Here is a 228740-nt window from a genome sequence, read left to right on the forward strand (position 1 = left end):
CGGACTTTGCCACGGGCACCAAGCCCGTCGCGCCGCCGTCGTCCGCCGACTCCCCCGGCGGCGTGGTGGCCCAGACGGGCAGCGACAAGACCTGCCAGTCCGCCAACCCGCTGGGGTAGTTGGTCAACCGGGTGGGGCATGCAGGAACCGTGCAAGGCCCTCTTCTGCGGGTGAATTCAGTACGTGGATAAAATCCGGACAGCCCGCTATTGATCCAGGCAGCGGTTTGAGCCGCGGCCGCATGTGTTGTGGCCAGTGTGGTGGTTCCCAGTCCTGGTGTTCGCTTTTGTAGTGCCGGCCCGTGGGTGAGGTCCAGCCGGGTGGTTCGTTCTTGCCCGCCGGGGTGGGTTTCCAGCCGGTGGTGTGCCGGAGCCTGTGGTGCTTTGGGCAGGGCTGTCCCAAATTGCTGATCCCCGTTGTGCCGCCGTTGGCCCACGCGAGGATGTGGTCGGCGTCGTTGTCCAGGGAGTTGTTGCTGCAACCGGGGAACGGACACTTGCCGTCCCGCATCCTCAGCCAGGCCCGCATCGCTTTCGTGATTCGGTAGCTGGTCCTGCCGATCTCCAGCGGCGCCCCGTCCCGCGGATCCACCAACACGCGGTGAAACGAATCTGCCCCGTCCGCGACAAGCCGCTGTGCCATCGACGGCGGGATCGGCCCGTACCCGTCCAGCACCGCCGGCTCATCAGTCACCCCCATCAGCGCGAACACCGGGACCGTCACCAGAACCTGGGCCCTGATCGGCGACGGGACCCCCGCGGGGCCGGTACCACTGCCGGTGCTGTTGCTGCTGCCAAGAACCGAATCGGCGAAATTGTCAGCTCGCAGCTGGGGCATGGTGCGGGACTCGTGCGGGCCCTGCATCCCACGGGCAACAGCGGTGAGCCGGTTCCAGCCAGCCACAGCCTGGTCCGCCGGGAGGCACGCCGAGAGCCAGGCCATCCCGTCCTGGTCCGGCCGAAACTCCACCCGCCGGTCCAGTACCGATCTGGCGTGCCGCTTCTCGATCGACTCCGCGTGGTGGCGTTCCCGCCAGAGCCGGGCCTTGGCCTTGAACCGATGCGCCGGCATCTGCCCCACCGGGCACCCCCGCACGGCGTCAGGTGCGTCGGGGTTCAGGAAATGGGCTTCCATCGCCGCGGCGCCCGCAGGATCAAGGGCAGCGGTTTCGTCGGCCATGGCCACGGCGTGCTGCCATGAGAGCACGCCGGCCTGCAAAGCCTCCAGGGTCCGCGGCAAACCGACGGTCAGGGCATGGGACGTGGCAAGGAACGACGCCGCAGCCCGCGGACCCAACGCCAACACGCACCCTATCTCCGCAGCCACCGCCATCTCCAGCGCCACCACCGGGGTATCCGGCGGCGCCATCGCCTGGGCAGTCTCCGCATACCGCACCGCAGCCTTCGCCTTCAGGCCCGCGATCCCGGACTCCACCTCACGGGCTCCGGCCAGAACGTCCAAGCACCCATCAGCCAACCCCGCCAACGGATCAGCCTCGGAAAACGGCAACGACCCCGCCCCATCCACCTCAGCATTGAGCACACCAACAGCGGCACGGATGTCCTCCAACGCCTTCGCCACCGCCGCTTTCCCCATAAACCCATCATGACAAGGGGGTGCGACATTCGCTCAAGGTAGGTATTCAAGGACGACATTCCCGAGGTGGCGCTTCTGATCCGCGTCGAGCTTGTTGTGTCGTTCCGTGCAGCTGGCCATGGGTGCAGAAAGCAGCCGGTCCGCCGACAAGCTTTGTTTGTCAGACGTTCCATTTCAGTCGCTGGCCTTGACTCCCCAGCTGCTGAACGAGGCGGGTGGCCCCTTCCGCGGCCACCCGCTTCACCGTTCCAGGAAGCTTCATGGACGCCCCCCGTCGGGATAAGTGGAAGCATGAGCCCAACGTCATCTGCCACCCACGAGCGTCGGGCATCGGCACAACAGTTCAGCTTTGCCTGAATACATCAGACGCTGTACTTTAAACCCATGCAGACCCTCACCCACGCTCCGGTGCTGGCCCGCTTCGGCTACGCCGTGTCGGACCCCACCCGCGCCCGCGTGCTGCTGGCACTCGCGGAAGCCCCGTCCTATCCCTCGGATCTCGCGGACAGCCTGGGGGTGTCCCGGCAGAGCATGTCCAACCACCTGACGTGCCTGCGTGGCTGCGGACTGGTGGTGGCGGTTCCGGACGGGCGCCGGAGCCGCTATGAGCTGGCGGACGGCCGGATCGGCCACGCCATCAAGGACCTGATCAACGTTGTCCTCGCGGTGGACCCTGCCTGCTGCGCCCCGGACGGGGAGTGCTTCGCATGACCGGCACACTCCAATCCCCCACCTCCGAACGCCGGCAGGTGCTGAGCCGCCGGATCAGGCTTTTCGCGGCAGCCACCATCACCTACAACGTCATCGAGGCCATCGTGGCGCTGTGGGCGGGCGGCGTAGCCGATTCCTCCGCCCTGATCGGTTTCGGCCTGGATTCGGTGATCGAGGTAGCCTCCGCCCTGGCGCTGTCCTGGCAGTTCTCCGCCAAGGACCCGGAGCGGCGCGAACACCTGACCCTGCGGATCATTGCCCTCTCGTTCTTTGCCCTGGCCGCCTTCGTGGCCATCGATTCCATTCGTTCCCTCGCGGGCGGCGGGGAAGCACAGCACTCCCTGCCCGGCATCGTCATTGCGGCGCTGAGCCTGGCCGTCATGCCGGTGCTGTCCTGGGCGCAGCGGCGGGCCGGCCGGGAACTTGGATCGCGGACGGCGGTGGCCGATTCCAAGCAGACGCTGCTGTGCACCTACCTCTCCGCCGTGCTCCTGGTGGGGCTCGTCCTGAACAGCACCTTGGGCTGGTGGTGGGCCGATGCAGGCGCGGCGCTGGTGATCGCCGGCATTGCGGTGCGCGAAGGCATCAACGCCTGGCGCGGGGACGCCTGCTGCGCTGTTCCGCATGCGCCGGAAGAGGAGGCCGAAAACGGCGCCTGCTGCTCCGGCTGCTCCAGCGACATCCAGCCGCAGGCCCTGGGAATGCCCGGCCTCCGGAAGGACTAACGCCGCAGCTGTGACTGGGTCAGTTGATCAGCTGGCCCGCAGGCTGGGGTTCCGCTGCCCGCTGCCTGGCAGCAGCACCTGCCGGGGCGGCAGGACCGGGCGTTGAAGTCCCGGCAGCGGAGGGCCCGGCAGCGGAAGGCCCGGCAGCGGAAGGCACGGAAGGTGAAGGTCCAGCAGTTGAACGCACGACGGCGGGCTCCAGCCTTTCGTTCGCCCAGCGCCTGAGGGGCCGCTCAACAAGGCGGAACGACGCGTAAGCCAGCAGCACGGTGAGGACTGCGGTCAAGGCGATGCGGAGCGGCAGCGCCGGGATCAGGGGCATCAGCAGCAGGTAGACCGGCAGGTGCCAGAGGTACAGGCCGTAGGACAGGTCGCGGCCTGGGCGGGCAAGCCAGGGATGGCTGAGGATGCGCGAGAGGAAGCCGGCCGGCTGGAGTACCAGGGAGCCGATCAGTACCGCGGACAATAAGGCGAGCGTCGCGGGCCCGAATGTCCAGAACATGTTGAACCAGTCGCCGGGGGTGTCCGGTTCCTTGAGCAGGAACAGTGCGGCCACCAGGGTGATGCCGGCCAGCGGGGCGCCCCAGCGGGCGGCGGATGCCAGGGCCGAGTGCAGCCGCGAACCGTGCCGCACGGCGGTGAACAGAAGGGCAAGCGCGCAGCCGATCAGCAGTTCGTCCGCCCGGGTGTCCGGCCCGTTGTAGATGCGGTCCAGCGGCTCCCCAGCGTTGACCAGCAGGAACCGGTTCAGTACGAAGACGGCGGCCAGGGCCACGGTGGCCAGGGCTGCGGTGCGGACCTTCCAGAACCGGAGCATGGCCAGCAGGAGCAGCGGCCACGCCAGGTAGAACTGCTCTTCGACGGCGAGGGTCCAGGTGGGGCCCAGGGTTTCACCGGCAATGGAGTCGCCGAACATGCCAAAGTGCGCCAGGTTCATCACGTAGGCGGCGGCCGGGAGGACGAAGCCCGCCTGGCCGCCCCAACCGGAGGCCGGGAACACGAATCCGACGGCGAGAATCACCGCGCAGAGCGCCAGCAGCGCCGGCCAGAGCCGGGCAAGGCGCTTGGCGTAGAAGATGCCCAGGTGCAGCCGGCCGGTGGCGATCCGCTCCTTCATGATCAGCAGCGTGATCACAAAGCCGCTCAGCGTGAAGAACACGTCCACGCCGATGGATCCGCCCGGCATTGAGTCGGTGGCCGTATGGAAGAAGAACACACCCGCCACGGCGATGGTCCGGAGCCCGTCCAGGGCATGCTTGCGTCCGCCGATGAGCCCTGCTCCGGGCCCTGCCGGGCGTTCCTGTGCTGGCAAAATTCCACTGCTTGACCTCAAAACCACTAAGCCATCATATATAACGTTTCCATAACTGCACTGGACGCGAACTGGGTGAACGCTGGCAGGAGGACCAACAATTCGTGCCTTGTGGCCGGTCCCTGCTGCTTCTAGATTGAGCAGATGGCGGATCAGGACATGGCAGACGACCTCGAGCAGCTTGTGGATCTGGTGGCCGGCATGGAGGACATCAAATCGGTGCTCGATGGCCTGACGGAGGTTGCGGCGGCCACCATGACCGGCACCACGGGAGTCCCCATCGAATGCGCTGTCACGCTGCACCGGCGCAAGCGTACTGCCACCATTGGCGGCAGCAGCGGCACGGCCATGGTCCTGGACCGGATTGAGCAAACCCTGGGAGACGGTCCGTGCGTGGACGCTTTGCAAAGCGGCGTTCCCGTCCTCCTGGGGGATGTTTCGTCCGACCGGCGCTGGCCGGAGTACCGCAGCGCCCTGTCCGCGGCGGGGATCGCCAGTGCCCTGGGCATCCCCATGAAACTGGATGACGACGCCGGGGCGGTCCTGGATTTTTTCGCTCCGGTCAGCGGTCGCTTCAGTGAGCAGGCAGTGGCTGATGGGGTCAGGTTCGCCGGGATGGCGGGAAAAGCGCTGCGGCTCGCCGTCCGGATCGTGTCAGCGGACCAGCGTGCCGAGCACCTGAAAGCGGCGATGGACACCAGGACCGTCATTGACCTCGCCTGCGGCATCATCATGGCCCAGAGCAAGTGCAACAAGGAGGCCGCCTTCCAGCTTCTCCGCAACGCTTCCAACACCAGGAACCAGAAGCTCAACGATCTCGCGCAATCGCTGGTGGACCGGTTTGCAGGCCAAGGAGCGGCGGCAGCCTACTTCGACGACTGAGGTTCCCGCCGCTGTGCCGCGGAACCCCTTCCCGCCCGCGAAGGGCCCTGTTAGCATGACGCGTGCCGACAATGGTGTCCGCCTTCTAAGGAGTTTCCCGCATGCCCACGCAACTCAATCCCTACCTGAGCTTTCGAAACAATGCCCGTGAAGCCATGGAGTTCTACAAGGACGTCTTTGGCGGCGAACTGAACATTGGCACGTTCGCAGAATTCCAGGCCAGCCAGGATCCTTCCGAAGAACAACTGGTCATGCACGCCCAGCTGGACACCCCGACCGGGCTCACGCTAATGGCCTCGGACACCCCGCAGCGCATGGACTACACGCCCGGCAACACGTTCAGCGTCTCCCTCAGCGGCGACGACGATGCAGAACTGAGGGGCTACTGGGAGAAGCTGTCCGACGGCGGCACCGTCACCATGCCGCTGCAAAAAGCCATCTGGGGCGACACCTTTGGCATGTGCACTGACAAATTCGGCGTCCAGTGGCTGGTCAACATCGCCGGCCCCAAGCAGTAACGGCATGGCCCGCGCCGAAAACGAGACCACCATCAACCGGTCACCGGAAGACGTCTACGCGTTCCTGGCCGACGGACTCAACAACCCCAGGTGGCGCAAAGGCGTACAGAAAATTGCCCTGAAAAGCGGGACGTCCGGCTCAGTTGGTGCGGTCTACAGCCAAACCCTGGCTGGGCCTGGTGGTCGGCCAATCGCCGGGGACTACGAAATCACCAAGGCAGAGCCACCGACCAGGTTGGGCTTCCAGGTGGTGGCAGGTCCTGCCCGTCCGACAGGCGAGTATCAGCTGACGCCTGCTCCCAACGGGACAACTGTCCGCTTCGTCCTGGACCTGCAGCCCCGCGGCCTGATGCGGATCGTGGCGCCCCTGGTCACGCGGACCATGCGCTCCGAGGTCAGCCAACTGGCCAGGCTCAAGGCCGTTCTTGAGGCTGGCTAGCCTTTCCGCACCACGTGTCCAGCGCCTCGGCAAGACCGTCCACTGGGCCCTCCCCCACCCAGGCCGCGTACCCGTCGGGCCGGACCAGGACTGCCGTGGGCGCCGGCACGGTGCCCAGCACGGGAAGCTGCCACGCGCCGTCGTACGTTGCCCGGACGTGCCTGACCCTCGCGGTGGAAATGCCCGCACCCAATTCCTGCCCGCCGAAGTCCAACAGCACCGGCTCGGCCTGGTGCAGCAACTCGAACACCCGGGCCGGCCCGGCAGCGGTGGTGATGTCCAGGTCCGGCATCCGGCGCCCCAGGAGCGGATGGCCGGGTCCCAGGTCATAGGCGACGTCGAGACCGGTCACCAGCGCGGCAATGGGCTCGCCCGCTCCCTCCACGCGGAGCACCTCACCGAGCAGGTCGCGCAGGGCCTCCTGCCGGGGATCGGCCTTCTGGAAGAGGGACTGCGCCATGGTGTACTTCAGCGCCCGTTCCCCCGCCGGGTGGCGTTCCGCGTGGTAAGTGTCCAGCAGTTCCCCGCCGGAGCTGCCCCGCACCACCTGCCCCAGCTTCCAGCCGAGGTTGACGGCGTCTTGCACGCCCAGGCCGATGCCCAGCCCGCCCGTGGGTGAGTGGACATGCGCCGCGTCGCCGGCCAGCAGCACCCGGCCCTTCCGGTAGGACTCCGCCTGGCGCGTCGCGTCGGTAAAGCGCGAGAGCCAGGTGGGGCTGTGCACGCCGAAGTCGGTGCCGAACACATCAGTCAGCGCCTGCCGCAGGTCCGGGAGCGTGGGCTCGGTGGCCGGACCCAGGACGGCCTCGGTCACTACCACGCGGACGGTGCCGTCCCCCATCGGGTACAGACCGTGGATGCCGCGGGCGTCCACCTTTCCCTGCTGTTTGGGCTCGCCGGCCACTTTCACCTCGGCAATCAGGCTGCTCCGGGTGGCGTCCGGGCCCACCATCGCGATGCCGGCCGAACGCCGCACTGTGCTGCGCCCGCCGTCGGTGCCCACGACGTACCGGGACCGCACCGATCCGCCGGCGGCAAGCTGGACGTCCACGCCGCCGTCGTCCTCCTGTACGCCGGTGACCTCCACGCCGCGCCGGACCTGGACGCGCAGCTCTTCCGCCCACTGGAGCAGCAGCCGCTCGATGTGGTTCTGGAACAGCGCCAGCGTGTACGGATGGCGCGTGGGCAGCGCGCTGAGGTCCAGCGGGGTGTTGCCGAACGTGGCGGTGTTCATCGTTTTGCCCTCGGCCAGGAACCTGTCCACGATGCCGCGCTGGTCCAGCAGTTCAAGGGTCCGCGCATGGATGCCGCCGCCGCGCGAGCCCGCCAGCTCCTGCGACTCCCGCCGCTCCAGGACAACCGCGTCCACCCCCGCCAGCCGCAGCTCGCCCGCCAGCATCAACCCCGTGGGCCCGCTCCCCACAATCACCACGTCATGCATGCCGTCCCCCTCCATAGCCCATTAGCCGACCGCCAGTATGCGCCACCCCCGGGCCCTTGCGGCAAGGCCCCCACGGCGGGGTACTTTGGAAATGGAAGGGGATCTCCCGCGCTGGCTGTCGATCTTCACTTCCGGTGCGCGTCGTATGGGTAGGGGCCGCACCGAAGAGCCCTTGACCGACAGTAAAGGGAGTACGAGATGTCCAAGTATCTGATCCTGATCTTCCAGGACGAGGCAGTGGCCCGGCAGGCCGAAGGCGAATCCATCAGCGCCAACTACCAGGAGTTCATGCAGCGCCGCAGTTCCAACCTGATCAACGGGGCCGCCCTGTAGCCATCCTCGACGGCGACATCCATCCGGCGTGATGGTTCCGGCGGTTTCCTGGTCTCGGACGGTCCGTTCGCGGAGTCGAAGGAGACCCTGGGCGGCTACTACCTGGTGGAGGCGGCCGACCTGGATGAGGCACTTGAGATCGCCAAGGAGGTTCCCGCCGGGGTTGGAGTAGAGGTCTGGCCTGTACGAGTGATCAGCTGATGCCCCGGGCCGCCAGTTCGGAGGTTGCGGCGGCGGTTGCCGACGCGTACCGCCGCGAGTGGGGTTTCGTGCTGGCGGCCACGGTGCGTGTTGCCGGCGACATCGACGCGGCGGAAGAGGCGGTCCAGGACGCCTATGCCAGCGCCTTGTCCACGTGGTGCGTGAACGGGATCCCCAGGAATCCGGGGGCCTGGCTTACGGTGACGGCGCGACGGCGGGCGCTGGACATGCGCCGCCGCGCCACCACCGCACAGCGGGCCCTGCCCAAGCTGCTGGAGCCGGAAGAATACCGCGACGGCTCCCAGGACGCCGGGGACATCCCGGACGAGCGGCTCCGGCTCATTTTCACCTGCTGCCATCCGGCCCTGGCGCTTGAAGCCCAGGTTGCCCTGACGCTGCGGCTACTGTGCGGGTTGTCCACCGCCGACGTGGCGCGCGCGTTCCTGGTTCCGGAGGCCACCATGGCGGCCCGCATCACCCGGGCGAAAAAGAAGATTGCCGCCGCCGGCATCCCCTATCGGGTGCCGCCGGCGTCTGAGCTCCACGAACGCGTGGACGGCGTGTTGTCGGTGGTGTACCTGCTGTACACCACCGGGCACACCGCGCCGTCGGGAGCCGACCTGATGCGGCGCGACCTTGCCGAACGCGGCCTGGAACTGGCCAGGACGCTGCGGGCCCTGCTCCCCGCCGACCCCGATGTTGCAGGGCTGCTGGCCCTGATCCTGCTCACGGAGGCCCGGAGGGATGCCCGGCTGGATGAGCATCAAGAGCAGGTCCTGCTGGCCCACCAGGACCGGTCGAAATGGGACCGGCATGCGATCGAGGAAGGGGTGGCACTGCTGCGGGAGGCCCTGGTTTCGCGGCCGCCGGGCCGGTTCGCCCTGATGGCCGCAATTGCCGCAGTTCACGATGAAAGCGGAACCTGGTCCGACACTGACTGGCAGGAGATCCTGGTCCTGTACGACCTGCTGCTGGAAAGGTGGCCGTCCCCGGTGGTCCGGCTGAACAGGGCCATCGCGCTCGGCTTCGCCGTGGGATATGCAGAAGGCCTGGCAGAGTTGGATGCGCTCGGCGCCGAACCCCAACTGGCCCGTTACCCGTACCTTGCTGCTGCCCGGGCCGATTTCCTGTCCCGGCTTGGCCAGCTGGAGGAGGCCCGGGTGGCGTTCCAAGAAGCGCTGATCCTCACCGACAACGATGCTGAACGGCGATCCCTCCGGGCCCGCATGGGCGAGCTGGCCAACTGAACCCCTGCCCAAACTAAGGGGCCGGGCAAAGGGCCGGGGCAAAGGGAAGGCCCCTCCTAAGAGGGGCCTTCAACGTAGTGGTCATTTGTCTGTAGGTAACGGTCAGCGGTGATGCACTCCCCCTTCCCGGACGCCCCTAGCGCCCATCCGGACTATGACCCAACCCACTTTAATGACGTCCGGCCAGTGCGTAAAGACCCTCGGGCCAAAAAACTTAAGAGGCACGACGGCGGCGCGCGGCCGCCGTCGTGCCATCGTGAAGTGGGCTTGTCCCCAGGCCCGTCGTGGCTAGGACTTTGCCCAGATGGCCACCCAGTCAACCAGGACGTGCCCGCTGGTTTCCGGCGATGGGCACACTGGCCCGCAGGACTCGGTCTGCAGGATGTAATGCATGTTTTTGGTCGGGGTGAACCTCCTGGAAACACCCAACGACTTTCCATCAAGGAAGAACTCGATGCCGTCCGCACGCCACTCGGTGGTGGCTATGTGCCAGTCCCCGTACGGCACCTCGGGGCGAAGGACCTCATTGTCGTGGATGCCGTTTTCGAGGCCGTGCACGGCGGCGTACATGACCTTTGACAGGTCACCCTCGGGAAAGTCGATCTCCCCATCCGCGGGCCAATTCTTGCTGTCCGGCCACAGCAGCCATGCGAGCTTGAAGCCCGGCAGGACGTCCGCCTTGAAGCGAACCGAGTAGCGCCCATACACCAGGCTGTTGTACGGCCGCTGGTTTGCTCCAAAAAGTTTGGGCGATGGAGCCGCACCCATGGCCACGCCGTTTTCCGAGTGCAGGAACATGTCCATGAAGCCGTCATGGACACTCAGGACCTTCGACGGGTAATACCCGGAGGTCCGCTGGCCCTTGGGTTGCTGCTGGGCAGCCGTATCCGGCGTGCCGTCAAAGTAGTTCTCGCTCCACCGGGCACCGTAGGCGGGGCCGGGGAATCCGCCAAGGCCCACGTCTCCCTCAGTGAAGTCCTCCGCAAAGACCTGCGTCCAGCCCGGCAGGTCCCCCACCGGCATCGCGTTGGAGGCGGCGGCAGGGTCTGCGGCCGCGAAAGGCTCGGGGGTCAATCCGGGCTTGTCAGTCGAGGGCTGAACGGGTTCGGAGGCTGGGGAAGGCTGGTCTGTTGCCGGCTGTGTAGGACTGGGGGTGGTGCTCTCCGGGTCCGTAGCCTGGGGCGGTGATGCGCCTGGAGCTCCCCTGAGGTCCCCGCATGCCACGGCCGCTAAAAGCGTCATCATCATGACGAGGACGGCGCAGGTCAATGCGCGACGCTGATTCCTCTTCAAGAGTTCCGCTCCTTCCCCAAGGCATTGCACGGGAGCCTTGTCCCCCTATTCGACTCAGCCTACGAAGAAGCCGTTAGGGGGTCACGAGTAGTGGGTACTCATATTTCCGTCCGGGACCTATAGGGGACTACGCGTTAGGTAGGTGCGGGGGTAGGGGGCTGTCAGCCCGGGGTGGATACTTCGCGCCAGTAGGAGGTTGCGGGCTTTACATTTGCTGATCGGTGGCCCCGCGAAAAGGGCCCGGATTCGACGGCGGGCGGCGGAATGCGCACAATGTCGAGTTCGAAGATGTCGATCCGGCACCTGCTTCCCGTCAAAGTATCCAGGATCCAGAACAGCCCGTAATCAGGGGCGGTCTCCGTCACCGGGCCACGATGCATCAAAGTGTCCCCGCAAAAGGCCTCGATTCCATCACCCGAGGCGAGTTCCCGGCAGGATCCGACGATGCGGCGGTCATAACGAGTCACGACTGGTCCTTTCCTAATGGCTTAAGGATCCCCCTGACTCATATGTTTCCTGCGCAAGCTGACGCCCGGGTGTCTGCAGGATGATCTTTTCCTGACATTTGGGCCTGGGTTCCGGACCAAGCGCGCACCGGGGCGGTCCCACCAGGGCGGACCCTGCCACCCCGAAGGCCAGCGGGAGCAGTAACGGCGCAGTAACGCGCGTCTGATCGACTCTATATGTGGTTCCCCCGCGTGTGAGGCCGGTGTGATGAGTCAGCCCTGGAGTTCGGTCCGGGTAGCGGGCCTGGCCCTGGACGTCCCGGCCCAGCTCGTCCCCTCGGACGAGGCCGGATTCGAAGGCAGCGCTGCCGTCCTCGAAGGTGCCGACATGCGCCTCACCGTGGATGCCAGCCCCTTCGCCGACCCCCTCACACGCTATGAAGCCAAGCCCGGGTTCGAATACTGGCAGGAAGCGGTGGGCAGCATCACCGCGGACTTCGTCCTGTTCGAAGAGGAGGGCACCCGCACCGTCGCCGTCACCATCCCCGGCCGCGCCACCGCCGTGGTCCATCAACCCGCCGACGCCGACAAGGACGTCGCCCTGCAGATCCTGCGAAGCATCCGAACAGATCAAGGAGAGTCCAATGACTGAAGAGCCCTACCCCGCGGCCCCGTTCCTGGCCGCCATTCAAAACACCGGCCCGGGCGAGAGCAATCCGGGCTTCAGCAAGGTGCAAAACTACCTCGAGCGCTTCGGATACCTGGGGGCCTCCACCGCCAGGGACATCGGCGTCCTGGACGATTCCACCGCCGGTGCCCTGAGAAGCTTCCAGGAGTTCTTCAACCTCCCGGTCACCGGCGTGTTCGACGACGCCACCCGGGAAGCGATGATGCGGCCGCGCTGCGGGCTCCCGGACAAGCGCGGCGGTGACCTTGACTTCGCCACGGCGTGCGCGTGGGTGGACCGGACTTTGACGTTTGCGTTCGATACAGGGACGGATGACGTTGCCGGTACTGCCGAGTTCGACGCGATCAGGCGTGCCATCGATACCTGGCGGGGGCTGGGCGGACTGTCCTTCACCGAGGTCGCCGTCGGCTCCAGCCCGGACATCCGCATCGGCTGGCGGCCCGCGGCTGACCCGGACCACTCGATGGTGGGCGGCATCCTGGCCCACGCGGATTTCCCGCCCGGCTGCAGCGTCATCACCAACACCCTCCCCAAGCCGGTCCACTTCGATGACAGCGAACACGTCTGGAGCGTCGGCGCCGTGGCGAACGCCTTCGACATCGAGACCGTCGCCCTGCACGAACTCGGGCACATTGTGGGGCTGGCGCACTCCAGCGTTGCCGGCTCGGTGATGGCGCCCACGGTGTCCTCCAACTTCACCAAACGCGTCCTCACCCAGGACGACCTTGACGGGTTCCGGGCCCTGTACCCTGCCGCGCCCCAGGCTTGGGCGGGGTGGAACTCCCTGGGCGGCGTGATCACCTCGGACGTGGCCGTGGGCAACAACAAGGACGGCCGGCTGGAAGCGTTTGCCCGGGGCACCGATGGTGCGGTGTGGCACCGGTGGCAGACCACGCCCAACGGCAACTGGTCCGGCTGGAACTCCCTGGGCGGGGTCATCACCACCGAGATCGCGGTGGCGAACAACCAGGACGGCCGGCTGGAAATCTTCGCCCGGGGCACGGACAACGCGCTGTGGCACCGGTGGCAGACCACGCCCAACGGCAACTGGGCCGGCTGGAACTCCCTCGGCGGCGGAATCACCGGACCCGCCGCCGTGGGGCGCAACGCTGACGGCCGGCTCGAAGTCTTCGCCCGGGGCAACGACGGTGCCGTATGGCACAGGTGGCAGACGGCGCCCAACGGCAACTGGTCCGGCTGGGCCTCCCTGGGCGGCGTGATCACCTCCGAAATTGCGGTGGGCAGGAACGCGGACGGCCGCCTTGAGATCTTCGCCCGGGGCACCGACAACGCCCTCTGGCACAAGTGGCAGACAGCACCAAACGGCAACTGGTCCGGCTGGGCCTCCCTGGGCGGCATCCTCACCTCCAACATCACCACCGGGACCAACGCCGACGGCCGCCTCGAAGTCTTCGTCCGGGGCACGGACAACGCCCTCTGGCACAAGTGGCAGACGGCACCCAACGGCAACTGGTCCGGCTGGGCCTCCCTGGGCGGCATCCTCACCTCGGATATCGCCGAGGGCAGGAACTCGAGCGGCCGGATGGAGGTCTTTGTCCGGGGCACGGACAACGCCCTCTGGCATCTGTGGCAGACTGCGCCCAACAGCGGCTGGTCCGGCTGGGCCTCCCTGGGCGGCATCCTCACCTCCAACATCACCGTGGGAAGCAACGCCGACGGCCGGCTCGAGGTCTTTGTCCGGGGCACGGACAACGCCCTCTGGCACAGGTGGCAAAACAGCCCGTTCCTGAGCGAAGAGTCCACCGGAGCTGCCGCCACCATGGCCGAAGAGGAGGGCGGGGACGGGGCCGCCGCAGCCGTGGTCCCGCAGACAGTGGAGATGCCCACCGGCACCATGGCCGAGAGCCTGACAACAAACGGCCACAAGCGGCCGGCAGCAGCGGAAATGCCTGCCGGGTCAATGGAGGAACCTCCGGCCAGGGAGTCAGCGGGAGATTCCGGCGCGCCTGGCAAGGAACGCGCATCGGACGCGATGCCGGACGGGAGCATGCCTGCCAGCGCCTGATGCGCGTGGCAGGAACTGCAACGTACGACGGCGGGGCTGGGCCGCCGTCGTACGTCACCCCGGACACACCCGAGGCCGCCCGCAGCGGCCGGGCAGTAAAAGCACCACACCCAGGAAATGGACTTGGTATGAACACCACCGACCGCCCCGTCCCGGAGGCAACGTCCGACAACGAACAGATGCTGGCCTCGCTGCGGCAGTTCATCAGGACCAAGGGCGCCGCCTACCTCGAGGACCCGAACATCACCTCGATCGGTGTGGGCCACAAAGTGGTGGACGGGAAGGCGACCGGCGAGATCTCGCTCCAGTTCACCGTGGGCGAGAAAGCGTCCCCGGAAGCCCTGGAGTCCCTCAACACCAAACCCATACCGGACACCATCATGGTGGACGGGGTTCCGGTTCCCACCGATGTTATCGAGCGGGATTACCGCCCTTCGTTCCGGGCAGTGGCGGAGGTGGAGCCCCCACCCACCAAGGTCCGGCTCGACCCCATCAGGCCGGGTGTCAGTGTGGGCAACATCCACTCCAGCGCCGGCACCATCGCCTGCATCGTGTACGACCGCCACGACGGAACGCCGCTGGTCCTCAGCAACTGGCACGTGCTGCACGGTGATACCGGCGCCCTTGGCGACTTGGTGGTCCAGCCGGGCCCGCATGACGACAACCGGGTCAACGCCAACGGGCTGGGCCGCCTGGTCCGCTCGCACCTGGGCGTCGCGGGTGACTGCGCCGTGGCAACCATCGCGGACCGCGGCTTCACCACGGCCATCCAGTCCCTGGACGTCACGCCGGACCAGCTCGGGGAACCTGAGATCGGCGACAAAGTGGTCAAGAGCGGCCGCACCACAGGCGTCACCCACGGGGTGGTGCGCCGCGTGGACGTGATCGCCAAACTTTCTTACGGCTCCGCGGGTATGCATACCATCGGCGGCTTCGAAATCGGCCCCGACCCTGCCAACCCCTCGGTGGACGGGGAAATCAGCCGTGGCGGGGACTCGGGGTCGGCATGGATTTTCAAGACCCCCTCCGGTGAGCTCACCACCGTCCTGGCGGGGCTGCACTTCGGCGGGGAGTCAGGAGACAGCCCTGACGAGCACGCCCTGGCCTGCCTGCCCCAGTCCGTATTCGAAAAGCTGGAAATCACCCTGCGCCCGCCGGCGGCTCCCGAGGCGGACGAGGTTGTTCCCGAAGGGTTCCTGAATGACTTCCTCGGCCAGCCCGTCGGCCTGCCCACCCTTGCTGCGGCCATCAACTCCGACGCGGTGCGCTTCGCCGGCTCGGACATCATCCTGTACACCCACTTCTCGCTCTGCCTCAGCACGTCACGGCGGTTTGCCCGCTGGGTGGCATGGAATATCGACGGCGGCAGCCTGCAAAAACTCAGCCGGACGGGCATCAGCTTCATCAAGGACCCCCGGCTCCCCGCCGGTATCCAGGTCGGGGACGAGCTATACCGGGGCAACCGGGTGGACCGCGGCCATCTGGCACGCAGGGCCGACCTGGTGTGGGGAGCGGCGGACGAGGCCGGCCGGGCGAACAAGGACTCGTTCTACTTCACCAACATCACCCCACAGTTGGAGGACTTCAACCAGAGCAGCAAGAACGGGGTCTGGGGGCGGCTTGAGGATGCGGTGTTCGAGGACGTGGAGGTTGACGACCTGAAGGTCAGCGTGTTCGGCGGGCCGGTGCTGCAGGACGATGACCGCGTCTACCGGGGGACTCCCCTGCCGCGCGAGTACTGGAAGATCGTCGCGTTCGTGGAGCACGGGCAGCTCAAGAGCAGGGCCTTCCTGCTGACCCAGAACCTGGACCAGCCCGAAGCGCTCGAGCTCGACGAATTCCGCGTGTTCCAGGTTGCCGTCAGCGAAATCGAGGAGCGGACAAGCCTGCAGTTCCCGGACGCGCTGCGGCAGGCTGACACCTTCGCCGTCCCCGAGGCGGTTGGCGACAGGCGGCCGCTGGACGATACGTCGGACATCCAGTGGTAGGTGCCTACTGGATGTCTTCGTCCGGGGGCGGCAGCCGGTAGCCCAGTTCCTCGTCCACGGACTGCACGCCGCTCACGGACTTAAGGGCCGGCAGGCTGTCATTCGGGGCGGAGCCGGTGATGAAGCCCATCTCCAGGACCTGTTCCACCTGCATGCCGCGGGCGCGCAGGGCGTCCGCGACATCGGCGATGGCGGACAGGTACTCCTGGTCCACCGTGACATTGATGTTGACCATTCCTCAGGTTATCCCTCATCGCGTAGCAGGCGGTTCCTAAGTAGCAGGCGGTCCTACACCGGGGCGATGACCAGGCCGGAGCCAACGTCCAGGGAGGGTGCAATGAGCCGGTCGCATTCCTGGACCAGCGAGGACCAGAGTTCCCGTCCGCGGAAGCCGGTGGCCTGGGCCCAGAGGGCGGCAACGCCGGCGGCGTGCGGGGTGGCCATGCTGGTGCCGCTGATGCTCCGGTACCGGGTGGGCATGGGCCAGGACGAGTAGACCTGCCAGCCGGGGCCGGCCACGTCCACCTGTCCGCCCCGGACCGGCAGGCTGCGCGCGGAGAAGAAGGCAACGTCCAGCTGATGGTCCAGGGCGCCCACCGCCATGATGAACGGGCTGTTGGCCGGGGTACCCACGAATCCGAAGTTGCCCTGGAGGCGGCGCGCGTTGTTTCCGGCGGCGGCGATGATCAGCGTGCCGGCGTCCAGCGCACGCTTGCCGGCTGCCACGTACGGCGGGTGGATCTGCGGCACGTCGGCTCCGAGGGACATGGAGATGATGTGGCAGCCGCTGGACAACGCCCAGTCAATGCCGGCCAGGATGCCGGCGTCGCTGCCGGAACCTGAGTTGCCCAGCACCTTGCCCGCGAAGATGTCGGCCTCGTAGGCCACGCCGTAGCGCGGCCCGGTGGACGGGGACTTGGAGCCGCAGGAGGTGCCGATGCAGTGTGTGCCGTGCCCGTGTCCGTCCTCGGGGGTCTCGCCCTGAATGAAGGACCGGGTGATGATGTTGCGTCCGGCGAAGTCAGGGTGGGTTGAGTCGAAACCCGTGTCCAGGACTGCCACCTTGACCCCGCGCCCCGAGTATTGGGACGACTGTGCCTGGACGGCCTGCAGCCCCCACGTGAACTGGGCGGTGTCCTGGAAGATCGGCACGGTTGGTGGTGCCGCTACTCCCGTGCCCTGGCCGTTGCCGTTCAGGCGCGTGTCCAGGTCCAGGACAGCATCGCGGTAACCCCTGACGTACTCAGTGGGTCCCGCCGGGAGGACATGGTGGATCAGTTCCGGCGATACGGACAGTACCGCACCCGCCACCGCTTCGGTGGTCTGCAGCGCGCCGATCTGCTCCGGCGCCGCCGAAACCACGGCGATGCCCAGGGAGCTGAAGTACGTGGCGTCCGCACCGCTGCTTTCCGAGACATCCACTTCACGGTCCCGGAAGTCCCGCGAGTCCGCCACGTTGGACAGGCCTGCCGATTCCAGCACCGAGGACGGGCTGTCCGCGTCACGGGCAAAGACCACGATGAACCGGCCGGTGGTCTCGGCCCCAGAGTAGTCCGCCTCCGGGACGGACCCGGACGAGTTCTCGGACGTGGGGAAGGAATTCGGGTCGATCATTTCGGATCTCCTTTGCAGTGGGTTGAAGGGTGGTGCGTGGTCTCAGAGGGCCAGCGTCCTGGGGGTAACGGTCAGGCGCAGGCCCGCGTTGTGTCCGAGTAGATGCCTGGACACCTCGGGAACAGGGATGAATCCCTGCCAGCGGTTCGGCGTCGGGTCGGTGTCCTTCAGCAGGTCTTCATCCCCCGCTTCCCAGTTGCGCAGGGCGCTGGGGATCGTGCTGTTCCACGCTGCCCAGGCTTTGGGCAGGGGCCGCTCCGCGGAGGGCGGTTCAATTTCCACCAGCAGCGTGTCCTGCCAGTCCTCGGTCTGTTCCAAGTGGTCGGCGAAAAAGAAGTGCCCGTCCTTTTCCAGGATCGACATCAGCGTCAGCTTGAGGGCCTGGCGCAGCCGGGGCACTACCTTCCCATCAACGCGCGGCCGTGGAGCCCTGGAGGAGAGGAACGTGGTCAGCAGCGGAACCGGCGAGTCGATGGGATCTCCTTCCTTCCAGTGCTCGATCTGCACTGGGCAGAAGTGGGCCGCGCTTTGTTCATGCACTAGAACCGGCAGCCCCCGGATGGCCAGGCCCACGTCCAGCTGGAACTCCACCTCCGGCGGATCGGACTTGCCCACTGTGAAGCCCACGAGTTCCACCTCGACTTTGAGGTCCCCGAACAGGAAGCGCTGCAGGTTCTGGTAGCCCTCTTCGGAATTGACGATGCCGTAGCGTCCGCTGTGGCTGCGGTGCACCACTGCCACCACCGCGCCTTTGACCGCAGCGTTGTCGATCTGGACCAGCCCGTCGCTCCGGGCGCCCACCGCTTTTGAGGACAGGCCCAGGGCGACGTCGTAGTCCTCGGGGTTGGAGCCCACCAGGCAGAACAGTTCGTTCAAGGGAAACCCGTCATCTGGCATCTCGGTGGCCCGGAAGTTTTCGCGCGTCCGGATCGCCCTGAGGGCCGGTGGCGTGAGGTATTCGTACATCCGGTCGGGCCCGAAGATATCCGCCCCCTGGAACCGGGTGGCGTCCCGGAGCCTCTCGAACAGGCCGTACCCGACAGCGAATTTGATGCCGCCGTGCGGAGTGGCATACGTGAAGAGGCGGGCAACATATTTGGCCCCCGCGGCAGGGTCGATCACGCCGCCGTCGCCAGCCAGGCTTTCCGGGATGACCCGCTGCAGCAGTGAGCGGCAGATGAGCCCGCCCATGGAGTGCGCCACCAGGAAGACCTTCGGCGCTCCGGTCTTCTCGAGCACAAGGTTGATCAGGCTGAACAGGTCCCGTGCTGCTTCCTCGAACGAGAAGCTCTCAGGGTCCGCATCGAAGGTATCCGCCGCGTCGTCGTAGAAGCGGTGGATCCAGATCGATGCCGGGTTCACGGAGTTGGCGTCAACGCTGTTGAGGAATGACCACTGGTCCCCGTGGACCGGCACCTCGTACTGGTGGTCTGCCACCAGGCGCAGCATCGGGGACTCGAACTGGTGGAATTTCGCCCGTCCGCTGCCGTCAGCACGGACATGGACAGAACCCTGGCTGAAGCCATAGAAGGGATCGTCAACAGCGCTGTTGACGGCGGCGCCGGTGCCAGCGAAACCGCGGACGTAGATCACCGGGAGCCGGCCGTCGTGAAGGGCAATTCCCATAGGGAGAGTGCACCACGGGTGCCGTTACGGCCGCGTTACTGCCTACAGGGGACCGAACGCTACAGGGGGCCGAACGCCGGCCGGGCGCCCAGCAGGGAACCGGCGGCTGTGACAATGCGGTCGGCGACCGGATGATCTGCCGCCGTCTGCCGGTCAATCAATTCGGCCACGAGGCCCGTGAGGGAGGCGGAAGGCTGCAGGCCCATGTCCGTCCGCAACTGCTCCCGGTACCGCTCGTAGGCGCGAAGCGCTGCCCCCGGATTTCCACGCTGGAGTTCGCCTTCGATGAGGAACGAAACGGCGCCTTCGAACAGCGGCTCGATTTCCAGGGTGGCGCGTGCAGCCTCCGTCGCTGTTTCGGGGTCTCCGGCGGCAAGGGACTTCCGTGCGACCAGGGCGAGGGCCTGGAGGCGGTCTTCCGTCAGACGGTTCTGGGCGAAAACCACCCAGTCCTCGTACCAGCCGGGGAGGAGTTCCGCGTCGCGCAGTTCATGCAGCAAAGAGGCGGCGCTTCCGGTATGCCGGTCACCCCGCAAAGCCTGGATCTGGGACCGGATCCGCTGCACATCGACGTCAACCCGCTCGTCAAGCGACAACGTTGGTCCCCCATTGACGATCAGCCCGGGCACCTCGCGGGAAATCAGGTGGACGCTGACGCGCAGGCTTTCCAGTGCCCTGGCGTCCGGGTACTCCGGCCACAACAGGCCGCTGAGATGGGCCCGCAGGCTCGGTCCACGGATGGCCAGGGATGCAATGAGCCGCTGCTGTCGTGTCGCAACGTGGATAGCCACATCGTCCCGGCGGAGCCGCCAGGACCGAAGTAAGTCCAGTTTTAGTTCCCCATTATCGACCGTGCCCATCGAAACCTGATTTCCGATTTGTCAAAAAGATGGAGGAGGTATGAATGAGCATCCACAGTACGAACGATGCTGTCAATAAGGTATTTCCACTTTTCCAAAGGAGAGAGCACGCTCTCCTATAGCGGTATAAAAAGTGTCATAGGGGGACGGGGATTACTTCAATGTTGGTAGCAGGTGCTTGAGGGGGTCGCCAACAGCAGGTCCGGTAGGGGGTTTGAGGGTTGACGACGTCGGAGGTGGCGGCGTCTCCGTCCCCGAACTTCCCGACGGGGAGGGCGAGGGTGACGTCGTCGATGTCGACGTCGACGGCGGGGGCTCCGGCGTCGAACTTGTGGTCGGTGCCAGGGTTTTGTCGGGGGCGACGCCGGCAGCCATCCCCAGCGGGACTGAAATGCCCTTTTTGGGGGATGCCTTTTCGGCGTTTGGCGCGGCGACGGACACTTCCAGGTTTGCCTGCCGCACTTTGGTGGTGGTCCATTCCCCGCGGACAAGGCAGGTTTCGCCAGGCTTCAGGATGCCGGTGCAGCCGTTGAAGATGACGAGGAATGCGGTGTTGTTGATGCCGGCGTCGGGCACGGTCACATCGGAATCAGTGCCGTTGGTGATTTCAATCGACTCGACCGTGCCGGCTTCCGCGAGCGGGCCTGTCTGTCCAGGCTGGACGATCCAGTTCTCCTCGCCGATCCGCACCCGGTTCTCAACCACCGGTTGGGAGTCTTTGGTCCTGGCACTCTCAGTGCCTCCCGGGGTCCCTGTGCAGGATGACAGGACGCCCAGTCCAAGAAGGCAGGCAATGCATTTTCCTGCTGCTGGATATCCCATTTTCAGCCCCCCGGAAGAAATTCCACCCGGTATTCCGGATTGTCGTCAAGAATGATCGCCACCCCGGTTTCGCGCCGCCAGCCTTCGGGAAGGAGAAAGAACTTGTCGGCGCTTCTGGTGACGAATTTCAGCCCTGTGTATTTGAAGTGGTATTTCGCGTCCGGATCGGGAATCCTGTCCTCGCGGACCGGGCCGGCGAGAGCCAGCGACTGGACGCTGTAGACCACCACGGAGGGGCGTTTGGCCAGTTCACGGGCATATTCCCGGGACCTGCCGGTGCCCAAAGCCCCCGCGTACAGGGAGCAGGCCCAGAACAGTGCCAGGACCACCAGCAGCACAGCGCACACGTAGCCGAGCTTTTCCCACATGGGCAGGCGCCTGAGCACGTCGCCGTCGGACGTGGCCAGCCTGCGGAGCACCCAGAAAGCGTAGGCACCGACGGCGACGCCGCTGCCCAGGGCCGCCGGTTCGAAGAGGAACGGGGTGGCGAAAGGCGGTTCCTCGAACAGGACCCACACGCCGAGCGCGGTGATGAGGACCCCGGCGCAGAGGATGGTCCACGCGCCGAAAAGAATGTAGCTGTATAGGCCGGGCCGGCTGATGATGGCGGCCGTAAATGCGTGGACGCCGATGCACACAAGGCTGATGAGAAGGATGGATATCGCGGGCACGATGATCGCGTCGGCGCTGCGCAGCAGATAGTCCACTGTGGAGTATTCGAGAATACTTTGGTCTATCCCGAAATAGGCGGTGCGGGTGGCCGTCATGGTCCAGCCGAACCAGAACGCCAGCGCCGTGGCCACGGTGGTCAGGGGCGCAATGATCGCGAACCACTGAACTATCGAGTGGCTGAGGTCCGTCCCCGTGGCGGCTGCCGCAGGCCCCTTCCGACGGGCAGCGCCGGACCGGGCGGCCCGCGGCGCTTTCCATGCGCGGCTGCCCTGGGCGTCCGGCGCCCGTGCCGGAAGCCTGCCCGGGTTCACTGCTGCTCCTCGTGCCTGGTGGGCATTTCATATTTGCCCACATCGGCCGTTACTGCGGCGTTACTGCCCAGGAAGGAGGCGTACGACGGCGGCACGCGGCCGCCGTCGTACGCCTCTTCCGGGGTGGGAAGGGCTAGATATCCGCCAGCAGTGACGTCGGGTTTTCGATGGCGTCCGCCACGAAACGGAGGAAGCCGGCTGCTGTGCCGCCGTCGCAGACCCGGTGGTCGAAGGTAAGGGTCAGCTCCGTGACCTTGCGGACCGCCAGCTCGCCGTTGACCACCCACGGCTTGTCGATGATCCGGCCGATGCCCAGGATGGCCACCTCCGGGTGGTTGATGATCGCCGCGGACCCGTCCACGCCGAACACGCCGTAGTTGTTCAGTGTGAAGGTGCCGCTGCCCAGTTCCGTGGGGGTCGCCTTGCCCTGGCGTGCGACGTCGGTGAGGCGCCGGATCTCCGCGTCCAGTTCCCGGGCGGTCAGCTTCTCCGCGGCCCGGACCGAGGGCACCACCAGGCCGCGGTCAGTCTGCGCGGCGATGCCGAGGTTGACGCCGTCGAACGCGACGATCTCCTGGGAGCCGTCCTCCGCGGTTTCGATCCGAGTGTTCAGTTCCGGGTACTTCTTGAGCCCCGCGGTGACGAACCGGGCGACGAACGCCAGCAGCCCGGGAACCTCGGCACCGTTGGCTTTGAGTTCCCCGCGAAGCTCCATCAGGGCGGTGGCGTCCACGTCCACCCACACGGTTGCTTCCGGGATTTCGGAGCGGCTGCGGACCATGTTGGCGGCCACGGCCTTGCGGACTCCACGGACAGGGGTGCGGGCAGCAATGGGGAGCCCGGTGCGGGCATCGGTTGCGCCCTGGGTTTCGGTGCTTTCGGCAGGCTGGGTTTCTGCAGGCTTGGCCTGGGCAGGCTCAACCACCGGAGCGTGGATGGCCTTCTCCACGTCGCGGCGCATGATCAGCCCGCCCTCGCCGGAGCCGGGGAGTTCGCCGAGGTCCACGCCATGCTCCCGGGCCATGCGCCGGACCAGCGGGGAGATCACGGCGCCGAGTTTGCCGGGCACGCGGGTGCGCAAAAGGGTGAGGTCGTCCTCGGTGGGGGTCTTGGCAGGTTCAGCAACGGCGACCGAAGACTTCGGGGCACGGGTCCGCCGTGCAACGCCATGCCCGCCAGGGGTCCCGTACCCGATCAAGACATTCCCGGACCCGGCTTTCTCCTCTTCCCGATAGGTCTCGGCTGCAGCTTCAGACGCACTCGACGCGGATGATGCCGCCCCGGGAGTGGCATCGGGCCTGTCGGAGCCGGACGGCATGCTGCTTGCAGCATGGCCGTCCGGCGAAGGGGCGGGGGCGGCATCATCAGCGGCGGCCACAGGGGAGCCAAGGGGCGTCACCGAGATCAGCGGCTTCCCCACGTCCAGGGTCTCGCCCGGCTTCCCGTGGAGTTCGGCGACGATCCCGGCGTACGGCGACGGCACCTCCACGGCGGACTTGGCGGTTTCCACCTCGGCGATGGGCTGGTCAACCGCAATCTCGTCGCCAACGGAAACATGCCAGGCCACCAGTTCGGCTTCGGTGAGGCCTTCGCCCAGGTCAGGCAGCAAAAACACGCGTGGTTCGCTCATGGTCAGTTCTCCCACTGAAGGTCGTCAACGGCGTCGAGGATGCGGTCCACGCCGGGCAGGTAGTACTTCTCGAGTTTGGGCGCCGGGTACGGGACATCGAATCCGGTGACGCGGCGGATGGGGGCGGCCAGGTAGTGGAAGCAGCGCTCCTGGACCCGGGCCACGATCTCGGAGGACACGGACGCGAAGCCGTGCGCCTCGGCGATCACCACGGCCCGGCCGGTCTTGCGGACGGACGCGCACACGGTGTCGTCGTCGAATGGGACGATGGTGCGCACGTCGATGACTTCCAGCGAGCGCCCTTCCAGAGCAGCGGCCTCCGCAGCAGCCAAAGCGGTGGGGACGGACGGGCCGTAGGCAATCAAGGTTGCGTCCGTGCCGGGACGCGCGACGGCGGCACGCCCCTCAGAGCCAAGTCCCGCCGTCGTACCTTCCGTGTGCAGGCGGCGCAGCTCGCCCAGGTCCACCGAGTCCTTGGTCCAGTACATCTTCTTGGGTTCCATGAACACCACGGGGTCGTCGGAGTCGATGGCCTCGCGGAGCATCCGGTAGCCGTCCGCCACGGTGGCCGGGGTGTAGACCTTCAGGCCGGCGGTGTGGGCGTAGTAGGACTCGGAGGAGTCGCAGTGGTGCTCCACTCCCCCGATGCCGCCGCCGTAGGGGATGCGGATGACCATGGGGAGCTTGACCGCCCCGCGTGTGCGGTTGTGCATCTTGGCCACGTGGCTGACGATCTGCTCGAACGCCGGGTAGGCGAACGCGTCGAACTGCATCTCGATCACCGGGCGCATCCCATTGATGGCCATGCCCACGGCCATGCCCACTATGCCGGATTCGGCCAGGGGGGTATCGAAGCAGCGCTGCTCGCCGAACGTGGCGGTCAGGCCGTCGGTGATGCGGAAGACGCCGCCCAGCATGCCCACGTCCTCGCCGAAGACCAGGACGGAGGAGTCGGCGTGCATGGCGTCGGCCAGGGCGGTGTTCAGGGCCTTGGCCATGGTGACGGGCTGGGGGCCGGCTGCCTCGGCGGACGCGGCGGCGGAGGCTGCGGCGCGGGCGGTAGCGGCAGAAACGTTGCCGTTGGCCTCGGAGGAGGTGGTGATGGTGGGGCTCACTTGCCGGCCTCCTTCGAGTCGGTAGATGCTGCGTCGCGGGCGAGCTCGTCGGCGAGCATGGCGGACTGTTCCTTCAACTGCGGGGTGGGCGTGGCGAAGACGTGGCGGAAGAGTTCCTGCGGGTCCACGGGCACGTCCTCGCTGAGGCCTTCGCGCAGCTGGGCAGCCACGGCCTCGGCGTGGGAAGCGATCCGCTCCTCCGCGGAGTCGTCCAGGAGCCCCCGCTCCGTCAGGTACGTGCGCATCCGGTTGATCGGGTCCTTGGCCCGCCACTCCGCAACTTCAGCGCTTTCCCGGTAGCGCGTGTCGTCGTCGGCATTGGTATGGGCCTGCATGCGGTAGGTGTTGGCTTCCACCAGCAGGGGGCCCGAGCCTTCTCTGGCCAGCTTCACGGCGCGGTCCAGGACGGCGAGGAGCGCCACCACGTCGTTGCCGTCCACGCGTTCGCCGGCCATGCCGTAGCCCACGGCCTTGTGCGCGAGCGACGGCGCCACGGACTGGTGTGCCAGTGGCACCGAGATGGCGTACTTGTTGTTCTGGACGAAGAAGATCACGGGCAGGTGGAAGACGGCGGCGAAGTTCAGGGCTTCGTGGAAGTCGCCTTCACTGGTGGCGCCATCGCCGCACATGGCCAGCACCACGGTGTCCTCGCCGCGGAGCTTGGCGGCGTGGGCCACGCCCACGCCGTGCAGCAGCTGGGTGGTCAGCGGGGTGCACTGGATGCCCACCTTGTATTTGAGGGGGTCGTAGCCGCCGTGCCAGTCGCCGCGGAAGATGGTCATCACCTGCACGGGGTCTACGCCGCGGGTCATCACGGCCACGGCGTCACGGTAGGTGGGGAACATCCAGTCGGCGTCGGAGAGGCACAGGGCGGCGGCCACCTGGCATGCTTCCTGGCCGTGGCTGGACGGGTAGACGGCCATGCGGCCCTGCCGCACCAGGGCTGAGTTCTGGTCGTTGACGCGGCGGCCGACGACGAGGCGTTCGTACGCTGCCAACAGTTCGTCATCGCCGGGCACAGGGTATTCGTGGCCGGGCTGGGTGCCCTGCTCACTTTCCGGGATGAGCCGGCCGTCCGGGTCCACCATCTGGATCTGGTGCCGGGCGGGGAGCATGTAATCCTCCACCGTGATGCCGAACTTCTTCACAGCTTCCGTCAGCGCATTGTCTGCGGCTTCCGTGCTGGTGCTGTGCGGCGCGGTGTGGTCTGCGGAGATCGTCATTGGTCCGTCCTTCGGTAGCCACTATTCGTTCCCAGTATTGTCCTGAAGCCGGTTTCGTATCCAGCACCTGCGGAAATAGTGGAGAAGCTGCGCGCAAAGGGGTCTGCCGGAAGACGATTTGTAAGTGTGACGTGGGTTACCGGCAGGGGTTGTGGACGAATCGGCGGGCAGGACAGCCGGACCACATTTCCATCGTGGTATTTTTCTGTGCCGGGAGAGTGTCAGCAGTCCCGGGGCGTCGGATAATGGGATGCGTAGCCGAAGGGAGCGCAGGGCATGAACAGCTACGACGTTGATATTGAGAGCCGCCAGATTCGGGGGCATGAGGCCGCTGACCGTGGATCGGCCGGAGCGTCAATGTACGCGGCCGCGGAAGTGTTCAAGGCTGTGGCCCATCCGGTCCGGGCCACCATCCTGGAACTGCTTTCCCACGGCGAATTGTCCATCCCTGAGGTCTGCGAGCGTACCGGCGTGAAACCCTCGCACCTGTCCCGGCACCTGGCCCAGATGCGCGCGCAGCAACTAATTGACTGCGCCCGCTCCGGCGGCCGCCTGGTCTACCGGCTGGCCTACCCGGAGGCTGCCGAACTCCTCGCCGCCGCCCGGTCCGTCCTGCACGCCCGGACAACGGCCGCCCTCCACTCCCTTGGTCCGCTGCCGGAGGAGGAGCCATTCACGGCGGCATGGGGTGAGCGGATCTCGGCGCCGGAAACAGCACTGGTGTCGCGTTCGGTGATCGCGGACGCGTGCAGGGCCATAGCGGACCGCACCGGCTGCAGCTCAGAAGCAGCAGCCGGACGGCTCATCATGACGGCGCGGACCTGCCACATGACCCTGCTGGAGGCCGCCCTGGACGAGCTCCGCAGCGAAGAGGACAGCAGTAACGATTGATGCCGGGGCTGCGCGGCCCCCTTCCTGCCCCTCATAGCAGTTTCTTCACGGTCGGGACTTTAGTCCCTACTTATCCGTCATTTTGAAGAATCCGTTGACCTCTCCGTGTCCGAAGGGGCAAACTCGGATGTCAGGGAATTGACAAAAATGTCTTTGTGTCAAACCCTGCTTATCCGCCCGCTATAGGGGGAAAGGCTCCGCAACAGGTGCCGGGTATCAGCCCGTTGGGGGTTGCTGCTGCGGGGATGGTTGCGGAGGGGACAGCGTGGTCCCCTCCGCCTCTCATTAGCGGCCAGCGGTTCAGCCCGACGTTCAATACGCACCGTCCCGGGACACCCTGGCGGGGCTGCATTTCCTCAACAACAGTGACAGGTGGGGCATCCGTTATGGAAATACAGAAGTTGTGGGACCAACTCGACGCCGAAACACGGCAGTGGCTCGTGGAGAATCCCGGGTGCACCATCCTTCCGCGCACGGTCGCGGCAGGCATCATGAAGAGCACCGGCGCCCAGCTGGACCAGGACCGGCACGGCGAGACACTTCTCTCCCCCAGCGACTGCGACTTTATCCGGGACGCAGCTGAACAGTTCGAGTCCCATCCCGGAGCGTCCCCTTCCACACGCTCCTGAGAGGCGCAGGGACTGCCGTCCTTCAGCAGGCATTATTCGTCCTAATGTCCTGCCGTGCGCCCGCTTAGTATCCGCTGCCTGCCCTGAAGCAGGAACAGTGCTCAAATCTGCCTAGTATGGGAGACGATTTGTAGCGGCGCAGGTTACGGCGGGAGTGGGCACAATGGCGGGCAAGGATGCCGGCAGCGATCAGGTGGCGCTGGACGAGATAGACCGGCGGATCATCAGTGAACTCACCCGCGACGGCCGGATGTCCGTGACGCAGGTGGCGGAAAACGTACACATCTCCCGCGCGCATGCCTACAGCCGGATCGCCCGGCTGACCGGCGACGGCGTCCTGACCCGGTTCACGGCACTGGTGGATCCCATCAAGGCGGGGTTGAAGTCCTCTGCGTACGTGACCCTGAAGCTCAAGCAGGACTCCTGGCGCGAACTGCGGGACCAGCTCGGCGCCATCCCTGAGGTGCACCACATTGCCCTGGTGGGCGGCGACTTCGACGTGATCCTGCTGGTCCGCGCCGTGGACAACATCGATCTCCGCCGGGTCATTTTCGACCAGCTGCAAACCATGCCGGGCGTGCTGGACACCCAGACGTTCCTGGTTTTCGAAGACGTAGACACCCGGTAATCCCCCAAATGTGAACGCTCGCGAACGAGGTCAGCGGCGTTATTGGGCCCATCTCCGGGCACTACTCGTTATGGCGTCCCCTGCCCTGATTTCCCGGGCTGCACCGCAATCCCTGCAGGTCAGCACCGTTGCATACGTGTGAGTAACGGCGGGCGCATCCAAGTAGCGAAAATGGCGGGTGCCTGGAAAGACGGGTACCGGTACGTGTTGTTGCGCCTGTTTCGGGCCCGCGAATATTGGGTCATCGATCCACCGAAAGGCACCTGGATGGGGCCGCTCATGGGGGAACGGGTTCTCAATCACACTTACAAGGAGTCTTTCCATGCGCCCAATGACCAAGAAGAACAAGATCGCCGCTGTTGCCGCTTCCGCTGCTCTGGTGGCCGTCGGGGGCGGCACCGCTTACGCCTACTGGAGCACCACAGGTTCGGGTAACGGCGGAGCGGCGGCAGCGTCCGGGACCCAGCCGGTCTCAATCAGCGTGACGGTGGCCCCGGGCGTTGCACCTGGTACGCCCAAGAACATCAACTACACCGCCACCAACCCGAACACCAGCAGCACTTCGGTGACGCTGGTGAACCCGCAGGTCTCGACGAGCGACGCAAAGTGCCTGCCCGGTTGGTTCTCGGCCACGGTCCCGGCCGGCCCCACCACAGTCCTGGCAGGCGCAACCACGGATCTGGGGAACGGAACACTGACACTCAACGACGACCCGGCCACCAACCAGGACGCCTGCAAGGGCGCCTTGATCACGGTGACCGTCGGTAGCAACTAACAAACGAGCAAGCCGGGGACGGGTGCAAAGCCCGTCCCCGGCTTGCCGTCAATCGCACCAAAGTGGAAGGGGCACGGGGTGCACAAACAGGACGGACATCCGCGGCGCGGCACGCGGACCGGTATCAAGGCTGCGGTGGTGGCGCTGCTGCTTGTACTGGCCAGCGCGGGGGCGTTGATCGCGGCGGCAAACAATCCCAAGCCGGGCATCACGGTGCAGGTCGCCCCTGCCAGCCAGTCCGTCCAGCAGGGCCAGGCAGCCACCTACTCGGTGACGCTGACGTCCACTGGAGGTTTCACCGGCGCGGTCAACCTGGCCACCGCGGGACTGCCGGCCGGAGCGGCAGGTGCCTTCACGCCGTCGTCCGTCACCCTTAACTCCGGAAGCACCGCAACCTCAACCCTGAACGTCACCACTGCCACAGCCACGCCGGCGGGCACCAGCTCCCTGACCATCACCGGCACCAGCGGCAAGGTCTCCGGCAGTGTCACCGCCGGCCTCACCGTCAATTACAGAATCTCCTCCACCATTTCCGTCGCCGCTGCCCCGGATTCGCTGTCGGTCCCGCCGGGCGCCACCGCGGTGTACACGCTTCAGCTCACCCGGAACAACCTCTCCGGGCCGGTGACGTTCAGCGTCCTGGGCGGACTCCCCTCCGGCGCCACGGCGTCGTTCTCGCCCAATCCGGTGACCGGCACCTCCACCACGTTGCAGGTGGCCACAACCGCCACGCCCCCCACCGGAAGCTACAACCTGTACCTGGTGGGCACGGGCAAGGATTCCAGCGGGAAGTCGCAGTATGCCTACTCGAACGTGCAGCTGGTGCTGGACTCCACCATCAAGCAGTTCGTCCTCTCCGGCAACGTCCCCGGAACGCTGTCCCCCGGCACGTCGGCCGGCCTGGACCTGCAGATCAACAACCCCAACAACAAGGCGTTGGCACTGACCAACATGTCAGTGGCGGTGGCTGGGGTCACCCGCAGCGCGGACGCCGCGGCCAGGAACCTCCCCTGCACCACGGCGGACTTCACCGTCATCCAGTACAGCGGCCCCTACCCACTGACGGTACCGGCCGGCAGCAGTTCCCTTTCCGGCCTCCGCGTCACACAGACTGCATGGCCCAAGGTGGGAATGCTGGACACGTCCGCCAACCAGGACGGCTGCAAGGGTGCCACCCTCCAGCTGGCGTACTCGGGATCAGGACAGGGGAACTGAGATGACCACCAGCACCAGGACTGCCAGGGCCGGAAGGGCCCTCAAGGCAGCGGCCCTCGCGGGAACACTGATCGCCGCAGGTGCCGGCAGCGCTTACGCCTTCTGGACGGCGGGCGGAACGGGCACGGGAACCGCAGCCGCGGGCACCATGCAGGCCGTCACCGTGGACGCGCTCGTGGCCGGGGACGGCCCCACGGCGACGCTGGTTCCCGGCGGCACTGCCGACGTCGTGCTCCGCTTCTCCAACCCCAATCCCTACTCGGTGCAGGTCTACAGCGTCACCGCCAACGGGCCGGCAACGGCGGACACCGCGCATTCGGGCTGCACCACCACCGGGGTCAGCTTCACCGGAACCGCCGCGCCATTGTCACCGGCAACGTTCATTCCGGCAAACTCGTCCACCCTGCTCACCCTTCCAGGATTGGCCGCCATGGATACCACCTCACTCGCACCCTGCCAGGGCGCCACCTTCCACCTTCCCGTCACGGCGGAGGTGCGCAAATGAGCGTCGCCCTGCGGAAGGTGCCGTTCGGCTTCCGCCTCCACTCAGGACGGCTGGCGTGGATTGTCACAGCGGTCCTGCTCCTGCTCGGGACGGCCACTGCCGCCTACGGCTTCTGGGCCTCCACCACCAGCAGCAACAATGCCGCGGCCACGGCGGACGCCCTGTCCCCAGGATCCAGGCCTGCCGTCACGGCCAGCGGTGCCACACTCAGCGTCAGCTGGGCAGCCGGCACCACGGTCAACGGCCGTGCGGCGACCGGCTACACGGTCACCAGGTACGCGGCTGCCACGGGTGGCACCGGAACGCCGGCCACCGGCGGGTGCACAGGGACGGTCACCACCCTGACGTGCACCGAACAGAACGTCCCCGGCGGCATCTGGTACTACAGCGTCACCCCTACCATCGCGCTGTGGACCGGCGCCGAGAGCCCGCGCAGCACCGGCGTCAGCAGTGACTCCACCGCCCCGGTGGCCTCGGTCTCCAGCCTGTCGCCCACCCCGAACGCTGCCGGCTGGAACAACACCAGCCCGGTCACGGTGACCATCACCGCCGACGACGGGGCGGCCGGTTCGGGCGTCGCCTCCATCACCTACGCGGTCGACGGCGGCGCGAAGCAGACCGTGAATGGCGCCGTTGCGACCATTCCCGTCACGGGCGACTGGACGCACACCATCTCCTACTTCGCCACCGACAACGCCGGCAACGCCAGCGCGGCACAGACGCAGGCGGTGTGGATCGACAGCCAGGCCCCGGACGTGCCCTCGCTCACCGTTCCGGCCTACGTGAACTCCGCCAATGTCGCCGCAGTTCCGGTCACGGGAACGGCGGAAGCCGGTGCCAAAATCACCCTTGTTACCAGTGACGCGGGCGCCGCACACTCCGTCACAACCACAGCCACCGTCTCCGACACGGGAGCCTGGTCCGCCAGCCCCGACGTGAACAGCCTGGACCAGGGCACGGTTACATACACGGCCACCGCCACTGACCAGGCCGGCAACACGGGCGGGGCCAGGAATGCAACAAGCATCAAAGACACTGTTCCTCCTGCAGCATCCCAGTCCCTGAGCTTGCCGGCGTACGTGAACATCGCCAACGCCTCCGATGTACCGGTCTCCGGCACCGCGGAAGCCGGCGGAACCGTCACCGTTACCACCACGGACGCCGGCGCCGCCCACACAGTGACGGGCACCGCGACGACATCCGGCACGGGCAGCTGGTCCTTGAACCTCAAGCTGTCCGCACTCAGTGACGGGCCTGTCACTTACTCGGTGACGGTCAAGGACGCGGCGGGGAACACTGGCACGGCTTACACCACCTCACGAACAAAGGACACAGCGGCACCAGCCCCGACCATCACTGCGCCGACGTACGTCAACAGCAGCAGCAACATCAATGCCGTCCCTGTCAGCGGAACCACTGAGGCAGGAGCCACCGTCAACGTCACAGTCAGAATTGGTCTCTCGTCAATCGTTACCAAGACGGTCACGCCCACCGGCACTTCATGGAACACGACAATGGACCTTTCCTCCTTTCCCGATGGCACGCTGATCTACACCGCGGACTCGACCGACGCGGCAGGCAACAGCGGCACGGCCACCGCAGCAGGCATCACCAACAAGGACACGGCACTGCCAAGCATTAGCGCCGTGACCCTCCTTGGAGGAGGCACAACGGCAGGCACAGCCGATGCCGGCGACACACTGACAATCCGGTACTCCGAAGCCCTCGACGCCAGCAAGATTTGTTCCCTCTGGAACAACACGGGCGCCCAGACCCTCAAAGCGAATAACGATGTCACGGTCACTTTCAATCACAGCACCAGTGGCAGCAATACGAGCAACACCATGGCCGTAACAAGCAAGACCTGCACGCTGAACATCGGAACCATCTCATTGGGCTCCAATGCCAACTACGCGTCCACTGCCTCACCAGTGGTCTTCGTGGGTACCAATACCGGCGTGAGCACAGTGAGCTGGAATCCGGATACGTTTTCCCTGACTATCCAACTGGGGACCACCAAGAACAACACCGGTGCCCAGGGGACCAATGTTGGAGCAGACTTCCCCGCCTATGCGCCGTCGTCCGGGCTGACGGATGTGGCAGGAAACCCGCTCGCTACAACGCCCGCCTTTACATCCACCGCCTCGTCACGCTTCTGAGTCGATACCCCAAGGAAGGCATACATTCTGTGAACATGAAATTCACCACCACCATCCAGGGCAGCGGGAACAAGACAGGCATCGAGGTCCCGGAGGAGATCGTTACTGCACTCGATGCCGGACGGCGGCCGCCGGTGGTGGTTACCGTCAACGGCGAAAGCTACCGCAGCAGCATCGCGGTGATGGGCGGCAAGAACATGGTCAGCGTGAGCGCGGCGAACCGTGAACTGACGCGAGTATCTGCCGGGGACACCGTCGAGGTGGGGCTGGAAGTGGATACCGAGCCGCGGGTCATTGAGGTTCCGGATGACCTGGCCAGTGCCATGGAAGCCGAACCGGAAGCGAAGGCCTTCTACGGCACGTTGAACTACAGCAGCCAACGCCGCTACGTGGAGCCGATTATTGAGGCGAAGACATCGGAAACACGTGTGCGCCGGGTGGCCAAGGCGGTAGAAGACCTGAAGGCAGGCAAGAAGTAGGAAGCCCCATCTTGGTCTTGCCCGGGCAGGGCGAAGCGGGGGCTTTGGAGACCGGCCCGGGCCGGGAACGCAGCGCCACACTGCTGGACACTACGTCCACTGGTAAGTGTACTTACTATTGGCCTGAATGTACCGGTGCAGGCGCGACAAAACTGCGTTTCGGTCAATTACCCGGCGCCCGCGGACGGCTCCAGGGCGGACCCGGTGGAAGTTTTCGCAGGTCAGACGCACCTTGGCCCCATCACGGCATACGCCGAAGAGACCGCGGTGCAGCTGGCAGGCGCGGTTGGGCAGGCCCCGCCCAACAGCCCAGCGGCTCTGAGCACTAAGGCGGAGACCTCTGCGGCTGGTGTTACTTCTGTTCGGGAATCCAGTAGGGCGCATCAACCCCGGTGCCGGTGAGGTTGTCGCAGCGGACCAACTGGGTGCCGATGCGCTCTAGCGGGCAGTCGACGTAGGTGTTGAGGACTTCGCCGTCAGTGTAAGTTGCGGCAGGGGCTGGCCCTGCGGAGAGGAACAGAGCTTGAAAAACGGCAGCAATGACCGGGACAGTTCGTGTGTACACCGCTGGCCTCCTTGGATGCGGCAAGGGAGATGGGAAGGCGGCCCGGCCCAAAGACGAGGGGCGGGCGCAACTGGGTCCCCAGCCGATTACCCAAAAATGGGAATCCCGCCAGCCCAGGGGTTCTCCGGCAGGAGCTACGGTACTCCCGCCGCCGAAGGCGCCATAAGGGTAGCTTGCACCCCAGTTGACGCCTGCCCTACCCAATCAGATCCCCCGGGTCCGCGCGGCAACCAGGGTGTTCGCCTCAGCCCCCGCCGCAACTGTGATCCGGCACCAGCGGCCTTGGTTCGGCAGCTGTAGGGCCCGTTGATCACGTGCTGCACCACGCGTACCGTGAAACAATAATCCGTGGTGGAGGCGGCAATGGGCGGCAATTCCAAAGGCAGAAACGGCTATGAATTCCGGACCGTCTGGCGGGTGGCGGGGACTCCCCACGAGGTGATGGACGTTTTGGGCGATGCGGGTTCCCTGGCGCGCTGGTGGCCTTCCGTGTATCTGTCAGTCTTGCCCTTGGAGTCCGGTGGCCCTGACGGCGTTGGAAAGGCATTCTTCCTGCACACCAAGGGCTGGCTGCCATACACGCTCAAGTGGAAGCTCACCGTCACCGAGCCCATCACCGAGCAAGGACTTGCCCTCTCCGCCCAGGGCGACCTCAACGGCACCGGACGCTGGACCTTCAAGCAGGACGGACCGGAAACGGTTGTCACCTATGACTGGCGGGTCAGCCCGTCAAAACCGCTCCTGCGGCGGCTGGGCTGGTTGCTTAAGCCCGCCTTTTCAGCGAACCATCGTTGGGCGATGGCCCGCGGGCAGGAAGGCCTGGCGCTGGAACTACGACGACGGCGGCCGGGCGCCGATCTCTCCGACATCCCGCAGCCGGCGGGCCCCACCTTTGTCAGCCGGCGCCGGCGGCGTAAAACCGCGCATTTGCCCCTTTAACCTGGCACCAGGAATGCACCGGCACCTCGGTGGCCACGCCAGCAACGTTCGTCAGGTGCCCTTCACCCCATGAACACGACACATGTACATGGCGGCGGGATGCGATCTGCCGGCACTGCTATTCATCGAAGTGGGTTTGAAGTGCAGCGGCCTGAGGGAAGATGGCTCCGATGACTCCTGCCGCTACCTCATGGAGCTTGATGTTCCGGGAACCGGAAGCTCTCCGCAGGATGGTGAATGCCGCGTCCTGGCTGCAGCGGTTCTGCGCCATGATCACACCGACGGCAATATCGATAACCGTCCGGCTTTTCATCGCCGCTTCCAGATTGTCTTTTGCCTCCTGCAGCCGGGTCAGGCGCAGCTCCAACCGGAGAGTCTTGGCCGATTGTTCACCGAACAGTTCAGCACGGGCGATGTCTTCACCGGAAATGCCATGCGGCCGCGAGGAGTAAATATTCAGGGCCGCCGTGGATTCGCCCTCCAACCGCAGGGGAACAGCCAGGATTGACTGGATTCCCTCTTCCGCGACGGCTTGGATGTATCCGGGCCAGCGGTGTTCCCGTGACACGTCAGGGACGTAGATCGTGGTACCGGTCCGCATGGCCATCAGGCAAGGGCCGTCGCCGAACGCGTACTGGAGTTCATCCATCACCCGGGCCCTGGCGTCGCTGCAGGCTACCGTGACCGGTTTCTTCCTGCGTGCCACGGTGACATTGCAGTGCACCTTTGATTCAGGTGGGGAAAGGAGGGACGAGGAAAAGCTTGCCAGTTCCTGGAAGAACTCCTCGGCGTCCGAGGTTTCCAGAACCATGTCCTGGAGTAGGGAGTAGATCCCGTCCTGCAGTTCTGCAGTTCTGAAGGGCTGAGCGTCCACGGCGGCATCCTCACGAAGTATCCTCAACCGCTGAGAACCGAGTGCGGCATGAAGACGCCCACTGCAAAACGCTTCCTTCCCAGCTTATGACATCAATCCCTGCCGGGCAGAAGAAGACCCTACCCTTTATTGACGAGCTGCCGGGTCCGCCCGCGCCTCCCGCCTGCCCGGGCTGGACAGGAGGCCCCGGACTGGTGCATCCTAAGTGGCAAGCGTCACACTTTGCTGGGGCGTTCCCTCTTTGGTCAGTGCAGGGCCTTTGAGGAGTACCGCTAGAGCCTGCTGGCGGCCAGATGCACATCGGGGAAAGAGAGCCAACATGGCCACCTCGCATTTTTCAACGTTCCTTGCAGAAGCCACCGTCCCTGATTTCGATACGGACTGCCCCTTGACCGCCGACTGCCTTTACGGGCTGTACGTCAGTTGGTGCCTCCTGCATGGGATAGACCCAAAACCCGACATCACTTTCCGGGCAGCGATGCACTGCCGGGACGTGGACGTTCATGACAGCCGGCTGCGAATGGTAGGCCCGGCAGCCGCCGATTATATCCTCGCCAGCTACCCGACGGCTGCCTGATCATGTCCATCCGTGTGACGGGCCTCGATTGCCGGCAGGACAAGGTACAGCTATGAACTATTCCCTTCCCCAAGCCTATGAACTCCCCGGAATAACCGGGAGGATGATTAGCGGCCTCCTCAGCGAGGAGGATGCTTCCAAAGCGGTACAGGCCCTGGCGTACGTGTTGAAGGACTCGATCCCGAACTCCGCAGGAGCCGGGGCGTCGATCATCAATTCCCGCGGCCCCAGCGAGAGCACCGGCGCCACGGATAAGGTCGTGCTCACAGCGGACAAACTGCAGTACGAGCTCGGCCAGGGACCGTGCCTCAGCGCTTGGGCAGAACAGCGCCCCATCATCATCCAGGACACCCAGGAAGAGACGCGGTGGCCTGCATGGGCGGCAGCGGTGGCGGATCTTCCCATCCGTTCCGTTCTCAGCGCACCGCTGACCACTAAGGGAAGACAAATCGGTGCCCTGAAGGTCTACTCCCCCCGCCCACTGGCATTTGATGACAACTCGGTCTTCCTGATCGAGCGGCTCACCGTCCCAGCCGCGGTCTTGCTCGGCCGCATTCGGGACCGGGAAGCTGCACAACGGATGAGTGCGGAACTGGCGGAGGCCCTCTCCAGCAGAGACATGATTTCAAAAGCGCAAGGGATCCTGATTGAGCGCATGAATTTGAACTCAGAAGAGGCTTTAGAGGTACTGTTGGCCCGCTCGCGTGGAGAGAGTACACCACTCCATGATGTAGCACGGGAGATTCTCCAACAGGCTGCCTTCGAGTGAGGAGTCGCTGCCACCATCGGAGCGCTTCCCGTCGCGATCGGCAACGGCTCCGGACGGCAGCCTTAATTAGGAACCTGCCTCTCGGCGCTGCGCTGGATTGCCTCGGCAATTCCCTTGATCCGCTGCAGCCTGGCGTCCCATGCGGCGCCGACCGACGACAACTGTTCAACGGCGCGTGAGAGCTGGGCCTCGCTCACCTCGTAGATGCGTTCCCGGCCCGCGGGCCTGACGTTGACCATCCCTACCCGGTGGAGAACCTCGAGGTGTTTGGCCACCGCCTGCCGGGTCACGGGCAGCCGGCTGCTCAGGCCGGTCGCGGTGCCGCCACCCTCGGCCAAAAGCAGGTCGAGCATCCTCCGGCGGGTGGGATCCCCCACCGCCTGCCAGAGGTCGTCGTCGACGGTCAGGCTCATCGCGCCGCCACCAGGCGCGTGACGTACGTGACCAGCCGGGGCAGGAAGTAGTCCCAGCCGTGGACGTGTTCGCTGTAGTTCTGCTCGAGTTCAGCCAGCGCCCAGCCCTTGTCCCGGAATCCCGTCTCGGTAAAGCGCAGCAGCGTGCCGGAGCCCGACGGAACCAGGTCAAACGTCACCAGGAGCGAGTTTTCCGGCGTGGCCTCGGCGTCGTCGTATACCCATCGGAAGGCGAAGCGTCGCGAGGGCTCGGCCTCCACCACCGTGAGGGCCACCACCTTCGCATCCGCCGCGGAGCGGTCGCCGAAGACGATGTCCCCGCTCGAGCCCGGCGTCGGTTCATAGGCCGCCTCATCGGGCCACCATTGACGCACGTGCTGGGGCGCGCTGATCACTTCGAAGACCACGTCCGGCGAGGCTTCGATGTGGATTTCCCGCTCAATGCTGTTGAGTTCCATGATGCTTCCTTTTCTATTCGCAACCGTTGGTTGCTGATAGCGTAAGCCCGCTCCGCGCCAAGCGCAACCATTAGTTGCGCATTCTCCCCACCTGCTCCATAAAGTGCTTGGAGCAGGCAGGAAGGCACGACGGCGGCGGCAGGCTCAGGCGGCAAAGGCGGGCCGCAATCAGCCGGCGCCGGAAGTCGGCACCGGCACCAGAGTCTCCCCTCCCCCGGAATCCACGGTGGGCTCGGGCGTGGGGTACACAACGGACGACGTCGGCTGCCCGCCTTCCACATACTGTCCGGCAGGGGCGGTTGCCTCCTGGGCCGGGGCCGGATTGGACACACCGGCGGGGGCCGTCTCCTGGGCCGGGGGGGTGGGCTCGGCCTGGGCGCCGGACGGGGTGGAGCTGGGGGCGGGGTCAGCTGATGCCGGGGATGTCGCCCCGGAGGATGTTGTCCCGGAGCTGCCCTTGATGATGGCAGTAATCTGTTCCTTGTACCCGTTCAGCGCGGCCTGGATGTCGGAGAGCGGAACGTCCTGGATGTTCCTGCCGTACTCGGCGATCTGTGCCCACAGCGCTTCCAGCTGCTGTTTGCTGTCCCCGTCCAGGGGCCCGTCGACGGTGAGCACCAGCTGGCTGGCCAGGGCGTAGGCCAGGCAGTCCAGGCAGTTGTAGTTGGCGGCCGCGGAGAGGTTTTGCGGAACAATGACGTCGGCCTGGCCCACCACCAGGACCACCTGGAACCCGATTGCCACCGCCGCGCAGCCGGTGCAGTTGGCAAAGGCGTAGGCCTCGTTGGTGGTGGTGACTGCGTCTCCATCCTCGGCCCACACCAGCGCGAATGCCACGCTGTATTTAACCGACCCGTCGGTGGTGTTGACGGCGAGCGCCTGGTTCCCGTCGCCCTCCGGAGCAGCCGGCCGGTCGAACGGGAACACCCAGGACGGTCCCGCAGTACCGGAACCAACAGTGCCGGAAGAAGCAGCGCCACCCTTTGATGAGGCACCGGACTCAACCGGCACCAGCACCATGCTCAACTGCGGATTGTCCCGCGTCGGTTTGCTGGAGCCTGCGGGCCACAACGCAACCGTACGCCCGGCACTCCCCTGCCGCAACGCACCGCCGTCGCGCTTGGGCAAAATAGCCCGGGTGGCGTCACCCAGGGTCCCGCGTTCGTACGCCTGCACCGGACGGTACGTCCCGCCGTCGGGCCACCATGCCCAGGCCAGCCCCGCGAGCAGGGCCGCCACGGCACCCATCGCGACAATCCTCTGGCCAAGCTTGCCGCGGGTTTTCTGCCACAGGCCCGTGACCAGTTGGCGCAGGAGCCGCACCACGATGTAGAGCAGGCCCAGGACCGGGACGGCCACCACCACGATGGCCAGTGCCCGCACGGCCACGCCCACGAAGTCCCCGGCGGTCAGGCTTGCGGCCAGCAGTTCCTGCTGCTTGCCCAGGCTGGCCCAGCCGGTGGCCAGGAGCCGCGGCAGGGAGAGCACCATCATCACCATGCTGAACAGCAGTAGCGGCACGGTGACCATGACCCAGAGGGTCACCACCGCGCGCGCCCAGGGCTTCAGCACCTTGCTCTCCGGGTTTCCCCAGCGCCAGGGCAGGATCCCCAGGAGGGTGGGCTTGATCCGCTGGAACAGGTCCGGCACGCCGGTGGCGTCGGCCAGGATGTGGTAGCCGTCGTACTTCACCAGCGGGATCAGCTGGCGGACCATCTGCAGGATCTGCGTGACCACCACCAGCAGCAGCGCGTCAAAGCCGGTGGCCCACCACAGTCCCATGATGGCCACCGCCACGATGGCGTTGAAGTACAGCCCGCCCAGGTCGGTGCGGATCCTGCCGCCGCGGCCCAGCCGGTAGGAGTCGGTGACGTCCGTGAAGAACGCGGGCCAGAGCAGGTAGAGTCCGGCGCCCATGGCCCCTGGGGTTGCCCCGCCCTTGCGGGTGGCGGCCGCGTGGCCGAACTCATGGAAACCGGCGGAGAGGATGGTGACGGCGAGGATCAGCAGCAGCAGGGCGGGCTGTTCGAAGGCCTCGTGCGTGGCGGAGCCGAGGCCCTTGACCATGAGCAGCCACCAGCACGCCGCCAGGAACGCGGCCGTCACGGCCACCACGATCAGCGGGTTGAACAGCACGGCGAAGGGTGTGGTGATCCGGCGGGTGCGGTCGGGATCGGACACGATGTAGCGGAACCGCAGGCCCAGCAGCGGGTTGGCCTTCTTCACCTCCGGTTGGGTGCCGTCGGCGAGCCGGAGCAGGCCCATGGGCAGCAGCTGCGAGTCGATCAGCGTACGGACGTTCTCCGCGCTGACCAGCCGCCCAAACCCCTCGCTGGCATGGCGGGCCATGTCCTCCAGGTCCCGCGTCCCGTCGGCGGCCTCCAGCACCAGGTACAGCAGCGGGGTCAGCTGGAGGGTCTGGCCGTCGGCGCGGCGCACCAGGGCGGGCGGTGTCCGGTAGCCGGACCCCTCGGCCGGGCCGAGCAGCTGCACACCGTCGGCCCGGGCGGGAAGGTGGGCTCCCGCCGTCGTAATAGTGCTGCGGTCCGGCGGATCCTGGGCAAGGGTGGCGCGTGACGACGGCGGGCCCGCCTCGGGAGGCGGCCCGCCGTGGGCGTGGGTCATCGTTGTTACTGCTGCAGGTCGGACTGCTGGTCAGCGGTGGCGTTGGCTTCGCCGTCGATGTGCTGGTTGATGGTGGCGCTCTGGTCCGAGATGGCGTACGCCTGGCTGTCGATGGAGCCGATGTTCGCGGCCACGGCAGCATCGATGGGGGCAGCCACGTTGGCGTTGGCGGCCACGGCACCGTTGATGGGGGCGGCGATGGCGGCGTCGGCGTCCAGGTTGACGTCGACGTTGAGCAGGTTGCCGTTCAGCACGCCGGCCGCGTCCGTGAGCCCGCCGGTGCTGGTGGGATCGGTGACCGCGCCGGCCGTTCCGTCCGTGGTTCCGGCATCGGTGCCGGCGTCGGCGGTGTCGCCGGCCTGGCCGATCACGCTGTCCTGGGTGGAGTCGGCGTTGGCGTCGGCCGTGATGCCCTGGTCGATCACGGCGTCCTGGCTGGAGAGTGCCTGCGCGTCGGAGCCGAAGGAGAGAATGTTGGCCGAGGCGGCTGCATCGATGGGTGCGGCCACGTTGGCGTTGGCGGCGACGGCGAGGTCGATGGGTGCTGCGGCGTTGATGCCCAGGTCCAGGTCCGCGTTCAGGTCCAGGACGGATGCCACTTCCTTGTCCGGCAGTGCGGTGGCCTGCTCCGACATCAGTTCTTCATCAGTGAGGGGACGCATTTCGTTGTCCATGGTTGAGACCTCCGGTGCGGCGCGGGTGCTCTGCCCCCAGCGGGCAGCCCGCGCCACATAATACTAAGCATGATTAGTAGTTTTGCGAAGTACGCGTCCGGGCATTACGCATTTCGCTCGAAGCCGTGCTGACGGCGCCCGTTGATTACGTGCCGTCCCACACGTACCGTGAACTAATAATCCGTGCGTGGAGGCGGCAATGGACGGGAAATCCGAAGGCAGAAACGGCTATGAATTCCGGACCGTCTGGCGGGTGGCCGGGACCCCGCACGAGGTGATGGACGTTTTGGGTGATGCGGGTTCACTGGACCGCTGGTGGCCTTCGGTGTATTTGTCGGTTTTGCCTTTGGAGTCCGGTGGCCCTGGCGGCGTTGGAAAGGCATTCTTCCTTCACACCAAGGGCTGGCTGCCATACACGCTCAAGTGGAAGCTCACCGTCACCGAGCCCATCACCGAACAAGGACTTGCCCTCTCCGCCCAGGGCGACCTCAACGGCACCGGACGCTGGACCTTCAAGCAGGACGGGCCGGAAACGGTCGTCATCTATGACTGGCGGGTCAGCCCGTCAAAACCGCTCCTGCGGCGGCTGGGCTGGCTGCTTAAGCCCGCCTTCGCCGCGAACCATCGCTGGGCGATGGCGCGCGGGCAGGAAGGCCTCGCGCTGGAATTACGACGACGGCGTCCCGGCGCCGATCTCTCCGGCATCCCGCAGCCGGCGGGCCCTACCTTTGTCAGCCGGCGCCGGCGTCGTAAAACCGCGCACCTGCCCCTGTGAATCGGCACCTTTCGCTAGCGGGAAGGCGGCTCGGGGGCGATCCCCAGGATCCGTGTTTGACCAGCGGCAAAAGGATCACTGCCTGCGCCCGACTGAGGCGTTGCCTCCGCACTCAGTTCACTGAGCGCCACGTGGAGTATTTGCTGCTGGATGCCAGGCAAGGCCGACTCTCCAGCCAAGTGGGCTGCGACGGCAGGTTCGCTGGCATCGCCGCCCAGGCTGTAGTAACGCAGCCACAGTTCCCAAAGGGTGACGCCGGCGTGGTTGAAGCCGATGTTCAGATATTGGGCTTCTTGTTGTTGGACACTTCTCAAGTCCATCGGTTACCGGCCTCCCATCCGGTGCAGTGAAGATTCACGGGCCCCGCCCCTGATCCTGAAATGGCCGGCGAACGGTGAGCATATGCATCAGCAGTGCCTTCTCGGGCTGGCCCGGGTGCATGGCCACATGGCGGTTGAGCGATTCACGGACGCCCGCTTCACCTGGATCTGCGCCGCTGAGAATGTCGTCGATAATCTCCAGTGCCTGCAGTTGTATCGGCAAGGAGGCGAGTTCACCTGAGCCCATGGAGGGCAATTCTTGATTTCCATTCACGGGTCCCACCTTCGCCTTTCACAGCGTCTGCCGATCCCCCAAGAACTGCGGATATGGGCTCCTGCCCTACCGCCGGACAATAAGATAAGCGTACTTAGCATCACGGGAAGATAACAAGCGAAAAGTTGATGGATTTATGCGGGAGAACGCATCCGGCGAGGCCGACAATTGGGGAAACGGAGCGTCCGGTGCGGGCTACTGTGCCGGGGTGACGGTGGCCCGGTAGGTGAGGATTTCGGTTCCGTTGCCTTCGTCGCCGTTGTCGGGGGCCACCGTCATGGTGAGGTGGTTGCCGTCGGCAGTCATTTTGAAGGGGTTGCGGGTGGCCACGTGGCCGGCGGTGGACCACCGCTGGAACGGCACGTCGCGGATCACGTTGTGGGATTTCAGGTCGATCATCGCCATGCCGCCGAGCTCGTAGGTGGCACCGGTGCCGCCCGCGGCGGGGGTCTGCGGGAGGTTGGTGATGCCGCTGCAGAGCATCCTGGAGTTGGGCACGTACTGGCAGTCCTGGTAGTCGATGAAGTAGTTCGGGTTCTCCCACGTGGAGAGCTGCTTGCCCTGGAGGTCCCATTCGGCGAAGCGGCGTGAACCCCAGGTGTTGCCCACCAGGTGGCCGGTCTTCTTGTCCATCACGATGCCGCCGAAGTGGTCCGCCACCTCGAACTGCTTGTGCACGTCCAGGGTGTCCGCGTCCATGCGGTAGATGATGGCACTGCTGTTGGGCCGGTATTGGGCCACGGGCACCCAGAGGTTGGTGCCGTCGAAGTCGATGCCGCCCGGATGGTACATGTCACCCTCGCCCAGGATGATGTCCTTCTGGAGGTTGCCGGCCTTGTCCATGACGAACAGGTGGCCGATGCCCTTGCCGGGGGTCCGGTCGAAGCCGTCCTGCGGGGTGGGGAACTTCTTGGTCGGCTCAAGAATCTGGACGGCCGACAGGAAGATGTGGTCCTGGCTGTAGGCGATGCCCTCGGTGTGGTAAGTGGGGAAGTTCAGCTTCAGCTTGGACGTCTGCTGCCAGTTCGTGTTCCGGTCGACGCCGTTGAAAGCGTCCGCCAGGGCCGTGTCCAACTCCTGGTGGTTGCCGGAGCCGGGGTTGGCTTGGTGGTCATTGTTGCCTGCGGCCTGGGCGACGGCGGTGCCGCCGAGTGCCGACGCCGCCAGGATGATGGCTGCGGCGGCCGTGAAAAAGCCGGGGGTACGGGACGTGCTCATTGGGGGGGAGCCTCTCAAGGATGGGTCATAGCAAGACGCCCCGAAGTTACTTGGCGGTAATTAACCGTTACTGGCAGGCGGGTGAACGGCAGGTGGCGACAAGGAACACCTTCCCCCGGAACGTGTTTGTGCCGGTCACCCGGATGTGGGGACCGGATACCGCCGTTCGCTTTCCGGCCATGGGCAGTTGGCCTCAGCGTCGCCCGGCATTTCCCGTGGGTGTGAACAGTGGCCAAAGCCCCGCCAATGGGGCTTCCCCTCTCCCCCAATTTGGAGACTTGTCTGATGAAGAATGCAAAGCTGCTGACCGCGGCCGCCCTGTGCACCGGCCTGGCCCTGGGAACATCCCTCCCGGCCCAGGCGGCGGACACCAACCCCAACGGCAGCGAAAACCACTTTGACCTCCAGGCCCACCGCGGCGGCATCGGCCTGACGGTGGAGTCCACCCTGGCGTCCTTCGCCAAGGGGATCGAGACCGGTGTCTCCACCCTTGAACTGGACCTGCAGATCACCAAGGACGGCCGCGAAGTCATCACCCATGACCGCAAGATCAGCGGCCAGAAGTGCCAGGACACGGCCCCCGTCACCCCTGGGGATCCGCAGTTCCCGTACGTGGGCAAGTACGTCAAGGACCTTACGTTCGACCAGGTCCGCAGCCTTGACTGCGGCTCAAAGACCCTGCCGCAGTTCCCGGGCCAGCAGGCTTCGCCCGGCGCCAAGATGCCCACCCTTGCTGAAGTCTTCGACCTGGCCAGGCAGTACCGGGCCAGCCAGGTGAAGTTCAACATCGAGACCAAGGTGGAGGCCGGGGCACCGGAGCAGACGGCTCCCCGCGAGCAGTTCGTGGACGTGGCCCTGCGCGAGATCAACGCCGCGCACATGGCCGAGCGGGTCGCCATCGAGAGTTTCGACTGGGGTGCACTGCGCCTGGTGAAGGAACGGCAGCCCGGCATCCGCACCGTTGCCCTGACCAACAAGGACTTCCTGCAGGCCGGCCTGCCCGGCGCCTCGCCCTGGCTGGGCGGCATCGATTCGGATGACTTCGGCGGCGACCTGGTGGACTCAGCCGCTTCCCTGGGCTTCGACGCCGTCTCCCCCGTCCATGGCACCCCGCAGAACGGCACCGTCACGGACCCCGGCTACGTCCCCTACGTCACCGCGGATATGGTGGGGAGGGCCCACGCCAAGGGCATGCAGGTCATCCCGTGGACTGTGGACGACAAGCCCACCATGCGGGCCCTGATGGACATGGGTGTCGACGGGCTCATCACTGATTACCCCAACATGCTGCGGGATGTGATGGCAGAGCGGTCGGTGAAGCTTCCCAAGCGGTACACACTGGCACCCGGCGCATTAGCGACGGCAGCCGGCTGACCATCCCGTTCAGCTGCTGAAGGCCTCTGTTCCGGACCACCGGGACAGGGGCCTTTAGGGTCTACCCGGAGTACATTGTGGGCATGGGACAGACTTCCTCGCCTCGCCGCGATCTGCTTACCGATCGGTTCCTTGACGTGGCGGAGTTCAGCCACGCCCACTGGTTCTTTGGAAACCTGTATGAGCTGCTGGTCAAAGTGCCGCACCGCGTCGCGGCCTCCGAGGCAAGCAAAGAGCTCCCCCGGTCCCCCTTTGGGGCGGGCAGCCCGGGGCGCTATTACGCACCCCTTGCTCCGATCAATGCCCCGGCCGCCGTCGGTGCCCTCGCGGCGGGATGGCATGATCCGGGCACCAGGACCTGGCTGATGGTAGCCGCAGCCAGTTCCGTCACGGGCGCTGCCGCTACCGTTTACGTTCTTCGCTCCCTCAACCCCAAGCTGTTCTTCAGCCCGGAACCGCTGAGCCAGAACCAACGGGAACCTTTATTGAGGCGGTGGTATCAGGTCCACACCGTACGGCTGGCGGCCAGCGCCGTTGCGCTGACCGCCATCCACCGGGCCCGGACCATCCGGCTCAGAAGCCAGTGACAACCGCAACCCCGGCATAGCATTGGCGGGGTAAGGTCTGATCATGATCCAGGCTGCGGCCGTGTCCGCACTGACGTCCTACCACTGGCTGGGGATTCCGATCGCCGCCGTCGGCGCGGTCCTGCTCGCCCTGGGAACGCTATTCCAGCACCGGGCCGTGGGAGACCAGCCGGCAGCAGCCGGGCGTGCGGCGGGCAGCATGGGCGGCGGACGCCTTCACGCCCTGATGCGGAAACCGGTGTGGCTGGCCGGGACGGCGATGCTGGGCGCTGCGATCCTCCTCCAGCTCACCAGCCTCCGGTTCTCACCCCTGATCGTGGTGCAGCCCATTGGGGCGATCGCCCTGGTGGTCACCACACTGGCCACCGCGCGGATGACCCGCCGGTCCCCGGGGCGCCGGGCCCTCACCGCCGTCGCCTTATGCGTTGGCGGGGTTGGCGTGTTCGTTGCTGTGGCGGCGCTGTCCGCGGAGGACGTGGAGATCAGCGACCGGCACCTGGTCACCATCCTGATCGTGCTCGCCGTGGTCCTGGCCTGCGTGGCCGCGGCTTATCTCTTGTGGCGCCACCGCTCGCACGCGGTGGTCTTCACGGCCGGGGCCGGGATCCTGTTCGGCTTCGTCGCGGCCCTGGCCAAAACCGTCATCGCCCGGCTGTTCCAGGGCGACTTCGAGTGGCTGTCCCTGACATGCCTGGCGGGGCTGCTCATTGCCGCCCTGGGCGGCAGCTTCCTGGTCCAGAACGCCCACACCCGGGGCTCCCCCGAACTCGTGGTCGCCGGCCTGACCGTCATCGACCCGCTGGTGGCCGTGGCGATCGGCATCACCATCCTGGGCGAAGCCGATGCAGCTCCCCCGCTGGCTATCGTCCTGTTCCTGCTGTCAGGTGCCACCGCCGTGGCCGGCGTCATCCTGCTCGCCACGGTCAAGAAACCCGTTATAACGGGGTAGCGCTACCGCGCCTGTCCGGCCTTCTCGGAACTGGAGGAGCCGCCGAAAAGCCGGATCCGGACTATGCGGACCACCACTCCCGTCAGGACCAGGCCGACTCCCACGGCCATGAGGATCCAGACAGGCACGGAATCGGCCTCGATGGTCCGGTAGCACGTGGCCGCCGCCCCAATACCGCCTTGCGCAAAGTCGAGCTGTTCGGCAGCGCGGCTGTTGGGGAACAACGGGCTGCCGCACAGAGGACCGGATGGCTGCAACCCGATGACGAAACCAAGGATGTACACGTCCAGTCCCGCGGCAACAACCCACAGCCACACCCGCTGCTGCCAAAACCCTAGTTTGCCGGCAGAAACAGGCTTCGCCGGAGCATCATGCATCTCCATGGTTCGAGCATAATCGGCTCTCCACGCTCCGGTATGACCTGTCGCCGCACTTCCGCCGTTCCCAGCACTCCGCGCTAGTCTCATGACCAGGGAGCAAGAGGCACCAGATACGGCGGTTGGGCGGTGAGAAGTACGACGGCGGCACCTGGGTTGCAACCGCTGGGCACCGCGGGTGCCGCCCGCCAACCGGCACGACGCAAGCCGGAACCGCTGAATACTTCCCTCAATGGTGGAGTAGGCCCTCAAAAGGAACTCGTTGTCCGTGGCCTCCACGATCCGCCGGTGAAAGTTCTCGTCCGCCTTCCAGTAGGCGCGGTAGCCGGCAAACGTGTCACCGCCCCGGCGGGACGCCTCACGGTCGCGGTGGAACCCTTCCAGGTCCGCCACCAACTCATCCGTTGAATTGCCGGCGGCAATGTTGGTGCAGGCGGGTTCAAGAATCTGCCGGGAGGTCAGCAGCGCGGTGCTCCGGGGCCGCCAACCTCCAGGCCCTTCGGGAGAGTTACGGTAAAGGTGCTGCCCAGATTCAGCCTGCTGCTCGCTGTGATGGAACCTCCATGGTTTTCGACGATCCGTTTTACGATACCCAGGCCCAGGCCTACGCCGGGTATTGCTGACTCACGGACAGCATCGGACCGGAAGTACCGTGTGAAAATCTTTGGAAGGTCCTCATCGCTGATTCCAATTCCGGTGTCGGTGACCGATAACGAGATGGCCCCACCCGTGTCCCACGCCCGTATAGTCACCGTCCCTCCGCGCGGGGAGTACTTGATCGCGTTGGAGAGCAGGTTGTCCAAAACCTGGCCGACGCGGCCCGGATCTGCGGTGAGCCAGAGGCGCCCTGCAGCTTCGTTTACGATCTCCACACCACGGCTTTCAGCCCTGGTCGCCGCGGAGGCAACGGAAACCCGGATCAGGTCCAGGAGGTCCATTTTTTGGGGATGGACTCCCATGGAATCGGACGAGACCGAGAGAAGATCCGAGACCAGGTTGAGGAGCTTCTCCGCGTTGCTTTGGGCGATTCCCAGGAACGCTTCATGCTGGCCCGGCCGGTCTTCGGGAGTCTCCAGAACGAGATCCAGGTATCCGAGGATTGACATCAGCGGACTCCTGAATTCATGGGAGATGTTGGCGACAAAGTCGTCCTTTATGGCTAGTGCATTCACCAGTTCAGTGACGTCGCTGAAAGCAAGGACGGAACCGGCAAAATTTCCATCCTTATCCGTCATTGCACGCGCTGTGGACGAAAGCACCCGGTTGTCCGCGGCGCTGCCCAGCCGGACGATGTAGTCGGAAAACGACTGGCCCTGGGCTGCACGGGCAACGGGGCTGTGTTCGGAGGGAAGCGGGGTAGTGCCGTCGCTCGCCAGAAGATTCAGGTCCTGTTCCTTCCCTGACGGCCGGGACAATGTGCGGTTGCGCCGGTGTTGCTGGTTGACCAGGATGTCGTTCCCGGCAGCGTCCACGGCGTGGACTCCCACGCCCACGACGTCCAGCATGGTGTCCAGCAGGCGTTGTCGCTCAAGGCTTTCCCCATAGGCCTTCCGAAGTTCCTCGTCCTGGCTTTTGAGCCTGGCATCCTGGCTGGCCAGGCTGCTCACCAGGACGTGGACCGCCAGGGCGATCACAGTCATGATCAGTGGAAGCAGGAAGGGGCGGGCTATATCGGACGGAGTTGCTGATGCGCCGACTAGGAGCGGCACCCCAACGGTCAAGAGAGTTGCCGCAAAGGACAGGGCCACGCCCGTCTTGCCTTCCCGGGCCGCCAACCAGATAACGGGGAAGACCAGCAGCAGGCCAAGACTGCTGAAGGAGGAGGCCGTGGCCTCACGGGCCAGCCCGACAACCGCGAAGTCCAGCAGCGGAACCAGGAGGAAGGTCTTGGCGGGCAGAAGGTTCCAGGGAAGCAGCACACACAGGACAGTGAGGCTGAAGACTAAGATGAGCGACAGCTGAAGGCCGGTGTCCTGCAGCTTTGCGGGCCGGACAAAAGCCAGCATGACAGCGACTGTCAGCAAGGAACCGGTCAGCGGAAGTTGGCTGATCAGCATGCTCCGCCGCTGGTTTGCATCGCCGAAGAATCTGTCTCTGACCTGATGTGCCAGGTCTTCCCCAATGCCTCGCTCTAAGGCCCGGTGAAATTCAGTGGTCATTGTCTGCATTATTCCCCCCGCTTCGAATAATAGACGGGCTTTGAAGGCGTACCCAGAGAATCGCATCTCAATCCTGGTTTATTGCCCGTTAGGATGGGGAACGGTTCTTGCACTGGGGAAAAGAACGGGGGAAATACGTGGAGCGGTCTCGCGTTGCGGTGATTATTGAAGACGAGGAAGACGTCCGGGAGCTCATCGCGGTGGTATTTCGGCAAGCCGGGTTCGTGACCCACGGTGCGCCAAGCGGCGAAGATGGTGTTGACCTGGTCCGCCAGCACGATCCAATGGTGGTAACGCTCGACATCGAGATGGCGGACATGGACGGGTTCGAAGCTGCCAGGCGCATCCGCTTGTTCAGTGACAGTTACGTCATCATGCTGACCGGGCGGGACGATGAGGCCGACGCGATGATGGGGCTGGACAACGGGGCCGACGATTACATTGTCAAGCCCTTCCGCCCCCGGGAATTGCGGTCCCGGATCAACGCACTGCTACGGCGTCCGCGCTGGCAGGAGGGGCCGACTCCAACCACCAGCCATCACGCGGGAGGCAGCGGCCGGCGGTCGGCCGAGCGGCTGGAACATAACGGCCTGGTGCTGAATGTCCGGACCCGGAAGGTCGAGGCGGACGGAATCGAACTTGACCTCAGCGGACGTGAATTCGATCTCCTGCACACGCTCATGGAAAGCACGTGGGTCCACCGCAGCAAGGCGGACCTGGCGCAGAAACTGCGGGCGGCGCATTACGAGACCGGTGAGCCCGTGACGCGCAGGGAAGAATCAGCCGTCGATTCCCTGATGTCCAGCCTGCGCGTAAAGCTCGGTGACACCGAGCGCCCGTATCGCTGGCTCCGGTCGGAGCCCGGAGGTTACTCACTGGGGGTCTAGTTGTACCCGAGTGCAGACCTCGGACCTGACCGGCATGAACTTGCTGGACTCATACCAACTCGTCAGCCAGATGGGCCTGGCACCGGCTGCCAACGTCTGCGTTCCCAACCACACCGGGGTGGCCAAGCGGCCCGAGTGGACGCTGCGGGCGCCCAGCGTACGGCGGCGCTCACAGCCGGCTGCGCAAGGCTGCCGAGGACTATACCTCGCGGTAGCCGGTATTGGGAGGGGCGCTGCGGACCTAACCCAGGTACGCAGCGCTCCTTTTACGTCCGGCGGCAACACATACAAGCGCGGCCTGCGAAATCTGCGCCGACCTTGACGCATTCTTGACCGAATCCGGGCACATCCTTGAGGTATTCCCGCCAAAGTGATGCGTGAAGGACGGGAGCGCATCCTTGATGCACCTGGGTACTGGGTCCCAGTCGACCGCGCCTGCGTCGGATCAAACCGATGGTCTCAGACGCCTGGCGGCGCTAAGCAATGGCGCCGCCAGGCAACCAATCCACATTCCTCAGCAGACCAGGGGCCTGCGGCGGAGGCAGGGATCAGCGTCGATCCGAAAAAGCCGCCGGCCCCTCCAACTGTCGAGTAAGGCAGCGTTGCCGTGCGGCGGCACCACCAGGTGCATCGCGTTGCGGCCGATGGTGAAGTCACCTTGCCCACCATCACCTCCGGCCGGACGCCTGCGCTTCAAGCGCGCCTTTCACATACTGGCAGTGCATTGCGCGCCGGCTACGAGCTGAACAGGTCCGGGTAGAGCAGCGGCAGCTGAAGGGTCAGCCATGGGCTGAAGGCCCATGGCGTAGCGGCCACGGCGGCGGTGATCAACGCCGGATCGGTCCACTGCCACTCCACCACCTCGTCGGCACGGGGAGCCAGTGGGGACGCGGCACGGGCGGTGTAGACCGGACAGATCTCGTTCTCCACCACGCCGGAGGCATCCACTGCCCGGTACCGGAAGTCCGGCACCGTCAGCTCAACGTGGTCCAGGCGGAGACCCAGCTCGTACTCGCCGCGGCGCCGAACGGCGTCCTCAAGGTCCTCCCCAAGGCCGGGATGGCCGCAGAAGGAATTGGTCCAGACCGACGGCCGCATGGTTGATGGTGTCACGGCTTCCCTTCTTCACCCGGGCCAAGACGCGCGCTGGCATCCTGCACTCCGAATACCCCACCCCGTGGCAGCATCGTGAGGCTCACCAGCCGCGGGGTTCCCAATATCGCCGGCACCTACCGCAACCTCGCCGAGGCCAAGGCCGGAAGCCGCGACAGGGAGGTAGGTCGAAAGCGGGGCGGGCGCGGCAGGAAACAGAAGGCACGACGGCGGCGCGCACCGAACCGGGAGAGCGCTAGTTAATCAGGTAAGAGCCCTCGGGCTCCGGCTGGTGCACGCGGTTCTTGGCCAACGGCAGGGCCGCGGCCAGGGCCTTGAGCCCTACGGCAGGAAGCAACACCGCAGCCGCCGTGACCGACAATGCAGTCACGCCCATCAGCGCCAGGGTTTCTCGCTTCGGCAGGCGGCGGCGACGGCGTCCACCGTCCATGAGTTCCATCATGCTGAAAGGCTAGGAGGCCCCGGCCGGAACACCCCCGTAGCGGCTACCTGTCTTTCCGGCGAGCACTACTGGGAGCGGATGGCGCCGGCAGGGCGCGGACCGAGGCCCCGGCACGCACCAAAGCAGAGGGGCAAGGAGACGCTACCGGTACCCGTCCACGATCGCGGCAGCAATCTCCTTGTACGCCCGCCGCGTCTCCGGCTTGAGCACGTCCAGGGTCACCAGGTCGCCGTCGGCCACGCCGCGGTCGTGGGGCACGGCGATCAGTTCGCGGCAGATCCCGGAAAGGTGCTCCTCGATGGCGTCCTTGTCCACGCGGGAGGACACCTCGTCCTTGTCCGTGATCACCACGATCGCGTTGCGGGCCAGGTCCTCGTACCCGTGGCTGGCCAGCCAGTGCAGCGTGCTGCGGGCCCGCTTGGCGCCGGACACGGCATAGCCGGCGGCGATCACCAGGTTGTCCGCCGACTGCAGGATCCCGCTCATGGCGTTGTGCGTCACGCCGGTGCCGCAGTCAGTCAAAGCCACGGAGTAGTAGCTGGAGATGAGCTTGCGGATCCGCAGGTATTCCTCGGCCGTCAGGGAGTCCGAGACCTCCGGGTCCTGCTCCCCCGCGATCAGGTGCAGCCGGCCGGCGTGGTGCATATACCGGGCCAGCGCAGTGAGCGAGTTGATGGACTCGATGTTCTCCAGCAGGTCCGTGATGGTCCGCGGGCTGGCCTGCTGGTAGATGCCCTCGCCCAGTGCACGTTCCACCAGGTCCCCGGAGTCGGGGTTGGCGTCGATGGCGCAGGGCGCGTCGCCACGGTATTCGGCAAGCGTCAGGCCCACACCGACCGTGGTGGACGTCTTGCCGATCCCGCCCTTGAGGCTCAGGACGGCGGTGTTGTAGCTGCCCTGGAGCTGGCGCGAGATCCGGCGCGCCAGTTCGTCCTCCTGGCGCTGCTTGGGCCCGGGACCCAGGTTCCAGGCGCCGCCGGTCAGGTTGTACAGGGCGCCGCGGAAGCCGCCCACGGGCCGCGGTTTCTGTTCCTTGACGAACAGGCCGGGCGAGCTGATGAAGTCCGGCATGGGGCTTTCGGCGATCGAGTCGGCCACGGTGGGCCGGCTCCGGCGGAGCGCGGGAGCGTCGACGGGAGCGTCGGACGGCGGCACGGCAGCCTGAGGAGCCACCCCACCCTTCGCGGAATGCCTTGTGGCGGCGGGCACTGAGGCGTTGGGTTCCGGCGCAGAATCGGCGGCTGGCGGGCGGGCGGGCTGCGCCGGGGCGGACTGTGCGGGTGCGGACGGCGAGGGAGCCGCTGGGGCAGGGGAAGGTGCGCGGGACGGCTTGGTTGCATCGGCGGCAGCGGCCGCCTCCGCCCAGGAGGAGCGGCGCGTCACCGGCTTACCGGCTTCGTTTGAACTGGAAGGGGAAGGGGTTACTGCTGGCATGGTTCCTGTCCAGGCATCGTCCACTGAGCCGTCGGCACGACGAAGGTCGCGGCGTCGGCGCAGCCGCGGCTGCCCTGCATCCTCTGCTTGGGCGCCTGCATTCTGATCTGCCGGATCTGGCATGTCTGTCCCCCCCCCGGACCTTTCGGCAAACGGTTCTGCGGCACTGGTTCAATCAGTAAGTCTAGGGGGTCCGGCAGGAGCTCCTGCCCAGTATCCTGCGATCATCGGCGCAGCTCAGCGGTGGATGAGCGCAACCGAAACGACCGCAGCCGTAAGTACCAGGAGAACGGCAAGAATGATATAGCCCACCCACTTGGGACGGCCTTTGTGGGGGTTGATGTCGACATACGGCATGGTCAGCGCTGGTTACCTCGGGGTGCGGGCTGGACGGGGATCCGGAGTGCGCGGCGCTTGAGCCGCAGCATCTGGTACAGGACAACAAAAGGCACCATAAGTGTCCCCAATAGAGCGCATAGCGCCAGGGCGTAGTCAGAGAAAGCCACAATAATCTCCATCGGTCATAAGCTCGCTTACTACTCACGACCTAAACACGTGACATCTCGGTTGACAAGTCACAACAAAAGAGGGGACCTAAGCCTCTACCAGTAGCTCCAGCGCGCCGGATGCGCGACCAATACGGCTGCAACCGCGGGGACAGCTAGCAAAACACAGGGAAATAGGCATGTTTTTTGCCAGGTGACATACCTGCGCGAGCAACGACCAGCTTAGGTTCCTTCATTCGAGAGATGTCGGAGTGCTGGAAAGCCAACCTCAAGATTTCCTCAAGGAAGGCCAAATGTTACGAAGCTTCGTGGCTGTTGCGCCAGTTCTCCTGGAGCCGCTTGATGAACCACCGGGATTGTTCAGGCCCGTAAGGCAGGACGGGAATGGCCTTGGTAGCGTCGTTGGGAGTGTCGCGGATGGACTGGCGGGCCTGGCGGACGGCAGTGCCCATGGTGTTGGCCATGGTTTTGACGAACTGGTCGCTGCACGGCTTTCCGTGGCCGGGGATCAGGAATTCGTAGCGGTGGCGCAGAGCGGAGATGTGCCGGAGTGCATCGGCCCACTCCTCCGGGTAGGAGTTCTCGAAGGAAGGGTGCGCGCCCTGCTCCACAAGATCCCCTACGTAGAGGGTGGTTGAGGTTCCGACCAGGAGGTCACCGTCGGTGTGGCCGCGGCCCAGATAGAACAAGGTGGCCGTCAGACCGCCGAGGTCCACCAGAACGGGCTGGTCTTTGACGATGGCGTTGGGAACCACAAGCTCGACGTTCTTACCCTCGCCGCTCGACATTTCTGGTTCCAGCGTTGCAACCAACCGGCGCTGCAGGTCGCCGCGCTGGTCGATCTCGGTGGCGCAGTTCTTGTGCGCCCAGAATTCGGTGACACCGGATTCGGCGAACGCAGCGTTGCCGAAAAAGTGGTCGTAGTGGGCGTGGGTGTTGACGACGACGAGGGGCAGCTTCGTCTTCTCCCTAACCGCGTCAAAGATCTTGCGTCCTTGTCGGGGACCGCAACCCGTGTCGATGACCATGGCGCGCTCGGAGCCAACGATCAGGCCCGTGTTCAGCTGGAATCCTTCAGTCACTAGTACATAGTTGTCCGTGCCGACTTCGAGCCATTCCGACATTATTTCTCCGTACCTCCCGCAAAGCAGCGTGCGTTCGTCTAGGGAACTGATTGTACCCAGCAGGGATTGTGCCCGCAGTGGCAGCGCCGATTCCGTCTGCAGTATTGGTCCCTTGGAGCTGAGATAGACTCCCGGGACTGTGGCAACTCATGCATTCCGAAGAGGTTAACGTCTTCCTAACTCCCACCCCGGAGGCCGGAATCTTTCTTGCTGCTTAGATGTACTAATCGGGGCGGTGCCAGGGATAGTGGGGCTGACCGACCCTGGATGAGCTGTTCTAAGGCTCCAAATTTATTCACCGTTTGCTACTCGACGGGTTGATGCTGTGCGACTTTGGCTGCGCCGATTTCTGGAGACCGCACGCCAGATAGTTTGGGAAGCTGGGCAGGCGTCCCCATCTATGAACAACGACAGCTAAGGAGTTGAAATTGCTGAATCAAGCGTGAGGCCATGTCCTCGTGTGTAGGCACCTGCCGCTGTCAGTTCGCGGCAACGATTGAGTCGCCACTCTCGTATATGAGATTCCCTCAATTTCTTTTCATCGATCGAAAAATGTCCTAGTCAAAGGTCCCGAGGCGAGGAGCGAATCGGATTTATTCCAGCTCAGTGCTGCAGGAACTGCACAGGTCTCGACTATGAAGCGCTCGTCGACCAATTGCCAGTCCATACATGACGCAGAATCTTGTTGTCACCTACGTTCTGAGGGAAGTGGATACGACCAACAAGCTTCATGATCGCTGTGAGTGGGCGTACTTCCAGGGCAAACATGTAGGTGATGTAGGTCAAATGATAGGTACTCGGTGACAGTAGCGAACACCTACTTTCGATTTTCCTCACTCCCTGTCATTGCATAGATTTAATCGTGCGCTTCGCGGTCAGGTGCACAACGTTACTGACTCGCTGTCTATCTCCGCTGCTAGGGCCCCAGGTATTAGATCCGCCCGACACCCCTAACCCCAGACGTCGGCGGCGGCAGACGCGGGGGCCCCTTAAAGGAGCGGTCCGCTACTGGTGCACAATGACAGATATCAACCAGTTCGATCCACCGACATTGGAACCGGGCAGAGGACAGACACTCTCACAGAAGCACGCCGAGATTTGAGGCCCTACTGCCCGGGTATGATGGATTGGAGCGCACGTCAGTGCCGTCCTGGAAGCAGTCAACCAGCTTCCAGCATCCGCCACAGGGGGTTTCCGGCTTGGATTTGAGTGAGTACCTACGCGTCCTGCGGCGCAGTTGGATGTTGATTTTAGCTTTGGCTTTGGTTGGATTGCTTAGCGGTGGCGTGCTCGCAGTGCTCACTAAGCCTACTTACACAGCCGATACCCAACTTTTCGTGGCAATCCAAAACTCAGGATCCGTTCAAGAACTGCAGCAGGGCAACACTTTCAGTCAGGCGCGAGTACAGTCCTACGTCAAAATTGTTGATTCTCCAGCGGTGCTGCAACCAGTCATAGAAACTTTAGGGCTGCCTACAACTGCCAACGACCTCGCAAAGCGCGTCACGGCGTCGACAGAACTCAACACCGTGCTCATCGGTATTTCGGTCACGGACTCCTCGGCAGTGCAGGCATCTGCGATTGCTGAGGAAACCGCCAGAAGTCTTATCAAGACTGTTGAGAATTTAGAAGAGCCAAAGACCGGGGGCCCCTCGCCCATCAGTCTCTCCGTCATAAAACCCGCGGTGGCTCCCTCGACACCGTCCGCCCCAAACACCCGACAAAGTCTTATTGTTGGGCTGATTCTGGGCCTCGCCTTGGGCGTTGCCGGGGCTGTCGGACGCTCCATCTTGGATAATCGGATACGCAGTGAGGCTGAACTTAGACTCGTAACTGACGCACCACTCCTCGGGGCAATACACTTCGACCAAGGAACAACCAAAAAGCCACTTCTTACTCAGACAAGCTTCCAGAACCCTCGCGCTGAATCGTTCCGCCAGCTCCGGACGAACCTGCAGTTCGCCAACGTATCAAGCCATGGCAAAACTGTGCTGATTACATCGTCACTTCCGGGTGAGGGAAAGAGCACTACCGCAACAAACCTGGCCATTGCCATGGCTCAAGCTGGTCAAACAGTTTGCCTGGTAGACGCTGATCTTCGACGGCCCATGGTGGGGGAATACCTCGGTTTGGACATGTCTGCGGGCCTAACAACCGCACTCGTGGGTACTGCTGACGTCAACGACGTTCTTCAGCCTTGGGGCGAAGATCAACTTTACGTCTTGACCTCTGGACAGATTCCTCCGAACCCAAGCGAACTCCTCGGTTCCGATGAGATGAAGCTCTTAGTGTCGCGGTTGGAAGAAGTGTTTGATGCAATAGTCATAGACGCCCCACCGTTACTCCCGGTGACAGACGCCGCTGTGCTTTCGCAACACGTGGGTGGCGTCGTAGTCGTTGTAGATGCCCAGAGGAGCCGGAACCATGACTTGGAGAAGGCACTAAACGCTCTCACCCTGGTCAGCTCTAACATTCTTGGCATCGTCATGAATCGTGTGCCTCAGAAGGGCCCCGATGCATACTCGTATGGCTCATATGCTTCCTACATGTCTGACAATGTGGAAAGTAGTAGTCCTCATCGCCCTCATCGAGCGGGCCGAAAATTGGGCCGTAAGGCCGAGTCTAGAGAGTTTGGGCAATTCACTGAGCACGATATAGAACCAGTCTCGGAACGCTCACCCCAAAGGTTCCCGACTGAACGCTTTGAAGCCGAAAGGTGACCTGGACGTCCCGACATTAGTACGCGTTACAGGAGCTTCTTCAAAGGCTGGCCTCCAACAGATAGGGACTGTACCTAGTCGCTTGTTGACTCTTTGAACTAGCGAGCTTGTGCTGGTGTGCGCACCATGTCCACTACCGTTACTGCCGGCCGCCAGTCTTTCATCATCGAAACCTAGCATCCGCCGAGCTGCCGGGTCGGCTCGTCCCGACGGAAGGAACACCGCGTGCAGCGGCTGAGCGATATTCCTGTTGCCTTGCCGGTGGAAGGTCCATGGTCCAAGTACTGAGCCGTCCCGGGAATCATGCCGCCTGTTTGTTGGCGGCGTCGTCGGGTAACGGGCCGGTTTGTAGATCATAATATGTTTGCTCATATTCCTCTGGCGTCTGGTGGTCCAGGGCGGAATGGAGGCGTTCGTTGTTGTACCAGTGGACCCACTCGAAGACGATCTCCATCACGTCGGTTTCGGTCTTCAGCGCTCCGCTGCGGAACGGTGAATCCTTCGCGACGGCCTCGTTCTTGAACAGCCCCATCACGGTCTCAGCGGCTGCATTGTCATAGGCGTCGCCCACGCTGCCGATGGAGGGTTGCAGGCCCTCCAGGGCCAGGGTGTCGGTGTAACGGATGGAGGTGTACTGGCTTCCCGCATCTGAGTGGTGGATCAGTCCCGCCGGCGCCGGGCGCCCGGTGTGCTGGCGCCGCCACAAGGCCATCCGCAGGCAGTGTTCGACGAACGCGGTGTCCTTGATGGTTGAGGTTTCCCAGCCCACGATCGCCCGGGAATACAGGTCGATGACCAGGGCGACGTAGACGAATCCGGAGTAGACCGGAACGTAGGTGAAATCAGTGACCCAGATCCGGTTCGGAGCCGGGGCGGTGAAGTCCCGATTCAGCAAGTCGCCGGCGCGCCGGCCGTCCTTGCCAGGGATGGTGGTGCGGGTTTTGCGGCCTCTGATCAGGCCGTTCATGCCCTATTCGCGCATGAGCCGGTCCACGGTGTGTTTGGAGGCTTCCGGGAATCCGTTTCGGCGCAGCCACTGCGTCATTTTCCGCCGCCCGTAGATGATCTCGGGCCGGGGACGTCCCTTCGCGTCGGGGACCTTCAAACTGCGGAGCGCATCGGTGATGTGCGCGTCTTCGATGGTGCGCAGAGCCGGCAGGCGTTTCTTCCACGCCCGGTAGGTTCGTGCGGCGACCTGCACGCCCTGCTCCCGCAGGACGGCACAGATCGACTCGACCGCATAACCTCCAGCCCGCATTTCGTCGATGAATCGACAGATCAGCGGCGGCGAGGGTCGAGCTCCCTCGCGAAGAAAATCGAGGCCTGTTTGAGGATCTCGTTGGACTCTTTCAAGTCCCGCACCTCAGCCCGTAGCCGCTTGATTTCCTCCAGCTCATCACTGCTCGGCCCGGTCTTCTCACCGGCATTGACCTGGGCCTGGACAACCCAGCGGCGCAGCGATTCAGGACCCACCCCGAGCTTCGGCGCCAGTGCCTTGCAGGCAGCATAAACAGACGGGTATTCAGACAACCGATCCAAGGTCATGCGCACGGCACGGTCACGGACTTCGGGCGGGAACTGCTTGGGCATAATCACTATCTTTCTCACAGAAGATAGCGGCATCAAACCCGGGACGGTTCACATAGCCCAGAACACCTCACCAGGGTCGCCGATGAACTCAATCGCAGACCACGTGAAATCCTGGGTTGGCAGAGTCCCATGGAGCACCTGACTAGACTGACTTCACCGGCGATAGACCCATAAATCGTTGCAACGACTGCTGAACTCCGCCGCCCGCAAGATGGCTCACTTTTCGACTATCGCTAACTGTAGATGCTGCCATCCATTGGGGAAGGCTGCGTGGGAGACCGCGACGGGTTTCGGGACGTCCAGGTGGACGGTCCGGGGCGTGGTGAGTGAAGCGTGTCGGTTGCGGCTGCCGGGCGTGGATGCGCTCATCCCGCGGAGGTTGGGGATTGATGAGCACTGGTTCCGATCGGTGCGGTACTTCCAGAACCCGGGAACGAATGCACGGATGCGATTCGAAGCCTTGGATGATGACCATCGTGGATCTGGACACCGGCCAGATCCTCGGCGTGGTTGACGGCAGGGACCACAAGGGCGTCGGGGACTCGCCCTCCGCCCGCCCCTTGAGTGGTGGCTGGCCTTGCAGGTCGTTGCGAACGACCCTCCGCGGCATTCCGTAAAGCGTTGCGGATGTGGCTTCCCCGGACCGTTATCGCTGTCGATCACTTCCACGTGATCTCGCTGGCCACCAAGCCATGACCGAAACCCGGCAGAACCTCTCCCAGTAGGTCAAGGGTCACGCGGCAGGGCCATCGACAAGGCCTGGGCGCATCGCGTGCTCCTGCTACTTGGTGGCGACGAGCCTCAGCTTCAGGCCGGCCCTCAGATTGGAAGAAGTGTTTGTCGCTGATCCGACCGGGGCTCTCCACGCGGTTTGGAAGGTCAAGGAACAACTCCGGGCCCTGCTGAGCACTGGCTCTCCTTAGAATACGGCGCGACAGCGAAAAACGAACTCGTAGAACTGGTCAAAAAGGCAGCACAGCCCGAAACAGACAGGCTCTACCGCACCGTCTGCGAGTGGGTGGAAAAAGATCGAGGCGTTCATCAACACCGGCGCCACGACCGGCAACGTCGAGGCCAACACAACGGCAATTAAGAACATCAAACGCGCTACCTGCGGGTACGGATCCGGCCACTACAAATCAGTTATTCTCTTGAGAAGTGCCGTCAGGATGGCAGCATGAACCTCATCCCAGAGATCCAATTCCCCACGAACCGCGAAGAGCCGCATTACCTTCACGCCCAGTCCCCCATTTGAATGGAGGGTCGAACAAGGGCAGTCCACGACGGTTCGCAGCGTTTAGGCCAGGGTGGCCGGATCAAGGACGAACTGCAAGGACCGGTAGCGGCTTTGATCAATGCAGAGCACTCGCGGTGTCAGGCGGCGTCATCGCCGCGGAAATCCAGTGACCGCAGCACAAGCCACCACTAGAAAACCGCACGGACAGACGGTACCGGGGGCAGTCCTGCCGATACTGAGTCCGGCGCCCACGAGGGCGCCACAGAGCCGGGCGTGGACCCTGCCCGGAACGGGATCTTGCTATTTCCTCCATGAAACTCTGGGGGCGCACAGCTACTCACGCGCAGAAGAATCGCCATTTGGCCCAGACCACCTCAACCGGATCGGCGCAATGCGCGTCCCGCAGGCGCTGTGGCCGGCGTGGTCGCACCCGACCGATGATCACACCGCACGATGGACAGTCAGCCTCGGCGGTGGCGTTGACACTGGCCCGTACGACCATAGGCGAAGACTTGGTCGACAATTAGGGCGCTTGAAATCTGCACTCCTAGGCAAAAGGACCAGACAGGACCGTGTCTTGTATCAAACCTCTCCAGACGTCGGCAGTGCTTTGCCCTGCATCAATACTTCCGAGCCTCCTCCCGCCAGAAGATACCAATTTTGATCCCGGACCGGGTCCACCAGACTCTTCCGTCATAATCTTCTTAGGTCCCTATGTCGCCACCGCGATGGAGCGGGTGGACTGGGAACTTACTAGACGCCGGAAACTTCGACAGTATGAATACAACGGCAGAGACGTAACAGACAAAGAACATATAGGTCCAGAAGTCACTACGTCCGAATACGATGAGGAGACCGAATGCGACAACGGAGTAAACTGGCGCCCACCTAGCAAGGAAAATCATCATAGTTACAGCGATAAGAAAGACGAAAGCAAAAGACAGCTCCGTGCTATGAAAGAAACTGTTTAGCTGGGCCTCGCCGAAAGGACTCGCGCCAAGACCGACGCCTGTAATGCCAAGACGATAGAAAGCACGGCCGAAGTCGACGATTTGAGTGAGGCGCAGTATATCCGGAACCAAGAACTGTGACCGCTCTAGGAAAGTCCCCCCAAGGTCAGGCGGAACGAGTCCCATCGCCATAGAGAAATGCATGTACTGCGGAAGTATAAACTCGTGCAGCGAATCGTAAATATTACCTGACTTAAGTGAGGGAGAAAGGAAAACGACCGCAGAGAAACCACCAAAGACCAACAAAGCGCGTTTTGATAGCAACCCACCTAACATAACGATGCAGATTGCGCCGGTCGTTATAGCTTCTTTCCTGCTACCGACCAGCAAGAAAGGAAGCCACAAAACTGCGAGCGATAGAATGGGCAAGGGGCCGATCGACCGAGTGACAATTCGGCAAACCAGAAAAACCGTTGCTGCCATGACCATTACCTGCACATTATGGTTCCCGCCGAGAAGCAACTGAGTTGCGTATTGCCTCCTCTCGCCGCCAAGAACATTTCCTAGTCCTATCGACGCTATTTTAAGCCAGTCGAAGATTCCTATGGTTAAAAAGAGAATTGAAACTGCGAAGTCAGGCAGACTTGAACGCACAGCCCCTATGCTGTTTCTACAAGTTACAGACGCCCGAGATACAACTGCTCCAAGACGTTCGAACCCGAATACGGCTTCAACCAGAATGACCGCCAAGAACACACAGCGGAGGTCCAAAGCAGTAACTGACTGAACCACCTGTAGTGACGGCCAAGGCTCGAAGTTCTGGCGTGCATACTTGAGCGCCAGGTAGGCGGTCGAAGCGTACAGAGTTAAGGAAAGGAAGAGAACTCCCGCCAACCGACGTGACGGCACGAAAAATACTTGAGTCAGAAGGACGAGTAGCCAAACCAACAAGACGGGCTCGATATTGTCGGGGCGCAGGACAGAGATTGAAGCTAACCCGACGGCAAGACTCACAAGACGGCGGACTGATGGCTTCAGCAACTGACGGTCGCCCATCTCGCGAGAATTCATATTGGCGACAACTGCCTCCACAGGATTTGACGGCCTAATCATCTCCCGACCGTACGCCCTATTAGCCCTTCAAAACGCCCCAGGGAGACAGCAGCAGCTTCGGCAACGCCAATCGAGGAATTTCTCATCAAACACCTAATCCAGGGAGCCACGCAGATTCTCACCCTTCTGAGCAGTGAATATGACCACTTTGAGTGGATGCGACCATAGCCCCTTCCATATCCCCGTAGCTTGACTAAGTACTTCTTTCTATCGAGCCCATAACTCTCAGAGACACCGACCACTTTCAGCTCATTATCCCAGTGCACCGACAGTTCTTTATCAACTAACTTCAGGAGTAGATCCGTGCCCTCGCCAGACTGCCAGGGACTTGGGCATCCCGTGCCCAACAACTCGTCAAAGCCACCGGCTACTTCAACCGCATTCCGCGAAAGCACCATCGCAGGCTCGATCACTCGCCAGACATTTTTCACATCCAGATTGTAGATTCCATCATTGAAGCGATAACGTGGTGCGTCGTTATCCAAATAAGAAAGAACGACCACGTCAGCGTCGAAATGCTTTCGGCGCAACCCTGCAATTAGGGTAGTTGGAAAAGCACTCGTATCATTCGGAAAAATGAAATGGCTAGCCTCAGAAGGTGCGGCCCGAATGACGGAATTGCGCCCAGCAGAGAGCCCCCGGGCCGAGGTTGTAGTGAATATCTTGAGTCTCTGCTGATACTCTTTGGCTAGAACACGCACCGAAGCATTATTACTTTGGTCGCATATCCCCACAGTAAAGTCTCTGTCAGTCTGGTACAGAAGTGAATCGAGAAGATTCACCAGACGCTCGGTTTTGCCAATGCTAGAAACAACAACGCACAAGTGCATTCGTATGCCCGCCAAATTCCCTCGAAACACTGTCCCAGCTAGTCCGCAAGAGAACGGAGCAGCCAGCTCTTAGCTCTGAAACTTCCCACGACACGGCCAGCTTGGTTTCCGGCACGTGTGACAAACTTGCGTACAAGCCACGGACGGATAACCATGGCCATGCCAGCCCACGGCGTTGAAAGGGCCTCCGATACAGAATCAGACCAAGGGCGACTTGCACCGAAGTGTTTGTGGCGCGCCAGCAAGGCTGCATCGCTGGCACCGTACCTAAATGATTGGCTCCAAAGGTCACGAACTTCAGTCCGCAACCGATACTCGACCACGGCGTCTGGAGCGAAGTGAAGTTCGAACCCGGCGTACTGAGCACGCCAGCAAAAGTCGATGTCTTCGCCAAATTCGATGTCTTCGCTAAACCCCTCCAGCTTCTCCAGAACAGCTCGACTCGCGCCTAGGTTACAGCTTGGAGCAAAACTCAGGTGCCTGAACTTTCGTGGAAGGTTCGTGGTCGTCTGATGATGCCAGGCTGCATCATGTTCATTGTTTAGGCGGTCGTAACTCAGCCTGCCGCCTACGACATCCGCCTCGGAGAGCGCATCGGACATCGCGGATAGCCAATGAGTATCTACCTCGTCGTCCGCATCACAAAACACAACCTTTGGCGCCGACGTCGCCTTCCAGCCCATATTGCGCGCGAAGCTTGGGCCCTGAACGGCAGTAGCATCAATAGACCTTAAGTTAAGGTTGTTCTTCAATACAGCCGTATCTAGCATGTCGGCCGTGGACGTCAGTTCCTTGTTGCAAGCGACAACTATCTCGACGCGACCGGAAAAGTCTTGGTTAGCCAACCGACTTATCTGTGCACGCAGCAACCCGATTCCGGATCCGTAAGGTAAGACCACCGCAATGTCCGGAGCCGTTCCTTTTGACTGATGATCGTCAATGGCGGAAGAACTCTTGATATGGCCTGGACCTCCGTCAGTACCGTCGATATGGCGCAAAATAAAGGCCTGCTTCGCCATGTCAGATACGGAATCAGAGCCGCTCTTCCATCCTCTGACGGTAGACGCAACATTGAGAAGACGTTTGACTAGCTTCTCCCGGTTCCTGGCAATTCGGACAATATGCTGGGGCGTCTGACAGGCGAGGACTTCGTCGGCCAACTCGTCTGCAGTATGGTTCACCTGAATCTTGGGCTGCGATTCAGCCACACTCATCCAAAAGTCATCACACTTTGAGGCATAGGACAATGGCACGGTTGGAACCCCAACGGAAACAGCTGCCACAGCCCCGTGCAGCCTCTCCGAAACGAAGACAGAACACTCCGCGATGCTAAGCAGCATTTTCTCTACGTCACCGTCGTATGCAACAACCTTGACACCCCCCAGTTCCTGACTGAGACGCTCCGCAACCGATGCATCGCTGTCCGCAAGCTGAAAGACCTGAACTTCCGACAAATTGGGTGACCTGGAAATCGCAGCCGTGATGCCCTCTGCCACCTTGGCTATATTAAAACGAGTAGCGGTTTGTGAGCCCAAGCAAACTCCAATCACTCCGCCATCAGATCTGCCGAAAGTGTCCAATCCCGCGACAGTGGGATACATAAGGGCAGGATCACCGATCACTGGACAGGGTTTTTGCCAGTTCGACTTACACTCCGTCGCAGTCAAAGGACCTCGAACGCCAAACAAAATTGCTCCAGGAACCTCGCGCCAGCGCTTCCAGCTTGCCTCCTGCAGCCCAAGCGCATACGAGTCACTCCCCGCTGCCGCTCCTGCGCCAGCAAGGATGATTCCAGCCGCACCGAAAAGATTGATGGCGTTATGTGCGTGTCCCGCCCAGTTTTTGAACCCTATCGTGGTCCCACCGCCCAAGAGAACCAGTGTCTCAGAACCAATTAGGCGGCGTCGATCCCTCGCAAAACTAAAACTCCGCTTGATGTAATTCTTTATAAAAAGGGGTGCTTCTATATCAAGGCTATCACCGAGCGCATGCTTCCAAGTCTCATGTAATAAATCATCGCCGAAGTTGTTGAAACCTTGCCAGCCTAGATAGACAAGGCTTCTTTCAGAAAATCTCATAGTTTCTCCATTCACCGATTTCGTACTTTCGGCATTTACGCCCCCCGTATCTGAGCGACAACAGCAAACAGCTGATCACGAATTGGACGTATACAAAAAGCACCTGCAAATACTATTACGCACACAGATAAGAGATTTAAGCCGAGGAAAAGAAGATTGCCACTCGGTGGCATGACCTGCCTTAGCCCTACGCCGGCAACAACAGTGAGTGTCGTCAGAACCGCAGGCCATACAATCGGTCGGAACAAGTCTGAAAGGCTCAAATGCGCACGACGTCTAACGACCAAGAAACCTGGAACAACTACCAGACACGAGGCACAGGCGTAGGATACGGCCATACCGTAGGGCCCCCAGGGTATACCGACGAAGAAGGACCCGATGATCAGCACTCGTGTAATGAGCACCCAAGTCATTTGACGCTGTACCTGACCCGAAGATACAAAGATCCACGAATTAACGTACCCTAAAGCTTGCGCGACGCCGGCAAAAACTAGGGCTCTGAAGATTGCGGACGACTCGCGCCAAGCCTCACCGAATATCGTAACGACGAGAACATCAGAATAAATGAACAAGAACGCGAAGCCGGGCCACAAAATAGAACTTACGGTCAATACAATGGTTCTAACAAACCTTCGGTACCGTAAAGGATCAGAAAATATCCTACTAAGGACAGGAATAAAAACACGTTGAAGGGGCCCGTTGACCTGTTGAAGAGGAATAATCATCAGCTGGTAAGCTTGGTTATAAAGCCCCGCGGCGCGGGGACCAAAAAATGCGCCCACCAAGACGTTGTCGACATTCCTCGAAACATAATTGAGCAGTTGCACAAATGAAACGCTCCACAAAAATGGTATAGAGGCCTTAAGAATTCGAATATTCCCGGACATCCGAGGACGCCAGGGGCATGCGATGACCGTCAGCACAGCCTGCAAAACCATAAATGTCACAGACTGAACAACTAAAGCCAGCGCACCCGCCTCAAGGGCGGCGGCTATGAGGCCAGCGGCAGAGCTTGCCAAAACTGAAAGGAGCTCTATCGAGGCCATTTTTTTAAACTCAAAATTACGTGCCAATAACGCATTGGGAATTGATCCCAAGCTTGCGAAAAGGAAAACCGGGGACAACAACAATGCAAAGAGTTTATATCTATCATTATCAAAGGCTTGGGCAAGCCCAGGACCAGCCATTGCAAGAGCAGCTCCCAGAACCAACCCGATGAGCACACTGGAGTAGTGAAGAGCGTTGATCAGTTCCCTGCGAATGTTCCTTCTTTGCAGAACGAGCGTTGAGAATCCAGACTCTCTCAACAGCTCAGCTGCAGCACCGAAGATGACAATTACGGCAGCTGCGCCATACTCGGTCGGGCCGAGGATTCGCGCAAGCGCGATTGTTGTCCCGAATTGAATTGCGAAGCGGACCCAGGAGCCTAGAGCAGTTATGAGTCCCCCCCGAACGGACGCACGGCCTAGGTTTTCTTCCGATCCCCAGGAAATCCTTCGAGAATTTCTGCTGTATGTTTTCACGCTAATCGCGGCCAATTTGACGTGTAGGCCATGACATCGCGGACACCCATAGGCTGGATACGATAAGGATCAAGTTGCCTCTAGGCATAATCGCTTGATGGGGTCGATGCATCCTGCAGATCAAGGTCGTAAATGTCGTCAAGGCGAGAAGCGATGGCGGCCGCGCTACCATGCCAAGTAAAGCGAGAGCGCGCATATTCCCGTCGGGCATCGCGAGAAGAGGAGCTATCTTTACTTTCTAATAGTGATCGCAGGCCGCCGGTGACACTCTGCTCGTTCCGTGGATCGACATATTCTGCGAATTCTTCGCACACCCATCGCATCACCTCCACGTCACTGACGAGAAGCCTTGCTCCGGCGCTGAGAGCCTCAACCGCGGGTAGGCCAAATCCTTCATCCAGCGAGGGGAAAGCGACAAAATTGGCAGCGCTGTAAAGGGCCGCCAGGTCTTCGTCAGAGACGTAACCGAGATGCCTGACTGACGGATCTGAGGGGATGTCCACACTTGCAAAAACTGAGCTAGAGCCTCCCACTAAGACTAGCGGATATTGCTCACGGAGTTCGACCGGAAGCCTCAGATAGGACCTAACCAAGGTTCTAAGATTTTTCCTTGGGTCTTTACTTGCGACAGAAAGTATATATTTCCCCGGTTCCAACAACAGTCTTCCCAAAACGCTGCTCAAAGTCATTGGACTGACTGACTTACTAAACACGCTCGCCGGTGCATTAGGCGCAACTATCACAGGCTTTTTGTTCTTTGTGAGTTCCCGGACTTGCAGGGAAACAGGCTCACTCACGGCAATTAGAATCGAAGCCGTGCGCATTTGGAGCCGTAGTATCGGTGCATGCGTCAGGACGTATTTGGTGGAGTACCACTCGGGATGAGTCAAGACGAAGATGTCATGCACCACTAGAATGTGCCGAAAGGCAAGTAGGGGGCTCCGGCTCGTGAGGGACAGCAGAAGTTCGCCGCGAGAACGGAGAGCAAGTGCCTGAGACCATATCCATGCTCGCCCAGACTTTTCTTGCCACCATGCCGAGGGCGTAAGTTCCCGAACTCGATCCGGGAGTTGACGTAGAAGCTCTCTTGAGATTTCCTCAGCATAGCGCTGTTGTCCCGTAATTACTTGGCCGCGAAAAGCGCCACTAATCAAGATGGTACTCATCGAACGCCCATCCACGTCTTTAAGCTGGTACCAAAATTGTCCCGTGAGAAATTTCTCGAGCGTCGCCGACAGTCGGTACGTTTGATGGATTGGATCATTGACAATGCATTCTTCGCACTGTCCATATCTTTGAAATCAAAATGCACTCCTGTAACCGCATCGACAACGGTCTCCGATGCGCCGCCGATTTTATTTACGATTACAGGGGCGCCCGCAGCCATGGCTTCTACCGGCATGATGCCAAAATCTTCGATGCCCGGGAAGATATATGCCAGTGCTCTTTCATATAGGCAGAACAGGAGTGCATCAGACGGCGAATCGATGAAGGAAACCGGAACATCAGTCGTCTCGGCTAGGCCAGTGAGCCGCCCTTTCTCAGGGCCGCTACCAGCAATGACAACCGGAACCCTAGCCTTATCACCGAAGTTTATAACTTGATCTAACCGCTTATAGGAAACAAAGCGGGAGGCTCCGAGAATGAATTCAGACGGTAGCGCCTGAAGAATTTCTTCCTCTATGGGCGTAAGGCGTTCCATCCAAGACGATACAGATTGTATTCTCACGACATCGACCGGGGGATATATCACAGTGGATTCCACCTGCCAGGTGTCCTCAATTCTCTTCTGCACAAAACGGCTGTTCGCAGCGATGTTCGTGTTCTCTGAGGCTCGGTGGCGGTCTAACGCGCGGAGAGCGGGAGCACTTAGTCTCGGGAGAAACCCTTGACCCCGCTGATCCAGTTCCGGCTCCCAGATATAACGCGCGGGTGTGTGAGTGTAAATATATTTCGGTGTATCCTTTGCCGCTCCGCGGAGCTGCGCATGGTGGGCAAACAAATGGGAGCTAACTAACATCCAGTCGGGAGGCTCAGATGCCCGCATATTTCGCCATACGGCCGGCATGAGTCCGACGGCCAGCGCTTTACGCCTTCTGAGTGGAGTTCGAGCTAGCCATGACTCTCGGGGCGGATTGTGCTTATACCGATCCGGAGCGTCGTTCCAAAGGCAACGGATTCCCGCGTCAGGGAACGTGCCGACCATTGCGTCTAGCACTTTTTCCGCGCCGCCGGCGCGTTCGATCCACTCATGTACGATGAGTCCCGTCATTGAGACGTCCCCTCCCCCAAACTTGCTTCGGCGATCGCCCAGATTGACCGGCAGAAGCCTAACAGCAAAGTGGATTAGACCCAATTTTAGTTCCGCAACCAGAGGTCGCAACTATGGCGGGTTGGGAGAGACCGTCATGGGGTCCATAATTAGGCGCGGAAGGACAGCCAGCACCCTGTGCGTGGTTGTTGGGCACGGAAGTTGCCAGCGGTGCCTTCGTTATTCTGTCGGCTGACGCCTGATCAGTAACAGAGAACCGCCTTCTGAGCGGAAGTTGCCAGCCCCTGCTGGCAGTCGTGTAAATGGGGGAGGGTGCAATTTGGGGAGCACGGACGATTGGCGACGACGAACATCCCGGCTCTTGCGGCTAGTTGATGCATTTGTTATCAGCTGGGGGGTTGCCGGAGCCTACGTGATTCGGTTTGGAATCGAACCGGAATTGAACATTTCCGGGCGTGAACTCAACTACGCAGGCCTCTCTTTTGGTCTGGCACTTGCCTGGTGGGTGATGCTCGGGGCTTGGAATAGCAGGCAAAGTCGGGTACTTGGTGCTGGTCCAGATGAATACAAGCGCGTCATAGCGGCTTCCCTTTGGTTGTTCGGCTTGCTAGCCATTTTTTCGTATGCGCTGAGAATAGATACGGCACGCGGCTACGTTGGTATAGCTCTCCCTGTCGGCCTCTGCGGGCTACTTCTCGGGCGTTGGCTCCTCCGACAGCACCTCAACGTCCATCGCGAAGGTGGGTCGAGCATGTCGCGCTTGATGCTGCTTGGCGGTCCAAGCGCCGTCACGCACTTGGCTGAATCGTTAAGAGGTGCAAAATTCTCCGGATATCTTCCCGTTGCAGCTTACGTGCCCAGTGCAACTGATGACGCAGCCGAGATCATTTCTGACCTGCCTGTTCTGGGAAGAAAGCCAAGTGCGGACGACATCCTTAGGGCAATTTCGTTGTGCCAAGCAGACGCCGTTGCGATTTCCGCCGGTGTGCAACTACACCCCCAAACTCTGCGACACCTGGGTTGGGAGTTAGCTTCCAGGAACGTGGGGCTTATCATGGCGCCCGCCCTTACGGATATCGCCGGGCCCCGGATACACACTCAACAAGTGGCTGGTCTGCCGCTTATTCACGTTACTACGCCCACACTTGAGGGCGGACAACGGGTGGCTAAGCGCCTTTTTGATCTCCTAGCTTCCTCACTACTCGTGATCGCAGCGGCACCCCTGATGATCATCGTCGCCGTACTGATAAAGCTAGGGAGCAGAGGGCCGATTCTCTTCAAGCAGGAACGAGTAGGGATCAATGGGCAGTCCTTCAAGATGCTTAAGTTTCGTTCCATGGTCGTCGACGCAGAACGCCAGCTCGAAAAGCTAAAGGGCCATGACGAAGGTAACGGCGTACTCTTCAAGATGAAGAACGACCCTAGGGTCACTAGAGTTGGCCGGTCAATCCGCAAATATAGCCTCGACGAGCTTCCGCAGCTCTTCAATGTCTTCCATGGCAGCATGAGCTTGGTTGGCCCTCGACCGCCGCTTCCTCACGAAGTGGCTGCATACGAGCGAGACGTTCGCAGGCGCCTGCTTGTCAAACCAGGCTTGACAGGACTTTGGCAAGTAAGCGGGCGATCGAACTTGTCCTGGCAGGATTCAGTTCGTCTGGACCTTTATTACGTGGAGAACTGGTCGTTAGCGGGTGATTTGATGATCATCCTTCGAACTGCACAGGCCGTATTCCGAAGCACAGGGGCGTACTGAGTCTCCTAAGAGCTGCAAATACCGGCCAGAGGTGAGCGGCGAGCGGCACGCCTAGGAGCAGCCGTACTGGGAAGATCATCAAAGTGAGGAAGTTAGGCCATGACGAGGGCTTCGAGTCGAATTAGTCGACGGCAGAACAGCAGTGACGAGAATAGCGTCAAAACACGACGACGTCGGCGCATAATTCTTAGTTCTTGCGTTCTAGCAATCGCTTTACCTGCGGCGGTCGGGACGTGGCTGAGCCTTAAGGCCTTCGCTCTTAGGGAGGACCTTGCGGCGTTCTCAACTTTGATGCCGCAATTGCAGGAACGCCTGATCGCAAGAGACTCGCTTGGTGCCGAGGAGGCTTACGAGTCTCTCCGGGAACATACCTCGTCAGCTACAGCAACGGTTAACGACCCAATGTGGGGTCTTGCATCTGCCCTTCCCTGGATTGGTCCGAATTTCGGAGCAACTTCGGAAATAGCCCGTTCTGCCAATGATGTCGTCGAATTAGGGGTGGGCCCCTTGGTTAACGTGTTCACATCGCTAGATTGGGAATCAGTTCTGCCCACTCGACTGGGCGCAGATTTGGCGCCCATACAGGGTGCCTCGCAAAAAGTAGCGGCTGCTTCCCATGCTGTGAAAGCTTCCTCGGATCGTCTGAACAATATCGAGGCGACTCACCTTCTGCCCGAGATTGCGCAGCCCCTGGTCATGGCGCAAAAGAAGCTCACTGCAGCGGCGGAAACACTTGAAGTGGCCTCCGATGCAGCGCAGCTCCTCCCCCAAATGATGGGAAGTGACAGTTCGCGGCATTACTTGCTGATGATTCAAAACATCGCTGAAACCCGCGCTTCAGGTGGAATCCCTGGTGCCCTGGCAGTTCTAACTTTCGAAAACGGCCACATGTCTTTCGACCAGCAGAGCAGTGCTGCTGCCTTGGGAATCATGGCACCCGTCGTTCCGGTTGATCGGCAACAGCAGCAGATTTATTCGTCGCGCCTCGGCAAGTACATGCAGGATGTGAATCTAACGCCTGACTTTCCAACTGCTGCCGCAACTGCCCAAGCCATGTGGGAGAGGAAGACCGGGCAACGGGTAGATGGAGTGATCTCCATCGATCCTGCCGTCCTTAGTTATATCCTGCAGTCGACAGGACCTGTGGCACTTAACGGCCCGGAACTTGCAGAGATCAAGGCTTCAGGTCTACCGACGGAACTAACAGGCGAAAACGTCGTACCGACGTTGCTGTCAGATGTCTACGCGAGAATCCAACAGCCAGAACTACAGGACTCATACTTCGCAGGAGTGGCTAAGGAAGTCTTTACTGCCCTCTCCAGCGGTAAAGGGGAACCCAAAGACCTTATTGCCGGCATTACTCGTGGAACGGAAGAACGCCGCGTCTTGGTTTGGTCTTCAGACTCTTCTGAGCAGTCCGTGCTAGCCAAGTACCCCGTGAGCGGATCTATCTCGGGCGCCAGTGTTTCACCTGCACAGTTTGGCTTGTACTTCAATGACGGAACCGGCGCCAAAATGGATTACTACGTCAAGCGCACTGTTCAGCTCATCAAAGAATGTCCGGCAGACGGATACGAGCAAACCACGGTTCGCGTCACCAGTACCAACACAGCGCCCGCTGACGCCGCCACTTCCCTGCCGGCGTATGTGACCGGTGCAGGAATTTACGGCGTTGCGGCGGGTTCGGTTCAAACAAATATCGTTGCCTACGGCCCGGTCCAGGCCAACGTGGAATCAGCGACTATCGACGGCGTGAAGGCACCGTTTGCCCCCTACCTGCACGCCGACAGGCCAGTAGGGGTGGTCGCTCAGCAACTCGCACCAGGCGAAAGTAAAACCGTCGAGTTCACGTTCGGGAAGATCGTCCAGCACACGGAACCTAACTTGGTTGTCACACCATCGGTGCAGGCTGTAAAGGATGTTATCCGTCCGACTGCAAATGCGTCCTGTGATCCGGGACAGTCACAGTCGCGTTAACACTATGTAAACCGACTGGATTGAGGTTGGTGACATGCCACGTCGGATGGTACCTTTTTCTTGGGATATTCATCCGTAGATCTGCACACGGTCTCGTGCAGAGGGGACATTTCCCCGAATCGGGTACCACACTTAAACGTCTCCGGGGGGACAAATATGAAGAAGACTTTCGCTGCACTCGCGCTTGCAGGCGCCATCGCACTTATTGGCTCGGCACCCGCCATGGCCGCAACCTACCCGGCGCTTCCGCCGCAGGCAGCCGTTTCAGACGGCACCGTTGGCCCGGGTGAAACCTTCATCTTCCGGGGCCAGGGCTTCCGACCCTTCGAATCAGTTACGATTTTCGTCACGCCAGGCCAGGCTCCGGCCTCCAACGGTGCAACCTTTACCGGGGGTACAGCCGTTGCCGGGGTCATCCCCGTCTTCCTGGCACCGCAGGCGCTCAGCGCAACCGCAGACGCTCAGGGCGTTGTTTCGCTCCCGATCTCGATCAGTGAAGCGGGAACCTACTCCATCACTGCGAAGGGCAACGAATCCGGGATTACTGTTGGTCCCGTCACGGTCACCGTTGCAGCTTCGCTCGCCAACACCGGTGGCAACGCTGCCGGTGGCGCCCCCCTGGCTAACACGGGTGGCCTGGCCAACACCGGCGCCGACTCCGGCTTGGTCCTGTGGACCCTGGTTGGCGCCGGCGCACTGGCTGCCGGCGCAACCTCGGTCGTGGTGGTTCGCCGCCGCGCCAAGACTGAGGCTGCTGCCTAACAGCAACGCTTCCTAGCACCAACGAAGGTGGGTGCATCTCCGGAAACGGAGATGCACCCACCTTTTGCTTTCTATGGTAACTATTAGGGCTATGGGGAGACACTGGCGCAGAGCACCACGCGGGTACGACTTTTCCGTACCCCTCCCCCGGGCGCAGGCACTCCGCTACGCCCTTCTGGTGCTCCTCGCTGTATGTTCCCTCGGGACGGCCGCGTTCGCCCTCCTACAGACCTCCTGAGGCGTCTTTGATAATCCTCCAGAACCATCGGCTCTGGCGCACGGTACTCGTAGCCATGCTCATTCCCCTGGCACTCATCGCCTTTTGGCCCTCGCCGGTGGACCAGCCTGTTTCAGGACAACTGTCCGCGGTTCTGCAGTTTCTGCACCGCAATGGCATGCCCCGGTGGTTCAACTACCAATTCGTCGAAGCCGCCGCAAACGTCGTCCTTTTCGTGCCGGTCGGTTTTGTGGGCGCACTCGCATTCACTGAAAAGCGCTGGTGGCAAATCTGGGCCTTTGGGCTCCTGATTTCCGGCTGCATCGAACTGGGCCAGCTCTTGTTTCTTCACAACCGCTTTGCAAGCCCGTCAGACATCATGACAAACACTGCAGGGGCTGTCATAGGTTCCCTCCTGGCGGCTTTGGCGGTCCAAACACAGCAGAGGCCCGCTGCCTTCCGGCAACGGGCCTCCAAGAAGCAGTAGGGCGTAACGACTAGCCCACGAAGCTCTTCATCCAGGTCTTCAGGTCCTCGCCGAACTCCACGCGCTCGGACGCGAGCGTAATGACGGCCTTCAGGTAGCTTAGCTTGTCGCCGGTGTCGTAACGGCGGCCCTTGAAGACAACGCCATACACGCCGGAGCCTTCGCCCTCGCCCGCGGCGAGGGTCTGTAGGGCGTCGGTCAGCTGGATCTCGCCGCCGCGGCCGGGCTCGGTGTTCTCCAGGACGCCAAACACATTGTGGTGCAGCACGTAACGGCCAATAACGGCTAGGTTGGACGGCGCCTCGCCGACGGCCGGCTTCTCCACCAGGCTGTTGACGCGGACGTAGTCCTCGCCGTCCACGGCACTGACGTCCGCGCAGCCGTAGGCGCTGATCTGCGACGGATCAACCTCGATCAGCGCGATCACCGAACCGCCCGTCTTCTGCTGCACCTCCATCATGGTGCCCAGCAGGTCCTCGGCCTCGTCGATGAGGTCGTCACCCAGGAGCACGGCAAACGGCTCGTCGCCTACGTGCTGCTGGGCGCAGAGCACTGCGTGGCCCAGGCCCTTGGCCTCGCCCTGACGGACGTAGTGGATGGGTCCCAGGTTGGAGGCGTACTCCACCAGGCCCAGCTTGTCCTTATCGCCCTTGGCCTCCAGCGCAGCTTCCAGGCCGGGTTCGCGGTCGAAGTGGTCTTCAAGGGCGCGCTTGTTGCGGCCCGTGATCATCAGCAGGTCGGTGAGCCCTGCGTCAATCGCTTCCTCCACCACATACTGGATGGCCGGGCGGTCTACCACCGGCAACATTTCCTTCGGCATTGCCTTTGTGGCGGGCAGGAAGCGTGTCCCCAATCCGGCAGCAGGAATGACGGCTTTGGTAATAGCTTTCCCCTTAGTCATAGCTGAACCTTACAAATCAGCGGCAGACAAAGGCAATTTGCCGCCGGTAAACTTCGGCTCACGCTTCTCCTGGAAAGCCCGGAAACCCTCCGCGTAGTCCTCGGTCTTGCAGAGCCGCGCCTGCTCCTCGTTTTCCTCCTGCATGGCCTCCCACAGGCCCAGGCGCTGGTCACGGATGTGCGCCACCAGCTCCTTCGAGGCAACGAAAGCCCCCGTCGCGCCGGCAGCAACGCGCTCAACAATCGCCCGCGTCGAATCCAACAGTTCGGCGGCCGGCATGGCACGGCTGAACATGCCCTGAGCCACCGCCTCCGCGCCCGAAATCAGGTCCGCGGTGTAGATCAGGTCCAGCGTCCGGTGCATGCCCAGCCGCTCCGTGAAGTACCAGTGCCCGCCCGAATCCAGCGTGGCGCCCAGTTTGGCGAACGGCGAGCCGAACTTCGCGTTCTCCGCCACGTACACCACGTCCGTGGCCAGCAGCAGCCCCAGCCCCACACCCAGGCACGCGCCCTGCGCGGCAGCAAAAGTCGGGGCCGGAAAAGAAGCCATCTTCTTCAGCAGCGGCTCCACCAGCCCGCCCAGATACGCGGCGGCGTCGTCACTCTCCGGTGTGACCCCCGCAAGTCCCGGCCCGCGCAGAAGGCCCGGCCCTCTCCCCTCAGCAGCAGCGCCCGCACCTCACCACGTGAGGCGGCGGCAGCAGCGTCGTCGTACGCCTGGGTTAAATCCCGCAGCGCCTGCTCATCCAGCGAGTTCAGCTTGTGCGGCGCGTCCAGCACTACCTCGGCGATGCCGTTGCTGATGGAAAGGGAAATCATGGAACTCCTTGGGTTGAAACGGAGAAAGACCTAGACGTCGAAGTCGACCGTGACTTCCTTGCTGGTGGGGTGGCTCTGGCAGGTCAGGACGTAGCCCTTGTCCAGCTCATCCTGCTCCAGCGCGTAGTTCTCGTCCATGGTCACGCTGCCGGTGACCACCTTGGCCCGGCAGGTGCCGCACACTCCCCCGGCGCACGCGAACGGCTGCAGCTTCTCGGCGTCGATCCGGCCACTGAGCAGCGGCGCGATCCGCTGCTCCCGGGAACGTGGCGGGGAGGTTCCGGTCCCCTACCGCGTGACCTCTTCCAGCAGTTCCAGGACGTGCTTGTAGTCCTGGCCCGTTGCGCGGGTCATGCCCAGCTCGCAGGTGCGGTTGCACGAGGCGTGCGCCGACGCGCCCAGTTGCCCCACTTCCAAAGCCTGCTCCCGGGTGGCGGAGGCGGTGAGCTCGGGGTGGAGCATTCCACGGTCCCCCGCGAAGGCGCAGCAGCCCCAGTTCACCGGCACATCCACCTTCTCCGCCACGGCCTGGGCCACCGATTCCAGGGCACCGTTGATCCCCATCCGTGTAGAGGAGCAGGTGGGGTGCAAAGCCAGCGACTCGAGCTTTGCGTGCTCCGGCAGCCCGGGCAGGATGTGCTCGGCGACGAAGTCCACGGCATCAACGATCCGCAGCGGCCGCTGGCCCACCAGCGGGTCGTCGGCTTCCACCACCTGCCGGAGGCCCTCGGTGCAGGACGACGCATCACAGATGATGGCCAGCTCGCCGTCCCGGGTTGCCTCCCGCAGCGCTGCCAGGGTCTTCTCCTTCATGGTCGCCTGGCCGGCCCCCATTCCCTTCGACGACCACGGGGTCCCGCAGCAGAGTGAATCGATGCCCTCCGGGACCAGCAGCGTGATCCCGGCCCGTTCACACAGCTGCTCCAGGCTGTACTGGACTCCCCGTCCGCCAGCGGGACCACTTGGTTCGGAACCCGTATCGGCCGGCCCGAACATCGTCCCCACGCAGGCGGGGAAGTAGACGGCGTCCGGTGCCCGGTCCGGCGTCGGGCGCTTCCGTGCGGAACCGCCGCCGGGCAGCTCGGGCGAGTACAGCGGCACCGTGTCCGTGCCCAGCACCGCACGCGCCGCCTTGTTGGGGCCCACTACTGCCGGGGCCGGCAGCCTGTCCACCACGGTCAGGGCCAGCGAGGCCCCGCGTGTGACCCCGCTCCAGTGCTTGGCCGCAGCGTTCCAGGCCCCGTTGGCCACCGGACCGCCGTCCTCGCGGCGCAACCGCTTGACCAGCAGCCCGGTGTTGATGTCCACGGGGCAGGCCGTCTGGCACATGCCGTCCACGGCGCAGGTCTGCACGGACTCGTAGTCATAGTCCCGCTCCAGCTGTTTCACCAACGCCGTGTCGCCGGCAAGCCGTGCAGCCTCGATGGCCCGCAGGGTGACGATGCGCTGGCGCGGCGTCAGGGTCAGGTCCTTGCTGGGGCACACCGGTTCGCAGTACCCGCAGGAGACGCAGCGGTCCACTTCCTCCGCCACCGGCGGCGCCGTCTTGATGTGCCGCAGGTGCGCCTGGGGATCATCGTCCATGAGCACGCCGGGATTGAGCATGCCGGCGGGATCGAACAGCTCCTTGATCCGGCGCATTACGGCGTACAGCTCGTTCCCGTACTGCCGCCGCACATACGGTGCCATCACCCGGCCGGTGCCGTGCTCCGCCTTGAGAGAGCCGTCCTCCCCCAGGACCAGGTCCACCATGTCCTCGGTGAACGCGCTGTACCTGTCCAGCTCCTCCGCCGTGGCGAAGCCGTCCGTGAGCATGAAGTGGACGTTGCCGTCCTTCGCGTGCCCAAAGATCACGCTGTTTTCGTACCGGTACTTGTCGAACAGCCTTATCAATTCACGGCACGTGCGGCCCAGGACCGGGACCGGCACCACGATGTCCTCCAGCAGCGCGGTGGTCCCCTGCGGCCGGGCACCCGCCACCGAGGCGTACAGACCCTTGCGCAGGTGCCACAGCTGGGCGCGTGCGGACGCATCAGCAGTGAACTGCGCCGGAGCGGCCAGCTTCAGGCCGGCGAGGGCGCGTTCGCCCACCTCGCGCAGTGCCGCAACCTGGTCCGGCTGCCCGGCGGAGTATTCCACCAGCAGCGCCGCGTGTTCGCGCACCGCAAGGTCGCGTACGACGGCGGGAGTTCCCTTCAGCGTCTGGCCCACCTTGAGCGAGAGCGCGTCCAGGAGTTCCACCGTGGCGGCGCGGGTGTCCACCAGCGCCGGCAAAGCGGCGTTGGCGGCCTGCAGGTCCGGGAAGACAAGCAGGCCGGTGGCGGAGTGCGAAAGCCGCGGGATGGTCCGGAACACCGCCTCTGCCACGAAGCCCAGGGTGCCTTCGCTGCCGACGATCAGGTGCGCCAGCATTTCCACCGGACGCTTGTAGTCCAACAGGGAGTTCAGGCCGTAGCCCATGGTGTTCTTCATGCTGAACTGCTGCCTGATGCGGTTCACGGAATCGCTGTTCCCCCGCACCCTTGCCGCGAGCTGCACCAAGCCGTCATACAGTTCCGGTTCCAGCGTCCGCAGCCGGGTGTCCGCGTCCGTTGCCCCGGTGTCAATTACCGTCCCGGACGGCAGCACCACGGTGAGCGACTCGAGCGTGCGGTACGCATTGTCCACCGTTCCGCAGTTCATGCCCGAGGAGTTGTTCGCCACCACGCCGCCGATGGTGCACGCGGCCTCGCTGGCCGGGTCCGGCCCGAACTTGCGCCCGTAGGGCGCCAGCCGCGCATTCAGGGCACGCACCGTGACCCCCGGCTGCACGCGGACTCGCGCGCCGCCGTCGAGCACTTCAACATCCCGGAAGTTGCGGCGCACGTCCACCAGCACGCCGTCCGTGACGGCCTGTCCGCTGAGGCTGGTGCCGCCGGAGCGAAGGGTGAGCGGAACGCCCTGCGCCGCGCTGGCCCGGAGCAGGGCGCCCACCTCCGCGGCGTCCTTGGCCACGGCCACCGCCTGGGGGATGAGCAGGAAGTGCGAGGCGTCATGGGCGTTGGCGTGCAGGTCGATGGCACGGGTCTTCACCTGCGCGGGATCGGCCACTGCCTGCCGGAAGAATTCGAGTTTCTGCATCAGGGCACCATCCAGTCCAGCAGCGGGGTGGATTGCAGGAAGATCAGTACCGTGATGAGGGCCAGCAGGCCAAGGCTCCAGCCGATCAGCTTGCGGAACAGGGTGCCCTCTGAGCCTTCCAGTCCCACCGCGGCGGCGGCGACGGCCAGGTTCTGCAGGGAGAGCATCTTGCCCATGACGCCGGCCGAGGAGTTGGCGGCGGCCATCAGCACCGGGGAGAGTCCGGTCTGCCCGGCGGCGGTGGCCTGCATCTGGCCGAAGAGCGAGTTGGATGATGTGTCCGAGCCGGTGAGGGCCACGCCGATCCAGCCGATCAGCGGCGAAAGGAGGGCGAAGAATCCGCCGGCCGAGGCAAGCGCAAATCCCAGCGTGGTGGTCTGCCCGGATAGGTTCATGACGAAGGACAGGGCCAGGACGGTGGTGACCGTGACGATGGTCCAGCGCAGCTGCTTCAGGGTTTCCCCATAGACGCGCAGGCTTTTGCCGACCGGGATTCTGTACAGCGCCATGGTGAGCAGGCCGGAGAGCAGCAGCAGCGTCCCGGTGGATTTGAGGTGGTCCAGCTTGAACTTGGTGGCCGCTACCGCTTTGCCCTCCGAGTCCTCGATGTGCAGGCCGGGCCAGGCGAACGTCACAGTGCCCACCTGCCCCAGCCAGGTTTTGATGAACGGGATCTGGGCGATGGAAAACACGGCGATGATGATCAGGTAGGGCGCGACGGCGAGCCACACCTCACGGGGCGCCGGGCGGGTAGTGTCCGTGGGGACTCCGGAACGGCCCGGAACGCTCTCCTGCCGGGCACCCGCCGTCGTGCTTACCTGCGTGCCGTTGCTGACCGCACTCTTTCCGCCGGCCATGGCTGGAATTGACACATCCTGTACCGATCCTTCCACGCGCACCGACTCTTTCGGCTGCCAGGCCTTCAGCATCAGCAGCACCGCCGCCACCGTGACCACCGCGGCCACCACGTCGGTCAGTTCCACGGCGAGGAAGTTGGAGGTGATGAACTGCGCGACGGCGAACGCGGCGCCGGCCACCAGCGCAACGGGCCAGGTCTGCTTGAGGCCGCGCCTGCCGTCCACGATGAAGACCAGGAGCAGCGGCACGATGAGGGCGATGAAGGGGGTCTGGCGCCCGGCCATCGAAGAGAGGTCGTGCAGCGACAGGCCAGTGACGCCGTTCAGGGCGATGATGGGCGCGGCCATGGCACCAAAGGCCACCGGGGCGGTGTTGGCCAGCAGCGAGACGACGGCGGACTTGAGCGGTTTCATGCCGGCGGCCATCAGCATGGCTGCGGAGATCGCGACGGGAGCGCCGAAGCCTGCGAGCGATTCGAGGAGCGCGCCGAAGCAGAACGCAATCAGGATCGAGAGGATCCGCAGGTCGTTGGAGATGGAGCGGATGGTCCGGCCCAGGGCATCGAACCAGGGCGTGGCCACGGTGAGCTTGTAGATCCAGAGCGCATTGACGAGGATCCACAGGATGGGAAACAGCCCGTAAAAGATGCCCGCAGCGGTGGCGCTGAGGGCCTGGTCCAGAGGCATCCGCCAGCCTGCGACGGCCAGGACGAAGGACAGGACCAAGCTGGCGATGGCCGCTTTGGCGGCTTTGACCCGGAAGACGCCCAGCAGGACGAACAGCAGGACCAGGGGAAGGGCCGCACATAAGGCGGAAAGAAGGAGGGACCCGGCGATGGGCTCGAGGATCTGCTGAAACATATGACTCCAGATGGTGAGCAGCGCCACACCGGCGTGACGGCCCCTCGATTGTCTAACAAGTACACATGTCCGTCAAGAGCGATGAATACTTGTCTGGCAAAATGGAACGGACACACCCCTTGTTTGCTGGAAACCTGTTTGTTGGAACGGAGATCTGTGGCCGGCCGTATTGCAGCTGTCTCGATAGTGGAAGCGGTGGCCTCGGATCTCCGGCTCCGCATTTTCTCCGGTGAGTTACCCTCCGCCCATGCGCTGACGGAGACCGACGTGGCCACGTCCTACGACGTGGCACGCCCCACCGCCAAGGCAGCCATCGAGAAGCTGGTGGCCGAGGGCCTGCTGGTTCGCGGCACGCACAAGACCGCCCGGGTGGCGGACCTGGGACCGGAATCGGTGCGCGATATCTACCTGGCCCGGGCGTACCTGGAGAGCGAAGTGCTTCGTCGGCTCGCCGCCGCACGCACGGTGCCCGCCGGGGCGGTACAGGCCAACCGCGATATCGCGGCGCTGGCCACCGGAGCGCCGCTGGACGTGGTGGAACCGGACATGCGGTTCCACACCAGCCTGATCGACGCCGTGGGGAATGAGCGGATCAGCAGGATGTACTCGTCCCTGGTGGCAGAAGTGCGCCTGTGCATGTCCCGGGTACAGTCGCTGCACCTCCTGGACACCACTTTGATCCAGGCCGAACACGAAAAGCTCCTGAAGCTGATCGAGGCCGGACAAGGCGAAGAGGCCGCCCAGCTCCTCGACCAGCACCTGGGACGCGCGCGCGAGCGCCTGGTGGCCGCGATGGGCGGCGAGGCGGGCCCGGAGGCGGACCTGCCGTCAGGGCTGGCGCGGCAATAACTCAGCGCGCCCCGTCAGCTGTCTGTTCGTACAGCCAGGCGATATGGCCCCGGAGCAGCTCCGCGGCGCGCTCAGGGTCCTTCGCTTCCACAGCATCGAAGATCCCGTGGTGGTGGGCCCTCAGCTGTTCGAGCACCATGGGCCACTGCCCAAGGGCATCAAGGGCGTCCTTGATGTAGCCCCGGATGGAGCCGCTCAGCGACTCCATGATCGTTTCGATAACCGTGTTACCGGCCATGGCACTGAGGGCCAGGTGGAACTCTGCGTCGAGGGCGTGGAAGGCATCGGGGTCTATGTCCGGAGCATCCATGGCCTCGAGCAGTTCCCTGGCGCGTTGGATCCCGGCCGGGTCGTCATGCAGGGCCGCCGTCCGGGCTGCCCAGGTTTCCAAGAGAATCCGGGCTTCGACGATCTCCTCAACCGGAAGACGGCTGCTGGCAATGTGCAGGCGAAGGGTGGCGGACAAGCCGGCTGACGGCTCGGAAACGATGACCGAGCCAGACTTGGGGCCGGACCTGTTGGAACTTCGAAGGACCCCCATGGCGTCCAGCAGGCGCATGGCTTCGCGCACTGAAGCGCGCGAAATGCCGTAGGTTTCCGCCAGTATCCGTTCACCAGGCAGTTGATCCCCGATTTTGAACCGGCCTGAGCGGAGCCCCGCCTCAATATCCTCTACCAGGACGTCGTACGTCCGCTTGGATCCCGGCGCCACCGAAGGTTTGGTCATGGATCCATCCTGCCCTAACAACCAGCACCTGCGTCCTGTCCTGCGGCGCCGCGGAAAACCGGCGCAGCAGGACAGAAGCGGGTGAAGGAACCGTGGGACGGGTTTTCCGGCTTAGATTGCTTTGCCGGGATTGAGGATTCCCTGCGGGTCGAAGACGCTGCGGATGGAGCGTTGGAGTTCGAGCGAGGTGCTGCCGAGCTCGTCCTCGAGCCAATCGCGCTTGAGCAGGCCGACGCCGTGTTCCCCGGTCAGGGTGCCACCCAGTCGCTGCGCCAGGTAAAACATGTCGCCTAGGGCCTTTTTGGCCGGTCCTTCCGTGATGGATTCATCGGGTTCGACGACGATCATCGGGTGCAGGTTGCCGTCCGCTGCGTGTGCCACATTGAAGATCCGGACCCCCGTCTTCCGGGAGATGTCCTCCAGCCCCGCAAAGACATCTGCCAGCCGGTTCCGCGGCACGCCGATGTCGCAGATGGACACGCGGCCCATTTTCTCAAGGGACGGAATCGCTTCCCGCCGCGTGGCCACTAGCGCATCCGCTGCCGCCAGGTCCACGGCTTTCTCGACGTGGCTGGCAAAGGGTTCGATGGCCTTGAGCAGGACGTCCTGCTCAAGGAACGCGCCGTACCCGTCAGTCTGCGCCAGCAGGAAGGCGCCGCCCTTGGACCGGTGGTTGGTGCCGTGCACGGTATCGACGGCTTCCAGCGTGGGGCCGTCCATGAGTTCCAGCACCGAGGGCTGCAGCCGGGCGGCGATGATGGCGGATGCTGCCAGCGCGGCGGCGTCCACATCCGGGAAATAGGCGGCGACGGTGGCGGTCTGGATGGGCTTGGGCCGCAAACGAAGGGTTGCTTCCACCACCACGCCCAGCGTTCCTTCCGACCCGATCATCAGAGCGTTCAGGTCATACCCCGTGACGCCCTTGATGGTGTTCCGCCCGGTCCGCAGCTCCCGGCCGTCGGGCAGGACCACGCGGAGCGCGAGCACGGATTCGCGTGTCACGCCATATTTTGCGCACCACATTCCGCCGGCATTGGTGGCAATATTGCCGCCGATGGAGCAGATTGCCGTGCTGGCCGGGTCCGGCGCATAGAAGAGTCCATGCTCCCCCGCGGCCGCATTCACCTCCGCGTTGAGGACGCCGGGTTCAACCACCGCCAGCTGCTCCACAGGATCGATGTGCAGGATCCGGTTCATCCGGGCCAGGTCAAGGACCACTTCCCCGGCCTGCGCGGAAGCTCCGGCGGCAAGGCCCGTTCCGGCTCCCCGGGGAACCACCGGGACATTGTGGGCCGCGGCAAGGTTCATGGTTGCCACAACCTCTTCGGCACTGGTGGCATAAACGACGCCGTCGGGCAGGCTCGGCGGAACGTAACCGGAACGGTCCGTGCTTACCCTGACCCGCTCGTCGAGGTCCGTGGAGGCGTGCGCGCTTGCAGCCAAGAGCGCTGCTGATGCTGTGACAGCTGTAGTTGTACTCATGGGAAGGAAACCTCTTTGTTTTCTAGGGTGGGTTCTTTGGGCACTCGGCCGGGCGGAACCGCTCCGCCCGGCCGTATTCCCGGTGTGCAAGGGTGGCGCCGGCTAGGGGACCATCCAGCCGAGTACCGGGGTGGACTGCAGGACGATCAGCACCGTGATCAGGGCCAGCAGGCCCAGGCTCCAGCCGATCAACTTGCGGAACAGCGTGCCCTCGGCGCCTTCCAGGCCCACCGCCGCTGAGGCGACGGCCAGGTTTTGCAGCGAAAGCATCTTGCCCATCACGCCGGCCGAGGAGTTGGAGGCGGCCATCAGCACCGGCGAGAGGCCGGTCTGTGCGGCGGCGGTGGCCTGCATCTGCCCGAAGAGTGAGTTGGATGATGTGTCCGAGCCGGTGAGGGCCACGCCGATCCAGCCGATCAGCGGCGAGAGGAAGGCGAAGAAGCCGCCGGCGGACGCGAGGGCGAGGCCCAGGGAGGTGGTCTGTCCGGACAGGTTCATGACGAAGGACAGGGCCAGGACGGTGGTGACCGTGAGGATGGTCCAGCGCAGCTGCTTCAAAGTTTCCCAGTAGATGCGCAGGCCCTGGGCTGCCGACAGGCGGTACAGGACCATGGTGATGAGGCCGGAGACCAGAAGCAGGGTTCCGGTGGCTTTGAGATGGTCGAACTTGAACTTCTGCGCAGCAACGTGCTTCCCGCCGGCGTCCACGACGTCCAGGCCCGGCCATGCGAAGCTGACGCTTCCGTTGGCGCTCAGCCAGTCCTTGACTGCCGGGATCTGGGCGATGGAGAAGACGGCCATGATGATCAGGTAGGGCGCCACAGCCATCCAGATTTCCCGGCGGACGGGCCGCTCCGTGGCGCTGGGCCGCACCGCGACCCGGGTGGTCGCAGCCGCGGAGACAGCCTCCGTAACCGATGCGGATGCCGGTATCCTTGCCGAACCGCGGCTGGAGGATGACGGGCCGGAGGGACGTTCTTCCTCAAGATCGCCTGACCCGCCGGACTGCCCGGACATATCAATGATCTCCCGCGGCTGCCAGACACGGAGCATCAGCAGCACGGCGGCCACGGTAGCCACAGCAGCCACGACGTCGGTCAGTTCCACAGCGATGAAGTTGGACGTGATGAACTGGAAGATGCCAAAGACTGCGCCGGCCACCAGTGCAACGGGCCAGGTCTGCTTGAGGCCGCGCCTGCCGTCCACGATGAAGACCAGGAGCAGCGGCACGATGAGGGCGATGAAGGGGGTCTGGCGGCCGGCCATCGAGGACAGGTCGTGCAGCGACAGGCCGGTCACGCCGTTCAGGGCGATGATGGGCGCGGCCATGGCACCAAAGGCCACCGGGGCGGTGTTGGCCAAAAGCGAGACGATGGCGGATTTCAGCGGCTTCATGCCGGCGGCCATCAGCATCGCCGACGTGATGGCAACGGGGGCGCCGAAACCGGCGAGTGATTCGAGGAGCGCGCCGAAGCAGAACGCAATCAGGATCGAGAGGATCCGCAGGTCGTTGGAGATGGAGCGGATGGTCCGGCCCAGGGCATCAAACCAAGGCGTGGCCACCGTGAGTTTGTAGAGCCAGAGCGCGTTGATGAGGATCCACAGGATGGGGAACAGGCCGTAGAAGGCTCCTTCGGCCGTGGCGCTGAAGACCTGGTCCACAGGCATACGCCAGATCATCAGGGCCAGGATGATGGACAGCGCCAGGCTGGCGATGGCGGCTTTGGCCGCTTTCACCCGGAAGACGCCCAGCAGGACAAACAGGAGAATCAACGGCAATGCCGCGCAGAGCGCGGACAGGCCGAGTGAACCCCAGAGAGGGTCCACGACTTGCTGGTAAGTGCTCACAAAAAACTCCTTTGTATTTGGAGCGGGGAGGGTGGGGCGCATGAATGGGATAAGAGACGCCGAGCAGAAATTCCACAAAGTGAGATTGAGATATTGCCTCGTGGACAAACTGTATGTATTGGTCTGACCGATCGTCAATGGTCTGACCGATTTTTCTGAGGCCCTTGTTTTTTCATCTGGCAGAACATAATGTCCGTATCGTGAAAATCGCAGAAAGGACAATCCAATGCCCCTGACCCGAACCGCTGACCTGCCCTTTGACCGCGCCGCCGAAATCCTGACACCGGAAGCCCTGGAGTTCCTCGCCGCGCTCCATGCACGCTTCGCCGCCGAGCGCGATGCCCGCCTTGCTGCACGGCAGGAGCGCCGTTCAGAAGCCGCAAAGACCGGAACCCTGGACTTCCTGCCCGAGACAGCAGCCGTCCGCGACGGCGACTGGACCGTTGCCTCGGCGCCACCCGCCCTGCAGGACCGCCGGGTAGAAATCACCGGCCCCTGCTCCCCCGCCAAGATGGCGATCAACGCCCTGAATTCGGGGGCAAAAGTTTGGCTGGCAGACCTGGAGGACGCCAGCTGCCCCACCTGGTTCAACGTCATCGACGGCCAACTCTCGCTGTACGACGCCGCACGCGGAACCTTGGCCTACACGTCCCCCGAGGGCAAGACATACGCCCTTCGCACCGACGCGCCCACCGCCGTCGTCATAATGCGCCCCCGCGGCTGGCACATGGAGGAGCGGAACCTGGAATTCGACGGCAAGCCCGCCATCGGCGCCCTGGTGGACTTTGGACTGCACTTCTTCCACAACGCCAAGCAGCTCCTCGAGAACGGCCACGGCCCCTACTACTACCTGCCGAAGATGGAAAGCCACCTCGAAGCCCGGCTGTGGAACGACATCTTCGTTTTCGCACAGGACGCCCTCGGCATCCCCCAGGGAACCATCCGGGCCACCGTCCTGGTGGAAACCATTCCCGCGGCCTTCGAGATGGACGAGATCCTGTATGAGCTGCGGGACCATGCCTCCGGCCTCAACGCGGGGCGCTGGGATTACCTGTTCAGCATCATCAAGTATTTCCGCGATTCCGGTACGAAATTCACCCTGCCCGACCGTGCAGCGGTATCGATGACCGTTCCCTTTATGCGGGCCTACACCGAACTTCTGGTCAAGACCTGCCACCAGCGCGGGGCGTTTGCCATGGGTGGCATGGCAGCAGTCATTCCGAACCGCCGCCAGCCGGAAGTCACCGAAGAGGCATTCGCAAAAGTACGGGCAGACAAGACCCGCGAGGCCAACGACGGATTCGACGGCTCCTGGGTTGCGCACCCGGACCTCGTTCCCATCTGCATGGAGGTATTCGACCGGGTCCTGGGAGACGCCCCCAACCAGGTGCAGCGGACCCGCCCAGAGGTCCATGTCACCGCCGAACAACTGCTCGACATCGAGTCAGCACCCGGCGAGGCCACCGAAGCCGGTCTCCGCGGGAACCTGTACGTTTCCGTCGCCTACACCGCAGTGTGGCTGTCCGGGAACGGGGCTGTTGCCATCCACAACCTGATGGAAGATGCCGCGACGGCGGAAATCTCGCGTTCGCAGGTCTGGCAGCAGATCCGTAACGGGGTAGTCTTCGCAGACACCGGGAACACGTCAACCCGCGAACTGGTCGAGGGCCTGCTGGCCGAGGAAACGGACAAGCTCCGTAACGAGGTGGGCGACGAACTGTTCAACCGGTACTACAAGCCGGCGTCCCGCATCATTTCTGAGATCTGCCTTTCCGAGGACTACACCGACTTCCTCACCACACCGGCCTACGAGGTACTGGAATCGGAAGTGGCAGTCCGGTAGGGGCAGCCTTCCCACCGCTTGACAGGTTGGAGGGCCGCGGCCGTGCGGCAGCAGCCCTCCAATTCCATCGATTGCTCCGTAACTGCCGTTTTCGGCCCAGAAAAGGACAGTTACGGAGCAATCGATGAGGTTTAATCAGTGGCTGCCGGTGAACTTCGGCTCACGCTTCTCCTGGAAAGCCCGGAAACCCTCCGCGTAGTCGTCCGTCTTGCAGAGCCGCGCCTGCTCCTGGTTCTCCTCCTGCATGGCCTCCCACAGGCCCAAACGCTGGTCGCGGATGTGCGCCACCAGCTCCTTCGAGGCAACGAACGCCCCCGTCGCGCCCGAAGCCACCCGCTCGACAATCGCCCGCGTGGACTCCAACAACGAATCAGCCGGCATCGCACGGCTGAACATCCCCTGCGCCACCGCCTCGGCACCCGAGATCAGGTCCGCCGTGTAGATCAGGTCCAGCGTCCGGTGCATGCCCAGCCGCTCCGTGAAGTACCAGTGCCCGCCCGAGTCCAGCGTCGCGCCCAGCTTGGCGAACGGCGAGCCGAACTTGGCGTTCTCCGCCACGTACACCACGTCCGTGGCCAGCAGCAGCCCCAGCCCCACGCCCAGGCAGGCGCCCTGGGCGGCGGCAAAGGTGGGGGCGGGAAAAGAAGCCATCTTCTTCAGCAAAGGCTCCACCAGCCCGCCCAGGTACGCGGCGGCGTCGTCGCTCTCCGGGGTGACGCCCGCGATGTCCCGGCCCGCGCAGAAGGCCCGGCCCTCTCCCCTCAGCAGCAGCGCCCGCACCTCACCGCGTGAGGCGGCGGCAGCAGCGTCGTCGTACGCCTGGGTTAAATCCCGCAGCGCCTGCTCATCCAGCGAGTTCAGCTTCTGCGGTGCGTCCAGCACTACCTCGGCGATGCCGTTGCTGATGGAAAGGGAAATCATGGAACTCCTCTGTTGAAACCGGGAAAGACTTAGACGTCGAAGTCGACCGTGACTTCCTTGCTGGTGGGGTGGCTCTGGCAGGTCAGAACGTAGCCCCTGTCCAGCTCGTCCTGCTCCAGCGCGTAGTTCTCGTCCATGGTCACGCTGCCGGTGACCACCTTGGCGCGGCAGGTGCCGCACACTCCCCCGGCGCACGCGAACGGCACGTCCGGGCGCACCCGCAGCGCGGCGTTGAGGATGGACTCGCGGGCGTGCGTGGGGCTGGCCACCTCGCCCTGCAGGCCGTCCAGCTTGAACGTGATCTTGTACGTCTCCTTGGACTCGTCCACCACCACGGGACGGCCGGCCTGCCCCTCCGGGCGGTCCGGCTTGCCGGAGGTGAACAGCTCGAACCGGACGTTCTCCGGTTTCACCCCGCGCTCGGCCAGGGTGTCCCGGCACAGCTGCACCAGCTCGAACGGCCCGCACAGGAACCATTCGTCCACATCGTCCGCGTGCAGGGCGGTGCCCAGCAGCTGCTGCAGCTTCTCGGCGTCGATCCGGCCGGAGAGCAGCGGCGCGATCCGCTGCTCGCGGGAGAGTACGTGGTGGATGGCGAGCCGCTGGGGGTACTTGTCCTTCAGGTCCGCCAGCTCCTCCAGGAACATCACGTCCATGGCGGCCTTGTTGGCGTAGATCAGGTCGAACCGGGTGTCCGGGTTGGCGGCCAGCAGCGTCCGGGCGATGGCGATCACCGGGGTGATGCCGGACCCCGCCGCGATGGCCACGAAGTTCCCCGCCTCCCCCGCGAGCTCCTCCGGGTGGTTCATGGAATTCATGACGTTCTGCTCCACGGCCTGCCCGTCCCGGCCGTGCTTGGACACGAACGCGCCCATGGGGCTCATCACGTCCAGAGTGTCCCCCGCCTTCAGCTCGGCGTTGGCCCACGTGGAGAACAGCCCGCCCAGGTCCTTCTTGATGGCCACCCGGATCTCGCTGGTGCCGTCCGGGAAGCTGCGCGGCTCCGCGCAGATGGAGTAGCTGCGGCGGATTTCCTTCGGCTCGCCGTTCTCATCCGGCAGCGTGGTGCGCAGGGCCACATACTGGCCGGGCAGGTAGTCGAACTTGCCGGCGAGCTCGGCCGGCACATGGAAGCTGACCTCGATGGCGTCCTCGGTGAGCCGGCGCACCTCCTGCACCTCAAGGGTGTGGAAGGACGGACGACGGCGGCCGGTCACCTCAGCCTCTTCGGCGGTGGTCTGGCGGACAACAGGCATGGGGGTTCCTTACAGGACTTTGAAGTAGTCGAACGGTTCCTTGCAGTCCTGGCACACATACAGCGCCTTGCAGGACGTGGAGCCGAAGCGGGTGAGTTCCTTGGTGTTGAGGCTGGAGCACTGCGGGCACTTCACGGCCAGGCTCAGCCGGATGGGGCCTGAGTGGCCGCCGGCCTTGCTGTTGCCGGACGGTGGGGCGATGCCGTACTGCTGCAGCTTCTGCTTCCCGGCCTCCGTCATCCAGTCCGTGGTCCACGCCGGGGCCAGGACCAGGTCCACCTGGACGTCGTCGTAGCCTTCCTTCTTGAAGGCTGTGTAGAGGTCGTCGCGGATGGCTTCCATGGCCGGGCAGCCCGAGTACGTGGGCGTGATGGTGACCGTGACGCTTCCGTCTTGTACTTCCACGTTGCGCAGGATCCCCAGGTCCGCGATGGTGAGCACGGGGATCTCCGGATCGCAAACGGTGGCCGCGATGTCCCACGCCTTCTGCTGCGGGGTCCGGGTGCGGGTCTCGAAGTCTGAAATGTACACGGCCGTCACCAGCTGGCGCCGGGATGCTCGCGGGCCAGCACCTGCATCTCCGCCAGGATGTAGCCCAGGTACTCCGAGTGCTTGCCGTTCCGGCCGCCGCCCGGCGCCGCGGGCACGTCCGGGACCTCCAGCTCAGCCTCCGTGAGGATTTCGGCGGTGAGCCGGTCAAAGTCTTCCCTCAGGCTGGAAGGCACGACGGCGGCACCCGCCTCAGCGAGGCGCTGCGTCAGGTCATCGTCCTGGAACAGTTCGTTGACGTACGGCCACATGGTCCGGAGGCCGTGGATCATCCGGGTGCGGGATTCCTCCGTGCCGCCAGCCAGGCGCAGGACCCACTGGGCGCTGTGGTCCCGGTGGTAGTCCACTTCCTTCACGGCCTTGGCGGCGATGGCAGCCAGGGTCTCGTCCGTGGATCCGGTGAGGCGGCGGTAGAGCTCGTACTGGTAGTAGCTCACCACGAACTGGCGGGCGATGGTGGCCGCGAAGTCCCCGTTGGGCTGCTCGAACAGCTGCACGCTGCGGAACTCGTGTTCGCGGCGGAAGTAGGCCAGGTCATCCTCGGACTTGGCCGAGCCGTCGTCGTTGGTCATGGCGGCACCGGCGTAGGTGAGGAAGCTGCGCGCGTGGCCTAGCTGGTCCAGGGCGATATTGCCCAGGGCGATGTCCTCTTCCAGCTCCGGCGCGCGGGAGATCCAGTGGCCCAGGCGCTGGGCGAGAATCAGGGCGTCGTCGCCCAGGCGGAGGGCGTACTCGGCGATGTCCTCCGAGGGCTTCACCAGGCCGGTGCGGACCTCGAGGGCGATGTCCTCCGGGCGCAGGGCGTTGCCGGGGGTGATACGGGTGGCGGAGGCGTTGGAATCGCCGCCGGCCACACCGGTGGAGATGTCGCCGTGGCCGGTAGTGGTGTCGGGGGTGCTCACAGGTGCTTTACCCCTTCGCTCTTGGTGTAGTACGTGGCGTGCCGGTAGTCCTTGCCCTGCGGGGACTCGAAGAAGGAGCCCTTGGAGTCGGGATCGCTGGCGGCGATGGCGTCGGCCGGGACCACCCAGATGGAGACGCCCTCGTTGCGGCGGGTGTACAAGTCCCGTGCGTTCCGGAGGGCCATGGCTGCGTCCGGGGCGTGCAGGGATCCGGCGTGGACGTGGCTCAGGCCGCGGCTGGAGCGGACGAACACCTCCCACAGGCCCCAAGCGCTCCGGTCATGGTGTTCCTGCGGAGCAGGGGATGCCTTGGGGGCTTCGCGGTTGATTTCGGTGGCGGCGCTTGCGGGGGCGTCCGGGTTGCCGTGCGGGCTCATGCTGCGTATTCCTTCGTCGTCATTGACTCTTTTGCTGCCTGTTTTGCTGCGTAAGCCGCCGCTGCCTCGCGGACCCAGGCGCCGTCGTCGTGCGCTTCCCTCCGCCGCTCAAGGCGCTGGGCGTTGCAGGGACCGCGGCCGGCCAGGACTTCCTGGAACTCGTGCCAGTCAAGGGGGCCGTGCTCCCACTTTTTGGTGTCCTCGTTGAAGCGGACCTGGTCATCCGGGAGGGTGAGGCCCAGGACCCGGACCTGCTCCACCATCATGCCCACGAAGCGGCTGCGGAGCTCGTCATTGCTGAACCGCTTGATGTTCCAGGCCATGGACTGCTTGGAGTTGGGCGAATCATCGTCCGGCGGGCCGAACATCATCAGGGCCGGGGCGTACCAGCGGTTCACGGCGTCCTGGGCCATCTGCTTCTGCTCGGGGGTGCCATTGGAAAGTTCCAGCAGGATCTCGAAGCCCTGGCGCTGGTGGAAGGACTCTTCCTTGCAGATGCGGACCATGGCGCGGCCGTAGGGACCGTACGATGCGCGGCACAGCGGGACCTGGTTGCAGATGGCTGCGCCGTCCACCAGCCAGCCGATGGCACCCATGTCCGCCCAGGTCAGTGCCGGGTAGTTGAAGATGGACGAGTAGCGGGCCTTGCCGGCGATAAGGTCGTTCATCATCTTGTCCCTGGACTGTCCGAGGGTCTCGGCGGCGGAGTAGAGGTAGAGGCCGTGGCCGGCCTCGTCCTGGACCTTGGCCATGAGGATGGCCTTGCGCTTGAGGCTGGGGGCGCGGGAGATCCAGTTGGCTTCCGGCTGCATGCCGATGATCTCGGAGTGCGCGTGCTGGGAAACCTGGCGCAGGAGGGTCTTGCGGTAGGCCGCGGGCATCCAGTCGCGGGGCTCGATGCGCGAGTCCTCGGCGATGATGCGGTCGAAGTGGGCCTGGCCTGCGGCTTCTTCTTCCGGGGTTAGCTCAGCGGGCACTGACTGCAGGTTCTGCGCTGCCATGGTTGCTCCTATGCAAAGACCGTCTGGGACGTGCCGAATTATTTACCGACCGTTCGTTCAGGATATGCGGGAGCGGCGGACCCCGTCAAGCGTGCGGGCCTGCCCCGCCTTCTTCTGGCCGGGCCCGATCGAGCCAGTCGGCGAACAACGCGGCGAGCAGCTCGGGCCGCTCGTGCATGAGCGCATGGCCGGCGTCCTCAATGACAGCCAGGGCGGCGTGCGGGTAGCACTCGAGCAATTGGGCTGCGTCGGCATATCCGACGACCGAATCGCGTCGCCCTGCCACGATCAAGGTGGGCGCAGGGAACACGGCCGGCCCGACGTCGACCGTCCACCCGGCGAAGATCCGTCCCAGCGCGGCCTCGTCCACAAGCTCCGCACCGGGCGCAACGCAGTCGCGGTACCGGCGAGCCGTGGCCCGTGTGCGCACGACAAAATAGTCCTCGAACCCCGCCCGCTGCGCAGGTTCGAGTGCGTCGTACGCGCCGGCGTCCTGGTCAACCACCTCGTGGCCCGGCACGCTTCCGGACCGCTCCGCGACGGGACACAACAACGCCAGGCCGAGCACGCCTTCCGGCCGCTGTGCGGCCACTCCCCGAGCCAGGTAGGCGCCATAGGAGTGCCCGACCAGCATCACCGGTCCCGTGCCCAGGTGGTCGATGAATTCACTGAGCAGCGCCACCACATCATTGTTGGAGGTGAGGCCCTCTGCCGTCGATCGGCCCATCCCCGGCAGATCAGGATAGATCCGCCGGTATCCCGTGCCGGGAACGACGGCCTCAATTGCCGCCTCGATCTCGCGGTGATCAACACCCGCGCCATTAACGCAACAAGCGGCACGCCGGCGCCATGCTCGACGTAATGGACCAGGACTTCGTTGATCCGGCACTCCATACGGCCACCTTATTCCTAGACGACGAAGCAAACCCGCGCGGCGCCGTCACCTCCTGCGAAAGGTTCCGCGCCGCCGTCGTAATACCCTCCGGCGACTCTGGTTTTGCCGCTGAGCCCGGGCTTATACTGACCACGCCCTCGTGGCCCAAATCACAGCGAGACATCTCACGGTTCGGCGTTTCGACGCCGGCGACAGGCATAACGCAGCCGCGCACTTTTCCCGAATCGACATACACCGGCCCCTCCGGCCGCGGAAGCCGGAAGGCGCCGAGGCCTCCCCAAACCCGGCCATCATCATGCTGGTAATGGGATGGCGACTTGGAAGATGGATGGTCATGAGACGCTTCTTGGCACTGGTAACTGCCGTTGTTTTGAGCTGCACTGTCATGCCGGCACTGAATTCCAGTACTGCCCGCGCTGCCGCCGGACCGTGCCTCGGCGCACCTGCCGCCGACAGCACGGCGTATGGAGAAACCCGGCAGTTCGTGGATGCTCAGGCCTGGTGGATGCCGGACACCGACCAAGCCAACAATTCCATCACCAATACCGGCCACGTTCACTTGGGGGCATGCATCCCGGAACGCGAAACGATCAGTTCGGGCAACCTCACCGTGAATGTGCGCGTGGTCCTCCACGACAACCCGGGCACGGCCAACTACGTCGCGATGGTGTTCAAAACACCCGACAGGGAAACCACGGTGCAGAAGTGTTACCTGCGGGCCACTACACCGAACTTCAGCTGCGCCGGCCCAGCGAGCAGCGGCACCGGCGACTTTGTGTGCAACGGAACCTGCGAACGCTGGGTGACGTTCTCGTGGCCAATCTCCGCGTTCAACCACTCAGGCCTGCAGGACGTCCGTTTCCGCGGGTTCGTCCTGGAGCCGGACGGCAACGAAATGCAACCCAGCTTCAACTGGCAGGTCAACATCCAGAACGGCAAGTCCCCGTCTGACGTCACAAGGAATGCGTTCCTGCGGGGCAAGGCTTGGTACACCCACGCCCTGTACTGCGAGTCCTCAGTCCGGAACGTTCCCATTCCCGACGGTCCGGTATCCGGCATCTGGGAGCCTACAGTGGGCCTGACCACCCACCCCGGCGGCTCACGCCCGGCGACCCACTCATTTATCGCAATCGACCCGGACTTCCACGCCGTGCCGGCTAACCCGGGAAGGGTGCTTTGGGATTCCGCAGGCCCGTACGGACCTGAGCCCTTTGGGTCCGCCCCCATTGCGATCGACACCACCACCATGGCCAACGGCGTCCACAAGCTGCACCTGCGTACGTCGTGCCGCGACAACACGCTGGGCTCCACCAACTCCGGGGTCACCGTAATTCCGTTCACCGTGGCCAACTGATCGCGTCGCCCGCGCAGGTTCTCGACGCGCAGGTTCATTCTCGACGCGCATGCTCCCCTGCGCGGCCCAAATCCGGCACGCGCAGAGGAACCTGCGCAGCGGAAGGGAATCTGCGCGTCGCCAGCGCCCGCACCCAGGAGGCGCCGCCGTCGTACGTGTTCTCTGTGGCCGCACACCGAAATAGGCAGTAGGCTTACTATTTCCGTAGCTGGGTGCTCGCAGCGCAGGGAGCGCCTGATGACCAGAACCCTAATCGGCGGCGTAACCCGTAAAGGAGTCCCATCATGAAAGCTCTCGTATGGCACGGTGAAGGCGATATCCGCCTGGACACCGTTGATGACCCGGCAATCCTGGACCCGAACGACGCGATTGTCCGCATCACGCGCAGTGCGATCTGCGGCACGGACCTCCACTTCATCCGCGGCACCATGTCCGGGATGAAGGAAGGCACCATTCTGGGCCACGAGGCCGTGGGCGAAGTGACTGCCGCGGGCAAGGCCGTACGCCGGTTCGCCCCCGGGGACCGCGTGATCGTGTCCTCCACGATGTCCTGCGGGGTGTGCTGGCAGTGCCGGGCCGGGCATACCGCGCAGTGCGACACCGCCAACCCGAACGGGCCGCAGGCGGGGACCTGCTTCTTCGGCGGCCCCGAAACCACCGGCCCCATCAACGGGCTGCAGGCCGAGTACGCCCGCATCCCGTGGGCATCGAACACCCTGACGTCCCTGCCGGACAACGTCAGCGACGAACAGGCCATCCTGCTTTCGGACATCTTCCCCACCGCGTGGTTCGGCGCGCAGCTGGCCGGCATCCAGCGAGGCGACACGGTGGCCGTATACGGAGCGGGCATCGTGGGGCAGCTGGCCATCGCGTCGGCATTCCGGCAGGGCGCGTCCCGGGTGTTCGCGATCGACGGCATCGAAACGCGTCTGGTGCAGGCGCTGGACCAGAACGCGGACGTGATCAACTTCAACGCCGAGGACCCGGTGGAGGCGCTGAAGGAGGCCACACTGGGGATTGGCGTGGACGCCGTGATTGACGCCGTTGGCGTGGATGCGCTGCGGCCCTGGGCCGGGCCTGCGGCGGCAAAGGGCGAGGAGCAGGCGGAACAGTTCGCCCGGGAGGTGGCCGAAGTGGCCCCCGCAACGAACGTCCAGGGCGAGAACTGGGTGCCGGGCAACGCCCCCTCCCAGGTTTCCCAGTGGAGCGTGGAGACGGTGCGGAAGTACGGCCGGATCGGGATTATTGGGGTGTACAGCCCGGCCATGATGACCTACCCGATCGGCCAGGCGATGAACAAGAACCTGACCATCCGGATGGGCAACTGCGACCACCGCTCCGTCACGCCGCCGCTGGTGGACCTCGTGGCTTCCGGTGTGTTCGACCCCACCAAATTCATCACCCAGCACGAGCCGATCAGCGACGTGGTGGACGCCTACCTGAACTTCGACCGGCGCGAGGAAGGCTGGCTGAAGACCGTGCTGACCACGGCTTAACCTCCCCTTGCATGACCGGCGGCCCGCTCCCGAAGGTGCGGGCCGCCGTCGTACCCGTTGCGCCGTTCTCGACGCGCAAAACCCACCGGTGACACGCGTGCTCCCCGGTGCGGCGGTTATGTGGGTGGCGCCCAGGAATCTGCGCGTCGACCGGGAACCTGCGTAGCGCGGCGCCGGATACGGACCATCCGTGCTGCGTGGAAGGGGATCAATCCGGTGCCAACGATCACGAAGATGGCGTCATACCACCCGCCCTGCCCGCTGTGCCGGCTTAGCACAAGCGCTTAGGGCATCAGGGGCTCAATTCCTGCTTGTTGACGGCCACAGGCGGGGCTATCTTGGAGCTACCCGGGCCTGGCTGGGACGGCCATCGGTTACAGGTCTCGCAGAGGCATGTCATGAGCTATATCCCTGTCAGCAGGCGCACCATCCGGCGGCACCGCGAATCAGAGCGGTCCACCCGGCGCCTGGTTGCGGCCCTTTCCGCCGGGGCCGTCGGGGCATGGCTGTTGTCTGTGCTGCTATCGGCCGCGGTGTTCGTTGACGGCTACGTCCACAGCATCGATCTCGTCGTGCATGACCTATTCCTCGTTGTGGCTTTCGGCGCCATCATTCTGGTCGATTGGCACGGCTTCCTGTGGCTGATCGGACGGCGCACCCTCCGTGAGATCATTCGACTCGATGGTGCAGCTACACCCCTGATCTGGGGCGGCCTTTTCGGCATGCTGGCCACCGGCGTGTTCCTGAGCCCGCACCTGGAGAACCCCATGACCGATGTGAAGCTCGCGGCGGTCCTTGTGCTCAGCCTGAACGGAATCATGCTGATCCCCCTCATGCGGCGGCTCGCGCGGTTGCCTGCCGAGGCTACCTTCAGGGACCTGACACTTGGCCAGCGCACGCATTTGGTGTCCTGCCTGGTGGTCTCACAGCTGTGTTGGTGGACCGCGATCATCATTGGTTTCATAAACGCACAGTCCTGAAACGAAGGCACCTATACCTCCCATACCTGGGGGCCGCCGTCGTAGGCGCACCGGCAGTGAGCGACACGCAAAGACGCCTGTGACGCCCACATTCCCCTACGCGCCCCTATGCGGGTAGCGCCAGGGAATCTGCGCCTCGAAAACGAATCTGCGCAGCGTGGGCCGCGGCGCAGGTAGTTCCCCGGGCAGGTGCCCCGGCTACAGTCGGTGCCCGGGGGCCAACACGGGCAGCCCGGCTTCCTCGTGCCCGCCGCAATAGTCCAGTTGAGTTAGGTTAGCCTCACCTTCTAAAGTGCTCCGGTGACGTTAGAGACAAAACTCGCCGGTGTCCCCTTCGCCGCCAACCTGGCCCGGTTCGGGGACCGCATTGCCGTCAATACCGGAAACGAGTCCCTGAGCTACAGCGAACTGGCCCTCCGCGTGGAAGACATGGCCCGGCGCCTGGGGCCCGGCCGGCGCCTCGTCGCGCTGGAGGCCGGGAACACGCTCCCGGCGCTGGTGGCCTACCTGGCCGCGCTGTCCTCGGGCAACCCGCTGCTGATCCTGCCTGCTGCGGGCGGCTCCGCTGCAGACGCGCTGCTGGCGGCCTACGATCCGGACGTTGTGGTCCGTGCGTCGGACAATGAAGCGGTCCTGGACGTCCGGCGCGACCAGACCCGTCACGAACTTCACCCGGAACTCGCGCTGCTGCTCAGCACGTCCGGGTCCACGGGGTCGCCCAAGCTGGTGCGCATCTCCGGGGACAGCATCCAGGCCAATACCGCCGCGATCGCCGAGTACCTGCAGCTGCGTCCCTCTGACAAAGCGGCCACCACGCTCCCCCTCTCCTACTGCTACGGGATGAGCGTGGTGAACAGCCATCTCCTGGCGGGCGCGTCCCTGGCGCTGACGGACCTCTCGGTGGTGGACCCGTGCTTCTGGGACCTGGTCCGCACCGAACACGTGACATCCTTCGCGGCAGTGCCCTACACCTTCGACCTCCTGGACCGCGTGGGCTTCGAGGACATGGATGTGCCGAGCCTGCGCTACATCACCCAGGCCGGCGGACGGCTGGCTCCCGCCCGCGTGCGCTCCTGCGCCGAACAGGGCCGGCGGCAGGGGTGGGACCTGTTCGTGATGTACGGGCAGACCGAGGCCACCGCCCGCATGGCCTACCTGCCGCCGGACCAGGCCTTGCAGAATCCGCAGGCCATCGGCGTGCCGATCCCGGGCGGGTCATTCCGGCTTGAGCCCGTGCCCGGCCTGGACGCCTCCGAACTGGTCTACTCCGGCCCCAACGTGATGCTGGGATACGCCGAACGGCCGGAGGACCTCAGCCTGGGGCGGGAGGTGACCGAGCTCCGCACCGGCGACCTGGCCCGGCTTGGAACCGACGGCCTCTACGAGATTGTGGGCAGGCGCAGCCGGTTCGTGAAGATTGTGGGTCTCCGGGTGGACTTGGGCCAGGTGGAGCGGCTGCTGGCGGACCTCGGGGTGACCGCGGCGGCCGCGGGCTCCGATGACGCGGTGGTGGCCGCCGTCGAAGGCGACCACGACCTGGCCCTGATCGCCAAAACCCTCGCCCAGGACCTGGGCCTGCCCCGCGCCGCCGTCGAACTTTACCCGGTGGAAGCCATCCCCCGCCTTGGCAACGGAAAGCCGGACTATCCCGCCGTCGCCGCCCTCGCCTGTGGAGGAGAAGAGGACGACGGCGGCCCGGCCGAGGTCCCGGACGCAGGTTCCACCGACGTGCGGCGCATCTTCGCCGAGGTGCTGGAGGTGGATAGCGTCGCCGGGACCGATTCGTTCGTGTCCTTGGGCGGCGATTCGCTGTCCTACGTGGCGGCGTCCGTCCGGCTGGAGCGGGCACTCGGCCACATCCCCGAAGGCTGGCACCTGATGCCGGTGTGCGAACTGACGCCTGCGCCGCACGTGGCGGGTGCCGCCGTCGCGCCGTCCGGAAAAGCTGCGCCTGCCGGGCGTCCTGCCCGTACCCTGAACCGATTGCACCGCCGGCTGGTCGCGCCGATGGAGACGGGGATTGTGCTGCGCGCCGTGGCGATCATCGCGATCGTCTCCACGCACATCGGGTTCTTCCACTGGCAGGGCACCGCGCACGTGCTGATGGCGATGGCCGGTTACAACTTTGCCCGTTTCCAGCTGTCCGGGGCGCGTGCGGAGCGGTTGCGGCGGCACCTGCGCAGCATTGCGCGGATCGTGGTGCCATCCGTTGCGGTGATTGCGCTCGCGTTCGCCGTGACGGACAAGTACGCCCTGCACAATGTGTTCCTGCTGAACGCGCTGGTGGGGCCGGAGGGGTGGAGCGATTACTCGCGGTTCTGGTTCGTGGAAGTCCTGGTCCACATCCTGATCGGGCTGGCCCTGGTGCTGGCGGTGCCGGCCGTTGACCGGCTGGTGCGCCGCTGGCCGTGGGCGTTTGGGATGGCCCTGGTTGCCGTGGACCTGCCCCTGCTCTTTGGCCTGGTGGAGAGCCGTTACCCGGGCCAGGGGCCGGTGCTGTGGCTGTTCGGGCTGGGTTGGGCGGCGGCTGCGTCCCGCACGCTGTGGCAGCGGTGGGCCGTTACGGTTCTCGCTGCTGTGGCGGCTCCGGCTTCCTTTGAGGATCCGTACCGCAGCGGCACCATCCTGGCCGGTTGCCTCATTTTGCTGTGGCTGCCCACGCTTCGGGTGCCGCGCGGACTCCACCGGATCACGGCGCTGCTGGCGAGCGCGTCGCTGTACATCTACGTCACGCACTGGCTGGTGTACCCGCTGCTTGATTCCGACAACCCCTCGGATAAGGGCCTGGCGGTGCTGGCATCCCTGGCCTGCGGTGTCCTCTACTGGGCTGCGGCCACACGGGTCATGGGCCTGGCGGAACGGTGGTTGAAGCGGCGGCCGTTTTCGCGGGCCGCTGCTGCGCAGGCGGCTGCGTAGGAGCAGGCCCGCAACGTGGAAAAGTGAATCAGGCCACTTCCCGACCCATCCGCTCTTCGGTGCGCTGCGAAGTACTGTTGTCTCCTCTCTGGGGATACCAACATCACACGGACGTGTATGAGGAGATTTTCCTAATGAACAAATCACTTCGCTTTATGGCAGTCCCCACCCTTGCCCTCGCCGCTCTCGCCCTGTCCGGTTCCCCTGCCATGGCCGCCGACGGTTCTTACCAGTCCACGTTGAAGCAGATCAACGGCAGCAAAGGCTCCGGCACCATCACGCTGGATGTCAAGGGCAACCAGGCCCACGTCGTCCTGAAGGTCTCGGGCATGCCCGCAACCTTCATGGACGCCCCGTACCCGCACGTGCAGCACATCCACGGCGGCGCCAAGGGCACCTGCCCCGACCCTTCAGCGGACAAGGACGGGGACATGGTTGTCTCCACCACCGAAGGCGCTCCGTCCTACGGCGGCATCGTCACCACACTCTCAACCAGCGGCGACACCAGCCCCGCAGCAGGCCTGGACCTCAAGGTCGGCGGACAGGGTGCCTCCTACACGGTTGACCGCACGTTCGAACTGAACGCCGAAACCAAGGCAGCGCTCGACGCCGGCACCGCAGTGGTTGTGGTGCACGGCCTTGACCCGGCCACCCTTAGCGCAGCAGGCCAGGCCGCAAAGAGCGACCTTGCCCCCACCCTGCCGCTTGCCGCTACCTCCCCGGCACTATGCGGGACCTTGACTGCTGGACAGATGAAGATGCCGGCCGGCGGTGCTAACACCGGCGTAGCCACCGAAACCGGCACCGACACCGGAGCCCTCGCCATTGGCGGAGGCCTGGCCCTGGTGGCCCTCGCAGGCGGAGCCTACGCCGTCCGCCGCCGCAACGCAGCAGCCTAAGCCAAAGCTGAACGGATCACTACTGTGACAACCAAGAATCCGGGCCGCCGTGGAGGTCCCTGGGCCCCCACGGCGGCCGGGCTTCTGCTCGCGCTTTCCTTGGCCGGCTGTGCCGCCGGACCCGCCACCGCTCCCGGCGCTGGAACGGCACCTTCCGCTTCCGTCTCATCGGCGGCCACTTCTCCGGCGGCGTCCATGGCCGCCGCAGTTCCCTCCCCCACTATTGCCGCCGCAGCACCCGCTGCTGCCCAGGCACCGGTGACCCCGTCACTCCCGGCGGCGCTGGCCGCTTCGGCTCCGGTGACCCTGCACATTCCCTCGATCGGGGTCCGGACGGACCTTCTTCAGCTGGGACTGGAGGACAACGGCTCCCTCCAAGTCCCGCAGGACACCGGCAACGGAGCCCCAGCGGGCTGGTACAGCGGCTCCCCGACCCCCGGTGAACGCGGCCCCTCGGTAATGCTGGGCCACGTCAACGCCCTCGGAGGCCACAAGGGTGTATTCGCGGACCTCCGCAAGCTCGCTCCCGGTGCCGAGATCAGCGTTTCGCGAACCGACGGCAGCATCGCCGTGTTCACCGTTGACCACGGCGCCCTGTACCCGAAAAACGAGTTCCCCACCCTCGAGGTCTACGGCAATACGGCCGGAGCTGAACTCCGGCTGATCACCTGCGACGGCTACGACCCCGCCACCGGACTCTTTGACGACAACTACGTCATCTACGCCAAACTCAAAGCCTGACACCCGGCCGCGCACCCCTCCCAGGCGCCGGCAGAATTGGATGCGCCATGAATCAGCACAAGCTTTTACTGGCCTCCCTGGCCTTGTCCGCCACGCTGCTTTCCGGTTGTGCAACAGCTGCCGGATCCGTCACCCCTGCGCCGGGGGTCTCGACGGCGGCGGCCCCACCAGCAGCGTCATCTGAAGGTAGCCACCACGGCGGCGGGCACCACGACACTCAGTCATCATCCCCCGGGGCCGCTTCGGCTGATGGGCCCAGCGCCGCTGCCCTGATGGTCTGCGGGGACCAGCCAAATGAGAGGCTGAGGTCCATCCTGGACCTGGACAGGGACCCGCACACGATCGATAGCTGGGCCGACAGCACCTTCACCTGCACCTACCACCTGGCTGAAGGTGCGCTGGTCATCTCCGTGCAGGAGGCGGCGGACAAGCCATCAGCACTCAAATACTTCAACGCGATGCAGGCCTTGGCCAAGGGCGCTGCACCCATCGAAGGCCTGGCGAACCTCGGTTTTCCGGCCTATGAAACCGCCGATGGGTCCGCCGTGTTTCAGAAGGACAGCTTCGTGCTGAAGGTGGATGCCTCCAACTTGCCCACCACTTTGGGACCGGAAAGCATCACCCGCAACGCCCTGGCCTACCAGCTTTCCACCACCATCCTCGCCTGCTGGGTGGAACACCCGTAGCCCCTCACCCGGAACTGCATGGTGATGGGACCTAGCCAGCCGCCGTCGTACGTTCCTGCCCAACCTGCCACCTAACGCTCAGTGGGCCGCGAAGAACTCCGCAACCAGCTTTTTCGGTGCACGTGCCGCCCAGGCGTCAATGAGGATCTCCTCCAGTTCGTCGCGTGAAATCTCACCCAGGCGCGACTCCTGCACCAGGACAGCGCTGTAACCGTTGAAGTGCGGGACGGTGAAAAACGGCAGGGACGGGTCCTCGACCAGGGCTGACGTGGCGGCGTCATCGGGGACGACGATAACCAGCAGGTCAGTGAACAGCTCACCCGTGTCCTGGTCTACAGCAGTTTTGTGGGGTGCCCGATACAGCACATGCGTTCCATGACAAAAAGGTAGCCCCGTTTTGTGAGGAGCGTCAGGCCGGCGTTTTTGCTGGCTTTTTGGAGTGTTAACTGCCTGAATCGATGCGGTTCTGGACGACCGCGGCCATCGCCCGGAGGACCTCTTGCTCAGAGCCGGAAAATGCATGGGGTTCCTGGTCGATGATGCACAGGCTTCCGATGTTCCACCCGCGCGGGCCGTGTAAGGGATAGCCGGCGTAAAAACGGATAAAGGGCTCGCCGACCACCAGCGGGTTAGCAGCGAACCGGTCATCGGTGAGCGTGTCATTGATGACGAGCATCGAGTTCGCCTCCACCGTCCGCGCGCAGAACGCGATCTCCCGGGGCGTTTCCGGGCGCAGGGGGCCCACCGCGGATTCCAGGAACTGGGTGTCTGCGGCGATGAGCGACATGGACGCAGTACTCACGCCAAAGTATTCCTTGGCGGCGACCACGACCTTGTCATAAAAAGGTCTCGTCCCTGAGCCCAGCAGACCCGTCTCGTGCAGGGACCGCAGCCGTTCCACCTCCGCCCGTTCAGGGCTGAGCAGTGACCGGCCGGCGGCTCCCAGTGCCGCCAAAAGATCCTCGTCACTAACCGATTCCCCATCAGCAGAATGCAACGCTGTCCCTGCACCCGGCTCCGTTACAGACAGCGGGCCATTATCCGCGGCGATTCCTTGGGCCCCCGCACCAACGTTGAAGTGATGTTCAGCCTCCGGCAGGGATAGCGCGCCATGGAGATAGGCGGACAACTCAAACTCTGAACAGCGGCGCCGCCCGAAATAAGACGGCCACGCTATCGTCGGGTCCAATCCGGCCAGGACGACGGCAGCCAGTTCACGCCGCCGCGCGCTCTCTCCATCCACGCCGTACACCTCCTGTCGCAAAATTCCGTTCACCGCACCTGACTGGGACCAGCCAGGCACACCACATTGATAAGTTTACTTACTAATGTGGTGTGTGTGAACACGCTACCGGCCGGTAGGGGAAAGATCCGCGAATTGCCGCATGTTGTCCGTGGCCATCACCGTGGGCGGACCGCGGCTGCATAGCCGGTTTTGAAGATGGGGGGTAAGTAGCCGGGTCATTGAAAACGCGTACCGATTACGGGGGATGCGCGGTGGGACGGGATCGTAGGGTGGTACCGGGAGCTGGCGGCGAAGGTGTTCGCCCTAGACTGCGAACGCCTACCCCAGCCGCCGCCAGCTCTCTACCCCGTGCGCTTTATGCGGCCGCAGCCGCTTCCGCTTCCGGCCCCTGACTTCCTAGTTCCAAAAGACCCTTTCTCCACGTTTCTGCAGGCCGTACGCTGTGGTCACCCATCGCTCAAAGGAGACATCCATGCGCACAGCAGAACCACTCACCGAGACCGAACACGCCCACCGTCTTTCCGAGAACCTCATCACCCAGCTGGCCAAGGGCCGGGAATGGGCCACCCCCGGGGTACAGGCGGCGCTGCAGCGAGCGGTGGCAGGACTGGACACCGGCATTGAGACCGCTTCCCCGCGCCTCCAGTCACTCCTGCGCCGTTTGGCGGACGAACTTGCCGGGGGTGTGGAAACCTACACTCCCCGGGTCCAGGAACGGTTGAGGCGGGTGGGACCGAAGGCTGCCCCCGTCGCGGTCAAGGCTTCCCGGCCGGCGGGCAGGATGCTGTGGTGGATCGGCGCGCTTGCGGCCCTGGCAGCCGGGGCAGCAGTGTGGCGCTCCATGCAGGCGTCGAAGAAGGAGCCGGCGCCGTACGACAGTGCGCAGGAAACCACACGCACGGATCCGAACGTGGACGCAGACCTGGCTTCTGGCCGGATGTAGCGGCTGCATTGGGGCCAGCTCAGCTGATGTCCTGGGCGGCGGCCTCGGTGATGCTGCGCTGCGTGGCGGCCCAGCTGGCCAGGAGTTTCAGCGCGTCCTCTGACGGAGTTCCCGGCTCGGCCGTGTAGATGTTGATCCGGAGCCCGGGGTCGGCGGGGAGCTCCAGCGCCTCGTAGGTCAGGTCCAGGTCCCCCACGATCGAATGGTGGAGCTTCTTGCGGCCGGCGCGGTGGTACTTCACGTCGTGGCGGGCCCAGCGGGTGCGGAACTCCTCGCTGCGGGTCGAGAGCTCCCCGATCAGATCCGACAGGTCCTTGTCGTAGGGGTTCTTCCCGGCCGTGGAGCGAAGCACGGCCACGATATCGTCCGCCGCGCGCTCCCAGTCGGCGAAGAACTCCCGCGCCTTGGGGCTCAGGAACGTGAAGCGTGCGCTGTTGGGCGGGGTGCCGCCGTCGGCCATCATGTCCAGGTACAGCGCCCGGCCCAGCTCGTTGGAGGCCAAAACGTCGCCGCGGTCGTTGCGGACCCAGGCCGGCGCCGCGGTAATCGCATCGATGACCCGCTGCACGCTGGGCCGCACTGTCTGCGGACTCCGCCTGCGCCGTACGCGCGGGGCAGCCGTGGACGCCCGGGCCAGGTCAAACAGGTGGGCCGTCTCGGCGTCGTCCAACTGCAATGCCCGCGCCAACGCCTCCAGGACGCTGTCCGAGGCCCCGGACAGGTTCCCCCGCTCCAGCCGGATGTAGTAATCGATGCTCATCCCGGCGAGCATCGCCACCTCCTCCCGCCGTAGCCCCGCCACCCGCCGGTTGCCGCCGTACGCGGGCAGCCCGGCATCCTCAGGCGTGAGCCGGGCGCGCCGGGAGGTCAGGAACTTCCGGACGTCATCGCTGTTGGTCATGGCACCCACGCTACTCGCCGGGACCTGCAGCGAAGGAGGGACTGGCAAGCCCTCCCACAAACCGCCGCACCCGCATAGCGTGAAGGGCATGGTTATGGAACTCACGCTCAACAACGGAACCACAATGCCCGCGCTCGGCCTGGGCGTCTTCCAAAGTCCCCCGGAAGAGACGACGGCGGCCGTCCAGACCGCGCTGGAGGTGGGTTACCGGCACATCGACACCGCCGCCGCGTACGGCAATGAGCGGGAGGTGGGCGAAGGCATCCGCCGCTCCGGCCTGGACCGTTCCGACGTCTTTATCGAGACAAAGGTCTGGGTCAGCGACTACGGCTATGACGAAGCCCTGCATGCCTGGGACAAGTCGGTCGGCAAGCTCGGGGTGGAGCAGCTGGACCTGCTCATCCTGCACCAGCCCGCCCCGGACCGGTTCGAGAAAACCATCGCCGCATACAAGGCTCTGGAAACCCTGCTCAAGGACGGACGCGTGCGGGCCATCGGCGTCAGCAACTTCCTGCCGCACCACCTCACGCAGCTGCTGGCCGAAACGTCCGTGGTTCCGGCAGTGAACCAGATCGAGCTGCACCCGTACTTCGCTCAGCGGAACGTCCAGGCGGCCGATGCCGGGCACGGGATCCTCACCCAGGCGTGGTCGCCGATCGGCGGCATCACGTTCTACCCGGGCTGGGGCGAGAACCGGAAGAACGTCATGCGCGACCCGGCGATTGCCGCCCTCGCGCAGGCCCACGGCAAAACCCCCGCCCAGGTGATGCTGCGCTGGCACCTGCAGCAGGGCCGCTCCGCCATCCCCAAGTCAACCAACCCGGCACGCATCGCGGAAAACTTCGACGTGTTCGGCTTCGAGCTGTCCGCCGCAGAACTCGCCGCCATCGACGCCCTGGACACCAATGTCCGCAGCGGCCCCGACCCGGATGTGGCCCGCCCCGAGCGGTTCGCCATGGTCATCCCCGAAGTTTGAGAAGCCTGAACGCCTAAGAAAAGGAACCAGCATGGAATACCGCCCGCTCGGCCGCACCGGTGTGCAGGTCAGCCCCCTCTGCCTCGGCGCAATGATGTTCGGCCCGTGGGGCAACAATGACCGCGCCGACGCCACCCGGATCATCCACCGCGCGCTGGACGCCGGCATCAACTTTATCGACACCGCTGACGTCTACTCTGGCGGCGCCTCGGAGGAGATCGTCGGGGAGGCCCTGGCCGGCCGCCGGGATGACGTCTTCCTGGCCACCAAGTTCTTCATGCCCATGGACGAGGACGATCCCAACCAGCGCGGTGGATCCAGGCGCTGGATCATGCGGGCCGTGGAGGACTCGCTGCGCCGGCTGAACACGGACTACATCGACCTCTACCAGGTGCACCGGCCCAGCCCGGAGATGGATGTGGAGGAGACCCTGGGCGCCCTCACCGATCTGGTCCGGCAGGGGAAGGTCCGCTACATCGGCTCCTCGTCCTATTCCGGCTCGCAGATCGTGGAGGCGCAGTGGGCCTCCCGGGAACGGAACCTGGAGCGGTTCGTCACCGAGCAGCCGCCGTACTCCATCCTGACCCGCGGGATCGAGGAGGACGTCCTGCCCACGGTCCAGCGGCACGGGATGGGCACCCTCACCTACAGCCCGCTGGCCGGCGGCTGGCTCTCCGGCCGGTGGCGGAAGGACTCCGCGTCCAGGCCCACCTCGAGTGCCCGGCCCAGCGCCCGGTTCGACATGGCCCAGCCTGCCAACCAGCGCAAGCTGGACATCGTGGAGGAGCTGGCCCAGGTGGCCGAATGGGCCGGCGTCACGCTCATCGAGCTGGCCATCGCGTTCGTGATCAACCACCCCGGCGTCACCTCGGCCATCGTGGGCCCGCGCACCATGGAGCAGCTGGAGTCCTACCTGCCGGCCGCGGACACCAAGCTGGGCCACGAAGTACTGGACCGCATCGACGAACTCGTGGCCCCCGGCGTCACCGTCAACCCGGACGACAACAGCTACGGCGCCCACGAACTCACCGCACAGGCACGACGGCGGCACGCAGCTTAGGTGCCGGCCGTTCGCTTTACCCCCACTCCCCTACGAAAGGAAAACCCATGGCAACGTGGCTCATCACAGGCTGCTCCACCGGACTTGGCCGCGCACTCGCGGAGGCGGTGCTCGCATCCGGGCACAACGCCGTCGTCACTGCCCGGAAGGTGGAGACGCTGCAGGACATCACCGCCGGATTCCCCGACACCGCGCTGGCGCTCCCCCTGGACGTCACCGACAAGGCGCAGATCAGCGCGGCGGTGAAGCAGGCGGAGGAGAAGTTTGGCAGCATCGACGTGCTGGTCAACAACGCCGGCTACGGCTACCGCGCCGCCGTGGAGGAAGCGGACGACGGCGACATCCGGCGGCTGTTCGACACGAACTTTTTCGGGGCGGTGGACATGATCAAGGCAGTTTTGCCCGGCATGCGCGTCAACAAACGCGGCTCCATCCTGAACATCTCCTCCATCGGGGCACGGATCACCCCGGCCGGCTCGGGCTACTACGCGGCCACCAAGGCGGCACTGGAGGGCATGTCCGGATCGCTGCGCAACGAACTGAAGCCGCTGGGCATCAACGTCACCGCCATCGAACCCGGCGGCTTCCGGACCGACTTCGCGGGCCGCTCGCTCACCCAGTCCGCGACGGCGATCGACGACTATGCGGACACGGCCGGCAAGCGCCGCAAGGAACACGACACCGCGCACGGCAACCAGCCCGGGGACCCGGACAAGGCCGCCCGGGCGATCATCGCCGTCGTCGAGTCCCCCAACCCGCCGGGCCTGCTGGTCCTGGGCACGGACGCTTTCGGTGCCTTCGGCAAGGTGGCCGACGCCCAGCGCGCGGAGCTGGAGCAGTGGCAGGATCTGAGCACGGGCACCGACATCACGGACTGACCCAACTAGGTAGCAGTTAATGTCGTTTAGACGCGTCAAAGCGACATTAACTGCTACCCAGTTGGGGACGCAGGGTTCTCCCCTTCCCTGGCACCCACAATCGAGTACTAAATACTCATGACATGGCGCAAACCTGGTGCGAGAGTGAACTTGTTCCGTCAACATGTCGAGACAAGTGGGATCCGCACCATGGCAGCAAAACGTCGTCGTTCAGCCAGCAAGGGCGGCGGCACCCTCGGGTGTGCCCCCTTCTTCGCCCTCATCGTCATTGCCCTCATCATTCAGTACTGGTGGGTCCTCCTGATTGCTGCGGGCGTGATTGCGCTGACCGTGGCACTCGTGCACACCGCAAAGGCCCCGCCACGTCCGGCCAGGGTGCCTCCGCCCAAGCCGCAACCCGCCATGGCGCCGCCCCGCCAGGTCCTCGGCGGGGATGACCTTGCAGCCCACATGCGCGCCGCAAAACAGGCCGGCCGTGTACGGGACATGCAGGAATGGGACTACGAGTGGATCCGGCTGGCCTACCCGGGAAAGAGTGTCCGCGAAGTCAATGACATCGCGAATGCCCATTTTGCCCGCGGCCGCTCCATCGGCATCAATTACGGAGACCCGTCCGCCCCGTGAGCCAGGCCCGTTTGGGCAGTCGGCTGAAACGGCCGCCGTCGCGCGTCCCCGCCCAGTTACTCTTCCGGCACTTACCGCGGCACGCCGCCGCTATCGGCGTGCCGCGGGCCGAAGGCCGGGGCAGCCAAGAGTAACTGGGCTGGAATGCACACCCCGACGCCGTCAGGACAGCAGCGTAGTCAGGGTGAGCTGTGCGCGGTGGTGGCGGTAATGCTTCGGCGCCCATTCCAGGACGTCCCGGCGGCTCATCCAGGGCAGGAAGTACGGGTCCCAGCGGACGGGCATGGTCATGCCGCGGGCCAGTGCCTGGTTGTCCGCCCGGCTGTACCATTTCACGATCATCCGCGTGGTCCGGTCCATCATCCGCAGCATGCGCTCCGGCTTCAGGACCCGGCCCCCGGCGGCACTCCCGGCCCAGTTGACCCAGTTGTAGGGACGTGCGCAGGAGTCCAGGAGCTTGCTCCAGTACCGGGAGGCCGGCGGCGGCAGGCGGGAGAACAGGCCCAGGAGCGGTATTCCCGCCAGTGCGATGTTCTGTCCCAAGGCCATGTGAAAGAGCAGCTGCCGGTTGGTCCACCGGGTACCGATGGAAGGCAAGTCCAGCTCGTCGGCGGACGCAGCCAGGATGATGTTCCGGAAGTCGGACGCGATCCACAGCACGTCTGCCCTCACCGGATCACTCTCCCGTACCGTCATAAGAGCCTCCCATGCATGGATACCAGCCGGTGTTCACATCATAGGCTGGCCGTTTCGCCGGTGCGGCCGTGCTGGAGGCCGGTGGCGAAACCGATCGTCACCGGCACCGGTGCCGGCGTTCCACAGCAGGAGTCCTCAGCGGCCTCCCCTGCATCATCCGGAATGCTGGTGGAGCAGACGCCGGTTTCGGGGAGCTCGAGTTCCACGGCATCCGCCGCTGCGGTATCGCCTGCCAGGGCCGCGGCGATGGAGCGGACCTGCTCGTAGCCGGTGGCCATGAGGAAGGTCGGCGCCCGGCCGTAGGACTTCATGCCGGCCAGGTAGAAGTCCTTCTCCGGCTGAGCCAGGATTTTGGCGCCGTGGGCAGGAACCGTGCCGCAGCTGTGGAAATCGGGATCGATCAGCGGGCCGAGCGCCTTCGGCGCATCCACGGCCGGGTCAAGGTCCAGCCGCAGCTCCGACAGGATGGACAGGTCCGGGCGGAACCCGGTGGCCGGGATGATCCGGTCCACGGTCACGCTCCGGCCGTCAGCAGCGTGCACGGTCACAGAACCGTCGTGGGCTTCGATGGAAGCCGTGTGGAACTTCGTCAGGAGCTGGACTGCTCCGGTGTCGACGGCGGTGTGCAGCCGGGCGCCGAGCTGGCCGCGGGCGGGCAGCTGGTCGGCGTCCCCGCCGCCGTAGGCACGGGCAGGGGTGGCAGCGCGGATGGCCCAGAGGACTTCCGTGCCCGGATTGGCGCGGGCCAGGCGGGCCAGGTCCAGGACCATATTGGCGGCGGAGTGTCCGGAGCCGATCACCAGGGTGCGGCGGGCGGCGAACCCGCCGGCCGACACGTCCGGGAGCGGTCCGGCAACCAACCCCGCGGCACGTGCCTCAGCCTCGCCCGGGACCGGCAGTCCCGAAGCTCCCAGCGGCGACGGCGTGGTCCAGGTCCCGGAGGTATCGATCACGGCACGGGCCAGCAACTCGGTGACCTGCCCGCCGTCGTGCTTTATCCGCAGGAGGAACGGCGCCTGGTCGCGGCCCTGGCTGCGGCCCTTGTCCATGCCCTGCCGGGTGACGGCTACAACCCGGGCCCCGGTCCGAATCCTGTCCTTCAGCTCCGGTGTTGCGGCCAGGGGCTCCAGGTACTCGGAGACAATTTGGGATCCGTAGGGCAGCGCGGTGGGCCGGGGCGCCTCCCAGCCGTTGCGCTCCAGCAGCCGCACCGAAGCGGCGTCAAGGTTGTACTTCCAGGTGGAAAACACCCGGACGTGTCCCCATTCCCGGATGGCGGAGCCCACCGTGGGCCCAGCCTCGAGGACGAGGGGTTCCAGCCCGCGTTCGAGCAGGTGCGCCGCCGCGGCCAGGCCCACGGGCCCGGCGCCGATCACGGCAACGGGCAGCGATTCCTGTGACGATGTCATGCTGTCCGCCTTTCAGATTTGTGCGGGGATCAGGGAGGCGATCAGGGCTTCAACGCGGGTCTTGATCTCGTCGCGGATGGGCCGGACGGACTCGACGCCCTTGCCGGCCGGGTCCGCCAGGACCCAGTCCTCATAGCGTTTGCCCGGGAAGTAGGGGCATTCATCGCCACAACCCATGGTGATCACCACGTCGGAATCCTTCACGGCCTCGGTGGTGAGGACCTTCGGGATCTCGGCGGACATGTCGATGCCCACCTCCGCCATGGCCTGGACCGCTGCCGGATTGACCTGCCCGGCCGGCTGCGAACCGGCGGAGCGCACCTCGATGGCGCCCTGTGACAGGGTGGTCAGGAAGGCGGCGGCCATCTGGGAGCGGCCGGCGTTGTGGACGCAGACGAACAAAACGGAGGGCTTTTGGCTCATGAGAGCACCTTTCGGTCAGCAGCGGGAGCGGCGGAAACAGCGGTGAAGGACGGGTAGAGGAAGCGGACCAGGACGTACCCCGCAGCGCCGCCCAGCAGCTGCGCGAGGATGAAGGCAGGAGCCGACGACGGCGCGATGCCGGCAAAGGTGTCCGTGACAGTCCGGGCGATGGTCACGGCAGGGTTGGCGAAGCTGGTGGAGCTGGTAAACCAGTACGCGGCCGTGATGTACCCGCCGACGGCGAAGGCCACCCGGTCGGCCCGGCCTGACCGGACCGTGCCGAAGATGACCAGCAGCAGCCCCACCGTGGCGATGACCTCAGCCAGCCAGAGCGGTACGCCCGCGCGTTGGTGCGTGGAGAACGAAACGGCGTCCAGCCCGAACATCAGGTTGGCCGCCACCGTGCCGGCCAGGCCGCCCAGGACCTGCCCGCCGATCAGGCCTGCCGCCGTCCTGGAGTCAATCATCCCCAGCGCCCGTTCCATCAGGGTCACCACGGGATTGAACGACGCCGACACCGGCTGGAGTGCCACGATCAGCGCCACCAGCGCGGCACCCGTGGCGAGGCTGTTCTGCAAAAGCTGCAGCCCGGCGTCGTCCGGGGACAGTGTGGACGCCATCACGCCCGAGCCCACCACGGCCATGACCAGGAAGGCCGTGCCAACAAACTCAGCCGCCACCTGGCGGGACAGCACCTTCACTTGGCCTGCCCGCCGATCAGGGCGGCCAGGTTCTGCAGGGCTTCGGTCCGGGCCCGGTAGTAGACCCAGACGCCGCGCTTCTCCCGGTCCAGCAAACCCACCTCATGCAGGATCTTCAGGTGGTGGCTGATGGTGGGCTGGGACAGCTCGAAGGCGTCGTTCAGGTCGCAGACGCAGGCCTCGCCGCCCTCATGCGAGGCGACCATGGACATCAGCCGCAGCCGGACCGGATCGGCCAGCGCCTTCAACAGCGGGGCAATTCCGTCTGCTTCCGATTCGGACAACGGCTGCCGGGCCAAGGGCGAACAACAGGCAACCGCTTGGACCGGGGTCAACTCGAAGGACATAGACACAGGTAAATATTTACATGCATCTATGTCTCTGGCAACCCCTGACGTGCGACGGGTAGCGCCGCCTCTTGCGGCCTCTCAAGGGAGGACAAATAGGATGGGGCACATAGTTATTGGCCGCGCATGAAGGGTCGCCCCGTGATCGAAATCCTCACCCCCGCTGAAGTGGACCGCGCCCGGGAGACCGGCGCCCTGGTGGCTGACATCCTGCAGGCCATGAAGAGCCGCGCCACCGTGGGCACCAACCTCCTGGACATTGACCAGTGGACCAAGGAGATGATCGCCGAGGCGGGGGCCGAATCCTGCTACGTGGACTATGCGCCCTCCTTCGGCCGCGGCCCCTTCGGCCACTACATCTGCACGGGCGTCAACGATGCCGTGCTGCACGGGCTGCCCCACAACTACGCCCTGGCCGACGGCGACCTGCTGACTTTGGACCTCGCCGTCGTCAAGAACGGCATTGCCGCGGACGCTGCCATCAGCTTCCTCGTGGGCGAATCACAGCCGGCGGAGAGCGTGGCGATGATCGAGGCGACGGAGCGTGCCCTGGCCGCCGGGATCGCCGCGGCCGGGCCGTCGGCCAAGATCGGTGACATCGCGTACGCCATCGGCCGCGTCCTCATCGACGCGGGCTACCAGGTCAACACGCAGTTCGGCGGCCACGGCATCGGCTCCACTATGCACCAGGACCCGCACGTGCCCAACACCGGCCGGCCCGGCCGCGGCTTCAAGCTGCGGCCCGGGCTGCTGCTGGCACTCGAGCCATGGATCATGGCTGACACGGATGAGTTGGTAACGGACGACGACGGGTGGACGCTTCGAAGCGCCACCGGCTGCAGGACGGCCCACACCGAGCACACCATCGCCATTACGGCCGACGGCGCCGAGATCCTGACGCTGCCGACGCAAAAGTAGCGTTGGGTCAGGTCAGCGGCACGGAGTTCTGTGGGCGGGTTTCAGTAAAGCCGGTTCAGTAGAGGTAGACGTCCACGATGAGGGCGGCGAGCGCCGTCAGTTCTGCTGTTGCCGCAACGCTGCGGGGCGCATCGCGGCTGCAGGGCCCGGTCATCAGGGCCAGAGCCGTGCCGGCAAGGGTGAAGACACCTGTTCCCGTGTCCTGCCAGCTGACCGGAAAGGGCGGGAACGGGAGGTCGTGGGAAAACAGGCCAATGGCTCCGGTCCAGTTCAGGATGGAATTCCACAGCATGGGCATGAGGAGCGCGGCACCTGCCGCGGTGGCCACGACACCGGCCCGCCGTTCCCTGCGCACCAGCAGCAGGAGAACCAGCGCGGCAAGGGCAGACAACAGGGCGCCCAGGAACATCGTTGGCAGGCTCATCTAGGGCACCGGGTGCTGGACGCCTGAAAACATGGGTCCAGTGTAGGACCGGAGGCAGGGCTACGGGTTGCCGGCGACTGAAAGCGATCCGTTCAAAGATCGGCAAGGCCGAGTCCCTGATCGTCCAGACATGGCAGAAACAGCAGCCGGGAGATGAGGCTGAGGTCCATGGCGGGTTGCTAGCGCGTGCCGGCCGGGGCCAGCGGCTGGGCTGCACGGGCGGTGCTGGCCTCGGGTGTTTCCGGCTGCGGCAGCCGCAGTCTCCTGAGAAGCAGGGCGTTGACGGCGACCAGGAAGCTGGAACCGGACATCGACAAAGCTGCGATTTCCGGGCTGAGCACGACGCCGGCGAAGGCGAATACCCCGGCGGCGATGGGCAACGCTATCGCGTTGTACCCGACGGCCCAGCCCAGGTTCTGGCGCATTTTGCGCAGCGTGCCTTTGCCGATCCGCAGCGCGATGGGCACATCCAGCGGATCCGAGCGCATCAGGACGACGTGGGCCGTTTCGATGGCAACATCGGTGCCGGCACCGATCGCGATGCCGAGATCTGCCTGCGCCAGGGCGGGGGCGTCGTTGACGCCGTCGCCGACCATGGCGACTTTCTTCCCTGTCTTTTGGAGTTCTGCGATCTTTGCTGATTTGTCCCCGGGGAGCACTTCGGCGATGACGGTGTCAATGCCCAGCTGCCCGGCGATCCTGCGGCCGGTGGCCTCATTGTCACCGGTGAGCATGACGACAGTGATCCCGGCTTCATGCAGGGCAGCGACGGCGGCGGCCGCCGTTTCCCTCGCAGCGTCCGCCATTGCGATGACAGCCGCGGGCCGGCCGTCCACGGCGACGAGCACTGCGGTGCGGCCGGAAGCGGCAAGTTCGTCGCGCACCGCGGCCAGCGGACCGGGATCGATGCCTTCGCCGGCCATGAGTTTGCGGTTGCCCACGAGCACGCGGTGTCCATCCACTGTTGCGCCGGCGCCGTGGCCGGGAACGTTCAGGAACTCCGACGCCGCAAGCACGGGTACGCCCTGTGCTTGGGCATGCCGGACCACAGCCGCGGCAAGCGGATGCTCGGATTCCCTTTCGACCGCCGCCACCAGCGCCAACAGTTCGTTCCGGTCAACGCCTTCCACGACGACGTCGGTCACTTCCGGTTCGCCCTTGGTGAGGGTGCCGGTCTTGTCCATCACCACGGTCCCGATCCGGGCTGAGACCTCCAGGGCGGTGGCGTTCTTAAACAGGACCCCCCGTTTGGCACCCAGCCCGGTGCCCACCATGATGGCCGTTGGTGTGGCCAGGCCCAACGCGTCAGGGCAGGTAATCACCACGACGGTGATGGCGAACAGCATGGCGGCCTGGAGCCCGGCGCCCAGGGCCAGCCACGCGGCGAACGTGACGGTCCCGCCGATCAGGGCGACCAGTACCAGCCAGAAGGCGGCCTTATCGGCCAGGCGCTGGCCCGGCGTATTGGAGTTCTGGGCTTCCTGAACGAGGGCCACGATCTGCGCCAGTGCTGTGTCGGATCCGACTTTGGTGGCCCGGACCCGCATCGTGCCGGTGGTGTTGATGGACGCGCCGATCACTTCCGATCCGACGGTCTTGGTCACCGGCAGACTCTCGCCCGTGACCATGGATTCATCGACCTCCGACTGGCCCTCTTCGACTTCACCGTCAACGGGGATTTTGGACCCAGGCCGGATCAGCAGCAGGTCCCCGGCCTGGACATCTGAGGTGGGGATCTCCACCGTCTCACCGTCGCGGATCACGACCGCGGCCGGAGGTGCCAGTTCGAGCAGTGTGCGGATGGCCTCGTTCGCACCGCCGCGGGCACGCATCTCGAACCAGTGGCCCAGCAGCACAAAGGAAGCCAGGACGGTCGCGGCTTCGTAGAACACCTCGCCGCCGCCGGTAAAGGTGACCCAGACACTGTAGAGCCAACCGGTGCCCACGGCGATCGCGACCAGGACCATCATGTCCAGCGTCCGGGCCTTCAGTGCCCGGTAGGCGCCGTCGAAGAAAATCCATGCCGAGTAGAAAATGACCGGTAGGGACAGGATCAGGGCCACGACGTCGTCGCGGAGCCCAAACGGCGTCGGGGCGGTGAAACCGAGCATGTCCCGGCCCATCGGGGACCAGAGAGTCACGCCAATGCTCAGTACTGCGGCGACCAGGAACCGGTTGCGCATGTCCTTGACCATGTCATCCATCGACATTCCGCCGTGGTGTCCTCCGTGGCCCATCATGTCCTGGGGAGACCTGGCCATCTCACCGTGTCCGCCCGGGCCGTGGCCGGCGTCATGTTTCATCCCGGCGGTGTCTGCCGCTTCGTCCATGGGGTAGCAGACGTGGTCGGGAACCGATTCACCCCGGCAGTGGTAGCCGCAATCACGGACCCACCCGGAGATTTGCTCGAGGGAGGTCACTGAGGGGTCAAAGCTCACGGTCGCGGTCTGCGCCACCGGGTTAGCCTCGACAGCGGCGACTCCGGGCCGCTGAAGCAGTACGCGTTCCACGACTGCTTTGGAGGTCGCCCAGTGTAGGCCACGGACTTCCACCACGGTGCGCTGCAGCGGCGTGGTCACTGCTGTTCCAGCAGTGGGGGCCCGGTCAGCAGTCATGATGAATCCTTACCCATGGATAACCTGGCAGGGCCGTATCTGCCCTGCGGATACCCGGATCGGTCATGCTCCACGGGCGCGCCGGAGCACGGTGAAGCGGGCGGTGTACTCGCTGATGACGGCTCCCCCAAACAGGACAACGCTCACCCCCATCAGGATGTAGCCCCAGACGCCCATGTTCCCGTCCCAATACATCATCGCTGTTTCCTCCTGCACGCGGGACACACCAGCGGCGCCTTGCCCCACTATCGTCCCGCCCGGTCTGGGAGGTCAGAGTCTTTGGTCCCTCGCCCGGCCAGCCCTCCGTCTGCAGCGCCCATCCCGCTCATCGCACCTCTTGGCTCAAAGGGTGAGCTGGCGCAGGTGGCATTGCTGGATCAACCCGACGGCTTCATCGATGTCGTCGGTGCACTGCAGCAGCCGGATGTCATCGGGGGCGATGAAGCCCTGGTCCTGGAGGCGTTCCCGGGTCCATGCCATGAGGCCGGCCCAATGCCCGGTTCCGATCAGGATCACGGGGAATTCATGGATTTTTCCGGTCTGGACAAGAGTCAGTGCCTCAAAGAGTTCATCCAGGGTGCCGAACCCGCCGGGAAGGACGACGAAGGCTGAGGCGTACCTGACGAACATGAGTTTTCTCGCGAAGAAGTACCGGAAGGTCATGGACGCGTCCAGGTAGGGGTTGAGCGATTGTTCGTGTCGGAGTTCGATGCCGAGACCGATAGAGGTTCCGCCGGCCTCCGTGGCGCCACGGTTGGCCGCTTCCATCAGGCCCGGGCCTCCTCCGGTGATCACCGCGAACCCTGCTTCGGCAAACCGTGCCCCCATCGTCCGCGCGGCTGCGTACCGCGGATCGTCCGGTGCGGGGCGGGCTGATCCAAACACAGCCACAGCCTTGCCCAGCCGGCCTGAGAGCAGGCGGAAACCGGCGTCGATTTCTGTGCTGATCCGTTCCATCCGGGCAGGGTCATCGGCCGGGTCAGCCAACGCTGCCAGCAGTTCCTCGTCCGTCATCCTCATGCCGGTGCTGCTGCTTCCGGGTGCATGCGGCAGTGCAGGTCGTGTTCCCCGCGTTCTTCCATTGTGAGGCGTCCATCCTCGATGGTGATGACCCGTTTGGCGGCTGTCCGGAGGCGCTGGTCATGGCTGACGATGATGACGGCCCGGTCTTCCCGGCAGGCCGTTTCACACAGGAGCAAGGTCACGTCCTGGCCGGTCTTCGCGTCCAGGTTGGCGGTGGGTTCGTCGGCGAGGATCAGCCGGGGGTCGTTCGCGAGGGACCGGGCAATCGCGACGCGTTGCTTCTCCCCTCCGGAGAGGTCCCGGGGCAGGTTCCGCAGCCGGTGTCCGAGCTGGAGCTGTTCCAGGGCCGCACGGGCTTTGGTCCTGGCTTGTTTCCGGGGCACCCCTGCGGTGAGCAGGGGCATCATGACATTTTCCTCCGCGGTCAGGGCCGAGAGCAGGTTGAAGGTCTGGAAGACGAACCCGAATTCACGCAGCCGCAGCCGGGACAGCTGCCCCGGTCCCAGGGTGGAGGTGTCCTGCCCGGAGATGAGGATCCGCCCGGTCGTGGGGGACATGAGGGTGCCGATCATGGACAGCAGGGTTGTCTTTCCGGACCCGGAGGGGCCCATCACGAGCACAATTTCCCCGGCGTCAATGCTGAGGGATACGTGGTCCACGGCGGTCACGGCCGTGTGCCCGGCACCGAAGGTCTTGGACACGTCCTGGACGGCGACAACGCTCATGCGCGGAACACCTCCGCCGGGTCGATACGGGCCAGCCGCCGGACCGGCAGCAGTGAGGACACCACGGCCATGACCACGGTGACGCCGAAGATCCAAGCGGCATCGAACCACCGGATTTCCGTGATGAATTCCGGGACGTAGTTTCCCGCGGCAGCATTGACGGCCAGGGCCAGGGCCGCTCCCACGAGATACCCGAGCACGGCCGCGGTGACGGCCTGCTCCACCACGACGGCGTAGAGCTGGCGGTTGCTCACCCCGATGGCCTTCAGGACCCCGTATTCGCGGGCCTTTTCGATGGTCGAGGTGAAAATGGTCAGTCCGATCACGGTCATGCCCACGGCGATCCCGATCAGCAGCAGCACCAGGATGATCGGCAGGAAGGTGTCCCGGACGATGTTCGTGTTGTTCTCCACGAACCTCTCCTTGGTGATCGCATCGACCGCCGGGTTAGCCTCGATCCGGGACGCGACCCCTGCCGCGTCGGTGCCGTCCTTGACAGTGACGAGGAAAAAGTTGGTGGCTCCGGGCAGCTGGAGGATGCTTTCGGCATCGTCTTTGGTGGCGAACGCGAAGGAGAAGCTGAGAATGTATCCGCCCTCGGAATAGCCGGACACTTTCAGTTCCCTGCCGGCGACCGGGATGGTGTCTCCGATCCTGATGTTCTCGCTGCGTGCGACCACCCGGTCGATGATGATTTCGCCCTTGTCCGGGACGGCCTTGCCTTCGACGACCCGGGCGGGGGCGCCGACGTTGTTCTCCGTGTCGTCAGCGATGACGTAGAGGTTGATGTCCTTGCCGTTGTGCGCGAAGGCCACGCGGCGCCCGCTGAACGGTTTGGCGGTGGCAACCCCGGGAACGCCGGTGAGGAAATCCCTGACGGTCAGGGGCAGCACGGACGGGGTGTGGAACATGTCCGTCGCGCCGGTCTGGGTGATCCAGTAATCCGCAGGAACGGTGCGGATGTACTCGCCGATCTTGTTGCTCCAGCCCTGGTACAGGCCCTGGATGCTCATGATCAGCAGCACGCTGAACGCCACCCCGCCGACGCTGATCAGCAGCCGGGTCTTTTCCTGCACCAGGTTCTTTATGGCCAGGAACAGCATGGCGCCACTTCCCGGGCTGCCTCCGGCCGCCCGGGCATTACAGCCCCTCCTGGGGTGCCGGCCCTCCACTGCCTGCGGTCCGCCGTCCCACCCGCGGGACGAACCCGGGGACCTGGCGCCGGTAGGCGGCGTACTCCTCGCCGAACTCAGCCTCCATCATCCGTTCTTCGCTCCGGGCGAGGCGCAGGTACACGATGACCAGGACCGGGAACATGAGAAGGGTCAGCAGCGTGGGCCACTGCAGCAGGAACCCGGCCATGATGATCAGGAATCCCACGTATTGCGGGTGTCGGATCCTGCCGTAGGGGCCCGTGACGGCGAGGCGGTGGTCCCGTTGGGCCGCGAAGAGAACCTGCCAGGACAGGTAGAGCAGGATGAACCCTGCCGCGATCAGCACGTTGCTGAGCAGGTGCAGCGGGCTCAAGTGCGGATCGCCCTGCCAGCCGGTCAGGTCCTCCCACAGATGCCCAGAGTTATGGGTCAGCAGATCCAGGCCCGGGATACTGTTCCCCAACCAGCCGGACAGCACATATATGGTCAGCGGGAAGCCGTACATCTCGGTGAACAGCGCAACGATGAACGCGGAGAATCCGCCCAGCGCCCGCCAGTCCAGCCTGGTCCTGGGCCGGACGAAACTGAAGGCGAAGATGATGAACACGGCCGAATTGATGATGACCAGCCACCACAGGTTATAGCCGTAGTCAGTGGACATGGCCGGCACCGCCCCAGGGGCGGGCAGGCCCTTCCGGGGCTTGCTGCCCGCCGTGCCCCTGATGCGTGGAGCCCCCGTGTCCGCCATGGCCATGGCCGCCATGCCCGAACATGCAAAAACCCATCACCAGCACCACCCCCAGGTAGGGCAGCGCATCCAGGACATGGAGCCAGTGGTTGGAGATCAGATACACGGCGGCCACCGCAATGAGGACGGTCAGCAGGCCCTGCGTCCAGGGCCGGGGCGGGACGTGCCCCGGGGCAGGAAAAGTGCTCATGCCACAAAGTGTCAGGCCGAGACGGCCGGACGGGTAGTGCCCAACGTCCCACAGGGCTGCAGCTGCTGCTCCCCGGCAGCGGAAACGCGCCCGGTGGCCTCCACCCACGCGCGGCCGGCGGCCCAGGCATCCCGTGCCCAGTACGCCGTGGAAGGGCTGACCTGCGGGCAATGTGTCCGGACCGTTGAACAGGCGTCTCCGGGGTAGCCGGAGTTGAGTCGGCAACGGTGGACCTGGTGCCGGGCGGCACGTCGCGGCTGACCATCACCGGCACCGCGGAACGGGAGGCGCTGGCCGAAGCCATCAGCTCCTCCGGCTACGTCCTGGCAGGCGCGAACTAGCCCTGCGTACGCACGCGAGCCGCGGGCATACGGATGAACACCGGATGCCCGCGGCCCGGGCTGGTTAATGGCCCGGGTGATCGGTGTGGTCCACAGCCGGCGCCGGAGAAGGTGTTGTCACGTCCCCTTCGGCGCCGCTGATGGCCGGGCCGATGACGAATGCGGACAGGGAGAACATGGCGGCGAAGACCAGCAGACCCACGGCCGGCGCAACCCAGCTGCCGAATCGCCGGTAGAGACGGATCAGCATGGGAACGGAGGCCAGCAGCCCGAGCGCTCCGAACAGTGCGGTGCCGCCCGATCCTGCCACGAACGCGGTCCCTGCCAGCAGCCCTATGTGGTGCAGGACGTGCGGCAGGAGCCCCATGACCAGGCCGACCGCGCCAACGACCGTGTGCCACATGCTCTGGAGCCTGCCCCGGACGGTCCGCCCGGCAACCGGCCCGCCACGGGGGGCGGCAGGCGGATGCACATGCGAGGCGTGATCACCGGTCACGGCCGTTGCCGCGCCTCCGTGAGAGCCCATTCCAGCGCAACGCGGGAGGAGGCGGAGCCATCCACCCCGGCCAGAATCCTGAATTCTTCATCGCCACCCATGACTGGCGCCCTCCGCGTGGTTCTTCACAGCTGCTGCCCTAGTGTCTTCTGCGCCTGTTTTTCGGCGCAAGGGCCTTAGTTCCCTGCATGAGGACCGGTCCGGGCTGAAACCGGATCCGGCGCAGGCCCGTCGTATGGGACGGCGCCCTGGCACGCTGCCGGTAATCTTGAAACCAAAGACCTCAAGGAAGGGAGGAGGACCGTCATGACCGCACCGGTGCGTACCAGCGCGATCACGTTCCTTCGCCGCGCGGGTCTTTTCGGAGCCGTCCTGGCGCTTATTGCCGGAATTTTCGGCATGCATGTCATGACGACCACCCACGCCCTGCACTCACCGTCCATGGCGGCAGCGGCCGGCAGCGCCCATCACGAAGCACCCGTTGGCGGGCATACCGGAGGACACCTTCCCGTGTCTTTGGCCCCGGATCTGCCAGGTTTCCAGACCGTTTCAGGTCCGGATGCCAGCCATTGCCCGGACTCGGGCAACTGCACCAGCATGCAGGCCATGTCAGCGTCCTGCACCCCGTCCGCGAAGTCCGGTTCCCTGGCCGCACCGCTGCCAGGTACCTGGGTCGCCGCCAGGAGCACCAACACAGCGTCCCCCACTGATACCAGCGCGGGCTGGTCCTATCTACCCGGCAGTCCTTCACCGGGTGAACTCTGCATCAGCCGAACGTAAACCGCCGTCCTGCGCTGTGACCTGACCGTCGCTACCCCTGCCCGGTGCCGGCCCGTTCGAGCCCCTCCGGCATATCACCGATGCACACTCACCAACCAGGACGCCCACGCGCCCCAGATGTCTTGAAGGACCCCAAAAACCATGATGAACAAGAAGTTCGTTGCCCTTTCCACCACTGCCGTCGCCGCAGCACTCGCCCTCGCCGGGTGCTCTACCGGCACCATCGGCTCCACCGCCACTTCCAGCTCCGCCTCGACCGGAAGCTCGATGCCGGGTATGGACCATGGCAGTTCGGGGATGATGTCCAGCAGCGCACCGGCCGCCTCGGCCGAACACAACGCGGCCGACGCCATGTTCGCGCAGGGAATGATCCCGCACCACGAACAGGCCGTGGAAATGAGCGAGATGATGCTGCAGAAGAAGGACATTCCCGCGGCGGTAACCGAGCTCGCCACGAGGATCAAGGCGGCCCAGGCACCGGAGATCGAAACGATGACGGGTTGGCTGAAGAGCTGGAACGAATCCGCGACCATGGGCGCCGGCCACAGCATGGACGGCATGATGGGCGACGATGACCTGAAGCAGCTCGAAGCCGCCCAAGGCACCGAAGCAGCCACGCGCTTCCTGACCCAAATGATCGCCCACCACGAAGGCGCCGTCATGATGGCCAAAACCGAATCGTCCCAAGGCAGGAATGCTGACGCAATCAAGCTCAGCAAACACATCGTGAGCGCGCAGGAAGCCGAAATCAAGGAAATGAAGGACCTGCTGGCCACCCTCTAGCCAGCGCATCCTGAGGGCACCGCCCCACCGGGGGACCGGTGCCCTCCGGCGCCTTACCCAACATCCCCTGGCCCCCTTCGTTTTTGGAGTTCCCCATGCCCCTGCACGCTTTAACCCGCCACCGGCCCGCGACTGCCCTCGCCGCAACAGCCGCCCTGGTCCTCGCTTTGTCCGCCTGCAGCCCGGGCCCCACATCCGGAGCTCCCGTTACCGCCCCGTCCGCGGCCGCCTCTGACGTGCCCAGCTCCCACGTTCATGGCCTGAGCGTGAACCGCGAAACCAATCAGGTGCTGCTCGCCACCCACGACGGCCTGTTTGATGTCACCAAATCCCCCGCTACCAAAATTGGGGCCACCAGCGACCTGATGGGGTTCACCGCCGCAGCCGACCAAGGTGTTTTCTATGCTTCCGGGCACCCGGGCCCCGGCTCAGATCTGCCTAACCCCCTGGGCCTGATCAAATCCGTGGACGGCGGCAAAACCTGGGAGCAGCTCTCCCGCCAGGGCGAATCGGACTTTCATGCCCTCGCTACAACCAGGTCCGGGATCGCTGCTTACGACGGGACGCTTCGGATCAGCCCCGACGGTAAAACCTGGTCCGACGTCGCAGCCGGTTTCGTTCCGGCCGTCCTGGCCGGCACACCGGAGGCGGATACTGTTCTGGCCACCACGCGGGATGGGCTCCAACGCTCCACCAACGGCGGCAAAACCTGGGAACGGGTCACCACAGCCCCGATCATCCAGTTCGCGGCGTTTGCCAGCGGGACTGAAGTCCTCGGCGTTGAACCCGACGGCACGGTCCACCATTCAGCAGACGCCGGCAATACCTGGACCCGCGCGGGCCGGATCGAGGGCCGGGTCCAGGCGATCACCGCGGTGAAGGGAGCTGGGGACAAACCCTGGATGTGGGCCGCCACCACCGAAGGTCTGGTCGTGTCCACCGACGCAGGGATGACATTCCGTCCTGCCCATGCAGCCTGACGATGAACACCGGTGAACCAAGGCCGCCCCCACCCCAGTGGTGGCGGTTGTAGTGCTGAACGCTCATCACGGTGCTCGCCGCTGTCGCGGTCCCCGCCGTCGGGGACAAGGGTGACCTCGCTCTTGGTCTGATGCGTTTCGATCAAGGATCGCCGCCACGAAGGTGGCCACCGGAATTTTATTGCCCATCATTCAGGGATAGTCTTATGTGCACACCTACGCACATTTGCACTTGGAGGGGTTAGGCATGCTCTCAGTTCTTCGGGATAAAACCTACCGGCGGTTATTTGCCGCGCAGGTAGTGGCGCTGCTGGGTACGGGGCTGCTGACCGTGGCGCTGGGTTTGCTGGCGTTCGGCCTGGCCGGGAAGGACGCCGGAGCCGTCCTGGGCACTGCCCTGACCATCAAGATGTTCGCGTACGTCGGCTTCGCCCCGGTGATCAACGCCGTGGTGGCACGGCTGCCCAAGAAGCCGGTGCTGATCGGCGCGGACCTGATCCGGGCCGGAATGGCGTTATGTCTGCCGTTCATTACCGAGACCTGGCAGATCTACGTGGTGATCTTCCTGCTGCAGTCAGCCTCAGCAACGTTTACGCCCGCGTTCCAGTCGCTGATCCCGGCCGTCCTCAAGGACGAGAAGGACTACACCCGGGCACTCTCCCTCTCCCGCCTGGCCTACGACATGGAAGCACTGGTAAGCCCGGCCATTGCCGCGCTGCTGCTGACCGTCCTCAGCTACAACAACCTGTTCCTCGGAACGGTGGGTGGCTTCCTTTTCTCGGCGCTGATGGTGATCCTGACCGTTCTGCCGGCCACCGGCCCCGTCCAGCAGGGCGGGGCGTCCTCCCTCTGGCACCGCACCACCCTGGGCACCCGGATCTTCTGGCGGAACCGGAAGCTGCGCTCATTGCTCGCGTTGAACCTGGTGGCCTCCGCCCCCACCGCGCTGGTGCTGGTGAACAGCGTGGTGGTGGTGCGGCAGGTCCTGCACCGCCCGGACACTGACCTGGCCCTGGCACTTGCCTGCTTCGGCGTGGGGTCCATGGCGGTGGCCCTGTCCGCGCCGCGGATCCTTGAACGGCTGGGTGACCGGACGGTGATGCTTACCGGCGCCGCCGTCATCCCGGTGGCCCTGGCCGGGGCCGCCGTGCTGCTGTTCCTGCCCGCCGGGGATTCGACGTGGTGGTGGCTCCTGGTGCTGTGGTTCGTGCTCGGCGCCGGCAACTCCACCATCCTGACCCCCTCCGCACGGCTTCTGCGGGAAGCGTCCACGGAGGAAACCCGGCCCTACGTTTTCACCGCCCAGTTCTCCCTCTCGCACGCCTGCTACATCATCAGCTACCCAGTGGCCGGCATCGCAGGGGCGGCCGCCGGTTTGGGCCCGGCTTCGCTGGCGCTGCTGATTCTTGCGATGATAGGGACGGCAGGAGCTTTCCTGTCCTGGCCACGGCACACAGACCGGACGGCCGGATCGACCGAGAGCAGGGAGCAAGGGGATGGGCAGCGAACCACAGCACGCCACCAGCCCCGCGCCTGACGCGCCTTCGCTGGTCCACCAGGTAGCTCCCGGGCCCCAACTGCTGGAAACAGCCGCCGGGACCCTGCGGATGCTGGCCGAACCCACCCGGCTGCACCTGCTGTGGCAGCTCGCTGAGGGGCCCAAGTCCGTCACCGAACTGGCGCAGGCCTCCACCGTGCCCCGGACCGTGGTTAGCCAGCACCTGGCCAAGCTGCGGCTCAGCGGCCTGGTGGATACGCACAGGAACGGCCGGCACATCATCTACTCCCTGCACGACGGGCACCTGGTCCGCCTGATCCGGGAGACGATCAACCACGCGGACCACCGCCTCACCGGCGAACCGACCCACGACTAACCCCCGCATCCCAGGCGGGCCACTGGCAGGAAGGCAGGACCATGCCCACACAGGCACCCCTGACCCTGCCGCGCGCCCTCACCGTCACCGGCCTGATCCTGGGAATCGCGGCTGCCGCGCACACCGCCGCCGGCGGGCTCCTGCCGGCTCCTTCCGTGCTTGCGGTGCTGGCCGTCCTGGTCCTGCTCCCGGTCACAGTCCTGGCCCGGCGGCGGCTGGGTCCCGGCTCGATCACCGCAGCGCTGGCTCTTGGGCAGGTGGCCCTGCATGAGGCGTTCAACGCCCTTCCCCAAACCGCCGAACACTGCATGTCAGCGGGCATCGCAGCCTACGGACACCATCAAGCCCAAACCGTCCCAGGCTGCGCAACCGCAGGGACCAGGCTCACGGCCCTGAACGTCCCGGCGCTCCCCGAACCGGCCATGACGGGGGCCCATATCCTTGCCGTGGCGCTCACCGCCCTGCTGCTGGCCCGCGGGGAATCGGCGCTGTGGCGGATGCTGGCCTGGTTCGCGCCCCTCGCCGTGATCCTGCGCGTCAAGGTCCTGCCGCTGTGGGTTCCCCCGGCGGCGCCCAGGGTTTCATTCTTCCCGCGGCTGCACCCGTGCCTGCGGGTTCCTGCCCTCCGCGGCCCGCCGGTTTCTGCCCAGGGACTGTCGGCCTCCGCCACCCTGTGATGCCGCGGTCCCAACCGCTGCCAGTCATCCAGTCTTTCTTTGCCTGACCGCACCACGCCGGTGCTTCAGGCTGTCCCGAAAGGACACCCAGCACGTGAAATCTTCAGTCCGCCGCGCCCGCACCGCCGGCGCCTTGGCCGCCCTCCTTGCCCTGTCCGCCGTTGCCGGCACGGCCCCGGCGCAGGCACACGATGCGCTTGCCTCCAGCAGCCCCGCCAACGGGCAAACCATCAGCACCAACCCCGGCAAGGTCTCCATCACCCTGAGCAACGCCCCGGACACCCGGCTGCCCGGATCAAACTCCATCAAGGTCACCGCCCCCGACGGGCATGTAGTCAGCGCCGGCGAGCCCACCGTGGACGGCAACACCCTCAGCACGGACGCGGACATCGACCACCCCGGCAAGCACACGGTGGAATGGCGGGCGGTTTCGGCCGACGGTCATCCCATCGACGGGACCTTCAGCTTCACCTACACCCCTGACAAAGCAGCCGCCTCCGAAGGAACCGGTCACACTGAAGGAGCCGGCACCCACCAGGAATCGTCGGCTCCCGCCACGGCTCCGGCAGCTGCTGCAGCAACGACACCAGCGCCGGAAGCCCAGGCTGCCACGCCCGCCGCTGCACAAAGCGCCAACAATACGGGGCTGTTCATCGGGCTCGGGGCGGTCCTGCTGGTCCTCGTGGCCGTGGGCGCCTACCTGATCGGCCGCCGCACGAAAGCCGCAGCAAGCAAGACCGACTAGACACACAGAACCACAGGGCCCGTCCGGAGCGTCAGCTTCCGGACGGGCCTTAGATGGTTCCCGGTCAAGACGCCCGAGCCGTGGTGGCGATCCGGGCGGAATCTATGCACACGACATCACCGGTGCAACACTGCATTGATGAACATACGTGAGTGGTGGCCGCTGATCCCTGCGGAAACACGCGGCTGGCTCATGGCCCACAATGGCGAACCGCTGCCGCCGCACGTCATCGCCGACATCAAGGCAGCTACCGGCGGCACGACCGATGCTGACTGGGCTCTCCAGACATTGGATGGCCCGCAGCTGTCCGACGAGGCCGTCGATTGGATCGAGGCTGTCGCCAACGATGAAGAGCCGACGACTGGCTGACACCTTCGCTGTGAGCAGCGGGGCCAGCTCCGGGCGGGCTATTCCATGCCGGCCACCCCGCTGCGGCGTTCCAGGAGCAGGGTGTCCTGCCAGTGGCCTGCCTTCGGGCCGTGGCTGATCCTGGCAATCCGTTCCCTTGTTCCCACCACCCGGAAACCGAGGCGCTGGTGCAGGGCAAGGCTTGCCGTGTTCTCCGGGAAGATGCTGGACTGGATGGTCCAGATCCCTGCGGCTTCGGTGGAGCCGATCAGGGCGTTCAGGAGGAGCCGCCCCACGCCCCGCCCGTGCGTTTCCGGCGCAACATAGATGGAATGCTCGACGACGCCCCGGTAAACCTCCCGGGACGACACGGACGATACCGCGGCCCACCCCAAAACCCTTCCCGCGTCCTCGGCGATCAGCCGGTGCCCTGGCAACCGGCCGCCGTCGAACGCCTCCCAGGTGGGCGGCTCGCTCTCGAAGGTGGCCTCCCCCGTGGCGATGCCTGCTGCGTAAATGGCGTGGACCGCGTCCCAGTCCTCAGGGCACATGGGGCGGATGGTGACGGGGCTGTGCATGGCTCCCATTATCGTGCCGCCACCGCCGCCTCCAGCCCCGCCGAGGTGGGACGGGTGTAAAGAATCTGTCATTAAATCGTCCCGGCCGCCCCGTTTCGCGGACACGGTCCTTTGATGGAGGCATAGACGCCGTGTGTTGAGGCAAGGAGCGCAGATGCGATGGGATGAGGTGCCCGAAGACAGGGGCAGGGTCAGGTTCGCCGCGGCGGCTGACGCCGTTGAGGGCTACGGCGGCCGTGGGCTGAACGGCCGAGCCCTTCATCCGGCCGCAGGTTACCTTTTCCCTGACCAGGACGGCGAGGGCTGGTGGGTCATTTTCCAGCCCTGGCCGTCCCCTGGTTTACCGGGATCGCCGGGGCATAAAGTCCCCGGCGACCTCCTCGCCTGCAATGATTCCTACGGCGACATGGTGCATGTAGTGGTGCTGGCGGCGGGAGTTTGGGAGGACGACGCCGAGGCCGCGTTCCGCGCGAACCTCCCGTCGAGCCTCGCGGACGCCGCCCGCATTGCAGCCTCGGTTGCGCATGTGGCGGGATCAGGGAACAGGGACGGGACGGTGCGGAATGGGGCGGTGCAGCATCGGGCCGCGGCGGAACCTCCAGTCAGCCCACGTGGACCCATGGACGCTGGGTGACATCCGGCACCGCCTCGCGCAGCACTTCCCTGGTCACGGGCGCGATTTCACCCTCGCCCAGGAACAGGAACCGGACGAGGTTGGTGATGGGGTTGCCCTCCGTCCAGCGGAAGTAGATGTGCGGCATCAGCCCTGTGACGTCCCTGATGTGCAGCAGGACGGAGGCGATGGTGTTGGGGACTACGGGTCCGTGGACTTCGAGGATGTGGTAGCCGTGGCGGGTCACGCCATTGACGTACAGTTCGGTTTCGAAGTCTGAGGAGTCGTCCACGACGACCTCAAGGAACAGGGCATCACCGGCCAGCGGGAGGTGGCTGACCTCGATGGCTGATTCGAGTTTGTCCCGGTATGCCTCCGGAGACAGCCGCAGGGGTTCGTGCGCGATGATGGTGATGGGCCCGTCCAGGGTGCTGGACATGAACTCCAGGGCCTGCTGGTCCAGATGCACCCGGGTTGCGTGCAGCTCAAAGGAACGCCGGACCCTGGACAGCAGTGAAATGACGATGATGCCCAGGATGAACACGGCAGCGATCCGGATGCCTTCAGGGCGTTCAAAGATGTTGGCCACCGTGGTGTAGGCGAACACCACCGAGATGGCGCCGAAGCCGACGGTGAGGTTCCGTTGCCCGCGCCGGCGCACCGACAACGTGACGGCCACGGCCGCGGAGGTCATCAGCACCAGGACGCCGGTGGCATAGGCACCGCCCTGGGCATCGACGTCGGCGTTGAAAATGAACGTAATCAGGAATCCGATCAGCGTGAAGACGAGCACCAGGGGCCGCACGGCCTTGGCCCAGGCCGGGGCCATGCCGTATCGCGGCAGGTACCGCGGCACCAGGTTCAGCAGGCCGGCCATGGCTGAAGCGCCCGCGAACCAGAGGATGCCGATGGTGCTGATGTCATAGACGCTGCCGAACCCCACGCCGAGGTATTCGTGCGCCAGGAAGGCCAGGGCACGGCCGTTCGCCTGGCCGCCGGGCTGGAACTCCTGTTCCGGAATCAGGACAACGGTAATGAAGCTGGTGGTCAACAGGAAGACGCTCATGATCCCCGCGGCCGTGGTGAGCATGCGCCGGGCCCCGCGGATGCGGCCCGCCGGGTTTTCTTCCGTATCGTCCGCAGCTCCCCGGACCTGCGGCATGACGGCAACACCGGTTTCGAAACCGGACAGGCCCAGGGCCAGCTTGGGAAACACGAGCAGCGCGATGGCCACCGCCATCAGGGGGTTGCCGTGGGATACCCAGAGGTTCGTCCACCAGTCCCCCATGGCTCCGGGGTGGGAGATGACCTGCATCAGGGTGACAACTACCACTACGGCGTTCAGGCCCAGGTAGAGGACCACCAAAACGACGGCGACGCCGATGGCTTCCTTGAATCCACGCAGGAACACGGCCGCCAGCAGGGCAAGCAGGAAAAGCGTGACGGGGACGTTTTGATTTTGGAGCCACCCGGGGGCAACGGGGTTGCCGATCAGGTGCGCTGTGGCGTCGGCTGCCGAGAGGGTCATGGTGATCATGAAGTCGGTGGCGGCGAATCCGAGCAGGACCAGCACCAGGAGTTTGCCTCCCCAGCGCGGCAGCAGCCGCTCAAGCATGGCGATGGAGCCCTCACCGCGGGGGCTCTCACCGGCAACCCTGCGGTACACCGGCAAGGCACCCAGCAGCGTCACCGCCACCAGCACCAGGGTGGCCAGCGGGGAGATGACCCCGGCAGCCAGGGCGGCGATGGCCGGCTGGTAGCCCAGGGTGGAGAAGTAGTCCACACCCGTGAGGCACATGACCTGCCACCAGGAATGCTTCTTTTCGTGCTGCGTGGGCACACCGCCCGGACCCTGGTGGGCGCCCTTGCTGTCCTGCAGGCCAAACAACAGCCAGTCCTCAAGGGCCTTCCTGCCGTGCGGGTGAGGCGCGGAGGGATCCGCCGGGGGCCTGCTCAACGTGGTCATGTCTGCCTTTCCGCGCTGCCCTGTGCACCGCGACCACTGCGAAGCTAGCACCGGCGGAAACCGCTCCAGCGCGAAAAAGGGAATTCTTGATGTTTCCTTTACGGGCGATGTACGACGGCGGCGGGGGCCTGCCGCGGTGTGTCACGGCTCGAAGCGGTACCCCATCCCCGCTTCCGTCAGTAAGTGCCGGGGCCGCGCCGGGTCCGTCTCCAGCTTGCGGCGCAACTGGCCCATGTAGACGCGCAGGTAATGGGTCTCATTGTCGTAGCCGGGGCCCCAAACCTTCCCGAGCATCTGCTGCTGCGTTATGAGCCGTCCGGGGTTGCGCACCAGCAGTTCCAGGATTGCCCACTCGCGCGGGGTGAGCCGGACCGGATCCCCCGCCCGCGTCACCCTGTGGTTTGCCAGGTCCACCTCGAAGTCCCCCACATCGACGGCGGGCGAGGGATCCGCCACCGCCGGGCTGCCGCTCCGGCGGCCGGCAACCCGCAGCCGGGCCAGGAGTTCGTCAAGCCCGAACGGCTTGGTCACGTAATCGTCCGCCCCGGCATCCAGCGCCCGGACCTTGTCCACGGAGCCGTGCCGCGCTGACAGCACGATGATGGGCATACTGCTGGTGCGGCGGATCCTGGTGATCACGTCCACGCCGTTGATGTCCGGCAGGCCCAGGTCCAGCACCATGGCGTCCGGGTGGCTGCCCTCCGCGTGCTTCAGGGCGGCCATCCCATCCAGGGCAGTGAGCACCCGGTAGCCCTCCGCTTCCAGGTTCACCTGGAGGGCGCGCAGGAGCTGCGGCTCGTCATCAACAACCAGTACGGTCCTCATGATGTGCTGGTGCCTGCTTTCCCGGGAACGTTGGACATGGCCCGTCCGGCCGGGAGGGGCAGGCGGATAATCATCGTCAATCCTCCGCCGGGGGTGGGTTCGGCCAGCAGCTGGCCGCCCATGGCCTCGGTGAAGCCTTTCGCGACGGCGAGGCCAAGCCCCATGCCGAGGCCAGCGGGAGCATCATCGAGGCGCTGGAAAGGCTGGAACATGCCCTCAACCGCGGCAGCGGGCACGCCCTGGCCGTGGTCAACGATGTGCAGCTCGCCGAACCGTGTGCCGCCGTCGTCTGCTCCCCTGGTCCCCGCCGAGACACCAACGATGATGACGTCCGAATCCGGCGCATACTTGAGCGCGTTCTCCACGATGTTGGCGATGACCCGCTCCAGCATCCCCTGATCGGCGTCCACGGCGGGCAGGCCGGGGGCGAGGTCAATCCGGATGCGGTCCGCCGGGAGTCCGCGCAACGCGTCCTCGATCGCATCGCGCCATGTGACCGGGGCCGTCAGCGGCGCAGCCGAACCGCTGGAGATCCGGGACATGTCCAGGAGGTTGGAGATCAGGGCATCCAGGCGTTCCGTGTAGGACTCGATCGTCCCGAGCATCTCGGCCTGCACCTCCTCCGGCAGCCTGCGGCCTTGGCGCCGCAGGGCCGTGACGGCCAGCTTTATCCCGGCCAGCGGGGTGCGCAGGTCATGGCCAACGGCCCCCAGGATGGCTGTGCGGACGTTGTTGCCCTCGGCCATTTTGGCGGTGCTTTGCAGGGTGCGCTGAAGGGCATGGCGTTGGCGCAGCAGCAGGAGGTGGGCCCCGTGGGCTGCCAGGAGGAGCCGGTCACCGGCTGTCAGGGCCCGCCCGGAGAGGACCAGGGCCGTCCGGGCATCGGCAAGTTCCACGCTGTCCGTCAACGACACGGCGTCGGGGGAGGGTAGTGCCGCGTCGCCCGCAAAGGCCTGAAGTTCCCACGCCGATCCGGCGCCTTCCGAGACCGTGAACAGCCCGGCGGACCGGACCTGGAAGGTCTCCCGGAGCTTGTCCATGAACGCCGCGACGGTGTCGTCGGCGAGGAGCGCGTCGTGGGCGAGGTCCGCCAGGGTGGTGGCTTCCGCGCGTGCACGCAGGGCCTCCCGTGCCCGCCTGGCGGACAGGCCCACCACCAGGGAGACGGCCACCGCCGCGCCCAGGAAGACCAGCAGTGCGAAGACGTTTTGCGGATCACTGATGTTGAGGGTTCCCACCGGGTCCGTCTGGAAGTAGTTGAGCAGCAGCGAACCCAGGACGGCTGCGAGCACTGCCGGCCACAGGCCCCCGATGAAGGCCACCGCCATCACCCCGGTCAGGTGCACGAGGGCATGGGTGGCGAGGTTCAGGTCCGGGCTGACGGCAAGGGCTGCCGTCAGCAGGACCGGCAGGAGTACGGCCAGGACGAAGCCGATGGTGGTGCGCGCACGGCCCAGCCCGCCGGGTGCCGGCTTGGGCAGGCCACCGCCGCCCTGGGGATGGGACACGATGTGCACGTCGATGTCCCCGGAACCCCGGACCACTTTGGAACCTACTCCGATGCCAAGGACCCGTTCCCACAGGCGTCCCGGCGAGGCCCCGATGACGATTTGCGTGGCGTTGACGCTGCGGGCATACTGCAGGAGCGACTCCGCCGTGTCCTCCCCGGACACCGTGTGGCAGGTGCCGCCGAGGTCGGTGGCCAGGTGCCGCTGCGCGTCCAGTAACTGGCCTGACGTGGCGGCGCGTTCCTCCGCCCGCCGCACATGCACGGCAAGCAGGTCGCCCCCGTTGACCCTGGACAGAATCCGGGCTGCCCTCCTGATGAGCATTTCCCCTTCGGGGCCGCCACTGAGCCCTACCACGACCCGCTCGCGCGCGGGCCAGGTGGCGGTGATCCCCTGGCTCCTCCGGTAACTCGCCAGGCCTTCATCCACCCGGTCCGCCAGCCAGATCAAGGCGATTTCACGGAGGGCGATGAGGTTGCCCAGGCGGAACCCGTTGGCCAGGGCAGCCTCGATCCTGTCCTTCGGGAAGACCTTCCCGTCGGCCACCCTCTGGCGCAGGAGTTCCGGTGCTATATCCACCAGCTCGATGTAGTCGGCGCGGCGCACCACGGCGTCCGCGACCGTTTCATCGCCCGGTTCGCCGGTGACTGCTGCAACAACGTCTTTGAGTGAGGCCAGGTGCTGGACGCTGAGGGCTGTCAGCACGTCCGTCCCCGCCGCCAGAAGTTCCTCGATGTCCTGCCAACGGTGTTCATTCCTGCTGCTGCCCGGAGCGTTTACGTGCGCATATTCGTCGACGACCGCCACTTCCGGCTTCCGCGCAAGCACGGCCTCGACGTCGAGCTCGGGTACCTCCGCTCCGTGGGCGGCCTCTGGCAGCCGCGGCGCCACGACGTCGAGCCCGTCAAGAAGCTGCCTGGTTTCCTGCCTGCCGTGGTCCGCTGCGATGCCGACGGCGACGTCCCTGCCGCAGGCCGCAAGGCGGTGCGCTTCCCGCAGCATGGAGTACGTGGTGCCGGCCCCTGCCGCCGCACCCAGGAAGATCCGAAGCGTTCCCCGTGCCATATCCACAGTCTTATCCCCTCCGGCCGCCCGGACCAACTCGCTGCGTGCACCGGCCCGGCGCGGGGCTACGATAAGTCCACCGCGGCCCGAACGTGGTGGACCACGGCGAGCAGAACGCACACCGAAAGGAAACCCGGCACCATGGCTGACACCCCCAACCCCATCCAGGTCCAAAAATTCCTGGGCGGCATCGACTACCCCGCGAACCGCGAGGACCTGCTGTCCCGCGCCAAGGACTCCGGCGCCGACAGCAACGTGATCCAGGCCCTCGAGGAACTCCCGGACCGGGAATACGACAGCCCGACGGCGGTAAGCTCAGCGATTTCGGACAGCAACTCCTAGGCAGGTCCTTCCGCCTGCGCGGCTAAGCTGGCGGCATGCCCGCCCTTTCCGCCCTGCTGCCCACCCTCGTGGCCGTCGCCATCCTGGCGGCACTCACGGTGGGCGTCCTCCGGGCGGCGCGGACGCCGTCGTACCTCTCCCCTGCCCTGGCCATCCTCCGTGGGGCGGCCCAGCTCGCGGCCATCAGCCTGGTGCTGGGCGGCGTCATCAGCAGCCCGCTCTGGGTGGGGGCGGCCCTGCTGGTCATGTTCAGCGTGGCATCCGTGACGGCGACGCGGCGGCTCACCTGGTCCTGGCGGCGCTTTGCCCTGGTGGCCGCGACCATGGCCGCGGGCATCCTGGTGACCCTCGCGGTCGTCTTTGGAACGGGTGCCATCGAGTTCGCGCCGCGGTACCTGCTGGCCGTGGGCGGAATCGTGATCGGCAACTCCATGACCATTGCCACCCTGGCCGGCCGCCGCTTCTTTGAAGCCGTGGTGGAGCAATGGGACCAGGTGGAGGGCTGGCTGGCGCTGGGCGCAACGCCGCGGCAGGCCACCCTGGTCCAGGCCCGGCAGGCGGTGCATTCGGCCCTGATCCCGTCCACGGACCAGACCAAGACCACCGGGCTGGTCACCCTTCCCGGCGCGTTCGTGGGTGCAATCTTCGGGGGCGCCTCGCCGCTGGAGGCCGGCCGGTTCCAGGTGCTGGTGCTGGCCTCGATCATGGCGGCCGGGTCCATCACCGCCGTCGCGCTGATCCGCTCGCTGGGGAGCGTGTTGGTGCGGCCCCTGCCGGTCAGCCCTTGAAGCACGGCAGGGCGTGCCGCGGTGGTACCGTGGCCGCTATGCACCTGAAGGCTTACCAGCGCGGCACCCCAACGCCACGCCGGAAGATTAAGCCGAGCCCGCCGTCACGCGTCCGCAACGCCACGAACGACGCCGGCACCTGGCTGCGCACCCTGCCACACCTGGTGCGCCGCGCAGCGCCCCGCCACCCCGCACAGCTGATTGTCCTGGGTTTCGCACTGGCCATCGCAGTAGGAACGGGACTGCTGATGCTGCCGGCGGCCAAGGCCGGAGCTGGCGCCGCCTCCCCGCTGGAGGCCCTGTTCACGGCCACTTCGGCGGTGTGCGTCACCGGGCTGATCACGGTGGACACGCCCGTGTTCTGGACCGGGTTCGGACAGGCCGTCATCCTTGTCCTGATCCAGGTAGGCGGCTTTGGCGTCATGTCCTTCGGCACGCTCCTGGGCGTGTTCGCGGCAAGAAGGCTGGGCCTGCGGTCGCGGATGCTGGCAGCCGCCGAAACCAAGAGCGTGGGCTTCGGAGACGTCCGCCGCGTCCTGCTGGGGGTCTTCCTGATTACCCTCACCGTGGAGGGAACCCTGGCCGGGATCCTCACCCTGCGGTTCCTGGTGGGTTACGGCTATCCTCCCGGCGAGGCCATCTGGCATGGTGTCTTCCATGCCGTCTCCGCATTCAACAACGCCGGATTTGCGCTCTACACAGACAACCTGATGGGTTTCGCCCGCGACCCCTGGGTCATCCTGCCGATCGCTGCCGGCGTGATCATTGGCGGCCTTGGCTTCCCGGTGCTGTTTGAATTGCGGCGGCAGTACCGCCGGCCCGTCTTCTGGAGCATGAACACCAAACTGGTGCTGGTGGGCACAGCCCTGCTCCTGGTGCTCGGCACGGCCTTCCTGACGGCAGTCGAATGGACCAACAGCGCAACCCTTGACGGGCTGGCCCCGGGCGAACGGCTCATGAACGGCTTCTTCCAGTCCGTCATCACCCGCACCGCCGGCTTCAACAGCATCGACATCGGCCAGATGCACCCGGTTTCCTGGATGGGCATGGATATCCTGATGTTCATCGGCGGCGGGCCGGCCGGTACCGCCGGTGGTTTGAAAATCACCACCTTCGCTGTGCTGTTCTTCATCCTGTCGACCGAACTGCGCGGCGGCACCGCCGTCAACATCTTCGGTAAGCGGCTCTCCCGGGCCGTGCACCGGCAGGCCATCACCGTGGTGCTGCTCGCCATCGCCGTCGTTACCGCGGCCACGATGTTCCTGATGCTGATCACCGATTTCGGCCAGGAGCGCATCCTCTTCGAGGTAGTCTCCGCGTTCGCGACAGTGGGCATGTCCACCGGCATCACCGCCGGCATGCCCCCTGCCGGCCAGGTGGTCCTGATCCTGCTGATGTTCATCGGCCGCCTGGGCCCCGTCACACTCGGCACCGCACTGGCGGTGCGGAGCAGGCCCATCATGTACGAATACCCCAAGGAAAGGCCCCTCATTGGTTAAGGACATGTTCACCCGGAAAGCCGGGCGCGTGGCGCAGGCGGACTCCGTGGTTGTCATCGGGCTGGGCCGCTTCGGCGGCGCGCTGGCGCTGGAACTCGAAGCCCAGGGCACCGAAGTGCTGGGCATCGACAGCGACGAGGACATTGTCCAGTCCTATAACGGCCTGCTGACGCATGTGGTCCGGGCAGACTCCACCAAGGAGGAGGTGCTGCGCCAACTCTCCGTCCACGAATTCGACCGCGCCGTCGTAGGCATCGGAACCGACCTGGAAGCGAGTATCCTCACCACGTCCCGGCTGCTGACCTTCAAGCACCCGCAGATCTGGGCCAAGGCCATCAGCGAACCGCACGCCGAAATCCTGGTTCAGTTGGGCGTCGAAAACGTGATCCGTCCCGAGCACGACATGGGCCGGCGGGTGGCGCACCTGGTGCGCGGTTCCATCCTTGACTACGTGGAATTCGAAGACGACTTTGTCATGATCCGCACCCAGCCCCCGTCCGAGGCGAGGAACCGTCCCCTCGGCGTCCTGGGGCTGCGGGACCAGTACGGGATTACCATCGTGGCCGTCAAAAGACCGGGCGCAACCTGGCAGCACACCACCGCCCAGACCGTCCTTTACGACGACGACCAGATCATCGTGCAGGGCCCCAAGAACCTTGCGGAGCGGTTCAGCACGATGCTGTAGGCTCCGGCGCGGAGAGGCCCGCCGTCGGAGCCCTATAGTCCTCCGGGCCGGTGCACTACCCTGAGGGGGTGGCACAGCCTACGGTACTGATTTGCGGGGCAGGAATTGCCGGGCCCACCCTGGCGTTCTCGCTGGCCCGGCGTGGATTCGCTCCCACCCTGGTGGAACGGTCCCGCGGGTTGCGGTCCAGCGGCAACCCGGTGGACGTCCATGGAGAAGCCACCGGCATCGCACGCCGCATGGGTGTCCTTTCCCGCCTGCAGGCAGCCGCCACCCAAGCGCCGGGACTGACGTTCGTGACCCCGTCCGGGCACAGGATAGGCCCGCTGCGCCTGGGCCGACCCCGCGGAGACGACCTCGAGGTGCCGCGGGCAGATCTGGCGGCGGTCCTCTGCGAGGCAGCCGCGGACGGGACCGAGTTCATGTTTGGGGATTCAGTCACCGCGCTGCAGCCGGACGACGGCGGCGTGGACGTTACGTTCGAACGCTCACCGGCGCGGCGGTTCCACCTGGTGGTGGGCGCCGATGGGTTGCACTCCACCGTCCGCAGGCTGGCCTTTGGCCCGGAGACAGACTTTGTCCGGCCGCTTGGCCTGTACATTGCCACGCTGTCCCTCGGGCGGCCGGCGGCCGACCCCATGACGGTCCTCATGTACAACCAGCCAGGTTTGTCGCTGGCCATCCACCCCGTCCGCGGAACTGCCGGAGCCGGATTCATCTTCCGGGGACCAAAGCATCCCGGCGCCGAGTACCGCGACCCGGAGACCCAGCGACGGATCGTCGCAAATGCCTACAGCCGGCACCATTGGCCCGTACCCGAGCTACCCGACCTGCCCGGCCAGGTACGCGACGCCCCGGACCTCTATTTCGATGCAGTCAGCCAGGTGCGGCTGCCGGGCTGGTCCCGCGGGCGGGTGGCCCTGCTGGGCGATGCAGCATCCTGCGTGTCCCTGTTCGGGGACGGGTCCAGCATGGCCATGGTGGGCGCCAGCACCTTGGCCGAGGAGTTGTCAGCCACCCCCGCCAACCCCAGGGAGGCGTTCCGCCGGTACGAGACCCGCCACCGCAAGCTCGTTGCCTCACGCCAGAGCGGGTACCGCCTCGGAGCGGCCCTTCTCGTCCCCGCTTCCCGTGCCGGCCTCACCGTCCGGAACCTCGCCGTCCGTCTGCTGCCGGGCTGATGATGGCCATGGAAACAGCGCTGCTCCTGTCCTTCGCCGTCCTGCTGCTCATCGGGGTGCTCATCTCCGAGCGCGCCCACCGGACAGTGCTGTCCACGGCCGTGCTCTTCCTGGTGGGCGGATTCCTGCTGGGACCCGGCGCCCTGGGCTTCATCAGGGTCTCGGCGGGCGACCCGATTGTGGGAGGCCTGGCCGAGCTGGCGTTGTTTTCGGTCCTCTTCACGGACGGGATGCGTGTTGGGTTCGGTGACCTGCGCTCCGCCTGGCGGCTGCCCGGCCGGGCCCTGCTGCTGGGACTGCCGCTGACCCTCGCCCTGACCGCAGTGTTTGCCCACGTCGTGGCAGGGTTGCCGTGGCTGGAATCCTTCCTCCTGGGCGCCATCCTGGCCCCGACCGACCCGGTGTTTGCGGCCGCCATTGTGGGCCGGGAAGAGGTTCCGGGCAGGCTCAGGCACCTCCTGAACGTCGAATCCGGCGTCAATGACGGCCTCGCCCTGCCGATCGTGTTGATCCTGCTGGCCGCCGCCGGCGGAAGTGATGCCCGCGGCGAGGAACTGCTGTTCGAGATTGTCCTGGGCATCCTGGTGGGTGTTGTGGTGCCCGTGGCCGTCCTTGCCCTGGAACGGCTGCCTTTCCTGCAGGCGACCAGGTCACTCCAGCCCCTGCTGGCGGTCTCCATCGGGCTGCTGGTGCTGGCCATCTGCCAGGCGACCCACGCCAACCTGTTCCTGGGGGCCTTCGCCGCCGGCATCACGGTGGCCACCCTGGGCCGGGGACTCCGGCACGAGTTTGAGCAGTTCGGTGAGCTGGTCACCGAACTGCTGAAGCTGGCGGCCATCATGGTTTTTGGCGCCCTGATCACCCCGGTCTTCCTCTTCAGCGAGATCCCCTTTGCCGGCTGGATCTTCGCCCTCCTGGCACTGCTCATTGCCCGGCCCTTGGCCCTGCTGGTGTCCTTCCTGGGGGCCAAATTGAGTATGCGCGAGCAGGCGGCGGCCATGTGGTTCGGACCCAAGGGGTTCGCCTCGGTGGTGTACGGCCTGATCATCCTGGAATCCGGCACCGCACGTGCTGATGAGGTCTACCACCTGGTGGCCCTGGTAATCGTGCTCTCCATCCTGTCCCACTCCTCCACGGACGTCCTCATCGCCCGCCAATTCGGTGAACGCGTAAAGAGCCCAGGAAAGCGGACGGAACATGCCTGACCCGCCCCGCGACTAGCCACAACAGACCGGGACTGCCATGAAAGCTATCGTCGTCGGGGCCGGCATCGCCGGCCTGATCGCAGCACCAGTGGACCGGCTCCTCGAACTCTGCCCCGAGCACCCATACGATGACGACGTGGCCCAGATCGTCATGCCTGCCTGGCACAAGGGACGTGTGGTCCTGGTAGGTGACGCCTGCGGCGCAGGAATCCGGCCGGCGGGCTGCTGCGTCATTCCTTCCCCGGAACAGGATGCGGCGGTTGCTGCGGCGGTGGGTCATCAAGTCAAGCCACCTGCCCGGGATCGACAGGATAGTGGCCCGGCAAATCCTGCGCAGGATCGCATCCTAATGGTTGGATGGGTTTGCGTTACCCCCGTCTGTCCATCGAAATGCTAGGAGCGCCGTGCGTGCCGAGGACCTGAAAGTTTCCCTGCCCGTCGTCCGCCGGGAAACCACGGCTGCCGAGGCCGGGCGGCTGATCGCGGACAGCGGCCTGGTGGGGCTGGTGATCGCGAACCGGCGTGGAGTTCCCACCGCCATTGTCTCCGCCGTCGACGTCCTGCGGCTCATGCTGCCCGGCTACCTGCTGGACGATGTCTCCCTCGCCGCAGTTTTCGACGAGGCCGCGGCCACCGAATTGTGGGACCACATCTCCGAGCGGACCGTGGGCGAAATGCTCGACGACGAGGGCGTTGCCGTCCGCAAAATTCTTTCCATCGAGTCCGACGCCACCCTGGTGGAGATCGCGGCGCGGATGGTGGACGCCAGGACCCAGATCGCCCTGCTCCAGGATTCACCTCCCGACGCCCCAATGTTCGTGACGCTTCCTGCCGTCATCAGCGCCGTCCTGGCAACAGCCCGCGGCACCGGGACCGGAGCCGGGGACCAGTGACCATCCAGGTTGTGCTTGCGCTCGCGGTCTTCCTGGCGGCCTATGTCCTGATCGCTACCGAAAAGCTGCCGCGGCTGACCACGGCGCTGGGCGGCGCCGCGGCGATGGTCCTGATCGGGGCCACGGACGACCAGGGGATGTTCTTCTCGCCGGAGAGCGGAATCGACTGGAACGTCATCTTCCTCCTGCTGGCCATGATGATCATCGTCGGCATCATCAGGCAAACCGGGCTGTTCGAGTTCCTCGCCATCTGGGCAGCGAAAAAGGCCAGGGGCTACCCCTTCCGGATCATGGTGATCCTGGTGCTGATCACTGCCGTGCTTTCGGCATTCCTGGACAACGTCACCACCGTCCTGCTCACCGCTCCCGTGACGCTCCTGGTCTGCGAACGCCTGGCGGCGCCCCCTGTGCCGTTCCTGATCGCGGAAGTAATGGCCAGCAACATCGGCGGCGCGTCCACACTCATCGGCGACCCGCCCAACATCATCATCGCCAGCCGCGGAAACCTGACCTTCAACGACTTCATCATCAACCTGGCGCCCATCGTGGCAGTCCTCCTCCTGGTCTTCATCGGGCTGTGCCGCGTGATGTTCCGCACCGCCTTCCGCTTCCATCCGGAGCGCGCGGCCCGCGTTATGGCGCTGAACGAGAGGGAGGCCCTTGGCGAAAGGCAGTTGCTGGTGAAATGCCTGGTGGTGGTGGGGTTGGTGCTGGCCGGTTTCGTTGCCCGCCCGTTGCTTGGCCTTGCACCGTCCGTGGTGGCCATGCTCGGCGCGGGCTTCCTGGTGCTACTTGCCCGCCTGGAACCGCGGAAGGTGTTCGCGGACGTGGAGTGGGAGACGCTTCTGTTCTTCGCCGGCCTCTTCATCATGGTTGGTTCCTTGGTCAACCTGGGGGTGGTCCGCTCAGTGGGCGAATTCATGGCGGGCCTGATCGGGGAGCAGTACGACGTCGCCGCCCTGGCCTTGCTGGGAGGTTCGGCGGTGCTGTCCGGCATCATCGACAACATTCCCTACGTCGCCACGCTGGCCCCCATCACGCAAAGCCTGGTGGAGGCAGGTGGCGATCCGGCCAGGCCCCTTTGGTGGGCGCTGGCCCTCGGAGCTGACCTGGGTGGCAATGCCACAGCCGTTGGAGCCAGCGCCAATGTGGTGGTCATCGGCATTGCGAAGCGATACGACCACCCCATTTCGTTCTGGACCTTCACCAAGTACGGGCTGGTGGTCACCGCAGTGACCATCGGGCTTTGCCTGCCGTACCTGTACATCCGCTATTACCTGTTCGGATAACGGCGGGGCGCCGGGGCCGGTCCCTGCCGGACCTGGTGCGGGATGTTATGCAGGACCGGGAGGACGACCCGCCCGGCACCGGGCTGGGCCTGGCCACCGCTGCCCGGATCGCCGTCGCGAGCGGAGGACGGCTTGAAATCGGACCCGTCCCCTGGGACGGCACCATGGTCACCATCCGCCTGGGCGCCAACAGCTGACGCGATGCCTCAGGGGTGGTCCCTCAGGGCGCGGACCATCGGCGCTTTTCCAAGGGCCGTCCGTTCAAGCTGGGCCACCACCTTCACGTCCACGGGGGTATGCAGCGCACCGGCGGTGAGGAGGGCGTCGGCTACCGCCGCCCGGATTCCTTCCACGGATTGCCCGGGCGTGAGTCCGGCCAGCAGCACCCGCAGCCCGGAGGGTTCCTGGACCACCTGCCAGCCTGCGACGGCGGCCTGGTCCAGGACACGGTGGAAAACGTTCGGGTGCACGTGGGCAACTCCTGTCCTGCCGGGCAGCTGCAGGACGTCCTCGATGCGCCCCTCGATTTCCTCCAGGATGGTGAAGCTTCGCCCGCAGGGGCAGCCCCTGCGGCCCAGCCTTACGGTGTCGGACATCTCGTACCTGATCAACGGCAGGGTGCGCGAGAACAGGACGGTGGCCAGGAGCCTGGCCCCGGTTGTCCCGGCGGGCACCGGCCTGCCTGCCTGGTCCACGGGCTCGATAATCACGAGGTCCTCGTAAACGTGCCGGTTCCGGTAGGTGCAGGGGGAAGCGATACCGGCCGTTTCGGTGGCGGCGTAGACGTCGAACGGGGCACGTCCCCACGCGGCTTCCAGTTCCGATGCGGCGTGGGGGCTGAGCACTTCGGAGGCTGACATGACCCCCTGCGGCGCAATGTGCAGCCGCCCGGCCTGCTGCTCTGCGGCGAGGGGTTTGAGTGCTGAGGCGTAACCGACGAGGATCCTGGGTTGGAACCGGTTCAGCGCGGCCACGTTCGCATCCATGGGAGCGGTGACGTCCAGGCGGAGGGTGGGGATGATCCTGGAGCGCACGGAGGCGCCGACGACGGCTGACTGGTGGGTGGGCACGCGCGAGCTGACCAGTGCCACCTTCAGCGGCCGGGTCAGGCCGGCGGAGATCCCGGCCCAGTCATTCGCTCGGGCGTACGAGGCCAGGACCGAAGCCCATTCCGAGCGGTTCCAGACGAAGATTCCGCGGCGGCCGGTGGTCCCGGCCGTCGCCGCCGCCCACCACCGGCCCCGCCACGGCCGGCCGGGGTCTCCGCCGCTCCCGGCCAGGGACCGCAGATGCTCCTCCAGTTCCGCCATCGTCAGATCCGGGGTGGTGATGGCCTCGTCGAAATGCTCCATCAGGTCGGCTTTGGTCACCGGCGGCAGCTGATCCAGCGGAGCGTCATGCAGGCCCGCGTGTTGCCGGCGGTAGAACTCCGAGCCGGCGTAGGCGGCCCGGCGCAGCTCCTTCAGGGCATGGTCCTGATGGGCTGCGATCCGGGCAGCGTCCCAGCGGTCCCGCTTCCGCAACGCGGCCCGCAGGTACAGCACGTGGGAGACGAGGCGGAGGTCCACAATGCACCGCCTGACGGTTACGGCCTGTCAGCCCTGCTTGACCAGCGCTGCCTCCAACGTGATCTTCACCTTGTCGCTGACCAAAACGCCGCCGGCTTCCAGGGCAGCGTTCCAGGTCAGGCCGAATTCCTTGCGGCTGATTTCGGCTTCTGCGGAAAAGCCGGCCCGGGTGGCGCCAAAGGGATCTACCGCAACGCCGGTGAACTCCACTTCAAGCTCCACGGGACGGGTGACGCCCTTGATGGTCAGGTCCCCCGTCAGGGTGTACTCCTCCCCGTTCCCTTCAATGTGGGTGCCGCGGAACGTCATCTCCGGATACCGCTCGACGTCGAAGAAATCCGCACCCTTCACGTGCGCGTCCCGGTTGGCGTCACCGGAATCGAAGCTGGCCGTGGACACCGTGGCGTGGACCGAGGACTCTTCCAGGGAATGCCCAACCCGGGCCTCGGCGCTGGCCTCCGTGAAGCGGCCGCGCACCTTGCTGATTCCGGCATGGCGGACGCTGAAGCCGACCTCGCTGTGTGACATGTCCAGGAGCCATGTTCCGGGCGTGAGTTCCTTGGGAAGGGTCATGGTCATTCTCCTTACTCGTAGGGCCGCAGGCTTCGCTGCCCGATACAGGCGCAAGACTACGGATGCCCCTAAATATTCCCCATAAAACCCGCAGATATAAGGGGGCCGGGTGAACCGGGAGGGAACTTCCGGCGTATACATAAGCGTGGCACTACGATTACTGACCGCACTGGCGCTGTTCATCGATGCCGGCGTCCATCTCTTCCTGGCCCCGGGTCACCAGGACGCGCAGCCGGGCACCGTCAGCCAGGGCACCCTGTTCCTCCTCGAAGCGGCCGCCGCCGTGATAGCCGGGGTCTGGGTGCTGGTGCGCGGAAGCCGCCCGGCTTATGCGCTGGCCTTCGCTGTGGCACTCAGCGCGTTCGCCGCCGTCGTGCTCTACAGGTATGTGGACATCCCGGCGATCGGACCGATCCCGGCGATGTACGATCCCGTCTGGTTCTTCTCCAAGACCCTCAGCGCTGTCGCGGAGGGAGCCGGGGCGCTGCTGGCGCTCGCGGGCCTGGTCCGCACCGGCCGCAGGGGAAGGGCCGACGCCGGCACCAGGTTCCCCGCCGGACGTCGCCGGCCGTGATGATCACCGCAGCCGTTGGTACCATGCGGGTGGAGGTGGCTGATGAGCGCAGCTGAGCGGGCAATGCCGGACGCCGTAGCCACCCTGGCCGCCTACCTCCTGGCGGCCCTGTGGCTGTCATCCCTGTCCGCCTCCGGGCTGGTCCCCCAACTGGCAGGCCTGTGCGCCGGCGCCCTGGTGACCGCGGCCGCCGTCGGCTCTGTCCTGCGGCGCATCCCTCGCTTCTCCACTCCGGCAGACCGCGTCACCCTGCTGCGGGCCGTCCTGGTGGCCCTCTGCGCCGTGGTGGCTGTTCCGCAGCTGTTTACCGGGCGCGACCCTGACCTCCTCCTGCCGGTCCTGGGCGGCATTGCCTTCCTGCTGGATGGGGTCGACGGAGCGGTGGCGAGGCGCACGGGAACAGCTTCCCCGGCGGGGGCACGCTTCGATGCCGCCACCGACGCCGCACTGGTGCTCGTGTTGTCGGTCGCAGCCGCCGTGGTGGCGGGACCGTGGACCGTGGCGATCGGGGGCATGTACTACGTGTTCGTGGCGGCGGGGTTCTTCCGCCCCCACCTTCGCGCTGCGCTCCCGCCCAGCTTTTCCCGCAAGGCCATCGGCGCCTTCCAGCCGCTGGCGCTGCTGGTGGCACTTCTCCCCGGCATCCCGCTGACCGCCGCCTTCCCGGCCCTGGCGCTTGCCCTGCTCACGTTTTCCTTCACCCGGGATGTAGTCCAGTTGGAGGCCCGGCCCCGTTCGGGGCTGCTGGACGCCGCCCTGGCGCGGACCGGACCTACTGCCCGTTAGCCAGGTGGTCCAGCATGGCAGCGGCCACAGCGCCCGGTGAATCCTCGGTGGGGATGTGCTTGCCGTCCACCTCCACCAGGTCCGCGTTGGGGATCTCTTTCACGTAGCGGTGGGCGAACTCAATCTTTTGGAAATCGTCGTCCCGGCCCCAGACCAGGCGGGTGGGAATGGCAGCTTCCTTGAGGGCCGGCACCAGGTCCAGGGTGTAGCGGGCATCGGCCGCCGCAGCCATGGCCATCCAGGACCGCGCCCGCGCCGGAGACTGCCAGGGAGACAGGTAATCTTCCAGTTCGTCCTCACTGAGGGTCCGCAGCGCGCAGGCCTGGGTGGATTTGCGGCGCGCGGCAAGGAGATCCTCCTCCGTGGTGTTCCGGCGGACCGCTGGGTCCCGGAAACGTTCGACGGCGGGCACCGGCCAGGAGTCGAACATGACGGCGTTCATCAGCACCATCTTCCGGATTCTTCCGCTGGTGGCGGCGAGCTGCTGGGCCACGCCGCCGCCGATGTCATGCGCGGCAACGTCGAACTGCGCGATCCCCAGGGCGTCCGCAGCCTGGAGCACTGTCTGCGCCAGGGCCGGGACGGTGCCCTGCTCAACGTTTAGTTCTCCCCCGCTGCGGCCGAACCCGGGAAAGTCGATGGCATAGCAGCGGCTGTGTGTGGCCAGGGCCGGCAGGACGGGCTGCCACACGCGGCTCCAGAAGGTGCCGTGCAGCAGGATCAGTGGCGGGGCGGTTTCGTCCCCGGTGGTGAGGTAGGACAGCGGAATGCCGTCCACCTCAACGGTGCGGCGCTCGACGGCAGGTGCTGCCATGGGTGGTCTCCGTTTCCGATGGGATGTGCGGTGTCAGTGGTGACGGTGGCGTGCCTAGGCGGCGAGCACCGCGGGCAGTTCCGTCAGCGCCTTGATGGTGATGTCCGGGGCCCGGAAGTATGACGGGTAGCGGGTGCCGGCCCTGTTCAGCCAGGCAGTCCGAAGCCCGGCCCTTGCTGCCCCGTGGATGTCCCAGGGGTGCACGGCGACCAGCAGCATGCTTGAAGGCTCCGCTTGTGCCGATGCTGCCGCGTGCTCATAGGCGGCCCGGGCCGGCTTCCAGGCCGGGGCGTCCTCCACGGACAGGAGCAGCTCGAAGTGGTCCCTGATACCGCCCGCAACAAACAGTTTGTTGGTGTTGGCTGCCGCCCCGTTGGTCAGGGTGATCAGCCGGTGCCCGGCGGCGGCCAGGGCACGCACGCCGTCCGGGACGTCCGGGTGCAGTGACAGGTTCTGCATGGCCGTCATGATCCGTTCGACGGCGGGGTCAAGGTCCCCGGAGATCCCTTCGGCTGCCAGCAGGGTGCGGAGGGCTTCGGCACCGATGGCCGCGAAGGCTTCGTTGTCACCGCTGGCGGTAAGGGCGAAGCCGTCCCGCAGCAGGGTGGCGAACCAGAGCTTTGCCAGCTCCCGCGGTGCCCCGATCTGCGCGAATGCTTCGGCGAGCGGGGCCATGTCCGACAGGGTCTCGTTGACGTCAAAAACAATAACCAGCGGTTGGGCGGGCATGATCTTCCCTTCCTGTTTCCGGAGGCGGACTATGAGTCTGCTACTTGGCGGGGTACTGGCTGGAGCGCAGCAGCCGGGCCAGGTGCACGGCGTTGCCGGCCAGCCCTGCATTGGTGGCGGCCACCGGATCCGGCACCTGGTCAAGGTCCTTGAAGTCCACGGTCTGCATGGCCTCGCCCACCCAGTAGGTGCCGCCCTGCGCCGGCAGGCTGAAACCGACATCGTTAAGGCCCTGCATCATGTCGGCGATGACCTTGTGCGCCCCGTCCTCGTTGCCCACCACCGCGACCGTGGCCACTTTCCCGTACATGACGGGCCGGCCGTCGTCGTCCGTTTCGGACAAATCCGCGTCCAGGCGCTCCATGACCTGCTGGGCCACGCTGCAGGGGTGGCCCATCCAGATGGGCGTGGAGAGGACCAGGATGTCCGCCGCCAGGATCCGCTCGCGGATCCCGGGCCACTGGTCCCCGTTGCCCATGTCCACCTGCACGCCGCGCTTCACGTCATAGTCCACGATCCGCAGGGAGTCTGTGGTGACACCCTGGCCTTCCAGTTCGTCCAGGATGTGCTGGGCCATCAGCTCGCTGCTGGAGGGCTCCGGGGAAGGCGTCAGGGTGCAAACGAGGGCAAGAGCGGACAGTTCGGACATCGGCGGAAACTCCCTTGATTTTCGCAGCGAAAATAGTCAGTCTACTTAGCAGTAGATCACAGGGGGTGCCGGCTGCACTACGGAAACTGTGATGACAGGTGCTGCGCAGAGAGGAGACGGTGACGAGGCCAGGGAGAATCCATGGAACTGCCGTTCGCGTGCCTGCAGCACCGCGAACTGTCTTGACGTGGCTTCTCATGGCCGTCCTGCTGGTGGCCGCAGCTTCCTACTCGCAAGGCAGCAGGTACACCCTGGTGGCAGGGCAGGACTCGGTCCAGGCCCCGGCCCACACCTCAGCCCAGACAGCAGCAGCCGCCCATCCACAGGATGATTCACAGCAGGATCATGCCTGCTGCCAGCGCTACCCGGCGTCGCGCAGCGAACCGGCGCCGCTGAGGACGGCTGTGCCGGACCCACCCGCCGTGGCGCTGGCCACCGGCACGGAATCCCTCCTGGCCAAGGGCCCTCCGGATGCCGAACCGAGGCGCCAGGCCCTCACACTGGACCAACTCTCCATCAGCCGGACGTAGACGGGACGCTGTTCCCCGCCCACAACTCCGATGACCAGAAATGAGAGACCACAATGACTCACATCCAGTCCATGCTGGACACCTATCCCAAGGACCTTGGAAACCTGGACAAGGGCAAGCTCGCCGAGTGCATCAAGGCCTGCTTCGAATGCGCCCAGACCTGCACGGCCTGCGCTGACGCCTGCCTCAGCGAGGACATGGTGGCGGAACTGACAAAATGCATCCGCACCAACCTTGACTGTGCTGACATCTGTGCTGCCACGGGCAATGTCCTCTCCCGCCACACGGGGTACGACGCCAATATCACCAGGGCCATGCTCGAAGCCTGCCGGGCCGCATGCAAGGCCTGCGGTGACGAATGCAGTGAGCACGCTTCCATGCACGAACACTGCCGCGTCTGCGCCGAGTCCTGCCGCCGCTGCGAGCAGGCGTGCGCGGACCTGCTCGCCTCCCTCGGCTGAGGCATCGCGGCAACAACCGAAAACCGCTGGAACCTCCCAACGCGGGCCCGCTAACAACGCGGCTCCGCGGTGGGGTTTCTGCGCGTGCTGGAACAGCGCTGATGGAACGGTACTGCCGGGCAGCCGGCAAAGGCCGTTCCCAAGTCTTGAAAGGAAATTCCCGTGAGTTCAGAAAATTATCCAAACCGGAAGAATCAACAGGGTCAACACCAGCATGAAACCCAGGACGGAACCGGCCAGCAGCGGGACGGGGCCAACGGCGGCCACGGGTCATCCCAGATGTACTGGAAATTTGCCATCATCCTGCTGGTGAGCCTCGCCCTGATGTGGGTGCTGTCCATGTCGATGGTCCGCTCGATCGACCACTTCTATTTCAACCTGAGCAACTTTTGGATGGCATTGCTGATGGTGTCGGCCATGGCCGTGGTCATGCTGGTGGGCATGTGGTCGATGTTCAAGAACCGGAAGGCGAACATCGCCATGCTTGCCGGCTTTGCGGTGCTGTTCATGGCGGTGTTCGCCCTGGGAAGGACGGAGACGTTCGTGGGGAATGAGCAGTTCCTGAAATCCATGATCCCGCATCACTCCCGCGCGCTCCTTGTCTGCCAGGAGTCGGACATCACCGACCCGGAGATCGTCAAGCTGTGCGATTCGATCGTGAAGTCCCAGCAGGAGGAGATTACCCAGATGAAGGCCATTCTCGACCGCTACTAGCCGGCTGGCGGCACTCATCTGCAGCCCCGCCCAAACCGCCGCGGGCCATGCGAAGGGCGCCGCTCCGGTTACGGAATGGCGCCCTTCCGTTTGCCCTTGGCCGTCCTCGGCGGCCCGGGCGTTAGGTGCTGGTGGCGTCCTGCACCTCGCCCACCAGTTCCTCAATGATGTCCTCCAGGAAGAGGACACCGGTGGTGTTCCCCTGGGCATCGAAGACCCGGGCCACGTGGGCCCCGGTTCGGCGCATCGTGGCCAGAGCGTCCTCCAGTTCGCCCCCGCTGTAGGCGGAGGCAAGACGGCGGATCCGTTTGGCCGGGACGGGCTGGGTGAATTTCTCCTGAGTGGTCAGGTCCATGACGTCCTTGAGGTGCAGGTAGCCGGAGGGAACGCCGTAATCATCGGTGAGGATGTAGCGGGAGTACCCGTGCCCTGCGACCGCATGCTGGATGTCAGCAGGCGTGGCCGATTCGGGCAGGAGCACCATCTGCCCGATGGGCACCTCCACGTCGGCCACGGTCTTGGTGGTGAACTCGAAAGCCGCGCTCAGGGTTCCGGTGGTGTCCGTGAGCATCCCGTCACGGGTGGACTGCTCCACGATGTTTGCCACCTCGTCCAGGGTGTAGGCGCTGGTGGCCTCATCCTTCGGTTGCACCTTGAACAGGCGCAGGATCGAGTTGGCAATCCCGTTCAGCGCCCAGATCACCGGTCTGACCAGCCGGGAGACCATCACCAGCGGCGGTGCCAGGATCAGCGCCGCCCGGGTGGGCACCGAGAAGGAGATGTTCTTGGGGACCATCTCGCCCAGGACCACGTGCAGGAACGTCACCAGCAGCAGCGCAGTGACGAATGCGATGATGCCGATCGCTTCATAGGACAGCGACGTCAGGCCCAGCGGGATTTCCAGCAGGTGGTGGATAGCAGGCTCGGACACGTTCAGGATCACCAGGGAACAGACGGTGATACCCAGCTGGCTGGTAGCCAGCATGAGGGTGGCGTGCTCCATTGCCCACAGGGTGGTCTTCGCGGCCTTGCTGCCGGCCTCAGCCTTGGGCTCGATCTGGGAACGGCGGGCCGAGATGACGGCGAACTCCGCCCCAACGAAGAACGCGTTGACCACCAGGAGCACCACCAGCCAGATAATGCCGGGAAGATATTCACTCATGGGTCAGCTCCTGCGTCAGGTCATCAACGATCCGGTCATCAACGATCCGGTCATGGGCACTCTTGGATGCTTCCCGGGACTCGTCCGGGGTAAATCGGATCCGCTCCACGTGCGTGCCCAGGACGCGCTCCACGCGGAGGGTGCCGCCGTTGATCTGCACTTCATCACCCAGCTCGGGGATGCGGTCCAGCAGGTCTGTGACGAAGCCGGCCAGGGTGTCGTACTCCTCGCCGTCCGGCACGGAAATCCCGGTCCGGTCCAGCAGCTCATCCGGGCGCAGGGACGCGTTAAAGGTGATGGACCGCCCGGTCCGCACCACGCCGGTCCGGGCTCTGTCGTGTTCGTCCTCAAGCTCGCCGACGATTTCCTCCACCAGGTCCTCGAGAGTCACGATGCCGGCGGTTCCGCCGTGCTCGTCCGAGACGATGGCCACCTGCAGGCCCTGCTTGCGCAGCAGCACAAGGAGCGTATCCACACCCATGGATTCGGGCACCCGCAGGGGTTCGATCATCAGCTCTGACGCGGTGACGCGGGCGCGGTCCGCCAGGTCCACGGCGAAAGCCTGCTTGACGTGCAAGACTCCCAGCACGTCGTCGCGGTCCTCCCCGATGACGGGAAACCGGGAGTACCCGGTGGTGGTTGCAAGCGCCACAACGTCCTCGGCCGTGTCGTCGGCGTTGACCGCGGTCATCCGCACACGCGGCGTCAGGACATCGGCTGCGGAGTGCTTCGAGAACCGGAGGGTGCGGTGCAGCAGGACGGCGTGGTCGGCGTCCAGGAGGCCCTCAAGGGCCGAGCGGCGCACCAGCGAGCTGAGTTCCTCGGCGCTGCGGGCGCCGGAAAGTTCTTCCTTTGGCTCGATGCCGAAGGAGCGGATGACCGCGTTCGCGGTGTTGTTGAACAGCAGGATCACCGGTTTGAACACCGTGGTGAAGAGGGCCTGGAACGGGACAACGAACTTTGCGGTGGCCAGGGGCAGGGCAAGGGCAAAGTTCTTGGGCACCAGCTCGCCGATCACCATCGAGAAAACAGTGGCAGTAAAGATGGCTGCCACCGCGCCGATACCGGGCACAACGGCTTCGGGCAACCCCGTGGACAGCAGGGGTCCACGCAACAGCGAGCTGATCGCCGGCTCGAACGTGTAACCAGTGAGCAGGGTAGTCAGAGTGATTCCGAGCTGCGCACTTGAAAGGTGCGTCGAGGTGATCTTCAGCGCCTTGATCGTAGGCTTAAGTCGCTTTTCCCCGCGCGCCTGGCGGGCTTCAAGATCGTTCCGGTCCAGATTGACCAGCGCAAACTCTGAAGCAACAAAGAAGCCGGTACCGACCGTGAGGATGAGGCCGATGCCGAGCATGATCCATTCATACATTCGGGCGCCCCTCTCCCGTGGTGGCCGGTGAACCGGTCAGAAGGTGGAGGGGCTTGGGCATATGTGAAGGAGGGTCATCCATAATCAGGAAATTCTACCCGTTCAGAATGTCTGCCCCTCCCCTTATCGCAGCAGGACTACCCGGAGGGCTTCAACCCGTGTGGTTTAGCCCAAGGCCATCTACTCCTTTTAGGTGGTGCCGGTATGGAACCGGCTGGGATGGGTACGCCATCGATTGATTCAATCCGGCTTCGCACACTACGCCGTCCTGGCAGGCGTCAATTGCGGCGGTGCGCCTGAGCTGCTGAGCGGGCCAGTCGGCGGCCGACGTCAATCGGTGAATGGGGGTAGCCGCGCAGGAAAGCAGTCAGGGTTCCGGTGTAGGCCAGGAGTACCTCGTCGGCCAGCTCTTGAGCCCGCGGGCCGGCGAGGGGGCGTGAGAAATGCAGGAGCCGGGTGGCGAGCAGGGCGGTATCCGCGGCGAGGACGGCGCTGATCTCTTCTGCGGCTGCGGGAAGCTCGGTGGCGGCAGCCAGGAAGGCGCACCAGCGTGAAGGGTGGCCCTGGTCGCGCCGGTAGGAGGCAAGGGCGTCAAACACTGCCAATAGCCGCGCCATATCGTTATCGGCCGCCACGATGTGCTGGTCCCAGACTCCCTGCCAGTCCGCCAGCCTGACTCTCAAGGCTTCAGCGACCAGTGCGTCCTTGCTGCCGAAATGCGTGTACAGGGTGGCGGCAGAGACCTCCGCCTGCTGCAGCAGTGCATCGACGGGAGTGGCCCGGATGCCCTGGTCGAACAGAACTTGATCGGCTGCCTTGAGCAAGCGTGCGCGGGCTGGAAGTCGCGGGCCGGTGGTCACAACCCTACTGTAACTGCCCCTATTGCAGAACGCTAGTTCTACTGTACTGTAACGATCGTTCTGGTCTTGGCGTTTGAGGAGGATCCCGTGCGGGCGATGGTGGCCAGCGGAATGGCATTGATAGCGGCGACCTATGGGCTGGCGCGCTTCGGTTACGGGCTTTTCCTGCCCCGGTTCAGCGAGACCTTTCAGATGGGCTCGGCCATTGCAGGATTCATCCAGGCCGGAAGCTTCCTCTCTTTCTGTTTGGCGGCAGTTCTCACTTTGCGCCTTGCTGCCCGTCCAAGGCTCGTCGTCATGTGCGCGGGCATTACCGCTGCCCTGGGATCGATGGGTGTGGCACTTGCGCCTAATGTCGACTTCCTCGGGATGAGTGTCGTCCTGGCCGGCGCCGGCGCCGGGTTCGCCACCCCGGGCCTGGTCACGTTCATCGAGCGCAACATCGCCCCGGCCCGCCAGGAAAGCGCGCAGACGATTGTTAATGCCGGCACCGGAGCGGGCATAGTCGTCGCGGGCATCCTCATGCTCCTCACGACTGGCCAATGGCGCCTGGGCTGGGTGGCAATCGCTGCCCTGGTCACTGTCGCAGCCATCGCGACCCTCCGTGCTGACCGGGGTACTGACCGGGCGGTCGGCCGCGACCGCCCGGTTGGCCCTCCATCTCAGGTGCGGGTCCGCGACCTGATGCCACTGGCCTGGCCCATCGCCGCGGCAGTCCTGGCCGGCGCATCCAGTGCCGCGATCTGGACTTTCGGCCGCACCGTCATGGCCGTGTCCCGCCCGGCTGACGAGACATACTCCATCCTTGCGTGGATGGTCCTGGGCGCCTTTGGGGTACTGGGCATGACTGCCGGAAAGATCGTGCAGGCCTGGAGCCCGCGGACGGCCTGGAACCTGACCTCGTTGGCCATGGCAGGGGCCACCGTCGTGCTGGGCGTGGCACCGGGCAGTCCCTTCACCGCGTATACCTCCGTGGCGCTGTTCGCCGCCAGCTACACTGCCCTGTGCGGGGTTCTGATCATCTGGGCCATCCGATTGGTTCCCGGCTGCGCCGCCGAAGGCACTGCCGCCCTGTTCATCGCCCTCGCCATCGGTCAGGCGCTTGGCTCGGCAACACTTGGAGTCCTGTTTGACCACGTCTCACCGGTCCTGGCCTTCACCGTGGCCGGAATCCTCGGAATCCTCGCAGTACTGCCGGCAACGAAATGCCGGCCTGACACATCCTCCCGCCCGGCACTACGGCAGCGGACCCCATGAGATTTTATTCGTTGTGCCATTAAGGCGAGTGGCTGGTCGTTCCGCCCAGCTCGGCCAGAGCCTTGCGAAGGCGCGTGCCGGCGTCGTCCGCCACTTCCTTAACGGAAGGGGCGCTACTGAGCTGCACCATAGTCTGCGGGTCGATGGCTTCCACCGTAGTAACGTCCGCCGACTGGTTACGGCGCACCACCACGTTGCAGGGCAGCAAGGCGCCCATTTCCGGTTCAGCCGCGAGTGCCCGGCTGGCAAGGGCCGGGTTACAGGCACCGAGGATGATGTAATCCCCGACGGCGTCCGCGGCTTCGGCGCCGAGCTTGGCTTCGAAGGTGGAACGGACGTTGATTTCCGTCAGGATCCCGAAGCCCTGCGCGGCAAGGGCCGCGCGCGTGCGGTCCACGGCCTCCGCCCAGGGCACGGAGACGGTGGTGGCCAACGTGTACGTCATGTTGCTCCTCAAAGTTGCGTCGGGTCCGGCGGTTCGGAGGTGGGGTTAGGCGAGGGAGAGGAAGAGCTTCTCCAGGTCCTTCCGGTCCATGCTTCGATCCTTCTGGGTGATGCACTGCTCCAGCCCGGTGGCGATGATGGCAAAGCCGGCGCGGTCAAGAGCCTTGGACACGGCCGCCAGCTGGGTGACGACATCCTTGCAATCGCGGCCTTCCTCAAGCATGCGGGTGACGGCGGCGAGTTGGCCCTGTGCTCGCTTGAGGCGGTTGATCACAGGAGTGAGTTCGGTTGGGTTCAGTTCCATAAGGGCGTCTCCATCGATGGGGGTTCTGCTCTCAACTGTATACCCCCTCGGGTGTTTTGACTACCCCAGGGGGTATCTGCAATACTCGGTGGGGTATCCACCCGACCCCTTCCGAGAGGCCACCAATGACTCCCCCTTCCAAAGCACCCGCCGTCACCGCACTCGCCCCTGAAGCTCTCCAGTCCTGGATCAAAGAGCACCAGGACCTTGTGGTAATCGATGTGCGTTCCGCCGCTGAATTCGAATCCATGCACATCCGCGGCTCCTACAACGTGCCACTGCCGCTGCTGTCCGAGCACACTGACGAGCTCGCCGCCCGGCTGGGTTCGCGTGTGGTCCTGGTCTGCCAGTCCGGCGTGCGTGCCGAGCAGGCCCGCCAGCGCATGGCCACCGTTGGCCTGGACACCGCTTACGTCCTCACCGGCGGAGTTCCCGGCTTTGCTGCCGCCGGCGGCGACGTGGTCAAGGGCAAGGACCGCTGGGACCTGGAGCGCCAGGTGCGCCTGGCCGCCGGCTCCCTGGTGATGCTGGGCCTGGCCGGAGGCAAGTTCGTCTCGCCCAAGGTCCGCATGCTGGCCGGCGCCATCGGCACCGGACTGACGTTCTCGGCCGCGACCAACACCTGCGCCATGGGCAAGGCCCTGTCTGCCATGCCATGGAACAAGGCCGCCAAGGAACCCACCCGCGAAAGCGCCATCCTGCAGCTTCCCGCGCAACCGACTGAAGAGGGCGCCGCGGCATGATCCCGGCCCTGGGTTTGGGGCTCATCGTCGGCGTCGTCCTGGGCGTGGTGGGCGGTGGCGGGTCGATCATTGCCGTTCCGGCCCTGGTGTACGGCGTGGGCATGAGCCCCGCCCAGGCCATTCCCACCTCCCTGCTGGTGGTGGGGATATCCTCCCTGGCAGCCCTGCTGCCCCGGATCCGGGAAGGCCTGAACTGGCCGGTGATCGCACTGGTGGGGGGCGCGGGCATTCCGGCGGCCTGGGCCGGTGCAGCCGTAGGCAAGCTGCTGGACCCGAATATCCTGATGCTGGCATTCGCCGTGATCATGGTGGCCGCCGGCATCCGGATGCTCACGAAGACCCGTGAAACTGAGGGGTCCTGCAGCACCGGGCCACACCGGGCCTTCCGGTCCTGCGCCCCGAAGGCCGTGGGCGTTGGCCTGCTCGTGGGGTTCCTCACCGGACTGCTCGGCGTGGGCGGCGGCTTCCTCATCACCCCAGCACTGACCATCTTCCTCGGCCTGCGCATGAAACAGGCCGTCGGAACATCCCTGGCCATTATCGTCATCAACTCCGCCGCCGGGTTCAGCGCCCACGCTGCCGGTTACACCATCGACTGGGCCACCACCCTGGCATTCGCGGTACCGGCCATCGTCGGATCAATGGTTGCCGCACGGTTTGCCCGCCGGCTGAAGGACAAACACATCCGCATCTCATTCGCCGTACTCATCTTTGCCGTCGCGGCCTGGGTCACCGCCGGCACGGTCACCGCCTGACCCAAAGACAGGAGAGCACTATGGGACTGATCGATTCCCTCAAGAAGGCCTTCAGCAAGCCCTACAAGACCATATCTGTGGCACAGGCCAAGGAACTCATGGGTTCCGGCGCCACCCTGATCGACGTCAGGTCAACCCAGGAGTGGCGGACCGGACGGGCGCCGCAAGCCAAGCACGTCCCCCTGGACCGTCTGCAGGCCAGCACCGCCGGCATCCAGAAGACCCATCCGGTCATCGCAGTCTGCGCCTCCGGAGTTCGCTCGGCCTCGGCAGCCCGGCTCCTGGCCGCCAAGGGCTACGACGCCTATTCAGTGCGCGGCGGAATGGCCGCCTGGCGCCAGGCCGGCGAACCCGTCCGCTAGGCAACGGATACGAACAAACGCTCCCCTTCACCCCAGCCCAATAACACTTCAAAGGAGAAACACCATGGCTGAAATCACCATCATCGAAGCCGATCAGCGCCGCTCCACAGCCCGGATCCTCTACGTCCGCGAGGACTTCGAGGTCGCCGAAGGCACGATCCCCGGCGCCCTGCACATCCCCATGGGCCAACTGCAGGCCCGCCTGGGCGAGCTCGATCCCGCTGTGCCCGTGATCGCCGTCTGCCGCAGCGGCAACCGCAGCGCCGCCGTCGCGGACGCGCTGAACGGCGTCGGCTACAAAGCGGACACCATGGCAGGCGGCATGACCGCCTGGACCCGCGCCGGACTCCCCACCACCTAATCCCTGCCGTACCAAGACCGGTCCGAAAGGACACGACAGACCATGGCAACCATCGACATGATGGCCTTCAAGGACAAGACCCTCGTCTTCTCCCAGCCCGGCGCGCTCAACGCCGCCGGACTCAAGGAAGTCATCCAGGCCGTAAGAAACCTGGACATGGACAAACTCCGCGCCGAAGCCGGCCACCAGCACACCTGACCCCGGGTCCGAAGAAGGAGCATCTCTCTCGTTGCGTTATACCCCCCGGGGTATCTATACTGGATTTAGAACAAACCTCCCACCCCCTTTCAACCGAAGGAGAGCACCAGATGCTTATCGAGCGCATTTACGACGAAGACCTCGCGCAGGCCAGCTACCTGATCGGCTGCCAGGCCAAGGGCGAAGCCATTGTGGTGGACGGCCGCCGCGACATCGCCGTCTACCAGGACATTGCCGCCAGGAACGGCATGAAGATCACCGCCGTCACCGAAACCCACATCCACGCCGACTACCTCTCCGGCACCCGCGAGCTGGCCGCCGCCACCGGCGCCAAGATCTACGTCTCCGGCGAGGGCGGACCGGACTGGCAGTACGAATTCGACGGCGAGCGGCTGTACGACGGCGACACCATCAGTCTGGGCAACATCAGCATCAATGCGGTCCACACCCCAGGGCACACGCCCGAGCACCTGTCCTTCCTGGTGACCGACGGCGCCTTCAGTGACCAGCCCGGCTACCTGCTCTCCGGAGACTTCGTCTTCTCCGGCGACCTGGGCCGGCCCGACCTGCTGGACGAAGCAGCCGGCGGCATCGACACCCGCTTCGTGGGCGCAAAGCAGCTCTTCGCCAGCCTGCGCGACAAGTTCCTCACCCTGCCGGACTACGTCCAGGTCCACCCCGCCCACGGCGCAGGCAGCGCCTGCGGCAAGGCACTGGGTGCCATCCCTTCCTCCACGGTGGGTTACGAACGCCTCTACGCCTGGTGGGGCCCCTACCTCGCGGCCAACGACGAGCAGGGCTTCATCGACGAACTCCTCGAGGGCCAGCCCGACGCCCACGCCTACTTCGGCCGGATGAAGCGCGAAAACCGGGTAGGCCCTGCCATCATGGGCGAACGTGCCCCGCTGCAGGAACTGGACACCGCCAGCGTCGCCAAGGCCCTGGCAGAGGACACCCTGACCTTCATCGACACCCGCTCCAACGACGAAGTCCACCAGGGCACCGTGGTCCGGTCCCTGAACGTTCCGGCCGGCAAGTCCGTTGCCAGCTACGGCGCGTGGGTGGTCAACCCGGAGACGGACAAGAACCCGCTGGTGCTGCTGGCCAAGGACCAGGAGCAGGCCCAGGACATGTGGGACCACCTGGTCCGCGTGGGCATCGACAACGTGGCCGGCTACCTCACCGGCATCGAGGGGCTGCCCACCTTCACGCCGAAGCTGATCCAGCCCGAGGACCTCGAAAAGTTCGACGCCGCCATGGTCCTGGACGTCCGCAACAAGACCGAGCACAAGGCAGGGCACGTGCCTGGCTCGTACCAGCTCAGCGGAGGCCGCCTCATGTGGCACCTGGACGAGCTGCCTGCGGAAGGCACCATCGTTTCCTACTGCCAGTCCGGCGTCCGGAACTCCGTCGCCGCCAGCGCCCTCCGCCGTGCGGGGTACGACGTCGTCGAACTCGATGGCAGCTACGCCGCCTGGAACGCCTGGCAGAACAGCGTCCCCGCCGCCTAACCAGGGCCACCCCAAAGACCGCCGGGGCAGGACCCCCCTCCTGCCCGGGCTCACCGCCCGGGCGCGCCCCCACGCGCCCGGGCCGCTTTTGACTCCAACGGAATGGAAACCCTTGATGCCCGGCAAAGCCCTCCCCCGTCACGACGCCGGTTCACCCGGCGCTGTACTGGGCCTGCGGCAGAACCTGGCGCAGTTCATGCTGCTGGTGGCCGTTAACGCCCTGGTGGGCGGCACCCTGGGCCAGGAACGCACCGTCCTCCCCCTGCTCGCATCCCAGGCATTCCACCTGGACCTGTACACCGGTGCGCTGACGTACATCCTCGCCTTCGGCCTGTCCAAGGCCGCCATGAACTACTTCGCCGGCACGCTCTCGGACCGCTACGGCCGTAAACCCGTCCTCGTGGCGGGCTGGCTGGCCGCGGTACCCGTCCCCCTCATGCTCATCTTCGGGCCGTCCTGGGGATGGATCGTTGCGGCCAACGTGCTGCTCGGCATCAGCCAGGGCCTCACCTGGTCCACGGCCGTGATCATGAAGATGGACCTCGTGGGCCCCCGGCAGCGCGGACTGGCCATGGGCTTCAACGAGGCCGCGGGCTACCTGGGAGTGGCCGTCACCGCACTCGCCACCGGCTATCTGGCCACCGCATACGGGCTCCGACCTGCCCCGTTCCTGCTCGGCGCCGCGTACATCGCCCTGGGCCTGGGCCTGACAGTCCTGGCCGTCCGGGAGACCCACCACCATGCCAGGACCGAGGCCTCACAACATGCCGGCGCCCACGGCAGCGCCCACGCCGGCCTCACTACCGGCCAGGTTTTCACCCTCACCAGCTTCAAGGACCGTTCCCTGTCCGCAGCCAGCCAGGCGGGCCTGGTCAACAACCTCAACGACGGCCTGGCCTGGGGCCTCTTCCCCGTCCTGTTCGCCGGTGCGGGGTTGAGCCTTGGCGAGATCGGCATCCTGCCGCCGCCTACCCTGCCGCCTGGGGCGCCGCCCAACTGGTCACCGGCGCCGCGTCAGACCGGTGGGGCCGGAAATGGTTTATCGCCGCCGGCATGCTGGTCCAGGCCGTGGCCCTGGGGATCACCGCCTCAGCGCACAGCTTCGAACCATGGCTCGCCGCCGCCGTCGTGCTGGGCCTGGGAACCGCCATGGTCTACCCCACCCTGCTCGCCGCCGTCGGCGACGTCGCCCATCCGGCCTGGCGGGCCCGCTCGGTGGGTGTCTACCGGCTGTGGCGCGACGGCGGATTCGCCGTCGGTGCCCTCCTGTCCGGCGTCCTCGCCGACCTGTACGGCATCCCTGCCGCCATCGCCGCCGTCGCGGCGCTCACCGCAGCCTCCGGCGTTGCCGTCCGGATGCGCGGGAACGACCACGCCGCGGGCTGACGCAACGCTTTACCCGTGCCCGGCGACGTACGTGACCAGCCCGGCCACGGTAGCCACGGCGGGATAATCCGCCTCCGGGATGTCCACCCCCGTACCCTCCGCAATGACTTCCACCAGGCGGAGGAAATCCAGCGAGTCCAGCTCCAGGTCCTGCCGCAGCCGTGCGCTGTCTTCCAGGTCCTGGGGCTCGACGTCGGGCGCCACCTTGCCGATCGCGGCCTCCACCGCCTGGCGCGCGTCCTGTTCGTTCACGGCTCCTCCTCACTCACAACTTCTCCGGTGCCTGCAGCAGTTCGTCGATGCGGGCAAGGAAACGCCCCCCGCGCAGCCCGTCGCTCACCCGGTGGTCCGCGGACAGCGTGGCGATGGCGGCGTGCCGGATGCCGAGCATTCCGTTGTGCGCCCACGGCTGCTCCAGCACCTTGCCGAAGCCCACCATGGCTACCTGCGGCGGGTAGATCACCCCGTACACGCTTTCGACGCCGAGATCGCCCAGGTTGGTCACGGTGATGGTGGGATCAGCCATCTCGGCGCGCTGCAGCCGGCCCGCCCTGGCGCGGCTGACCACGTCACGCAGCTGGTCCATGAGCTGGTCCAGGCTGAGCGTGTCGGCGTCGTGCAGGGCCGGCGCCACCAGGCCGCCGTGCCGCAGGGCCACCGCCACGCCCAGGTGCACACTGCTGCTGGCCTGGAATGCGCCTTTGGTGAAGAAGCCGTTTATGTCCGGCACCTCCTTCGCCGCGAGCGCGGTCGCCTTCAGCAGCAGGGCGGACGGAACCAGGCGCGATGACACGGGCCGCTGCTGGTTCGCGGCATGCATCCACGCCATCGCCGCCGCCAGGTCAAGGGTGGTGGACAGGTAATAGTGCGGAATCTCCTTCTTGGAGCGGGACATCAGTGCGCCGATCGCCTGCCGCAGGCTCTCCGCCTTGCCGCCGGCCGCCGTCGGCTGTTTCCGCCTTGGTGCCTCCGCCAAGGGTTCGGGCCGGGCTTCCGGCTGTGGGGTTTCCGACGGCGGTGCTTCCGCAGGCCTTTCCGCGGCGGGTTCCTTGGGTGCCCGGCCCCGGGGCGGAACGGCGGCGAGCACGTCTTCCTCGGTGACCGCACCGCCGGGCCCTGTCCCCGCGATTGCCTGCAGCTCGACGCCGAGCTCTGCGGCCAGCCGCCGGGCCAGCGGGGACGACCGGACGCGGTGGGTTTCAGCCGCCGGTGCAGCCGGCGCTTCGGCAGCCACTTCTGAAGCAGTCGGTGCTTTGGTGACGGACGCTGCTGCAGCGCGTTCGACGTCGGCCCTCACCACCTCGCCGCCGGGCCCACTGCCGCTGATGCGTCCGACGTCGACCCCCAGTGTGTGCGCAAGGTGCCGCACGGGCGGCGGGACCTTTGAACCCCGTTCTGAGCGGGCGTTGGGGGAAATGGTGCCGGAGGTGAGCGGGGGTGGCGGGAGTTCGGCGGGGGTGGCGGTAATCCGGGCGATGGGGGTGCCCACGTCCACGGTGTCGCCGATGTCCACCAGGAACTCGGCCACCACGCCTTCCTGGAACGACTCGATGTCCATGACGGTCTTGTCCGTGTCCACCGCCGCCACCAGGTCGCCTTTGTGGATGTAGTCCCCGGGCTTGACCAGCCACTCCACCACTTTGCCGTGCTCCATGTCCGCGCCAAGGGACGGCATCCGGAGATCAGCCATTGGCCCCCACGGCCCTTCGCGCCGCGGCCACGACCCGCTCCACGGACGGCAGCGCAGCCTCCTCAAGGTGCTTGGCGTACGGGACGGGCACCTCCAGGCTGCAGACGCGTTCCACGGGGGCGTCGAGGTCGAAGAAGGCCTGCTCACAGATCCTGGCCGAGATCTCGGCGGAGATGCTGCCGCTGCGCCAGCCTTCGTCCACCACCACCGCGCGGTGCGTCCTGGCCACACTGTCCACGACGGTGTGTGCATCCAGCGGGCGGAGGGTGCGCAGGTCGATGACATCGGCATCAATGCCCTCCCCGGCCAGCTGCTCAGCGGCGTCCAGCACCATGGGCAGGGTGCCGCCGTAGGTGATGAGCGTCAGCGTCTCCCCGTGTGAGTCCCCCCGGCCGTCCGCCCGGCGCAGGAGCGCCGCCTTGTCGATGTCCACGGCCCCGGCGTCGTCGTCGAGCTCCCCTGCCATGTTGTACAACGAACCGTGTTCGAAAATCAGCACCGGGTCGGGGTCCTGGAGGGCGGTCCACAGCATGCCGCGGGCGTCAGCCAGCGTGGCCGGCGCCAGGATGCGCAGCCCGGGAATGTGTGCGTACCAGCCCTCCAGGCTGTGCGAGTGTTGGGCGCCCAGCTGCCGTCCGGCGCCGGTGGTCATCCGGATGACGATGGGCACGTTGAACTGGCCGCCGGACATGTGCAGCAGGGTGGCGGCGTTGTTGATGATCTGGTCCAGCGCCAGCAGGCTGAAGTTGACGGTCATGATTTCCACGACGGGACGCATCCCGCCCAGCGCAGCCCCGATCCCGGCGCCTACGAACCCGGACTCCGAGAGCGGCGTGTCGCGGATCCGCTCCGGCCCGAACTCCTCCAGCAGTCCCAGGCTGACCGCAAAGCTGCCGCCGTACCGGCCAACGTCCTCCCCCATGAGGAACACCCGTTCGTCGCGCTGCATGGCGTCGCGGAGACCCGCGCGCATGGCTTCCCGGTAGGTGGTTTTCATCCTGCCGCCCCACCTTTCCCTGCCTCGCCGACGCCGGCGGCCCCGTTGCCTGTACTGCTGTCATCGGTCCGGTCGCTGTAGACGAACCGGGTGAGTTCGGACACCGGTTCCGGCGTCCCGTTCTCGGCGAATCCGACGGCGGTGCTGATCTCCGCGTCCACGTCTGCCGTGAGCGCAGCCCAGGTCTCCTCCGGCAGCTGCCCCGCCGCCTGCATGCTCCCCCGCAGCAGGCTGATGGGGTCCCGCTCCATCCACCGGGACACCTCGGATTTCTCCCGGTACAGCTCCGGATCGAACATGGAGTGGGCGCGGAACCGGTACGTGCGCAGCTCCAGGAAATGCGGGCCGCCGCCGGACCGGACAGCGTCCACCGCGCGCCGGGCAGCTTCCTCGACAGCGAGCACGTCCATGCCGTCCACCGCCCAGGCGGAAATCTCATACCCGGCGGCCTTGAGGGCGATGTCCGTCTGGGATTCGGAGCGGCCCAGTGCGGTTCCCATGGCGTACAGGTTGTTTTCGCAGCAGAACAGCACCGGCAGCTGCCACAATGCGGCCAGGTTCATGCTTTCGTGGAACTCGCCTTCGGCCACGGCCCCTTCGCCGAAGAAGCAGACGGTCACCCGCTGGCGTCCGGCCATCCGGTCCGCGAGCGCCAGGCCGACGGCGAGCGGCAGCCCGCCTGCCACGATGGCGTTTCCGCCGTAGAAGCGGGTGGCGGCGTCGAAGAGGTGCATGGAGCCGCCGCGGCCGCGGCAGCAGCCCTCGGCGTGCCCGTACATTTCGGCGAGGATGGCCCCTGCCGAGACGCCGCGCAAGAGGGCGTGGCCGTGTTCACGGTAGGTTGCCACCACCGCGTCCTCCGGCGAAAGGGTCTCCATAATCCCGGCCGCCACGGCCTCCTCGCCGATGTAGACGTGCAGGAAGCCGCGGATCTTGGCGGCGCTGTACAGCTCGATGCATTTTTCCTCGAGCCGGCGCACCCGCAGCATCTGCCGCAGGAGGTGCAGGGCGTGTTCCGGGTCCGGGACGGCCTGGCCCCTCAGGGTGCTCATGGCCGGTCCTTCAGTGTCACGGCGGATCCTGCCGGGGATTCCAGCGTCGAGGTGTCGCCTTCGGGCAGCCCAAGCTCGCGCGATTTCAGGAGCCGCCGCAGGATCTTGCCGCTGCGTGTCTTGGGCAGGGCGGTGGTGAAGTCCAGCAGCCGGGGCGCCACGGCGGCGCCCAGCCGTTTCCGCGCGAACCCGATGATTTCCAGTTGCAGCTGCTCCGTGGGCTCGTTCCCGGGCTTGAGTTCCACGAACGCTTTGACCACCTCGCCGGCCACGGGGTCCGGCACCCCGATCACGCCGGCTTCGGCCACTGCCGCGTGCTCCATCAGGCAGCTCTCCACTTCGAAGGGGCCGATCAGGTGGCCGGAGGACTTGATCACGTCGTCGCCGCGGCCGACGAACCAGAAGTAGCCGTCGCCGTCGCGCTTTGCCAGGTCCCCGGTGAGGTACCAGCCGCCGGCGAAGCAGCGCCGGTAGCGCTCCTCCTCGTTGATGTAGCCGCGGAACATGGACGGCCAGCCGGGACGCAGCGCCAGCTCGCCCATGGTGTCCGGCCCGGTGACCAGGACGGCCTGGCCGTCCTCGATGATGGGTTTGCCGTCGGCGTCGCGGGCCACCAGGGCCGCCTCAATCCCTGGCAGCGGCCGGCCCATGGAGCCGGGGCGGATATCCATGGCGGGATAGTTGGCGATCATGATGCCGCCGGTCTCGGTCTGCCACCAGTTGTCGTGCACCGGCAGGCCCAGGACGTCCTGGCCCCACACCACCGCCTCCGGGTTCAGCGGCTCCCCCACGCTGGCGATGAAGCGCAGCGCGGAGAGGTCGTGCCCGGCGGCTCTTTCCGCGCCGGCCTTCATCAGCATCCGCAGCGCGGTGGGGGCTGTGTACCAGACCGTGACGCGCTGCTCCGCGAGGATCCGGTACCAGCGGTCCGCGTCCAATTCCTCCTCATCCACAATGGCGGTGACCCCGTGCACCAGCGGCGCGATGATGCCGTAGGACGTACCGGTCACCCACCCGGGGTCGGCGGTACACCAGTAGATGTCGTCCGGGTGCAGGTCCAGGGCGAAGCGGCCCGTGGCGTAGTGGGCGGTGACGGCGTCATGGACGTGGATGGCACCCTTGGGCGTGCCCGTGGTGCCGCTGGTGAAATGGAGGAGGGCCATGTCCCCGGGCTGGGTGTCGGCGATCTCCCCCGCAGGGTCCGCCTGGGCCAGGAGCTCGCCCAGGTCAAGGGTTTCCGGTTCCGGGCTGCCGTCCGCATCCACCAGCAGGATGTGGCGGAGTCCGGGAAGGGAGTCCCGCAACGGCGCCACCTTCTTGCGGTACAGGGCCCTGGTGGTCACCAGCACCCTGCCGTCCCCCAGGTGCAGCCGCTGCCGTACCGGTTCGGGGCCGAAGGCGGAGAAGAGCGGGCAAAAGACGCTGCCGTTCCGGAAGGTGCCCAGCACGGCGGCATACAGTTCCGGGCTGCGGCCCAGGAGTGAGAAGACCCGCTCGCCGCGGCCCACCCCAAGGCCCTTAAGCATGGCCGCGAACCTGCCGCTCCGGCCTGCAAGGTCGGCATAGCTCAGGGACCGGGTGCCGCCGTCGGCCCCCACGAAGCGCAGGGCTTCCTTGCCGCCGCGGCCTTCCGCCACGTGGCGGTCCACGGCCTCATAAGCGATGTTCAATCCCCGGCCGCCGGGCAGCCCTGCCAGCGCCTGCCGCGCCTGGTCCCAGCTGAAGCCGCGCCGGGCGGCATCGTAATCAGGCATGTTGGGCTGGACTGGGAAGGCGGCCACATCCTTGCGGATGGCCGGCCAGCGCGTGGACCCTTCCACCCGGGCGCCGGTGCTTGCCGTGTTCATTCCCTGGCCTCCGGCCTGGACCGTCCCACCGGTGATGGCAGGAGGTACTGCCGGAACCAGTCCGCCGCGAGGCTCGCTGCCATGGCCAGGGTGCCGGGTTCCTCGAAGAGGTGGGTGGCTCCGGGGATGATCTCCAGCCGGGTGGGGGCCTGCATGGCTGCCATGGCCTGGCGGTTCAGGGCCAGCACCTGGTCGTCGGCGCCGCCGACAATCATGAGGGTGGGGGCTTGCACGGCCGCGAGCCGCGGCCCGGCCAGGTCCGGCCGGCCGCCGCGGGAGACGACGGCGGCCACCTCGGCCCCGGGCTCGGCTGCGGCCCACAGCGCGGCGCCGGCTCCGGTGCTGGCACCGAAGTAGCCGATCCGGCCGGCGGAACCGTCATGACGCGCTTCGAGCCAATGGGTTGCGGAGGAAAGCCGCTGGGCCAACAGGCCGATGTCGAACACGTTGGCCCGGGTGACCTCCTCTTCGGGCGTGAGCAGGTCGAGGAGCAGCGTGCCCAGGCCAGCCCCGTGCAGGACGGAGGCCACGAAGCGGTTGCGGGGGCTGTGGCGGCTGCTGCCGCTGCCGTGCGCGAAAAGGACGGTACCGCCACACCTGGCCGGCAGGTAGAGGCTGCCGCGCAGGACAACACCGCCTGCCGGAATTTCGACGTCGTCCGCCAGGCTGCCGTTCACGCCTTCCCCGCCGCGGTGGTGCGGTGCTGGTGCAGCCGCATCCAGCAGCTGCACCACTTCGCCATCGCCCGTGGGCGAGAAGTCGTGGTAGTAGTAGCCCACGGCCCGGAAGTCCTGGGGCGAGAGCAGGCACACGATGTCGTCCGGTTCCTTGAGTTCAACGATGGCGCGTGCGGGGGCAACAGGAATGGCAAGGACCACCTTCGCCGCCCCGAGCTGCCGGGCCACCTGGCAGGCAACCCTTGCGGTGGAGCCGGTGGCGATGCCGTCGTCCACGATCACCACGGTGCGCCCGGTGAGGTCAAGCCGCCGGCGTCCCTGGCGGAACCGCTCCACCCGGCTTTCCAGCAGTGCCCGCTCCTGCCGTTCCACCTGTTCCAGGTCCTCCTGGGAAACTCGGGCCATGGAGATGGTGCGCGGATCCAGGACCCGGACACCGCCTTCCCCAATGGCTCCCATGGCCACCTCGGGCTGGAATGGAACGCCGAGTTTCCTTACCACGATCACGTCAAGTGGCGCCTCGAGGGCCTTGGCCACCTCGAATGCCACGGGGACGCCGCCGCGGGGCAGGCCCAGCACCACGACGTCCCGGCCGCGCAGGCCGGCAAGCCGCTTGCCCAGCCGCCGCCCGGCGTCGGACCTGTCATGAAAGGCAGCCATCACCGTCACCCGCCCGCGGTGGACCCGCCAGGCGGGAGTTCCGCCATGGCCTCCAGTGCTGCACGTGCGGCCGGACGGCAGCTTCAAAAAGCACGGTTCCGGACCCCACTTCGTACCGCAGCACCTCAGTCATGGCGGAGCCTGGCGCTAATGCGACATGCGGAGGTTGTGATGGGCATCCGTGCTGGGCTTGATCGCCGCAGCCGTGACCACCAGCGCCACTGCGCCCGCAATCCAGGATGTCCACGCAGCGCCCATAGCGCCGGTGTAGGAGCCCATCCACGGCGAGAGGATCAGCAGGGCGGCAAGGGCAGCCTGGGCGTATTCCATGACCGGTGTTCCGGGCATGGCCAGGTTGATGACGCCGCTGATGATCAGGAGTCCGCCGAAGAGGAGCATGAAGGTGGTGGACATATCCTGCTGCCGTGTCCACAGGACCGCGATGGCGGTGAAGAGACCGGCGGCAACCGTTACGTAGTCCTGCCACCGATACCACTTTTTCACTGGGTATTCCTTTCGGTTCCGGGCAGGCAGCCTTATGCTTTCCGTCCCGGGAGGGCGTTCACCGCCCGCAATCCCAGTCAACGCCCGGCAGCATGGAGGTGCTAGGGCAGAAAGACCTAGGGCTCAGGACCGCGGCCCGGCGGACGGATCCATTCCCCCAATTCACGGCCAATTCACAGCGATTGCCCCTGCACAACGCAGCCCCGGTGTGCAAGAGTGGCGGCAGTGCTGGGGCGCCACTCCTGCCCGGCCTGGCTGCTGTACACGCCGGGCAGGGCAACAGCTGCGACCAAAAGAGGCCGGACATGGAACACCGTTCAGCTCCCCGGATGAAGGCCCTCCGATGGCCGGCTCCCGCCCTGCTCCTGGTGGCGCCCCTGTTGGCCTCCGTCCTGGCGGGCTGCCAGCCGGCCACCCCCGCGCCTGTTCCTTCGCCGTCCCGCAGCATCCAGCCGAAGCCGGCAAGCCGATCGGGCACCCCCGGGCACATGTTCGTCATCAACCTCGAAAACAAGGGCTACGACTCGGTGTGGGGCGGCAGCTCCCCGGCCCCGTATTTGTCCGAAACCCTCCGGGACCAGGGCGTGCTGCTGGAGAACTACTACGGCATAGGCCACAACTCGCTGCCCAACTACCTGGCCCAGATTTCCGGCCAGCCGCCCAACAACAGCACCCGGCAGGACTGCCCCACCTACACCGCGTTCAGGGCCACCGGTACCGGCCCGGACGGCACGCTCAAGGGCAACGGCTGCGTCTACCCCCAGGACACCCAGACCGTGGCCGGGCAGCTGACCGCCCAGGGCAAGACGTGGAAGGGCTACATGGAGGACATGCAGCAGCCCTGTGAGCACCCGGCCCTCGGGAAACCCGACGATCACATCCGGGCTACCCCGGATGAGGAGTACTCCACGCACCACAATCCCTTTGTCTACTTCCGCTCCGTCATCGAGTCCGGGGACTGTGCCAGGAACGTGGTCAACCTGTCGGACCTGGCGGACGACCTGAAATCCGTGGCCACCACTCCGGACCTGGCCTACATCACGCCCAACCTGTGCCACGACGGGCACGATGACAACTGTGCTGACGGCAGCCGGGGAGGCCTGGCTGCGGCGGACGGGTGGCTCAAGGACCAAGTGCCCGCCATCCTGTCATCGCCCGCCTACACGCAGGACGGCATGCTGGTGATCACCTTTGACGAGACTGACGGGGGCACCGCCGGCCCCTCGGCGGGAGCTGCGGGAAGCCCTGCCGGGGGTGCCGCCGGGGGCAAGGTGGGCGCCCTGGTCCTGTCCCCGTTCAGCGCAGGGGGCGCATCGTCGGGCCAGCCCTACAACCACTACAGCCTGCTGGCCACCATCGAGGATCTCTTCCACCTCCCACGGCTGGGAATGGCCGCAGATCCCGGCGTGAAGGCCTTCGGCGGGGACGTCTTCCAGCGGGGCTCCTAAGGTGGGCTTTCCACGGAAAGGACGACGGCGGACTGCCCTGGCTGCTGCCGTGACAGTGGCGGTTTTGGTGGTTCTCGCCGTCGTACTTTCCACGGTGTTGCGCCCAGGCCCACCCGCCGCAAATGGAACCGGTGTGGGGATCGCCAAGATCAAGCACGTGGTGATCATTACCCAGGAGAACAGGTCCTTCGACAGCTACTTCGGCACCTACCCCGGCGCCGACGGGATTCCCATGAAGGACGGCAAACCCGCCGTCTGCCTTCCGGATCCGGCGCGGGGCGGCTGCGTGGCGCCCTTCTACGATTCGTCGGACAGCAACGACGGCGGCCCGCACAGTCCTGCGGACGCGGCGGCAGATGTCAACAACGGGGCCATGGACGGCTTCGTGGCCCAGGCGGAAAAGGGCATTGCCCAGTGTGAGCCGGAGGCCACCGACTGCGCGTACAAATCCAGGAAGACCGACGTGATGGGCTACCACGACCGGAAACAGCTGCCCACCTACTGGACCTACGCGGACAACTTCGTGCTGCAGGACCACATGTTCACCTCCGCCGCAGCGGGAAGCCTCCAGGCGCACCTCTACATGGTCTCGGAATGGTCAGCCAAGTGCACCAAGCCGGGGGACCCGGCGTCGTGCGCGGACGCACTGGAAGGGCTGGACAATGCACCGGAGAAGGAAGCCTTCGATGAGAGCCTGATCGGCAAATGCCAGGAAAGCCAGGACGTGCAGCCCTGCCGGGAGGCCCTGGAGGCGGCGGGTGCCGACCCCGGCCTGGCGGTCCGGGCCCGGCAGTTGGCCACCGCCAGCTGCAAACGCACCGATTCCTATCCCACCTGCAAGGCCGCGGTGGAGGCCACGGACCTTCCGGCGGCCCTGAAGGAGAAGCTGGCAGGAGCAGCCAAGAACCTGAAACAGCCGAACTATGCCTGGACCGACCTGACCTACCTTCTCCACAAACACTCAGTGTCCTGGGCGTACTACGTGTTCAGCGGTACAGAGCCGGACTGCCGCAACGATGCCGCCACGTGTGACCCCATAGAGCAGGACGCCGAGACGCCGGGCCGCTGGAATCCGCTCCCCTACTTCGACACGGTCAAGGAGAACGGCGAGCAGGGCAACATCAAATCATTGAGTGGTTTCTACGACGATGCCCGGCAGGGCAGGCTTCCTGCGGTCAGCTGGGTGGCGCCCAGCGACGAGGTCAGCGAACACCCTCCGGCCAAAGTCAGCACCGGACAGCAGTATGTTGCCGGGCTGGTCAACGCCGTCATGAGCGGCCCGGACTGGGACAGCACCGCCATCTTCCTGAACTGGGACGACTGGGGCGGGTTCTACGACCATGTCCAGCCGCCTGCGGTGGACAACGCCGGGTTTGGCCTGCGCGTGCCGGCCCTGGTGATCAGCCCCTACGCCAAAAAGGGCTACATTGACCACCAGGTCCTCAGCCAGGACGCCTACTTCAAGTTCATCGAGGATGATTTCCTGGGCGGCGAACGCATCGACCCCGCCACTGACGGCCGGCCGGACAACCGCCCCGGGGTCCGCGAGGACAACCCGCAGCTGGGCGACCTCACCAAGTCCTTTGACTTCAACCAGGCTCCGCTGCCGCCGTTGATCCTGCCAGACGCAACCACGTACTGATGCCGGCCGCGCCGGCTTTAAGAGACGGTGCAGTCCGCAGCGTCACGGACCACGCTCTCCAGGTCCCCGGTCCGGTGCAGCACCTCGATCTGCCGTACCGCTCCGGTGCCCCCGGCGAGCACCCTGTCCACCAGGTCCTCCACCCGGTGCAGGTCATCCATGTCCTCCAGTGCCCCGCGGATATGGTTCAGCAGGGAATTTACGACGGCGAGCGCGGGCGCCGGGCGGTGCGTTTGGGGATCGAGCAACTCACCCTTGAGGCCCCAGCGGCTGGCTTTCCAGGCGGCCAGCCGGAGCAGCGCTGACGGCACCGCCACCGGTGGCGTCCCCTCCCGCCATTCGCGGGCCGCCGTTTCCACCAGGCCCCTGGCGATGCCCGCCAGCAGCATGGTGTTCTCCGGCCGCAGGCATACGTCGGCCACCCGGATCTCCACTGTGGGGTAGTGCCGGGAGAGGCGGGCGTCAAAGTAGATCATGCCCTCGTCCAGGGCGACGCCGGTGCTCACCATGTCGTGCACCAGCTGGTGGTAGGCGTCCGGAGTGCCCAGGATGTCCAGCGGCCCGGCGGAGGGCCAGCGGTTCCACACCTGGGAGCGGTAGCTGGCGTAGCCGCTGTCCCTGCCGTGCCAGAACGGTGAGTTGGTGCTGAGCGCGATGAGCACCGGCAGCCAGATGCGGATCCGGTCCAGCACGGCCACGGCTTCCTCCGGGGACTCCACGGAGACGTGGATGTGGCAGCCGCAGGTGAGCTGTTCCCTTGCGGTCAGGCCGTACTCCTCTGTCATTGCCTTGAACCTGCGCAGCTGTACGGGGTGGGGATCGGCGGGGAGCGGGGAGGTGCCCAGGGCGGCCACCCGGACGCCGACGTCCTCTGCTGCCTGGTGGGCGATGGCCCGTCCTGCCACGATGTCCTGCCCAAGCGCCGCCAAAGTGGCGTGCGGCGGGGTGACAACCTCGATCATTTCCTGCTGGAACTCGGCGGTGAGGACGGGCCCGGCCCCGGCTTCCAGGGGGCGGACGTAGAGGTTCAGGAGCTCTCCTGCCATGGGCACGGCTTCCCCGTTCGCGGGGTCCACCAGGAGCAGCTCCTCCTCGATGCCGAACGTCCGCTTACCCGCGCCGGCGCCGCCGGTGCCCTCATTGCCGTAGGTGTCCATCGTCGTCGCCCTTCTCCCATTGCATAGTTGCAAGCCCGTCCCAGAAGCAGGCCAGCGTCACGGCCCCGTCCATCAGGACCTCAAGGCTGGCGCTCTCGTCGCTGTCGTGCCAGTGGTCCTCCACCAGCCCGGTGCCAAAGAAGAGTACGGGCGCCGCGAGGCTGCGTCCCAGCAGCTCTGCGGGTCCCCCGCCGGCGTTGCCCATCCGCCCCGCCCGTTTGGCGTTGAAGCCCCGCGTCATGGCCTTTTCCAGGACGGTGACGGCTGGATGGTCCGGCGTGAGGTAGGGCTCCTGCGCCGTCTCCAGGTCCGGGACCAGGCTGAACCCGTAGGCGTCGCCGATGGTGCCGGCCACCCACTCCTGCAGCTGCTCCGCGATCTTTTCCAGGCGCTGGCCCGGGACGGTCCGGAAACTGAGGTCCGCCGAGGCAACAGCGGGAACGGCTGCGCGGGACACGCCCAGCGGGTCGCCGGCGATGATGGAGGTGACCTCGACGGCGGGACGCAGCCACAGCCGCTCCAGCACCGTGTACCCCTCCTCGCCGGTGATTGCGCCGGTTTCGGAGCGTTCCAGCCAGTCCTCCTCGCTGAAGGGCAGGTCCGCCAGCGCGTTCCGGAGGCCGCCCGGGTCCGGCTCCACGTCGTCGTAAAAACCCGGAACAGCCACCCGGCCGTCCTGGTCATGGAGGAGCCCCAGCAGCCGGCCGAGCTCAAAGGCGGGGTTGGGCGCGTTGCCGGACACCGCGCCGCTGTGCACGTCCCGTTCCGGCCCGTACACCTCCAGGTGCACACTGAGCATCCCGCGGAGGCTGACACAAACGGCCGGGTGCCGGGCGTGCCAGAGGAGGGTGTCGGAGAAGAGGACCAGGTCTGCGGCGAACCGTTCCGCGTTGTCCTCCAGCAGCTTGGCCAGGTGCGGTGAGCCGCCTTCTTCCTCCCCCTCGATGAGGAACTTCAGGTTGATCGTCGGCATGCCCGTTCCCTGCAGATGGGCACGGAGCCCCTCCAGGTGCGCCAGGATCTGGCCCTTGGCGTCCGAGCTTCCCCGGCCGTACAGCCGGCCTTTGCGGAGTACCGGTTCAAAGGGCGCCGTCATTGCCCAGTTCTCCGGCTTTACCTCGCGGACGTCGTGATGGCTGTAAACCAGGACCGTGGGCGCTCCGGGAGCCCGGCACCACTCTGCGTACACGGCGTGGGACTCCCCCGTGGGCAGCACCTCCACCGCGGGGAAGCCCACTTCGCGGAATTCGGCGGCGAGCCAGTTGGCGGAGCGGAGCAGGTCCTGGGAGTGTTCGGGTACGCCCAGGATCCCCGGGATGCGCACCCACTCCGCCAGCCGGCGCTCCAGCTCCGCCTCGCGCGACCGGACGCCGGCACGAAGGCGCCCGGCGTCGTCGTGCTCTTCATCCGCCATCTCCGCGCGCCCTGCCTTCAAGGTCCGGTTAACGCGGCTGTGCGGGATTTGTTGGAACGCCCTGGGACGGCGGATTGACGGGCGGGCCGGGTACGCTGGCAGGCTGCTGCGAACCCTGGCCGCCCGACACCTCGGGCGTGGGCGGGGTCTGCGTACCGCTTGGCTCCGCCCCATTCTGCAAGGCCTGAAGGCGCTGCTCCAGGACCTGCAGGACGGGCAGCCGGTTCCCGTGCGCCTTCTCGTAGCTGATCAGTTGGTGCACGTCCGCTTCCGTCAGGCCCGTGATCCGCGTAGGCAGCGTTCCTACCGGCAGATGGTCGTAATCCGGAAGGGGCAGGTCGCTGTGGCGGGGAACATTAGTGTCCTGGGGTGAGTCGTTCATGGTTCCTCCCATGCTGTTGAGGTCCTTCTTGGAACTTAGTAAGTACGCTTACTTGTTTTACGGTACCTAAAGGATTGCCGTTGGTACAGGGCTTCTGGCTGACCCGCTGTACATCCCCCGACTGCTCAGGTAAATTCGAACTTGTGACGGGAATCATGCCCCGTCCTCCCCCGGCCCTCTGCTCAGGCCGGCGTGGAGTAGCTGCTGTAGTGCAACGGCGGCGCAGGATGCAGAAGCGAAAGAGCCTTTGAGATGGCATTATCGCAATTCCAGCAGTTCCTTGACGAAGCCACGCACCCGGACCCCTTCGATGAATTTCCCCTGGGTCCCGACTGCCTCTACGGCCTGTATGTGAGCTGGGCGGCCCTGCACGGCCGGGCGCCAAAATCCGACCAGGCCTTCCGGGCAGGCATGCTGCGCTGCGGCGTGGACGTCCGGAACAGCCACCTGCGGATGACCGGCGCCGCCGCGGCCGATTACATCCTCAGCAGTTACCCGGCGGTGGCCTGATGTCCACGCAGTTCGACGTGCTGTATGTCAACGGCCATTACATGCATTGTGGCCAGCCGATGGGGGCCGCCGGCGCCGAGATGCGCAGCATCCACGGCAGCTACTTGAGCGAGCGGCTGCCCGAGGCCCTGGGCGTGTACCTGGCAACCAGCGTGCTTCGCTGCGCCTGCGGGTTCCAGATGGAGATCCCTGACCAGGATGACCCGGTGCCGGGATGACACAGTTGCCGCTGGACGATCTGACCACGGCCGTGGCCCGCATCCGCGGGCTCCTGCTGACGGAGGAGAAGGTGGACCGCGCGGTCGCACTCCTGGCCCAGGCCATCAAGGAGTCGCTGCCGGGCAGTCCAGGTGCCGGGGTGTCCTTGCTGGATGCCAACGGCAAGCGCACCAGCAGCGCCGCCACCGATTCCCTGGTGGAGAAGCTGGACGCTGCCCAGTACGAGCTGGGCGAGGGCCCCTGCCTTACGGCCTGGGCGGCCGGAAAAGTGGTCATCATCGACGACCTCCAAACCGATACCCGTTGGCCGCGATGGCAATCCGCAGTGGCGTCACTCCCGGTCCGGTCAGTGGTGAGCGCGCCGCTGATGGCCGGCAAGGAAGCGCTGGGTGCCTTCAAGATCTATTCGGCGCTGCCAGGCCAATATGACGAATCAACGGGGCGAGCCCTGGCCCTTTTTGCCGAAACTGCAGCCACCCTGCTGGCCCACATCCAGGGAACCGAAGCCCCGCTCCGGATGGCAGAAAGCCTTAAGGCGAGCTTGGCCAGCCGGGACACCATCAATCGTGCCTGCGGGATGCTGATGGAGCGGCAGGGCATCAGCCATGAACGGGCCCTACAGCAATTGATCCAAAACGCGCGGGTGTCAGGTGCCACCCTGGTTGAGGCCAGTGAGCAGCTGGCCACCAGGGTGCCGCCTGCAGGCTTGTAGGGGGTAGCGGTGGGGTTTGATCCGCATGAACCGGAGCAGCGCGGCCAGCTTAAGGATGCGTTGACTGCGGCTGACATCACAGTAGGTGAATTATGGCTGCGCTACTTCAGCATGACCGGTTCCGCAGGTGAGTACGAGGTCCAGGCCTACCTGCAGGGCCTCATCTCCCTGCCCGTCATCCAGCGCGATCTGCTGGCCCTGGCCTGCAACGAAATGATCGCCGAGAAGCCGCCGTTGCATGCACCGTACGCGGACCAGATGAAGGGCATGGGACCCATCGGCCCGTCGGCTGGCCGGTAAGCCTGGGGCAGCAGTTCTTTGGCGCCGCGGCCCCGTGTAGCTGTGCCTTGGAAGGGTACGTCACGGTTATCCTCCCGAGAGCAAGGCAGGCACCATGAGTCCGCTACCCCAGGCCGGCATCCGCGACACAGTGTTGTTTATGCTGGACGTTTTCCTTCCGACGGCGGCCAAAGGTCCCCTGATCCGGCGGCCCCGGGCTGAGGCCGTTGCAGACCGGCTGGACCTTGACCGGCGGGCGGTGGCCCGGATGCAGAAGCTGGACGGCAAGTATCCTGCTGGACCGGTGCTGCTCCGGCTCCCCTTCCGGAAGCAGGCGCTGGTCCTGCGTCCGGATCAGCTCCACCGGGTCCTGGCCGAAACACCGGAACCTTTCTCCTCTGCGAGCAGCGAAAAACGGGGCGCACTGGCGCACTTCGAGCCCCGGAACGTCCTGGTTTCCACCGGGGCCGACAGGAGTGCCCGCCGCGCGCTGCAGGAGCAGGCGCTGGATACTTCAAGTCCGGTCCACCGGTTGGCGGACTCCTTCCTGCCGGTCATCGATGAGGAAGCCGATGCGCTGCTCGCCGCGGCAAGTGCCGATACCGGGGTCCTTGACTGGCCGTTGTTCACTGCCGCCTGGCACCGCGCCGTGCGGCGGGTGGTGTTCGGCGATGCGGCCAGGGACGACGTCGAGCTGACTGACATGCTGGCCCGGCTGCGGAAGGACGCCAACTGGTCAGGCCTGAAGCCACGAAGGGACAATGTCCGTACGGAGTTCCGCCAGCGGGTGCGTGCAGGGATCGACGCCGCTGCCCCCGGCAGCCTGGCCTCCGTGATGCGCGGCAGGCCTGACACTGACCCTTCCGCGCCAAGCGACCAGGTCCCGCAATGGCTGTTCGCCTTCGACGCGGCCGGAATAGCAGCCTTCCGGGCCCTGGCGCTCTTGGCCACGCACCCTGACCAGGCGGCGAAGGCCAGGCAGGAGATGGCCGGCGATACTTCCGGTGGCCGGAACCTGCCGTTCCTGCGCGCCTGCGTGCTGGAGTCCGTGCGCCTGTGGCCAACGACGCCCATGGTCCTTCGCCAGACCTCGCGCCCGGTCGAGTGGGACAACGGGACCATGCCGGCGCGCTGCGGCGTGCTGGTCTATGTGCCCTACTTCCACCGTGACGGCCGGCGGCTCCCCCAGGCCGATTCGTTCGATCCGGGACTCTGGCTGCAGCAGGATGCCGTATCCGGGGACCCCGAAAGCTGGGGCGTGGTCCCCTTCAGCGATGGCCCCGCGCGGTGCCCGGGCCGCCAACTGGTGTTGCTGATGACCAGCGCCCTGCTCGCCCGCCTGCTCCGTGACAACACCTTCGCCCTTGAATCCGCCCGGCTGTCCCCGGGCCGGCCGCTGCCCGGCACGCTGAACCACTTCGCGCTGAGGTTCCGGGTGTCCCCGTTATGAGGAGGGCGGCCGCCCACTAGTTTCCCTTGTGCGGAAATGCAGTTAGGGGATGCAAACCTTCGTGGCACTGGGATCCGTGCGGTGCTTTACTGCCAGCATGTCTGAAACCCTCAAGCTGAGCCACGACGAACCGCACGACAGCAGCGTGGCATCCCGCCTGAACTGGCTGCGCGCCGGCGTCCTCGGCGCGAACGACGGCATCGTCTCCGTGGCGGCAACAGTGGTGGGCGTAGCCGGCGTGACCAATGACCTGGCACCCATCCTGGTGGCAGGTACGGCCGCCGTGGTGGGCGGAGCGGTGTCCATGGCCCTGGGCGAATACGTTTCCGTCAGCAGCCAGAGTGACAGCCAGCGGGCCCTGATCGAGAAGGAACGCCAGGAACTCAGGGACGATCCCGACGGCGAACTGGCGGAACTCGCCCACATCTACCAGGCCAAGGGACTCAGTGAAGCCACGGCCCGGACAGTGGCCGAAGAACTGACGGCAAAGGATGCTTTGAAGGCCCACCTCTCCGCCGAACTGAACATTGACGAAGAGGAAGTGGTCAGCCCCTGGCACGCAGCCTTCGCCTCCGCCATCGCCTTCACCGTCGGCGCCGTACTGCCCATGCTGGCCATCATCTTCCCGCCCGAAGAGGCACGGATCCCGGTCACGTTTGTTGCCGTCATCCTGGCGCTCGCGCTGACCGGCACCGTCAGCGCCAAAATCGGCGGGAGCTCCAAGCGCAAGGCCACCATCCGGCTGGTGGTGGGCGGGGCGCTGGCCATGGCCTTCACGTTCGCGGTGGGAAGCCTGCTGGGCACCACTGGCATCGCTTAATCTTTTCCCACACACCCGCTGCTGACAGGAGTTCCACGTGCTGGAGATCGCCGGCCTTCCGGCCCATATTCTGCTGATCCACGGCGTGGTGGTCCTGGCCCCGCTGGCCGGGGTTGCAGCAGTGGTGTTCGCGTTGCTGCGGCGGAGCAGGCGGTATCTGGCTTGGCCGCTGGGGGTCCTGGCACTGCTGTTGGTCCCGCTGTCCGTCCTTACAGCGGAAGCCGGCGAACAGTTGGAGAAGGCCAAGGGGGTGTCCCAGCTCATTGAGGAGCACGGCCACCAGGGAAGTTTCCTCCGCTACGTCACGGTGTTGTTCCTGGTGGCCGTGATTGCCCAGATCATTGCCGCCTTCCGGTCACTCCTGACGCGCCGGCCTGCCTTCCGGGGCCTTCGCGGGCTCCTGGAATCCCGCTGGCTGCTCCCTGCCACGTCAGCGCTGGGCATCCTGGCCGGACTGTTCCTGGTGTACCAAAGCATCGTGACCGGACACTCCGGGGCTGTGTCCGTCTGGGCCGGGACGCGCTAGCCGCGCGCCCCGGGCCTCAGCGGCGCGGCTTCGAGCGTGAAGCAGGCTCCGGAAGAGGTACGACGGCGTATCGGCGGTTGGCGAGTACCGGCACCCGCCTGCGCACCTGCTCCAGCCGTTCCCGGCTGAGGCGGGCCAGGATCAGGCCCGGTTCCTCACCCGCGTTGGCCACCACCACCCCGGCCGGATCCACTGCCATCGAGAAGCCGGTGGCGAGGGTACCGCACTGGTTGGCCGCCAGGACGTAGGCCGTGTTCTCGATGGCCCGCGCCTTGGCCAGCGTGGACCAGTGGTCCTCCTTGCCCGGTCCGCGGATCCACATGGAGGGAACCAGCAGGATGTCCGCTCCGGCGTCGACGGCTGCCCGCGCACTCTCCGGAAATCGCAGGTCGTAGCAGGTGAACGCGCCAAACCGAAAGCCGCCAAGGCTGAACACCAACGGTTCCTCCGCGCTGCCCGCCGAGATGCCATCGCTTTCCCGGTACCCGAACGCATCATAGAGGTGGACCTTCCGGTAGCAGCCCCGGATGTTCCCTTGGCTGTCCAAAGCCACCAGGGTGTTGTACGGAAGACCGCTTTCCACCCGTTCATAGGTCCCCACCACCACCGCTATCGACTGCTCCTTCGCAAAGGCCGCGATGCTCCGGATGAAGGGACCGTCCAGGTCCTCCGCGACTGCCGCAATGGCGGTGGCCGCCTCGCTGGTGCCGAACAGGCTGGACTCGGGGAGGACCACCAGGTCCGCCCCCGCGGCCGCGGCCTCCGCAATCAGCCGCCCGGCCGCCGTCGTATTTTTTGCCTTATCCGTGCCGGCACTGAACTGTCCTGCCGCGATGGTCATGCTCTCTGAATCCATGGCTGTCCTTCCACGTGGGGGGGTGCCCGGCGGCGATTTGCCGGCCGCTGCACAACCCCTTCCCATCAGCATCCTCCGCGCGTAGGGTAAGGCACACAACCCGCTGGTCCCCGGGCCAGTGGCGGGCTCATGCAGTTGGGCTTCTGGAGCATGCCGGAGGGACCATACGTGGGTAACAAGCCATCCAAAAACCACAGCATGCGGCGCCTTGCAGGGCTGGGCGCAGGCCTCATGGTGCTGCCGGCGCTGACTTCCTGCTCGGATCTGGTTTCCCGCGGCTTCCTGCCCGGAGCCCGCGACACCACCAACAACACGGCACTGATCACCGACCTGTGGGTCAACTCCTGGATCGCCGCCCTGGTGGTGGGCATCATCACCTGGGGGCTGATGATCTGGGTCATCGTGGCGTACCGGCGCAGGAAGAACACCGTAGGGTTCCCCGCGCAACTGAGCTACAACCTTCCGCTGGAAGTGTTCTACCTGGCCATTCCGCTGATCGTCATCGGCGTCCTGTTCGTCTTCACGGACCGGGAACAGCGGGCCATCGATGCACGCTATCCCGATCCGGACGTCGTGATCGACGTCTTCGGCAAGCAATGGTCCTGGGATTTCAACTACGTCAAGGAGCAGGTGCACGAGGACGCCGGCCAGCAGGCCCACCTGACCGGCGAGTATGGCACCCCGGACCGGCTGCCCACCCTCTACCTTCCGGTGGGAAAGAAAGTGGAACTGCACCTCCAGTCCCGCGACGTCCAGCATTCGTTCTGGGTGGTGGATTTCCTGCAGAAACGCGACCTGTACCCGGGCCACGAACAGTACAACCCCTACATCAACATCACCCCCAACCGCATCGGCGAATACATGGGCAAGTGTGCCGAACTCTGCGGCGAGTACCACTCGGAAATGCTCTTCAAGGTCCGGGTGGTAAGCCAGCAGGATTATGACAGCCACATGGCCGACCTGAAGGCCAAGGGCAACACCGGCAGCCTCGGCGAGGAATACGTCAGGCAGCCGCTCTCAGCCCCGTCACCGCGGGCCCCGGAAGCAGCAGAGTAAAGGAGGGCACCGACATGACCACCACAGGCCAGAGAATGGGCGGAACCGCGGCCACCGCGGCACCGGCAGTGGTCCGGCGCTCCAAAGGCACCATCGTCGTCAACTGGATCACTTCCACCGACCACAAGACCATCGGGTACATGTACCTGATCTCGTCCTTCGTGTTCTTCTGCGCCGGCGGAGTGATGGCGCTGCTGATCCGCGCCGAGCTGTTTGAGCCCGGCATGCAGATCCTGCAGACCAAGGAACAGTACAACCAGCTGTTCACCATGCACGGCACCATCATGCTGCTGATGTTCGCCACCCCGCTGTTCGCCGGATTCGCCAACGTCATCATGCCGCTGCAGATCGGCGCCCCTGACGTGGCGTTCCCCCGCCTGAACGCGCTGGCGTTCTGGTTCTTCCTGTTCGGCTCCACCATCGCCGTGTCCGGGTTCATCACCCCGCAGGGCGCCGCCTCGTTCGGCTGGTTCGCCTACGCGCCACTGAACAACACCACCTTCACCCCCGGCATCGGCGGTGACCTGTGGGTCTTCGGCCTGGCGCTGTCCGGCTTCGGCACCATCCTGGGCTCGGTCAACTTCATCACCACCATCATCTGCATGCGCGCCCCGGGGCTCACCATGTGGCGCATGCCCATCTTCACCTGGAACACACTGGTCACCGCCATCCTGGTACTGATGGCGTTCCCGCCGCTGGCCGCCGCCCTGTTCGCGCTCGGAGCCGACCGGAAGTTCGGTGCCCACATCTTCGATCCAGACAATGGCGGTGCCATCCTCTGGCAGCACCTGTTCTGGTTCTTCGGCCACCCCGAGGTGTACATCATTGCGCTGCCGTTCTTCGGCATCGTGTCCGAGATCTTCCCGGTCTTCAGCCGAAAACCCCTGTTCGGCTACAAGGGCATCGTGTACGCCACCATCGCCATTGCTGCCCTCTCGGTGACGGTGTGGGCGCACCACATGTACGTCACGGGCGCCGTGTTCCTTCCCTTCTTCGCCTTCATGACCATGCTCATCGCGGTGCCCACCGGCGTGAAGTTCTTCAACTGGATCGGCACCATGTGGGGCGGTTCGCTGACTTTCGAGACACCCATGCTGTGGAGCATGGGGTTCCTGGCCACGTTCCTCTTCGGCGGCCTGACCGGCATCATCCTGGCGTCGCCGCCCATGGACTTCCACGTCTCGGACTCCTACTTTGTGGTGGCCCACTTCCACTACGTGGTGTTCGGCACCGTGGTGTTCGCCATGTTCGCCGGGTTCTACTTCTGGTGGCCCAAGTTCACCGGCACCATGCTCAATGAACGCCTGGGCAAGATCCACTTCTGGATGCTCTTCCTGGGCTTCCACGCCACGTTCCTGATCCAGCACTGGCTCGGCGTCCTGGGTATGCCCCGCCGGTACGCGGACTACATGCCGGAGGACAACTTCAGCTTCATGAACCAGTTCTCCACCGTGGGCTCCTACCTCCTGGGGGCGTCCCTGATCCCGTTCTTCTGGAACGTCTACATCACCTGGCGGGCCGGCAAGAAGGTCACCGTGGACGATCCCTGGGGCTTCGGCGCGTCGCTGGAATGGGCTACGTCCTGCCCGCCACCCCGGCACAACTTCACCTCACTGCCCAGGATCCGCTCCGAGCGCCCTGCCCTGGACCTGCACCACCCGGAGCTGAGTGTCCGGGTGCACGCGCCGGTGCACGGCCCCGCGGCTGATGTCCTGGGTGCCGCAGATATCGGTGAAGGCGACGTCCGCGACCCCAACCCGAACAAGTAACGCAAACGCAGACTGTTTTTCGACCCGCAATGAACGGCCGGCATGGGCACGGTGCAGTCCGGCTGCTCAGCGCAGCTGACGCTGCCTAATTGCCGGCGGGCAACCTGCCTGCAGAGGTTCGGTACAGCAACCAGCCCGCAGCGGCCAGGACAGCACTCAGGGCCAGGAACCCGAGGTCCCAAGCCAGCGGCCCACCCAGGTCGTCCCGGACGTGGTGGATGCCCAGGAGTTGGTGGTTCACCAGGCCTTCGAGCACGTTGAAGACGCCCCATCCCAGCAGCACCAGTCCGGTATGGAAGGCCCATTCCGGGGACAAGGTGCCGCTCCCGCCGGCGCGGAGGGTGAGGATTGCCGAGGCAGCCACCAGCACCCACATGGCCCCATGGAACATCCCGTCGGCCAGCGTGTTCAACTCAAGGCCGGGGACCGTCTTTGCCCCGCCGGCCTCCGTGTGGGTGAGCATGTGGTGCCACTGGAGGAGCTGGTGCAGCACGATTCCGTCCACGAACCCGCCCAGTCCCATCCCCAACAGGAACGCGGGCGCGACGGCGGCACGTGCCTTGGCAGCGCCCGTCACGGCCGCGCCGGTACTGTCGCTGGACATCCTGATCCCCCTTCACCCGCTACGCCTCTCCCTTAAGCCCCTACCCGCCGTCGTCCTCCCCAAGCGGAGCAGACACCCTTGACCTCATCCGCTCCGGATGGAAGCCTGTGAGGATCGCGGTGGGGCCTCAAGCAACGGGGTTCGGTTCCCGCCAGGGGACGCTCCCACTGCCCGCCAACCCACAGAGGCGGCACGAATGCGAGCAATGGTGTACCGCGGCCCGTACAAGATCCGGGTCGAAGAAAAAGACATTCCCAAAATTGAGCATCCCAATGACGCAATAATCCGGGTGACCACCGGCGCGATCTGCGGCTCGGACCTTCACCTCTACCACGGCATGATGCCGGACACCCGGGTGGGCACCACGTTTGGCCACGAGTTCGCGGGGGTGGTGCACCAGGTGGGCTCCTCGGTGCAGAACCTGATCCCCGGCGACCGCGTGATGGTTCCCTTCAACGTCTACTGCGGATCCTGCTGGTTCTGCGCCCGCGGCCTCTACTCCAACTGCCACAACGTCAACCCGAACGCGACGGCGGTGGGCGGCATCTACGGCTACTCCCACACCTGCGGAGGGTACGACGGCGGCCAGGCCGAGTTCGTCCGGGTTCCGTTCGCGGACGTTGGGCCCAGCAGGATTCCGGACTGGATGGATGAAGAGGACGCGGTGCTGCTCACCGATGCCCTGCCCACCGGCTATTTCGGCGCCCAGCTGGGCGACATCGTCGAAGGCGACACGGTGGTGGTGTTCGGCGCCGGCCCCGTGGGCCTCTTCGCCGCCAAGTCGGCCTGGCTGATGGGCGCGGGCCGGGTCATCGTGGTGGACCACCTGGACTACCGGCTGGAGAAGGCCCGCACCTTCGCGCACGCCGAAACGTTCAACTTTGCCGAGTACGACGACATCGTGGTGCACCTGAAGAAGCAGACCGACTACCTGGGTGCCGACGTGGTCATTGACGCGGTGGGGGCCGAGGCGGACGGGAACTTCCTGCAGCACGTAACCGCTTCCAAACTGAAGCTGCAGGGCGGCTCTCCGGTGGCGCTGAACTGGGCCATCGACTCGGTCCGCAAGGGCGGAACAGTGTCCGTGGTGGGTGCATACGGACCCATCTTCAGCGCAGTGAAATTCGGCGACGCCGTGAACAAGGGCCTGACGCTGCGCATGAACCAGTGCCCGGTGAAACGGCAGTGGCCGCGGCTGTTCGAGCACATCCGGAACGGGTACCTCAAGCCCAACGAGCTGGTCACGCACCGGATCCCGCTTGAGCACATCGCCGAGGGGTACCACATGTTCTCGGCCAAGCTGGACAACATCATCAAGCCCCTCATCATCTCCGCCACGGCCTGAAAGGGAGTGCAACACCAATGACTGAACCGGCAACCCCTTACCGGGCACGCAAGAACACCCCGCCGGAAAGCCGGGACGCCCTGCGCGCCCGCATTCCCGGATGGGGCGTGGACCTGGACCCGAAGGACCGCCCGTCGTTCCCACGCGAGCAGCCCGGCATAGAAACGGGTGCCCACTGGGAGTTCCCCGACCGGCAGCCTGAAACGCAGCCCCGCGAACTGTCCATCGAACACGCCATGCTGACGCCCGTCTTTGGCACCTCGGCTCCGCTGAAGGGGGCCTCCGGCGCCATCCGCAGGTATGCCTACCGCACCTACAGCGAAGGACGGGCGGCGCACTGGCTGCTGCTGATCGCCGCGGACCGGGTGGATGCGTGGGAAAACCACCTGAAGTCCCTGGCCACGCTGCGGCCGGACAACCCCGTCACCGAAACCGGCATCGGCATCGGCAGTGAATTCTCCGGCAACGGATTCAAATCCAGGGCGGGGAAGCGGGTGGACGTGAACCATTCCTGGATGGATCCGGCCATTGTTGCGGGGCTGTGGGTGCTGGCCGGCGTCGGCGCGGTGGCGGCGTTGCGGGCCCTGCGTGGACGCCGTTGAGGAGTTGGGGTAATTAGGTCACGCCATGTTTTCGTAATTGATGTGAACCTCATCACTTAAAGCGCTTTCCGGCTTGGAGCTTAGGTTTGCCTACCCTACAGTTTCCTGACATAGGCACTGTTTTCCGGTGCCCCAGGACTTAGGTTCAAGCAGACTTTTTTCCCCACCGAAAGCAGCCTCAATGAAGATCCGCAACAGCGCGCTGGCCGGCATCGCACTCGCCGCCACCGCAGCTCTTGGCCTGACCGCCTGCGGCGGCGGCACCCCTTCCGGCAACAGCTCCTCCGCCGCCGCCTCCAACGGCGGCGCCTCGGACGGGATCACGGTCTACAACGCCCAGCACGAGAGCCTCACCAAGGAATGGGTGGATGCCTTCACGGCGGAAACCGGCATCAAGGTGACCATGCGCCAGGGCTCGGACACGGAGCTGTCCAACCAGATCATCCAGGAAGGCCAGGCGTCCCCCGCCGACGTGTTCCTCACCGAAAACTCCCCCGCCATGACCCAGGTGGAGAACGCCGGCCTGTTCGCCGACGTCGACAAGGACACCCTGGCCCAGGTTCCGGCCGAGCTCGCGCCGTCCACCGGCAAGTGGACGGGCATCGCCGCCCGTTCCACCGTCCTGGTGTACAACAAGACCAAGCTCACCGAGGACCAGCTGCCCAAGTCCATGCTTGACCTGGCCAACCCCGAGTGGAAGGGCAAGTGGGCCGCCTCCCCCACCGGCGCTGACTTCCAGGCCATTGTCTCCGCACTGCTGGAACTGAAGGGCGAGGCCGCCACCGAGGAGTGGCTGAAGGGCATGAAGGAGAACTCCAAGGCCTACAAGGGCAACAGCACGGCCATGAAGGCCGTCAACGCCGGTGAAGTGGATGCGGCACTGATCTACCACTACTACTACTACGGCGACCAGGCCAAGACCGGCGAGAACTCCAGCAACGTCACCCCGTACTACTTCAAGAACCAGGACCCGGGCGCCTTCCTGTCCGTCTCCGGCGGCGGCGTGCTGAAGTCCTCCAAGAACGCGGCCGCAGCGCAGCAGTTCCTGAAGTTCATCACCGGCAAGAAGGGCCAGGAAGTCCTCAAGAACGGTACGTCCTTCGAGTACGCCATCGGCTCCGAGGTCCCGGCTAACGACAAGCTGGTTCCCATCAAGGACCTGCAGGCTCCCAAGGTTGACGCCGCCAAGCTCAACTCCGAAAAGGTCACCGATCTGATGACCCAGGCCGGACTCCTCTAATTTCGTGACCACCGATCTATCGGCTCCCGCCAGGCGGGGTACGACGACGGCGGGCAGGGGCAACAGCCCCCGCCCGCCTTTCGGCGTTTCCGCGGTGTCCGTCCTGGCGGTGCTGATCGCCCTCTTCTCCCTCGTCCCGCTGGGGTACGTGGCCTACATGACGGTGGCAACCGGGTGGGACACCGCCGTCGGCCTCATCCTGCGGCCCCGCGTGGGCGAACTGCTGCTGAACACCCTGCTCCTGATGGCAGCCACCATCCCGCTGTGCCTGCTGCTTGGCGTGGCGGGGGCGTGGCTGGTGGAGCGGACCAAACTGCGCGGCCACCGGGTCTGGGCCGTGCTGCTGGCCGCTCCGCTGGCCGTCCCGGCGTTCGTGAACAGCTACGCGTGGGTTACCGCTGTCCCGTCACTTGGCGGCCTGGGCTCGGGCATCCTGATCTCCACCCTGTCCTATTTCCCACTGGTGTACATCCCCGCGGCCGCCACCCTGAGCCGGCTGGATCCGGCCATTGAGCAGTCCGCAGCGGCCCTGGGACTCGGCGCCTGGCGGACCTTCTTCCGCGTGGTGCTCCCCCAGCTCCGGATCGCCATGACCGGCGGGGCCCTGCTGGTGGGCCTGCACCTGCTGGCCGAATACGGTGCGTTCGCCATGATCCGGTTCGATACCTTCACCACCGCGATCATGACCCAGTACCAGTCCACGTTCAACGGCGCAGCCGGAAACATGCTGGCCAGCGTCCTGGTGCTCTTCTGCCTGCTCCTGCTGCTGGCCGAGGTCCGCAGCCGCGGCACCGCCCGCTACGCCCGCATCGGTTCCGGTGTGCAGGGCAAGGCCCTGCGGCTCCCGCTGCACGCCTACCAGTGGCCCGCGCAGCTTTTCCTGCTGGCACTGACCGCCCTGGCGTTCGGCCTCCCGCTGTTCTACGTCATCCGTTGGATCCTGGCCGGCGGGGCGGACATCTGGACTGCGTCCGAGTTCCTGCCGGCCCTCCTCACCACCTTCAGCTACGGGCTTGCCGGCGCCGCAGCCACCACCGTGGTGGCCTTCCCCATGGCTTACCTCGCCGTCCGGCACCCCGGCTGGTTCAGCAAGTCGCTGGAGCTGTCCAACTACGTCACCAGCTCCATGCCGGGCATCGTGGTGGCCCTGGCGTTCGTCACCGTGAGCATCCGCCTGGTGCCCGGGGTGTACCAGACCGCGGGGCTGCTGGTGGCCGCGTATGTGCTCCTGTTCATCCCGCGGGCCCTGGTGAACCTCCGGGCCGGGCTGGCGCAGGCCCCCAAGGAACTCGACGAGGCAGCCCAGGCACTGGGCAAGCCGCCGCTGCTGGCCTTCATCCGCGTTACCCTGCGGCTCACAGCGCCGGCCGCCGCGGGCGGGGCAGCCCTGGTGTTCCTTGCCATCGCCAACGAACTCACCGCCACGTTGCTGCTGTCCCCCAACGGCACCAGGACCCTGGCCACCGAGTTCTGGAGCAAGAGCAGTGAAATCGACTATGCGGGCGCCGCGCCCTACGCCCTGCTGATGATCCTGCTTTCGGCCCCCATGACCTACCTCCTCTTCCAACAGTCCAAGAAAGTAGCCGGACAGTGACAGCACCATCAACCCGCAGGCTGCCCGGGCCGCGGGTGGCACCCTCCGTGGCCGCAACCACCAACAGCCACCTGCAGATAACGGACGTCACCAAGAACTTCGGGCCGCAGGCGGTCCTGAAGGGCGTCAACCTGTCCGTGGCCAAGGGCGGAACCACCGCCATCGTGGGCCCGTCCGGCTCCGGCAAGACCACCCTCCTGCGCCTGATCGCCGGGTTTGAACACCCGGATACCGGGAGCATCTCCCTGAACGGAACCCTCGTGGCCGGTGAGGGTGCCTGGCTTCCCGCGCACAAGCGGCACATCGGCTACGTGGCCCAGGACGGCGCCCTGTTCCCGCACCTCACGGTGGGCCAGAACGTTGCCTTTGGCCTTGATGCCGCCAAGCTCGAGGGCGGCCGCCGCGCCGTTGCCGCCCGTGTGGCCGAACTCCTGGAGATGGTTTCCCTGGATGCCGCCATGGCCAAGCGCCGGCCCCACCAGCTCTCCGGCGGCCAGCAGCAGCGGGTGGCCCTGGCACGGGCGCTGGCACGCGAACCGGAGCTGATGCTCCTGGACGAGCCCTTCTCCGCCCTGGACGCCGGGCTCCGCGTTGCCACCCGCCGTGCAGTGGCCAAGGTCCTGGCCGAGGCCGGCGTCACCACCATCCTGGTCACGCACGATCAGGCCGAGGCCCTCTCCTTCGCCGACCAGGTGGCCGTCATGCGCGGCGGAAAGCTGGCCCAGATCGGCAACCCCTTTGTGGTGTACACCCGCCCCGCGGACCGGGCCACCGCCGAGTTCCTGGGCGACGCCGTCATCCTGGACGCCTGGCTGGAAGGGTCCCTGGCCACCTGCTCCCTGGGCGGCATCCCCGTGCGCAGGCCGCCGGCGCAGGGTCGCGTGCAGCTGATGCTGCGGCCGGAACAGATCCGCATCGCCGAGGACGGCCCCATCCGCGGCGTGGTGGTGGATACCGACTACTTCGGCCCCGAAACCACGGTGCGGCTGAAGCTGAACGTCCCCCAGGAAGTGGCAGAACACGCCGACCACCGGTACCCCGGCGGCGGCGAAGTGATCACCATCCGGCACTGGAACGCCTCGATCGCCCGGCCCGGCATGGAGCTGTGCCTGCGGGTTGTGGGCGAAGCCGTCGCGTTCCCCATGGAGGACTAACTTCCGGCCTGCCGCGCCCGGCGACGCATCAGAAGCTTGTCCGCACATCCGAACCTAGAGGGCACGGATGGACGAACAGGCTTCTGATCGATGCACCCGCCACTGCCGACACAGAAAAAACACGGGGCGGAAACACTCCGGCAACCTCTTCAGGGCAAGCTGTGCTTACGGGGATACAACAGCAGGAGGCAGCCCATTATGGAGGCACAAGGAGTACGTACGGCCCAGCTCCGCATCGGGGACCAGATCGAGGCGTGGCACAGGGGCAGGCTCTTCCACCGGGGCCGGGTGACCGACGTCGTCCCGCACCTCGAACTCTTCTGGATCCTGGACGCCCGGACCGGCACCCGCAAGCTGCTGGACCCCGAGGCCCTGGAGATCCGCCACGTGGAGCCCCCGGCCGTCCCGGGTGCCCCGGTTAAGGCGGCGACCCAAATGCCGGAGACCCAGGCCAAACCCCTCGCTACTGCTTAGCGCCGGCAGCTTCGAGTCAGGCGCGTTCCTGGTAGACGTCCGGAACGCCGTCGCGGTCCGAGTCCACCTGCTCCAACTCTTCGGCGACGCGGTACTGCCGGTTCCGCGTCCGCAGCACCGCCGTGGCCAGCAGCGCGGCGATCAGCGAGGCAGCCAGGATGCCCACCTTCGCGTGGTCGTCATGCAGGCTGCCGTGGCCAAAGCTGAGCTCTGCCACCAGCAGGGAGACGGTAAACCCGATCCCTGCCAGCAGCGCAACGCCAAACACATCGATCCATTTGAAGGAGCTGTCCAGGCTGGCCCTGGTCGCTTTGGTCAGGATCCACGTGGTGCCCAAAATGCCGATCGGCTTACCCAGGACCAGGCCCAGGATGATGCCCAGTGCCACCGGATCCGACAGGGCTGAGCCCAGGCCTTCCCACCCGCCAACGGCCACGCCGGCGGAGAAGAACGCGAAGATGGGAACGGCCACGCCGGCGGAGATCGGGCGGAACCGGTGCTCGAAAATCTCGGCCAGCCCGGGACCGGCCTCGGGTCCGCCGGACGCCTGCGAACGGATCACGGGAATGGCGAACCCAAGCAGCACGCCGGCCACGGTGGCGTGGATGCCGGACGCGTGCACCAGCGCCCACGTCAGGGCACCAAGCGGCAACAGGATCAGCCATGCGGCGGCAACGTGGCGGCCGAAGAAGCGGCGGTACTTCTGCGCCAGGAAGGCATAGAGGGCCAGCGGGATGAGCGCCAGGAGCAGCGGTGCGGCCTGGATGTCGCTTGAGTAGAAGAACGCGATGATGCTGATGGCAATCAGGTCATCCACCACGGCCAGCGTCAGCAGGAAGATCCGCAGCGCGCTGGGCAAGTGTGAGCCGATGATGGCCAGCACAGCCACGGCAAAAGCAATGTCCGTGGCCGTCGGAATGGCCCAGCCGCGGAGTGTTTCCGGGCTGGCGAGGTTGACGACGGCGTAAATCACCGCCGGGACCACCACGCCGCCCACGGCGGCGGCCACGGGCACAATGGACTTGCTGATCTGCCGCAGGTCGCCGGCCACGAATTCGCGTTTGAGTTCAAGGCCCACCAGGAAGAAGAAGATGGCCAGCAGGCCGTCCGCCGCCCATGCGCCCAGGCTCAGTTCCAGGTGCCACGGTTCGTAGCCCACCTTAAAATCACGAAGGGCAAAGTAGCTGTCCGACGCTGGGGAGTTGGCCCAGATGAGGGCGATCACGGCAGCTGCGACCAGGAGTGCACCACCTACGGTCTCCTTGCGGAGGATCTCCCCGATCCGCAGTGCTTCGGCATAGCTGCCGCGTGAAAAGACAGTGGAGCCGAAAAATGTGTTCCGGCTGGGCGTGGGCGGTGTTGGCGGAGGCGTGGTGGAGTCCATGATGGTGTCCTTAAATCCGGGTTCGGCAAATCCATGCCGACCAGACTTCCCGGCGCACCTGCACCCATCTTACCGGGAAGGGGCCGCTACCCGGCGCGGCGGCCTCCGGTGTGGTCCGCCCGTCCGGTCAGTGAGATGGCCCGCACGGCCCGGTCAAGATAGATCCGCGCTTCAGGAGAATTGGCCAGCTGCACCAGCTCCGCCGCCACCACCACCAGCTTGACGTTGCGGTGGCTGCTGGTGCTCACCAGCATCTGGAAGGCATCGTCGGAGCCGAGCTTCAGCTGGCCCATCAGGATGCCCCTGGCCTGGTCGATCACAGTGCGGGTTGCGGTGGCACCCTCCACTGCTTCCCGCGCCGTCTGTTCAGTTTCGCGCTGCAGCGTCCGGCTGAGGTCCACGGTGACGCCTTCGAACGCCTCCACCGATCCATCCACGCCCAGGACTGCCTCGCCTGACGTCAGCACACGCCGGGTCCTGCCGCGGGCATCAACAATCCGGTGGTACATGCAGAAGAACCCGCCGGTCATCGAAACCTGTGCCAGGATCTCTTCGCACCGCTCCCTGTCATTGGGGTGCTTGTGGGCGAAGATCAGTTCCATGCTGGGGACAACCTCGCCGCGCTGGTAGCCATGCAGCCGGAACATTCCGTCCGACCAGTGGAACGTTGGGCCTGCAGCCCCCATCTTCACCCTGAAAATGCCGGCGTCGCTTTCGCTGTCCCCCAGTGCACTCGAATACGTATAAAGGTCGCTGAGCTCCGTCACAGGTTAACCTCCCGCGCAACGGCCAGCCCCCAGCGGGCGGGCTCTCCTCATTAATCCAAGTATGGGCTTCCCTGGCAACGGAAGGTAGTGCGATAGGTCCTATGGCACTGGGCGGCAAAGTAGGCTAGCAGCCCCTTGACTCAGATACCCCTAGGGGGTATGTTGGCAGTGTTGTCAGTGAAGTGGTATGTCCCGGTTGGTGCCTGCACCCGCCTTCACAGCCGTTCAACCCCAGCGACCCTTGATTCCTCAACGGATTGGAACTGACATGAACACCGGGAACCGCCCCCAGCTCCCCCTGGCTTCCTCCGGCTGCAGCTGCTGCACCCCTGCCGGCACCGCGGAGCAACCCACCAGCCAGCCTGCGCGTGCCGCACACCAGCCCTCTTCCGCCGTCGGAAATTCCGACGGCGGCGCCTCCTTCCAGCGTGACTTCAGGGTGGAGGGCATGACCTGCGGGCACTGCGTCCGGTCGGTGGAAACGGCAGTGTCCGCGGTTGCGGGCGTGGCGTCGGCGTCCGTTGACCTGGTCCCCGGCGGCCGGTCCCGGCTGACCGTGAAGGGTTCGGCGTCCGATGCCGACGTTCGCCAGGCCGTGGCCGCCGCAGGCTACTCCCTGGCATAAGGCGGGCCGCGCCCCTGCGCGGCCCCCAACAACTTCCGCAGGCCCGGGTATCACCGGGCAGCGACCGCCTCCAAGGAGGAACCAATGCACGACCACCACGATACAGACCATCAGGGCGGCCCGCTCGACCACGACCAGCCACCCAGCGGGACCCTGACCGAGCCCCCGGGGCATGGTGCCGGCCATCCGGGACCCGCCGGACACACGGAACACGCCGGACACGGCCAGCATGACGACGACCATACCGTCCACACGCACGGCCAGCATGCAGGGCACAGCACCGCCATGTTCAAGAACCGGTTCTGGCTAACGCTGGCCCTCGCCGTCCCGGTGGTCTACTTCAGCCCCATGATGGCGCATCTCCTGGGTTACATGCCGCCGGAATTTCCCGGCTCCGCCTGGATTCCGCCGGTCCTGGGCACAGTGATCTTCTTCTACGGCGGCCAGCCTTTCCTCAAGGGCGGCCTGCAGGAGCTGAAGGACCGCACCCCGGGCATGATGCTGCTGATCGGCATGGCCATTTCGGTGGCATTCGCCGCATCCTGGGTCACCAGCCTGGGAATCGGCGGCTTCGACCTGGACTTCTGGTGGGAGCTGGCGCTGCTGGTGGCCATCATGCTGCTGGGCCACTGGATCGAGATGCGCGCCCTGGGGTCCGCGCAGGGGGCCCTTGATGCCCTCGCCGCGCTGCTGCCTGACGAAGCGGAGCGCATCACGGACACTGGCACGGAAACCGTTCCCGTTTCCGAACTCCAGCCTGACGACCTGGTCCTGGTGCGCTCCGGCGCCCGGATGCCGGCCGACGGAACAGTGGTGGAAGGGCAGGCCGAGGTCGACGAATCCATGATCACCGGCGAATCCAAGACCGTGCCCCGCGGTCCCGGAGACGCCGTGGTGGCGGGAACCGTGGCCACCGACACCAGCGTCCGCGTCCGGGTCACCGCCGTGGGCGACGACACCGCCCTGGCAGGCATCCAGCGGCTGGTGGCCGAGGCACAGCAGTCCTCCTCGCGCGCTCAGGCCCTGGCTGACCGTGCCGCAGCCTTCCTGTTCTACTTTGCCGCCGGCGCGGGTGTCCTGACGTTCATCGCCTGGACCCTGCTGGGCAGCATCCCGGAGGCCGTCACCCGCACCGTCACCGTCCTGGTCATCGCCTGCCCCCACGCCCTGGGCCTGGCCATCCCGCTGGTGATCGCCATCTCCACCGAGCAGGCAGCCCGCGCCGGGGTGCTGATCAAGAACCGGATGGCGCTGGAACGGATGCGCACCATCGACGTTGTCCTCTTCGACAAGACCGGCACGCTCACCACGGGCGCACCGCAGCTGAAGGACGTGGCCGCAGCCGAGGGCGTGGACGCCGATGAGCTGCTGGCCCTGGCCGCCGCCGTCGAGTCGGACAGCGAGCATCCCGTGGCGCGGGCGATCGTCCGCGCGGCCCGCGAACGCAACCTCACCCTTCCGGTTGCCACCGGGTCCACCTCCCTGACCGGCCGCGGCGTCAAAGCCAGCGTGGACGGCCGTACGGTGCACGTGGGCGGGCCCGCGCTCCTGCGCGAGCTGGGCGCCGTCGAACCTTCCGCCCTGGCGCAGTCCACCCGGGCGTGGATGGACCGCGGCGCTGCCGTCCTGCATGTCATTGACGACGACGGCCGCGTGCTGGGCGCCGTCAGCCTGGAGGACGCGGTGCGTGCGGAGTCGCGCCAGGCCGTGGCAGCGCTGCAGAACCGCGGCGTCAAGGTGGGCATGATCACCGGCGACGCCCGGCAGGTGGCCCAAGCCGTGGCCGAGGACCTGAACATCGACGAGGTGTTCGCCGAAGTCCTGCCCGCGGACAAGGACAAGAAGGTGGCCGAGCTGCAGGCCCGCGGGCTGAAGGTGGCCATGGTGGGCGACGGCGTCAACGACTCACCGGCGCTGGCCCGCGCAGAGGTGGGCATCGCGATCGGCGCCGGCACGGACGTGGCCATGGAATCCGCCGGGGTGGTGCTGGCCGGAAACGATCCGCGCGCCGTGCTGTCCATGGTGGACCTGTCCCGCGCCAGCTACCGCAAGATGTGGCAGAACCTGGTGTGGGCCACCGGCTACAACATCCTGTCCGTGCCACTGGCCGCGGGTGTCCTGGCGTTCGCCGGGGTGGTGCTGTCCCCCGCGGCCGGAGCGGTGCTGATGTCGGTGTCCACGATCGTGGTGGCGCTGAACGCCCAGCTGCTGCGGCGCCTGAAACTGAACCCGTCCGAGGTACGTTGAAGACTGCAGACCGACTGGAAGGAGGCAACGTCATGACCACCCGCACCATGGCGTCCCTCCTGCGCCGGGCGTGGCTGCTCGCGGGCACCCTGGCCGTCATCGCCGGGCTGCTGGGCATGCATGTGCTGACCGCCGGACACGCCTCGCACGGCGCTGCCTCCCACGCGGCACCCGCCGGAACCACTGTCGTCGCAGATTCCGCTGTTGGCGGCCACGCTTCCCATGCCGGCCATCCTGCCGCCGCTGCCACCACCGACGCGGCCGCCCTTGCGCCGGACACCTGCGGCGGCTCCTGCCCGCGGGCCAGGGAGTCCGCGGCGCCCTGCGTCCCAACGGCGCCGGGCAGCCCCGTGACCGTTGTCCCGCCGCAGGCAACCCTTGCCGTCCTGCCGCTGCGGCCCGCGGCCGGCAACCCGGGCCCTGCCTACGCTTACCTGCCGCCCAGCGCCACACCCTGCGACCTGTCCATCAGCCGGACGTAAACCGGACTGCGCCAAACAACGCGGCCCAGTTCCATTACCTCCCTGAAGGACAACCATGAACACCACTATCAAGACCCTGTCCATTGCCGCTGCCCTGGCCGCCTCCCTCGGCCTCGCCGGATGCGCCGCCGATTCCGGCTCCGGCAACAGCATGCCCATGGACCACGGCAGCTCCAACCCAATGGCCAGCGCCAACCCCATGTCCAGCACCATGCCAAGCGCCGGGATGATGCCCAGTGCCAGTGCCGACCATAACCAGGCGGACATCATGTTTGCCCAGATGATGATCCCGCACCACGCTCAGGCGGTGGAGATGAGCGGCATCATCCTGGCCAAAGCCGGTATGCCTGCAGAGGTCACCGAACTGGCCACCAGGATCAAGGCGGCACAGGCACCCGAGATCGAGCAGATGACCGGCTGGCTCAAGGGCTGGAATGTGCCCACCATGATGAGCGACCACTCCGGACACGGCATGTCCGGCATGGTGGACGACGCCGGCATCGACAAGCTGAAGTCCGCCACCGGCACCGAGGCCGCCCGGCTGTTCCTCGAGCAGATGATCGGCCACCATGAGGGCGCCATCGACATGGCACAGCAGGAGATCAGCGCCGGCAAATTCCCCGACGCCGTGAAACTGGGCCACGACATCGTGGACGCGCAGCAGGCGGAAATCACGCAGATGAAGCAGTTGCTGACCACGCTCTAACCCGCGCGCCTGCTGGCCCGAGCATCCACACGGCGCGGCGGCGGCACCCAGCCCGGGAGGCCGCCGCCGCGCCGTTGCATGTTAAGTTGAAAGGCACGGGTCCGAACGGATCCGTCACCAGCTGGGAAAAGAGAAATCTCCTTGGACACTTCCGCACCAGTACGAATCCTCACCGTCTGCACCGGCAACATCTGCCGCTCCCCCGTGGCTGAACGGCTGCTGCAGGCAGGACTCGACCAGGCGGTGCCAGATGGTTTCCACGTGTCCAGTGCGGGCACCCGTGCCCTGGTGGGCGAACCCATGCAGCCCATTTCCGCGGACATCGTGCGGACCTTCGGCGGCGACCCCGAAGGGTTCGCCGCACGGCAGCTCACATCCAAAATCCTGCGCGGGGTGGACCTGGTGCTCACCATGACGTCCGGGCACCGCGGCGAGGTCCTGCAGCTGGATGCCTCCCTGCTCAAGCGGACCTTCACCATCAGGGAGTTTGCCCGGATGCTGGAGGTCCTGGCCCAGCGCGCCGCCGCCGCAGACGGCGCCCAGCCCGCCGCCGTCGTACCCTCCCCGGGCGCCCTGCCCGTCAGCAACGGGTCCGACGACGACACCCGGCTGGCTGCCAACGCCGCCTTGTGGCGCGCCCTGCCGGCCCGGGCCGCCGGGGTGCGGCACCTTTCGCTCCCCGCCGACTCCGCGGACAACGACATTGTGGACCCATACCGCCGCGCCCCGGAGGTGTACCGCGAGATGGAGGACCAGCTGGCACCGGCGATTGTGTCCATCCTGCGCCATGCCCGGCTCAACGCCCCGGTTCGCGGGACCGTGCCACAGTCCCGGTAGCGGAACGGCGATACCGCAGCCCGGCGTCGCCTGGAACACATCTTCCCAGGTGACAGTTTGGATAACCCTGTAGCCAACCAGGGCCTGGCCGACGCACACTGATCCCACCAAACACAATGAGGTGGAGGCGTCATGAGCATCCCAGGCGGTTCTGATCCATCCGGGCCCGGCAGCTCCGGGAACTCCGATTCGCACCGGCCGGCCTGGCTTGCGGCCTTGGGCCGGCGCCGCTGGATCGCCGCGCTGGTGGTACTGGCACTTGTGGTGGCCGCCGGAGTGGCGGTCTTCAGCCTGAGCCGCGGGAGCAAAGAGGCGCAGCCTGCGGCCACCCAAACCCAGTCGCCCAGCCCGACACCGACGCCCACACCCACGCCGACTCCCTCTGAAACACCCCCGCCGGCTCCCGCTCCCCCACCGCCGCCTCCCCCGATTCCGGACCTGCCTGCCACCCCGATGAACATCCTCGTCATCGGCAGCGACACCCGTGATGTTCCCGCACGAGAGGCCGCCGCCCATACGGCGGCCACCGGTGAGCCCACGGACCAGCGGGCGGACACTCTGATGGTGGTCCACGTCCCTGCCGACCGCCGGAACCTGTACCTCATCTCCATCAACCGCGACAACTGGGTGGACATCCCCGGCGTCGGCGGCGCCAAGATCAACTCCGCACTGCAGTACGGCGGGATCGACCTGCAAACCGCCACGGTGCAGCAGTTGCTGGGAATTACCATCGACCACACCCTGATGCTCGACTTCGGCGGCTTCAAGATCCTGGTGGACAATCTCGGCGGCATCGACGTCAACGTGCCGATAGCCTTCCAGTCGACCATTGAAACCCAGCACGTCTTCGCCCAGGGCATGAACCACCTGGACGGACAAGCCGCCCTGGAATTTTCCCGCGAGCGCCATGCGTTCTCCGACGGCGATTTCCAGCGGGTCCGCGACCAGCAGATCATGCTCCGCGCCATCCTTGCCCGCCTCACAGCCGGCGGTGCCCTGAACGACGTCAACGCGGTGCGGTCGCTGGTCGATTTGGCTTCATGCTGCCTGACCGTGGACAGGGCCTTTGATCCCGTCCAGGCAGCGGTCCTGGCCTACAGCCTGCGCAACCTGGACGTGAACGCGGTTGGCAGCATGACGCTCCCGACGGCGGGCTCCGGCTTTATCGCCGGCCAATCCGTGCTGTTTCCCGATTACGGCGGCATCGCAGCTGTGGGCGCGGCACTTCGGGAGGGCCGGATCGGGGATCTCGCGAAGCCATAGGTCCTGACGGAGCTGTAGTGGGTCTTCGCCGGGGCGCCTTCGGCCGTCGTCCGTTATCTTCCGGGGCCCCGTGGGTACGCCGTTGGTAGTGTTCCTGCATTCGGCACGGCATATCGGCACGGAGAGGACGGAGTGATTTTTTGAAGGACAGTACTTCGAACGACGACGGCCTGACGGAGGCGGTCCAGGAGGCCGGGGCGGTGGAACTGCTGCTGATCCGCCATGGTGAGAGCGAAGGCAACGTTGCGGCCACCGAAGCGCGTGAGGCCGGGGTGGAAGTCATCGAGGTTCCCGCCCGGGATGCGGACGTGGACTTGTCCGCCACCGGAAGGGACCAGGCCGAGGCGCTCGGTATTGCGTTGGCCCGGATCGCTGGGGAGTTCCGCCCTGACGCCGTGGTGTCCTCCCCCTATGCGCGTGCCCGTCAGACGGCTGAGATTGCGGTGGAAACAGCCGGCTGGCCGCTTCAGGTCCGCACGGATGAGCGGCTCCGCGACCGCGAACTCGGCATCCTGGACCGGCTCACCCGATTGGGCGTGGAGAACCGCTACCCTGAGGAATCAGAGCGACGGGACTGGCTGGGCAAGCTGTACTACCGGCCGCCCGGTGGGGAATCCTGGGCGGATGTGGCTTTGCGGCTGCGGTCCGTCCTGGCCGAACTGAACGGCCTGGGCACGGGCCACCGGGTGATGCTGGTGTGCCACGACGCCGTGATCATGCTGTTCCGGTATGTGCTGGAAGGGCTCAGCGAGAAGGAACTGCTTGACCTGGCAGCCACGGAGGCCATCCTCAACGCCTCGGTGACCCGGTTCGTCCGCCCGTCCGGCGTTGGGCCGTGGACGCTGGGGAGCTTCAATGTGGCCGACCACTTGGCGGAGCAGGGCGTCACCGTCACCGAGCATGCGGGAGACACCAGTGTCCGGCCGCGGTGAGTCCTCCGGCCCCACGCTGGTCACGCCGTCGCTCCTCCGGGAGTGGCCGCTGCCGGCGCCGGGGGCGGACAAGTATTCGCGCGGATCGGTGCTGGTGGTGGGTGGTGCCCGGGCCACTCCCGGCGCCGCCCTGCTGGCCGGCACCGCAGCCCTGCGCGCGGGCGCCGGAAAACTGACCCTGGCTGTTGCCGAGTCCGTGGCGGTGCAGCTGGGGGTGGCAATACCCGAATGTGGTGCGATTGGCCTGGCGGAGACTGAACAAGGATCGGTCAAGGCTGAGCTGGAGCGCATCTCCTCCTACCTGGACCGGGCCGACGCCCTGCTGGTGGGACCCGGCCTCGATGACCAGGACCTTGCCGGTGAGCTGCTGGAGGCGCTCCTCAAGCGCGAGCATAAGGGTGACGCGGGCAGCAAAGGAGGCGCCGCCGTCGTCCTCGATGCCTACGCGCTTGGCGCGCTGGTGTCCTTGGAGGACCAGCTGGACCCGTGGCGCGGCCGGCTCATCCTCACGCCCAATCCCACGGAAGCCGGGATCCTGCTGGGACGGGACGTGGATGACCTTGAAAAGGACCTCGCCGAAATCTCCGCCCGGTTCGACGCCGTGGTCAGCTGCCAGGGTTTGATCACTCAGCCCCCGGGCCCGCAGCCGGACGAAGCGGAACTGTACAAAATCACCACGGGGTACGGCGGGCTGGGCACCTCCGGCAGCGGGGACGTGCTGGCGGGCGCCATCGCCGGGCTGCGTGCCCGGGGAACCAGCAGTGCCCAGGCAGCCTGCTGGGGGACGCACCTGCACGCAGCCGCGGCAGACCGGCTGGCCAGCAGGCTGGGGCCGCTGGGGTTCCTGGCCCGTGAACTTGCCGACGAGCTGCCGGCGCTGATGCTGGAACTGGGCACCTGACCCACACATGCGGGTGGCCCCCGGCCGAAGCCGGGGGCCACCGTGTCGGGAGGTCAGGGTCCGAGCTGCCGGTGCGCTGTCTGGCGCTGTGGCGTGCACAGAATGGCGATTCGCCCCAAAAAGGCAGTCAACAGAGTGGCCACCTCCCGGCCTGTCAGGCCTAGGCAGCGATCTCCTGCTTTGCCCCCTTCGTTTCAATCTCGATCTTGCGTGGCTTGGCCTTTTCGGCCACCGGGATCCGCAGCGTCAGGACGCCGGCCTCGTAGCTGGCCTTGACGTTCTCCGTGTCCAGTGTGTCTCCAAGGATCAGCTGGCGGCTGAAGACGCCGCGTGGCCGCTCAGCGGCAATCAGCTCGGTGTCCTTGCCCGCGGGATCGGGACGCTCCGCCCGCACCGTCAGGACGTTCCGTTCAACATCCAGGTCCACCGAGTCCGCCGGGACACCTGGCAAATCGAAGGCCACGACGAATTCCTGGTCCTCGCGCCATGCATCCATTGGCATCGCCGCCGGGCGTGCAGTGGTTCCGAGGACTTGCTGGGTAAGCCTGTCCAGCTCGCGGAACGGATCGGTTCGCATCAACATGGCTGCCCTCCTCGTAAGAGACGGTCCAACATCCACGTCAGCCGATCTATATTGGCTGACATAGATTTTTTAGCACTGGCGAAGTAGGTCTGCAAGGGGTTCAAACGGGAATTTTTGAATTTTTTTGAGCCCTCCCGGCCCCTAATCTTGGCGTTGGCCGGGACGCACGGAAGGGGCCTCCCCGCGGCTGATGCCGCGTGGAGGCCCCTACCGGAGTGCTTCCTGGCTTCCCGGTTCAGTCCCTGGTGGGGTCCGGGCGAAGCGGTGCGGGCCCCGGATCCGGGACCGGCAATGGACCCGGGGGCGCCGGCGCCGGGAACGGGTTGGGAGACGGCGGGCCGGGCGGACGCGGCTGGGTGGGATCCGGCGACGTGGGCTCGGGACCGGGTTCGGGCGGAAACGGCTCGGGTTCGTGCACTGGCGGGATGGTCATGGAACTTCCCTTCTCACGTGGGCGGATGTGCCTTGAACTGAACAGAATACGCCTGCGGCCTTCCGGCAACTACCCTTCCCGTTGCTCCATCACCTACGGTCCCTAAGCGCCGGTCTTGGGAGCAACAAGTGATGGAGCATCACGACGGCGGGAGGGCGGCACCGACCAGCCGCAGCCAGGCCCGGAGCTGGGCCGGGTCCGGCTCCCCGCAGCGGAAGCCGACGTACCCGTCAGGGCGGACCGCGACGATGCCGCGGCCGGGGTGGCTGTCGAGGCGGTGGACGTGCAGCAGGGAACCCCTTCCGGCAACCACGCGCAGGGTGCGGTCTTCACCGTCTTCACCCAAGGCGCCGGGGCCGGCGTCGCGCTCCAGCAACAGGTGGATGCCGGGTGCCGCGGTCAGTTCGTGAAGGCGGGCCGGCCGCCCGTTGACTCTAACCGCAGCGTCCGGCAGCCGCTCCCCGGGCCTCGGCCACCCGCCGGCGCGGGGCGTGCCATCACGGGAAATGGCACTGGTCCGGTAACGCACGAATGGCTGGGCCAGCAGCCTGATTCCCCGGGAGGCGAGCCACTGCCGGCGGAGCAGCAGCGGCAGGACGGGAGCGAACGCGGGCAGGAGACTGCGGGCGAGGCGGGCCACCGGATGCGGCGAGGCTTCGCCGAAGAAGATGACATGCGTCAGGGCCAGCACCTGCCGGGCGGCCAGCCGCCGCTCCTGCCCGTAGGTTTCCAGCAGCTCCGGCAGCGGCCTTCCTGCCGTCGAGGCGAAGCCGAGCTTCCAGCCCAGATTCAGGCCATCCAGGATGCCGTTGTTCATGCCCTGCCCGCCGGCCGGGGAATGGGCATGGGCGGCATCGCCGGCAAGGAAGAGGGGATTGCTTCCGAACGTACTGGCCAGGCGGTGTTGCAGCGGGACCTGGGCCGACCAGCGCACGTCCCGCACAGCAGCGCCCAGCCCCGACTCCCGAAGCAGGCGGGCGACCTCCTGGGGCGGAACGGGCGGACCCAGCTGGCCGTAGCGCGCGGTGGGTTGCGGCAGCGCCGGTCGGGTGGCAAGCATGCGCCAGGTGGCCCCCTCACCCAGCGCGAAAAGGAAGGCCAGTCCCCCGTTCCCCACTGCCACGTGCAGCAGCCCGGGATCCAGGCGGCCGTCCAGTTCCACATCCGCCAGGACCGCTTCCACCCGGTACGGGCCGCCGCGCCACTGGGCTCCAGTGAAACTGCGGACGGTGCTGGACTGCCCGTCGCAGCCGGCCAGGAACCGGGAGCTGTGGTGCCCGGAATCGCGGTGGGAATCATTGCCGCCCGCCCCGGAATGCTCCGCGTGCACCATTCCAGCGCCGGAGGGCAAGCCCTCCGGCAGGCTGCGCTCCCGTCGAAGCCCGCGGAACTCCACGCCCCAGTCCACCGGCACGCCCCGGGCCTGCAGCGCCTGCCAGAGTACGTCCTCGACGTCGGCCTGCCGTACCAAAGTCAGGTGCGGAAAGGCGGTATCAGGGAGGTTTGCATGGCCCATGCGCGCTTCCACCACGCGGCGGCCCAGGTGGATGCGTGCTTCGGGCGTGGTGTCGGCACGGTTCAGCAACTCGTCGGTCACGCCCAGAGGGCGGAGTCCCTCCAGGGCCCGGGCATGCAGCATCATGGCCCGGGAAGGACGGGCCCGGTGTTCGCGCCGGTCCACCACCCGGACTGTGGCCCCATGTGCGTGGGCCTGGAGTGCTGTGGCGAGCCCGGCGGGACCGGCGCCCACCACCAAAACGTCAGTGTCCGCCGTCGTGCCTTGCCTGCCTGGCATTCCCGCCCGGCCTCATCCCTGGCCCAGCAGCCGCCACCACGCATGGTCAGGGTGGGCGGGCGACTCAATCAAGGCGGGGTTGGCGAGCAGCTCATCGCGGCGCAGCCCGGGCAGGACCTTATAGCTGATGGACCCGGGAACGCTGACCAGTTCCAGGACCCGCCAGAGTGCCGCGGCGTATTTGCGGGCGGCCCCGGCACCGTCCCACTCGTACAGGCCGCGGTAGGCGCCGAAGGTGTCGTGGGCGCACCAGAGCTTGGAAACAAAGCCCGGAAACCCGACGAAGAGGGGGGTGTTCAGCAGGCTTTCCGCCTCGAAAAAGCGGTGCGCCCGGCCGCGGACCAGGCGGAGCGTGAAGGCCACCACCAGGACGCAGGGCTCCCCGGGTTGTCGGTCGACGGCGGTCTCCCGGTAGACCCGCGAGGTGCTTCCGTCGGCGAAACGCAGCACCCGGCCCACATTGCCTTTGGGAAGGTGCACCTGCCTGCGGGCCAGCATGAGGCAGGTCGTTCCCACGCTGCGGGCCACGGCCGGCCATGCTTTGGCCCGGGGCGCCGGTCCGGATTCGAGGTCCATGGCTTCTCCTTTTCCTTGCACCGCCCTTCCAGCGTGGCCGGAACCGCGGGCAGGGTCCCAGAGTCTTTCGCCCCCTTTCCGGCCGCCCCTTCTCCCCCGGTAGCGAACGGCCTGCCGACATGTCCGGGCTGGTCTATATATTGAATCCATGACCTCCACCTCCCTGCAGGATTCCCCCGGCACTGCCATCCCGGCGCCCCCGGTTGCCAAGAAGATTCCCACCGAGCGCACCCACCACGGAGAGACCTTCGTCGACAACTACGAGTGGCTGCGGGACAAGGAATCGGCCGAGGTGGTGGAGCACCTGCGGGCCGAAAACGCGTACCAGGAAGCTGTTACCGCGCACCAGGAGCCGCTCCGCGAGGCCATCTTCCACGAGATCAAGGGCCGCACCCAGGAAACCGACCTTTCCGTTCCGCACCGCAAGGACGGCTGGTGGTACTTCAGCCGCTCCGCGGAGGGCAAGGAGTACGGCATCCACTGCCGCGTGAAGGCGGAGGACAAGGTGGCCGACTGGACTCCGCCCGCCGTGGAACCGGGGATGGAGATCCCCGGTGAGGAAATCCTGCTGGACGGCAACGTGGAAGCGGAAGGCAAGCCGTTCTTCTCCGTGGGCGGCACAGCCGTCACGGTTGACGGCACCCTCTACGCCTACGCCGTGGACAACTCCGGCGACGAACGCTTCACGGTCCGGATCAAGGACCTCCGCACCGGCGGACTGCTGCCTGATGTCATCGAGGACATCTTCTACGGCGTGGCGTTCTCCCCGGACGGCACGCGCCTCTTCTACACCGTGGTGGACGAGTCCTGGCGCCCATACCAGGTGAAGGCGCACGTCCTGGGCACTCCCGTGGCGGACGATGTGGTGCTTTACCAGGAGGACGATCCCGCCATGTGGCTGGGCTTCGAGCTCTCCGCGGACCGGCGTTACCTGGTGCTGGGCATCGGGTGCTCGGAGTACAGCGAAACCAGGCTGCTCCGTTTTGAGGACCCCGCCGGAACCGTCAGCACGGTGATTTCCAGGGACGAACGGATCCTTTATGAGGCCGAGCCCTTCCTTCTCGACGGCCCCAACGGCGAAAAAACCGAGAAGATCCTGCTCACGCACAACCACGGCGCCATCAACTCCATGGTCTCCTTGGCGGACCCGGCCGAGCTGGAAAAGCCGCTGGCGGAACAGGCCTGGCAGACCGTCGTCGAACATTCCGGCGACGTCCGGGTCAACGGCGCCGGCGTCACCGCCACGCACCTTATCGTCTCCATCCGGAAGGACACCATCGAGCGCGTCCAGGTGATGGGGCTGGCCGGGCTGGGCACGCCCGAGCAGCAGGCGCCCGTTGAGCCGGCGTTCGACGAGGAGCTCTACACCGCGGGCGTGGGCGGTTCCGACTATGAAGCCCCCGTAATCCGGCTGGGCTATACGTCCTACTTCACGCCGTCGCGCATCTACGACTTTGTGCTCCCCACCCTTGACCAGCCCAGCGGCGAGCTGCTGCTCCGCAAGGAAAGCCCCGTGCTGGGCGGGTATGACGGCAGCGATTACGTGGCCATGCGGGAATGGGCAACGGCAGGCGACGGCACGCGGATTCCGCTGTCGGTCCTGCGGCACAAGAGCGTCAAACAGGATTCGACGGCGGCCGGCCTGGTCTACGGGTACGGCTCCTACGAGATGAGCATGGACCCCGGCTTTGGCATCGCACGCCTGTCCCTGCTGGACCGCGGCGTGGTTTTCGTGATCGCCCACATCCGCGGCGGCGGAGAGCTGGGCCGGCACTGGTATGAGGACGGCAAGAAGCTCACCAAGAAAAACACCTTCACCGACTTCGTGGACGCCACCGATTGGCTGGCGAACTCGGGTTGGGTGGATCCCTCCCGTATCGCCGCGCTGGGCGGTTCGGCCGGCGGGCTCCTGATGGGCGCGGTGGCCAACATGGCGCCGGAGAAGTACGCGGCCATCGTGGCGCAGGTGCCGTTCGTGGACCCGCTCACCAGCATCCTGGACCCGGACCTGCCGTTGTCCGCCCTGGAGTGGGAGGAGTGGGGCAACCCCATCACGGACCCCCAGGCCTACGCCTACATGAAGTCCTACTCCCCCTATGAAAATGTGCGCGAGGTGGCCTACCCCAAGATTGCCGCCGTGACGTCCTTCAACGACACCCGGGTCCTCTACGTTGAGCCGGCCAAGTGGGTGCAGGAACTGCGGAACAAGACCACCGGCAGTGAGCCGATCGTGATGAAGATCGAGATGGACGGCGGCCATGGCGGCGCCTCCGGCCGGTACGTGCAGTGGCGGGAAAGGGCCTGGGACTACGCGTTCATCGCGGATGCCCTGGGCGCCACCGAACTGCTGGCCGGCGCCGGCCTGAAGCAGGACTGAAGCGTACGACGGCGGGCGGGTCCCGCCGTCGTACGCTCTTCTTCCCCCGCGCCGCAGCAGCCAGGGCTTCAGGTCTGCGGGTGCTCCACCAGCCACTCAGCGAGTGTTTCAAGGTTGGCGCGGACGGTGCGTCCCTGGGCGCGCTCCACCAGCGGATCGGCGACCTTGCCAAAGATGCCGCCCAGGCCGGAATCTGCGTCAATCCGCTGGGTGACCCGGGTGCCGCCATCGGCCGGTTCAAGGGTGAATGACACCGTGAAGTTCAGCTTTCCTTCAACGGAGCGGGACACCATTCGCCGTGGCGGCTCGAACTCCACCACCTCGACAGTCCAGTCGAAGCGCCGGCCCATAATCTTGCTTGTTCCCCGCCCCCGGCTTCCCATCCCCACGGGACCGGCCCCCATCTGCTCAGAGGCGGTGACCGAGGAATCATAAACGGCGATGTTTTCGAACTTCGACAGGAAATCGAAGACTTCCTGCGGCGGCCGGGCGATGACAACGGATTCTTCTACTACTGGCATCGGATTCTCCTGAACAGCACCTGCTGCCGACGCGGCTCGGCCGGCAGGTAGGCACAGCGCCAGCTTGGACCGCTGCCGTGCCACTGTCAATGCGCCAATAAGCTAACCATGCTTACTATTGTGGGGCACTTGTTTTCCGCAGGGACCAGAGGAGCCGGCATGTCATTGAGCAAGGGAACGCACGTGGAGTGGAACACTTCCCAGGGCAAGACGCACGGCCGGATCGTGGAAAAGAAGACCAGCGACTTCGACCTGGACGGCAATACGCACCGTGCCAGTGAGGATGAGCCGCAGTACGTGGTGGAATCGGAGAAGACCGGCGCCCGTGCCGCCCACAAGGCATCCGCGCTGACTGAGAAGAAGTAGCGCCGTGCCTGCCCAGCATGAGGTGGTCATCATCGGCGGCGGCAACGCCGGCATTTCGCTGGCCGCCAGGTTGCAGCGCTACGGCGTCAAGGACGTGGCCGTGATCGAGCCACGGGACCACCACCTGTACCAGCCGTTGTTTTCGCATATCGCAGGCGGCCGGGCCCAGGCCAAGGAAGCCGTCCGGCCCATGGGATCGGTTGTCCCCGAGGGCGTCACCTGGATCCGGGATGCGGCGGCGGGCGTGGACGCCAATGCCAATACCGTCGCCCTGGAGTCCGGGGCCTCGGTGGCTTACGGCCAGCTGGTGGTGTGCCCCGGGCTGCAGTATGACTGGGATGCGATGCCGGGGCTGGCCGAGGCCGTGCACTCGCCCCACGGCGCCTCCCACTATGAGTTCGATCTTGCCCCCAAGGCCTGGACGCTGCTCAGCGGCATGACCTCCGGCACCGCCGTCTTCACGATGCCCGCCGGACCCATCAAGTGCGGTGGCGCAGCCCAGAAACCCATGTACCTCGCCTGCGACTACTGGCGTGAACAGGGGGTCCTGGACAAGATCCGCGTGGTGATGGTGCAGCCCTACCCCACGGTGTTCGGGGTTTCGGAAGTGGACCGGGAGCTGGACCGGAAGATCGCCGAGTACGGGATCGAACTGCGGACCAACAGCGAACTGGTGTCCGTGAGCGCTGCCGGCCGCAGGGCAACCATCCGGGACAATGCCGCAAACACCACCGAGGACCTGGTATATGACGTCCTCAATGCCGTCCCGCCACAGTCGGCCCCGGACTGGCTCAAGGCCACGGACCTGCCCGCCGGCGGTGACGCGGGCGGCTTCGTGGAAGTGGACCGGCAGACCCTCCGGCATCTGCGCTACCCCAATGTGTGGTCCCTGGGCGACGCCGCAGGAACCACCAACTCCAAGTCAGGCGGCGCGCTGCGCAAGCAGACCAAGGTGGTGGCGAAGAACCTGGTGGCTGCCCGGAAAGGCAAGCCTCTGCCGGCGAAGTACAACGGCTACTCGGTGTGTCCGTTCACGGTGTCGCGGGACACCGTGGTTTTCGCCGAATTCGACGACCGGTACCGTCCCATGCCTACCATTCCCCGGGTGCCCACCTGGAATGAGAGCAGACTCTCCTGGGTCGTGGACCGGGACCTGTTTCCGAAAATCTACTGGAACCTGATCCTCAAGGGCCGGGCGTAAAGGCTAACGGCCGGAGCCGATGCGCCACTCATCGGCGAGGATGGCGTAAATGAGTTCGGTTGCCCACTGGCCTTTGTAGTGCCACTTGTCGATGTGCCGCGCCTCCAGCCGCATACCCAGCCTGCTGCACAGTGACGCCGACGCCGCGTTGAGCTCGTCCAGCCGGGCTTCAATCCGGTGCATGCCCAGTTCCCCGAAACCCAGGTTGAGGACGGCCCCCGCGGCCTCTGTGCCGTAGCCCTTGCCGCGGGCTCCGGGCGCCAGGGTCCACCCCACTTCGCCCTGGCCGGGGCCGGGCAGCCATTTGAGCACCACTTCACCCTGCAGCCCGGGCTCATCCGCTGCCTCGATGGCAAGGGCCACCCAGTCGCCTTCCTTTTCGAAGGCAAAGTTGGCGTACCGGCCCACCCGCTCCATCGACTGGGTGTAGCTTTTGGCCGGGCCCGGCAGGAACCGGGCGGTCTCCGGCAACGAGTGGTAGGCGTGGAAGGCGTCCAGGTCGCCGCCGTGGAACCGGCGAAGGACCAGCCGTTCGGTGCGGATCGGCAGGGAGATCTCAGGCATGGATCGAGGCTAACCCTTGGTTCATCGATTGCTCCAAAAACGTCGTTTTGCACGCCCAAAAGGACAGTTGCGGAGCAATCGATGATCCGACGACGGCGGCAGCCGCCTCCGCGGGCTGTGCTTGCTCTTGTTCCGGCGAACCTCCGGGAGTACGGTTCGCGTACGGCCTGCTGGCGCCCATGTTGTGGCATCTCCCGTCTTCTGAAAGTAGGGGCCATGGTGACGTCGGCGAAGCCGTGGGCAGCGTTCCTCGCGTTAGGCATGCTGCTTGCGGCCGTGTCGTGCACCTACAAGGACTCCACGGAGGACCCAACCCAGGCGCCGCCCACCACAGCAACCCGCAGTGCCAAAGTGCTCCGCATCGGCACGCAGGACGATGGGAATGTGCCCACCCGGGGCCAGATTGAGGAATTTGCCCGCCAGGTCCAGGACCGCTCCGGCGGGGCCTTGGTTATTGAGCCGGTTTACAGGGCCGGAGGCGATGAGGTGAGGGGCTGGGACCAGCTGGTAGCGCACCGGGTGATGAGTGGAGACCTGGAGATGGCTGTGGTTCCCGCCCGGACGTGGGACACCGAGGGCATACTGGCTTTCCGGGCCCTTTCCGCACCCTTCCTGGTGACGTCCAGCGCCATGATCAGGGAGGTGGTGAAACCGGAGTATGCGCGAGGGATGATGGCTGGCCTCAAGGACGTGGGGGTCACGGGGCTGGCGCTGTTCCCGGACGGACCGCGGGTGCTGTTCTCCTTCACCACGCCGATCCTCACGCCCGGTGACATCAAGGGAGTGGTGATCAGGGCACCGCTGTCCGCCACCAACTACGCAGTGCTCGAGTCCCTGGGCGCGGTACCCCGGGACCTGGCCGAGCAGGAATTTGGTGACGGAGTTGAAAACGGAACGGTGGGCGGCGCGGAATCATCAATGGCCTATGCGTCGAATTTGCCCGGCGCACTGAACAGCACGGGGCACGCGGTCGCCACCGGAAACCTCGTGGTGCACTCGAAGATCAGCACCCTGGTGATCAATGACAAAACCAGGGCCTCCCTCACCGCGGAAGAGCAACAGGTTCTACAGGACGCGGCAGACTTCACCAGGGACTGGGCCTCGTCCCTGCTCTCACCGCTCTCGGCGGAGGCACGGAAGTACTGCGAGGGCGGCGGCAAAGTGGTCCTGGCAACTGACAAGGAGCTCGCCGCCTTCCGCGGCGCTGCCTTCCCCGTCTACGGGGCCCTCGAACAGGACGCGGGCACCAGGAGCCTCATTGCGCGGCTCCGTGACCTGGCTGCCAGGACTCCGGCCGAGCCACCGGTGGAACCCTGCGACTACGACACCTACTGACGTCTGGGTTACCCACCCAGAGCCGGAATGCACTGCAGTACGCGTCAGGAAGCAGCTGAACCGACGACGGCGGCCGTTGCCTCCGCGATGGCACGTTCCTCATCCGTGGGCACCACCAGGACGGGAATGGCCGACCCAGCCTTGGAAATGACGCGCGGTTCCTTGGACCGCTCAGCGTTCAGGACGGCGTCGAGCTCTATGCCAAGGGCGCCGAGCTTGTCTGCTACCAACGCACGGAACTGGTGCGAGTTCTCGCCGATCCCGGCGGTGAACACCAGCGCCTTGGCCCCGCCGACGGCGACGTGGTAGCCGCCGATGTATTTAGCCAGCCGGTAGGACGCCACGGCGAGCGCCATCGCGGCCTTCCCGTCGCCGGACTCGGAGGCTTCCACCACCGAGCGCATGTCATTGTTGCCGGCCAGGCCCTTCAGCCCCGATTCCCGGTTGAGCATGGTGTCGATGTCCTCGGGCGTCCAGCCGGCGCGGCCAAGGAACACCAGGATGGAGGGGTCCAGGTCGCCGGAGCGGGTGCCCATGACCAGGCCCTCGAGGGGGGTGAAGCCCATGGACGTGTCCACGGACCGCCCTCCACGGATGGCGGTGACGGAGGCGCCGTTGCCGAGGTGGGCGATGACGCCGTCGAACTCCTCGATGGGGAGGTCCAGCAGCGCGGCTGACCGGCGCGCCACGTACTCGTGCGAGGTCCCGTGGAAGCCGTAGCGGCGGATGCCGTGGTTGGTGTACAGCTCGTCCGGGACGGCGTAGCGCCAGGCGTGCTCCGGCAGGGTCCGGTGGAAGGCGGTGTCGAAAACGGCCACCTGCGGCATTGTGGGCCACTTTTTGGTGATGGCCCGGATGCCCAGGACGTTGGCGGGGTTGTGCAGCGGCGCCAGCGGGTTGAGCCGTTCGATGGCGCGGGTGATCTCGTTGTCCACCAGCACGGGTTCGGCGAACCGCTCGCCGCCGTGGACCACCCGGTGCCCCACCGCGCCGAGCTCAAGATCGCCCAACTCCTGGTGGATCGCCGCGTCCACCTGCTCCAGCGCCTCCGCGTGGTCCCGCGGCCCCTCGATCTCGCCGTCACCGCCGCCGCCGTTGCCCATGCCGATCTTCTCGATCAGCCCCTCGGTGAGGACCGTCCCGGCCGTCACATCACGGACCTGGTACTTCAGCGACGACGAACCGGAGTTGATGACGAGCACGAGCATGCGGGGCCTCCTCAGCCTGGCGTCTGCAGTTCAACCCCCACTATATGTGCCGCGCCGCGCGGCTGATTCCTTGCGGATCGGGCGCGGCTGTGCCTATGGTCGGCGGACAAGGCTGGACCACGCCGAGAGGACAATTCCATGACGAACGAACCCAATTCGATCGACGAGAACGACCCCACCAACACGGGATCCAGCAGCACGGCCCCGCTCAACGCACAGCCGGACTCCGGCAGCAAGAATGATCCCACGGGGGTGGAGGGCGCCAACCCTGCCCTGGACGACACCGGCCGTGTCAAGGCCGCCGAGACCGGGGAAGCGCCGGAGGCGCCGGAGAACCGGGAGGACCTGGACCTCACGCCGCAGGGCCTCTCGGACGAAGCTGCCAAGAAGGAGGATCCGGACAGCCTGGCCAAGCCGGACAACAGCTAAGAACACCAGCGAAAAAAGTACGACGCCGGCACTTTCCACTTGAGTTCTAGTGGTCGTTGCAACACCTAAAGTTTTTGGGAGTTGCAACGACCATGTCGTCTTTAAGCAAGGGCAGGACACCTCGAAGGAGCTATACCTCCGCGGAAAAGGAAGAGTTCTTCCGGGCATTAGCAAGCGCGGGAACCGTTGCCCGTGCTGCGGCTGGACTCGGGCTCAAACCTTCGGCGTGCTATCGGTGGCTGCGTGAGGCGGGAATATCTGTCGGCAGAGTGGATAACCTAAACGCCCGGCGGCCAAGAGCGACCCCGGAAGTGAAAGAGGAGTTCTTTAAGGCGTTGAAACGGACCGGGAGTACGACGCTTGCTGCCGCGGAACTGGGGCTAAGCCGTGGCACTTGTTACCGGTGGACTCAGAAAGCAGGGCTCGCGCGGAAACGCGCGGACAGCCCCGGCCGTGAGGACTTCGGCAAGCTCCGCGACGCTGGAATGACCCGCCGTGAAGCGGCCAAACAACTGGGCATTAGCCGCTGCGCGGCTCAGGAGTGGGACAACGGCGTCAGAAGGACACGGAATGGGCGAATCTACCGTGATGGGCGCCAGATCGACTACACCAATGGTGTGATGACGTTGACTACTGCAGAAGCCACCGCCGATTCTGCCGCGCTCCCCCCACTGGCAGCCCTGGAAAAACCATTGGATGCCCGGTTCCTGACGCTGCATGACCGCGAACGGATCGCCGACCTCCGCAATACCGGCGCACCGGTCCGGGAGATCGCCAGAGAGCTCGGTCGGCCTGCCTCGACAATCAGCCGGGAGCTGGCCCGAAACGGTGTCAACGATGGGAAGTACTACGCCTATGCTGCCCAACGAGCAGCAACTGCCCGTCGCCCCCGGCCCAAGGACAGCAAGCTGGTCACGCACCACCGGCTGCGCAAATATGTGAAGCGAAAACTGCTTCGGCGCTGGTCACCGGAACAGATCAGCAACAAGCTGACCAGGAAGTTTCCCAACGACCCGGAGATGCGCGTGAGCCCAGAAACAATCTACCAAGCCCTCTACTTCCAGGCCCGCGGAGGACTCAAGCGCGAAGTCCAGGCAGCTCTGCGCACCGGCCGGACACGCCGTAAAGCCCACAAGGACCCCCAGCAACGGCAGCCCCGTTTCGCTGATCCGATGGTGATGATCTCCGAACGCCCACCCGAGATCGAAGACCGCGCCGTTCCAGGACATTGGGAAGGAGATCTAATCACCGGAGCGAGCAACCAGTCCGCGATCGCCACCCTCGTCGAACGCACCACCAGATACGTCATGCTGGTCCACCTGCCCGGTGACCACACCGCCGAAACCGTCCGCGACGGCCTCATCGCCACGATGAAAAGTCTTCCCGAACACCTCAGGGGCTCTCTGACTTGGGATCAAGGGGCGGAAATGGCAGGCCACAAATCCTTCACCATCGCCACTGACATGCAGGTCTACTTCTGCGATCCGGGCAGCCCGTGGCAACGCGGCTCCAACGAAAACACCAACGGCCTGCTACGCCAATACTTCGAAAAAGGCACAGACTTATCCATCTACGGGCCCGAAGATCTCGAACACGTCGCCCAGGAACTCAACAGCCGACCACGCAAAACGCTCGACTGGGAAACCCCAGCCGAGCGTCTCCGTGATCTACTAATGACCACATAACACCAGCAGTGTTGCAACGACCCCTAGAAACCGCCCCAAAGTGCCGGCGTCGGGCTTTGCGCCGTGGCAACTACGCCCGGGCCCCCTGCCGCTGCGCGGCGAGGTACATGAACAGCCGGCGGAGGCCGAACGACCATTCCGGCAGTTCCTCGCACGGACCCACCCTGTTCACCAGGGCACCGAGGTGCCGGCTGCGGATGGTCACCAGGTCCCCGTGTTTGTGGGTGAAGCCTTGCCCGGGGACGTCGCGGTCCTGCGTTGGGGCGAACAGCGTCCCCGTGAAGAGCGCGAACCCGTCCGGATACTGGTGGTGGTTTCCATAGGTCGCGGCCACAAGCTCCTCGAAGGGCCTGCTGATCCGGGCAACGCTGTTCCGGCCCTCCAGCAGGTAGCCGTCCGGGCCTTCGACGCGCAGCAGGATTTCCTCATCGCGCAGCGTATCCAGCGTGAAGGCGCCGTCGAAGAGCCGGATCAACGGGCCAAGCGCGCTGGAGGCATTGTTGTCCTTGGCCTTGCCCAGCAGCAGCGCGCTCCTGCCTTCAACGTCGCGCAGGTTCACGTCGTTGCCCAGCGTTGCGCCCACCACGTTGCCGGCGGAGGTGGCGATCAGGACCAGCTCAGGCTCGGGGTTGTTCCAGGACGAAAAGGCCGGGATGCCGATGCCCGCGCCCAGGCCAACCGATGACAGGACCGGGGCCTTGGTGAAGACCTCCGGGTCTGGGCCGATCCCCACCTCCAGGTACTGCGACCACAGGCCTTCGGAGATCAGGACGCGTTTGGCCTCGGCGGCTTCCGGCGATCCCGGCCGCAGGTCGGAGATGCTTCCGCCCAGGGCGCGCCCCACCAGTTCCCGCACTTCGGCTGCACGTCCAGCGTCACCGGCACAGCGCTCCTCGATGACCCGCTCGATCATGCTGTCCACGAACGTGACGCCGCAGGCCTTGATGACCTGGAGGTCCACGGGGGCCAGCAGCCTGGTCCGGGTGCTGTCGCCCGCCAGGGAAGCGTTGACGACGGCGGCCGTCTCCCACCGCGGTTCCGCCAGGCTGGGATCCGAGAGGGCGGAGCGGACGGCGGCTGCCGGGTCCGGGAGCTCCAGGAGATCCGCGACCGTTCCGGCCAGGCGGTGCAGGTCAAAGATGTTGCCCCCGCTGACGGCCACAACGCGTGGCCCGCCGCTCTCCACATCCCAGACCCGCCCGATCAGCAGGGCCTGGTCCGCGTCCTCGGGGAGGACTCGCTGGACTTCTTCAGGGCTTATGGCGTTCACTGCTTGTCCTCCCGGGCGGCCACGGACCCGGCCGCGGGGACGGACGGGCGCTGCCAGACGCCGTCGACCCTTTGCGGCACCTGCCAGGGATTGTTGTCCCGCAACGGTTCAGGCAGCCGCTGCGCCGGGAATGACTGGTACGCCACGGGCCGCAGGAAGCGGCGGATCGCCGCCGTCCCCACCGAGGTGGTGTTTGAGGTGGTGGCCGGGTAGGGCCCGCCGTGGTGCTGGGCGTAGCTGACGGTGACCCCGGTGGGCCAGCCGTTCCACAGGACCCTGCCGCTGATGTCCGCCAGCCTGGCAGCGAGGGGGTCCACGTCGTCCTCAGCTTCAGCCTGCAGGGTGGTGGTCAGCTGCCCTTCGAGCAGCCCCGCCAGCTCCGGCAACTCGGATTCGTCACCGTATTCGACCACCAGGCTGGCCGGGCCGAACATTTCCTGGCGGAGCAGCTCCGGGTTCTTCCGGACGTCCGTTGTGGTGGTGATCAGGACCGTGGGGGCCGGTTCCTCGGCAAAGTTGCCTTCCACCAGGACCTCAACGCCGCCGCTGTCCCGGAGACGGGTAACGGCACCGGCGTAACCATCGTGCAGGCGGGGGCTGAGCAGCCGGGCGGGGGTAAACCCTGACAGGGCCTGCTCCAGCTCGCGGCGGATGCCATCAGCCTGTCCCGCGGGGACGAACAGGAGCCCGGGCTTGGTGCAGAACTGGCCCATTCCCAGAGTGAATGAGGCAGCGTAGCCGGCAAGGATTTCCGCCCGCCGGGTTGCCCAGGCCTTGCCCGTGACGAAGACGGCGTTGATGCCGCCCAGTTCGCCGAAGAACGGGATGGGTTCCGGGCGGGCAGCGATGCGGTTGAGCAGGGCCCGGCCGCCGGCCGTGGAGCCGGTGAAGCCGATGGCCTTGACCAGGGAGTGGTCAACGAGTGCCTCGCCGGCCTGCCGTCCGGTCACCATGGCGAACAGGCCCGACGGCGCCCCGGCACTTTCCAGCGCACCGATCACCGTGCGCACGGTCCGGGCAGCAAGCCGTGCGTGCGCGTCATGCGCCTTGTGGACGACTGCGCAGCCAGCGGCCAGGGCCGACGCGCTGTCCCCGCCCATCACGCTGAACGCAAAGGGGAAGTTGGAGGCGCCGAAGACGCCAACGACGCCGAGCGGAACGTTGCAGCGCCGAAGGTCAGGGCGCGGGCCCATGGGCCAGTCGGGGTCGGCGTGGTCGATGGTGGCGTCGAAGTGCTCACCCTGGCGGATTTCCGCTGCGAAGAGCCGCAGCTGGAACACGGTGCGCTTCAGTTCCCCTTCCAGCCGGGCCGCCCCAAGGTGCGTTTCCGCGACGGCGGTCTCCACCAGCCCCGCAGCATCCTGCTCCAGGCCGGCGGCAATGGCGTCCAGCCATGCTGCGCGCCGCTGCGGGTCCGCCAGCCGGGCCTGTTCGAAGGCACGGTGGGCGGCAGTGACCGCCGCGTCCAGCTGCCCCACGGTGGTGGGGTCGGCAAGGACGGCAGTTCCTTCCGGCGCCGTGTTCATCGGCCGGCTCCTGCTGCCGCGGCCACCGAGCCGCCGGTGACGGCGGCGCGGTTGCCCACTTCCTGCCACCCTGCACCGTTGGGGAATTCCCAGCGGGTGCGGGAGGCGGCAAACATCTCGGCGCCGGTACCCGGAAGTGCCGGGGCTGCATAGCGGCCGTCGATGATCCTGACGGGTTCGGCGAAGTGCTCGTGCAGGTGGTCCACGAATTCGATCATCCGGTTTTCCTGGCTGCGGCCCACCACGGCGTAGTCGAAGAAGGAGAAGTGCTGGACCAGTTCGCACAGTCCCACTCCCCCGGCATGCGGGCAGACGGGAACCCCGAATTTCGCCGCCAGCAGCAGGATGGCGATGTTCTCGTTGACGCCGGCCACGCGGGTGGAGTCAAGCTGCAGGACGTCGATGGCGCCGGCCTGGAGGAGCTGCTTGAAGACAATCCGGCTCGCCACGGCCTCTCCGGTGGCAACCCGCACCGGGGTGACACCCCTGCGGATCTCGGCATGGCCCAGGATGTCGTCCGTGCTGGTGGGCTCTTCAATCCAGTACGGGTTGAACTCGGCCAGCTGGTTGACCCACTCGATGGCCTCGGACACTTCCCAGCGCTGGTTGGCGTCGATCGCGATGGGCAGGGCGCCCACGGCCTCGCGGGCCAGGGCCATGCGCCGGCGGTCATCGTTGATGTCACCGCCCACTTTGAGCTTGATCATGGAAAAGCCCTCTGCCGCCGCCTCCTTGCTCAGCCGGACCAGCTTCTCGTCGCTGTAGCCCAGCCAGCCCGGGGAGGTGGTGTAGGCCGGGAAGCCGTCTGCCTTGAGCGCGGCAATCCGTTCGGCCTTGCCTTCCTGGCCGGCGCGGAGGATCTCCAGGGCTTCCTCCGGGCTGAGGGCGTCGCGGATGTGGGTGAAGTCCACCACGCTGACCAGCTCCTCGGGCGTCATCTCAGCAAGGAGGAGCCAGAGCGGCTTGTTTTCGCGCCGGGCACGGATGTCCCACAGGGCACTGACCAGGGCCCCGCACGCCATCTGGGTGACGCCCTTCTCGGGCCCCAGCCAGCGGAGCTGGGAGTCGTGGACCAGGAGTTTGGAGGCCGCGCCAAGGTCAGAGATCAGCTCGTCGATGTCGCGGCCCACCAGGAGTCGTGCGTAGGCGTCAATGGCGGACGTCAGGATGTCATTGCCGCGGCCGCAGCTGAAGACGAAGCCGTGGCCCTCATCACCGGCATCGGTGCGGATGACCACGTAGGCGGCGGAGTAATCGGGGTCGACGTTGACCGCATCGGAACCGTCAAGTTCAAGGGATGTGGGAAAACGGACGTCCTGGGTCTTGACGGACGTGATGGAAGGCATGGATCTCAACTTTCGGATGTCAACTGCAAGGGAAGGGGAAAGATTCGATTCCTATACGAATTTCTAAAATCATATAGGACATGTGATCCAGGTCAAGGCCTGCCTGTCATTTAACGTCGCGGCAAAGGGCCAAAAAAGCCCCGGCCCTCCATAGGCCGGGGCTGCGCCGCCGTGTGCTAGCCGGTGACAATCCGCCGCCGCGGCGGGCCGCTGTCCTCCAGGGGAGCAAGCTCCCCCTCAAAGGCCTTGGCAAACCTGTCGAAGGAGTTGCGGATATGGGTGGTCATGGCCGCCTCAGCCCGCTCCGGGTCGCAGGCCTCGATTGCCTCACGCACGGCGGTGTGCTCAGCCACCGTAATGGCGCCGTCCACGTCTGCCGGGTAGAGCCTGAAGGTGTGCAGGTGGCAGTGCGTCTGGGCAAAGGCGTGGCGGACCACAGGGTTGCCGGACGCGGCCAGGATGGCGTCGTGGAAGCGGGTGTCGTGGGCCACCAGATCCTGCCGCAGGTCCTTGCTTCGCTTCATGGCATCCCGGAAGCCCGCCAGTTCCTTTTCCAGCGTCCCGGCCGGATTGGCCAGGCGGTCCACCGCGGCCGCACGCGCTGCCCAGGGTTCCACCAGGAGCCTGAACTCGAACAGCGAGCGCAGTTCCGGCAGGTCCAGGAGCGGGGTGGTGCTGTAGCCCCTGCCGGGGTTGTAGACCACCAGGTTGTCGCCCTCGAGCCGCTGGAGCACTTCGCGGACTGGAGTCTGCGAAACCCCCAGGCTCCGGGCCACGGCATCGATGTTGATGCGGGTGCCCGGGGCAATTTCGCCGTCGAGGATGGAGGCGCGCATGGCCGTATAGACGTCGGGCACGGCCGCCTTGCCGCGCGGAACTTCGGATGGTTGACGTGGGGGCACGCGGTTACCTCTTGCACTGGATTGGACTGGCGCCGGCAGAATCTGCGCCGGTTTGGACTGCCAGTGGTTGGTCGGGAGCTGCTGGGGGAATCATAAGCCACGCATCACCGGCGGCTCCGATAAGGGGCTTTTCAAAAGCAACACTTGATCTGGATCACAATATCTATATGATTAAGCAGATTCCTATATGATTTTGGCGCTGACATCTTCCGCGTCTCCCCCTCCCGCCCGTGCACACCGCACCCGAAGCCATGTATATGTCGAAGGAGACCGCATGACTACGCTCGGAAGTAAGACATCCATTGCCAACCAGGCCCGGCAGCCCCGCATGATGACCCGCAAACGCTGGGTCATCATCTGGCTCGCCTTCATAGGCCTCAGCATCAACTACCTGGACCGTTCCAGCCTCAGCGTTGCCCTGCCGTTCATGGGCAAGGATTTTGAACTCACCGCCACCCAGCAGGGGCTGATCTTTGCGGCCTTCTTCTGGGCCTACGACTTCTTCCAGCTCGCCGCCGGTTGGTACGTAGACAAAGTGGGCCCCCGCCGCTCGTTCTCACTGGCCGCCGTGTGGTGGTCCGTCTTCACCATGGTCACCGCCGCGGCCTCCAGCTTCTGGTCCCTTTTCGCGGCCCGTTTCCTCCTGGGTGTCGGCGAGAGCCCGGCCCCCAGTACGGCTGCCAAGGTGGTGGCCACCTGGTTCCCGGTCCGCGAACGCGCCTTCGCCACCAGCATCTGGGACTCCGGCTCGCGCGTCGGGGCGGTCATCGCCCTGCCGATCGTCACCCTGATCGTCGCCTTCACTTCCTGGCATGCGGTGTTCATCATCATCGGCGTCCTGGGCATTATCTGGGCCGCCGCCTGGTGGAAGTACTACCGCAGCCCAGAGGAGCACACGGGTGCCAACGCTGCCGAAATCAGCTACATCCAGGAGGGCGGCGCCCGCGGTGCGGCAAGCGATGACGAAGGTGCGGCCAAACTCCCCTGGCGTTCGCTCTTCAAGTACCGCACCATCCTGAGCATGATGTTCGGCTTCTTCTGCCTGAACAGCGCCATCTACTTCTTCATTACGTTCTTCCCCAGCTACCTGGTGAAGGAGCGCGGCTTCGATCTGCTCAAGCTGGGCTTCTTCGGCGCCATCCCCGGTATCTGCGCCGTCCTGTTCGGCTGGCTCGGCGGCTACCTTGCCGACCGCGCCGTCCGCGCCGGGTCCCCGGTCAGCAAGGTCCGCAAGACCGCCATCGCCGGCGGCTTGGCGGGCGGCTCGGTCATCATGTTTGCCGCACTGGTTCCGGAAGCCTGGATGGCACTGGCACTGCTGTCCGTCGCCTACTCCAGCCTCACCGTGGCGGCAACCGGCATCTGGTCATTGCCGGCGGACGTGGCCCCCAGCTCCCGCCACGTCGGCTCCATCGGTGGACTGCAGAACTTCGCGTCCAACCTGGCCGGCATCTTCACCCCGATCCTGATCGGGGTGCTGGTTGACCAGACCGGCTCCTTCGTGGCCCCGCTGGCCGTCATCGGCGCAATCTCCCTCATCGGCGCAGCCAACTACCTGTTCGTCATCGGCAAGATCGAGCCGCTGAGGGTCCCGGCAGCCGCCTAGGTTTCCCCAGCCCCAAGCAAAGGGACGACGCCGGCACTCGCCAGGCGGTTTCTAGGGGTCGTTGCAACACTGCTGGTGTTATGTGGTCATTAGTAGATCACGGAGACGCTCGGCTGGGGTTTCCCAGTCGAGCGTTTTGCGTGGTCGGCTGTTGAGTTCCTGGGCGACGTGTTCGAGATCTTCGGGCCCGTAGATGGATAAGTCTGTGCCTTTTTCGAAGTATTGGCGTAGCAGGCCGTTGGTGTTTTCGTTGGAGCCGCGTTGCCACGGGCTGCCCGGATCGCAGAAGTAGACCTGCATGTCAGTGGCGATGGTGAAGGATTTGTGGGCTGCCATTTCCGCCCCTTGATCCCAAGTCAGAGAGCCCCTGAGGTGTTCGGGAAGACTTTTCATCGTGGCGATGAGGCCGTCGCGGACGGTTTCGGCGGTGTGGTCACCGGGCAGGTGGACCAGCATGACGTATCTGGTGGTGCGTTCGACGAGGGTGGCGATCGCGGACTGGTTGCTCGCTCCGGTGATTAGATCTCCTTCCCAATGTCCTGGAACGGCGCGGTCTTCGATCTCGGGTGGGCGTTCGGAGATCATCACCATCGGATCAGCGAAACGGGGCTGCCGTTGCTGGGGGTCCTTGTGGGCTTTACGGCGTGTCCGGCCGGTGCGCAGAGCTGCCTGGACTTCGCGCTTGAGTCCTCCGCGGGCCTGGAAGTAGAGGGCTTGGTAGATTGTTTCTGGGCTCACGCGCATCTCCGGGTCGTTGGGAAACTTCCTGGTCAGCTTGTTGCTGATCTGTTCCGGTGACCAGCGCCGAAGCAGTTTTCGCTTCACATATTTGCGCAGCCGGTGGTGCGTGACCAGCTTGCTGTCCTTGGGCCGGGGGCGACGGGCAGTTGCTGCTCGTTGGGCAGCATAGGCGTAGTACTTCCCATCGTTGACACCGTTTCGGGCCAGCTCCCGGCTGATTGTCGAGGCAGGCCGACCGAGCTCTCTGGCGATCTCCCGGACCGGTGCGCCGGTATTGCGGAGGTCGGCGATCCGTTCGCGGTCATGCAGCGTCAGGAACCGGGCATCCAATGGTTTTTCCAGGGCTGCCAGTGGGGGGAGCGCGGCAGAATCGGCGGTGGCTTCTGCAGTAGTCAACGTCATCACACCATTGGTGTAGTCGATCTGGCGCCCATCACGGTAGATTCGCCCATTCCGTGTCCTTCTGACGCCGTTGTCCCACTCCTGAGCCGCGCAGCGGCTAATGCCCAGTTGTTTGGCCGCTTCACGGCGGGTCATTCCAGCGTCGCGGAGCTTGCCGAAGTCCTCACGGCCGGGGCTGTCCGCGCGTTTCCGCGCGAGCCCTGCTTTCTGAGTCCACCGGTAACAAGTGCCACGGCTTAGCCCCAGTTCCGCGGCAGCAAGCGTCGTACTCCCGGTCCGTTTCAACGCCTTAAAGAACTCCTCTTTCACTTCCGGGGTCGCTCTTGGCCGCCGGGCGTTTAGGTTATCCACTCTGCCGACAGATATTCCCGCCTCACGCAGCCACCGATAGCACGCCGAAGGTTTGAGCCCGAGTCCAGCCGCAGCACGGGCAACGGTTCCCGCGCTTGCTAATGCCCGGAAGAACTCTTCCTTTTCCGCGGAGGTATAGCTCCTTCGAGGTGTCCTGCCCTTGCTTAAAGACGACATGGTCGTTGCAACTCCCAAAAACTTTAGGTGTTGCAACGACCACTAGAACTCAAGCCAAAGTGCCGGCGTCGTCCCTTTGTGTGTGGTGTCCTAGGAGGCCGGCTGCGCTTGGGCCGAAACTTCGGCCTGAACGGACCCCTCGGCCGGCTCCTGGGCCTGGGCCTGCGCCTGGATGGCCGTGATGGCCACCGTGTTCACGATGTCCTCCACGGTGCAGCCGCGGGAGAGGTCGTTGACCGGCTTGCGGAGCCCCTGCAGGACGGGGCCCACGGCCACGGCCCCCGAGCTCTGCTGCACCGCCTTGTAGGTGTTGTTGCCGGTGTTCAGGTCCGGGAAGATGAACACCGTGGCCTGCCCGGCCACTGAGGAGCCCGGCATCTTGGACGCGGCGATCGAGGCGTCCACGGCGGCGTCGTACTGGATGGGGCCTTCAACTGCGAGGTCCGGGCGGCGCGTGCGCACCAGCTCGGTGGCCTGCCGTACCTCGTCCACGGCCTCCCCCGAGCCCGAGCCGCCGGTGGAATAGGAGAGCATGGCAACCCGCGGCTCCACGCCGAACTGGGCGGCGGTCTCGGCCGAGGCCAGGGCAATGTCCGCCAGCTGCTCCACGTTGGGATCCGGGTTCACGGCGCAGTCGCCGTAGACCAGCACCCGGTCCGGCATGAGCATCAGGAACACCGAGGACACGATCTTCACCCCCGGGCGGGTCTTCACGAACTCCAGCGCCGGCCGGATGGTGTGCGCGGTGGTGTGGGCCGCGCCGGAGACCATTCCGTCCACCACGCCCAGCTGGACCATCATGGTGCCGAAGTAGCTCACGTCCTGCATGATTTCCAGGGCCTTGGGCAGGTCCACGCCCTTGTGCGCCCGCAGCTCCGCGTACTTTTCGGCGAACTTCAGGCGCAGCTCAGAGGTGGCCGGGTCGATGACATTGATGCCTGCCAGATCGATCCCGTTGGCTGCGGCCAGTTCCCGGACATCGGACTCGGGGCCCAGCAGTGTCAGGTCGCAGACGTCGCGGCGGTGCAGGATTTCGGCTGCACGCAGGATCCGGACGTCGGTTCCCTCCGGCAGCACCACATGGCGCCGCTGGGCCCGGGCGCGCTCGATCAGGTCGTGCAGGAACCGCAGCGGTGTCATCCGCTCAGCCCGTGGCAGGTGCAGGCGCTCCACCAGCTCGGTTTCATCCACCCGGCGGGACCAGAGCCCCAGGGCGGAGGCCACCTTGCGCCGGTGGCCGGACCAGATCTCGCTGCGGACCTCGGAGACCCGGCGGGCAGTCTGGTAGGTGTCATCTTCCGTGGCGAACACCGGGAACGGCGCCTGTGCCAGGAGCGGGTAGATGTTCGCGTCCGGGGCCAGGCCGCCGGTAAGGATGAGCGCCGAGGCTACCGGAAACTCCGGCGAGAAGGAGGATGCCAGGCAGGCCACCATCACGTCTGCCCGGTCCCCCGGCACGATCACCAGGGCGCCTTCGCCGAGCACATTCAGGAAGTTGCCCACGTTCATGGCGGCCACCTTGATGTCCCTGACGTCGCGTTCCATGTCCGGAGTTCCCGCGATCTGCCGCACGCCCAGCGCCAGGGCCACCTCGCCGGTGGTGGGCCTGGCGATCTCCTCCAGTTCCGGCAGGATGTACACGGGCCGGCCTGAGGCACCCGGCTTCAGGGCTGCCGCAATGGCGTCCAGGTCATCGGCGTCCGCCCGGTTGACCATGATGGCCAGGAGCGCGCATTTTTCGGCGGCAAGTTCCTTGCGTGCAACCTCGACGGCGGCCGCGGTCTCGGGAACGGTCCGCCCCTTGGCGCCCACCACGGCCACCACGGGTGTGGCGAGATTGTTGGCCAGCCGGGCGTTGAGGTCGAATTCGACGGCGGAATCCTGGCCCACCAGGTCGGTGCCTTCGACGATCACCACGTCGCAGTGGCGGGCGATGTCCGCGAAGATCTCCACGCACCTGGCGTCGATCTCCGCCCGGTTCCCCTCGGCGAGCAGCGTGCGGACCTCGTCGTAGGTCAGGCCGCCGCGGCACCGGTCATCCTCCAGGGCGAAGCGGGACTTCATCAGTGCCAGCATGGGGTCGTTCGCTGCCGAGGGCCCGTGGACCACCGGTTTGAAGAAGCCGATCCTGTCCGCGTGCCGGTGCAGCGTATCGGCCAGGCCCAGGGCTATCAGGGACTTGCCCGATCCCGGGGTGGTTGCGCTGACGTAGATGCCTTTGGCCATGGTCCGCCCTTTGCTGTTCTTGCTGGTGCCGGTCCTCCCATCCTTGCACCCCGGGCGCCCTAAATGGCAAAGGTGCTTGCCGCCGTCGAGCGTTCCAGCCCAGTTGCTTTTCCCTACATGGTGCGGCGCGCCGTGCACGACGGCGTGTCCGCGGCTTTGCGCCTGGAGTCCGCGAAGTAAGCGGGCAGGAGGGCACGCACCAACGCTTCCTCCTCTTGACACCGGCCCCCCTCATGGGATTACCTAATGAACATTCGGTAAATAAAGCTGGAGGCAATGACGCATGGCTGAAGCAACACTTTCCGGGGCCACCCACCCCATCCTGGAAAACGACTATGCCTCCGAATGGATGGGAATCGAGGTCCTCGCCCTCAGCGACGGACACGCCACCATCCGGATGACCCTTCGGCAGGAAATGCTCAACGGATTCGGCATGGCCCACGGCGGAATGATCTTCGCCTTCGGGGACACCGCCTTCGCCCTCGCGTGCAACCCCATCCACCCCGCACCGGGCGAGGAAGGCACCATTACGGTGGCCTCCGGCGTCGACATCAACTTCCTCAAGCCCGCCTTCCGCGGCCAGGTGTTGACCGCCGTCGCCGACCGCCGCTCCAGTGCCGGGCGCAGCGGCCTGTACGACATCCAGATCTTTGCCGCCGACGCCGCCGCGCCGGCCGCCGAGACCCAACCCAGTTCTCCGGGCGAGCTCATCGCCGAGTTCCGCGGACGCAGCCGCACCATCCCCAAGAAGTAGGAAAACCATGACCCTGCATGCCCCCGAAACCGCACCTGCCGGCACCGACGCCGCCCTGGACCGCGAGGAAACCATCTCCCGGGATGAGCTCGAAGCCCTCCAGCTCAGCCGCCTGCAGCACACGGTGGCCTATGCGTATGACCGCGTGCCGCTGTACAAGCGCAAGTTCGACGACGCCGGGATCCACCCCAACGACCTGCGCGAACTCAGCGACCTGGGCAACTTCCCCTTCACCACCAAGGACGACCTGCGCGAGGAATACCCGTTCGGCATGTTCGCGGTTCCCCAGGCTGAAGTAGCCCGCATCCACGCCAGCTCGGGCACCACAGGCCGGCCCACCGTCGTCGGATACACCAAGCAGGACCTGGCGGACTGGGCCAAGCTGGTGGCCCGCAGCCTCCGCGCCTCCGGCGTCCGCCCCGGCATGAAGGTCCACAACGCCTACGGTTACGGCCTGTTCACCGGTGGGCTGGGTGCGCACGCCGGAGCCGAAGCCCTGGGCTGCACGGTCATCCCCATCTCCGGCGGCCAGACCGAGCGCCAGATCCAGCTGATCCAGGACTTCAAGCCGGACGCCATCCTGGCCACCCCCACGTACCTGCTGACCATCGCCGACGCCATGGCCCACATGGGGATCGACCCCGCCTCCACCTCCCTGAAATACGCCGTCCTGGGCGCCGAACCGTGGACCGAGGAGATGCGGCACGAGCTCGAGGTCACCATGAACATCAAGGCGTGCGACATCTACGGCCTTTCCGAAGTGATGGGCCCGGGCGTCGCCGGCGAAGCGGTGGAGACCCAGGACGGCAGCCACATCTGGGAGGACCACTTCCGTCCCGAGATTATTGACGCGTTCAACCCGGTGGTGGGCAAGGAAAACGTCCTGCGGGACGGCGAGCACGGCGAACTGGTGTTCACGTCGCTCACCAAGGAAGCCCTCCCCATCATCCGCTACCGCACCAAGGACCTCACCCGCCTGCTGCCCGGCACGGCCCGCCCCGCGCACCGCAGGATGGGACGCATCACCGGCCGCAGCGATGACATGATCATCCTCCGCGGCGTGAATGTCTTCCCGTCCCAAATCGAGGAGATCGCTCTGCGGATCCCCGAGCTCAGCCCGCACTTCCAGCTCGAACTGACCCGCCCCGAGGGCCAGCGGATGGACCAGATGACGGTCATGATCGAGCGCCGGGACGCGGTGAGCGTTGAGCAGGGCACGACGGCGGCACGCACCTTGAAGGAGCAGATCAAGATCCACGTGGGTTCTTCGTGCACAGTGAATGTTGTGGAGCCGGGTTCCCTCGAGCGGTCCAACGGCAAGCTGCGCCGCATCTACGACCTGCGCCCCAAAGGGTAGGAAGCCCTGCGCCGACTGACCGACCGTTCATGAGAAACTAGCCCCTATGCCCAGCACCACTGAGACCACCAGCAACGCCGTTAACGGCACCGCCAAGCGGGGCCGCCCCGGCTACGACCAACAGTCGGTGCTGCGCATCGCCGTCGACGTCTTCAACCGCCACGGCTACGACGCGACGTCCATGGGCATCCTGGCCGAGAACCTGGGCATTTCGAAGTCGGCCATCTACCACCACGTGCCGTCCAAGGGCGATCTCCTCAAGCTCGCCCTGGACCACGCACTGGGCGGCCTCGAGTCCATCCTGGAGCAGCCCCAGGCAACCTCGGGAGCGGCCGATGCGCGGCTGGAGTTCGTGCTGCGGCAGACGGTGGCTGTGCTGGTTGACCGCCTGCCCTTTGTCACGCTGCTCCTGCGCCTCCGCGGCAATACCGAGATCGAGCGCGACGCGCTGGAACGGCGGCGCGCCTTCGACCACAGGGTGGCAGCCCTGATTTCCGCCGCCCGCGACGAAGGCTCGCTCCGCCAGGACATCGACCCACGGACGGTCTCGCGGCTCCTGTTCGGCATGATCAACTCCATTGTCGAGTGGTACAAGCCGGGCGGCTCCCTGTCGCCGCAGCGCCTGGCCGACGACGTCATCACCATGGCGTTCGACGGCCTGCACGCGGACGCATAGGTTATTCGGACGCTCCCACCCCCGGGAATAATAAGCGTGCTTGGTATTTTCCCCGCTCCCCGGCTACGGTGGTAGAAAGCCAGCATCCGCAGGGAGGTACTGATGAGCCAGGCGAGCGATCCGCAGCGTTCACGCCGCCTCCGGCCAGTCCTCGGCGCCGGCGCCCTCGCCGCAGCGCTGGCGCTCAGCGGCTGCACCGGCACGCCAAGTCCCCCGGCCCCCAGCGGCACCTCCTCCAGCCCGGCGTCGTCGTCGAACGCCGCCAACCCCGTTCCAGCACCCTCCTCGCCCGGATCCACAGCACCGGCGGAAGGCGGCTCCGGGACAGCGGCGGGCAACCTGCCGCAGCTCGTGGAGAACCTCTCGCCGTCCGTCGTCACCATCTTCACGGAGGGCGGCCTGGGCAGCGGGGTGGTGTACTCGGCGGACGGACTGATCCTGACCAACGAGCACGTGATCCGCGGCGCCACCAGCGTTGAGGTGGGGTTCGCCGACGGGCAGCGGGTGGAAGGGACGGTGAAGGCCAGCGACGCCGTGACGGACCTTGCCTTGGTGCAGGCCAAGCGCACCGGCCTGCCGAAACCCACCTATCAAAGCGACCTGCCGAAGGTGGGCGAAGGCGCCCTGGTCCTGGGCTCACCCCTTGGCTTTGAAAACACGGCCACCGCCGGCATCATCTCCGGCCTCCACCGCTCCATCCCGGGCTCCGCGTCGAACAGCCTCTCGCTCGTGGACCTCATCCAGACAGACGCGCCCATCAGCCCCGGCAACTCCGGTGGCGCGGTGATCAATATGCGCGGTGAGGTGATCGGCATCAGTGAGGCCTACATCCCGCCGTCGGCCGGGGCCGTGTCGCTCGGCTTCGCGATTCCGGCCGCCACGGCGGTGGACGTCGCTGAGGAGCTGCTGGCCAACGGCACCGCCAAGCACGCGTACCTGGGCCTCACTCCGGGCGAACTCACGGCGCAGATCGCCGACCAGCTGGGAATCCAGGAAGGGGCCGGCGTCGTGGTGCTCGCCGCGGACAGTGACGGCCCTGCCGGTCGCGCCGGGATCCGTCCGGGCGACGTCCTGCAGTCCATGGAGGGTGTGGAGCTCACCACGCCGGAGAAGCTCCTGGCGGAACTGCGCAAGCGCAACCCCGGCGACACCGTAGGCTTCAAGGTCAAGCGCGGCGATCAAAGTTTGGATATCAAGGTGGACCTTACCGACCGGCCCGCCAGCACAACCACCCGATAGGAAGGAAAAGAACATGAGCCACCCCAAGGAAGAACCGGACGCAGGATTCATCATTCCGGACCCCTCGAAGATCCGCGAGGACGTTCCCGGCGACGCCGGCGACGAGGCCAATGTGATCCGCTTCAGCGAGGAGCAGGCCCTGATCGAGGAACAGTCGCACGGCATCCGCCCGGACACCTACAGCGTCCCCTCCGGCGGCCCCACCATGGATGAGGCCCGCGGCAACATGGACCTTTCCGACCGCAGCGAAGGCGGCCGCGGCACGGGTCCCGAGGATGACAGCAGCGACGACGGCCTGCACGGCGGCGCCGAAAGCTGACGCCTCACTAAGACAAGCAGCAGGAGTGCCCCGGTCCAACCGGGGCACTCCTGCTGCTTTGTTTGGTTCTGCTGCCTGCCGGCCTGCCTAGACCTGGTACTCGAGCTTGCCGCCGAGGTTCTGGTGGACGCACAGGATGTTGTGCTCCGTATCCATGAACCACGCGCACTTCTCCGACTCCGTGGTGCAGATATGGTTTTCCGTCCGCAGCGTGGGCAGGTCGTAGTCCTGGAACATCACGCCCCTGGCTTCCATGTCCCGGACAGTTGCCTCGATGTCCGAAACTTCAAAGCTCAAGGCCGTGTGCTCGGAATGCTTGCCGTCCGCCACGGGCATCAGCTGCAGCATGGGGCCGCCGTCGGCGCCGAGTAATTCGCTGCCGTCCTCCGCCTTGCCGCGGTGCGGGAGTCCGAGCTTTTCGGTGTAGAAAGCGCGGGCGCGGGCTGCATCGTCGACCGGCAGGATGGTTGTGGCTGTGTTCAATCTAAGGGTCATGTGGCCACCTCCTACGGGATGAATCCTACGCCCGGGCTGCGGGAAAAGAGCCTCCCCCGAACGCCCGGTTGCTCCATCACTTTTGGTCCCTAAACCGGGGTTTTGGGCACCAAAAGTGATAGAGCAACTTGGGTTTGGGAGCGGGCTACTTCTCCACGAGGGTGAGGACGTCGTAGGTGGCTACGATCTCGTCGTTCTGGTTGGTCAGCACGGCGTCCCAGGCCACCTCGCCGTATTCGTCGGTTTCGCGTGGGGTGATCTTCTTGGCTGTCAGGGTCACCCGGATGGAGTCCCCTGCCGCGACGGGGGTGATGAAGCGCAGGTTTTCCAGCCCGTAGTTGGCCAGGACGGGGCCCGGTGCCGGCTCCACGAACAGTCCGGCGCCCCAGGCGAGCAGGAGGTAGCCGTGGGCCACGATGCCCGGGAAGAACGGGTTGGCTTCGGCGGCCTCCTGGTTGGTGTGGGCGTAGAACGTGTCACCGGTGGAGTTGGCGAACGCCGTGATTTCCTCCAGGGTGATCTGGCGCAGGTCGGACCGGACGGCGTCGCCAATCCGCAGCGTTGCCAGCGACTTCCGGAACGGATGGGTCCCCTCGGTCTCCACCGTGAAGTTCCGGTCAGCGCCGGTGTGCCACACGCCGGTGACGGCGGTGAGCATGTTGGGGGAACCCTGGATGGCGGTGCGCTGCATGTGGTGCATCACCGATCGGATGCCACCCAGTTCCTCGCCGCCGCCCGCGCGGCCCGGACCGCCGTGGACCAGGTGCGGCACCGGTGAGCCGTGGCCGGTCGATGAACGGGCATCCTCGCGGTTGAGCATCAGGACGCGGCCGTGGTGGGCGGCGATGCCGGTAACCAGTTCCCGGGCCACGTCCGGATCGTTGGTGCACACGGAGGCTACCAGGGAGCCGCTGCCACGGGCGGCGAGCCGGACGGCGTCGGTAATGTCCTGGTACCCGATCACGGATGAAACGGGGCCGAAGGCCTCCAGCGAGTGGACTTCCTCCGCTTCGGGGTCCTGCCAGTTCAACAGGACCGGCGCCATGAATGCCCCGCCTTCCACCACCCCGGTGGTCCCGTCGGCAGAGGTGACCGACGGCGAATCGAGCGTTCCGTACGCAAGCTCGCCGCCGGCGTCGAGCATGGACTGCACGGCCGCGCGAACATCGTTGAGCTGCTCCACGGAGGCGAGCGCACCCATGGTGACGCCGTCGGCGCGGGGGTCACCGAGGACGATGCGTTGTGTGATGCGCTTGCCGATGGCCGCCGAAACGGGGCCAACCAGCTCCTGGGGCACGATGGCGCGGCGGATGGCGGTGCACTTCTGCCCCGCCTTGGCCGTCATTTCGGTCACCACGGACTTGACGAACGCCTCGAATTCCGGAGTGCCCTCCACTGCGTCCGGGCCCAGGATCGCGGCGTTGAGGGAGTCCGTTTCAGAGGTGAAGCGGACGCCGCCCTGGACCACGTTGGGGTGGGACTTGAGGGACAGTGCGGTGGAGGCTGATCCGGTGAACGCCACCAGGTCCCGGTAGTCCAGGACGTCCAGCAGCCCGCGGACCGAACCGGAGACCAGCTGCAGCGAGCCCTTGGGCAAAATGTTTGATTCGACAATGGCCTTGACCACGGCGGCAGCGACATAGCCGGTGGGGGTGGCGGGCTT

At 65.6% G+C, this 228740-nt stretch carries 221 protein-coding genes and 8 pseudogenes (1 of these 229 running past the window's edge); 117 read left to right on the forward strand and 112 right to left on the reverse strand.

Annotation, left to right across the window (positions count from 1 at the left end; genetic code table 11):
* Positions 1–123: 123 nt before the first annotated feature.
* The gene (locus FBY33_RS00005) at positions 124–1596 is read right to left on the reverse strand and encodes an HNH endonuclease signature motif containing protein (protein WP_142028738.1); all 1473 of its coding nucleotides are present in this window, start codon (positions 1594–1596) and stop codon (positions 124–126) included.
* 384 nt (positions 1597–1980) lie between these two features.
* Between FBY33_RS00005 and FBY33_RS00010 the strand changes: the two genes are divergently transcribed.
* Together FBY33_RS00010 and FBY33_RS00015 are read left to right on the forward strand one after the other, a co-directional pair.
* Positions 1981–2307 (forward strand): ArsR/SmtB family transcription factor, encoded by a 327-nt coding sequence (locus FBY33_RS00010; protein ID WP_056329323.1) that lies wholly within the window; start codon positions 1981–1983, stop codon positions 2305–2307.
* Positions 2304–3032, forward strand: a complete 729-nt coding sequence (locus FBY33_RS00015; RefSeq protein ID WP_142028739.1) for a cation diffusion facilitator family transporter — start codon at positions 2304–2306, stop codon at positions 3030–3032. Before FBY33_RS00010 ends, FBY33_RS00015 begins: the two co-directional genes overlap by 4 nt.
* A gap of 19 nt (positions 3033–3051) precedes the next feature.
* Here the strand turns inward: FBY33_RS00015 and FBY33_RS00020 are convergent, their stop codons facing one another.
* Positions 3052–4344 (reverse strand): acyltransferase family protein, encoded by a 1293-nt coding sequence (locus FBY33_RS00020; protein ID WP_142028740.1) that lies wholly within the window; start codon positions 4342–4344, stop codon positions 3052–3054.
* A gap of 144 nt (positions 4345–4488) precedes the next feature.
* Between FBY33_RS00020 and FBY33_RS00025 the strand changes: the two genes are divergently transcribed.
* From FBY33_RS00025 to FBY33_RS00035, 3 genes are all read left to right on the forward strand, one after another.
* The gene (locus FBY33_RS00025) at positions 4489–5226 is read left to right on the forward strand and encodes a GAF and ANTAR domain-containing protein (protein ID WP_235010175.1); all 738 of its coding nucleotides are present in this window, start codon (positions 4489–4491) and stop codon (positions 5224–5226) included.
* Positions 5227–5327: 101 nt separating this feature from the next.
* Positions 5328–5744, forward strand: a complete 417-nt coding sequence (locus FBY33_RS00030; protein ID WP_142028741.1) for a VOC family protein — start codon at positions 5328–5330, stop codon at positions 5742–5744.
* A gap of 4 nt (positions 5745–5748) precedes the next feature.
* Positions 5749–6183 carry an SRPBCC family protein gene (locus FBY33_RS00035; RefSeq protein WP_142028742.1) on the forward strand — a complete coding sequence of 145 codons (435 nt, stop codon included), beginning with the start codon at positions 5749–5751 and terminating at the stop codon, positions 6181–6183.
* On the opposite strand, the gene FBY33_RS00040 is transcribed toward FBY33_RS00035, so the two are convergent.
* Positions 6158–7624 (reverse strand): FAD-dependent monooxygenase, encoded by a 1467-nt coding sequence (locus FBY33_RS00040; protein ID WP_142028743.1) that lies wholly within the window; start codon positions 7622–7624, stop codon positions 6158–6160. The two genes, FBY33_RS00035 and FBY33_RS00040, sit on opposite strands and share 26 nt — an antisense overlap.
* A gap of 198 nt (positions 7625–7822) precedes the next feature.
* Here FBY33_RS00040 and FBY33_RS20780 point away from each other — a divergent pair, with 198 nt between their 5' ends.
* From FBY33_RS20780 to FBY33_RS00050, 3 genes are read left to right on the forward strand one after another with little or no spacing between them, the layout of a single operon-like run.
* Positions 7823–7957: a hypothetical protein gene (locus FBY33_RS20780; RefSeq protein ID WP_268815850.1), complete on the forward strand. Its 135-nt coding sequence runs from the start codon at positions 7823–7825 to the stop codon at positions 7955–7957.
* A gap of 48 nt (positions 7958–8005) precedes the next feature.
* Positions 8006–8158: a YciI family protein gene (locus tag FBY33_RS20565; RefSeq protein WP_268815881.1), complete on the forward strand. Its 153-nt coding sequence runs from the start codon at positions 8006–8008 to the stop codon at positions 8156–8158.
* Positions 8158–9405 carry an RNA polymerase sigma factor gene (locus FBY33_RS00050; protein WP_142028745.1) on the forward strand — a complete coding sequence of 416 codons (1248 nt, stop codon included), beginning with the start codon at positions 8158–8160 and terminating at the stop codon, positions 9403–9405. Before FBY33_RS20565 ends, FBY33_RS00050 begins: the two co-directional genes overlap by 1 nt.
* A gap of 288 nt (positions 9406–9693) precedes the next feature.
* Here FBY33_RS00050 and FBY33_RS00055 read toward each other — a convergent pair whose 3' ends face one another.
* Together FBY33_RS00055 and FBY33_RS00060 are read right to left on the reverse strand one after the other, a co-directional pair.
* Positions 9694–10479 (reverse strand): glycoside hydrolase family 16 protein, encoded by a 786-nt coding sequence (locus tag FBY33_RS00055; protein WP_235010177.1) that lies wholly within the window; start codon positions 10477–10479, stop codon positions 9694–9696.
* 380 nt (positions 10480–10859) lie between these two features.
* Entirely contained in the window at positions 10860–11165 is a 306-nt protein-coding gene (locus tag FBY33_RS00060; protein ID WP_142028746.1) for a hypothetical protein, read from the reverse strand.
* 247 nt (positions 11166–11412) lie between these two features.
* On the opposite strand from FBY33_RS00060, the gene FBY33_RS00065 reads away from it, so the two are divergent.
* The 3 genes from FBY33_RS00065 (at position 11413) to FBY33_RS20570 (ending at position 15846) form a co-directional block, all read left to right on the forward strand.
* Entirely contained in the window at positions 11413–11796 is a 384-nt protein-coding gene (locus FBY33_RS00065; protein WP_142028747.1) for a hypothetical protein, read from the forward strand.
* Positions 11789–13858: a matrixin family metalloprotease gene (locus tag FBY33_RS00070; protein WP_142028748.1), complete on the forward strand. Its 2070-nt coding sequence runs from the start codon at positions 11789–11791 to the stop codon at positions 13856–13858. The genes FBY33_RS00065 and FBY33_RS00070 overlap by 8 nt, the downstream gene beginning before the upstream one ends.
* 128 nt (positions 13859–13986) lie before the next feature.
* Positions 13987–15846 carry a DNA/RNA non-specific endonuclease gene (locus tag FBY33_RS20570; RefSeq protein ID WP_142028749.1) on the forward strand — a complete coding sequence of 620 codons (1860 nt, stop codon included), beginning with the start codon at positions 13987–13989 and terminating at the stop codon, positions 15844–15846.
* Between the two features lie 4 nt (positions 15847–15850).
* Here FBY33_RS20570 and FBY33_RS00080 read toward each other — a convergent pair whose 3' ends face one another.
* The 9 genes from FBY33_RS00080 to pdhA (FBY33_RS00120) all read right to left on the reverse strand — a co-directional run bounded on the left by FBY33_RS00080 (position 15851) and on the right by pdhA (FBY33_RS00120) (position 25719).
* Entirely contained in the window at positions 15851–16081 is a 231-nt protein-coding gene (locus FBY33_RS00080) for a hypothetical protein (protein ID WP_142028750.1), read from the reverse strand.
* Positions 16082–16134: 53 nt separating this feature from the next.
* Positions 16135–17460 carry a S8 family serine peptidase gene (locus FBY33_RS00085; RefSeq protein ID WP_142028751.1) on the reverse strand — a complete coding sequence of 442 codons (1326 nt, stop codon included), beginning with the start codon at positions 17458–17460 and terminating at the stop codon, positions 16135–16137.
* A gap of 42 nt (positions 17461–17502) precedes the next feature.
* On the reverse strand, positions 17503–19086 hold the full coding sequence (locus FBY33_RS00090; RefSeq protein ID WP_142028752.1) for an esterase/lipase family protein: 1584 nt from the start codon (positions 19084–19086) through the stop codon (positions 17503–17505).
* Between the two features lie 59 nt (positions 19087–19145).
* Positions 19146–19877 carry an AfsR/SARP family transcriptional regulator gene (locus FBY33_RS00095; protein WP_235010179.1) on the reverse strand — a complete coding sequence of 244 codons (732 nt, stop codon included), beginning with the start codon at positions 19875–19877 and terminating at the stop codon, positions 19146–19148.
* A 222-nt stretch (positions 19878–20099) separates the two neighbouring features.
* The gene (locus tag FBY33_RS00100; protein ID WP_142028754.1) at positions 20100–20651 is read right to left on the reverse strand and encodes a hypothetical protein; all 552 of its coding nucleotides are present in this window, start codon (positions 20649–20651) and stop codon (positions 20100–20102) included.
* Between the two features lie 119 nt (positions 20652–20770).
* Positions 20771–21751, reverse strand: a complete 981-nt coding sequence (locus FBY33_RS00105) for a hypothetical protein (RefSeq protein ID WP_142028755.1) — start codon at positions 21749–21751, stop codon at positions 20771–20773.
* A 133-nt stretch (positions 21752–21884) separates the two neighbouring features.
* The gene (locus FBY33_RS00110; protein ID WP_142028756.1) at positions 21885–23381 is read right to left on the reverse strand and encodes a dihydrolipoamide acetyltransferase family protein; all 1497 of its coding nucleotides are present in this window, start codon (positions 23379–23381) and stop codon (positions 21885–21887) included.
* A gap of 2 nt (positions 23382–23383) precedes the next feature.
* Complete coding sequence (locus tag FBY33_RS00115) at positions 23384–24496, reverse strand: alpha-ketoacid dehydrogenase subunit beta (RefSeq protein ID WP_142028757.1); 1113 nt, start codon at positions 24494–24496, stop codon at positions 23384–23386.
* Positions 24493–25719, reverse strand: a complete 1227-nt coding sequence (pdhA, locus tag FBY33_RS00120) for a pyruvate dehydrogenase (acetyl-transferring) E1 component subunit alpha (protein ID WP_142028758.1) — start codon at positions 25717–25719, stop codon at positions 24493–24495. The genes FBY33_RS00115 and pdhA (FBY33_RS00120) overlap by 4 nt, the downstream gene beginning before the upstream one ends.
* Before the next feature lie 276 nt (positions 25720–25995).
* Here pdhA (FBY33_RS00120) and FBY33_RS00125 point away from each other — a divergent pair, with 276 nt between their 5' ends.
* The 8 genes from FBY33_RS00125 to FBY33_RS00160 all read left to right on the forward strand — a co-directional run bounded on the left by FBY33_RS00125 (position 25996) and on the right by FBY33_RS00160 (position 33000).
* Positions 25996–26610: an ArsR/SmtB family transcription factor gene (locus tag FBY33_RS00125; RefSeq protein WP_142028759.1), complete on the forward strand. Its 615-nt coding sequence runs from the start codon at positions 25996–25998 to the stop codon at positions 26608–26610.
* A gap of 386 nt (positions 26611–26996) precedes the next feature.
* Complete coding sequence (locus tag FBY33_RS00130; protein WP_142028760.1) at positions 26997–27239, forward strand: hypothetical protein; 243 nt, start codon at positions 26997–26999, stop codon at positions 27237–27239.
* Positions 27240–27402: 163 nt separating this feature from the next.
* Complete coding sequence (locus FBY33_RS00135) at positions 27403–27867, forward strand: Lrp/AsnC family transcriptional regulator (RefSeq protein ID WP_056329293.1); 465 nt, start codon at positions 27403–27405, stop codon at positions 27865–27867.
* 322 nt (positions 27868–28189) lie between these two features.
* The gene (locus tag FBY33_RS00140) at positions 28190–28642 is read left to right on the forward strand and encodes a hypothetical protein (RefSeq protein WP_142028761.1); all 453 of its coding nucleotides are present in this window, start codon (positions 28190–28192) and stop codon (positions 28640–28642) included.
* A gap of 78 nt (positions 28643–28720) precedes the next feature.
* Positions 28721–29857: a COG1470 family protein gene (locus FBY33_RS00145; RefSeq protein ID WP_142028762.1), complete on the forward strand. Its 1137-nt coding sequence runs from the start codon at positions 28721–28723 to the stop codon at positions 29855–29857.
* Between the two features lies 1 nt (position 29858).
* Complete coding sequence (locus FBY33_RS00150) at positions 29859–30362, forward strand: hypothetical protein (protein WP_142028763.1); 504 nt, start codon at positions 29859–29861, stop codon at positions 30360–30362.
* Positions 30359–32521, forward strand: coding sequence for a beta strand repeat-containing protein (locus FBY33_RS00155; RefSeq protein ID WP_142028764.1), 2163 nt, complete (start codon positions 30359–30361; stop codon positions 32519–32521). The genes FBY33_RS00150 and FBY33_RS00155 overlap by 4 nt, the downstream gene beginning before the upstream one ends.
* 35 nt (positions 32522–32556) lie before the next feature.
* Entirely contained in the window at positions 32557–33000 is a 444-nt protein-coding gene (locus tag FBY33_RS00160; RefSeq protein ID WP_142028765.1) for a YdeI/OmpD-associated family protein, read from the forward strand.
* A 352-nt stretch (positions 33001–33352) separates the two neighbouring features.
* Here the strand turns inward: FBY33_RS00160 and FBY33_RS00165 are convergent, their stop codons facing one another.
* Positions 33353–33565, reverse strand: a complete 213-nt coding sequence (locus tag FBY33_RS00165) for a hypothetical protein (protein ID WP_142028766.1) — start codon at positions 33563–33565, stop codon at positions 33353–33355.
* Positions 33566–33928: 363 nt separating this feature from the next.
* Between FBY33_RS00165 and FBY33_RS00170 the strand changes: the two genes are divergently transcribed.
* On the forward strand, positions 33929–34504 hold the full coding sequence (locus tag FBY33_RS00170; protein ID WP_142028767.1) for an SRPBCC family protein: 576 nt from the start codon (positions 33929–33931) through the stop codon (positions 34502–34504).
* 118 nt (positions 34505–34622) lie between these two features.
* On the opposite strand, the gene FBY33_RS00175 is transcribed toward FBY33_RS00170, so the two are convergent.
* The gene (locus FBY33_RS00175; RefSeq protein WP_235010187.1) at positions 34623–35378 is read right to left on the reverse strand and encodes a GAF and ANTAR domain-containing protein; all 756 of its coding nucleotides are present in this window, start codon (positions 35376–35378) and stop codon (positions 34623–34625) included.
* Positions 35379–35697: 319 nt separating this feature from the next.
* Here FBY33_RS00175 and FBY33_RS00180 point away from each other — a divergent pair, with 319 nt between their 5' ends.
* On the forward strand, positions 35698–35955 hold the full coding sequence (locus FBY33_RS00180) for a hypothetical protein (protein WP_142028768.1): 258 nt from the start codon (positions 35698–35700) through the stop codon (positions 35953–35955).
* A gap of 52 nt (positions 35956–36007) precedes the next feature.
* Positions 36008–36724: a GAF and ANTAR domain-containing protein gene (locus tag FBY33_RS00185; RefSeq protein ID WP_142028769.1), complete on the forward strand. Its 717-nt coding sequence runs from the start codon at positions 36008–36010 to the stop codon at positions 36722–36724.
* A 62-nt stretch (positions 36725–36786) separates the two neighbouring features.
* Here FBY33_RS00185 and FBY33_RS00190 read toward each other — a convergent pair whose 3' ends face one another.
* The 4 genes from FBY33_RS00190 to FBY33_RS00205 form a co-directional block, all read right to left on the reverse strand.
* Positions 36787–37137 carry an ArsR/SmtB family transcription factor gene (locus FBY33_RS00190; RefSeq protein ID WP_142028770.1) on the reverse strand — a complete coding sequence of 117 codons (351 nt, stop codon included), beginning with the start codon at positions 37135–37137 and terminating at the stop codon, positions 36787–36789.
* Positions 37134–37595, reverse strand: a complete 462-nt coding sequence (locus FBY33_RS00195) for an SRPBCC family protein (RefSeq protein ID WP_142028771.1) — start codon at positions 37593–37595, stop codon at positions 37134–37136. Before FBY33_RS00195 ends, FBY33_RS00190 begins: the two co-directional genes overlap by 4 nt.
* A 168-nt stretch (positions 37596–37763) precedes the next feature.
* Positions 37764–40220 carry a hypothetical protein gene (locus tag FBY33_RS00200; RefSeq protein WP_142028772.1) on the reverse strand — a complete coding sequence of 819 codons (2457 nt, stop codon included), beginning with the start codon at positions 40218–40220 and terminating at the stop codon, positions 37764–37766.
* A gap of 5 nt (positions 40221–40225) precedes the next feature.
* The gene (locus tag FBY33_RS00205; protein WP_142028773.1) at positions 40226–40894 is read right to left on the reverse strand and encodes a peptidoglycan-binding protein; all 669 of its coding nucleotides are present in this window, start codon (positions 40892–40894) and stop codon (positions 40226–40228) included.
* Between the two features lie 199 nt (positions 40895–41093).
* Between FBY33_RS00205 and FBY33_RS00210 the strand changes: the two genes are divergently transcribed.
* On the forward strand, positions 41094–41669 hold the full coding sequence (locus tag FBY33_RS00210; RefSeq protein WP_142028774.1) for an SRPBCC family protein: 576 nt from the start codon (positions 41094–41096) through the stop codon (positions 41667–41669).
* A 14-nt stretch (positions 41670–41683) separates the two neighbouring features.
* On the opposite strand, the gene FBY33_RS00215 is transcribed toward FBY33_RS00210, so the two are convergent.
* The 3 genes from FBY33_RS00215 to FBY33_RS00225 form a co-directional block, all read right to left on the reverse strand.
* Positions 41684–41989 (reverse strand): hypothetical protein, encoded by a 306-nt coding sequence (locus FBY33_RS00215; protein ID WP_142028775.1) that lies wholly within the window; start codon positions 41987–41989, stop codon positions 41684–41686.
* 34 nt (positions 41990–42023) lie between these two features.
* Positions 42024–42263, reverse strand: a complete 240-nt coding sequence (locus FBY33_RS00220) for a hypothetical protein (protein WP_235010190.1) — start codon at positions 42261–42263, stop codon at positions 42024–42026.
* 195 nt (positions 42264–42458) lie between these two features.
* On the reverse strand, positions 42459–43481 hold the full coding sequence (locus tag FBY33_RS00225; RefSeq protein ID WP_142028776.1) for a DUF6454 family protein: 1023 nt from the start codon (positions 43479–43481) through the stop codon (positions 42459–42461).
* A gap of 285 nt (positions 43482–43766) precedes the next feature.
* Here FBY33_RS00225 and FBY33_RS00230 point away from each other — a divergent pair, with 285 nt between their 5' ends.
* The 3 genes from FBY33_RS00230 to FBY33_RS00240 all read left to right on the forward strand — a co-directional run bounded on the left by FBY33_RS00230 (position 43767) and on the right by FBY33_RS00240 (position 46391).
* Positions 43767–44855 (forward strand): glycerophosphodiester phosphodiesterase family protein, encoded by a 1089-nt coding sequence (locus tag FBY33_RS00230; RefSeq protein ID WP_142028777.1) that lies wholly within the window; start codon positions 43767–43769, stop codon positions 44853–44855.
* A gap of 83 nt (positions 44856–44938) precedes the next feature.
* Positions 44939–45442, forward strand: coding sequence for an anthrone oxygenase family protein (locus FBY33_RS00235; RefSeq protein WP_142028778.1), 504 nt, complete (start codon positions 44939–44941; stop codon positions 45440–45442).
* A 43-nt stretch (positions 45443–45485) separates the two neighbouring features.
* On the forward strand, positions 45486–46391 hold the full coding sequence (locus FBY33_RS00240; protein WP_235010192.1) for a DMT family transporter: 906 nt from the start codon (positions 45486–45488) through the stop codon (positions 46389–46391).
* Positions 46392–46393: 2 nt separating this feature from the next.
* Here FBY33_RS00240 and FBY33_RS00245 read toward each other — a convergent pair whose 3' ends face one another.
* The 3 genes and pseudogenes from FBY33_RS00245 to FBY33_RS00255 form a co-directional block, all read right to left on the reverse strand.
* Complete coding sequence (locus FBY33_RS00245) at positions 46394–46774, reverse strand: hypothetical protein (RefSeq protein WP_142028780.1); 381 nt, start codon at positions 46772–46774, stop codon at positions 46394–46396.
* A gap of 246 nt (positions 46775–47020) precedes the next feature.
* Positions 47021–47233: pseudogene (locus FBY33_RS20900) on the reverse strand (FCD domain-containing protein); the annotation flags it as partial.
* Complete coding sequence (locus FBY33_RS00255; RefSeq protein ID WP_160141926.1) at positions 47227–48825, reverse strand: sensor histidine kinase; 1599 nt, start codon at positions 48823–48825, stop codon at positions 47227–47229. The pseudogene FBY33_RS20900 and the gene FBY33_RS00255, both read right to left, overlap by 7 nt.
* A 239-nt stretch (positions 48826–49064) precedes the next feature.
* Here FBY33_RS00255 and FBY33_RS00260 point away from each other — a divergent pair, with 239 nt between their 5' ends.
* On the forward strand, positions 49065–49814 hold the full coding sequence (locus FBY33_RS00260; protein ID WP_235010194.1) for a response regulator transcription factor: 750 nt from the start codon (positions 49065–49067) through the stop codon (positions 49812–49814).
* 735 nt (positions 49815–50549) lie between these two features.
* Here FBY33_RS00260 and idi read toward each other — a convergent pair.
* From idi to FBY33_RS00280, 4 genes and pseudogenes are all read right to left on the reverse strand, one after another.
* Positions 50550–50906: pseudogene (idi, locus tag FBY33_RS00265) on the reverse strand (isopentenyl-diphosphate Delta-isomerase); the annotation flags it as partial.
* Between the two features lie 256 nt (positions 50907–51162).
* Entirely contained in the window at positions 51163–51369 is a 207-nt protein-coding gene (locus tag FBY33_RS00270; RefSeq protein WP_235010196.1) for a hypothetical protein, read from the reverse strand.
* A gap of 141 nt (positions 51370–51510) precedes the next feature.
* Positions 51511–52803, reverse strand: a complete 1293-nt coding sequence (locus tag FBY33_RS00275) for a MinD/ParA family ATP-binding protein (protein ID WP_235010209.1) — start codon at positions 52801–52803, stop codon at positions 51511–51513.
* Between the two features lie 802 nt (positions 52804–53605).
* Positions 53606–54433, reverse strand: coding sequence for an MBL fold metallo-hydrolase (locus FBY33_RS00280; RefSeq protein ID WP_142028784.1), 828 nt, complete (start codon positions 54431–54433; stop codon positions 53606–53608).
* A 1142-nt stretch (positions 54434–55575) separates the two neighbouring features.
* Between FBY33_RS00280 and FBY33_RS00285 the strand changes: the two genes are divergently transcribed.
* Positions 55576–57153, forward strand: a complete 1578-nt coding sequence (locus FBY33_RS00285) for a polysaccharide biosynthesis tyrosine autokinase (protein ID WP_442858305.1) — start codon at positions 55576–55578, stop codon at positions 57151–57153.
* Positions 57154–57454: 301 nt separating this feature from the next.
* Here FBY33_RS00285 and FBY33_RS00290 read toward each other — a convergent pair.
* A pseudogene (locus FBY33_RS00290) lies at positions 57455–58743 on the reverse strand (IS3 family transposase).
* Between the two features lie 467 nt (positions 58744–59210).
* Here FBY33_RS00290 and FBY33_RS20415 point away from each other — a divergent pair.
* Positions 59211–59360, forward strand: coding sequence for a hypothetical protein (locus FBY33_RS20415; RefSeq protein WP_200831477.1), 150 nt, complete (start codon positions 59211–59213; stop codon positions 59358–59360).
* Between the two features lie 1324 nt (positions 59361–60684).
* Here FBY33_RS20415 and FBY33_RS00305 read toward each other — a convergent pair.
* The 7 genes and pseudogenes from FBY33_RS00305 to FBY33_RS20905 form a co-directional block, all read right to left on the reverse strand.
* The gene (locus FBY33_RS00305; RefSeq protein WP_142028786.1) at positions 60685–62022 is read right to left on the reverse strand and encodes a hypothetical protein; all 1338 of its coding nucleotides are present in this window, start codon (positions 62020–62022) and stop codon (positions 60685–60687) included.
* A gap of 17 nt (positions 62023–62039) precedes the next feature.
* Positions 62040–62873, reverse strand: a complete 834-nt coding sequence (locus FBY33_RS00310) for a glycosyltransferase family 2 protein (RefSeq protein ID WP_142028787.1) — start codon at positions 62871–62873, stop codon at positions 62040–62042.
* A 38-nt stretch (positions 62874–62911) separates the two neighbouring features.
* Positions 62912–64951, reverse strand: a complete 2040-nt coding sequence (locus FBY33_RS00315) for a polysaccharide pyruvyl transferase family protein (RefSeq protein WP_142028788.1) — start codon at positions 64949–64951, stop codon at positions 62912–62914.
* 35 nt (positions 64952–64986) lie between these two features.
* Positions 64987–66474, reverse strand: a complete 1488-nt coding sequence (locus FBY33_RS00320) for a lipopolysaccharide biosynthesis protein (protein WP_160141928.1) — start codon at positions 66472–66474, stop codon at positions 64987–64989.
* 80 nt (positions 66475–66554) lie between these two features.
* Entirely contained in the window at positions 66555–67382 is an 828-nt protein-coding gene (locus tag FBY33_RS00325) for a glycosyltransferase family 4 protein (RefSeq protein WP_160141929.1), read from the reverse strand.
* Between the two features lie 254 nt (positions 67383–67636).
* A complete protein-coding gene (locus tag FBY33_RS20575; protein WP_235010211.1) occupies positions 67637–68176 on the reverse strand; it encodes a glycosyltransferase in 540 nt (179 codons plus the stop codon).
* Between the two features lie 39 nt (positions 68177–68215).
* A pseudogene (locus tag FBY33_RS20905) lies at positions 68216–68746 on the reverse strand (glycosyltransferase); the annotation flags it as partial.
* Between the two features lie 319 nt (positions 68747–69065).
* On the opposite strand from FBY33_RS20905, the gene FBY33_RS00335 reads away from it, so the two are divergent.
* From FBY33_RS00335 to FBY33_RS00350, 4 genes are all read left to right on the forward strand, one after another.
* Positions 69066–70499 (forward strand): sugar transferase, encoded by a 1434-nt coding sequence (locus FBY33_RS00335; RefSeq protein ID WP_142028792.1) that lies wholly within the window; start codon positions 69066–69068, stop codon positions 70497–70499.
* A 291-nt stretch (positions 70500–70790) separates the two neighbouring features.
* Positions 70791–72476, forward strand: coding sequence for a DUF4012 domain-containing protein (locus tag FBY33_RS20420; RefSeq protein WP_235010213.1), 1686 nt, complete (start codon positions 70791–70793; stop codon positions 72474–72476).
* Between the two features lie 156 nt (positions 72477–72632).
* Positions 72633–73238 carry an LPXTG cell wall anchor domain-containing protein gene (locus FBY33_RS00345; RefSeq protein WP_142028793.1) on the forward strand — a complete coding sequence of 202 codons (606 nt, stop codon included), beginning with the start codon at positions 72633–72635 and terminating at the stop codon, positions 73236–73238.
* 335 nt (positions 73239–73573) lie between these two features.
* A complete protein-coding gene (locus tag FBY33_RS00350; RefSeq protein WP_235010215.1) occupies positions 73574–73942 on the forward strand; it encodes a VanZ family protein in 369 nt (122 codons plus the stop codon).
* Positions 73943–73952: 10 nt separating this feature from the next.
* Here FBY33_RS00350 and galU read toward each other — a convergent pair whose 3' ends face one another.
* The 5 genes and pseudogenes from galU to FBY33_RS00375 form a co-directional block, all read right to left on the reverse strand.
* The gene (galU, locus tag FBY33_RS00355; protein WP_142028795.1) at positions 73953–74843 is read right to left on the reverse strand and encodes a UTP--glucose-1-phosphate uridylyltransferase GalU; all 891 of its coding nucleotides are present in this window, start codon (positions 74841–74843) and stop codon (positions 73953–73955) included.
* A 9-nt stretch (positions 74844–74852) separates the two neighbouring features.
* Positions 74853–75661, reverse strand: a pseudogene (locus FBY33_RS00360) (enoyl-CoA hydratase/isomerase family protein).
* 30 nt (positions 75662–75691) lie between these two features.
* A pseudogene (locus FBY33_RS00365) lies at positions 75692–75949 on the reverse strand (2Fe-2S iron-sulfur cluster-binding protein); the annotation flags it as partial.
* Positions 75950–78781, reverse strand: a complete 2832-nt coding sequence (locus tag FBY33_RS00370) for an FAD-binding and (Fe-S)-binding domain-containing protein (protein WP_142028796.1) — start codon at positions 78779–78781, stop codon at positions 75950–75952.
* Positions 78781–80499: an L-lactate permease gene (locus FBY33_RS00375; RefSeq protein WP_142028797.1), complete on the reverse strand. Its 1719-nt coding sequence runs from the start codon at positions 80497–80499 to the stop codon at positions 78781–78783. The genes FBY33_RS00370 and FBY33_RS00375 overlap by 1 nt, the downstream gene beginning before the upstream one ends.
* Positions 80500–80655: 156 nt before the next feature.
* Here FBY33_RS00375 and FBY33_RS00380 point away from each other — a divergent pair, with 156 nt between their 5' ends.
* Positions 80656–81348, forward strand: a complete 693-nt coding sequence (locus FBY33_RS00380) for a GntR family transcriptional regulator (RefSeq protein WP_142028798.1) — start codon at positions 80656–80658, stop codon at positions 81346–81348.
* A gap of 1 nt (position 81349) precedes the next feature.
* Here the strand turns inward: FBY33_RS00380 and FBY33_RS00385 are convergent, their stop codons facing one another.
* From FBY33_RS00385 to FBY33_RS00395, 3 genes are all read right to left on the reverse strand, one after another.
* The gene (locus FBY33_RS00385) at positions 81350–82075 is read right to left on the reverse strand and encodes a FadR/GntR family transcriptional regulator (protein WP_142028799.1); all 726 of its coding nucleotides are present in this window, start codon (positions 82073–82075) and stop codon (positions 81350–81352) included.
* A 111-nt stretch (positions 82076–82186) separates the two neighbouring features.
* Positions 82187–83557, reverse strand: coding sequence for an FAD-binding oxidoreductase (locus tag FBY33_RS00390; protein ID WP_142028800.1), 1371 nt, complete (start codon positions 83555–83557; stop codon positions 82187–82189).
* 102 nt (positions 83558–83659) lie between these two features.
* Positions 83660–85405 (reverse strand): L-lactate permease, encoded by a 1746-nt coding sequence (locus FBY33_RS00395; protein ID WP_235010217.1) that lies wholly within the window; start codon positions 85403–85405, stop codon positions 83660–83662.
* Positions 85406–85631: 226 nt separating this feature from the next.
* Between FBY33_RS00395 and aceB the strand changes: the two genes are divergently transcribed.
* On the forward strand, positions 85632–87248 hold the full coding sequence (gene aceB / locus FBY33_RS00400) for a malate synthase A (RefSeq protein WP_142028802.1): 1617 nt from the start codon (positions 85632–85634) through the stop codon (positions 87246–87248).
* Positions 87249–87383: 135 nt separating this feature from the next.
* Here the strand turns inward: aceB and FBY33_RS00405 are convergent, their stop codons facing one another.
* The 7 genes from FBY33_RS00405 to FBY33_RS00435 all read right to left on the reverse strand — a co-directional run bounded on the left by FBY33_RS00405 (position 87384) and on the right by FBY33_RS00435 (position 93143).
* Complete coding sequence (locus tag FBY33_RS00405; RefSeq protein ID WP_142028803.1) at positions 87384–88169, reverse strand: enoyl-CoA hydratase/isomerase family protein; 786 nt, start codon at positions 88167–88169, stop codon at positions 87384–87386.
* Between the two features lie 29 nt (positions 88170–88198).
* Entirely contained in the window at positions 88199–89425 is a 1227-nt protein-coding gene (gene paaE / locus FBY33_RS00410) for a 1,2-phenylacetyl-CoA epoxidase subunit PaaE (protein ID WP_142028804.1), read from the reverse strand.
* A gap of 9 nt (positions 89426–89434) precedes the next feature.
* Positions 89435–89956, reverse strand: coding sequence for a 1,2-phenylacetyl-CoA epoxidase subunit PaaD (paaD, locus tag FBY33_RS00415; RefSeq protein ID WP_142028805.1), 522 nt, complete (start codon positions 89954–89956; stop codon positions 89435–89437).
* Between the two features lie 5 nt (positions 89957–89961).
* The gene (paaC, locus tag FBY33_RS00420; RefSeq protein ID WP_142028806.1) at positions 89962–90876 is read right to left on the reverse strand and encodes a 1,2-phenylacetyl-CoA epoxidase subunit PaaC; all 915 of its coding nucleotides are present in this window, start codon (positions 90874–90876) and stop codon (positions 89962–89964) included.
* On the reverse strand, positions 90873–91253 hold the full coding sequence (gene paaB, locus FBY33_RS00425; protein ID WP_056329133.1) for a 1,2-phenylacetyl-CoA epoxidase subunit PaaB: 381 nt from the start codon (positions 91251–91253) through the stop codon (positions 90873–90875). Before paaB ends, paaC begins: the two co-directional genes overlap by 4 nt.
* Positions 91250–92254 carry a 1,2-phenylacetyl-CoA epoxidase subunit PaaA gene (gene paaA / locus FBY33_RS00430; RefSeq protein WP_142028807.1) on the reverse strand — a complete coding sequence of 335 codons (1005 nt, stop codon included), beginning with the start codon at positions 92252–92254 and terminating at the stop codon, positions 91250–91252. Before paaA ends, paaB begins: the two co-directional genes overlap by 4 nt.
* 85 nt (positions 92255–92339) lie before the next feature.
* Positions 92340–93143 carry an alpha/beta fold hydrolase gene (locus tag FBY33_RS00435; protein WP_327436732.1) on the reverse strand — a complete coding sequence of 268 codons (804 nt, stop codon included), beginning with the start codon at positions 93141–93143 and terminating at the stop codon, positions 92340–92342.
* Between the two features lie 391 nt (positions 93144–93534).
* Here FBY33_RS00435 and FBY33_RS00440 point away from each other — a divergent pair, with 391 nt between their 5' ends.
* The 7 genes from FBY33_RS00440 to FBY33_RS00470 all read left to right on the forward strand — a co-directional run bounded on the left by FBY33_RS00440 (position 93535) and on the right by FBY33_RS00470 (position 102221).
* A complete protein-coding gene (locus FBY33_RS00440; RefSeq protein WP_142028808.1) occupies positions 93535–94503 on the forward strand; it encodes a hypothetical protein in 969 nt (322 codons plus the stop codon).
* Between the two features lie 284 nt (positions 94504–94787).
* A complete protein-coding gene (locus FBY33_RS00445) occupies positions 94788–95999 on the forward strand; it encodes an alcohol dehydrogenase catalytic domain-containing protein (protein ID WP_142028809.1) in 1212 nt (403 codons plus the stop codon).
* Between the two features lie 398 nt (positions 96000–96397).
* Positions 96398–96979 (forward strand): hypothetical protein, encoded by a 582-nt coding sequence (locus FBY33_RS00450; RefSeq protein WP_142028810.1) that lies wholly within the window; start codon positions 96398–96400, stop codon positions 96977–96979.
* 300 nt (positions 96980–97279) lie between these two features.
* Positions 97280–99895, forward strand: a complete 2616-nt coding sequence (locus FBY33_RS00455) for an AMP-binding protein (RefSeq protein ID WP_142028811.1) — start codon at positions 97280–97282, stop codon at positions 99893–99895.
* A 134-nt stretch (positions 99896–100029) separates the two neighbouring features.
* Complete coding sequence (locus tag FBY33_RS00460) at positions 100030–100794, forward strand: LPXTG cell wall anchor domain-containing protein (protein WP_200831286.1); 765 nt, start codon at positions 100030–100032, stop codon at positions 100792–100794.
* 24 nt (positions 100795–100818) lie between these two features.
* A complete protein-coding gene (locus tag FBY33_RS00465; protein ID WP_142028812.1) occupies positions 100819–101535 on the forward strand; it encodes a sortase domain-containing protein in 717 nt (238 codons plus the stop codon).
* Positions 101536–101582: 47 nt separating this feature from the next.
* Positions 101583–102221, forward strand: coding sequence for a hypothetical protein (locus tag FBY33_RS00470; protein ID WP_142028813.1), 639 nt, complete (start codon positions 101583–101585; stop codon positions 102219–102221).
* A gap of 78 nt (positions 102222–102299) precedes the next feature.
* Here the strand turns inward: FBY33_RS00470 and FBY33_RS00475 are convergent, their stop codons facing one another.
* Together FBY33_RS00475 and FBY33_RS00480 are read right to left on the reverse strand one after the other, a co-directional pair.
* A complete protein-coding gene (locus tag FBY33_RS00475; RefSeq protein WP_235010221.1) occupies positions 102300–102587 on the reverse strand; it encodes a hypothetical protein in 288 nt (95 codons plus the stop codon).
* 76 nt (positions 102588–102663) lie between these two features.
* Positions 102664–103464, reverse strand: a complete 801-nt coding sequence (locus FBY33_RS00480) for a GAF domain-containing protein (RefSeq protein WP_235010232.1) — start codon at positions 103462–103464, stop codon at positions 102664–102666.
* Between the two features lie 475 nt (positions 103465–103939).
* Here FBY33_RS00480 and FBY33_RS00485 point away from each other — a divergent pair, with 475 nt between their 5' ends.
* Complete coding sequence (locus FBY33_RS00485; protein WP_142028815.1) at positions 103940–104410, forward strand: hypothetical protein; 471 nt, start codon at positions 103940–103942, stop codon at positions 104408–104410.
* A 19-nt stretch (positions 104411–104429) separates the two neighbouring features.
* On the opposite strand, the gene FBY33_RS00490 is transcribed toward FBY33_RS00485, so the two are convergent.
* Complete coding sequence (locus FBY33_RS00490; RefSeq protein WP_142028816.1) at positions 104430–105311, reverse strand: helix-turn-helix transcriptional regulator; 882 nt, start codon at positions 105309–105311, stop codon at positions 104430–104432.
* Positions 105312–105405: 94 nt separating this feature from the next.
* Between FBY33_RS00490 and FBY33_RS00495 the strand changes: the two genes are divergently transcribed.
* The 4 genes from FBY33_RS00495 (at position 105406) to FBY33_RS00510 (ending at position 108849) form a co-directional block, all read left to right on the forward strand.
* Entirely contained in the window at positions 105406–106287 is an 882-nt protein-coding gene (locus FBY33_RS00495) for an aldo/keto reductase (protein ID WP_142032378.1), read from the forward strand.
* 31 nt (positions 106288–106318) lie between these two features.
* A complete protein-coding gene (locus FBY33_RS00500; RefSeq protein WP_142028817.1) occupies positions 106319–107347 on the forward strand; it encodes an aldo/keto reductase in 1029 nt (342 codons plus the stop codon).
* 47 nt (positions 107348–107394) lie between these two features.
* A complete protein-coding gene (locus FBY33_RS00505) occupies positions 107395–108225 on the forward strand; it encodes an oxidoreductase (protein WP_142028818.1) in 831 nt (276 codons plus the stop codon).
* A gap of 189 nt (positions 108226–108414) precedes the next feature.
* Entirely contained in the window at positions 108415–108849 is a 435-nt protein-coding gene (locus tag FBY33_RS00510; RefSeq protein ID WP_142028819.1) for a hypothetical protein, read from the forward strand.
* 162 nt (positions 108850–109011) lie between these two features.
* Here FBY33_RS00510 and FBY33_RS00515 read toward each other — a convergent pair whose 3' ends face one another.
* The 5 genes from FBY33_RS00515 to FBY33_RS00535 are packed head-to-tail and all read right to left on the reverse strand — an operon-like array spanning position 109012 to position 112425.
* On the reverse strand, positions 109012–109545 hold the full coding sequence (locus FBY33_RS00515) for a DinB family protein (RefSeq protein WP_142028820.1): 534 nt from the start codon (positions 109543–109545) through the stop codon (positions 109012–109014).
* Positions 109546–109583: 38 nt separating this feature from the next.
* Positions 109584–110954: an FAD-dependent oxidoreductase gene (locus tag FBY33_RS00520; protein WP_142028821.1), complete on the reverse strand. Its 1371-nt coding sequence runs from the start codon at positions 110952–110954 to the stop codon at positions 109584–109586.
* A gap of 12 nt (positions 110955–110966) precedes the next feature.
* Positions 110967–111377, reverse strand: coding sequence for an arsenate reductase ArsC (locus FBY33_RS00525; RefSeq protein WP_142028822.1), 411 nt, complete (start codon positions 111375–111377; stop codon positions 110967–110969).
* Entirely contained in the window at positions 111374–112078 is a 705-nt protein-coding gene (locus FBY33_RS00530; protein WP_142028823.1) for an aquaporin, read from the reverse strand. The genes FBY33_RS00525 and FBY33_RS00530 overlap by 4 nt, the downstream gene beginning before the upstream one ends.
* On the reverse strand, positions 112075–112425 hold the full coding sequence (locus tag FBY33_RS00535; RefSeq protein ID WP_142028824.1) for an ArsR/SmtB family transcription factor: 351 nt from the start codon (positions 112423–112425) through the stop codon (positions 112075–112077). Before FBY33_RS00535 ends, FBY33_RS00530 begins: the two co-directional genes overlap by 4 nt.
* A 141-nt stretch (positions 112426–112566) precedes the next feature.
* Here FBY33_RS00535 and map point away from each other — a divergent pair, with 141 nt between their 5' ends.
* Positions 112567–113343: a type I methionyl aminopeptidase gene (gene map, locus FBY33_RS00540; RefSeq protein WP_142032380.1), complete on the forward strand. Its 777-nt coding sequence runs from the start codon at positions 112567–112569 to the stop codon at positions 113341–113343.
* A gap of 55 nt (positions 113344–113398) precedes the next feature.
* Here the strand turns inward: map and FBY33_RS00545 are convergent, their stop codons facing one another.
* From FBY33_RS00545 to FBY33_RS00575, 8 genes are all read right to left on the reverse strand, one after another.
* Positions 113399–113767: a hypothetical protein gene (locus FBY33_RS00545; RefSeq protein WP_142028825.1), complete on the reverse strand. Its 369-nt coding sequence runs from the start codon at positions 113765–113767 to the stop codon at positions 113399–113401.
* A 179-nt stretch (positions 113768–113946) separates the two neighbouring features.
* Positions 113947–116382 (reverse strand): heavy metal translocating P-type ATPase, encoded by a 2436-nt coding sequence (locus FBY33_RS00550; RefSeq protein ID WP_200831287.1) that lies wholly within the window; start codon positions 116380–116382, stop codon positions 113947–113949.
* A gap of 63 nt (positions 116383–116445) precedes the next feature.
* Entirely contained in the window at positions 116446–116580 is a 135-nt protein-coding gene (locus FBY33_RS20785) for a hypothetical protein (protein WP_268815851.1), read from the reverse strand.
* A 144-nt stretch (positions 116581–116724) separates the two neighbouring features.
* A complete protein-coding gene (locus tag FBY33_RS00555) occupies positions 116725–117402 on the reverse strand; it encodes a TIGR00730 family Rossman fold protein (protein ID WP_142028826.1) in 678 nt (225 codons plus the stop codon).
* On the reverse strand, positions 117399–118130 hold the full coding sequence (locus FBY33_RS00560; protein WP_142028827.1) for an ABC transporter ATP-binding protein: 732 nt from the start codon (positions 118128–118130) through the stop codon (positions 117399–117401). Before FBY33_RS00560 ends, FBY33_RS00555 begins: the two co-directional genes overlap by 4 nt.
* Positions 118127–119233: an ABC transporter permease gene (locus FBY33_RS00565; protein WP_142028828.1), complete on the reverse strand. Its 1107-nt coding sequence runs from the start codon at positions 119231–119233 to the stop codon at positions 118127–118129. Before FBY33_RS00565 ends, FBY33_RS00560 begins: the two co-directional genes overlap by 4 nt.
* 37 nt (positions 119234–119270) lie before the next feature.
* Entirely contained in the window at positions 119271–119945 is a 675-nt protein-coding gene (locus tag FBY33_RS00570; RefSeq protein WP_142028829.1) for a methyltransferase family protein, read from the reverse strand.
* Complete coding sequence (locus tag FBY33_RS00575; RefSeq protein ID WP_142028830.1) at positions 119935–120222, reverse strand: DUF2933 domain-containing protein; 288 nt, start codon at positions 120220–120222, stop codon at positions 119935–119937. Before FBY33_RS00575 ends, FBY33_RS00570 begins: the two co-directional genes overlap by 11 nt.
* Positions 120223–120449: 227 nt before the next feature.
* On the opposite strand from FBY33_RS00575, the gene FBY33_RS20850 reads away from it, so the two are divergent.
* A complete protein-coding gene (locus FBY33_RS20850; protein ID WP_142028831.1) occupies positions 120450–120563 on the forward strand; it encodes a hypothetical protein in 114 nt (37 codons plus the stop codon).
* Positions 120564–120627: 64 nt separating this feature from the next.
* On the opposite strand, the gene FBY33_RS00585 is transcribed toward FBY33_RS20850, so the two are convergent.
* Complete coding sequence (locus FBY33_RS00585) at positions 120628–120966, reverse strand: hypothetical protein (RefSeq protein ID WP_235010234.1); 339 nt, start codon at positions 120964–120966, stop codon at positions 120628–120630.
* Positions 120967–121365: 399 nt separating this feature from the next.
* Between FBY33_RS00585 and FBY33_RS00595 the strand changes: the two genes are divergently transcribed.
* The 8 genes from FBY33_RS00595 to FBY33_RS00630 all read left to right on the forward strand — a co-directional run bounded on the left by FBY33_RS00595 (position 121366) and on the right by FBY33_RS00630 (position 127267).
* Positions 121366–121839 (forward strand): hypothetical protein, encoded by a 474-nt coding sequence (locus tag FBY33_RS00595; protein WP_142028834.1) that lies wholly within the window; start codon positions 121366–121368, stop codon positions 121837–121839.
* 141 nt (positions 121840–121980) lie between these two features.
* The gene (locus tag FBY33_RS00600) at positions 121981–122622 is read left to right on the forward strand and encodes a DUF305 domain-containing protein (RefSeq protein WP_142028835.1); all 642 of its coding nucleotides are present in this window, start codon (positions 121981–121983) and stop codon (positions 122620–122622) included.
* Positions 122623–122717: 95 nt separating this feature from the next.
* Positions 122718–123602 (forward strand): F510_1955 family glycosylhydrolase, encoded by an 885-nt coding sequence (locus FBY33_RS00605; RefSeq protein ID WP_142028836.1) that lies wholly within the window; start codon positions 122718–122720, stop codon positions 123600–123602.
* Positions 123603–123849: 247 nt separating this feature from the next.
* The gene (locus FBY33_RS00610; RefSeq protein ID WP_142028837.1) at positions 123850–125139 is read left to right on the forward strand and encodes an MFS transporter; all 1290 of its coding nucleotides are present in this window, start codon (positions 123850–123852) and stop codon (positions 125137–125139) included.
* Positions 125099–125476: an ArsR/SmtB family transcription factor gene (locus FBY33_RS00615; RefSeq protein WP_142028838.1), complete on the forward strand. Its 378-nt coding sequence runs from the start codon at positions 125099–125101 to the stop codon at positions 125474–125476. The genes FBY33_RS00610 and FBY33_RS00615 overlap by 41 nt, the downstream gene beginning before the upstream one ends.
* 41 nt (positions 125477–125517) lie before the next feature.
* Entirely contained in the window at positions 125518–126153 is a 636-nt protein-coding gene (locus tag FBY33_RS00620) for a hypothetical protein (RefSeq protein ID WP_142028839.1), read from the forward strand.
* A 94-nt stretch (positions 126154–126247) separates the two neighbouring features.
* Positions 126248–126898, forward strand: coding sequence for a copper resistance CopC family protein (locus FBY33_RS00625; RefSeq protein WP_142028840.1), 651 nt, complete (start codon positions 126248–126250; stop codon positions 126896–126898).
* A 138-nt stretch (positions 126899–127036) separates the two neighbouring features.
* Complete coding sequence (locus tag FBY33_RS00630) at positions 127037–127267, forward strand: hypothetical protein (protein ID WP_142028841.1); 231 nt, start codon at positions 127037–127039, stop codon at positions 127265–127267.
* A 38-nt stretch (positions 127268–127305) separates the two neighbouring features.
* On the opposite strand, the gene FBY33_RS00635 is transcribed toward FBY33_RS00630, so the two are convergent.
* Positions 127306–127824: a GNAT family N-acetyltransferase gene (locus tag FBY33_RS00635; RefSeq protein ID WP_142028842.1), complete on the reverse strand. Its 519-nt coding sequence runs from the start codon at positions 127822–127824 to the stop codon at positions 127306–127308.
* Between the two features lie 154 nt (positions 127825–127978).
* On the opposite strand from FBY33_RS00635, the gene FBY33_RS00640 reads away from it, so the two are divergent.
* Positions 127979–128458, forward strand: a complete 480-nt coding sequence (locus FBY33_RS00640; protein WP_142028843.1) for a hypothetical protein — start codon at positions 127979–127981, stop codon at positions 128456–128458.
* On the opposite strand, the gene FBY33_RS00645 is transcribed toward FBY33_RS00640, so the two are convergent.
* From FBY33_RS00645 to FBY33_RS00655, 3 genes are all read right to left on the reverse strand, one after another.
* Positions 128427–130403: an amino acid transporter gene (locus FBY33_RS00645; protein WP_142028844.1), complete on the reverse strand. Its 1977-nt coding sequence runs from the start codon at positions 130401–130403 to the stop codon at positions 128427–128429. The genes FBY33_RS00640 and FBY33_RS00645 overlap by 32 nt on opposite strands.
* 141 nt (positions 130404–130544) lie before the next feature.
* The gene (locus FBY33_RS00650; RefSeq protein WP_142028845.1) at positions 130545–131228 is read right to left on the reverse strand and encodes a response regulator; all 684 of its coding nucleotides are present in this window, start codon (positions 131226–131228) and stop codon (positions 130545–130547) included.
* Positions 131225–133801 carry a DUF4118 domain-containing protein gene (locus FBY33_RS00655; protein WP_142028846.1) on the reverse strand — a complete coding sequence of 859 codons (2577 nt, stop codon included), beginning with the start codon at positions 133799–133801 and terminating at the stop codon, positions 131225–131227. The genes FBY33_RS00650 and FBY33_RS00655 overlap by 4 nt, the downstream gene beginning before the upstream one ends.
* 141 nt (positions 133802–133942) lie before the next feature.
* Here FBY33_RS00655 and FBY33_RS00660 point away from each other — a divergent pair, with 141 nt between their 5' ends.
* From FBY33_RS00660 to FBY33_RS00705, 9 genes are all read left to right on the forward strand, one after another.
* The gene (locus tag FBY33_RS00660) at positions 133943–134143 is read left to right on the forward strand and encodes a DUF2795 domain-containing protein (RefSeq protein ID WP_142028847.1); all 201 of its coding nucleotides are present in this window, start codon (positions 133943–133945) and stop codon (positions 134141–134143) included.
* 35 nt (positions 134144–134178) lie between these two features.
* Positions 134179–134931: an ABC transporter permease gene (locus FBY33_RS00665; protein WP_142028848.1), complete on the forward strand. Its 753-nt coding sequence runs from the start codon at positions 134179–134181 to the stop codon at positions 134929–134931.
* 38 nt (positions 134932–134969) lie between these two features.
* The gene (locus FBY33_RS00670) at positions 134970–136430 is read left to right on the forward strand and encodes a TrkH family potassium uptake protein (RefSeq protein ID WP_142028849.1); all 1461 of its coding nucleotides are present in this window, start codon (positions 134970–134972) and stop codon (positions 136428–136430) included.
* Positions 136431–136434: 4 nt separating this feature from the next.
* The gene (locus FBY33_RS00675; RefSeq protein WP_142028850.1) at positions 136435–137115 is read left to right on the forward strand and encodes a potassium channel family protein; all 681 of its coding nucleotides are present in this window, start codon (positions 136435–136437) and stop codon (positions 137113–137115) included.
* A gap of 68 nt (positions 137116–137183) precedes the next feature.
* Positions 137184–138296: an FAD-dependent monooxygenase gene (locus tag FBY33_RS00680; protein WP_142028851.1), complete on the forward strand. Its 1113-nt coding sequence runs from the start codon at positions 137184–137186 to the stop codon at positions 138294–138296.
* A gap of 8 nt (positions 138297–138304) precedes the next feature.
* Positions 138305–139501, forward strand: coding sequence for a cation:proton antiporter domain-containing protein (locus FBY33_RS00685; protein WP_142028852.1), 1197 nt, complete (start codon positions 138305–138307; stop codon positions 139499–139501).
* A gap of 404 nt (positions 139502–139905) precedes the next feature.
* Positions 139906–140394: a CBS domain-containing protein gene (locus FBY33_RS00695; protein WP_142028853.1), complete on the forward strand. Its 489-nt coding sequence runs from the start codon at positions 139906–139908 to the stop codon at positions 140392–140394.
* Positions 140391–141683, forward strand: coding sequence for an ArsB/NhaD family transporter (locus FBY33_RS00700; protein WP_235010247.1), 1293 nt, complete (start codon positions 140391–140393; stop codon positions 141681–141683). The genes FBY33_RS00695 and FBY33_RS00700 overlap by 4 nt, the downstream gene beginning before the upstream one ends.
* Positions 141684–141730: 47 nt before the next feature.
* Entirely contained in the window at positions 141731–141880 is a 150-nt protein-coding gene (locus FBY33_RS00705; protein WP_142028854.1) for a sensor histidine kinase, read from the forward strand.
* A gap of 9 nt (positions 141881–141889) precedes the next feature.
* Here FBY33_RS00705 and FBY33_RS00710 read toward each other — a convergent pair whose 3' ends face one another.
* Positions 141890–143251 (reverse strand): phenylacetate--CoA ligase family protein, encoded by a 1362-nt coding sequence (locus tag FBY33_RS00710; protein ID WP_142028855.1) that lies wholly within the window; start codon positions 143249–143251, stop codon positions 141890–141892.
* Positions 143252–143278: 27 nt separating this feature from the next.
* Positions 143279–143824, reverse strand: a complete 546-nt coding sequence (locus FBY33_RS00715; protein WP_142028856.1) for a YceI family protein — start codon at positions 143822–143824, stop codon at positions 143279–143281.
* A gap of 145 nt (positions 143825–143969) precedes the next feature.
* Here FBY33_RS00715 and FBY33_RS00720 point away from each other — a divergent pair, with 145 nt between their 5' ends.
* Both FBY33_RS00720 and FBY33_RS00725 read left to right on the forward strand, forming a co-directional pair.
* The gene (locus FBY33_RS00720) at positions 143970–144398 is read left to right on the forward strand and encodes a hypothetical protein (protein ID WP_235010249.1); all 429 of its coding nucleotides are present in this window, start codon (positions 143970–143972) and stop codon (positions 144396–144398) included.
* Between the two features lie 42 nt (positions 144399–144440).
* Positions 144441–145184 carry a CDP-alcohol phosphatidyltransferase family protein gene (locus tag FBY33_RS00725; protein WP_142028857.1) on the forward strand — a complete coding sequence of 248 codons (744 nt, stop codon included), beginning with the start codon at positions 144441–144443 and terminating at the stop codon, positions 145182–145184.
* On the opposite strand, the gene FBY33_RS00730 is transcribed toward FBY33_RS00725, so the two are convergent.
* From FBY33_RS00730 to FBY33_RS00740, 3 genes are read right to left on the reverse strand one after another with little or no spacing between them, the layout of a single operon-like run.
* The gene (locus FBY33_RS00730; protein WP_142028858.1) at positions 145171–145998 is read right to left on the reverse strand and encodes an alpha/beta fold hydrolase; all 828 of its coding nucleotides are present in this window, start codon (positions 145996–145998) and stop codon (positions 145171–145173) included. The genes FBY33_RS00725 and FBY33_RS00730 overlap by 14 nt on opposite strands.
* 54 nt (positions 145999–146052) lie before the next feature.
* Positions 146053–146727: a haloacid dehalogenase type II gene (locus FBY33_RS00735; RefSeq protein WP_142028859.1), complete on the reverse strand. Its 675-nt coding sequence runs from the start codon at positions 146725–146727 to the stop codon at positions 146053–146055.
* A gap of 40 nt (positions 146728–146767) precedes the next feature.
* Positions 146768–147376, reverse strand: a complete 609-nt coding sequence (locus tag FBY33_RS00740) for a flavodoxin family protein (RefSeq protein ID WP_142028860.1) — start codon at positions 147374–147376, stop codon at positions 146768–146770.
* Between the two features lie 182 nt (positions 147377–147558).
* On the opposite strand from FBY33_RS00740, the gene FBY33_RS00745 reads away from it, so the two are divergent.
* From FBY33_RS00745 to FBY33_RS00755, 3 genes are all read left to right on the forward strand, one after another.
* On the forward strand, positions 147559–147906 hold the full coding sequence (locus tag FBY33_RS00745; RefSeq protein ID WP_142028861.1) for a hypothetical protein: 348 nt from the start codon (positions 147559–147561) through the stop codon (positions 147904–147906).
* A 53-nt stretch (positions 147907–147959) separates the two neighbouring features.
* Entirely contained in the window at positions 147960–148367 is a 408-nt protein-coding gene (locus tag FBY33_RS00750) for a four-helix bundle copper-binding protein (RefSeq protein ID WP_142028862.1), read from the forward strand.
* 162 nt (positions 148368–148529) lie between these two features.
* Positions 148530–149081, forward strand: a complete 552-nt coding sequence (locus FBY33_RS00755; protein WP_235010251.1) for a DUF305 domain-containing protein — start codon at positions 148530–148532, stop codon at positions 149079–149081.
* Between the two features lie 121 nt (positions 149082–149202).
* Here the strand turns inward: FBY33_RS00755 and FBY33_RS00760 are convergent, their stop codons facing one another.
* From FBY33_RS00760 to FBY33_RS00770, 3 genes are all read right to left on the reverse strand, one after another.
* Positions 149203–150243, reverse strand: coding sequence for a hemolysin family protein (locus FBY33_RS00760; protein WP_142028863.1), 1041 nt, complete (start codon positions 150241–150243; stop codon positions 149203–149205).
* A complete protein-coding gene (locus FBY33_RS00765; protein ID WP_142028864.1) occupies positions 150236–151612 on the reverse strand; it encodes a hemolysin family protein in 1377 nt (458 codons plus the stop codon). The genes FBY33_RS00760 and FBY33_RS00765 overlap by 8 nt, the downstream gene beginning before the upstream one ends.
* Before the next feature lie 278 nt (positions 151613–151890).
* Complete coding sequence (locus FBY33_RS00770; RefSeq protein ID WP_142028865.1) at positions 151891–152472, reverse strand: TetR/AcrR family transcriptional regulator; 582 nt, start codon at positions 152470–152472, stop codon at positions 151891–151893.
* Positions 152473–152538: 66 nt separating this feature from the next.
* On the opposite strand from FBY33_RS00770, the gene FBY33_RS00775 reads away from it, so the two are divergent.
* Positions 152539–153729 (forward strand): MFS transporter, encoded by a 1191-nt coding sequence (locus FBY33_RS00775; RefSeq protein ID WP_235010253.1) that lies wholly within the window; start codon positions 152539–152541, stop codon positions 153727–153729.
* A gap of 19 nt (positions 153730–153748) precedes the next feature.
* Here FBY33_RS00775 and FBY33_RS00780 read toward each other — a convergent pair whose 3' ends face one another.
* Both FBY33_RS00780 and FBY33_RS00785 read right to left on the reverse strand, forming a co-directional pair.
* Positions 153749–154174, reverse strand: coding sequence for a DUF302 domain-containing protein (locus tag FBY33_RS00780; RefSeq protein WP_142028866.1), 426 nt, complete (start codon positions 154172–154174; stop codon positions 153749–153751).
* 45 nt (positions 154175–154219) lie between these two features.
* A complete protein-coding gene (locus FBY33_RS00785; protein ID WP_142028867.1) occupies positions 154220–154477 on the reverse strand; it encodes a metal-sensitive transcriptional regulator in 258 nt (85 codons plus the stop codon).
* Positions 154478–154602: 125 nt separating this feature from the next.
* Between FBY33_RS00785 and FBY33_RS00790 the strand changes: the two genes are divergently transcribed.
* From FBY33_RS00790 to FBY33_RS00820, 7 genes and pseudogenes are all read left to right on the forward strand, one after another.
* Positions 154603–155220 carry a rhodanese-like domain-containing protein gene (locus tag FBY33_RS00790; protein WP_142028868.1) on the forward strand — a complete coding sequence of 206 codons (618 nt, stop codon included), beginning with the start codon at positions 154603–154605 and terminating at the stop codon, positions 155218–155220.
* The gene (locus FBY33_RS00795; RefSeq protein WP_142028869.1) at positions 155217–155975 is read left to right on the forward strand and encodes a sulfite exporter TauE/SafE family protein; all 759 of its coding nucleotides are present in this window, start codon (positions 155217–155219) and stop codon (positions 155973–155975) included. Before FBY33_RS00790 ends, FBY33_RS00795 begins: the two co-directional genes overlap by 4 nt.
* 20 nt (positions 155976–155995) lie before the next feature.
* The gene (locus FBY33_RS00800) at positions 155996–156337 is read left to right on the forward strand and encodes a rhodanese-like domain-containing protein (protein WP_142028870.1); all 342 of its coding nucleotides are present in this window, start codon (positions 155996–155998) and stop codon (positions 156335–156337) included.
* Positions 156338–156401: 64 nt separating this feature from the next.
* The gene (locus tag FBY33_RS00805; RefSeq protein WP_142028871.1) at positions 156402–156698 is read left to right on the forward strand and encodes a rhodanese-like domain-containing protein; all 297 of its coding nucleotides are present in this window, start codon (positions 156402–156404) and stop codon (positions 156696–156698) included.
* Positions 156699–156755: 57 nt separating this feature from the next.
* Positions 156756–156896 (forward strand): annotated as a pseudogene (locus FBY33_RS00810) (thiol reductase thioredoxin); the annotation flags it as partial.
* A 110-nt stretch (positions 156897–157006) separates the two neighbouring features.
* Complete coding sequence (locus FBY33_RS00815) at positions 157007–158407, forward strand: MBL fold metallo-hydrolase (RefSeq protein WP_142028872.1); 1401 nt, start codon at positions 157007–157009, stop codon at positions 158405–158407.
* Between the two features lie 115 nt (positions 158408–158522).
* Positions 158523–159793 (forward strand): annotated as a pseudogene (locus tag FBY33_RS00820) (MFS transporter).
* Positions 159794–159802: 9 nt separating this feature from the next.
* Here the strand turns inward: FBY33_RS00820 and FBY33_RS00825 are convergent.
* From FBY33_RS00825 to FBY33_RS00855, 7 genes are all read right to left on the reverse strand, one after another.
* Entirely contained in the window at positions 159803–160045 is a 243-nt protein-coding gene (locus FBY33_RS00825; protein ID WP_110541580.1) for an acyl carrier protein, read from the reverse strand.
* A gap of 13 nt (positions 160046–160058) precedes the next feature.
* Positions 160059–161483, reverse strand: a complete 1425-nt coding sequence (locus tag FBY33_RS00830; RefSeq protein ID WP_142028873.1) for a 2-oxo acid dehydrogenase subunit E2 — start codon at positions 161481–161483, stop codon at positions 160059–160061.
* Positions 161476–162480: an alpha-ketoacid dehydrogenase subunit beta gene (locus FBY33_RS00835; protein WP_142028874.1), complete on the reverse strand. Its 1005-nt coding sequence runs from the start codon at positions 162478–162480 to the stop codon at positions 161476–161478. The genes FBY33_RS00830 and FBY33_RS00835 overlap by 8 nt, the downstream gene beginning before the upstream one ends.
* Positions 162477–163532, reverse strand: coding sequence for a pyruvate dehydrogenase (acetyl-transferring) E1 component subunit alpha (gene pdhA / locus FBY33_RS00840; protein ID WP_142028875.1), 1056 nt, complete (start codon positions 163530–163532; stop codon positions 162477–162479). Before pdhA (FBY33_RS00840) ends, FBY33_RS00835 begins: the two co-directional genes overlap by 4 nt.
* Positions 163529–165379, reverse strand: a complete 1851-nt coding sequence (gene acsA, locus FBY33_RS00845; RefSeq protein ID WP_142028876.1) for an acetate--CoA ligase — start codon at positions 165377–165379, stop codon at positions 163529–163531. The genes pdhA (FBY33_RS00840) and acsA overlap by 4 nt, the downstream gene beginning before the upstream one ends.
* A complete protein-coding gene (locus FBY33_RS00850; RefSeq protein WP_142028877.1) occupies positions 165376–166716 on the reverse strand; it encodes a phosphoribosyltransferase in 1341 nt (446 codons plus the stop codon). The genes acsA and FBY33_RS00850 overlap by 4 nt, the downstream gene beginning before the upstream one ends.
* 147 nt (positions 166717–166863) lie before the next feature.
* Complete coding sequence (locus FBY33_RS00855) at positions 166864–167220, reverse strand: SPW repeat domain-containing protein (protein WP_142028878.1); 357 nt, start codon at positions 167218–167220, stop codon at positions 166864–166866.
* 305 nt (positions 167221–167525) lie between these two features.
* Here FBY33_RS00855 and FBY33_RS00860 point away from each other — a divergent pair, with 305 nt between their 5' ends.
* Both FBY33_RS00860 and FBY33_RS00865 read left to right on the forward strand, forming a co-directional pair.
* The gene (locus FBY33_RS00860) at positions 167526–168668 is read left to right on the forward strand and encodes an alkaline phosphatase family protein (protein WP_235010261.1); all 1143 of its coding nucleotides are present in this window, start codon (positions 167526–167528) and stop codon (positions 168666–168668) included.
* Between the two features lie 49 nt (positions 168669–168717).
* Complete coding sequence (locus FBY33_RS00865) at positions 168718–170310, forward strand: alkaline phosphatase family protein (protein WP_235010263.1); 1593 nt, start codon at positions 168718–168720, stop codon at positions 170308–170310.
* 17 nt (positions 170311–170327) lie between these two features.
* Here the strand turns inward: FBY33_RS00865 and FBY33_RS00870 are convergent, their stop codons facing one another.
* The 3 genes from FBY33_RS00870 to FBY33_RS00880 are packed head-to-tail and all read right to left on the reverse strand — an operon-like array spanning position 170328 to position 173263.
* Positions 170328–171467 (reverse strand): carboxylate-amine ligase, encoded by a 1140-nt coding sequence (locus tag FBY33_RS00870; protein WP_142028881.1) that lies wholly within the window; start codon positions 171465–171467, stop codon positions 170328–170330.
* Positions 171448–172881, reverse strand: a complete 1434-nt coding sequence (locus tag FBY33_RS00875) for a M20/M25/M40 family metallo-hydrolase (RefSeq protein WP_142028882.1) — start codon at positions 172879–172881, stop codon at positions 171448–171450. The genes FBY33_RS00870 and FBY33_RS00875 overlap by 20 nt, the downstream gene beginning before the upstream one ends.
* A gap of 28 nt (positions 172882–172909) precedes the next feature.
* Positions 172910–173263, reverse strand: coding sequence for a hypothetical protein (locus tag FBY33_RS00880; RefSeq protein ID WP_142028883.1), 354 nt, complete (start codon positions 173261–173263; stop codon positions 172910–172912).
* A gap of 252 nt (positions 173264–173515) precedes the next feature.
* On the opposite strand from FBY33_RS00880, the gene FBY33_RS00885 reads away from it, so the two are divergent.
* The 7 genes from FBY33_RS00885 (at position 173516) to FBY33_RS00915 (ending at position 177779) form a co-directional block, all read left to right on the forward strand.
* Positions 173516–173773, forward strand: a complete 258-nt coding sequence (locus tag FBY33_RS00885) for a hypothetical protein (protein ID WP_142028884.1) — start codon at positions 173516–173518, stop codon at positions 173771–173773.
* Positions 173773–173991, forward strand: a complete 219-nt coding sequence (locus tag FBY33_RS00890) for a hypothetical protein (RefSeq protein ID WP_142028885.1) — start codon at positions 173773–173775, stop codon at positions 173989–173991. Before FBY33_RS00885 ends, FBY33_RS00890 begins: the two co-directional genes overlap by 1 nt.
* On the forward strand, positions 173988–174704 hold the full coding sequence (locus FBY33_RS00895) for a GAF and ANTAR domain-containing protein (protein ID WP_142028886.1): 717 nt from the start codon (positions 173988–173990) through the stop codon (positions 174702–174704). Before FBY33_RS00890 ends, FBY33_RS00895 begins: the two co-directional genes overlap by 4 nt.
* Positions 174705–174713: 9 nt before the next feature.
* Positions 174714–175004 (forward strand): hypothetical protein, encoded by a 291-nt coding sequence (locus FBY33_RS00900; protein ID WP_142028887.1) that lies wholly within the window; start codon positions 174714–174716, stop codon positions 175002–175004.
* 94 nt (positions 175005–175098) lie between these two features.
* Positions 175099–176433, forward strand: a complete 1335-nt coding sequence (locus tag FBY33_RS00905) for a cytochrome P450 (protein WP_142028888.1) — start codon at positions 175099–175101, stop codon at positions 176431–176433.
* 97 nt (positions 176434–176530) lie between these two features.
* Positions 176531–177253 carry a VIT1/CCC1 transporter family protein gene (locus tag FBY33_RS00910; RefSeq protein ID WP_142028889.1) on the forward strand — a complete coding sequence of 241 codons (723 nt, stop codon included), beginning with the start codon at positions 176531–176533 and terminating at the stop codon, positions 177251–177253.
* A 37-nt stretch (positions 177254–177290) separates the two neighbouring features.
* Entirely contained in the window at positions 177291–177779 is a 489-nt protein-coding gene (locus tag FBY33_RS00915) for a hypothetical protein (protein ID WP_142028890.1), read from the forward strand.
* A gap of 16 nt (positions 177780–177795) precedes the next feature.
* Here the strand turns inward: FBY33_RS00915 and FBY33_RS00920 are convergent, their stop codons facing one another.
* Complete coding sequence (locus FBY33_RS00920) at positions 177796–178635, reverse strand: carbon-nitrogen hydrolase family protein (RefSeq protein ID WP_235010265.1); 840 nt, start codon at positions 178633–178635, stop codon at positions 177796–177798.
* Positions 178636–178833: 198 nt separating this feature from the next.
* Here FBY33_RS00920 and ctaC point away from each other — a divergent pair, with 198 nt between their 5' ends.
* Together ctaC and ctaD are read left to right on the forward strand one after the other, a co-directional pair.
* On the forward strand, positions 178834–179691 hold the full coding sequence (ctaC, locus tag FBY33_RS00925; RefSeq protein ID WP_142028891.1) for an aa3-type cytochrome oxidase subunit II: 858 nt from the start codon (positions 178834–178836) through the stop codon (positions 179689–179691).
* A 14-nt stretch (positions 179692–179705) separates the two neighbouring features.
* Entirely contained in the window at positions 179706–181460 is a 1755-nt protein-coding gene (ctaD, locus tag FBY33_RS00930; RefSeq protein ID WP_235010267.1) for an aa3-type cytochrome oxidase subunit I, read from the forward strand.
* An 85-nt stretch (positions 181461–181545) separates the two neighbouring features.
* Here the strand turns inward: ctaD and FBY33_RS00935 are convergent, their stop codons facing one another.
* Positions 181546–182064 carry a DUF2243 domain-containing protein gene (locus FBY33_RS00935; protein ID WP_142028892.1) on the reverse strand — a complete coding sequence of 173 codons (519 nt, stop codon included), beginning with the start codon at positions 182062–182064 and terminating at the stop codon, positions 181546–181548.
* A 196-nt stretch (positions 182065–182260) separates the two neighbouring features.
* Here FBY33_RS00935 and FBY33_RS00940 point away from each other — a divergent pair, with 196 nt between their 5' ends.
* From FBY33_RS00940 to FBY33_RS00965, 6 genes are all read left to right on the forward strand, one after another.
* Positions 182261–183409 (forward strand): zinc-dependent alcohol dehydrogenase, encoded by a 1149-nt coding sequence (locus FBY33_RS00940; protein ID WP_142028893.1) that lies wholly within the window; start codon positions 182261–182263, stop codon positions 183407–183409.
* Positions 183410–183426: 17 nt separating this feature from the next.
* A complete protein-coding gene (locus tag FBY33_RS00945) occupies positions 183427–184011 on the forward strand; it encodes a hypothetical protein (protein WP_142028894.1) in 585 nt (194 codons plus the stop codon).
* A 181-nt stretch (positions 184012–184192) separates the two neighbouring features.
* Positions 184193–185251, forward strand: coding sequence for an iron ABC transporter substrate-binding protein (locus FBY33_RS00950; RefSeq protein WP_142028895.1), 1059 nt, complete (start codon positions 184193–184195; stop codon positions 185249–185251).
* Positions 185252–185255: 4 nt separating this feature from the next.
* Positions 185256–186845 (forward strand): ABC transporter permease, encoded by a 1590-nt coding sequence (locus tag FBY33_RS00955; RefSeq protein WP_200831288.1) that lies wholly within the window; start codon positions 185256–185258, stop codon positions 186843–186845.
* A complete protein-coding gene (locus FBY33_RS00960; RefSeq protein WP_200831289.1) occupies positions 186842–187999 on the forward strand; it encodes an ABC transporter ATP-binding protein in 1158 nt (385 codons plus the stop codon). Before FBY33_RS00955 ends, FBY33_RS00960 begins: the two co-directional genes overlap by 4 nt.
* A gap of 198 nt (positions 188000–188197) precedes the next feature.
* Entirely contained in the window at positions 188198–188473 is a 276-nt protein-coding gene (locus FBY33_RS00965; RefSeq protein WP_142028896.1) for a hypothetical protein, read from the forward strand.
* Positions 188474–188489: 16 nt separating this feature from the next.
* Here FBY33_RS00965 and nhaA read toward each other — a convergent pair whose 3' ends face one another.
* Together nhaA and FBY33_RS00975 are read right to left on the reverse strand one after the other, a co-directional pair.
* Positions 188490–189857, reverse strand: coding sequence for a Na+/H+ antiporter NhaA (nhaA, locus tag FBY33_RS00970; RefSeq protein ID WP_142028897.1), 1368 nt, complete (start codon positions 189855–189857; stop codon positions 188490–188492).
* An 86-nt stretch (positions 189858–189943) separates the two neighbouring features.
* Positions 189944–190624 (reverse strand): PAS and ANTAR domain-containing protein, encoded by a 681-nt coding sequence (locus FBY33_RS00975; RefSeq protein WP_142028898.1) that lies wholly within the window; start codon positions 190622–190624, stop codon positions 189944–189946.
* A gap of 268 nt (positions 190625–190892) precedes the next feature.
* Between FBY33_RS00975 and FBY33_RS00980 the strand changes: the two genes are divergently transcribed.
* The 8 genes from FBY33_RS00980 to FBY33_RS01015 all read left to right on the forward strand — a co-directional run bounded on the left by FBY33_RS00980 (position 190893) and on the right by FBY33_RS01015 (position 198617).
* The gene (locus tag FBY33_RS00980) at positions 190893–191249 is read left to right on the forward strand and encodes a heavy-metal-associated domain-containing protein (RefSeq protein WP_142028899.1); all 357 of its coding nucleotides are present in this window, start codon (positions 190893–190895) and stop codon (positions 191247–191249) included.
* Positions 191250–191333: 84 nt separating this feature from the next.
* Complete coding sequence (locus tag FBY33_RS00985; protein ID WP_142028900.1) at positions 191334–193496, forward strand: copper-translocating P-type ATPase; 2163 nt, start codon at positions 191334–191336, stop codon at positions 193494–193496.
* Positions 193497–193528: 32 nt separating this feature from the next.
* A complete protein-coding gene (locus FBY33_RS00990) occupies positions 193529–193978 on the forward strand; it encodes a hypothetical protein (RefSeq protein WP_142028901.1) in 450 nt (149 codons plus the stop codon).
* A gap of 55 nt (positions 193979–194033) precedes the next feature.
* The gene (locus FBY33_RS00995; protein WP_142028902.1) at positions 194034–194684 is read left to right on the forward strand and encodes a DUF305 domain-containing protein; all 651 of its coding nucleotides are present in this window, start codon (positions 194034–194036) and stop codon (positions 194682–194684) included.
* A 141-nt stretch (positions 194685–194825) separates the two neighbouring features.
* Entirely contained in the window at positions 194826–195521 is a 696-nt protein-coding gene (locus FBY33_RS01000; protein ID WP_142028903.1) for an arsenate reductase/protein-tyrosine-phosphatase family protein, read from the forward strand.
* Positions 195522–195653: 132 nt separating this feature from the next.
* Positions 195654–196784 carry an LCP family protein gene (locus tag FBY33_RS01005; RefSeq protein ID WP_142028904.1) on the forward strand — a complete coding sequence of 377 codons (1131 nt, stop codon included), beginning with the start codon at positions 195654–195656 and terminating at the stop codon, positions 196782–196784.
* 140 nt (positions 196785–196924) lie between these two features.
* A complete protein-coding gene (locus FBY33_RS01010; RefSeq protein WP_142028905.1) occupies positions 196925–197716 on the forward strand; it encodes a histidine phosphatase family protein in 792 nt (263 codons plus the stop codon).
* Positions 197685–198617 carry an NAD(P)H-hydrate dehydratase gene (locus tag FBY33_RS01015; protein WP_142028906.1) on the forward strand — a complete coding sequence of 311 codons (933 nt, stop codon included), beginning with the start codon at positions 197685–197687 and terminating at the stop codon, positions 198615–198617. The genes FBY33_RS01010 and FBY33_RS01015 overlap by 32 nt, the downstream gene beginning before the upstream one ends.
* 160 nt (positions 198618–198777) lie before the next feature.
* Here the strand turns inward: FBY33_RS01015 and FBY33_RS01020 are convergent, their stop codons facing one another.
* The 3 genes from FBY33_RS01020 to FBY33_RS01035 all read right to left on the reverse strand — a co-directional run bounded on the left by FBY33_RS01020 (position 198778) and on the right by FBY33_RS01035 (position 202004).
* Positions 198778–199200: an Hsp20/alpha crystallin family protein gene (locus FBY33_RS01020; protein WP_142028907.1), complete on the reverse strand. Its 423-nt coding sequence runs from the start codon at positions 199198–199200 to the stop codon at positions 198778–198780.
* 572 nt (positions 199201–199772) lie between these two features.
* Positions 199773–201428 carry an FAD-dependent monooxygenase gene (locus tag FBY33_RS01030; RefSeq protein ID WP_142028908.1) on the reverse strand — a complete coding sequence of 552 codons (1656 nt, stop codon included), beginning with the start codon at positions 201426–201428 and terminating at the stop codon, positions 199773–199775.
* Positions 201429–201440: 12 nt separating this feature from the next.
* On the reverse strand, positions 201441–202004 hold the full coding sequence (locus tag FBY33_RS01035; RefSeq protein WP_142028909.1) for a hypothetical protein: 564 nt from the start codon (positions 202002–202004) through the stop codon (positions 201441–201443).
* 148 nt (positions 202005–202152) lie between these two features.
* On the opposite strand from FBY33_RS01035, the gene FBY33_RS01040 reads away from it, so the two are divergent.
* Positions 202153–204381 (forward strand): S9 family peptidase, encoded by a 2229-nt coding sequence (locus FBY33_RS01040; protein ID WP_142028910.1) that lies wholly within the window; start codon positions 202153–202155, stop codon positions 204379–204381.
* A gap of 68 nt (positions 204382–204449) precedes the next feature.
* On the opposite strand, the gene FBY33_RS01045 is transcribed toward FBY33_RS01040, so the two are convergent.
* Positions 204450–204902 (reverse strand): SRPBCC family protein, encoded by a 453-nt coding sequence (locus tag FBY33_RS01045; protein ID WP_142028911.1) that lies wholly within the window; start codon positions 204900–204902, stop codon positions 204450–204452.
* A gap of 159 nt (positions 204903–205061) precedes the next feature.
* Here FBY33_RS01045 and FBY33_RS01050 point away from each other — a divergent pair, with 159 nt between their 5' ends.
* A complete protein-coding gene (locus FBY33_RS01050; protein WP_056328894.1) occupies positions 205062–205268 on the forward strand; it encodes a DUF2945 domain-containing protein in 207 nt (68 codons plus the stop codon).
* 4 nt (positions 205269–205272) lie between these two features.
* Positions 205273–206469 carry an NAD(P)/FAD-dependent oxidoreductase gene (locus tag FBY33_RS01055; RefSeq protein WP_142028912.1) on the forward strand — a complete coding sequence of 399 codons (1197 nt, stop codon included), beginning with the start codon at positions 205273–205275 and terminating at the stop codon, positions 206467–206469.
* A 3-nt stretch (positions 206470–206472) separates the two neighbouring features.
* On the opposite strand, the gene FBY33_RS01060 is transcribed toward FBY33_RS01055, so the two are convergent.
* A complete protein-coding gene (locus FBY33_RS01060; RefSeq protein WP_142028913.1) occupies positions 206473–207033 on the reverse strand; it encodes a GNAT family N-acetyltransferase in 561 nt (186 codons plus the stop codon).
* 216 nt (positions 207034–207249) lie between these two features.
* Between FBY33_RS01060 and FBY33_RS01065 the strand changes: the two genes are divergently transcribed.
* Positions 207250–208368 carry a TRAP transporter substrate-binding protein gene (locus tag FBY33_RS01065; protein WP_160141934.1) on the forward strand — a complete coding sequence of 373 codons (1119 nt, stop codon included), beginning with the start codon at positions 207250–207252 and terminating at the stop codon, positions 208366–208368.
* Positions 208369–208412: 44 nt separating this feature from the next.
* Here the strand turns inward: FBY33_RS01065 and FBY33_RS01070 are convergent, their stop codons facing one another.
* Positions 208413–209576: an acetate kinase gene (locus FBY33_RS01070; protein WP_142028915.1), complete on the reverse strand. Its 1164-nt coding sequence runs from the start codon at positions 209574–209576 to the stop codon at positions 208413–208415.
* 138 nt (positions 209577–209714) lie between these two features.
* Here FBY33_RS01070 and FBY33_RS01075 point away from each other — a divergent pair, with 138 nt between their 5' ends.
* Together FBY33_RS01075 and FBY33_RS01080 are read left to right on the forward strand one after the other, a co-directional pair.
* Positions 209715–210005, forward strand: coding sequence for a hypothetical protein (locus FBY33_RS01075; protein WP_142028916.1), 291 nt, complete (start codon positions 209715–209717; stop codon positions 210003–210005).
* A 485-nt stretch (positions 210006–210490) separates the two neighbouring features.
* Positions 210491–211690: an IS30 family transposase gene (locus FBY33_RS01080; protein WP_142032401.1), complete on the forward strand. Its 1200-nt coding sequence runs from the start codon at positions 210491–210493 to the stop codon at positions 211688–211690.
* A gap of 70 nt (positions 211691–211760) precedes the next feature.
* Here FBY33_RS01080 and FBY33_RS01085 read toward each other — a convergent pair whose 3' ends face one another.
* From FBY33_RS01085 to FBY33_RS01100, 4 genes are all read right to left on the reverse strand, one after another.
* Entirely contained in the window at positions 211761–212960 is a 1200-nt protein-coding gene (locus FBY33_RS01085; protein ID WP_142028917.1) for a fumarylacetoacetate hydrolase family protein, read from the reverse strand.
* Positions 212957–214486 (reverse strand): aldehyde dehydrogenase (NADP(+)), encoded by a 1530-nt coding sequence (locus tag FBY33_RS01090; RefSeq protein ID WP_142028918.1) that lies wholly within the window; start codon positions 214484–214486, stop codon positions 212957–212959. The genes FBY33_RS01085 and FBY33_RS01090 overlap by 4 nt, the downstream gene beginning before the upstream one ends.
* On the reverse strand, positions 214483–215832 hold the full coding sequence (locus FBY33_RS01095; RefSeq protein WP_142028919.1) for an L-fuconate dehydratase: 1350 nt from the start codon (positions 215830–215832) through the stop codon (positions 214483–214485). The genes FBY33_RS01090 and FBY33_RS01095 overlap by 4 nt, the downstream gene beginning before the upstream one ends.
* Before the next feature lie 176 nt (positions 215833–216008).
* Complete coding sequence (locus FBY33_RS01100) at positions 216009–216734, reverse strand: GntR family transcriptional regulator (protein WP_268815853.1); 726 nt, start codon at positions 216732–216734, stop codon at positions 216009–216011.
* Positions 216735–217008: 274 nt separating this feature from the next.
* Between FBY33_RS01100 and FBY33_RS01105 the strand changes: the two genes are divergently transcribed.
* Positions 217009–218340, forward strand: coding sequence for an MFS transporter (locus FBY33_RS01105; RefSeq protein ID WP_142028920.1), 1332 nt, complete (start codon positions 217009–217011; stop codon positions 218338–218340).
* 78 nt (positions 218341–218418) lie between these two features.
* Here FBY33_RS01105 and FBY33_RS01110 read toward each other — a convergent pair whose 3' ends face one another.
* Complete coding sequence (locus FBY33_RS01110) at positions 218419–219618, reverse strand: IS30 family transposase (protein WP_142032406.1); 1200 nt, start codon at positions 219616–219618, stop codon at positions 218419–218421.
* 483 nt (positions 219619–220101) lie between these two features.
* On the reverse strand, positions 220102–222237 hold the full coding sequence (pta, locus tag FBY33_RS01115) for a phosphate acetyltransferase (protein ID WP_142028921.1): 2136 nt from the start codon (positions 222235–222237) through the stop codon (positions 220102–220104).
* 283 nt (positions 222238–222520) lie between these two features.
* On the opposite strand from pta, the gene FBY33_RS01120 reads away from it, so the two are divergent.
* From FBY33_RS01120 to FBY33_RS01140, 5 genes are all read left to right on the forward strand, one after another.
* Positions 222521–222991, forward strand: a complete 471-nt coding sequence (locus FBY33_RS01120) for a hotdog fold thioesterase (RefSeq protein WP_056328864.1) — start codon at positions 222521–222523, stop codon at positions 222989–222991.
* A 7-nt stretch (positions 222992–222998) separates the two neighbouring features.
* Positions 222999–224348, forward strand: coding sequence for a phenylacetate--CoA ligase PaaK (paaK, locus tag FBY33_RS01125; protein WP_142028922.1), 1350 nt, complete (start codon positions 222999–223001; stop codon positions 224346–224348).
* A gap of 46 nt (positions 224349–224394) precedes the next feature.
* The gene (locus tag FBY33_RS01130) at positions 224395–225024 is read left to right on the forward strand and encodes a TetR/AcrR family transcriptional regulator (RefSeq protein ID WP_142028923.1); all 630 of its coding nucleotides are present in this window, start codon (positions 224395–224397) and stop codon (positions 225022–225024) included.
* A 102-nt stretch (positions 225025–225126) separates the two neighbouring features.
* The gene (locus FBY33_RS01135; protein WP_142028924.1) at positions 225127–226263 is read left to right on the forward strand and encodes a S1C family serine protease; all 1137 of its coding nucleotides are present in this window, start codon (positions 225127–225129) and stop codon (positions 226261–226263) included.
* Between the two features lie 13 nt (positions 226264–226276).
* Entirely contained in the window at positions 226277–226582 is a 306-nt protein-coding gene (locus FBY33_RS01140; RefSeq protein WP_056328852.1) for a hypothetical protein, read from the forward strand.
* Positions 226583–226669: 87 nt separating this feature from the next.
* Here the strand turns inward: FBY33_RS01140 and FBY33_RS01145 are convergent, their stop codons facing one another.
* Both FBY33_RS01145 and paaZ read right to left on the reverse strand, forming a co-directional pair.
* The gene (locus tag FBY33_RS01145; protein ID WP_142028925.1) at positions 226670–227077 is read right to left on the reverse strand and encodes a VOC family protein; all 408 of its coding nucleotides are present in this window, start codon (positions 227075–227077) and stop codon (positions 226670–226672) included.
* Positions 227078–227222: 145 nt separating this feature from the next.
* Positions 227223–228740, reverse strand: the 3' portion of a protein-coding gene (gene paaZ, locus FBY33_RS01150; RefSeq protein ID WP_142028926.1) for a phenylacetic acid degradation bifunctional protein PaaZ. It continues 594 nt past the right edge of the window; the window shows 1518 of its 2112 coding nt (coding positions 595–2112); its start codon lies off the right edge, out of view — the gene reads right to left on this strand; it ends in the stop codon at positions 227223–227225.

This window comes from Arthrobacter sp. SLBN-112, assembly GCF_006715225.1.
Taxonomy (GTDB): Bacteria; Actinomycetota; Actinomycetes; order Actinomycetales; family Micrococcaceae; genus Arthrobacter.

Coding starts and splice junctions, on each gene's coding strand:
- FBY33_RS01005 (WP_142028904.1), top strand. CDS start 195,654: ATGAGCATCCCAGGCGGTTCTGATCCATCCGGGCCCGGCAGCTCCGGG.
- FBY33_RS00715 (WP_142028856.1), bottom strand. CDS start 143,824: ATGACCCTTCCCAAGGAACTCACGCCCGGAACATGGCTCCTGGACATG.
- FBY33_RS00870 (WP_142028881.1), bottom strand. CDS start 171,467: ATGGACACCTACGGCAATGAGGGCACCGGCGGCGCCGGCGCGGGTAAG.
- FBY33_RS00560 (WP_142028827.1), bottom strand. CDS start 118,130: ATGAGCGTTGTCGCCGTCCAGGACGTGTCCAAGACCTTCGGTGCCGGG.
- aceB (WP_142028802.1), top strand. CDS start 85,632: ATGCCCCTGACCCGAACCGCTGACCTGCCCTTTGACCGCGCCGCCGAA.
- FBY33_RS01070 (WP_142028915.1), bottom strand. CDS start 209,576: ATGCTCGTGCTCGTCATCAACTCCGGTTCGTCGTCGCTGAAGTACCAG.
- FBY33_RS00565 (WP_142028828.1), bottom strand. CDS start 119,233: ATGCTGTTCCTGGCCATAAAGAACCTGGTGCAGGAAAAGACCCGGCTG.
- FBY33_RS00510 (WP_142028819.1), top strand. CDS start 108,415: ATGGCAGCAAAACGTCGTCGTTCAGCCAGCAAGGGCGGCGGCACCCTC.
- nhaA (WP_142028897.1), bottom strand. CDS start 189,857: ATGGACTCCACCACGCCTCCGCCAACACCGCCCACGCCCAGCCGGAAC.
- FBY33_RS00470 (WP_142028813.1), top strand. CDS start 101,583: ATGAATCAGCACAAGCTTTTACTGGCCTCCCTGGCCTTGTCCGCCACG.
- FBY33_RS20780 (WP_268815850.1), top strand. CDS start 7,823: ATGTCCAAGTATCTGATCCTGATCTTCCAGGACGAGGCAGTGGCCCGG.
- FBY33_RS00665 (WP_142028848.1), top strand. CDS start 134,179: ATGCCCGCCCTTTCCGCCCTGCTGCCCACCCTCGTGGCCGTCGCCATC.
- FBY33_RS00600 (WP_142028835.1), top strand. CDS start 121,981: ATGATGAACAAGAAGTTCGTTGCCCTTTCCACCACTGCCGTCGCCGCA.
- FBY33_RS00740 (WP_142028860.1), bottom strand. CDS start 147,376: ATGTCCGAACTGTCCGCTCTTGCCCTCGTTTGCACCCTGACGCCTTCC.
- FBY33_RS00570 (WP_142028829.1), bottom strand. CDS start 119,945: ATGTCCACTGACTACGGCTATAACCTGTGGTGGCTGGTCATCATCAAT.
- FBY33_RS00990 (WP_142028901.1), top strand. CDS start 193,529: ATGACCACCCGCACCATGGCGTCCCTCCTGCGCCGGGCGTGGCTGCTC.
- FBY33_RS01060 (WP_142028913.1), bottom strand. CDS start 207,033: ATGCCTGAGATCTCCCTGCCGATCCGCACCGAACGGCTGGTCCTTCGC.
- FBY33_RS00785 (WP_142028867.1), bottom strand. CDS start 154,477: ATGGAACTGAACCCAACCGAACTCACTCCTGTGATCAACCGCCTCAAG.
- FBY33_RS00660 (WP_142028847.1), top strand. CDS start 133,943: ATGGCTGACACCCCCAACCCCATCCAGGTCCAAAAATTCCTGGGCGGC.
- FBY33_RS00545 (WP_142028825.1), bottom strand. CDS start 113,767: ATGAGCCTGCCAACGATGTTCCTGGGCGCCCTGTTGTCTGCCCTTGCC.
- FBY33_RS00515 (WP_142028820.1), bottom strand. CDS start 109,545: ATGACGGTACGGGAGAGTGATCCGGTGAGGGCAGACGTGCTGTGGATC.
- FBY33_RS00370 (WP_142028796.1), bottom strand. CDS start 78,781: ATGCAGAAACTCGAATTCTTCCGGCAGGCAGTGGCCGATCCCGCGCAG.
- FBY33_RS01040 (WP_142028910.1), top strand. CDS start 202,153: ATGACCTCCACCTCCCTGCAGGATTCCCCCGGCACTGCCATCCCGGCG.
- FBY33_RS01105 (WP_142028920.1), top strand. CDS start 217,009: ATGACTACGCTCGGAAGTAAGACATCCATTGCCAACCAGGCCCGGCAG.
- FBY33_RS01145 (WP_142028925.1), bottom strand. CDS start 227,077: ATGACCCTTAGATTGAACACAGCCACAACCATCCTGCCGGTCGACGAT.
- FBY33_RS00805 (WP_142028871.1), top strand. CDS start 156,402: ATGGCTGAAATCACCATCATCGAAGCCGATCAGCGCCGCTCCACAGCC.
- FBY33_RS00610 (WP_142028837.1), top strand. CDS start 123,850: ATGCTCTCAGTTCTTCGGGATAAAACCTACCGGCGGTTATTTGCCGCG.
- FBY33_RS00085 (WP_142028751.1), bottom strand. CDS start 17,460: ATGATCGACCCGAATTCCTTCCCCACGTCCGAGAACTCGTCCGGGTCC.
- FBY33_RS00190 (WP_142028770.1), bottom strand. CDS start 37,137: ATGAGCCTGACCGTCGACGACGACCTCTGGCAGGCGGTGGGGGATCCC.
- FBY33_RS00155 (WP_142028764.1), top strand. CDS start 30,359: ATGAGCGTCGCCCTGCGGAAGGTGCCGTTCGGCTTCCGCCTCCACTCA.
- FBY33_RS00995 (WP_142028902.1), top strand. CDS start 194,034: ATGAACACCACTATCAAGACCCTGTCCATTGCCGCTGCCCTGGCCGCC.
- FBY33_RS00750 (WP_142028862.1), top strand. CDS start 147,960: ATGACTCACATCCAGTCCATGCTGGACACCTATCCCAAGGACCTTGGA.
- acsA (WP_142028876.1), bottom strand. CDS start 165,379: ATGAACACGGCAAGCACCGGCGCCCGGGTGGAAGGGTCCACGCGCTGG.
- FBY33_RS00920 (WP_235010265.1), bottom strand. CDS start 178,635: ATGGATTCAGAGAGCATGACCATCGCGGCAGGACAGTTCAGTGCCGGC.
- FBY33_RS00875 (WP_142028882.1), bottom strand. CDS start 172,881: ATGGCGGATGAAGAGCACGACGACGCCGGGCGCCTTCGTGCCGGCGTC.
- FBY33_RS00200 (WP_142028772.1), bottom strand. CDS start 40,220: ATGACCCACGCCCACGGCGGGCCGCCTCCCGAGGCGGGCCCGCCGTCG.
- FBY33_RS00310 (WP_142028787.1), bottom strand. CDS start 62,873: ATGCACTTGTGCGTTGTTGTTTCTAGCATTGGCAAAACCGAGCGTCTG.
- FBY33_RS20415 (WP_200831477.1), top strand. CDS start 59,211: ATGACCATCGTGGATCTGGACACCGGCCAGATCCTCGGCGTGGTTGAC.
- FBY33_RS00945 (WP_142028894.1), top strand. CDS start 183,427: ATGACTGAACCGGCAACCCCTTACCGGGCACGCAAGAACACCCCGCCG.
- FBY33_RS01080 (WP_142032401.1), top strand. CDS start 210,491: ATGACCCGCCGTGAAGCGGCCAAACAACTGGGCATTAGCCGCTGCGCG.
- FBY33_RS00150 (WP_142028763.1), top strand. CDS start 29,859: ATGACCACCAGCACCAGGACTGCCAGGGCCGGAAGGGCCCTCAAGGCA.
- FBY33_RS01050 (WP_056328894.1), top strand. CDS start 205,062: ATGTCATTGAGCAAGGGAACGCACGTGGAGTGGAACACTTCCCAGGGC.
- FBY33_RS00080 (WP_142028750.1), bottom strand. CDS start 16,081: ATGGTCAACATCAATGTCACGGTGGACCAGGAGTACCTGTCCGCCATC.
- FBY33_RS00280 (WP_142028784.1), bottom strand. CDS start 54,433: ATGTCGGAATGGCTCGAAGTCGGCACGGACAACTATGTACTAGTGACT.
- FBY33_RS00065 (WP_142028747.1), top strand. CDS start 11,413: ATGAGTCAGCCCTGGAGTTCGGTCCGGGTAGCGGGCCTGGCCCTGGAC.
- FBY33_RS00140 (WP_142028761.1), top strand. CDS start 28,190: ATGCGCCCAATGACCAAGAAGAACAAGATCGCCGCTGTTGCCGCTTCC.
- FBY33_RS00830 (WP_142028873.1), bottom strand. CDS start 161,483: ATGGCTGATCTCCGGATGCCGTCCCTTGGCGCGGACATGGAGCACGGC.
- FBY33_RS00635 (WP_142028842.1), bottom strand. CDS start 127,824: ATGCACAGCCCCGTCACCATCCGCCCCATGTGCCCTGAGGACTGGGAC.
- FBY33_RS00495 (WP_142032378.1), top strand. CDS start 105,406: ATGGAACTCACGCTCAACAACGGAACCACAATGCCCGCGCTCGGCCTG.
- FBY33_RS01065 (WP_160141934.1), top strand. CDS start 207,250: ATGGTGACGTCGGCGAAGCCGTGGGCAGCGTTCCTCGCGTTAGGCATG.
- FBY33_RS00125 (WP_142028759.1), top strand. CDS start 25,996: ATGAACAGCTACGACGTTGATATTGAGAGCCGCCAGATTCGGGGGCAT.
- FBY33_RS00450 (WP_142028810.1), top strand. CDS start 96,398: ATGAGCTATATCCCTGTCAGCAGGCGCACCATCCGGCGGCACCGCGAA.
- FBY33_RS00765 (WP_142028864.1), bottom strand. CDS start 151,612: ATGTATGAATGGATCATGCTCGGCATCGGCCTCATCCTCACGGTCGGT.
- FBY33_RS00235 (WP_142028778.1), top strand. CDS start 44,939: ATGGGACAGACTTCCTCGCCTCGCCGCGATCTGCTTACCGATCGGTTC.
- FBY33_RS00730 (WP_142028858.1), bottom strand. CDS start 145,998: ATGGCAGCACCTGCCGTCGAGCGCCGCACCGTTGAGGTGGACGGCATT.
- FBY33_RS00070 (WP_142028748.1), top strand. CDS start 11,789: ATGACTGAAGAGCCCTACCCCGCGGCCCCGTTCCTGGCCGCCATTCAA.
- FBY33_RS00670 (WP_142028849.1), top strand. CDS start 134,970: ATGCACCTGAAGGCTTACCAGCGCGGCACCCCAACGCCACGCCGGAAG.
- FBY33_RS00645 (WP_142028844.1), bottom strand. CDS start 130,403: ATGACCACGTTGAGCAGGCCCCCGGCGGATCCCTCCGCGCCTCACCCG.
- FBY33_RS00655 (WP_142028846.1), bottom strand. CDS start 133,801: ATGGCACGGGGAACGCTTCGGATCTTCCTGGGTGCGGCGGCAGGGGCC.
- FBY33_RS00705 (WP_142028854.1), top strand. CDS start 141,731: ATGCAGGACCGGGAGGACGACCCGCCCGGCACCGGGCTGGGCCTGGCC.
- FBY33_RS00135 (WP_056329293.1), top strand. CDS start 27,403: ATGGCGGGCAAGGATGCCGGCAGCGATCAGGTGGCGCTGGACGAGATA.
- FBY33_RS00375 (WP_142028797.1), bottom strand. CDS start 80,499: ATGTTTCAGCAGATCCTCGAGCCCATCGCCGGGTCCCTCCTTCTTTCC.
- FBY33_RS00935 (WP_142028892.1), bottom strand. CDS start 182,064: ATGTCCAGCGACAGTACCGGCGCGGCCGTGACGGGCGCTGCCAAGGCA.
- FBY33_RS00490 (WP_142028816.1), bottom strand. CDS start 105,311: ATGACCAACAGCGATGACGTCCGGAAGTTCCTGACCTCCCGGCGCGCC.
- paaB (WP_056329133.1), bottom strand. CDS start 91,253: ATGAGCCCGCACGGCAACCCGGACGCCCCCGCAAGCGCCGCCACCGAA.
- FBY33_RS00460 (WP_200831286.1), top strand. CDS start 100,030: ATGAACAAATCACTTCGCTTTATGGCAGTCCCCACCCTTGCCCTCGCC.
- FBY33_RS00270 (WP_235010196.1), bottom strand. CDS start 51,369: ATGATGGAACTCATGGACGGTGGACGCCGTCGCCGCCGCCTGCCGAAG.
- FBY33_RS00440 (WP_142028808.1), top strand. CDS start 93,535: ATGCCGGCACTGAATTCCAGTACTGCCCGCGCTGCCGCCGGACCGTGC.
- FBY33_RS01075 (WP_142028916.1), top strand. CDS start 209,715: ATGACGAACGAACCCAATTCGATCGACGAGAACGACCCCACCAACACG.
- FBY33_RS00575 (WP_142028830.1), bottom strand. CDS start 120,222: ATGAGCACTTTTCCTGCCCCGGGGCACGTCCCGCCCCGGCCCTGGACG.
- paaE (WP_142028804.1), bottom strand. CDS start 89,425: ATGCCTGTTGTCCGCCAGACCACCGCCGAAGAGGCTGAGGTGACCGGC.
- FBY33_RS20785 (WP_268815851.1), bottom strand. CDS start 116,580: ATGATGTATTGGGACGGGAACATGGGCGTCTGGGGCTACATCCTGATG.
- FBY33_RS00760 (WP_142028863.1), bottom strand. CDS start 150,243: ATGAGTGAATATCTTCCCGGCATTATCTGGCTGGTGGTGCTCCTGGTG.
- FBY33_RS20420 (WP_235010213.1), top strand. CDS start 70,791: ATGCCGCAATTGCAGGAACGCCTGATCGCAAGAGACTCGCTTGGTGCC.
- FBY33_RS00980 (WP_142028899.1), top strand. CDS start 190,893: ATGAACACCGGGAACCGCCCCCAGCTCCCCCTGGCTTCCTCCGGCTGC.
- FBY33_RS00640 (WP_142028843.1), top strand. CDS start 127,979: ATGCGATGGGATGAGGTGCCCGAAGACAGGGGCAGGGTCAGGTTCGCC.
- FBY33_RS01020 (WP_142028907.1), bottom strand. CDS start 199,200: ATGTTGATGCGAACCGATCCGTTCCGCGAGCTGGACAGGCTTACCCAG.
- FBY33_RS00555 (WP_142028826.1), bottom strand. CDS start 117,402: ATGAGGATGACGGACGAGGAACTGCTGGCAGCGTTGGCTGACCCGGCC.
- FBY33_RS00620 (WP_142028839.1), top strand. CDS start 125,518: ATGCCCACACAGGCACCCCTGACCCTGCCGCGCGCCCTCACCGTCACC.
- galU (WP_142028795.1), bottom strand. CDS start 74,843: ATGACTAAGGGGAAAGCTATTACCAAAGCCGTCATTCCTGCTGCCGGA.
- FBY33_RS00210 (WP_142028774.1), top strand. CDS start 41,094: ATGGACGGGAAATCCGAAGGCAGAAACGGCTATGAATTCCGGACCGTC.
- FBY33_RS00005 (WP_142028738.1), bottom strand. CDS start 1,596: ATGGGGAAAGCGGCGGTGGCGAAGGCGTTGGAGGACATCCGTGCCGCT.
- FBY33_RS00500 (WP_142028817.1), top strand. CDS start 106,319: ATGGAATACCGCCCGCTCGGCCGCACCGGTGTGCAGGTCAGCCCCCTC.
- FBY33_RS00445 (WP_142028809.1), top strand. CDS start 94,788: ATGAAAGCTCTCGTATGGCACGGTGAAGGCGATATCCGCCTGGACACC.
- FBY33_RS00685 (WP_142028852.1), top strand. CDS start 138,305: ATGGAAACAGCGCTGCTCCTGTCCTTCGCCGTCCTGCTGCTCATCGGG.
- FBY33_RS01015 (WP_142028906.1), top strand. CDS start 197,685: ATGCGGGAGACACCAGTGTCCGGCCGCGGTGAGTCCTCCGGCCCCACG.
- FBY33_RS01090 (WP_142028918.1), bottom strand. CDS start 214,486: ATGAACACGGCGCCGGAAGGAACTGCCGTCCTTGCCGACCCCACCACC.
- FBY33_RS00550 (WP_200831287.1), bottom strand. CDS start 116,382: ATGACTGCTGACCGGGCCCCCACTGCTGGAACAGCAGTGACCACGCCG.
- FBY33_RS00050 (WP_142028745.1), top strand. CDS start 8,158: ATGCCCCGGGCCGCCAGTTCGGAGGTTGCGGCGGCGGTTGCCGACGCG.
- ctaD (WP_235010267.1), top strand. CDS start 179,706: ATGACCACCACAGGCCAGAGAATGGGCGGAACCGCGGCCACCGCGGCA.
- FBY33_RS01045 (WP_142028911.1), bottom strand. CDS start 204,902: ATGCCAGTAGTAGAAGAATCCGTTGTCATCGCCCGGCCGCCGCAGGAA.
- FBY33_RS00185 (WP_142028769.1), top strand. CDS start 36,008: ATGAACTATTCCCTTCCCCAAGCCTATGAACTCCCCGGAATAACCGGG.
- FBY33_RS00485 (WP_142028815.1), top strand. CDS start 103,940: ATGCGCACAGCAGAACCACTCACCGAGACCGAACACGCCCACCGTCTT.
- FBY33_RS00040 (WP_142028743.1), bottom strand. CDS start 7,624: ATGCATGACGTGGTGATTGTGGGGAGCGGGCCCACGGGGTTGATGCTG.
- ctaC (WP_142028891.1), top strand. CDS start 178,834: ATGCGGCGCCTTGCAGGGCTGGGCGCAGGCCTCATGGTGCTGCCGGCG.
- FBY33_RS00025 (WP_235010175.1), top strand. CDS start 4,489: ATGGCGGATCAGGACATGGCAGACGACCTCGAGCAGCTTGTGGATCTG.
- FBY33_RS00850 (WP_142028877.1), bottom strand. CDS start 166,716: ATGGCTGCCTTTCATGACAGGTCCGACGCCGGGCGGCGGCTGGGCAAG.
- FBY33_RS00230 (WP_142028777.1), top strand. CDS start 43,767: ATGAAGAATGCAAAGCTGCTGACCGCGGCCGCCCTGTGCACCGGCCTG.
- FBY33_RS00880 (WP_142028883.1), bottom strand. CDS start 173,263: ATGAACGACTCACCCCAGGACACTAATGTTCCCCGCCACAGCGACCTG.
- FBY33_RS01135 (WP_142028924.1), top strand. CDS start 225,127: ATGAGCCAGGCGAGCGATCCGCAGCGTTCACGCCGCCTCCGGCCAGTC.
- FBY33_RS00160 (WP_142028765.1), top strand. CDS start 32,557: ATGAAATTCACCACCACCATCCAGGGCAGCGGGAACAAGACAGGCATC.
- FBY33_RS00950 (WP_142028895.1), top strand. CDS start 184,193: ATGAAGATCCGCAACAGCGCGCTGGCCGGCATCGCACTCGCCGCCACC.
- FBY33_RS00345 (WP_142028793.1), top strand. CDS start 72,633: ATGAAGAAGACTTTCGCTGCACTCGCGCTTGCAGGCGCCATCGCACTT.
- FBY33_RS00585 (WP_235010234.1), bottom strand. CDS start 120,966: ATGTGGCACACGGTCGTTGGCGCGGTCGGCCTGGTCATGGGGCTCCTG.
- FBY33_RS00605 (WP_142028836.1), top strand. CDS start 122,718: ATGCCCCTGCACGCTTTAACCCGCCACCGGCCCGCGACTGCCCTCGCC.
- FBY33_RS01120 (WP_056328864.1), top strand. CDS start 222,521: ATGGCTGAAGCAACACTTTCCGGGGCCACCCACCCCATCCTGGAAAAC.
- FBY33_RS00630 (WP_142028841.1), top strand. CDS start 127,037: ATGAACATACGTGAGTGGTGGCCGCTGATCCCTGCGGAAACACGCGGC.
- FBY33_RS00835 (WP_142028874.1), bottom strand. CDS start 162,480: ATGAAAACCACCTACCGGGAAGCCATGCGCGCGGGTCTCCGCGACGCC.
- FBY33_RS00505 (WP_142028818.1), top strand. CDS start 107,395: ATGGCAACGTGGCTCATCACAGGCTGCTCCACCGGACTTGGCCGCGCA.
- FBY33_RS00130 (WP_142028760.1), top strand. CDS start 26,997: ATGGAAATACAGAAGTTGTGGGACCAACTCGACGCCGAAACACGGCAG.
- FBY33_RS00940 (WP_142028893.1), top strand. CDS start 182,261: ATGCGAGCAATGGTGTACCGCGGCCCGTACAAGATCCGGGTCGAAGAA.
- FBY33_RS00385 (WP_142028799.1), bottom strand. CDS start 82,075: ATGACCAAACCTTCGGTGGCGCCGGGATCCAAGCGGACGTACGACGTC.
- FBY33_RS00735 (WP_142028859.1), bottom strand. CDS start 146,727: ATGCCCGCCCAACCGCTGGTTATTGTTTTTGACGTCAACGAGACCCTG.
- FBY33_RS00225 (WP_142028776.1), bottom strand. CDS start 43,481: ATGAGCACGTCCCGTACCCCCGGCTTTTTCACGGCCGCCGCAGCCATC.
- FBY33_RS00780 (WP_142028866.1), bottom strand. CDS start 154,174: ATGACGTACACGTTGGCCACCACCGTCTCCGTGCCCTGGGCGGAGGCC.
- FBY33_RS00090 (WP_142028752.1), bottom strand. CDS start 19,086: ATGGGAATTGCCCTTCACGACGGCCGGCTCCCGGTGATCTACGTCCGC.
- FBY33_RS00520 (WP_142028821.1), bottom strand. CDS start 110,954: ATGACATCGTCACAGGAATCGCTGCCCGTTGCCGTGATCGGCGCCGGG.
- FBY33_RS00030 (WP_142028741.1), top strand. CDS start 5,328: ATGCCCACGCAACTCAATCCCTACCTGAGCTTTCGAAACAATGCCCGT.
- FBY33_RS00965 (WP_142028896.1), top strand. CDS start 188,198: ATGGAGGCACAAGGAGTACGTACGGCCCAGCTCCGCATCGGGGACCAG.
- FBY33_RS00315 (WP_142028788.1), bottom strand. CDS start 64,951: ATGAGATTTTCTGAAAGAAGCCTTGTCTATCTAGGCTGGCAAGGTTTC.
- FBY33_RS01130 (WP_142028923.1), top strand. CDS start 224,395: ATGCCCAGCACCACTGAGACCACCAGCAACGCCGTTAACGGCACCGCC.
- FBY33_RS00675 (WP_142028850.1), top strand. CDS start 136,435: ATGTTCACCCGGAAAGCCGGGCGCGTGGCGCAGGCGGACTCCGTGGTT.
- FBY33_RS00390 (WP_142028800.1), bottom strand. CDS start 83,557: ATGAGTACAACTACAGCTGTCACAGCATCAGCAGCGCTCTTGGCTGCA.
- FBY33_RS01110 (WP_142032406.1), bottom strand. CDS start 219,618: ATGACCCGCCGTGAAGCGGCCAAACAACTGGGCATTAGCCGCTGCGCG.
- FBY33_RS00910 (WP_142028889.1), top strand. CDS start 176,531: ATGTCTGAAACCCTCAAGCTGAGCCACGACGAACCGCACGACAGCAGC.
- FBY33_RS00245 (WP_142028780.1), bottom strand. CDS start 46,774: ATGGAGATGCATGATGCTCCGGCGAAGCCTGTTTCTGCCGGCAAACTA.
- FBY33_RS00650 (WP_142028845.1), bottom strand. CDS start 131,228: ATGAGGACCGTACTGGTTGTTGATGACGAGCCGCAGCTCCTGCGCGCC.
- FBY33_RS00985 (WP_142028900.1), top strand. CDS start 191,334: ATGCACGACCACCACGATACAGACCATCAGGGCGGCCCGCTCGACCAC.
- FBY33_RS00195 (WP_142028771.1), bottom strand. CDS start 37,595: ATGGAACTCAACAGCATTGAGCGGGAAATCCACATCGAAGCCTCGCCG.
- FBY33_RS00860 (WP_235010261.1), top strand. CDS start 167,526: ATGGAACACCGTTCAGCTCCCCGGATGAAGGCCCTCCGATGGCCGGCT.
- FBY33_RS00535 (WP_142028824.1), bottom strand. CDS start 112,425: ATGTCCTTCGAGTTGACCCCGGTCCAAGCGGTTGCCTGTTGTTCGCCC.
- FBY33_RS01030 (WP_142028908.1), bottom strand. CDS start 201,428: ATGCCAGGCAGGCAAGGCACGACGGCGGACACTGACGTTTTGGTGGTG.
- FBY33_RS01095 (WP_142028919.1), bottom strand. CDS start 215,832: ATGCCTTCCATCACGTCCGTCAAGACCCAGGACGTCCGTTTTCCCACA.
- FBY33_RS00255 (WP_160141926.1), bottom strand. CDS start 48,825: ATGCTGATCAGCCAACTTCCGCTGACCGGTTCCTTGCTGACAGTCGCT.
- FBY33_RS00815 (WP_142028872.1), top strand. CDS start 157,007: ATGCTTATCGAGCGCATTTACGACGAAGACCTCGCGCAGGCCAGCTAC.
- FBY33_RS00215 (WP_142028775.1), bottom strand. CDS start 41,989: ATGGACTTGAGAAGTGTCCAACAACAAGAAGCCCAATATCTGAACATC.
- FBY33_RS00205 (WP_142028773.1), bottom strand. CDS start 40,894: ATGGACAACGAAATGCGTCCCCTCACTGATGAAGAACTGATGTCGGAG.
- pta (WP_142028921.1), bottom strand. CDS start 222,237: ATGGCCAAAGGCATCTACGTCAGCGCAACCACCCCGGGATCGGGCAAG.
- FBY33_RS00525 (WP_142028822.1), bottom strand. CDS start 111,377: ATGAGCCAAAAGCCCTCCGTTTTGTTCGTCTGCGTCCACAACGCCGGC.
- FBY33_RS00885 (WP_142028884.1), top strand. CDS start 173,516: ATGGCATTATCGCAATTCCAGCAGTTCCTTGACGAAGCCACGCACCCG.
- FBY33_RS00170 (WP_142028767.1), top strand. CDS start 33,929: ATGGGCGGCAATTCCAAAGGCAGAAACGGCTATGAATTCCGGACCGTC.
- FBY33_RS00890 (WP_142028885.1), top strand. CDS start 173,773: ATGTCCACGCAGTTCGACGTGCTGTATGTCAACGGCCATTACATGCAT.
- FBY33_RS00790 (WP_142028868.1), top strand. CDS start 154,603: ATGACTCCCCCTTCCAAAGCACCCGCCGTCACCGCACTCGCCCCTGAA.
- pdhA (WP_142028875.1), bottom strand. CDS start 163,532: ATGAGCACCCTGAGGGGCCAGGCCGTCCCGGACCCGGAACACGCCCTG.
- FBY33_RS00110 (WP_142028756.1), bottom strand. CDS start 23,381: ATGAGCGAACCACGCGTGTTTTTGCTGCCTGACCTGGGCGAAGGCCTC.
- pdhA (WP_142028758.1), bottom strand. CDS start 25,719: ATGACGATCTCCGCAGACCACACCGCGCCGCACAGCACCAGCACGGAA.
- FBY33_RS00905 (WP_142028888.1), top strand. CDS start 175,099: ATGAGTCCGCTACCCCAGGCCGGCATCCGCGACACAGTGTTGTTTATG.
- FBY33_RS00180 (WP_142028768.1), top strand. CDS start 35,698: ATGGCCACCTCGCATTTTTCAACGTTCCTTGCAGAAGCCACCGTCCCT.
- FBY33_RS00615 (WP_142028838.1), top strand. CDS start 125,099: ATGGGCAGCGAACCACAGCACGCCACCAGCCCCGCGCCTGACGCGCCT.
- FBY33_RS20570 (WP_142028749.1), top strand. CDS start 13,987: ATGAACACCACCGACCGCCCCGTCCCGGAGGCAACGTCCGACAACGAA.
- FBY33_RS00405 (WP_142028803.1), bottom strand. CDS start 88,169: ATGATTTCCCTTTCCATCAGCAACGGCATCGCCGAGGTAGTGCTGGAC.
- paaA (WP_142028807.1), bottom strand. CDS start 92,254: ATGGCAGCGCAGAACCTGCAGTCAGTGCCCGCTGAGCTAACCCCGGAA.
- FBY33_RS00240 (WP_235010192.1), top strand. CDS start 45,486: ATGATCCAGGCTGCGGCCGTGTCCGCACTGACGTCCTACCACTGGCTG.
- FBY33_RS20575 (WP_235010211.1), bottom strand. CDS start 68,176: ATGGAACGCCTTACGCCCATAGAGGAAGAAATTCTTCAGGCGCTACCG.
- FBY33_RS00725 (WP_142028857.1), top strand. CDS start 144,441: ATGAGCGCAGCTGAGCGGGCAATGCCGGACGCCGTAGCCACCCTGGCC.
- FBY33_RS01035 (WP_142028909.1), bottom strand. CDS start 202,004: ATGGACCTCGAATCCGGACCGGCGCCCCGGGCCAAAGCATGGCCGGCC.
- FBY33_RS00800 (WP_142028870.1), top strand. CDS start 155,996: ATGGGACTGATCGATTCCCTCAAGAAGGCCTTCAGCAAGCCCTACAAG.
- FBY33_RS00595 (WP_142028834.1), top strand. CDS start 121,366: ATGACCGCACCGGTGCGTACCAGCGCGATCACGTTCCTTCGCCGCGCG.
- paaK (WP_142028922.1), top strand. CDS start 222,999: ATGACCCTGCATGCCCCCGAAACCGCACCTGCCGGCACCGACGCCGCC.
- FBY33_RS00895 (WP_142028886.1), top strand. CDS start 173,988: ATGACACAGTTGCCGCTGGACGATCTGACCACGGCCGTGGCCCGCATC.
- FBY33_RS00275 (WP_235010209.1), bottom strand. CDS start 52,803: ATGCCAGCAGTAACCCCTTCCCCTTCCAGTTCAAACGAAGCCGGTAAG.
- FBY33_RS00795 (WP_142028869.1), top strand. CDS start 155,217: ATGATCCCGGCCCTGGGTTTGGGGCTCATCGTCGGCGTCGTCCTGGGC.
- FBY33_RS00035 (WP_142028742.1), top strand. CDS start 5,749: ATGGCCCGCGCCGAAAACGAGACCACCATCAACCGGTCACCGGAAGAC.
- FBY33_RS01140 (WP_056328852.1), top strand. CDS start 226,277: ATGAGCCACCCCAAGGAAGAACCGGACGCAGGATTCATCATTCCGGAC.
- FBY33_RS00010 (WP_056329323.1), top strand. CDS start 1,981: ATGCAGACCCTCACCCACGCTCCGGTGCTGGCCCGCTTCGGCTACGCC.
- FBY33_RS00015 (WP_142028739.1), top strand. CDS start 2,304: ATGACCGGCACACTCCAATCCCCCACCTCCGAACGCCGGCAGGTGCTG.